Annotated in this window: 206 protein-coding genes and 3 pseudogenes (1 of these 209 running past the window's edge); 122 read left to right on the forward strand and 87 right to left on the reverse strand. The window is 63.9% G+C overall.

Going from position 1 to position 227,414, the window contains the following annotated elements:
* Positions 1-225: 225 nt before the first annotated feature.
* The 3 genes from IVB41_RS00035 to IVB41_RS00045 all read right to left on the reverse strand — a co-directional run bounded on the left by IVB41_RS00035 (position 226) and on the right by IVB41_RS00045 (position 2,581).
* Positions 226-633 carry a hypothetical protein gene (locus IVB41_RS00035; protein WP_247425711.1) on the reverse strand — a complete coding sequence of 136 codons (408 nt, stop codon included), beginning with the start codon at positions 631-633 and terminating at the stop codon, positions 226-228.
* Positions 634-730: 97 nt separating this feature from the next.
* Positions 731-1,012 (reverse strand): hypothetical protein, encoded by a 282-nt coding sequence (locus IVB41_RS00040; protein WP_247425712.1) that lies wholly within the window; start codon positions 1,010-1,012, stop codon positions 731-733.
* 297 nt (positions 1,013-1,309) lie between these two features.
* Positions 1,310-2,581: a L,D-transpeptidase gene (locus IVB41_RS00045; RefSeq protein WP_247426165.1), complete on the reverse strand. Its 1,272-nt coding sequence runs from the start codon at positions 2,579-2,581 to the stop codon at positions 1,310-1,312.
* A 186-nt stretch (positions 2,582-2,767) separates the two neighbouring features.
* On the opposite strand from IVB41_RS00045, the gene IVB41_RS00050 reads away from it, so the two are divergent.
* The gene (locus IVB41_RS00050; protein ID WP_027568749.1) at positions 2,768-3,973 is read left to right on the forward strand and encodes a transglycosylase SLT domain-containing protein; all 1,206 of its coding nucleotides are present in this window, start codon (positions 2,768-2,770) and stop codon (positions 3,971-3,973) included.
* Positions 3,974-4,228: 255 nt separating this feature from the next.
* Here IVB41_RS00050 and IVB41_RS00055 read toward each other — a convergent pair whose 3' ends face one another.
* The 3 genes from IVB41_RS00055 to IVB41_RS00065 form a co-directional block, all read right to left on the reverse strand.
* Complete coding sequence (locus IVB41_RS00055; RefSeq protein ID WP_081747933.1) at positions 4,229-4,579, reverse strand: hypothetical protein; 351 nt, start codon at positions 4,577-4,579, stop codon at positions 4,229-4,231.
* Between the two features lie 419 nt (positions 4,580-4,998).
* Positions 4,999-5,280, reverse strand: a complete 282-nt coding sequence (locus tag IVB41_RS00060) for an HGGxSTG domain-containing protein (RefSeq protein WP_247425714.1) — start codon at positions 5,278-5,280, stop codon at positions 4,999-5,001.
* Positions 5,277-5,933, reverse strand: coding sequence for a hypothetical protein (locus tag IVB41_RS00065; RefSeq protein ID WP_247425724.1), 657 nt, complete (start codon positions 5,931-5,933; stop codon positions 5,277-5,279). The genes IVB41_RS00060 and IVB41_RS00065 overlap by 4 nt, the downstream gene beginning before the upstream one ends.
* Positions 5,934-6,370: 437 nt before the next feature.
* Between IVB41_RS00065 and IVB41_RS00070 the strand changes: the two genes are divergently transcribed.
* The gene (locus tag IVB41_RS00070; protein ID WP_247425726.1) at positions 6,371-7,345 is read left to right on the forward strand and encodes a tripartite tricarboxylate transporter substrate binding protein; all 975 of its coding nucleotides are present in this window, start codon (positions 6,371-6,373) and stop codon (positions 7,343-7,345) included.
* On the opposite strand, the gene IVB41_RS00075 is transcribed toward IVB41_RS00070, so the two are convergent.
* Positions 7,332-7,817, reverse strand: coding sequence for an NUDIX domain-containing protein (locus IVB41_RS00075; RefSeq protein ID WP_247425731.1), 486 nt, complete (start codon positions 7,815-7,817; stop codon positions 7,332-7,334). The two genes, IVB41_RS00070 and IVB41_RS00075, sit on opposite strands and share 14 nt — an antisense overlap.
* Positions 7,818-7,919: 102 nt before the next feature.
* Between IVB41_RS00075 and IVB41_RS00080 the strand changes: the two genes are divergently transcribed.
* Complete coding sequence (locus tag IVB41_RS00080) at positions 7,920-9,050, forward strand: DUF1236 domain-containing protein (protein ID WP_247425732.1); 1,131 nt, start codon at positions 7,920-7,922, stop codon at positions 9,048-9,050.
* 50 nt (positions 9,051-9,100) lie between these two features.
* On the opposite strand, the gene IVB41_RS00085 is transcribed toward IVB41_RS00080, so the two are convergent.
* Complete coding sequence (locus IVB41_RS00085; RefSeq protein WP_247425733.1) at positions 9,101-10,057, reverse strand: lytic transglycosylase domain-containing protein; 957 nt, start codon at positions 10,055-10,057, stop codon at positions 9,101-9,103.
* Positions 10,058-10,239: 182 nt separating this feature from the next.
* Between IVB41_RS00085 and IVB41_RS00090 the strand changes: the two genes are divergently transcribed.
* Positions 10,240-11,274: a L,D-transpeptidase gene (locus tag IVB41_RS00090; RefSeq protein ID WP_247425734.1), complete on the forward strand. Its 1,035-nt coding sequence runs from the start codon at positions 10,240-10,242 to the stop codon at positions 11,272-11,274.
* On the opposite strand, the gene IVB41_RS00095 is transcribed toward IVB41_RS00090, so the two are convergent.
* The 3 genes from IVB41_RS00095 to IVB41_RS00105 form a co-directional block, all read right to left on the reverse strand.
* Entirely contained in the window at positions 11,271-11,546 is a 276-nt protein-coding gene (locus tag IVB41_RS00095) for a hypothetical protein (RefSeq protein WP_247425735.1), read from the reverse strand. The genes IVB41_RS00090 and IVB41_RS00095 overlap by 4 nt on opposite strands.
* Positions 11,547-11,625: 79 nt before the next feature.
* Positions 11,626-12,483: a VOC family protein gene (locus IVB41_RS00100; RefSeq protein ID WP_247425736.1), complete on the reverse strand. Its 858-nt coding sequence runs from the start codon at positions 12,481-12,483 to the stop codon at positions 11,626-11,628.
* A 145-nt stretch (positions 12,484-12,628) separates the two neighbouring features.
* Positions 12,629-13,819, reverse strand: a complete 1,191-nt coding sequence (locus tag IVB41_RS00105; RefSeq protein ID WP_247425737.1) for a urate hydroxylase PuuD — start codon at positions 13,817-13,819, stop codon at positions 12,629-12,631.
* Positions 13,820-14,054: 235 nt separating this feature from the next.
* Here IVB41_RS00105 and IVB41_RS00110 point away from each other — a divergent pair, with 235 nt between their 5' ends.
* Positions 14,055-15,386 carry a sorbosone dehydrogenase family protein gene (locus tag IVB41_RS00110; RefSeq protein ID WP_247425738.1) on the forward strand — a complete coding sequence of 444 codons (1,332 nt, stop codon included), beginning with the start codon at positions 14,055-14,057 and terminating at the stop codon, positions 15,384-15,386.
* Positions 15,387-15,548: 162 nt separating this feature from the next.
* On the opposite strand, the gene IVB41_RS00115 is transcribed toward IVB41_RS00110, so the two are convergent.
* The 4 genes from IVB41_RS00115 to IVB41_RS00130 form a co-directional block, all read right to left on the reverse strand.
* Positions 15,549-16,430 carry a helix-turn-helix domain-containing protein gene (locus tag IVB41_RS00115; protein WP_247425739.1) on the reverse strand — a complete coding sequence of 294 codons (882 nt, stop codon included), beginning with the start codon at positions 16,428-16,430 and terminating at the stop codon, positions 15,549-15,551.
* A 64-nt stretch (positions 16,431-16,494) separates the two neighbouring features.
* Positions 16,495-17,295 (reverse strand): SDR family NAD(P)-dependent oxidoreductase, encoded by an 801-nt coding sequence (locus IVB41_RS00120; RefSeq protein ID WP_247425740.1) that lies wholly within the window; start codon positions 17,293-17,295, stop codon positions 16,495-16,497.
* A 1-nt stretch (position 17,296) separates the two neighbouring features.
* Entirely contained in the window at positions 17,297-17,851 is a 555-nt protein-coding gene (locus IVB41_RS00125; protein WP_247425741.1) for a carboxymuconolactone decarboxylase family protein, read from the reverse strand.
* A 14-nt stretch (positions 17,852-17,865) separates the two neighbouring features.
* The gene (locus IVB41_RS00130; protein WP_247425743.1) at positions 17,866-18,678 is read right to left on the reverse strand and encodes an SDR family NAD(P)-dependent oxidoreductase; all 813 of its coding nucleotides are present in this window, start codon (positions 18,676-18,678) and stop codon (positions 17,866-17,868) included.
* Positions 18,679-18,910: 232 nt separating this feature from the next.
* Between IVB41_RS00130 and IVB41_RS00135 the strand changes: the two genes are divergently transcribed.
* From IVB41_RS00135 to cyoD, 4 genes are read left to right on the forward strand one after another with little or no spacing between them, the layout of a single operon-like run.
* Complete coding sequence (locus IVB41_RS00135; protein WP_027568765.1) at positions 18,911-19,744, forward strand: ubiquinol oxidase subunit II; 834 nt, start codon at positions 18,911-18,913, stop codon at positions 19,742-19,744.
* Entirely contained in the window at positions 19,734-21,734 is a 2,001-nt protein-coding gene (cyoB, locus tag IVB41_RS00140) for a cytochrome o ubiquinol oxidase subunit I (RefSeq protein WP_247426167.1), read from the forward strand. The genes IVB41_RS00135 and cyoB overlap by 11 nt, the downstream gene beginning before the upstream one ends.
* Positions 21,734-22,375 (forward strand): cytochrome (ubi)quinol oxidase subunit III, encoded by a 642-nt coding sequence (locus tag IVB41_RS00145; RefSeq protein WP_247425745.1) that lies wholly within the window; start codon positions 21,734-21,736, stop codon positions 22,373-22,375. Before cyoB ends, IVB41_RS00145 begins: the two co-directional genes overlap by 1 nt.
* Entirely contained in the window at positions 22,372-22,761 is a 390-nt protein-coding gene (gene cyoD, locus IVB41_RS00150; RefSeq protein WP_018457172.1) for a cytochrome o ubiquinol oxidase subunit IV, read from the forward strand. Before IVB41_RS00145 ends, cyoD begins: the two co-directional genes overlap by 4 nt.
* A gap of 218 nt (positions 22,762-22,979) precedes the next feature.
* Here cyoD and IVB41_RS00155 read toward each other — a convergent pair whose 3' ends face one another.
* Positions 22,980-23,768 carry a thermonuclease family protein gene (locus tag IVB41_RS00155; RefSeq protein ID WP_247425747.1) on the reverse strand — a complete coding sequence of 263 codons (789 nt, stop codon included), beginning with the start codon at positions 23,766-23,768 and terminating at the stop codon, positions 22,980-22,982.
* Between the two features lie 196 nt (positions 23,769-23,964).
* On the opposite strand from IVB41_RS00155, the gene IVB41_RS00160 reads away from it, so the two are divergent.
* From IVB41_RS00160 to IVB41_RS00175, 4 genes are all read left to right on the forward strand, one after another.
* Positions 23,965-25,563, forward strand: coding sequence for a GMC family oxidoreductase (locus IVB41_RS00160; protein WP_247425749.1), 1,599 nt, complete (start codon positions 23,965-23,967; stop codon positions 25,561-25,563).
* Between the two features lie 7 nt (positions 25,564-25,570).
* Entirely contained in the window at positions 25,571-26,020 is a 450-nt protein-coding gene (locus tag IVB41_RS00165) for a gluconate 2-dehydrogenase subunit 3 family protein (protein ID WP_247288434.1), read from the forward strand.
* A gap of 91 nt (positions 26,021-26,111) precedes the next feature.
* The gene (locus tag IVB41_RS00170; RefSeq protein WP_247425751.1) at positions 26,112-27,131 is read left to right on the forward strand and encodes a S1C family serine protease; all 1,020 of its coding nucleotides are present in this window, start codon (positions 26,112-26,114) and stop codon (positions 27,129-27,131) included.
* A 59-nt stretch (positions 27,132-27,190) separates the two neighbouring features.
* On the forward strand, positions 27,191-28,918 hold the full coding sequence (locus IVB41_RS00175; RefSeq protein ID WP_247425753.1) for an FAD-dependent oxidoreductase: 1,728 nt from the start codon (positions 27,191-27,193) through the stop codon (positions 28,916-28,918).
* Positions 28,919-29,040: 122 nt separating this feature from the next.
* On the opposite strand, the gene IVB41_RS00180 is transcribed toward IVB41_RS00175, so the two are convergent.
* Complete coding sequence (locus IVB41_RS00180; protein ID WP_247425755.1) at positions 29,041-32,517, reverse strand: indolepyruvate ferredoxin oxidoreductase family protein; 3,477 nt, start codon at positions 32,515-32,517, stop codon at positions 29,041-29,043.
* Between the two features lie 188 nt (positions 32,518-32,705).
* On the opposite strand from IVB41_RS00180, the gene IVB41_RS00185 reads away from it, so the two are divergent.
* The 3 genes from IVB41_RS00185 to IVB41_RS00195 all read left to right on the forward strand — a co-directional run bounded on the left by IVB41_RS00185 (position 32,706) and on the right by IVB41_RS00195 (position 36,246).
* Entirely contained in the window at positions 32,706-33,674 is a 969-nt protein-coding gene (locus IVB41_RS00185; protein WP_247425756.1) for a hypothetical protein, read from the forward strand.
* 204 nt (positions 33,675-33,878) lie between these two features.
* Complete coding sequence (locus tag IVB41_RS00190; RefSeq protein ID WP_247425758.1) at positions 33,879-34,580, forward strand: cysteine hydrolase family protein; 702 nt, start codon at positions 33,879-33,881, stop codon at positions 34,578-34,580.
* 10 nt (positions 34,581-34,590) lie between these two features.
* Positions 34,591-36,246 carry a regulator gene (locus tag IVB41_RS00195; protein ID WP_247360077.1) on the forward strand — a complete coding sequence of 552 codons (1,656 nt, stop codon included), beginning with the start codon at positions 34,591-34,593 and terminating at the stop codon, positions 36,244-36,246.
* Here the strand turns inward: IVB41_RS00195 and IVB41_RS00200 are convergent, their stop codons facing one another.
* From IVB41_RS00200 to IVB41_RS00245, 10 genes are all read right to left on the reverse strand, one after another.
* Entirely contained in the window at positions 36,247-37,071 is an 825-nt protein-coding gene (locus IVB41_RS00200) for a carbohydrate ABC transporter permease (RefSeq protein ID WP_027568776.1), read from the reverse strand. It lies immediately after the preceding gene.
* Positions 37,068-38,006, reverse strand: a complete 939-nt coding sequence (locus IVB41_RS00205) for a carbohydrate ABC transporter permease (protein WP_247425760.1) — start codon at positions 38,004-38,006, stop codon at positions 37,068-37,070. Before IVB41_RS00205 ends, IVB41_RS00200 begins: the two co-directional genes overlap by 4 nt.
* On the reverse strand, positions 38,003-39,325 hold the full coding sequence (locus IVB41_RS00210) for an ABC transporter substrate-binding protein (RefSeq protein ID WP_026233315.1): 1,323 nt from the start codon (positions 39,323-39,325) through the stop codon (positions 38,003-38,005). Before IVB41_RS00210 ends, IVB41_RS00205 begins: the two co-directional genes overlap by 4 nt.
* Positions 39,326-39,403: 78 nt before the next feature.
* Positions 39,404-40,183: a sulfur oxidation c-type cytochrome SoxA gene (gene soxA, locus IVB41_RS00215; RefSeq protein ID WP_247425762.1), complete on the reverse strand. Its 780-nt coding sequence runs from the start codon at positions 40,181-40,183 to the stop codon at positions 39,404-39,406.
* Positions 40,180-40,497, reverse strand: coding sequence for a thiosulfate oxidation carrier complex protein SoxZ (soxZ, locus tag IVB41_RS00220; protein WP_027568779.1), 318 nt, complete (start codon positions 40,495-40,497; stop codon positions 40,180-40,182). The genes soxA and soxZ overlap by 4 nt, the downstream gene beginning before the upstream one ends.
* Positions 40,497-40,964 carry a SoxY-related AACIE arm protein gene (locus IVB41_RS00225; RefSeq protein ID WP_027568780.1) on the reverse strand — a complete coding sequence of 156 codons (468 nt, stop codon included), beginning with the start codon at positions 40,962-40,964 and terminating at the stop codon, positions 40,497-40,499. Before IVB41_RS00225 ends, soxZ begins: the two co-directional genes overlap by 1 nt.
* Positions 40,965-40,972: 8 nt before the next feature.
* Positions 40,973-41,425, reverse strand: coding sequence for a sulfur oxidation c-type cytochrome SoxX (gene soxX / locus IVB41_RS00230; RefSeq protein ID WP_247425765.1), 453 nt, complete (start codon positions 41,423-41,425; stop codon positions 40,973-40,975).
* Positions 41,418-42,689, reverse strand: a complete 1,272-nt coding sequence (locus IVB41_RS00235; protein ID WP_247425768.1) for an NAD(P)/FAD-dependent oxidoreductase — start codon at positions 42,687-42,689, stop codon at positions 41,418-41,420. The genes soxX and IVB41_RS00235 overlap by 8 nt, the downstream gene beginning before the upstream one ends.
* Positions 42,690-42,743: 54 nt before the next feature.
* A complete protein-coding gene (locus IVB41_RS00240) occupies positions 42,744-44,930 on the reverse strand; it encodes a molybdopterin cofactor-binding domain-containing protein (RefSeq protein WP_247425769.1) in 2,187 nt (728 codons plus the stop codon).
* An 11-nt stretch (positions 44,931-44,941) separates the two neighbouring features.
* Positions 44,942-45,391 (reverse strand): (2Fe-2S)-binding protein, encoded by a 450-nt coding sequence (locus IVB41_RS00245; RefSeq protein ID WP_007594050.1) that lies wholly within the window; start codon positions 45,389-45,391, stop codon positions 44,942-44,944.
* 258 nt (positions 45,392-45,649) lie between these two features.
* On the opposite strand from IVB41_RS00245, the gene IVB41_RS00250 reads away from it, so the two are divergent.
* The gene (locus IVB41_RS00250) at positions 45,650-47,269 is read left to right on the forward strand and encodes a B12-binding domain-containing radical SAM protein (RefSeq protein WP_247425772.1); all 1,620 of its coding nucleotides are present in this window, start codon (positions 45,650-45,652) and stop codon (positions 47,267-47,269) included.
* Positions 47,270-47,273: 4 nt separating this feature from the next.
* Here the strand turns inward: IVB41_RS00250 and IVB41_RS00255 are convergent, their stop codons facing one another.
* On the reverse strand, positions 47,274-48,662 hold the full coding sequence (locus tag IVB41_RS00255; protein ID WP_247425774.1) for an MFS transporter: 1,389 nt from the start codon (positions 48,660-48,662) through the stop codon (positions 47,274-47,276).
* A gap of 169 nt (positions 48,663-48,831) precedes the next feature.
* Between IVB41_RS00255 and IVB41_RS00260 the strand changes: the two genes are divergently transcribed.
* Both IVB41_RS00260 and IVB41_RS00265 read left to right on the forward strand, forming a co-directional pair.
* Entirely contained in the window at positions 48,832-49,893 is a 1,062-nt protein-coding gene (locus IVB41_RS00260) for an isocitrate/isopropylmalate dehydrogenase family protein (protein WP_247425775.1), read from the forward strand.
* A 240-nt stretch (positions 49,894-50,133) separates the two neighbouring features.
* Positions 50,134-50,487: a UBP-type zinc finger domain-containing protein gene (locus tag IVB41_RS00265; RefSeq protein ID WP_081747934.1), complete on the forward strand. Its 354-nt coding sequence runs from the start codon at positions 50,134-50,136 to the stop codon at positions 50,485-50,487.
* A 111-nt stretch (positions 50,488-50,598) separates the two neighbouring features.
* Here IVB41_RS00265 and IVB41_RS00270 read toward each other — a convergent pair whose 3' ends face one another.
* Positions 50,599-51,342, reverse strand: a complete 744-nt coding sequence (locus IVB41_RS00270) for an SDR family NAD(P)-dependent oxidoreductase (protein WP_247399649.1) — start codon at positions 51,340-51,342, stop codon at positions 50,599-50,601.
* A gap of 157 nt (positions 51,343-51,499) precedes the next feature.
* Between IVB41_RS00270 and IVB41_RS00275 the strand changes: the two genes are divergently transcribed.
* The 5 genes and pseudogenes from IVB41_RS00275 (at position 51,500) to IVB41_RS00295 (ending at position 57,637) form a co-directional block, all read left to right on the forward strand.
* Entirely contained in the window at positions 51,500-52,270 is a 771-nt protein-coding gene (locus IVB41_RS00275; protein ID WP_247425777.1) for a methyltransferase domain-containing protein, read from the forward strand.
* 183 nt (positions 52,271-52,453) lie between these two features.
* Positions 52,454-53,455 carry a DctP family TRAP transporter solute-binding subunit gene (locus IVB41_RS00280; RefSeq protein ID WP_247425779.1) on the forward strand — a complete coding sequence of 334 codons (1,002 nt, stop codon included), beginning with the start codon at positions 52,454-52,456 and terminating at the stop codon, positions 53,453-53,455.
* Between the two features lie 151 nt (positions 53,456-53,606).
* A pseudogene (locus tag IVB41_RS35755) lies at positions 53,607-54,083 on the forward strand (TRAP transporter small permease); the annotation flags it as partial.
* 219 nt (positions 54,084-54,302) lie between these two features.
* The gene (locus IVB41_RS35760) at positions 54,303-55,583 is read left to right on the forward strand and encodes a TRAP transporter large permease subunit (protein ID WP_245287869.1); all 1,281 of its coding nucleotides are present in this window, start codon (positions 54,303-54,305) and stop codon (positions 55,581-55,583) included.
* Between the two features lie 122 nt (positions 55,584-55,705).
* A complete protein-coding gene (locus IVB41_RS00295) occupies positions 55,706-57,637 on the forward strand; it encodes an alkyl/aryl-sulfatase (RefSeq protein WP_247425781.1) in 1,932 nt (643 codons plus the stop codon).
* 184 nt (positions 57,638-57,821) lie between these two features.
* On the opposite strand, the gene IVB41_RS00300 is transcribed toward IVB41_RS00295, so the two are convergent.
* Entirely contained in the window at positions 57,822-58,892 is a 1,071-nt protein-coding gene (locus IVB41_RS00300) for a glycosyltransferase family 4 protein (RefSeq protein WP_247360063.1), read from the reverse strand.
* A gap of 277 nt (positions 58,893-59,169) precedes the next feature.
* Here IVB41_RS00300 and IVB41_RS00305 point away from each other — a divergent pair, with 277 nt between their 5' ends.
* The 4 genes from IVB41_RS00305 to IVB41_RS00320 are packed head-to-tail and all read left to right on the forward strand — an operon-like array spanning position 59,170 to position 65,075.
* Positions 59,170-60,933, forward strand: coding sequence for an ABC transporter ATP-binding protein (locus IVB41_RS00305; RefSeq protein WP_247425783.1), 1,764 nt, complete (start codon positions 59,170-59,172; stop codon positions 60,931-60,933).
* Between the two features lie 56 nt (positions 60,934-60,989).
* A complete protein-coding gene (locus IVB41_RS00310; RefSeq protein WP_247288461.1) occupies positions 60,990-63,194 on the forward strand; it encodes an amylo-alpha-1,6-glucosidase in 2,205 nt (734 codons plus the stop codon).
* A gap of 22 nt (positions 63,195-63,216) precedes the next feature.
* Positions 63,217-63,738: a PRC-barrel domain-containing protein gene (locus IVB41_RS00315; RefSeq protein WP_027568795.1), complete on the forward strand. Its 522-nt coding sequence runs from the start codon at positions 63,217-63,219 to the stop codon at positions 63,736-63,738.
* Positions 63,739-63,761: 23 nt separating this feature from the next.
* On the forward strand, positions 63,762-65,075 hold the full coding sequence (locus tag IVB41_RS00320; RefSeq protein WP_247425785.1) for an MFS transporter: 1,314 nt from the start codon (positions 63,762-63,764) through the stop codon (positions 65,073-65,075).
* 38 nt (positions 65,076-65,113) lie between these two features.
* Here IVB41_RS00320 and IVB41_RS00325 read toward each other — a convergent pair whose 3' ends face one another.
* The 4 genes from IVB41_RS00325 to fixL all read right to left on the reverse strand — a co-directional run bounded on the left by IVB41_RS00325 (position 65,114) and on the right by fixL (position 68,537).
* Positions 65,114-65,815, reverse strand: a complete 702-nt coding sequence (locus IVB41_RS00325; protein ID WP_007594028.1) for a helix-turn-helix domain-containing protein — start codon at positions 65,813-65,815, stop codon at positions 65,114-65,116.
* A gap of 84 nt (positions 65,816-65,899) precedes the next feature.
* Positions 65,900-66,340 (reverse strand): response regulator, encoded by a 441-nt coding sequence (locus tag IVB41_RS00330; protein ID WP_247425787.1) that lies wholly within the window; start codon positions 66,338-66,340, stop codon positions 65,900-65,902.
* A 58-nt stretch (positions 66,341-66,398) separates the two neighbouring features.
* Positions 66,399-67,016 (reverse strand): response regulator FixJ, encoded by a 618-nt coding sequence (fixJ, locus tag IVB41_RS00335; RefSeq protein ID WP_247288464.1) that lies wholly within the window; start codon positions 67,014-67,016, stop codon positions 66,399-66,401.
* A 3-nt stretch (positions 67,017-67,019) separates the two neighbouring features.
* The gene (fixL, locus tag IVB41_RS00340) at positions 67,020-68,537 is read right to left on the reverse strand and encodes a sensor protein FixL (protein WP_247288465.1); all 1,518 of its coding nucleotides are present in this window, start codon (positions 68,535-68,537) and stop codon (positions 67,020-67,022) included.
* A gap of 204 nt (positions 68,538-68,741) precedes the next feature.
* Here fixL and IVB41_RS00345 point away from each other — a divergent pair, with 204 nt between their 5' ends.
* The 10 genes from IVB41_RS00345 (at position 68,742) to ccoS (ending at position 78,264) form a co-directional block, all read left to right on the forward strand.
* A complete protein-coding gene (locus IVB41_RS00345; protein WP_247360061.1) occupies positions 68,742-69,575 on the forward strand; it encodes a universal stress protein in 834 nt (277 codons plus the stop codon).
* 38 nt (positions 69,576-69,613) lie between these two features.
* Positions 69,614-70,039, forward strand: coding sequence for an HPP family protein (locus IVB41_RS00350; protein WP_247360060.1), 426 nt, complete (start codon positions 69,614-69,616; stop codon positions 70,037-70,039).
* Positions 70,040-70,359: 320 nt separating this feature from the next.
* The gene (ccoN, locus tag IVB41_RS00355; RefSeq protein ID WP_007607681.1) at positions 70,360-72,009 is read left to right on the forward strand and encodes a cytochrome-c oxidase, cbb3-type subunit I; all 1,650 of its coding nucleotides are present in this window, start codon (positions 70,360-70,362) and stop codon (positions 72,007-72,009) included.
* A 10-nt stretch (positions 72,010-72,019) separates the two neighbouring features.
* Positions 72,020-72,754, forward strand: coding sequence for a cytochrome-c oxidase, cbb3-type subunit II (gene ccoO, locus IVB41_RS00360; RefSeq protein WP_247288469.1), 735 nt, complete (start codon positions 72,020-72,022; stop codon positions 72,752-72,754).
* Positions 72,755-72,767: 13 nt separating this feature from the next.
* Positions 72,768-72,932, forward strand: coding sequence for a CcoQ/FixQ family Cbb3-type cytochrome c oxidase assembly chaperone (locus IVB41_RS00365; RefSeq protein WP_007594016.1), 165 nt, complete (start codon positions 72,768-72,770; stop codon positions 72,930-72,932).
* Positions 72,933-72,938: 6 nt separating this feature from the next.
* A complete protein-coding gene (ccoP, locus tag IVB41_RS00370) occupies positions 72,939-73,814 on the forward strand; it encodes a cytochrome-c oxidase, cbb3-type subunit III (protein WP_027568802.1) in 876 nt (291 codons plus the stop codon).
* A gap of 111 nt (positions 73,815-73,925) precedes the next feature.
* Positions 73,926-75,392 carry a cytochrome c oxidase accessory protein CcoG gene (gene ccoG / locus IVB41_RS00375; RefSeq protein ID WP_247425789.1) on the forward strand — a complete coding sequence of 489 codons (1,467 nt, stop codon included), beginning with the start codon at positions 73,926-73,928 and terminating at the stop codon, positions 75,390-75,392.
* 15 nt (positions 75,393-75,407) lie between these two features.
* Entirely contained in the window at positions 75,408-75,893 is a 486-nt protein-coding gene (locus IVB41_RS00380; RefSeq protein ID WP_247425791.1) for a FixH family protein, read from the forward strand.
* An 11-nt stretch (positions 75,894-75,904) separates the two neighbouring features.
* Positions 75,905-78,097 (forward strand): cation-translocating P-type ATPase, encoded by a 2,193-nt coding sequence (locus IVB41_RS00385; protein WP_247425793.1) that lies wholly within the window; start codon positions 75,905-75,907, stop codon positions 78,095-78,097.
* Positions 78,097-78,264 carry a cbb3-type cytochrome oxidase assembly protein CcoS gene (gene ccoS, locus IVB41_RS00390; RefSeq protein ID WP_027568806.1) on the forward strand — a complete coding sequence of 56 codons (168 nt, stop codon included), beginning with the start codon at positions 78,097-78,099 and terminating at the stop codon, positions 78,262-78,264. Before IVB41_RS00385 ends, ccoS begins: the two co-directional genes overlap by 1 nt.
* Here ccoS and IVB41_RS00395 read toward each other — a convergent pair.
* Both IVB41_RS00395 and IVB41_RS00400 read right to left on the reverse strand, forming a co-directional pair.
* Positions 78,261-79,462: pseudogene (locus IVB41_RS00395) on the reverse strand (MFS transporter). The gene ccoS and the pseudogene IVB41_RS00395 sit on opposite strands and share 4 nt — an antisense overlap.
* A gap of 100 nt (positions 79,463-79,562) precedes the next feature.
* Complete coding sequence (locus tag IVB41_RS00400; protein WP_027568808.1) at positions 79,563-80,045, reverse strand: cupin domain-containing protein; 483 nt, start codon at positions 80,043-80,045, stop codon at positions 79,563-79,565.
* Positions 80,046-80,287: 242 nt separating this feature from the next.
* On the opposite strand from IVB41_RS00400, the gene IVB41_RS00405 reads away from it, so the two are divergent.
* Together IVB41_RS00405 and IVB41_RS00410 are read left to right on the forward strand one after the other, a co-directional pair.
* Positions 80,288-80,572: a hypothetical protein gene (locus tag IVB41_RS00405; RefSeq protein WP_247288479.1), complete on the forward strand. Its 285-nt coding sequence runs from the start codon at positions 80,288-80,290 to the stop codon at positions 80,570-80,572.
* A gap of 80 nt (positions 80,573-80,652) precedes the next feature.
* Positions 80,653-81,369 carry a peroxiredoxin-like family protein gene (locus tag IVB41_RS00410; RefSeq protein ID WP_247425795.1) on the forward strand — a complete coding sequence of 239 codons (717 nt, stop codon included), beginning with the start codon at positions 80,653-80,655 and terminating at the stop codon, positions 81,367-81,369.
* A gap of 24 nt (positions 81,370-81,393) precedes the next feature.
* Here IVB41_RS00410 and IVB41_RS00415 read toward each other — a convergent pair whose 3' ends face one another.
* Positions 81,394-82,281, reverse strand: coding sequence for a LysR family transcriptional regulator (locus tag IVB41_RS00415; protein WP_247399633.1), 888 nt, complete (start codon positions 82,279-82,281; stop codon positions 81,394-81,396).
* A 172-nt stretch (positions 82,282-82,453) separates the two neighbouring features.
* Here IVB41_RS00415 and IVB41_RS00420 point away from each other — a divergent pair, with 172 nt between their 5' ends.
* The 3 genes from IVB41_RS00420 (at position 82,454) to IVB41_RS00430 (ending at position 85,524) form a co-directional block, all read left to right on the forward strand.
* Complete coding sequence (locus IVB41_RS00420) at positions 82,454-83,275, forward strand: 3-hydroxybutyrate dehydrogenase (protein WP_247425797.1); 822 nt, start codon at positions 82,454-82,456, stop codon at positions 83,273-83,275.
* A gap of 70 nt (positions 83,276-83,345) precedes the next feature.
* Complete coding sequence (locus tag IVB41_RS00425; protein WP_247425800.1) at positions 83,346-84,488, forward strand: patatin-like phospholipase family protein; 1,143 nt, start codon at positions 83,346-83,348, stop codon at positions 84,486-84,488.
* A gap of 85 nt (positions 84,489-84,573) precedes the next feature.
* The gene (locus IVB41_RS00430) at positions 84,574-85,524 is read left to right on the forward strand and encodes an oxygenase MpaB family protein (RefSeq protein ID WP_247426169.1); all 951 of its coding nucleotides are present in this window, start codon (positions 84,574-84,576) and stop codon (positions 85,522-85,524) included.
* A 127-nt stretch (positions 85,525-85,651) separates the two neighbouring features.
* Here the strand turns inward: IVB41_RS00430 and glgA are convergent, their stop codons facing one another.
* Positions 85,652-87,067 (reverse strand): glycogen synthase GlgA, encoded by a 1,416-nt coding sequence (glgA, locus tag IVB41_RS00435; RefSeq protein WP_247425802.1) that lies wholly within the window; start codon positions 87,065-87,067, stop codon positions 85,652-85,654.
* A 195-nt stretch (positions 87,068-87,262) separates the two neighbouring features.
* Between glgA and IVB41_RS00440 the strand changes: the two genes are divergently transcribed.
* The 3 genes from IVB41_RS00440 to IVB41_RS00450 all read left to right on the forward strand — a co-directional run bounded on the left by IVB41_RS00440 (position 87,263) and on the right by IVB41_RS00450 (position 90,901).
* A complete protein-coding gene (locus IVB41_RS00440) occupies positions 87,263-88,459 on the forward strand; it encodes a CaiB/BaiF CoA-transferase family protein (protein WP_247425805.1) in 1,197 nt (398 codons plus the stop codon).
* Between the two features lie 160 nt (positions 88,460-88,619).
* Complete coding sequence (locus IVB41_RS00445; protein WP_247425806.1) at positions 88,620-89,687, forward strand: alcohol dehydrogenase; 1,068 nt, start codon at positions 88,620-88,622, stop codon at positions 89,685-89,687.
* A gap of 134 nt (positions 89,688-89,821) precedes the next feature.
* The gene (locus IVB41_RS00450) at positions 89,822-90,901 is read left to right on the forward strand and encodes an isocitrate/isopropylmalate dehydrogenase family protein (RefSeq protein WP_247425808.1); all 1,080 of its coding nucleotides are present in this window, start codon (positions 89,822-89,824) and stop codon (positions 90,899-90,901) included.
* Positions 90,902-90,934: 33 nt separating this feature from the next.
* On the opposite strand, the gene IVB41_RS00455 is transcribed toward IVB41_RS00450, so the two are convergent.
* The 5 genes from IVB41_RS00455 to IVB41_RS00475 all read right to left on the reverse strand — a co-directional run bounded on the left by IVB41_RS00455 (position 90,935) and on the right by IVB41_RS00475 (position 95,466).
* On the reverse strand, positions 90,935-91,219 hold the full coding sequence (locus IVB41_RS00455; RefSeq protein WP_247425810.1) for a hypothetical protein: 285 nt from the start codon (positions 91,217-91,219) through the stop codon (positions 90,935-90,937).
* A gap of 144 nt (positions 91,220-91,363) precedes the next feature.
* A complete protein-coding gene (locus tag IVB41_RS00460; protein WP_247425811.1) occupies positions 91,364-92,185 on the reverse strand; it encodes an enoyl-CoA hydratase in 822 nt (273 codons plus the stop codon).
* 111 nt (positions 92,186-92,296) lie between these two features.
* Complete coding sequence (locus IVB41_RS00465; protein WP_247425813.1) at positions 92,297-93,646, reverse strand: murein L,D-transpeptidase; 1,350 nt, start codon at positions 93,644-93,646, stop codon at positions 92,297-92,299.
* Positions 93,647-94,018: 372 nt separating this feature from the next.
* Entirely contained in the window at positions 94,019-94,390 is a 372-nt protein-coding gene (locus tag IVB41_RS00470) for a helix-turn-helix domain-containing protein (protein WP_026233304.1), read from the reverse strand.
* Positions 94,391-94,419: 29 nt separating this feature from the next.
* Entirely contained in the window at positions 94,420-95,466 is a 1,047-nt protein-coding gene (locus tag IVB41_RS00475) for a LysR family transcriptional regulator (protein WP_247425815.1), read from the reverse strand.
* A 505-nt stretch (positions 95,467-95,971) separates the two neighbouring features.
* On the opposite strand from IVB41_RS00475, the gene IVB41_RS00480 reads away from it, so the two are divergent.
* Entirely contained in the window at positions 95,972-96,238 is a 267-nt protein-coding gene (locus IVB41_RS00480; protein ID WP_007593979.1) for a hypothetical protein, read from the forward strand.
* A 206-nt stretch (positions 96,239-96,444) separates the two neighbouring features.
* Complete coding sequence (locus IVB41_RS00485; protein ID WP_247425817.1) at positions 96,445-97,176, forward strand: cytochrome c biogenesis CcdA family protein; 732 nt, start codon at positions 96,445-96,447, stop codon at positions 97,174-97,176.
* Here IVB41_RS00485 and IVB41_RS00490 read toward each other — a convergent pair.
* The 3 genes from IVB41_RS00490 to IVB41_RS00500 all read right to left on the reverse strand — a co-directional run bounded on the left by IVB41_RS00490 (position 97,173) and on the right by IVB41_RS00500 (position 100,474).
* On the reverse strand, positions 97,173-98,309 hold the full coding sequence (locus IVB41_RS00490; RefSeq protein WP_247425819.1) for a mandelate racemase/muconate lactonizing enzyme family protein: 1,137 nt from the start codon (positions 98,307-98,309) through the stop codon (positions 97,173-97,175). The genes IVB41_RS00485 and IVB41_RS00490 overlap by 4 nt on opposite strands.
* A 13-nt stretch (positions 98,310-98,322) precedes the next feature.
* The gene (locus IVB41_RS00495) at positions 98,323-99,780 is read right to left on the reverse strand and encodes a sensor histidine kinase (protein ID WP_247426171.1); all 1,458 of its coding nucleotides are present in this window, start codon (positions 99,778-99,780) and stop codon (positions 98,323-98,325) included.
* Between the two features lie 349 nt (positions 99,781-100,129).
* The gene (locus tag IVB41_RS00500) at positions 100,130-100,474 is read right to left on the reverse strand and encodes a DUF1236 domain-containing protein (protein WP_027568825.1); all 345 of its coding nucleotides are present in this window, start codon (positions 100,472-100,474) and stop codon (positions 100,130-100,132) included.
* Between the two features lie 138 nt (positions 100,475-100,612).
* Here IVB41_RS00500 and IVB41_RS00505 point away from each other — a divergent pair, with 138 nt between their 5' ends.
* The 4 genes from IVB41_RS00505 (at position 100,613) to IVB41_RS00520 (ending at position 104,138) form a co-directional block, all read left to right on the forward strand.
* Positions 100,613-100,846 (forward strand): hypothetical protein, encoded by a 234-nt coding sequence (locus tag IVB41_RS00505; RefSeq protein WP_247360044.1) that lies wholly within the window; start codon positions 100,613-100,615, stop codon positions 100,844-100,846.
* 378 nt (positions 100,847-101,224) lie between these two features.
* Positions 101,225-102,223 (forward strand): TRAP transporter substrate-binding protein, encoded by a 999-nt coding sequence (locus IVB41_RS00510; protein WP_247288498.1) that lies wholly within the window; start codon positions 101,225-101,227, stop codon positions 102,221-102,223.
* Positions 102,224-102,306: 83 nt separating this feature from the next.
* Complete coding sequence (locus IVB41_RS00515) at positions 102,307-102,822, forward strand: TRAP transporter small permease (protein ID WP_247425821.1); 516 nt, start codon at positions 102,307-102,309, stop codon at positions 102,820-102,822.
* Positions 102,819-104,138, forward strand: coding sequence for a TRAP transporter large permease (locus tag IVB41_RS00520; protein ID WP_085362262.1), 1,320 nt, complete (start codon positions 102,819-102,821; stop codon positions 104,136-104,138). The genes IVB41_RS00515 and IVB41_RS00520 overlap by 4 nt, the downstream gene beginning before the upstream one ends.
* A gap of 49 nt (positions 104,139-104,187) precedes the next feature.
* Here IVB41_RS00520 and IVB41_RS00525 read toward each other — a convergent pair whose 3' ends face one another.
* Positions 104,188-105,462 carry a serine hydrolase gene (locus IVB41_RS00525; RefSeq protein WP_247425823.1) on the reverse strand — a complete coding sequence of 425 codons (1,275 nt, stop codon included), beginning with the start codon at positions 105,460-105,462 and terminating at the stop codon, positions 104,188-104,190.
* Positions 105,463-105,633: 171 nt separating this feature from the next.
* On the opposite strand from IVB41_RS00525, the gene IVB41_RS00530 reads away from it, so the two are divergent.
* Positions 105,634-106,551, forward strand: coding sequence for an intradiol ring-cleavage dioxygenase (locus IVB41_RS00530; RefSeq protein ID WP_247360040.1), 918 nt, complete (start codon positions 105,634-105,636; stop codon positions 106,549-106,551).
* A gap of 31 nt (positions 106,552-106,582) precedes the next feature.
* Here the strand turns inward: IVB41_RS00530 and IVB41_RS00535 are convergent, their stop codons facing one another.
* The gene (locus IVB41_RS00535; RefSeq protein WP_247425825.1) at positions 106,583-107,476 is read right to left on the reverse strand and encodes a LysR family transcriptional regulator; all 894 of its coding nucleotides are present in this window, start codon (positions 107,474-107,476) and stop codon (positions 106,583-106,585) included.
* A gap of 102 nt (positions 107,477-107,578) precedes the next feature.
* Here IVB41_RS00535 and IVB41_RS00540 point away from each other — a divergent pair, with 102 nt between their 5' ends.
* Positions 107,579-108,448, forward strand: a complete 870-nt coding sequence (locus tag IVB41_RS00540) for an SDR family oxidoreductase (protein ID WP_247425828.1) — start codon at positions 107,579-107,581, stop codon at positions 108,446-108,448.
* 42 nt (positions 108,449-108,490) lie between these two features.
* On the forward strand, positions 108,491-109,165 hold the full coding sequence (locus IVB41_RS00545; protein ID WP_247425830.1) for an NAD(P)-dependent oxidoreductase: 675 nt from the start codon (positions 108,491-108,493) through the stop codon (positions 109,163-109,165).
* Between the two features lie 24 nt (positions 109,166-109,189).
* Here IVB41_RS00545 and IVB41_RS00550 read toward each other — a convergent pair whose 3' ends face one another.
* Together IVB41_RS00550 and IVB41_RS00555 are read right to left on the reverse strand one after the other, a co-directional pair.
* Complete coding sequence (locus tag IVB41_RS00550) at positions 109,190-110,926, reverse strand: bifunctional protein-serine/threonine kinase/phosphatase (protein ID WP_247425832.1); 1,737 nt, start codon at positions 110,924-110,926, stop codon at positions 109,190-109,192.
* Positions 110,927-110,981: 55 nt separating this feature from the next.
* On the reverse strand, positions 110,982-111,821 hold the full coding sequence (locus IVB41_RS00555) for a formate/nitrite transporter family protein (protein WP_247288508.1): 840 nt from the start codon (positions 111,819-111,821) through the stop codon (positions 110,982-110,984).
* Positions 111,822-112,494: 673 nt separating this feature from the next.
* Between IVB41_RS00555 and IVB41_RS00560 the strand changes: the two genes are divergently transcribed.
* The 13 genes from IVB41_RS00560 (at position 112,495) to IVB41_RS00620 (ending at position 130,659) form a co-directional block, all read left to right on the forward strand.
* Positions 112,495-113,814, forward strand: coding sequence for a CmpA/NrtA family ABC transporter substrate-binding protein (locus IVB41_RS00560; protein WP_247360037.1), 1,320 nt, complete (start codon positions 112,495-112,497; stop codon positions 113,812-113,814).
* 60 nt (positions 113,815-113,874) lie between these two features.
* Positions 113,875-114,771, forward strand: coding sequence for a nitrate ABC transporter permease (ntrB, locus tag IVB41_RS00565; RefSeq protein WP_007593954.1), 897 nt, complete (start codon positions 113,875-113,877; stop codon positions 114,769-114,771).
* An 11-nt stretch (positions 114,772-114,782) separates the two neighbouring features.
* Positions 114,783-115,577 (forward strand): ABC transporter ATP-binding protein, encoded by a 795-nt coding sequence (locus tag IVB41_RS00570; protein ID WP_247425834.1) that lies wholly within the window; start codon positions 114,783-114,785, stop codon positions 115,575-115,577.
* Positions 115,578-115,915: 338 nt separating this feature from the next.
* A complete protein-coding gene (locus IVB41_RS00575; RefSeq protein ID WP_247360036.1) occupies positions 115,916-117,307 on the forward strand; it encodes an MFS transporter in 1,392 nt (463 codons plus the stop codon).
* Positions 117,308-117,426: 119 nt separating this feature from the next.
* The gene (locus IVB41_RS00580) at positions 117,427-117,855 is read left to right on the forward strand and encodes a globin family protein (protein ID WP_247425836.1); all 429 of its coding nucleotides are present in this window, start codon (positions 117,427-117,429) and stop codon (positions 117,853-117,855) included.
* A 10-nt stretch (positions 117,856-117,865) separates the two neighbouring features.
* Entirely contained in the window at positions 117,866-119,083 is a 1,218-nt protein-coding gene (locus IVB41_RS00585; protein WP_346730822.1) for an FAD-dependent oxidoreductase, read from the forward strand.
* 15 nt (positions 119,084-119,098) lie between these two features.
* Complete coding sequence (locus IVB41_RS00590; protein ID WP_247425838.1) at positions 119,099-121,804, forward strand: nitrate reductase; 2,706 nt, start codon at positions 119,099-119,101, stop codon at positions 121,802-121,804.
* A gap of 231 nt (positions 121,805-122,035) precedes the next feature.
* A complete protein-coding gene (locus tag IVB41_RS00595) occupies positions 122,036-122,938 on the forward strand; it encodes an SMP-30/gluconolactonase/LRE family protein (RefSeq protein ID WP_247426175.1) in 903 nt (300 codons plus the stop codon).
* Positions 122,939-122,984: 46 nt separating this feature from the next.
* A complete protein-coding gene (locus IVB41_RS00600; protein WP_247425840.1) occupies positions 122,985-123,824 on the forward strand; it encodes an aldo/keto reductase in 840 nt (279 codons plus the stop codon).
* Between the two features lie 186 nt (positions 123,825-124,010).
* Positions 124,011-124,952 (forward strand): DMT family transporter, encoded by a 942-nt coding sequence (locus IVB41_RS00605; protein WP_247425842.1) that lies wholly within the window; start codon positions 124,011-124,013, stop codon positions 124,950-124,952.
* Between the two features lie 59 nt (positions 124,953-125,011).
* Positions 125,012-126,091, forward strand: a complete 1,080-nt coding sequence (locus tag IVB41_RS00610; RefSeq protein ID WP_247425844.1) for a zinc-binding dehydrogenase — start codon at positions 125,012-125,014, stop codon at positions 126,089-126,091.
* A 167-nt stretch (positions 126,092-126,258) separates the two neighbouring features.
* Positions 126,259-129,066 (forward strand): hypothetical protein, encoded by a 2,808-nt coding sequence (locus IVB41_RS00615; protein ID WP_247425845.1) that lies wholly within the window; start codon positions 126,259-126,261, stop codon positions 129,064-129,066.
* A 15-nt stretch (positions 129,067-129,081) separates the two neighbouring features.
* Positions 129,082-130,659, forward strand: a complete 1,578-nt coding sequence (locus tag IVB41_RS00620; RefSeq protein ID WP_027568848.1) for a metallophosphoesterase — start codon at positions 129,082-129,084, stop codon at positions 130,657-130,659.
* 79 nt (positions 130,660-130,738) lie between these two features.
* Here the strand turns inward: IVB41_RS00620 and IVB41_RS00625 are convergent, their stop codons facing one another.
* Positions 130,739-131,200, reverse strand: a complete 462-nt coding sequence (locus IVB41_RS00625; protein ID WP_007593935.1) for an Lrp/AsnC family transcriptional regulator — start codon at positions 131,198-131,200, stop codon at positions 130,739-130,741.
* A 133-nt stretch (positions 131,201-131,333) separates the two neighbouring features.
* Here IVB41_RS00625 and IVB41_RS00630 point away from each other — a divergent pair, with 133 nt between their 5' ends.
* Together IVB41_RS00630 and IVB41_RS00635 are read left to right on the forward strand one after the other, a co-directional pair.
* A complete protein-coding gene (locus tag IVB41_RS00630) occupies positions 131,334-133,697 on the forward strand; it encodes a transketolase (protein ID WP_247425847.1) in 2,364 nt (787 codons plus the stop codon).
* A 207-nt stretch (positions 133,698-133,904) separates the two neighbouring features.
* Complete coding sequence (locus IVB41_RS00635) at positions 133,905-135,335, forward strand: aldehyde dehydrogenase family protein (protein ID WP_027568850.1); 1,431 nt, start codon at positions 133,905-133,907, stop codon at positions 135,333-135,335.
* A 165-nt stretch (positions 135,336-135,500) separates the two neighbouring features.
* On the opposite strand, the gene IVB41_RS00640 is transcribed toward IVB41_RS00635, so the two are convergent.
* Positions 135,501-136,469 (reverse strand): SMP-30/gluconolactonase/LRE family protein, encoded by a 969-nt coding sequence (locus tag IVB41_RS00640; RefSeq protein WP_247425849.1) that lies wholly within the window; start codon positions 136,467-136,469, stop codon positions 135,501-135,503.
* Between the two features lie 88 nt (positions 136,470-136,557).
* Here IVB41_RS00640 and IVB41_RS00645 point away from each other — a divergent pair, with 88 nt between their 5' ends.
* Positions 136,558-137,379, forward strand: coding sequence for an NAD(P)-dependent oxidoreductase (locus tag IVB41_RS00645; RefSeq protein WP_247425851.1), 822 nt, complete (start codon positions 136,558-136,560; stop codon positions 137,377-137,379).
* Between the two features lie 38 nt (positions 137,380-137,417).
* Here the strand turns inward: IVB41_RS00645 and IVB41_RS00650 are convergent, their stop codons facing one another.
* From IVB41_RS00650 to IVB41_RS00660, 3 genes are all read right to left on the reverse strand, one after another.
* Entirely contained in the window at positions 137,418-138,689 is a 1,272-nt protein-coding gene (locus IVB41_RS00650; protein ID WP_247425853.1) for an MFS transporter, read from the reverse strand.
* Between the two features lie 142 nt (positions 138,690-138,831).
* Positions 138,832-139,662: a potassium channel family protein gene (locus tag IVB41_RS00655; RefSeq protein ID WP_081747937.1), complete on the reverse strand. Its 831-nt coding sequence runs from the start codon at positions 139,660-139,662 to the stop codon at positions 138,832-138,834.
* Positions 139,663-139,771: 109 nt separating this feature from the next.
* On the reverse strand, positions 139,772-140,746 hold the full coding sequence (locus IVB41_RS00660) for a transglutaminase family protein (protein WP_247360026.1): 975 nt from the start codon (positions 140,744-140,746) through the stop codon (positions 139,772-139,774).
* 150 nt (positions 140,747-140,896) lie between these two features.
* On the opposite strand from IVB41_RS00660, the gene IVB41_RS00665 reads away from it, so the two are divergent.
* Positions 140,897-141,310, forward strand: a complete 414-nt coding sequence (locus IVB41_RS00665) for a hypothetical protein (protein ID WP_247425854.1) — start codon at positions 140,897-140,899, stop codon at positions 141,308-141,310.
* A 66-nt stretch (positions 141,311-141,376) separates the two neighbouring features.
* On the opposite strand, the gene IVB41_RS00670 is transcribed toward IVB41_RS00665, so the two are convergent.
* Positions 141,377-141,793: a DUF1236 domain-containing protein gene (locus IVB41_RS00670; protein ID WP_026233295.1), complete on the reverse strand. Its 417-nt coding sequence runs from the start codon at positions 141,791-141,793 to the stop codon at positions 141,377-141,379.
* Positions 141,794-141,973: 180 nt separating this feature from the next.
* A complete protein-coding gene (locus IVB41_RS00675; protein WP_027568858.1) occupies positions 141,974-142,675 on the reverse strand; it encodes a GntR family transcriptional regulator in 702 nt (233 codons plus the stop codon).
* 175 nt (positions 142,676-142,850) lie between these two features.
* Here IVB41_RS00675 and IVB41_RS00680 point away from each other — a divergent pair, with 175 nt between their 5' ends.
* From IVB41_RS00680 to IVB41_RS00695, 4 genes are all read left to right on the forward strand, one after another.
* The gene (locus IVB41_RS00680) at positions 142,851-144,569 is read left to right on the forward strand and encodes an IlvD/Edd family dehydratase (protein ID WP_247425856.1); all 1,719 of its coding nucleotides are present in this window, start codon (positions 142,851-142,853) and stop codon (positions 144,567-144,569) included.
* 62 nt (positions 144,570-144,631) lie between these two features.
* Complete coding sequence (locus IVB41_RS00685; protein ID WP_247425858.1) at positions 144,632-145,627, forward strand: TRAP transporter substrate-binding protein; 996 nt, start codon at positions 144,632-144,634, stop codon at positions 145,625-145,627.
* A gap of 149 nt (positions 145,628-145,776) precedes the next feature.
* On the forward strand, positions 145,777-146,358 hold the full coding sequence (locus tag IVB41_RS00690) for a TRAP transporter small permease (RefSeq protein ID WP_247399586.1): 582 nt from the start codon (positions 145,777-145,779) through the stop codon (positions 146,356-146,358).
* On the forward strand, positions 146,355-147,695 hold the full coding sequence (locus IVB41_RS00695) for a TRAP transporter large permease (RefSeq protein ID WP_027568862.1): 1,341 nt from the start codon (positions 146,355-146,357) through the stop codon (positions 147,693-147,695). Before IVB41_RS00690 ends, IVB41_RS00695 begins: the two co-directional genes overlap by 4 nt.
* 3 nt (positions 147,696-147,698) lie before the next feature.
* On the opposite strand, the gene IVB41_RS00700 is transcribed toward IVB41_RS00695, so the two are convergent.
* Positions 147,699-148,493 (reverse strand): enoyl-CoA hydratase/isomerase family protein, encoded by a 795-nt coding sequence (locus tag IVB41_RS00700; RefSeq protein ID WP_247425860.1) that lies wholly within the window; start codon positions 148,491-148,493, stop codon positions 147,699-147,701.
* Between the two features lie 223 nt (positions 148,494-148,716).
* On the opposite strand from IVB41_RS00700, the gene IVB41_RS00705 reads away from it, so the two are divergent.
* On the forward strand, positions 148,717-149,937 hold the full coding sequence (locus tag IVB41_RS00705) for an NAD(P)/FAD-dependent oxidoreductase (protein ID WP_247425862.1): 1,221 nt from the start codon (positions 148,717-148,719) through the stop codon (positions 149,935-149,937).
* Here the strand turns inward: IVB41_RS00705 and IVB41_RS00710 are convergent, their stop codons facing one another.
* Both IVB41_RS00710 and IVB41_RS00715 read right to left on the reverse strand, forming a co-directional pair.
* Positions 149,938-150,855, reverse strand: a complete 918-nt coding sequence (locus IVB41_RS00710) for a ribokinase (RefSeq protein WP_247426177.1) — start codon at positions 150,853-150,855, stop codon at positions 149,938-149,940.
* 17 nt (positions 150,856-150,872) lie between these two features.
* On the reverse strand, positions 150,873-151,766 hold the full coding sequence (locus IVB41_RS00715) for a sugar kinase (protein WP_247425863.1): 894 nt from the start codon (positions 151,764-151,766) through the stop codon (positions 150,873-150,875).
* A gap of 210 nt (positions 151,767-151,976) precedes the next feature.
* Between IVB41_RS00715 and IVB41_RS00720 the strand changes: the two genes are divergently transcribed.
* The 9 genes from IVB41_RS00720 (at position 151,977) to IVB41_RS00760 (ending at position 161,286) form a co-directional block, all read left to right on the forward strand.
* On the forward strand, positions 151,977-152,825 hold the full coding sequence (locus tag IVB41_RS00720; protein ID WP_247288531.1) for a VOC family protein: 849 nt from the start codon (positions 151,977-151,979) through the stop codon (positions 152,823-152,825).
* Positions 152,826-153,045: 220 nt separating this feature from the next.
* Complete coding sequence (locus IVB41_RS00725; RefSeq protein ID WP_027568868.1) at positions 153,046-153,705, forward strand: TetR/AcrR family transcriptional regulator; 660 nt, start codon at positions 153,046-153,048, stop codon at positions 153,703-153,705.
* 241 nt (positions 153,706-153,946) lie between these two features.
* On the forward strand, positions 153,947-154,756 hold the full coding sequence (locus IVB41_RS00730; protein WP_247425867.1) for an ABC transporter permease: 810 nt from the start codon (positions 153,947-153,949) through the stop codon (positions 154,754-154,756).
* Positions 154,757-154,819: 63 nt separating this feature from the next.
* The gene (locus IVB41_RS00735; RefSeq protein WP_026233291.1) at positions 154,820-155,812 is read left to right on the forward strand and encodes an ABC transporter substrate-binding protein; all 993 of its coding nucleotides are present in this window, start codon (positions 154,820-154,822) and stop codon (positions 155,810-155,812) included.
* 14 nt (positions 155,813-155,826) lie between these two features.
* Positions 155,827-156,657, forward strand: coding sequence for an ABC transporter ATP-binding protein (locus IVB41_RS00740; RefSeq protein WP_249802476.1), 831 nt, complete (start codon positions 155,827-155,829; stop codon positions 156,655-156,657).
* Positions 156,658-156,661: 4 nt separating this feature from the next.
* Positions 156,662-158,059, forward strand: coding sequence for a hypothetical protein (locus tag IVB41_RS00745; protein ID WP_247399576.1), 1,398 nt, complete (start codon positions 156,662-156,664; stop codon positions 158,057-158,059).
* The gene (locus IVB41_RS00750; protein WP_018457058.1) at positions 158,056-159,207 is read left to right on the forward strand and encodes a Gfo/Idh/MocA family protein; all 1,152 of its coding nucleotides are present in this window, start codon (positions 158,056-158,058) and stop codon (positions 159,205-159,207) included. Before IVB41_RS00745 ends, IVB41_RS00750 begins: the two co-directional genes overlap by 4 nt.
* A gap of 10 nt (positions 159,208-159,217) precedes the next feature.
* Positions 159,218-160,423, forward strand: coding sequence for a dihydrodipicolinate synthase family protein (locus tag IVB41_RS00755; protein WP_247425869.1), 1,206 nt, complete (start codon positions 159,218-159,220; stop codon positions 160,421-160,423).
* A complete protein-coding gene (locus tag IVB41_RS00760) occupies positions 160,423-161,286 on the forward strand; it encodes a sugar phosphate isomerase/epimerase (RefSeq protein ID WP_247425871.1) in 864 nt (287 codons plus the stop codon). Before IVB41_RS00755 ends, IVB41_RS00760 begins: the two co-directional genes overlap by 1 nt.
* A gap of 136 nt (positions 161,287-161,422) precedes the next feature.
* Here the strand turns inward: IVB41_RS00760 and IVB41_RS00765 are convergent, their stop codons facing one another.
* Entirely contained in the window at positions 161,423-162,643 is a 1,221-nt protein-coding gene (locus IVB41_RS00765; RefSeq protein WP_247425873.1) for a cytochrome P450, read from the reverse strand.
* A gap of 107 nt (positions 162,644-162,750) precedes the next feature.
* On the opposite strand from IVB41_RS00765, the gene IVB41_RS00770 reads away from it, so the two are divergent.
* The 9 genes from IVB41_RS00770 (at position 162,751) to IVB41_RS00810 (ending at position 174,209) form a co-directional block, all read left to right on the forward strand.
* Positions 162,751-163,293, forward strand: a complete 543-nt coding sequence (locus IVB41_RS00770; RefSeq protein ID WP_247425874.1) for a phosphonopyruvate decarboxylase — start codon at positions 162,751-162,753, stop codon at positions 163,291-163,293.
* Positions 163,290-163,880: a thiamine pyrophosphate-dependent enzyme gene (locus tag IVB41_RS00775; protein ID WP_247425876.1), complete on the forward strand. Its 591-nt coding sequence runs from the start codon at positions 163,290-163,292 to the stop codon at positions 163,878-163,880. Before IVB41_RS00770 ends, IVB41_RS00775 begins: the two co-directional genes overlap by 4 nt.
* Before the next feature lie 133 nt (positions 163,881-164,013).
* Complete coding sequence (locus tag IVB41_RS00780) at positions 164,014-164,715, forward strand: TetR/AcrR family transcriptional regulator (protein WP_247426179.1); 702 nt, start codon at positions 164,014-164,016, stop codon at positions 164,713-164,715.
* A gap of 1 nt (position 164,716) precedes the next feature.
* Complete coding sequence (locus tag IVB41_RS00785; protein WP_247360011.1) at positions 164,717-165,910, forward strand: efflux RND transporter periplasmic adaptor subunit; 1,194 nt, start codon at positions 164,717-164,719, stop codon at positions 165,908-165,910.
* A 76-nt stretch (positions 165,911-165,986) separates the two neighbouring features.
* A complete protein-coding gene (locus tag IVB41_RS00790) occupies positions 165,987-169,082 on the forward strand; it encodes a MexW/MexI family multidrug efflux RND transporter permease subunit (RefSeq protein ID WP_247289093.1) in 3,096 nt (1,031 codons plus the stop codon).
* Between the two features lie 140 nt (positions 169,083-169,222).
* Positions 169,223-171,820 carry a cache domain-containing protein gene (locus tag IVB41_RS00795; RefSeq protein WP_247425878.1) on the forward strand — a complete coding sequence of 866 codons (2,598 nt, stop codon included), beginning with the start codon at positions 169,223-169,225 and terminating at the stop codon, positions 171,818-171,820.
* Positions 171,817-172,206 carry a response regulator gene (locus IVB41_RS00800; protein ID WP_247288543.1) on the forward strand — a complete coding sequence of 130 codons (390 nt, stop codon included), beginning with the start codon at positions 171,817-171,819 and terminating at the stop codon, positions 172,204-172,206. The genes IVB41_RS00795 and IVB41_RS00800 overlap by 4 nt, the downstream gene beginning before the upstream one ends.
* Entirely contained in the window at positions 172,203-173,453 is a 1,251-nt protein-coding gene (locus IVB41_RS00805) for an adenylate/guanylate cyclase domain-containing protein (RefSeq protein ID WP_247399557.1), read from the forward strand. The genes IVB41_RS00800 and IVB41_RS00805 overlap by 4 nt, the downstream gene beginning before the upstream one ends.
* A gap of 9 nt (positions 173,454-173,462) precedes the next feature.
* The gene (locus tag IVB41_RS00810; protein ID WP_247360007.1) at positions 173,463-174,209 is read left to right on the forward strand and encodes a hypothetical protein; all 747 of its coding nucleotides are present in this window, start codon (positions 173,463-173,465) and stop codon (positions 174,207-174,209) included.
* Here the strand turns inward: IVB41_RS00810 and IVB41_RS00815 are convergent.
* The 12 genes from IVB41_RS00815 to IVB41_RS00870 all read right to left on the reverse strand — a co-directional run bounded on the left by IVB41_RS00815 (position 174,206) and on the right by IVB41_RS00870 (position 187,960).
* Positions 174,206-175,093, reverse strand: coding sequence for an ABC transporter permease (locus IVB41_RS00815; protein WP_247425880.1), 888 nt, complete (start codon positions 175,091-175,093; stop codon positions 174,206-174,208). The two genes, IVB41_RS00810 and IVB41_RS00815, sit on opposite strands and share 4 nt — an antisense overlap.
* 4 nt (positions 175,094-175,097) lie before the next feature.
* On the reverse strand, positions 175,098-176,039 hold the full coding sequence (locus IVB41_RS00820) for an ABC transporter permease (protein ID WP_247360005.1): 942 nt from the start codon (positions 176,037-176,039) through the stop codon (positions 175,098-175,100).
* 31 nt (positions 176,040-176,070) lie between these two features.
* Positions 176,071-177,594, reverse strand: a complete 1,524-nt coding sequence (locus IVB41_RS00825) for an ABC transporter substrate-binding protein (protein ID WP_247425883.1) — start codon at positions 177,592-177,594, stop codon at positions 176,071-176,073.
* Between the two features lie 23 nt (positions 177,595-177,617).
* Positions 177,618-178,718, reverse strand: a complete 1,101-nt coding sequence (locus tag IVB41_RS00830) for an ABC transporter ATP-binding protein (protein ID WP_247425885.1) — start codon at positions 178,716-178,718, stop codon at positions 177,618-177,620.
* Positions 178,718-179,707 carry an ABC transporter ATP-binding protein gene (locus IVB41_RS00835; RefSeq protein ID WP_247425887.1) on the reverse strand — a complete coding sequence of 330 codons (990 nt, stop codon included), beginning with the start codon at positions 179,705-179,707 and terminating at the stop codon, positions 178,718-178,720. The genes IVB41_RS00830 and IVB41_RS00835 overlap by 1 nt, the downstream gene beginning before the upstream one ends.
* Complete coding sequence (locus tag IVB41_RS00840) at positions 179,704-180,414, reverse strand: DUF1028 domain-containing protein (RefSeq protein ID WP_027568891.1); 711 nt, start codon at positions 180,412-180,414, stop codon at positions 179,704-179,706. The genes IVB41_RS00835 and IVB41_RS00840 overlap by 4 nt, the downstream gene beginning before the upstream one ends.
* Before the next feature lie 9 nt (positions 180,415-180,423).
* A complete protein-coding gene (locus IVB41_RS00845; RefSeq protein WP_247425888.1) occupies positions 180,424-182,229 on the reverse strand; it encodes a gamma-glutamyltransferase family protein in 1,806 nt (601 codons plus the stop codon).
* 81 nt (positions 182,230-182,310) lie between these two features.
* Positions 182,311-183,300 carry an ABC transporter ATP-binding protein gene (locus IVB41_RS00850; RefSeq protein ID WP_247399538.1) on the reverse strand — a complete coding sequence of 330 codons (990 nt, stop codon included), beginning with the start codon at positions 183,298-183,300 and terminating at the stop codon, positions 182,311-182,313.
* Positions 183,297-184,283, reverse strand: a complete 987-nt coding sequence (locus tag IVB41_RS00855) for an ABC transporter ATP-binding protein (RefSeq protein WP_027568894.1) — start codon at positions 184,281-184,283, stop codon at positions 183,297-183,299. Before IVB41_RS00855 ends, IVB41_RS00850 begins: the two co-directional genes overlap by 4 nt.
* A gap of 13 nt (positions 184,284-184,296) precedes the next feature.
* Positions 184,297-185,265: an ABC transporter permease gene (locus IVB41_RS00860; protein ID WP_106942637.1), complete on the reverse strand. Its 969-nt coding sequence runs from the start codon at positions 185,263-185,265 to the stop codon at positions 184,297-184,299.
* On the reverse strand, positions 185,266-186,246 hold the full coding sequence (locus IVB41_RS00865; protein WP_027568896.1) for an ABC transporter permease: 981 nt from the start codon (positions 186,244-186,246) through the stop codon (positions 185,266-185,268).
* 115 nt (positions 186,247-186,361) lie between these two features.
* Positions 186,362-187,960 (reverse strand): ABC transporter substrate-binding protein, encoded by a 1,599-nt coding sequence (locus IVB41_RS00870; RefSeq protein WP_247288557.1) that lies wholly within the window; start codon positions 187,958-187,960, stop codon positions 186,362-186,364.
* A 305-nt stretch (positions 187,961-188,265) separates the two neighbouring features.
* On the opposite strand from IVB41_RS00870, the gene IVB41_RS00875 reads away from it, so the two are divergent.
* The 6 genes from IVB41_RS00875 (at position 188,266) to IVB41_RS00900 (ending at position 195,995) form a co-directional block, all read left to right on the forward strand.
* Complete coding sequence (locus tag IVB41_RS00875; protein ID WP_007593837.1) at positions 188,266-188,523, forward strand: DUF6489 family protein; 258 nt, start codon at positions 188,266-188,268, stop codon at positions 188,521-188,523.
* Entirely contained in the window at positions 188,523-189,323 is an 801-nt protein-coding gene (locus tag IVB41_RS00880) for a triacylglycerol lipase (RefSeq protein ID WP_247425890.1), read from the forward strand. Before IVB41_RS00875 ends, IVB41_RS00880 begins: the two co-directional genes overlap by 1 nt.
* A 46-nt stretch (positions 189,324-189,369) precedes the next feature.
* Positions 189,370-190,920 (forward strand): wax ester/triacylglycerol synthase family O-acyltransferase, encoded by a 1,551-nt coding sequence (locus IVB41_RS00885; RefSeq protein ID WP_247425892.1) that lies wholly within the window; start codon positions 189,370-189,372, stop codon positions 190,918-190,920.
* Between the two features lie 10 nt (positions 190,921-190,930).
* Positions 190,931-191,926: an alpha/beta fold hydrolase gene (locus IVB41_RS00890; protein WP_247425894.1), complete on the forward strand. Its 996-nt coding sequence runs from the start codon at positions 190,931-190,933 to the stop codon at positions 191,924-191,926.
* 130 nt (positions 191,927-192,056) lie between these two features.
* A complete protein-coding gene (locus IVB41_RS00895; RefSeq protein ID WP_247425896.1) occupies positions 192,057-195,290 on the forward strand; it encodes a bifunctional cytochrome P450/NADPH--P450 reductase in 3,234 nt (1,077 codons plus the stop codon).
* Positions 195,291-195,320: 30 nt separating this feature from the next.
* Complete coding sequence (locus IVB41_RS00900) at positions 195,321-195,995, forward strand: spermidine synthase (RefSeq protein ID WP_027568902.1); 675 nt, start codon at positions 195,321-195,323, stop codon at positions 195,993-195,995.
* 29 nt (positions 195,996-196,024) lie between these two features.
* Here IVB41_RS00900 and IVB41_RS00905 read toward each other — a convergent pair whose 3' ends face one another.
* Positions 196,025-196,489 (reverse strand): nuclear transport factor 2 family protein, encoded by a 465-nt coding sequence (locus IVB41_RS00905; RefSeq protein ID WP_247425898.1) that lies wholly within the window; start codon positions 196,487-196,489, stop codon positions 196,025-196,027.
* Positions 196,490-196,634: 145 nt separating this feature from the next.
* Positions 196,635-197,549 carry an alpha/beta fold hydrolase gene (locus tag IVB41_RS00910; RefSeq protein ID WP_247425900.1) on the reverse strand — a complete coding sequence of 305 codons (915 nt, stop codon included), beginning with the start codon at positions 197,547-197,549 and terminating at the stop codon, positions 196,635-196,637.
* A 170-nt stretch (positions 197,550-197,719) separates the two neighbouring features.
* Here IVB41_RS00910 and IVB41_RS00915 point away from each other — a divergent pair, with 170 nt between their 5' ends.
* The 16 genes from IVB41_RS00915 to IVB41_RS00990 all read left to right on the forward strand — a co-directional run bounded on the left by IVB41_RS00915 (position 197,720) and on the right by IVB41_RS00990 (position 211,529).
* Complete coding sequence (locus IVB41_RS00915) at positions 197,720-198,103, forward strand: hypothetical protein (RefSeq protein WP_247425902.1); 384 nt, start codon at positions 197,720-197,722, stop codon at positions 198,101-198,103.
* Positions 198,100-199,182: an alpha/beta hydrolase gene (locus tag IVB41_RS00920; RefSeq protein WP_027568906.1), complete on the forward strand. Its 1,083-nt coding sequence runs from the start codon at positions 198,100-198,102 to the stop codon at positions 199,180-199,182. The genes IVB41_RS00915 and IVB41_RS00920 overlap by 4 nt, the downstream gene beginning before the upstream one ends.
* Positions 199,179-199,772, forward strand: a complete 594-nt coding sequence (locus IVB41_RS00925; RefSeq protein WP_007593821.1) for a GNAT family N-acetyltransferase — start codon at positions 199,179-199,181, stop codon at positions 199,770-199,772. Before IVB41_RS00920 ends, IVB41_RS00925 begins: the two co-directional genes overlap by 4 nt.
* A 203-nt stretch (positions 199,773-199,975) precedes the next feature.
* Complete coding sequence (locus IVB41_RS00930) at positions 199,976-200,431, forward strand: phasin (protein WP_027568907.1); 456 nt, start codon at positions 199,976-199,978, stop codon at positions 200,429-200,431.
* Between the two features lie 156 nt (positions 200,432-200,587).
* The gene (locus IVB41_RS00935; protein WP_247425904.1) at positions 200,588-201,874 is read left to right on the forward strand and encodes a DUF445 domain-containing protein; all 1,287 of its coding nucleotides are present in this window, start codon (positions 200,588-200,590) and stop codon (positions 201,872-201,874) included.
* A 201-nt stretch (positions 201,875-202,075) separates the two neighbouring features.
* Entirely contained in the window at positions 202,076-202,846 is a 771-nt protein-coding gene (locus tag IVB41_RS00940) for a triacylglycerol lipase (protein WP_247425905.1), read from the forward strand.
* A 96-nt stretch (positions 202,847-202,942) separates the two neighbouring features.
* On the forward strand, positions 202,943-203,809 hold the full coding sequence (paaX, locus tag IVB41_RS00945; RefSeq protein ID WP_247425907.1) for a phenylacetic acid degradation operon negative regulatory protein PaaX: 867 nt from the start codon (positions 202,943-202,945) through the stop codon (positions 203,807-203,809).
* A 76-nt stretch (positions 203,810-203,885) separates the two neighbouring features.
* Positions 203,886-204,878 carry a 1,2-phenylacetyl-CoA epoxidase subunit PaaA gene (paaA, locus tag IVB41_RS00950; protein WP_247425909.1) on the forward strand — a complete coding sequence of 331 codons (993 nt, stop codon included), beginning with the start codon at positions 203,886-203,888 and terminating at the stop codon, positions 204,876-204,878.
* Between the two features lie 10 nt (positions 204,879-204,888).
* Complete coding sequence (gene paaB, locus IVB41_RS00955; protein ID WP_106942621.1) at positions 204,889-205,176, forward strand: 1,2-phenylacetyl-CoA epoxidase subunit PaaB; 288 nt, start codon at positions 204,889-204,891, stop codon at positions 205,174-205,176.
* Positions 205,176-205,952, forward strand: coding sequence for a 1,2-phenylacetyl-CoA epoxidase subunit PaaC (gene paaC, locus IVB41_RS00960; protein WP_247425911.1), 777 nt, complete (start codon positions 205,176-205,178; stop codon positions 205,950-205,952). Before paaB ends, paaC begins: the two co-directional genes overlap by 1 nt.
* A complete protein-coding gene (gene paaD / locus IVB41_RS00965) occupies positions 205,946-206,449 on the forward strand; it encodes a 1,2-phenylacetyl-CoA epoxidase subunit PaaD (RefSeq protein ID WP_247425913.1) in 504 nt (167 codons plus the stop codon). The genes paaC and paaD overlap by 7 nt, the downstream gene beginning before the upstream one ends.
* A gap of 2 nt (positions 206,450-206,451) precedes the next feature.
* On the forward strand, positions 206,452-207,534 hold the full coding sequence (gene paaE, locus IVB41_RS00970) for a 1,2-phenylacetyl-CoA epoxidase subunit PaaE (protein WP_247425915.1): 1,083 nt from the start codon (positions 206,452-206,454) through the stop codon (positions 207,532-207,534).
* Between the two features lie 55 nt (positions 207,535-207,589).
* Positions 207,590-208,039, forward strand: coding sequence for a hydroxyphenylacetyl-CoA thioesterase PaaI (paaI, locus tag IVB41_RS00975; RefSeq protein WP_247425917.1), 450 nt, complete (start codon positions 207,590-207,592; stop codon positions 208,037-208,039).
* Between the two features lie 28 nt (positions 208,040-208,067).
* Positions 208,068-209,399: a phenylacetate--CoA ligase PaaK gene (paaK, locus tag IVB41_RS00980; RefSeq protein ID WP_247288579.1), complete on the forward strand. Its 1,332-nt coding sequence runs from the start codon at positions 208,068-208,070 to the stop codon at positions 209,397-209,399.
* Positions 209,400-209,463: 64 nt separating this feature from the next.
* Positions 209,464-210,468: a zinc-binding alcohol dehydrogenase family protein gene (locus IVB41_RS00985; RefSeq protein WP_247425919.1), complete on the forward strand. Its 1,005-nt coding sequence runs from the start codon at positions 209,464-209,466 to the stop codon at positions 210,466-210,468.
* 2 nt (positions 210,469-210,470) lie between these two features.
* The gene (locus IVB41_RS00990; RefSeq protein ID WP_247425921.1) at positions 210,471-211,529 is read left to right on the forward strand and encodes a YeeE/YedE family protein; all 1,059 of its coding nucleotides are present in this window, start codon (positions 210,471-210,473) and stop codon (positions 211,527-211,529) included.
* Here the strand turns inward: IVB41_RS00990 and IVB41_RS00995 are convergent.
* Positions 211,508-212,422 (reverse strand): DMT family transporter, encoded by a 915-nt coding sequence (locus tag IVB41_RS00995; RefSeq protein WP_247425923.1) that lies wholly within the window; start codon positions 212,420-212,422, stop codon positions 211,508-211,510. The two genes, IVB41_RS00990 and IVB41_RS00995, sit on opposite strands and share 22 nt — an antisense overlap.
* Positions 212,423-212,522: 100 nt before the next feature.
* Here IVB41_RS00995 and IVB41_RS01000 point away from each other — a divergent pair, with 100 nt between their 5' ends.
* A complete protein-coding gene (locus IVB41_RS01000) occupies positions 212,523-213,953 on the forward strand; it encodes a PLP-dependent aminotransferase family protein (protein WP_247426181.1) in 1,431 nt (476 codons plus the stop codon).
* A gap of 10 nt (positions 213,954-213,963) precedes the next feature.
* Here the strand turns inward: IVB41_RS01000 and IVB41_RS01005 are convergent, their stop codons facing one another.
* From IVB41_RS01005 to IVB41_RS01025, 5 genes and pseudogenes are all read right to left on the reverse strand, one after another.
* A complete protein-coding gene (locus tag IVB41_RS01005) occupies positions 213,964-215,187 on the reverse strand; it encodes a bifunctional alpha/beta hydrolase/OsmC family protein (RefSeq protein ID WP_247425924.1) in 1,224 nt (407 codons plus the stop codon).
* 25 nt (positions 215,188-215,212) lie between these two features.
* Positions 215,213-215,872 carry a sulfite oxidase-like oxidoreductase gene (locus IVB41_RS01010; RefSeq protein WP_247425926.1) on the reverse strand — a complete coding sequence of 220 codons (660 nt, stop codon included), beginning with the start codon at positions 215,870-215,872 and terminating at the stop codon, positions 215,213-215,215.
* A 3-nt stretch (positions 215,873-215,875) separates the two neighbouring features.
* A pseudogene (locus tag IVB41_RS01015) lies at positions 215,876-216,076 on the reverse strand (alpha-ketoglutarate permease); the annotation flags it as partial.
* 126 nt (positions 216,077-216,202) lie between these two features.
* The gene (locus tag IVB41_RS01020) at positions 216,203-217,426 is read right to left on the reverse strand and encodes a cytochrome P450 (RefSeq protein WP_027568924.1); all 1,224 of its coding nucleotides are present in this window, start codon (positions 217,424-217,426) and stop codon (positions 216,203-216,205) included.
* Between the two features lie 54 nt (positions 217,427-217,480).
* On the reverse strand, positions 217,481-217,690 hold the full coding sequence (locus IVB41_RS01025; RefSeq protein WP_027516766.1) for a ferredoxin: 210 nt from the start codon (positions 217,688-217,690) through the stop codon (positions 217,481-217,483).
* 135 nt (positions 217,691-217,825) lie between these two features.
* On the opposite strand from IVB41_RS01025, the gene IVB41_RS01030 reads away from it, so the two are divergent.
* The gene (locus tag IVB41_RS01030; RefSeq protein WP_247359981.1) at positions 217,826-218,473 is read left to right on the forward strand and encodes a TetR/AcrR family transcriptional regulator; all 648 of its coding nucleotides are present in this window, start codon (positions 217,826-217,828) and stop codon (positions 218,471-218,473) included.
* Here the strand turns inward: IVB41_RS01030 and IVB41_RS01035 are convergent.
* From IVB41_RS01035 to IVB41_RS01050, 4 genes are all read right to left on the reverse strand, one after another.
* On the reverse strand, positions 218,470-219,117 hold the full coding sequence (locus IVB41_RS01035; RefSeq protein ID WP_247425928.1) for an aspartate/glutamate racemase family protein: 648 nt from the start codon (positions 219,115-219,117) through the stop codon (positions 218,470-218,472). The genes IVB41_RS01030 and IVB41_RS01035 overlap by 4 nt on opposite strands.
* 62 nt (positions 219,118-219,179) lie before the next feature.
* The gene (locus IVB41_RS01040; RefSeq protein ID WP_027568927.1) at positions 219,180-220,193 is read right to left on the reverse strand and encodes an amino acid ABC transporter substrate-binding protein; all 1,014 of its coding nucleotides are present in this window, start codon (positions 220,191-220,193) and stop codon (positions 219,180-219,182) included.
* Positions 220,194-220,205: 12 nt separating this feature from the next.
* Positions 220,206-221,555, reverse strand: coding sequence for an aspartate aminotransferase family protein (locus IVB41_RS01045; RefSeq protein WP_247359979.1), 1,350 nt, complete (start codon positions 221,553-221,555; stop codon positions 220,206-220,208).
* 3 nt (positions 221,556-221,558) lie between these two features.
* The gene (locus tag IVB41_RS01050; RefSeq protein ID WP_247425930.1) at positions 221,559-222,431 is read right to left on the reverse strand and encodes a MurR/RpiR family transcriptional regulator; all 873 of its coding nucleotides are present in this window, start codon (positions 222,429-222,431) and stop codon (positions 221,559-221,561) included.
* A gap of 86 nt (positions 222,432-222,517) precedes the next feature.
* Here IVB41_RS01050 and IVB41_RS01055 point away from each other — a divergent pair, with 86 nt between their 5' ends.
* Positions 222,518-223,705, forward strand: coding sequence for an ABC transporter permease subunit (locus IVB41_RS01055; RefSeq protein ID WP_247425932.1), 1,188 nt, complete (start codon positions 222,518-222,520; stop codon positions 223,703-223,705).
* Positions 223,706-223,707: 2 nt separating this feature from the next.
* Positions 223,708-224,814, forward strand: a complete 1,107-nt coding sequence (locus tag IVB41_RS01060; RefSeq protein ID WP_247425935.1) for an amino acid ABC transporter permease — start codon at positions 223,708-223,710, stop codon at positions 224,812-224,814.
* 70 nt (positions 224,815-224,884) lie between these two features.
* Here IVB41_RS01060 and IVB41_RS01065 read toward each other — a convergent pair whose 3' ends face one another.
* Entirely contained in the window at positions 224,885-226,303 is a 1,419-nt protein-coding gene (locus IVB41_RS01065) for an amidase (RefSeq protein WP_247425937.1), read from the reverse strand.
* A gap of 126 nt (positions 226,304-226,429) precedes the next feature.
* Positions 226,430-227,206 (reverse strand): SDR family oxidoreductase, encoded by a 777-nt coding sequence (locus IVB41_RS01070; protein ID WP_247425939.1) that lies wholly within the window; start codon positions 227,204-227,206, stop codon positions 226,430-226,432.
* Positions 227,207-227,363: 157 nt separating this feature from the next.
* On the opposite strand from IVB41_RS01070, the gene IVB41_RS01075 reads away from it, so the two are divergent.
* Positions 227,364-227,414, forward strand: the beginning of a protein-coding gene (locus IVB41_RS01075) for a tartrate dehydrogenase (protein WP_247425941.1). 1,023 nt of this gene lie beyond the right edge of the window; only the first 51 of its 1,074 coding nucleotides appear in the window; its start codon is at positions 227,364-227,366; its stop codon lies off the right edge, out of view.

Below are 227,414 nucleotides of genomic sequence, written 5' to 3' on the forward strand. Positions count from 1 at the left end.
CAACGAAGGCGTCGATCACGCGAACCGGATTGTCATCTGCAACCCAGTCGTCCAGGCATTCCGGCAACAAAGTAGATTGCCCGCGATCAGCTCCTTGAACGAAACGAGCCATGCCAGCCCCCGCCGATTCAGTGCGGGAATCATAGCAGGCACGGCGTTTTCACACCGAAGCGGACCGTACGATTTGCGCGTTTGGAGTTTTTATGGGCGGAGCGCAACCCCAACTTAGCGCAAAGGCGTGTTCAGTCGGTCGCCTATAACTTGGTAAAGGCGTGATGCGATCACGGCGCCGAGTGTCAATGCAACAAGGAGCATTGCGCCGACCCACAGCATTCCTGCGATCAAGCCGATCAGAGAGCCCGCCCAGGGACGGAACAAGGGGACGACCATGCCGCCGAGCAATCCGATTGGAACGAAAGGCAGGATCGTTACCGCGAGCACAAACCAAATATGCTTGCGCGTATCGCTCATCGCATTGCGCCATTCGGCCCCGGGTGCATCGACTGCCACTGCTGGAAAAAGCACAAGAAGGCCCAGGACGAAAAGCAGTGCCACAAAACGCACAGCCGTTCCGACCGTGAAACGATCAATGAGGGGAGCTTGACCCAAGTAATAGACAGGGCCCTTTGGCATGGTCAGAGCCCCCAAAAATGACGGAAAAGTCACCAGAAGAACACTTAGGGCGAGCCACCCAAAGAACAACTGAAAACGCGGGCTGGACGGTCTGAAATCATATCGCGTTTGCCGACTCGCCTAGGAGCAGAGATCGGTGAATCGTGAGCAAGAACGGCGTCAGCAGGAAACTAAGTCCAACCAAAATCGCCAGCCTCGTAACCGCTTGTCCTATCGGATCGCGCGTCAGCAGCAGCGGCCCAACCATCGTCGCGAAGGTGCCAATCGACAGGACCAGAAAGGCGAACAAGGCCGGACGCCAGGCCTTTTGCAGGGTGTGGTACAAATCCCAGTAAGCCCAAAAGAGTGCGGTGAGAATGGACGGACGCGCGCGATCCATGAAAACCTTCCCAACAAATGTCGGAAATCAATACCGGCGCCCGCCTTAAGGACACCTTTGCGCAAATAGTTAAATGCACGATAACCAAGCGGCGGCGACCAACGGCCCGCTCTCTGCCTCGAGGGCGTTCGCCGCTATTGGCCCATAGCTGACCTGCCCCGCGCAGCCGGTCCATGATCGCTTGTGACCCTTGGCGGACCTCGCGCCGCTTGGCTCAGGTGCGGACATCAAGTTGTCGTCGGACAATTCCAGCGGGTCGCGCAGCGACATCGTGTGTTGGTCGGTTGCGCCGCCGCGTCAATGCGTTACCACGATGAAATCCGTGTCTTTTCCCGTCTCCTGGCTAATTCCGTTGTCGGAAACAATCAACGAAGAGGCCGGCGTCAGGAGTTCAGAGATCTTCTCAACCGTATCCTGGGGCATTTCGATACGGTTGAGCGCAGCGTTGGCTTTGTCGGGTAACGGTCCCGGCGCGGTTTGCTTTGCTTCTCGCCGTTTCGTGGCAACTTCGGGCATACGGGGCAATTCCTCTGGAATCGACACGACGCTCCAGCGAATAGCCGTTCCCTCGTTCTGGAATTCCATTGCGGTAAACACGTGCGTTCCCAGCGGCTCCTCCGGATTTTCGATCTTGACCGGGACATCAAACAACGGCGTGAAGCCCTGACGCACGAACAGCTTGCTCAACTTGCGACTGACGAAGATGGAGATCGGGACGATCTTTTTAGGCACGCTTGCAGCGGGAGCCGAGCCCGGCTCCTGGAGACTGGCGGCTTCTGGAGTCTCGGCGTTTGACACCACTGATCCCTGCGTTGCCGCGGCTGCACCGATGCTCTTGGTTGCGACGGTGGCACTCTGGAATTCGGACGATCCGGACGCGGCTTTCGGTTGAAAAAGATGCGGATTGGTTATCTCGACCGGCTGGGCATCACCATGCGCAATGATCACGCGCGTGCCGCGCTTCGTGAGATGCCAGAGTCGAACGGCAAAATCATCTTTCAAACGGATGCAGCCGTGTGACGCTGGATGCCCAGGCACGACACCGGCGTGCAACGCTATCCCTGACCAGGTGATGCGTTGCATGTAGGGCATGGGGGCGGCGCTATAAATATTTGAACGGTGCCATCGTTGTTTGCTGATGACGCTGAAGACGCCGAGGGGCGTCGGATGCCCTTCCATTCCCGTGGACACCGAAGAGCTTGCAATCAGCGCCCCGTTGTCAAAAAGCGAGACCCGTTGGTCTGCTATCGAGATGATGATCTGGAGCGGGCCCTTCGGAAGGGGCTCGGGCCGAACGCTCTTCGCCGTTTCAGAGTTTGTCTGCCGATGGTGGTGCTTGTCTTTGTACGGAGCGTATTGGCTTCGCCAGAACGTGTGTTGGGGTCCAAACAGAAATTGAGCGTGTGCGATCCCCGCAGGGAGCATGAAAATGGCGAATACAGCGATTGATATCGCACGCTGCATTGCTGGTAATTCCTTAACGAACATCGCCCGGTCCCATAGGCGCGGTTCCATCGTTTCGAGACGATGCGCGAAGCCGAAGCCTGATGCGTCATTCTGACAGCGCACCAAGCCTCTCCTCCAAATCCGGTCGCAGTGGGTCGAAAATTGGACCGAGCTCACAATTAGCGTGGGAGTTGCCGCTGGAGACGGGCGCGATTGCTTGTGATCGACGCGTTGCAATGGGGCAACACGTTTTAGAAAAATCGACGAGTGGCCGTTTGTGCCATTGCGCGACCCACATTGATCCCAAGAATGATCCTCTTCGCATGCTTGGCTTTTCTACACGGCTCCGGTGGAGCCTATGGGGGCGACGGCATCATGAACCCGCGGCGACTTATGATAGTGGCGCCGACGTTTTGCGGAACGGTCGTTCTCGCGGGGTGGATCGTTGGCTGGCTGGCCGGCTTCGGTCCGGCCGGCTCCGAGAACGCCCGCGCAGTGACAGTCCAGGACCGCGCAGCATCTCTCGCCGCCACCGCGAGGCTCCCGGATGAACCGCAGGCAATCGCAATGGGCAACACCGGACCCGCGGACGCCGCTGTCGCTAGCGCCGAAGTGGCGACAGCCGCTGAGCCCGCGGCGGGGACGGCCACCGACACGACGGCGGCCTCGGATAAATCGGAATCGATCGTCGTGGCCGCGTTGCCCGGTCCGTCGCAAACGCTGTCGGCCCATTTACCGCCTGCGCAGGACTCGGTGGACTTGGGCCACCACGATGTCGCCCAGCCGGCGCCGACCACGTGCGGTGCATCCGGCGGTGCCTCCAGCACGGGGCCGCGGGATTTCCGGTATCTCATTTGTTATGTCTGGTCCGAACTGCCGCCTGCCGAGAAGCCGGCGGCGATCGTCTTGCGTTCGTTCAAGGACATCCCGGTCGGGACGCCGGTGGAAGAGATCAAGCGCGCGTCCGACGCTTTCGGTCTGGATTTCACTTTCATGAAGGCCGTGGCCAAGGTCGAGTCCGGTTTCGACCCCAAGCAGCGCACCGGGTCGTATATCGGGCTGTTCCAGCTGAGCAAATACGAGTTCGGAAAATTCGGCTCCGGAGACATTCTTAATCCCCGCGATAATGCCGTTGCGGCAGCCTACAAGGTCATCACGGAAGGCATTCTATTCCAGTGGGTGACGCACAGGAAGCCGGACTTGAACGATCTCTACCTGATCCATCAACAGGGCTGGGAAGGCGCCGCGGAGCACCTCAGCCAACCCAATCGCATCGCCTGGAAATCGATGTGCGCCACTGGCGAAGGCAGGGAGAAGGGCGAAAAATGGTGCAGGCGCGCGATCTGGGGCAATACGCTTCCGGCCGTCAAAGAGGCGTGGAAATCCGTGGAGAAGCTGACGTCGGAAGCGTTCGTCGGAATGTGGCGCGAGCGGGTTGCTCATTTCCAATCGAAATACATGGGCACCGCGACCGCCGACGCCGAGCGGGCGCAGGCGCCAGTGAATGTCCGTTGAGTGGTTAGCAGGAGTTGCCGCACCCGCGGGCGAGCGGGGCTTCACCGTCGCCGGTCGCGCGGATGCACTTTACATCGTCAACGACGCGCTCGGGTCGTTCTTGCTGCTGGCGAGGCCATCGATCAGGTCCTGATGTCTGCTTGTGGCCCGAAGGCTAAGTGTCCGGCACGCCGGCAGCTAGGGCCATAGCGGGCATCGAGAATACGCGGGCAGATCGACGCGAATGACCCGAAGCGGAGCACCTTGAAAGTGAAGTCAAGTCATGATTCCGGGCATGAAGCATCGGACGCGCGGATGGCCGTCTATGTAATGCCTCCAGACCATTGTACGGCCGAAGCGGTTTGGTTCTGTGACAACCGCACCGTCAGGTACGAGCACCCATTCGCCGTCGATGAGGACGCGGTAACGGCCCCGACTGGACTCCCAATCGGCATCGGACACTATGTATCCGTCGGCATCGGTACAGCACTTTCCAAATTCGCTCTGCAAGCTTTCGAACCAAGACTTCAGCGGAGAATGGTCGTATCGGCCATCGTCGCGCGCAAGGACCGGCGTCAGTAGCAACGCTGACCCCAGCAACGATGCCGCAAGTTTCGCTGGAAACATCTGTTTGCCTCCGCGATATTCGCCCGCCGATCCGCTGGCTTGGTGCGGCTTAGGCTGGCAACCCGGAAACCAAGTCCGTTGCAACTGCCGCTGACGAGTGACGACAGCTACGATCGCTCGACGTTGTGATGGGACAGTTCATTCCCATCCCCACTGACGTGAGTCCGGAAGTTCGAGCGAAGGTTCAAATACGACAACGCTTCAACTAAAGGTCAGTGCAGCTGCTTCTTTGGCCTAGCCTGCCCTTAGCCGACCTCCAGGCTGGCGCCGAGCTTGTCGCTCATGACGGCGTAGCCGACCAAAGCCCTTACAGACTTAAGGAAATGACCCACGGTGGAAGTCTGCAGGGCATCTGTTGCGGGTCTCTGCAAGCGTGTTCGTCAACAACGATTGCGATCTACGCTGGTCGCCCGCAACGTCTATTCGGCAACTCGCGACAGCTCCGCAAGGAGCTTCAACGCATCGTCCAGCACGGCCTGGTCCAGCGTTCGTTCAGCGGCCGCATCACGCGTGAATGCGCCATGCGTTCGCGCATTCTGATTTCCCTTCGGCGCGCCTGTTCTCCGTGCGCCGCCGTGCATGCGGCAGCGGACCTTGCCGTGCACGGCCGGCGCGCGGCAGGTGGTGCCGTTTCGCGTTTCGGCGCCACAGCGCGGGCTCGTCCACATCGCACGCGTGTTGCGAATGTGGTCGCCGCTCATGCATTGCTGCCTTGCCTGGATTCGGCGTGTTCGCACGCGCCGGCCTCACGCGGCGGGACCAGTCCTGCGGCTGTCGCAACGTTCGGCTCCGCGACGATCAGGTTCGCGTGTTGCGTCACGTTGCCCACAATCGCCCTGCCGCCATCCTGCACCGACAGATTCCGGACCGTGATGGCGCGCTCGCCGTTGTTGCGGTGGCGGCTGAGTGCCTCGATCTGGCTTGCGAAGGAGCGGGCCAGCCGGGTCAGCGCGCGTGTGAGGCTCTCCTGCTGCGGAATGTCATCGGTGAGGGCGAGGCGGCAGGCGGAGCGCATCGCTGCCGCGTGAACCGACGCCATCTGCACCGCGAGCATGGCCTCGATCGAGTCCTTCGGCGCGATGCTCTTCACCAGCGAGATCATGAAGGCGAGATTGGCTTCATCGGGCTTGCGTCCAGTCATGCTGGCCTTCACCAATTGCTTGAGGAGGCCATGCAGCGCGTCGCGGTCGGCGGCGCCGAGCGCCTCGGCCAGCAGCCGTTCGCCGGCTTGCGGGTCGGCATGGAGGATCGCAATCCCCCGCTTGTAGAGCTTGATCCGCGGGCTCGCGTCGGGGCCGCTGCGATCGTTTGCCGCGACCGGCAGCGTGCTGTGGTGTTTCGCAGATGTCGTCACGTGCTGTGTCCTTTGCTCGCGCGGGCTCATTGCGCGCGAAATCAATCGCTCGCTGCGCGCCTGTGGGATTTTTGAGATTTCGATGAAGGGCTTACGCGCAATCGCCGCGGGCCCCCCGTGGTCGGGCGGCGTGGACGCTGGCGATTGTTGCGATGATGGCATTCTGCCAGTGTTTTGCCCGACGAGTCAAACGGCATTACGAACCGCGCAATCCTCGTTCGTGCCAATCCGCGTCCGTGCAAGTCCTTGTTCTTGCAGTTGCCGGCTACTGTGCATGGGGTTGTTTTCGCATTTTTTGTTTCGGAGCGGCCCTGACTTGCCGCGCGACGGAATGCCGGCGCGCAAACGCGATTGCGAAATCCGGCGCGCCCGCTCATCATGATCTGCGAATGCGCTGCGTCATGCCAAAGCGCCGCGAGCGTCTGGGGAGAAAACGAATGCAACGAACGCTTCGCCTGCTGGCGATCGTCGCCGGATTGTGCGTGACCACGCAGGCCTTCGCGAAGAAATATCCGGCGCGGCCGGTCAAGATCATGGTCGGCTTCAGCGCGGGCGGCCCGGTCGACGTCGTCGCGCGCATCGTCGCCGATCGATTGAGCAACAAGCTCGGACAAGCCTTCGTGGTCGAGAATCGCGCCGGCGCCAACGGCATGATCGCGGCTGAAGGCGTCGCGCATGCGGAAGGCGACGGCTACACGATGCTGGCCTGCAACTCCTCCACGATCACGCTCAACAAAACGCTCTTCAAGGACATCCGCTACGATCCGGAAAAGGACTTCGCGCCGCTCACCACCGTCGTGTCGGCGCCGCTCGTGCTCGTGGTCAATCCGGACAATCCCAAGACGGCCAACATCAACACCGTCGCCGATCTCGTCGCCGCGGCAAAGGCTGCGCCCGGCGCGCTTGCCTACGGCTCGGGCGGCAACGGCAACCTCGCCCATCTCGCCATGGAGTTGCTCAGCCAGAAGGCCGGCGTCAAGATGATCCACGTGCCCTATCGCGGTGGTGCTGCGTCCGAGGTCGGCATCCTCGCGCAGGAGGTCCTGGCGGTGTTCGATCCCTTGTCCGCCGTGCCGCTGGTGAAGGCCGGCAAGCTGCGCGCGCTCGCGGTGTCCTCAGCCGAGCGGCTGCCGGCGCTGCCTGATGTGCCGACCGTCGCTGAAGCCGGCTATCCCGGTTTCGACATCTCGTTCTGGGTCGGCTTCTTCATGCCGAAGGCAACGCCCGCGCCGACGCTCGAGATGCTGCACCGGGAGATCGTCGCGGCGGCGGCTGATCCGATGTTGAAAGAGCGGCTGGAGACGCAGGGCGTCGTCAGCGTGCTCAGTCCGGCTGAGTATGCTGCGAAGATCGCCAAGGAGACCAAGGAGCTCGCCGAAGTGGTGGCGGCGGCGAACATCAAGGCGGAGTAGCGCGTCTGGTTGGCGTGATGCCGACCACCTGAGCCAGCCGCTCGAGCAGCGGGCGCTGTCCTGCGTTGATCTTCTCGTGCGCTTCTTCGAGCGTGAACCATTCCGCACGATCGACCTCCGGGAAGGTCTGGCGTTTGCCGCTGCGCGGCGGCCATTCCATCTCGAAAGTGTTGCTGCGAATGCTGCGCACGTCAAGGTCGAACTCGGCCGCGAACGCGGTGACGGCCTTTCCGCCGCGCTGCTTGACCTGGCCAAGCGAAGTCAGCAGCACGGACAGCTCAAGTCCAAGCTCCTCGGCAAACTCCCGTCGCGCGGTGGTTTCTGCGTCTTCTTCGTCGGCATACTCGCCCTTCGGGATCGACCAGGCGCCGAGGTCCTTGTTGCGCCAGAACGGCCCGCCGGGATGAACGAGCAGGACCTCGATCTCCCCGCGCTTCCGATAGGCAACGATCCCGGCACTTTTCGAAGGCATCGCAGGTTCCGTGCAGGCAGCGCATTCGCCCGGGAAAAAGTGGAACAGACGGTTTTAGCGCAGGTTAATAGCCAACGCTTTAACCGAACAAGGGAGTGAACCATGATCCGCCTGTTGGCAACAACCGCCTTAGGGCTGGTGCTGGCGAACGCCGCCTTTGCGCAATCGCCAAGCAGCAACACCAAGTCCGACCAGACGCCGCAATCCCAGTCCAATTCCACAGCTCCGTCCAACACGTCGCCGTCTGGCGCAGCACAAACGCAGCAGTCGCCATCGCGGCCGCAGCAATCATCAACGCCGGGAGCGTCGACACAGAATACCCAGGCGACCACTCCGTCTTCCGGGTCGGCCAATTCCGGCCCGGGGACCAACGCCACCAACAGCGCGGACACGTCCTCCCGGCCGTCCAGCGGTACGGCAAACTCGAACACGGCCGGCAACCAGCCCGCCTCGCAGCAGAGCGCCAACCCGCCGGCGGCAAACTCGAACCAGACACAGGATCGCTCCAATCCTCCGGCGAACACTACCAATCAGGCGCAGCAGGCGCCTGGTGCATCTGGAACCAACCAGGCCCAGCAATCGCCAAACACGCCGAGCAGCAATCAGGCGCAGGGCGAGCGGACCGGTGCCAATTCACAGGCCGCCGCCCGCACTGACGTCAACCTCAACAAGCAGCAGGAGACCAAGATCAGCGCGTCAATCTCCCATCTCAACGTGCGGCCGCTGACCAGCGTCAATTTCTCGCTCAACGTCGGCACGGTGGTGCCGCGCGATGTCCAGCTATCGACGCTGCCGCCCGATGTGGTCGAGATCGTGCCGCAATATCGCGGCTACAGCTTCGCGCTGGTGAAGGATGAGATCGTCGTGGTCGATCCGGCGACATACAAGATCGTGACGGTGCTGCCGTACTCTGGACAATCCACGGCGACAACGACGACGACGACGACGCGCGAGCGCAGCGCCAGCAAGTTTTCGGATCGCGACCGTGAAGTGATCCGCAAGCATGCGAAGACCCGCACCGAGGGACGGAGCGAACGACAGACCACCGGCAGCACTGCGCGATCCGAGATTCACGTCGGTGACCGCGTTCCCGAGAGTGTCGAGGTCGAGGAATTCCCGAGCACCGTCTACCGGGACGCGCCCGACCTGCGCGAGTACCGCTACATTCACCGCGATACGCGGACCTATGTCGTCGAGCCCGGCGAACGCCGCATCATCGAGGAGATCGACTAATCCACGGACCATCGGAAGCCGCTCCATCGAGCGGCTTCCCGATTTGCGCATCAGCCTGAAGATCGTTCGCGCGCTGCAAAACGGATGGCGCGGGCCTTCGCGCTCTTTCCTGCCGCGCGCGCGGCGATCATGCTGCGTGCCTTGCCCGGGGTGCTCTTTCGGATCAGGGACGCGAGCCGCTTGCCTGCGCGGCTGGCGGTCAATCGCGCCGCCAGTTGCTCTGCCTTGCGAATGATGGTCGTGACCGAGGGCGTTAGGTTCACCGGAACCCAGGCGACGTCTTTGGTCTTGGACAGGCTGCCGATGCCTTCGCATGGCGCCTCGCGCGGCAGGTCGATCCGGATCGCGAGGGCTTCCGCACGTTCGGTCCAGTCCTCGGCCCTGGTGCCGGTGATGATGCGGACATAGTCGCGTGTCTCACGCGGCAGCTCGCTCTCTTTGGCGAGCCATTTCTGGATTCGGCCGGGGCCTGCGTTGTAGGCGGCTGCGGCAAGGCCGAGGTTGCCGAAATCGTCGCGCAGCTTGCGCAGGAATTTGGCCGAGGCCGGCAGCGCCTTCATCGCATCGAACGGATCATCCAGCCCAACCTCCGCTGCCGTTTCCGGCATGAACTGTGCGACACCTTGCGCGCCGGCCTGGCTGACCTCGTTGGACTTGAAGCGGCTCTCCTGCCAGATTAAACGCGCGAAGAACGGCACGGGAATGCCGCTGGCTTCGGCAGCGCCACGAAGCGCGTGGCAGAAGCGCTCCGTCGGCGAAACCGGCGCCTGCGCGACGGGGTCGATCGTATTCGGCGGCTCGGGTGTCTCTTCATAGGCCGCGCGCGCATTGGCGAGCTCGAGGGCCTGCACGCTTGCAAGGAACAGCTCGACCACCGGAACAAGTGGCGCGGCCTGAGTGTTTTGAAGAACGGTGTGATCGAAAGCTGATGTTTGGCGGGACGCCGACGGATCGAAGTCGCACATCAGAATCATGAACGCGGCGCAAGCCGCGACGACAAATCGCATTTGCTGGAGCAACCTCGAACTGTGGGTGAACGGCCAGCGGTGCGCCGGCGATAAGGAGTTATTAACCGAGCGATTGCGGCAAAGCTGCGGTCTCGTCGGTTCCGCCGGTGTTACTACGGTGTTCCCGACGGGAAACTCTCTTCCCCGCGATTTTGCGGGCATGGCGAATTGGGACGAGCGAGATGATGCGGTGGATGCTTGGCGCGGTGATTTCGCTGTCGGTGATCTCTCCGGCGCTTGCGGGCAATCTCGATGCAGCAGCGGTAAACGACGCTGCGCGTCCCGCAAAGCAACCTGCTAGCGACAAGCTCAACGCATCGATCGTGAAGCTTCAGATTCTGCTCGACCATGCGCGGTTCTCGCCCGGGGAGATCGACGGCAAGCTCGGCGAGAACGCGCAGAAGGCGCTGAAGGCATTCGCCGAGCAGAACGGCGTTGCATCCGACAAAGCGATCGGACCGGAGCTTTGGGACAAGTTGAATGCAGCGAACGAGGGCCCTGTCCTCGTCGAATACAAGGTCACGGACGCGGATGTGAAAGGGCCGTTTCTGAAGGAGCTGCCCGGCAAGCTTGATGACATGGAACCGCTGAAGGCGCTGAGCTACACCAGTCCGCTCGAAGGGCTTGCCGAGAAATTCCACATGAGCGGAGACCTGCTTCGGACGCTCAATCCCGGTAAGTCCTTCGACAAGGCTGGAGAGACGATTACCGTTGCGAATGTCTCTGCACGAAGCGAGCTGCCAGCCGTTGCGCGGCTCGAGATCGACAAGAAGAACGGCACGCTGAAAGCATTCGACGGGGGCGGCACCCTGATCGCATTCTATCCCGCGTCAATCGGAAGTCCGGATCGTCCGACGCCGAGCGGTACGCTCAAGGTCACCAGCACTCACGAGAATCCGGTCTATCACTACAACCCCGACTACAAGTTCAGAAGCGTCAAATCGAAAAAGCCGTTCGATGTTCAGCCGGGCCCGAACAATCCGGTGGGAGCATACTGGATCGGCTTGTCCGCTCAGGGTTACGGCATCCACGGAACGGCGGAGCCCGACAGGGTCAGCAAGTCCGAGTCGCATGGCTGCGTCAGGCTGACCAATTGGGACGTGCGCGCGCTGGGCGAGCATGTCAAGCGCGGCACACCGGTGGTCTTCCTGGATGCGCCGACGGACTCCTCGTCCGAGCAGCGGCGGAAGTCCGGCGGCAGGCGCGCCTCGAACTAGTCTTCAGGAAAGTCCTTGCGCATCGCGATCTCGGCGGCATCGCCGGGCGATAGCACGGTCTGGTCGAACGCTGCTTGCGGCCTCGTCATGATATCGTAGAGCGAGATGCCCTTGATCGGCTTGCCCATGAGCTCGCGGACGCAGTCGGCGAGTGTGCCGTTGTAGACGAGATAGGGCGGACCTCGATCCTTCTGCCTCTCGCCTTTCAGCGACGGCCACTTTTTCAGTTCGGCCGGCGCGTCATAGGCGATCGGCGATTTCTCTTTAAACATGCGCTTGGCCCCTGAAGGCGCGGGTCGCCCGGAAGCCTAGGGCGGCCCGGTAAAACGCTTGTTAAAGAATTAGTTCAAATCAGCCGGCAACAAAGGCGAGCAGGGTGCCGTTCGCCTTGGCCGGCGGCACGCAGATCGCAGACCCGCTGCGCACGGCTGCCGAACCAAGCGCCTTCTCGGTGGCCGCGAGATCGCCGCTCACGAGCACCAGGGCAGCGCCACCGCGTTCGGAAAGACCCGCGAGCGGCACGCCGGGATAGCGTTTGCCGAGCTGCTCCAGCGTCAAGTAGACGAAGTCGGCCCGATCGCCACCGGAGGATGCGGTCACCGCGCCGTCGGCCTCGGCCTTCGGCTCGCGGTCGATCAGCCGCCCCAGATGCGCAGCTTCCTTCGCGGGCTCGGGCGTCGCGATCAACGTCTGCTTGATGCGCCTGGCCGCATTGGCGTGCTTCATCAGCTCGGGAATCCACACGGTGTCGCGCGTCTTGTGCTGGCAGGCGAAAATGCGCACGCCGCCGGGCGCTTCCGCGGTCGGCCACATGAAGGTGCGGAATTTCGCCGCCGAAACCGTGCCGTCGGGCAGCGTCACGGGCCGCTCGAAATCGGTCGGGCCGATCGGCTCCAGGCCGCGCGCGCGGATCTCCTCCGCGCCGGCGGTGGAATCGATCGCGGTGAAGGCGATGCGCTCGATGCCTTCGCCGCGCTTGTCGAGGAAGGCACGCGCCGGCGCGTTGTGCTCGGTCGCCGCGAGCACGCCGAGCAGCTCCATATAATCCGGGTCGAACATGATGGTGTAGTTGCCGGTGCCCATATGTGCGCTGTGAGTGCCGCGCGGCGAGATGGTGAAGCCGAGCTGCCGGTAGTTCTCGGCGGCTTTGTCGAGGTCCTGAACCATGACCACGGCGTGGTCGATACCGATGACGTTCTTGAGAGCCACTGTTCTTTCCCCGCATGCAAACTGACTGGACCGCCGCTGGCGGCGCAAGTCCTGTCTACGCCGGATAAACGGTCAAGTCATTTTCAAATCGGCGGGACATGCGGAAAATTCATTCCGCGAAAGGCGATATCGACGCGCGATGGCGTCAGCGCGCCTGCTCGATATAGGCGGCGAGGATGGCGCGCTCCTCGCTGGTCATTTCGGTGATGTTGCCCGGCGGCATCGCATTGGACCAGGCGGCGACGCGGCCGATCAGGCGGATGTTGCGATGGATGTGCTCGGGCGCGTCGAGCAATATACCCTTCGGCGCGGTCACGATGCCGGCCCAGACCGGCTCGGTCGCGTGGCACATGCTGCAGCGGGACATCACGATCTCCTCAACATTGGCAAGCGTCGGCTGCGCCGACAGCGCGCTTGTCTTGACCTCGCGCGGGCCGGCCGCCGAGAGGAAGAGGATCGCGATCACGCCGACCGCTGCGACACCCCACACCCACCACGGCGATCTGCGTCCGGCATGACCCTCGTTGAAGAAATGACGGATCACGGGACCGAGCGCCAGGATGATGGCGACGATAATCCAGTTGAAGCGGGTGGCATAGAGCAGGGGATAGTGGTTGCTGATCATCAGCACGACGACAGGCAGCGTCAGATAGTTGTTGTGAACCGAGCGCTCCTTGCTTGACTTGCCGAGCTTTGGATCGGGCGCCGGCCCTGCGAGAAGGGCGGCGACGATCTTCTTCTGGTTCGGGATGATCAGCGTGAAGACGTTGGCGACCATGATGGTGCCGATGATCGCGCCGATCTGGTTGAAGGCGCCGCGGCCGCTCAGCACATGGGTGAAGGCATAGGTCAGCACGACCAGGAACAGGTAGCCGCCGATGGCGAATGGGAGCTCGCGCTGCGCGAGCCCGGTGCGGCAGGCGCCTTCATAGAGCAGCCACGCGAGCGCGAGGCTGCAGAGGCTGAATAGGCCGGCCTGGAATGGCGTGAGGTCGAGGATCGACCTGTCGACCAGGAACAAATCGGCCTCGAGATAATACACCACCACCATCAGCGCGAAGCCGGACAGCCAGGTGGTGTAGGCCTCCCATTTGAACCAGGTCAGCTCGTCCGGCATCTGGGCGGGCGCGACCAGATATTTCATGATGCGGTAGAAGCCCCCGCCATGGACTTGCCAGGCCTCGCCTTGCACGCCGTCCGGCAGATCGGACCGGGGCCTAAGGCTGAGGTCGAGGGCGATGAAATAGAAGGAACTGCCGATCCAGGCGATCGCGGCGACCACGTGCAGCCAGCGGAGCAGCAGGCTCGCCCATTCCGATATGATGGATCCCCACATGATCACCCCAATAGATGCGACCCCGATGCCGCAGCCTTGATGACCGCAACCGGCGGCCACGCCCCTATAATGTGTCGCACCGATCAGCCGTATTTTCCAGTACGATGGGCTGCGGCTGATGCACATCGTGCGGGCATGAGCTGACGTGGGATTCGGCAGGCATTTGACCTGTCGCAGAACGTTTGCGCGTCGATCGGCGTTGATGCGCCAGACGTAACGGCCGGGAGGAAACGACGTGAAGAACAGAATTTCGTTCGTGGCGATGTCCGCAGGGTGGCTGGTCGCGGTCGCGAGTTGCGCCCAGGCGGAGCCGGTGCTGCAGGGCAAGGACGCCTACGGCGATTGGCAGGCCGACAAGCCTGGCACGGTCAGGTTGATCCGGCCGCAGGATCTGGTCAGGCCCGGCGCCACGCGGTCGGTTGCGAGTTCGTCGCGCGTGGTGCCGCGCCCGCCGGAGGGGGCGCTTCAGGTCCCGGCCGGCTTCAAGATCGAGCTGTTCGCAGAGGGCCTGCGCGCTCCGCGCATCGTGCGCGTGGCGCCGAACGGCGATGCCTTCGTCGCCGAGACGCGCGCGGGCACCATCCGCGTGTTGCGCGCCGGCGAAGGCGGCAAGGCCGCGACCAACGAGGTCTTCGCTGCCGGACTGAGGCAGCCGTTCGGCATCGCCTTCTTCCCGAACGGCGACAATCCGCAATGGGTCTACGTCGCCAACACCGACAGCGTCGTCCGCCTTCCTTATCAGGCCGGCGATCTCAAGGCGCGTGGCAAGGCGGAGACGATCGTGGCGGGCCTGCCGCATGACGGCGGCCATTCCACCCGCGACATCGTCTTCACACCTGACAACAAGCGCATGCTGGTGTCGGTCGGCTCGCTCAGCAACGTCGCCGAGGGCATGGGTACGCCGCCGGGTGGAGTGGAAGCCTGGTCGAAAGCGCAGCCGCTCGGTGCGGCCTGGGCCAGCGAGACCGAGCGCGCCACGGTGCTCGCCTTCACCCCCGAGGGCAAGGAGCGGAAGATCTACGCCACCGGCATCCGCAACTGCGTTGGTCTTGCGATCCAGCCGCAGACGGGGCTGCCCTGGTGCTCGACCAACGAGCGCGACGGGCTCGGCGACGATCTCGTGCCTGACTATGTGACGAGCGTGAAGGAGGGCGCGTTCTACGGCTGGCCTTGGTTCTATATCGGCGGCAACGAAGACCCGCGCCACGCCGGCGCGCGGCCGGACCTCAAGGACAAGGTGACGGTGCCTGATGTGCTGGTGCAGCCGCACTCGGCCTCGCTCGGCATGACCTTCTATCAGGGCACGCAGTTTCCGTCAGAGTATCAGGGCGATGCTTTCGCGGCCGAGCACGGCTCCTGGAACCGGTCGAAGCGCACCGGCTACAAGGTGATCCGCATCCGGATGAAGGACGGCAAGCCGACCGGCGAGTATGAGGATTTTGTCACGGGATTCGTGGTGAGCGATACCGAGGTATGGGGGCGGCCGGTCGGTGTTGCCGTGGCAAAGGATGGGGCGCTGCTGGTGTCGGAGGACGGCAACGGCACGATCTGGCGGGTAAGCCGTTAGCGGGGCGCTTAACTAACCTGATCACTCTTCGATACCTCCCGGCAGAACATGTCGAACAGTGTCTCTTTGTCGATCGTTATTTCAAACGTCTTTATGGCAGCGTTGAGAGCTCCATAAGAAACGCGAACGATCTCGTCTGATATTGGGCCTAGCTCACCCATCTTACTCCATAGGTTTCATCACGACCCTATTCCACTGACCGCTTTTTACAGTTTGGATCGCTGCTTCTAGTTGGTAGAGACCCGTCCGTCGAAAATCGAGCCCCGTCGGAAATGTGGCTACACCGAACTCGTCCTCAATGTGGATGATCAAATCGGGTGTAGTATAAAAGCCACCTGTACTTACGCCAAAACGAGGCAATACCCAGTCGGATGATGCTGGATGCCAATCTTGTTTTGCCAAGCGAAGGTACGGGGCTCTGACGGGGACACTGCCAACGTTCCGCAGCGCGAGCACCAGTTGGAGAGAATATTTTAAGTCTTCTGTACTTGAAGACATTCGAAGTCCGCAGGATATCTCAAGCAGACCCTCTCTCGTCGCGAACATTAGATCGCGGATCTCACCATGCTCCATAACGCGCGTCCCGTCGGACCCGCGTCGAAAATACTGATGATGAACGTTACTGTAATGAGGTCGACTAGCGGATTCTGGTACGTCGATTACGATAAACCCCTCGTCGATTTTGCCGCTAGCCTCGACAGCATGAGCTTCCAGCCCACTGTGCTGCGGCGAGAGCATTTCGGGAATTGCGGAGCGAATTAGATTCGTTGTCCTTTGCAGTTGCTTAATTGGTCGCTTTGCACTTGCTACATCGACACCGTCCATGCGCTTCGTCTCGATGCCTATGATTAAAACGCCGCCTTCGGCATTCGAGAGACCCGTTACGGCGGCCGCAACTAGCTTTCGATCCTTACGTTTCAATTGGCCGCCATCGTGTGACAACGTTTTAAACTCAAGATGGAGCGTCTCTTCCTCGCGATCGACAATTACTTGATCGAAGTAGCTCGCCCCCTTCGATAAGATATCATGGCTACGGCTTTCCATCTGTACTCACCACCTTATGTCGCCGTATCCAACGATGACGCTCTATCGATAATGCCACTGCAGCCTACCCCCGCCTCACACTGGCTCCGCCATCCACCGGCAACGTCACACCCGTGATGAAATTCGCCTCGTCCGAGGCCAGGAACAGCGCGGCATTCGCGACGTCCCACCCCGTTCCCATCTTCCTGCGCAGCGGCACCTTGCTGTCGCGTTCGGCTTCGACTTCGGCGCGGGTCTTGTGCCATTCGCGGGCGCGGGTGTCGACGGCCATCGGTGTGTTCATCAGGCCCGGCAGGATGACGTTGGCGCGGATGCCGTATTCGGCGTTCTGGTAGGCGAGCTGTTCGGTGAAGGCGATCATCGCCGACTTGGTCGCCTTGTAGGCGACGTAAGGATAGGTGGTGATCGCCGCCATCGAGGAGATGTTGATGATCGCGCCGCTGTTTTGCGCGCGCATGATCGGGATCACCTCTTTCGCCGCCCAAATGCAGCTCTTCAGATTGATGGCGACGACGCGGTCGAAGGCCTCCTCGGTGATTTGCAGCAGCTCGGCGTCGCCGCCGGACAGGCTGACGCCGACATTGTTGTGGAGCACGTCGATCCGGCCCCAGCGCGCCTGCGCCTCCGCGACCATCGCCTTGATGTCGGCGGATTTTGTGACGTCGGCCCTGAACGCCGCGGCGGTGCCATGCTTTGCGGCGATCATGGCGGCGGTTTCCTGCGCCGATTCCAGATGATGATCGACGCAAAGCACCTTGGCGCCCTCGCGCGCGAAGGTAAGCGCAGTGGCGCGGCCGTTGCCCATGCCTTCGCCGGGACTCTGGCCGGCGCCCACGACGATCGCAACCTTGTCCTTCAAGCGCATGTCAGTTCACTCCCGGGATCGGATACTGCTGGAGTACCTCTTTGTAATATGGCTCGTTGTCGATCTTCATGGTGGCGAGCACGCGCACCACGCCGCAATAGAAGGCGATGGTCAGCACGAGGTCGACCATGTGCTCGTCCGAGAGATGCTGCTTGATCTCGGCAAAGGTCGCATCCGACATCGCGAGCTCGCGCACCATCTCGCGGGCACCTTTCAGGATCGCCTTGGCCTGCGGCTCGAGCGTCGAGGGCTTGCCCTCGGTCTCAGCCATCAGGCCGGCGATGTCGTCATCGGTGACGCCGAACTCCTTGCCGATCTTCACGTGGTGAGTGAACTCGTATTCCGACTTCTCCATCCAGCCGACCTGGAGGATCGCAAGCTCCCGCAGGCGCGGGTCGAGCTTGCTCTTGAAGCGGATGTAGCCGCCAATGCCGTTGAAGGCGCGCGCCATCTCCGGCGAGTTGACCAACAGCTTGTGCAAATTGGTGTTGCGCTTGAGCATGTCGCGATATTCGGGCGCGACCTGGTCGGCCTCGAGATAGGGCAGGCGGGCCATCCCTGATGTTCCTTTCAGTGTTCTTGTGATTCACGTTCGGGGGCTTGCAGCGTCACCCCGCCGTCCACCACCAGCACCTGTCCGGTGATATAGCGCGCAAAATTGCTGAGCAGGAATTTGACGGCATGGCCAACGTCCCAGCCGGTGCCTTCCGTTTTCAGCAAAGACGCCTTGGCCCGCTGGGCGCGCGCCTGTTCGCTCATGCCGCGGGCATAGACCATCGGCGTGTACATCGGCCCGGGGCAGATGCAATTGACGCGGATGTTGTCGCGGCCGTGATCGACCGCCATTGCGCGGGTCAGGCCGATGATCGCGGCTTTCGAGGTCGAATAGGTCGTCAGGCCGCGTGGCCGCAGCGCCGAGATCGAGGAGATGTTGACGATCGCACCGCCCCGCGCGGTCTTGATCATCGCAGGGATCGCGTGCTTGGAGAGCAGGAACATGCTCTCGACATTGACCTGCATGACGCGGCGATATTGCTCGGGCGCTTCGTCGACCACGCTGCCGCGGCTCCCGATGCCGACATTGTTGTCGAGGAAATCGAGCCGCCCCCAGCGGTCGAGCGCGGCTTCGACCAGCGTCCTGCAATCGCTCTCGCTGGTGACGTCGCCGCCATGCGCCGCGGCCGTGCAGCCTTCGGCTGCGATCATCTCCATGGTGCGTTCGGCGAGCTTGAGGTCGCGATCGGCCACCAGCACTTTGGCGCCGGCGCGAGCCAGTAGAATTGCGGCGGCGCGGCCGTTGCCGATGCCGTCGCCGGCAGCGCCGCCGCCGCTGACCAGCGCCACCTTGCCGGCGAGACCGGGATCGTCCTCGGGCCCCTGCATGTCGTTTCATCCCGATTATTTCGTGCACTCTAGCAATCGCCCCAAGCGGAGAGAAGGGCCGGGCTCCCGCTTTCATGTCATTGACATCGCATGGAATTGCATGCCGCCGCACGAGAAGGGCGAACGATCGACCCGCGCCGTTAGGAACCGACCTCACGAGATCGCGTTTGTTGCGGAGCCTTTCCCGCGCTAGGCTCTGTCCCGGGGCTTCCCAACCGCCAGTGACTTGCCGATGAATCTGCTCGATCCACAAGGGCCTGTGGCTGCGGCCAACAGCACGATCCTGGTCGATTCCGTCTTCATCATGCTCGCGATCGTGGTGCCGACCATCATCGCCATCCTGGCCTTTGCATTCTGGTTTCGCGCCTCGAATCCCAAAGCAAAGTTTCAGCCCGACTTCGTCTATTCCGGGCGGGTGGAGATGGTGGTGTGGGCGATCCCCGCGCTCACCGTGATCCTGCTCGGCGGCGTCGCCTGGATCGGCTCGCACCAGCTCGATCCCGCGGCACCCGTGCCCGGCACCGGCAGCCCGGTTCGCATCCAGGCCGTCTCGCTCGATTGGAAATGGCTCTTCATTTATCCGGACCAGCGCATCGCCACCGTCAATACGCTGACGGTGCCGGCAGGCGCCGAGCTGAATTTCCAGCTGACGTCCTCGAGCGTGATGAACACATTCTTCATCCCGCAACTCGGCAGCATGATCTACACCATGAACGGCATGGTGACGAAGCTGAACCTGCGCGCCGACAATGAGGGCAAGCTCCAGGGGTTGTCGGCACATTTCTCCGGCGACGGGTTTCCGGACATGATGTTCGACGTCAACGTGGTCTCGCCGCTCGCCTTTCCGGATTGGGTGGCGACCACGGCGAAGAGCGATGCTGTCCTCAATGAGGACAGCTACAAGAAGCTGATGCAGCAAGGCATCGAAAAGGGCAGGCCGACCTACCGGCTGGATGACCCCAGGCTGTTTGATCTGATCGCGACCCAGCACATTCCGCCGGGACCGGGTCCGGAGCTCGCATCCGAGGCCGGTCGGTCGCACAGTGGAGGCCATGATGCTCGGTAAGCTCGATTGGTCGGCCATTCCGTTCGATCAACCCATCCCGCTGATCGCAGGCGCCGTGGTGCTGATTGGGATTCTCGCCGTGCTGGCCTGGGTCGTGGTGAAGGGGCATCTGCCGTATCTCTGGCACGAGTGGATCACCAGCGTCGACCACAAGCGGATCGGCGTGATGTACATCCTGCTGGCCTCGGTGATGCTACTGCGCGGCGGCAGCGACGCCATCATGATGCGGATCCAGCAGGCGGTGGCCTACCAGTCGCAAGGCTATCTGCCGCCGGAGCACTACAACCAGATATTCTCCGCGCACGGCACCATCATGATCTTCTTCGTGGCGATGCCGTTCGTGATCGGACTGATGAATCTCATCGTGCCGCTCCAGCTTGGCGTACGAGATGTCGCTTTCCCGACGCTCAATTCGGTCGGTTTCTGGCTGACCGCGACCGGTGCGCTGCTGGTCAATCTCTCGCTCGTGATCGGCGAGTTCGCCCGGACCGGCTGGCTCGCGTTTCCGCCGCTGTCGGAGCTGTCCTACTCGCCGGGCGTCGGCGTCGATTATTACGCGTGGTCGCTGCAGATCTCCGGCGTCGGCACGTTGGTTGCCGGCATCAATCTCGTGACGACAGTGCTGAAGCTGCGCACTAAGGGCATGAACTATCTGCGCATGCCGATGTTCTGCTGGACCACGCTGGCCTCGAACCTCCTGATCGTCGCGGCTTTCCCGATTTTGACCGCCACCCTCGCGATGCTGCTGCTCGACCGCTATCTCGGCTTCCACTTCTTCACCAATGAGGCCGGCGGCAATGTCATGATGTTCATGAATCTGATCTGGGCCTGGGGGCATCCCGAGGTCTACATCCTGGTGCTGCCGGCCTTCGGCATCTTCTCCGAGGTGGTCTCGACCTTCTCCGGCAAGGCGCTGTTTGGCTATCGCTCGATGGTGCTGGCGACCATGGCGATCTGCGTCATCTCCTTCATGGTCTGGCTGCATCACTTCTTCACGATGGGAGCGGGCCCCGACGTCAACGCTATCTTCGGCATTGCCAGCATGATCATCGCGATACCGACCGGGGTGAAGATCTACAACTGGCTGTTCACGATGTATGGCGGCCGCATCCGCTTCGAGACGCCGATGCTGTGGTCGATAGGCTTCATGGTCACCTTCATCATCGGCGGATTGACGGGCGTATTGGTCGCGGTGCCGCCGGCCGATTTCATCCTCCACAACAGCATGTTCCTGGTCGCGCACTTCCACAACGTCATCATCGGCGGCGTGCTGTTCGGAGCCTTCGCCGGCTTTGAGTACTGGTTCCCAAAGGCGTTCGGCTTTCGCCTCAACGACCGCTGGGGCAAGCTCGCGTTCTGGTTCACTTTCCTCGGCTTCTACGTCACCTTCATCCCGCTCTACGTCGCCGGCATGCTCGGCATGACACGGCGCATGCAGCACTATGACGTCGCGGCGTGGCGGCCCTGGATGCTGGTTGCAGCCGTCGGCATGGCCGTGCTGACGATTGGCGTGATCTGCCAGATCGTGCAGCTCGTGGTCACCATCCGCAACCGCGAAGCCCTGCGCGACCGCACCGGTGATCCCTGGGACGGCCGTTCGCTGGAATGGGCGACGTCGTCGCCGCCGCCGGTTTTCAACTTCGCTTTCAACCCCGATGTGCGCGGCGAGGATGCCTACTGGGATCTGAAGACCCATGCCAAGCAGCAATCCCTCGATCATGATGCGCCCGAGTATCATGACATCGAGATGCCCAGGAACTCGCCGACCGGGTTCGTCTGCGCGTTCTTCGCCACGGTCATGGGCTTTGCGCTGATCTGGCACATTTGGTGGATGGTGATCTTGGGCGGTATCGGAGCGTTCGCGACCTTCGTCGTGTTCGCCTGGCGCGACCATGACGAATACGTCATTCCGGCCGAGGAGGTCGCGGCGATAGACCGCGTCAACCTCGAGGAGCGGCGTAGCCTCGTCAGCATGGCGGGGACAGTCTGATGTCAATGACCGCGACCGCCGGCCGTGCGCACGCCGATCCCCATCACATCGGGCTCGTCATCGAGCATCCCGGCCCGGCGCCGAAGCGCATCGTGACCGCCTATGGCTTCTGGGTCTTCCTGCTCTCAGACATCGTGATGTTCTCCTGCTTCTTCGCGGCCTATGCGGTGCTGGCCGACCAGACCGCCGGCGGTCCGAAGGGTTCGGATATATTCGAGCAGCGGAACGTCGCGATCGAGACTGTCTGCCTGCTGCTGTCGAGTTTCACGTGCGGCATGGCGAGCATCGCAGCCGATGTGCGAAACCGGTTCTGGTTCTATCTCGGGATGACGGTGACATGTTTGCTCGGCCTCATCTTTCTCGTCATTGAGTTTCGCGAATTTGCTGATCTCGTTGCCCGCGGCTATGGCCCATCGCGCAGCGCGTTCCTGACCTCGTTCTTCTCGCTGGTCGGCTGCCACGGCCTCCACGTCTCGGCCGGCATATTGTGGCTGCTCACCATGATGGCCCAGGTTTTCGCGAAGGGTTTTCGTGCCGACGTGCTGCGCCGGATGATGTGCTTTGCTTTGTTCTGGCATGCGCTCGACATCGTCTGGGTCGGAGTCTTCTCCGTCGTCTACTTGCTTGGGAGTGGCGTATGAGCGATCAGACGCATATGCCGGCCGGTCATGACCTTGCGCCGGGCGATGAGGAGCAACACAGTGTCGGCACGCGCATCCTCGGTTACGTGGTCGGTCTTGTTCTCGCCCTGCTGCTGACGGCGACCTCGTTCTTCATCGCCGGCACCGATCTGGTCTGGCAGCCTTCCATTCCCGTCGCGCTGATCGTGCTGGCGATCGCGCAGATGGGCGTGCACCTCGTGTTCTTCCTGCACATCACCACCGGCCCCGACAACACCAACAACGTGCTGGCGCTGGCTTTCGGACTGTTGGTGGTCTTCCTGGTGGTCGGTGGCACTGTCTGGATCATGGCGCATCTGAATGCGAACATGCCGGCCATGGATCAGATCATGCCGATGCGCCGCTAAGGGCGCACAAAAAAAGAAGAGCCGCTTGTTGTGACAAGCGGCCCAAGTCTAGGGAGGAAACGCCCGAGCAAAGCAATCGGGCCGGAGCCGGATTGCCGCCAAGGAAACGCTCGCGCAAAGCGCTTACGTACGCTTACAAATGCAGCAACTCCCGATAGAGTTCAATTCCGGATGAATACTGTCTCCGGTTGCCGCTCACGGGTGCGTGATGGGCTTCGTTATTTCGGCCGCCGGCAATTGTAGGCCTTGCGGAAGCCCGCAGCCTGGGCGTCGTCCTCCGAGCAGAACCAGCGGTCCGGTTTGGTGGTCGCGGGGTAGCTCGGGCAGCCCCGTAAATGGTAGATGCCGATATTGCCGGTCACGCGCGCGCGGACCGCAAGCTTGCCCTTGATGCCACAGCTCGGCGGCATCGTCAGATCCTCAGGAAACAACACCGCGCGAATCTCCTTGTCGCGGTCGGCGCGGCAGGCGGCGCCCAGGAGCGCGCCGTCCTTCTTGCCGGCGCGGAATTCCTGCGGTGCAACAAAGCAGCCCTTCCAGATTCCGGCCGAGGTTGATTTGGCGTCGGCCGCGGCCGACTTGATGTTCGCCTTGACCGGCTCCCGGGCAATGGCATAGCCGAGCTTGACGAGCTGCTCGTTCAAGCTGGTCTTGTCGCCTTCGGCCGTGCAGATCGCGCGGTGCCGCTTGCCAAAACTCTTTTCCGGTCCGACATCGTCGCAACGCACCGATCGCTTGCCAATCAGCTTGGCGAGCTGGTCGCGGGCCTCGATGCCGCAGGTCCAGGGATCGGCGTGATCGTCGATGCAGACCTGGTCCAGCTCGGGTGCGTCGACGCCGTCGAGGCGGTAGGTGACGTCGCCGAGCTGGATGGCGTTGCCATCGCGGACCGTCGCGGCGGCGGTCAGCGCCGAGGCCGGGCCGGAGGTGCCCAGAAATCCGGACAGGGCAATAAAGGAAACGAGCGCAAAAGCGCGGGCGCTGGCAAAGGACTTTCGGAAGGACATAAGGTCTCGCTATCGATGGCTCGTGCGCCTTGTTCCTAGCATCCGGATGTGGCGATACCAATGGTCTGCGCCCCGCGAAGTGCGACATTCCTACCTCGCGGCTTTACTCAGCCGTAGCTCTGATCCTATCGTTCGCGGGCCTTGCGGAGCGGAGGCCGAATCGCCCGGGAAGCGGCGAAGGGAGGAAAAATTTGCGATGAAAGACCCCGTGGACGTCCTGATCATCGGCGCCGGCGCTTCCGGCGCGGCGGTGGCGTGGTCGCTGGCCGAGACCAAGATGCATATTCTCTGCCTGGAGCAGGGCGGCTGGATGAACCCGGCGGAATATCCCAGCACGGGCCGGGACTGGGAGGCCAAGTTCTACGGCGAGTGGTCGTCGAGCCCCAACGTCCGCGGCCGCCCCGAAGACTATCCGATCAACGACGACGATTCGCCGATCAAAGTCGTCAACTATAATGCGGTCGGCGGCTCGACGGTGATGTACACCGCGCACTGGCCGCGGCTGCATCCCTCCGATTTCAAGGTGAGGACGCTCGACGGCGTCGCCGACGACTGGCCGATCGACTACGACGCGCTGACCCCGTTCTTCGAAGAGAACGACCGGATGATGGGCACGTCCGGTCTGTCGGGCGATCCGCTCTCACCGCTGACGCATCCGCCGATGCCGCAACAGCCGATGGGCTTGTCCGGTGCGATCATCGGCAAGACCATGAACAAGCTCGGCTGGCACTGGTGGCCGTCGGATACGACAGTCGCGACCATGGACTACGAGGGCCGCGCGCGCTGCATCAATCTCGGCCATTGCACGCCAGCCTGCGCGCAAGGCGCCAAGTCCTCGACCGACATCACCTATTGGCCGCACGCGGTCCGCGCCGGCGTCGAGCTGCGTACGCACTGCCGGGTGCGCGAGATCACCACCGACGAGAATGGCATGGCCACCGGCGTGGTCTATTACGACAAGGACGGCGTCGAGCAGTTCCAGCCGGCGCATGTCGTCATCATCGCCTGCAACGGCGTCGGCACGCCACGGCTGCTGCTGAATTCGGCATCGAACCGCTTTCCGAACGGGCTTGCCAATTCGTCCGGCCTCGTCGGCAAGAACCTGATGTTCCATCCTTATGCGCAGATCTACGGCTATGTGAAGGAGCCGACCGATAGCAACCGCGCGCCGCCGACCTGCCTGTGGAGCAAGGAATGGTATGACACGGACCTCTCGCGCGGCTTCGTGCGCGGCTATGGCGTTCAGTTCGTGCGCGGGGCGGGGCCGGTGTTCGAGGCTGTCGTCAGCGAGCAGAAGGGGATATTGCCGTGGGGCGCCGATCATCACCGCATCTTCCGCAAGCTCAACGGCCACCGGCTCGGCTTTTCCGCGATCTGCGAGGACCTGCCGGAGGAGCATAACCAGGTCACGCTCGATCCGGTCTTGAAGGACGGCCACGGCATTCCCGCGCCGAAGATCGACTACACGATCAGCGAGAACAGCCGGAAGATGATGGAGCATGCGCTGGCGCGCGGGCGGGAGATTCTCGAAACCGCGGGGGCGAGCGACATCTGCGTCAACTCGCCGATCCCGTGGGGCGGCTGGCATCTGCTCGGCACGGCACGCATGGGCACCGACCCCGAACGCTCCGTCGTCAATGAATGGGGCCGCTCGCACGACGTCAAGAATCTCTTCATCGTCGATGGCAGCATCTTCGTTACATCGGGCGGGGTCAACCCGACGTCCACCATTCAGGCCCTCGCGCTCTACATCGCCGACCAGATGAAGCAGCGCCTCGCCAATTTGTTCGATTGAGGCCGACATGTCCGCAGACAATCAACTGACACGCAGCCAGCGCGACGACCTCCGCGCTATCGCCGCGATGATCGTTCCCGCGAGCGACGAGTACAAGGTGCCCGGCGCCGACGATCCCGCGATCCAGGCCGACATGCTGGCGACGCTGGGGCGTGACGCCAAATTGGTGGCGGCGGCGCTCGATCATCTGGCGCGGCTCGCGGGGCAGCCGTTGGCCGAGCTCGATGCTGCCAGGCGCGATGCGGTGGCGCAGGAGTTTCGCAGTTCCGGCCGCGCGGCTGCCGCGACGCTCGTCCGCGTGGTGCTGCAATGCTACTACCGCGACGACCGTGTGCTGCGCTCGCTCGGCCTCGAGCTACGCGCGCCGTTCCCCCTGGGTTACGTGCTGCCGGATGGCGACTGGTCGTTGCTGGATCCGGTCAAGGCAAGGGCGGGCACGCTGCGACGGGCGCCCTAGCCACCCGGGCAGTCCAGCCTTGCGCCCCGGACGGGTCCCTTGCGCCTCACGGGGCAGGCCACCATCTGTGTGAGCCTCAAGGACTACTATCATGCTGGATTTCACCTCAGATACCGTCGATGACGCCGCGTCATCGCGAACGGAAACGGCTGTCCCGGTCGATGACCGGGCCCTGCTGGACGCCTATTCCAATGCCGTCATCGACGTGACCGACCGCGTCGGTCCGGCCGTCGTGCGCGTCGAGACCGGACCAACGGTGCCGAACGGCCGCGAGCGCGGCGGGCTCGGCTCGGGCATCGTGATCTCGCCGGACGGACTCGTGCTCACCAATAGCCACGTGGTCGGCTCGTCGAAGGAGATCCGGCTGCGCGACGTCGAGGGCCATGTCGGCGACGCCCGGGTGCTCGGCGTCGATCCCGACACTGACCTTGCGCTGCTCCGCGCCAACGGCGTGCGGGACTTGCCCTATGCGGCGCTCGGCAACTCCAAGACCTTGCGGCGCGGTCAGCTCGTGATCGCGATCGGCAACCCGCTCGGCTTTGAATCGACCGTTACCGCCGGAGTGGTCTCGGCGCTCGGGCGCTCGATCCGCTCGGTCAGTGGCCGCACCATAGAGGACGTGATCCAGACTGATGCTGCGCTCAATCCCGGCAATTCGGGCGGGCCGCTGGTGTCGTCGAATGCCGAGGTGATCGGCATCAACACCGCGATCATCAATGGCGCACAAGGCATCTGCTTCGCGGTCGCCAGCAACACCGCGCAATTCGTGCTGTCGGAAATCATCCGCCACGGCTATGTCCGCCGCGCCTATATCGGCGTGGCCGGCCAGACCGCGCCGATCCCGCGGCGGCACGCGGTGCTGGCCGGCGTCGAGAACAAGATGGGCGCGCTGCTGGCGCAGATCGAGCCGGACGGGCCGGCGGCGAAGGCGGGCCTGTTGTCCGGCGATGTCGTGATCGGCCTCGACGGCGTCGAGATCAACGGCGTCGACGATCTGATCCGTGTGCTCGATCGCGACCGGATCGGCCGGCGGCTGGCGATGGACGTGCTGCGGCTCGGCCGCCTGCGGGCGATCGATATCGATCCGGTCGAGCGCAAGCCGGCCCGCTAGCGTGTGGGCGCCCAAGCGGGGTATGACGGTGTCATGCCTCGCTTCGGGAACCCCGCCGCATGATGCCGGCGCATGAGACCTACGATGTCATCGTCGTCGGCGCCGGCGCCGGTGGCATGACGGCTGCGGCCGTCGCCGCCGCCGAGGGCCTGCGCGTGCTCGTGATCGAGAAGACCGCTTTCGTCGGCGGCACGACCGCATGGTCCGACGGCATGATCTGGATTCCCGTCAATGCCAAAATGAAAGAGGCGGGGCTCTCCGATAGCGTCACGGATGCCGTGCGATATTTGTCGAACACGGTGCCGGAGCCCGCCAATGCGGGCCTCCGCGCCGCTTTCCTCGCGCGCGGACCGGAGGCAGTCGCCTATCTCCAAGCCAACACGCAAGTGCGGCTCCAGCCGGTCGAGGCCTGTCCGGACTATTATCCGGAGCGATTGGGCGCGACGCCGGGTGGGCGCGTGCTCGAGCCGGTCGTCTTCGACGGCACGCAGCTGGGCGCGCATTTCGCGCGGGTGCGCGCGCCGCTGCCGGAGTTCACGTTGTTCGGCGGGATGATGGTCAACCGCCTCGACATCCCGCATCTGCGGCGGGTCGGAAAATCGCTGCGCTCGGCTCTTCGCGCGGCGCGGCTGGTTTCGGAGTATGCGTGGCAGCGCCTGCGCAGTCCGCGCGGCACGACGCTGCATCTCGGAAATGCGCTCGCCGCGCGGCTGTATGCCTCGCTGCTGGCCCGGCAGGTCGAGATCCTCTTTAGTGCGGACGTCGAAGGCCTGTCGACGCAGGGCGAGCGCGTCGGCGGCGTAATTATCCGTCATGGGGCGCGCGATCGGCTGATTGCCGCGCGACGTGGTGTGGTGCTGGCGACCGGCGGCTTTTCACACGACGCGACCTTGCGAAAACGCTTCCTCCCACCCGCGGCCGGATTTATCTCGGCGGCCCACACGTCCGGTACGGGCGACGGGCTCCGCCTCGCGACCGCAACCGGCGCAGCGCTCAATACGGATGCGACGAGCCCGGCCTATTGGGTGCCGGCCTCGCTGTTTCGGCGCGCCGATGGCAGCCGCGGCGTTTTCCCGCACACAGTGAGCGACCGCGCCAAGCCCGGCGTGATCGCCGTCAATGCGGCCGGCCGGCGCTTCGTCAACGAGGCACTCTCCTACCACGAGTTCGTGCTCGCCATGCTGCGCGACGGCGACGGCGAACCGGACCGGCCGTTCTATCTGATCTGCGACCGTCCGTTCCTGTGGAGGTACGGCCTTGGCCGCATCAAGCCGTTCACGCGCAGTGTCCGGCGCTATGTGGCGAGCGGGGAGTTGGTCGAGGCCGCTGATATCGCGCAGCTCGCCGCGAAGATTGGCATCAAGCCGTCTACACTCGCGGCGACGATCGCGAGCTACAACGAAGGCGCAAAGGAGGGCCGCGATCCCGAATTCGGACGCGGAAGCACGATCTATCAACGCCATCTCGGAGACGCAGCTCACAAGCCCAACCCGTGCGTCGCGCCCATCCTCTGTGCGCCGTACTTTGCGATGCGGATTTATCCGGCCGATCTCGGCACGGCGATTGGCCTGAAGGTGGATGCCCAGGCGCGCGTGTTGCGCGAGGACGGCACGCCGGTTGCCGGGCTCTATGCGTGCGGCAACGACATGGGCTCGATCATGAACGGCAATTGTCCCGGGCCGGGGATCGCGTTGGGACCGGCACTGACATTCGGGTACATCGCAGGGCGCCATCTGGCGGAGGGGAGTGTGGCAGCGGCGCCGATCGCCGCTACGACGTCGGTCTAACCATCTCCACTGCAGTCATTGCGAGCGCAGCGAAGCAATCCAGACTGTCTCTGCGGAAAGATTCTGGATTGCTTCGTCGCAAGGGCTCCTCGCAATGACGGCGAGAGAGTTCGGGCCTACCGCTACTCCGCAGCTGCCGCAAAACGGCTGTTCTCTAGTTCCGCTTCCAGCCGCGCCTTCTCCGTCGCCGCCAGCTTGATATTGGCTTCCTTGATATGGCCGAAGCCGCGGATCGTCTCCGGCAGCCGCGCGAGCCTCGCCAGCAGCGGGATCTGCTCCGCTTTCAGCCCGGCGATCCGCTGTTCGATCACGTCGAGATAATCCGCGACGAGCTTCCGCTCGGTCCGGCGTTCCTCGGTGCGGCCGAACGGATCGAACGCGCCGCCGCGCAGGAATTTCAGCCTGGCCAGCACGCGGAAGGCGTGAATCATCCAGCCGCCGAATTCCTTCTTCTGGAGATGTCCGGTGGTCTTGTCGCGCTGCGCGAAGATCGGCGGGGCCAGATAGAACTTCAGCTTGAAGTCGCCGTCGAATTTTTCCGAGACCTTGTTGGCAAAGCTGCCGTCGGTGTAGAGCCGCGCGACCTCGTACTCGTCCTTGTAGGACATCAGCTTGAACAGGTTTTTCGCGACAGCCTCGGTCAGCTCAGTGGACGCGGGCGAGGCCGCATTTTCCGCCTTGCGCACCTTGACGACGGCGGCGAGGTAGCGATCGGCGTAGGCCCTGTCCTGATAGCCGGTCAAAAACTCCGCGCGCGTCGCGATGATGTCGTCGAGCGACTTCGTCGGCGCGGAGGCCCGGCTCCTGAATTGCAGCACGCTACGGACCCGCGACATGTCGTAGGCGGCGAGTCGTCCCCAGCTGAAGGCGAGCTTGTTCATTTCGATCGCGGCCCCGTTGATCTCGATGGCGCGCAAGAGCGCCTCCAACGACAACGGGATCGCGCCCTTCTGGAAGGCGAAGCCGAGCATGAACGGGTTGGTCGCGATCGAATCGCCCATCAGCGCCGAGGCAATTCCTGTCGCGTCGATGATGTCGAGGTTCTTGTCGCCGACAGCGTCCCGCAGCACCGTCTGCATCGTGCCCGCCTCGAAATCGAGGTCGGGGTTTTGCACGAAGCTCGCGGTCGGCTGCAGGTCAGCGTTGACATAGGCCTTGGTCACGCCGCGTTCGGCGCGGCTGAGCGCGGAGGGACCTGCCGAGACGATCATGTCGCAGCCGAGAATGACGTCGGCGCCGCCCGTGGTGATCCGGACCGCGGAGATGTCTTCCGGCTTCGCGGCGATGCGCACATGGCTCATCACGGCGCCGTTCTTCTGCGACAGGCCGGTGAAATCCAGAGCCGAGCAGCCGCGGCCGTCGACATGGGCGGCCATGCCGAGCAGCGCGCCGATGGTGATGACGCCGGTGCCGCCGATGCCGGTGACGAGGATGTTGTAGGGGGCGTCGAGCTCACGCGCGGGTGGCAGCGGCAGGTCGGCAAACAACTGGCCTGAATCCACCGCCGAGGTCTTGATCCGCTTGAGCGTGCCGCCATGCACGGTCACGAAACTCGGGCAAAAACCCTCCACGCAGGAGAAGTCCTTGTTGCAGTTCGACTGGTCGATCTGCCGCTTGCGGCCGAACTCGGTCTCGAGCGGCTGCACCGAGACGCAGTTCGAAGCTTGCGAGCAATCGCCGCAGCCTTCGCAGACGAGCTCGTTGATGAAGGCGCGCTTGGCGGGATCCGGATACAGCCCGCGCTTGCGGCGGCGGCGCTTTTCCGCGGCGCAGGTCTGGTCGTAGACGATGACCGTAAGGCCCTTGATGTCGCGCAGCTCGCGCTGCACGGCGTCGAGCTCGCGGCGGTGATGGACGGTCGCGCCTTGCGGGAAGTAATTGCCGTCAGGGTATTTGGTGGGATCGTCCGAGACGATCGCGAGGCGCTTGACGCCCTCGGCCCAGACCTGATGCGCGATCTGGGCGACGTTGAAGGCGCCCTCGGCCGGCTGGCCGCCGGTCATCGCGACGGCGTCGTTGTAGAGGATCTTGTAGGTGATGCTGATGCCGGCGGCCGATGCCGCGCGAAGGGCAAGCAGTCCGGAATGGGTGTAGGTGCCGTCGCCGAGATTCTGAAAAATGTGCTGCTCGGTGGTGAAGGGCGCTTGTCCGATCCAGTTCACGCCCTCGGCGCCCATATGCGAGATCAAATCGGTGCGGCGGGTCGGCATGCTCAAAGCCATGCCGTGGCAACCGATGCCGGCCATGGCGCGGCTGCCCTCGGGCACGCGCGTCGAGGTGTTGTGCGGGCAGCCCGAGCAGAAGAACGGCGTGCGCGCGAGCTTGATTTGCGCGGAGGCCGGAACAGGAGTGTCAAAGGCCTCGAGCCGGGCAAGGCGCTGCTCCAGCACCGGGCTGTGGTGGCCGAGCTTGCGCAGCCGGGCCACCAGCGCGGATGCAACGAGAGTCGGCGTCAGCTCGCCCTCGCTTGGCAATAGCGGCGCGCCGCGCTCGTCGCGTTTTCCCGTCACGGTCGGGCGCCTGGACGCATCGATATTGTAGAGGATGCGCATCAGCTGGTCTTCGATGAAGCCGCGCTTCTCCTCGACGACCAGCACGTCCTGAAGTCCTTCGGCGAAGCGCTTGGCCCCGCTTTCCTCCAGCGGCCAGGTCAGTGCGACCTTGTAGATGCGCAAGCCCAAATCCTGCGCGTCCTTGTCGGTAATGCCCAGATCGGCTAGCGCCTGCCGCAGATCGAGATAAGCCTTGCCGGTCGCGACGATGCCGAGCCGTGCCGGCCTGGAGTCGAGTACAATGCGGTCGAGCTGGTTGGCACGGGCAAACGCCTGGACAGCGGCCATCTTGGGGCCGAACAGACGCTTCTCCGCGTCGAGCGGCGGATCGGGCCAGCGGATGTTGAGGCCGCCGGGCGGCATCTCGAAATCTTCGGGGAGCTTGATCTGGATGCGTTCGGGATCGCTATAGATCGAGGCCGAACTCTCCACCGTCTCGCTGATCGCCTTGAATCCGACCCAGCAGCCGGAGAAGCGCGATAGCGCAAAGCCGTAGAGGCCGAGGTCGAGGTAATCCTGCAGCGTCGCCGGGTTGATCACGGGGATCAGTGCCGCTGCAAATACCTGCTCGCTCTGGTGCGCCAGTGTCGAGGACTGGCACCCGTGGTCGTCACCGGCAAGCGCGAGCACGCCGCCATTGAGCGAGGTACCGGCCGCATTCGCATGCTTGAGTGCGTCGACCGAGCGATCAACGCCGGGCCCCTTGCCGTACCAGATACCGAACACGCCATCGACCTTGGCGCCGGGAAACAGGCCGACCTGCTGGCTGCCCCAGACGGCGGTCGCCGCGAGGTCCTCGTTCAGACCGGGGACGAAGGCGATGTCGTTCTGCTGGAGGTGTGACTTCGCGCGCCACAGCGCGTGGTCGTACATGCCAAGTGGGGAACCGCGGTAGCCCGAGATGAAGCCGCCGGTGTTGAGGCCCTGAAGCCGGTCGCGTTCGCGCTGCAACATGGGCAGCCGGACCAGCGCCTGCGTGCCGGACAGGAAGATCCGCTTCGATTCGAGCCGGTATTTGTCGTCCAGCTCGACCTGCATCAGCGTCATTTCAGGAGTCCTCGTCTCTTGTTCGGCTTTTATTCGACTTGGTATTCGACTTGGGGTTTGCGCTGCGGGAGGGAGGAGCGGCTGCGCGACGCGAATTGTGACAGTCAAAGGGATGCGCAGACGAAGTCAATATCGCTGGCCGCATCCGTGGCGCTCCTGCTAGTCATGGCTTGCTTGCGGAGGACATCATGACGGCACAAGCGTTCGATACCGAGATCACGGAGACCGACGGAGCTCTGATCGGGCCGTGGCGTCAGCCGCGTCAAATGCTGCAAGCCCAAACCTACGATGCGCACGCCTCGATCCACGACGACGCCACCGCGCAGAAGCTCGGGTTCAAGGGCGGCACCATCGAGGGTCCGACCCATTTCAGCCAGTTCGCACCGCTGGGTGCGCGTTTGTGGGGACAGGCCTGGTTCGAGAGCGGCTGTCTCTCCGCGCATTACCGCAGCGTCTGTTACGAAGGCGAGGAGGTGCAGGCGATCCTGTCGAAGCCGTTGCCCGGCACCAGCCAGTGCCAGATCCAGATGGTCAAGCGCGACGGCACGGAGGTGCTGCGCGGCACGGCCTCGGTCGGAGAACCGCACGCCGCGACCGCGCTGGAGGCGCGTCTTGGCGAACTCAAGCCGCTCACTGATCCCGTGATCCTGCGCGACGTGAAGGTCGCGCAGACGAGCCGGCGCCAGGCGGTGCGGATGGCGTTCGATCAGATCATGGGCGACCTCTATCCGTTCTCGCTGCGGCAGAAGCTCGCGGTGATCACCGAGACCTCGCCGTATTATTCAGGCGCCGGCAATCCTTCTGCGAATCCGTGGGACAGGGCGATCATCCCGATGGAGATGCTGAGCGTGCTGTTCCAGTACCGCTCCAAGGACGATCCTCTCCCGGCCAAGGGACCGGCCGTCGGTCTGTTCGCCGACCAGGAGATCAGGCTGGTGAAGGGCCCGCTGTTTGTTGACGAGGAGTACGAAGTCGAGCGCGAGGTTGTCGCGCTCTCCGGCAGCCGCCGCACCGAGAGCGCCTGGGTGAAGACGCGCGTGTTCGACAAGACAAACATTGTGGTCGCGACCATGCTGCTGAACATGGCCACGCTGAAGGATTCCTACGCGCCGTATGAGGAAGAATATCGACGGCTGTACGGAGATACTGCCCGCTAAAAACGAGCTTCGTTGTCGCTCATCCTCTAGGCAAATGCACGTCGCAAAGTCGTCGCACAGCGAATAAGCAGACGCGAGGCAGCCTGATAACGTTCTGACAGTGCAGCAAATTTTCCCGCGCTGTCCGCCCGATCGTCATTGTACACAATGGCACGGCGCTTGCAGAACTCCTGGCACAGAGAGTTCTCGCGAGGGGCGGGCGTCATGTTGAACTCAAGCAAGCCGACTTTGGGCGCGATCAGCGCCGAACCCGGGCCGATCGCACTCGACTTGTCGGCCACCGCGCTCCTCATCATCGACATGCAGCGCGACTTCATGGAGCCCGGCGGCTTCGGCGAGACGCTCGGCAACGACGTCAGCCAGCTCGCGCGCGCGGTGAAGCCGATCGGTGCGGTGCTGAAGGCCGCGCGGGATACCGGCATGCTGGTGATCCACACGCGCGAGGGCCATCTGCCCGATCTCTCCGACGCGCCGCCGGCGAAAGTCGAGCGCGGCGCGCCATCCCTTCGCATCGGCGATCCCGGTCCCATGGGCCGCATTCTCATTCGCGGCGAGGCGGGCCACGACATCATCCCGGAGCTCTATCCGCTCGACAGCGAGATCGTGATCGACAAGCCCGGCAAGGGCGCGTTCTACGCCACCGAGCTCACCGACGTGCTGGAGAAATACGGCATCGAAAATCTGCTGGTATGTGGCGTCACCACCGAAGTGTGCGTCAACACCACCGTGCGCGAGGCCAACGACCGCGGCTATCGCTGCGTCGTCATCTCGGACGGCTGCGCGTCCTACTTTCCTGAGTTTCACGAGATGGGCCTGAACATGATCAAGGCCCAGGGCGGCATCTTCGGTTGGGTCGCAAGCTCAGCCGCGGTTCTGGAGGCGATGAAGATTTCCACATCAGCGTAGGGGCATCACCATGAGCACAGGCACGACAGGGACGGCCGGCACCTCCGAGTTCAAGCCGGCACTATGGACACCGGGCGACTGGAACGCGTTTTTCGGCTTCGGCACCAACATCCTCGTCAACATGCTGGTGCTCACAGGCCTGTTACGCTTCGTTTTGAAGATGCCCGACTCACTGGTGTTCGGCCGCATCCTTCCCGCACTCGGCTTGATGATGTGTCTTTCCACCTTCTACTACGCATTTCTCGCTTATCGCCTTGCGCAGAAGACCGGCCGCACCGACGTCTGCGCGCTGCCATCGGGCGTCAGCGTGCCGCACATGTTCATCGTTACCTTCGTGATCATGCTGCCGATCACGATCAAGACCGGTGATCCGCTCAAGGGTTGGTCGGCGGGCCTGGTCTGGGTGTTCTTCCAGAGTTTTATCCTGATGATCGGCGGCTTCATTGCGCCTTTCATTCGAAAGATCACACCGCGCGCGGCACTGCTCGGTACGCTCGCCGGCGTATCCGTCACCTTCATCTCGATGCGGCCGGCGCTCGAAATGTACATGACGCCGCAGATCGGCCTGGTCTGCTTCGCCATCATTCTGGTGAGCTGGTTCGGTGGCGTGAAATATTGGCGTGGCATTCCCGCCGGTCTCGTTGCGATCGCGGTGGGCATGGTCATCGCATGGGGGTCGAACCTGTTCGGCCTCGGTCTCGGTGGACTGAGTGTCAAGGGCGTCGGTGATGCCTTCGCGAATTTCGGCTTCTCGGTGCCGATCCCGGCGGTGGGCTACGTCTTCTCCGGCTTCGAATTCCTCGGAATCATCCTGGTTACGGCCATTCCGTTCGGCATCTATGATCTCGTCGAAGCGATGGACAATGTCGAGAGCGCGGAAGCCGCCGGCGACGAATATCCGACCACGCGCGTGCTCACCGCCGACGGAATCGTCAGCCTGATCGGCTGCCTGATGGGAAATCCCTTCATCAATGCCGTCTATATCGGCCATCCCGGCTGGAAGGCGATGGGCGGCCGGATCGGCTATTCGGCCGCGACCGGCGTCATGGTGGTGGTGCTGGCCTGGTTCGGCATCATCTCGGTGCTGCTGGCGCTGGTGCCGGTCGTCGCGATCTCGCCGATCCTGCTCTATATCGGCATGCTGATCGGCGCGCAGGCGTTCCAGACCACGCCGGTCAAGCACGCGCCCGCCATCGTGCTGGCACTGACGCCGCATCTGGCTGCGTGGGCCAAGCTCCAGATCGACACGATGTTGGGCTCGACCATGAACGCGGCTGCGACGGTCGGCGGAATGGCCGCCGACAAGGCCGACGCGGTCAAGGCGGCCGCGATCGCCGCCTTGCCGCAGCAGGGCGTGTTCTATCACGGGCTCGAGATCATGGGCGGCGGCTCCATCCTCGGCGGCCTGATCCTGGGTGCGATCGGTGTCTTCATCATCGAGCGCGACTTCGAGAAAGCCTCGGCGTTCGCGCTGGTTGGTGCGGTTCTGACCTACTTCGGCTTCATGCACGGCGAAGCCGTCGGCATCGGCGGCGGCTTTGGCGTCACGCCCGCGGTCGCGTTCGCCTATGCCGTGATGGCCGCCGGTCTATTCGCGGCCAGCAGGCTCGGCGCGAGCGAGCCCTACATGCCGCATGCGGACATGCACGCGGCACCGGCGGAGTAGCTACCCGCCTTTGACGGCACCCGCGGTGAGCCCGGCGACGATCTGTCGCTGGGCGAACACCGTCAGCAGCAGCACCGGGAGGGTGACGATCAGCGCGGCGGCCGCGAGCGGCCCCCAGCTCAACTGGTCGAACGAGATCATGTTGTAGACGGCAACCGGCAGGGTGCGGGTCTCGCGTCCGGCCAGCACGATGCCGAACACAAAATTATTCCAGGAGAAGATCACGGCCAGGATGAAGGCGACCGCGATGCCGGGCTTGGCGATCGGCAGCGCGACATGGTGAAAGACCTGCCAGCGCGTGGCGCCGTCGATCAGGGCTGCTTCTTCCAGCTCCATCGGCGTCGTTTCGAAATAGCCGATCATGATCCAGATCACGATCGGCACCGTCACCACGAGGTGGATGATGATCTGCGGCACCAGCGTGCCGAGCAGTCCCAGCCACTGGAACATGAGAAACAGCGGAATCAGATAGGACAGGCCCGGCGTGATGCGGGCGATCAGGATCACGATCGCCGATTTGTGCGCAGCCATCCGCGCAATCCCGTAACCGGCGGGAACGCCGACGAGCAACGCAAGCAGCGTCGCGCTGCCTGTCACGATCAGGCTGTTGATGAAATAGGTCAGGAAGCGGTTGGAGGCGAGCACGTCGGCATAGTTCTTCCAGGCGACATGCTCGGGAATGAACACCGGCGGGTAGGCGGCGTTGTCGATCTCGAATTTGAGCGACAGCGACAGCATCCAGAGAAAGAACAGGATCGCCGGCGACACGATAAGGAACACCGAGAACCACAGGCCGATCTTGCCGATGATTTGTCTTGGACTCATGTGCCGCTCGCGATCTCGGTCCACAGCATGCGTTGGCGCGCATAAAGCATCACCGCCGCGAGCAGAACGATCAGCAGGAAGAACACGACAGCGATCGCCGAGCCGTAGCCGAGGTCGTAATAGGAGAAGGCGACGCTGTAGAGATAGATGTTGATCGTCTCCGACGCCGATCCCGGTCCGCCCTGGGTGATTGCGAAAATGATGTCGAAGCTCTTCACGGCGTCGATCATGCGGATCATGCCGGCGATGAACAGGAACGGCATGATCAGCGGCAGGGTGATGAAGCGGAATACCTGCCAGATGCTGGCGCCGTCGATCTGTGCACTTTCATAAGGCTCGGTCGGGATCGCGGCCAGGCCGCCGAGCACGATCAGCATGACCAGCGGCGTCCATTGCCAGGTCTCGACCAGCACCAGCGAGGGAATGACGGTCGCGGGATGGAATACCCAGAGCTGCGCAGGGATTCCGACCAGTGACAGCAGATAGTTCAGTACGCCGAGCTGCGGGTGAAACATCATGGTCCAGACCAGCGCGATCGCCACCGGCGTCGCCATCATCGGCATGATGAAGACGCCGCGCAGAAAGCCGCGGCCGGGGAATTTCTGGTGAAACACCACGGCCGCAAACGTGCCGAGCATGAGCGGCAGCAGCACGGAGAGTGCGGTGTAGACCAGTGTATGTCCGATGGCCTCAATGAAGCGGGGATCGGTCGTCAGCCGCAGATAATTGGACAATCCCACGAAGGTGGTCGACGAGCCGACCTTCCACTCGTTCAGGCTCATCCAGATCGTGAAGACCCACGGAAAGATGATGATCGCGATCACGACGACCAGCGCCGGCACCACGAACGGCCAGTAGGACGGCGGCCGCAACTCCTTCTCCGGCGCGGCATCAGACTGTGCCGCGCCCGGAGTCGATTGTGTCAACGCACTCACGCCTTCTCGCTACGCTCCAGGATCGGCCGGTACTGATCGTTGGCCTTCTTCAGCTCGGCGGCAGGATCGGCGCCGGACAAGGTCGCAGTGACCGCGGCGCCGACGATGTCGCGGAATTCGGCGACCGGAATCACGACGGGCAGGCCCAGCTTGCTGATCTTGCCGGAATCGATCACCGATTGCAGCCATTCCTTGGTCTTGACGCCCTTCTGGACCTCGGGATCGCCAAGGATCGAATTGCGGAACGGCACGCCGCCGCCGGCCTGCAGCAGCCGCGCGCCCTGGGTTTTCGAGACCACCCATTGGCAGAGCAGATAGGCGGCTTCCTTGTTCTTGCTCGCCGCGGCAACGCCGATGCCGTCGCCATAGGTCGAGGAATATTGGCCCTTGGGGCCGGCGGGCACGACGGTGTAGCCGACCTTGCCGACAACGCGCGAGGCGGCCGGGTCTTCCAACGGCGGCGCCCAGCCGACGCCGTCGATCCACATCGCGGATCGGCCTTGCGTGAACGAGGCCATCGACTCCATCCAGTTGAAGCCGGCGACGCCTGGAGGTGCCGACTTTGTCAGGAGCGTCTGATACAGCTTGGTCGCGGCAATGGCTTCCGGACCATCGGTCAGGATGTTGCCCTTGGCGTCGAGGAATTCCCCGCCATAATTGAGGAAGAAGTTGCTCCACATCGCCATGTTGGCGTTGCGCAAGCCGCGCCCGACAAAGCCGTAGATGCCTTCCTTGGTATCGGTGAGCTTCTCGGCCGCCGCGGCCATCTCGTCGAGGGTCTTGGGAACGGCGACGCCCTTCTTCTCGAACAGCTCCTTGTTGTAATAGAGGATGAAATAATCCACGGACCAGGGCAGTGACAGCATCTGGCCCTTGTCGTTCCTGGCATATTGCAGGCCCGCGGCCGAGAAGTCGCTCTCGACGAGATCGGGCGCGGTCAGCGCCGGATCCTTCATGAAGGGCGTCAAGTCGGCGAGCCAGCCGGCCTTCTCGAACTGCCGCTTCTGCACATGATAGCTGAGATGGACGACATCGAAGCTCGGACGGCCCGAGGTGAACTCGATCACCACCTTCTGGCGCTGCTGCTGCTCGGGAATCTGCTCCGCTTCGACCTGGATGCCGGTGAGTTCGGTGAACTCCTTGACGTATTTTTGCAGGTTGTCGCCGCGGGGGCCCTTGGCAAGGATCACCTCGAGCTTGGTCCCTGCGTATTTCTTCCAGTTCACCTCGGCGCGCGCCGGCAATCCCGTCAGGCTGAGCGCGCCAGCTGCGGCAGTGCCGGTCAAGAGCGTACGACGCGAGATTTTGTGGTTGACCACTTGAGGTCCCTCCCTGTGACTCAATTTGGGCGGATACTAGCGGCCGTTCCGCGTCTGCCTAGTCCTAATCTGTGGAATTCAGGGCCGCACCGCCGGCGTCTCCATCGGCAAGCCATGCGCCCGCGACATCAGATAGAGTTCGAGGGCGACCAGCTCGGGCGCGCCGAAATCATAGGCTTGGGCGCGGACACCCGTCATGCAACTGCGTAGCCGCCGCTCCAGCGATCCCAGCGTCTGCCATTCCAGGCGATAAAGCGGATAGCCGGTCGGCTGTCCCTGCGTGATCGGCGCGCCGGCAAGCCGCTTGTTGAAGTTGTCGTCGTGGCAATTGGTGCAGGCAAGGTTGAGCTGCCCTTCGCGCTGGATGAAGAGGTCGCGGCCCTGTTCGACGAATGGCTTCAGTTGCGGATCGTCGCCGGCCGTGATCGCGACCCCGCGCGATTGATGCGCGACGAAGGCGGACAGGGCCAGCAGGTCGCGGCTCTCGTAGGGGAGCGCCGGTGCCTGCTGATGATTGCTGCGGCAGAGATTGATGCGCTGGTCGAGCGTGACCGGGCGTGCCAGCGCCTTGTCGAAGGCCGGGTAGCGCGCCGCGACGCCTTTCATGCTGCCGCGTGCATCGCCATGGCAATCCGCACAAGCCTTGTCGGCGCTGCCGGTCTTCTTCGTCCACAACGCCTCACCGTCGAGCACGAACAGCATGCCGGGATTTGAGCTGTCGTCATCCTGCATCGCACGCGTGTCGGGCCCCATGAACGAATAGCCGGAGCGGCGCGCGTCCAGTCGAATCTCGCCGGCGAGCAGGGCAGGGGCCGTGGCGAGGAGCGCCGCGGCCGATATCGCGCGCCAAAAACTCATTCGACCGTGATCGACGCGGACGCGCTGGACGAATAGCCGTTGTCGCCGATCCATTCGAACTCGAACTTGCCGCTCTCCTTCGCGACCGTGAAGAACGACAGATAGGGATTGGCCGCGATCGCCGGGAAGAGATCGGCGCGAAAAATCTCGGTGCCGTTGTAGCGGCACGTGAAGCTCGTGATGATGTCGCGCGGGACCAGCGCGCCGTCCGCGGTATGGCGGAAGCCGGTCTCCATGATGTGCGAGGTCAACGTGCGGATCTCGACGATTTCGCCGCGTCTGGCTTTCGCCGGAACGTTGATGAGCGCGGCCATCAATTCATCTCCTCGGTGCAGGCGGCCAGCGTCACGACGATTTCGGTCGTGACCTGCCAGAACGTGTCGTCGGAAAGGCGCGCGATCGCCACCACCTTCTGGGTATCCGCGAGCCGAATCCGGGTCGAGATTTGGGCGCGGCCGGAGGAGGGGCCGAGATGGAAGTTGCCGATGTTCGGCTGCGGGTTCTTCTCGTTGAAGACGTGGATGCTCTTGACGTAGTCGTTCGCCGTCATCGGACTCGCGACGCTCACGGTCAGCGGCACCGTGTTGCCGTTCTCGACCAGCGGCGGAATGTCGAGCTTCACCTTGCCGGTGCGTACAGGTGCTTCGCCGACGACGTTGCGGATCGCGGCGGTGAGCATCGCCGGTGTCGCTTCGAGCGGTCGCAGGGTGACGATCGGGATCGTCCCGGCGACCGTCACGCTTCCGGCAAGGTTCAGGAATTGTCGTCGCGTGGTCGGCATGAACAGTCCTAGTCCCGAAGCGTTGCAACAAAAGCCACGATGTCCTCGATCTCGGCGGCGGACAAGATCGGTTTGCCGACGAAATTTCGCCCGACCCGCACGAGGTGATCGGTGCGATAATAGGACGGCATGATGGTCTCCGGGTTGAAGCGCGCCGCATCGACCAGTCGAAGCCGCAACTGGCTCACCGTCCAGCGGTTCCCCGCACCCGAGAGGTCAGGTGCGAGGTCGCCCTGGAACCGGGTCTCCGGGAAGGGGCCGGAATGGCACAGGATGCAGGTCGTCGTGCGCGCGAGCACGAGCGCGCGCCCGCGCGCGGCATCGCCGGGCGCGCCGGTGAGCGATTCCGCAATGCCGTCGCCGGCGATGTTGTAGGGCAGGAGCTCCTCGGCTCCCGCATGGCAGGCGAAGGCGATACTGGCGGCGATCAGCGCTGCGATATGGGCCGATGTTCTAGCCAAAGGTGTCCGCCGTGATGGTTTGAAACCAGCGCTCGGCTTCGGTTGCCTCGCGGGCGCGCAATTCGCGCGGCGCATCGACCGGGCTGGTCGCGCCGCCCTCGACCTCGGCGAAGATGTCGCCCCTGGGCTGGTAATTGCCCGCGAGTGAAAAGCCGTAGCCGGGTGCGACAATGTTGTAGCAGACGCCTGTCAATCGCGGCGTTTCTGGTGCGCGGCCGGCAAGGAGGCTCACGATCGCGGAAGCGCAGGCCTTGCCCTGTGCGCTTGCCGCGGATGCCGATTTGGGAATGCCCCCGCCGAGGCAGGCATCGCCGATGACGTGGATGTTCGGGACAAGTTTCGATTCGAAGGTGACAGGATCGATCGGGCACCAGCCGGTGGCATCCGCAGCGCCCGCGACCTCGGCGATGCGTCCGGCTCGCTGCGGCGGGATGACGTTGGCGACATCAGGCGTGTAGTTGCCGAATTCGGTGACGATGGTCCTTGTCGCGGGATCGACCGAGGTCACGCGGCCGCCTTGCGACAGCCCGATGCGTTCGATCATGTCGCCGTAAAGCTCCTTCCACGCCTTCTCGAACAGTCGCTGCTGGGAGAAATTGTCCTTGGCATCGAGGATCAACACTTTCGAGCGCGGCTTCTTGGTTTTCAAGTAATGCGCGATCAAGCTGGCGCGCTCGTAAGGCGCCGGCGGACAGCGCGAGGGATTGGCGGGGATCGCAATGGCGACAGTGCCGCCGTCCGGCATGGCCTCCAACTGGCGACGCAGCAGCAGCGTCTGCGCGCCGGCCTTCCAGGCATGCGGCATCTTTTCTGATGCCGCGTCGTCGTAGCCAGGCAGAGCCTCGAAATGGAAGTCGATGCCGGGAGAGAGGACGAGACGATCATAGGGCAGCGCAACGCCATCGGCCGTCACGACGCTGCGCAGCTGCGGCTCGATTGTGGTCACGGCCTGGCTGATCACCGTCACACCTTCGGCACCGAGCCTGTCATAGCCAAATTGCTGAGCTTCGATGTCGCGCAGGCCGGCAATTACCTCGTTGCTGAAGGGGCAGGAGGTGAAGACCGCATTGGGTTCGATCAGGATGACTTGCAAGTTTGCCTGCGCGCGCTTCAGCGCGCGGGCGCACGCGGCGCCGCCAAAGCCGCCGCCGACCACGACGACGCGGCCCGCCGATTGCGCGCGCAGGATCGAAGGGACGGCGAATGATGTAGCCGCGGCGGCGATGCCGAGGACGGCATCCCGCCGTGTCACCGACGCATTCATGAGTCTTGTCCGGAAAGGGTGCCGCGGCGAGCGTTACGGCCGCCGCGGCATTTTTCAGGCGAAGGTGATGTTCTGGTCGCGCAACGGCACCGAGCGGATGCGTTTGCCCGTCGCCGCGAAGTATGCGTTGAGCACCGCCGGCGCCGCGACGCCGATGGTCGGCTCGCCGACACCGCCCCAGAACCCGCCGCTCGGCACCATCACCGATTCGACCTTCGGCATCTCGTTGATGCGCATCGAATTGTAGGTGTCGAAGTTGGTCTGCTCGATCTTGCCGTCCTTGACGGTGCAGCCGCCGTAGAACAAGGCACTAAGGCCATAGACGAAGGAGCCTGCGATCTGTCGGTCCACCTGCGCCGGATTGACGACGTAGCCGGGATCGGTGGAGGCGACGATACGATGCACCTTGATCTTGTTGCCGTCGGTCACCGAGATTTCGGCGGCGCCGGCGACATAGCTGCCATAGCCCATCACCTGCGCGATGCCGCGATAGATGCCCTGCGGCGCCGGGGTGCTCCAGCCGATCTTCTCGGCCACGGCGTTGAGCACCGCCAGATGCTTGGGATGATTGCCCATCAGCTTGCGGCGGAATTCGAGCGGGTCCTGGCCTGCGGCCTGGGCCAACTCGTCCATGAAGCATTCCATGTAGATCGCGTTGTGATTGACGTTGACGCCGCGCCAGAAGCCCGGCGGAACGTGCGGGTTGCGCATCGCATGCTCGACCAGCAGGTTCGGCACGGAGTAACCGAACGCGGCTTCGCCGGACTGGGCGACGCCCTGGAACGCGGCCGGATCCATGCCGTTCTGCAACGCTTCGGGGCGGAGCGAGAACAGGATCGATTGCCCGGATAGGCGGTAGTGCAGCGCGACCAGATTGTTGTCCGCATCGAACGCGCCGGTCATTTTGCACTGGGTGATCGGGTGATATCGGCCGTGCGCCATGTCCTCTTCGCGCGACCACAACAGCTTGATCGGCGTGCCCGGCATCTCCTTGGCGATCAAGACGGCTTGGCGGACGTAGTCGGTCTGGCCGCGCCGGCCGAAGCCGCCGCCGGGCATCACCTTGTGCACGTCGCACTTCTCCGCCGGCAGGCCCGACGCTTCCAACGTGGCCGCGAAGGCCGCCTCGCCATTCTGCGTGCCGCACCAGACCTCGCATTTGTCCGCCGTGTAGAGCGCCGTGGCGTTCATCGGCTCCATGGTGGCGTGGTTCTGGTAGGGATAGCTGTAGACGGCCTCGATCTTCTTGGCGGCACCGGCAATCGCCGCCTTCGCGTCGCCGTTCTTGTTGCCGACATAGGCCGGCTGCCCGTTGTCGAGACCCTCGGTCAGCCATTTCGCGATCGACTCGCTCGAGACCTTGGCGTTGTCGCCCTCGTCCCAGACGATCGGCAGCGCCTCCAGCGCGGTCTTGGCGTGCCACCAGGTGTCGGCAACGACCGCGACCGCGGTGTCGCCGACCTTGACGACCTTCTTGACGCCCTTCATGCCGGTGATCTTGGCTTCGTCATAGCTCTTCAGCTTGCCGCCGAACACCGGGCAGTCCTTGATCGCGGCGTTCAGCATGCCCGGCAGCTTGACGTCGATGCCGTAGATCATGGTGCCGGTGGTCTTCTCGGCGGTGTCCAGCCGCTTCACGCCCTTGCCGATCAGCTTCCAGTCCTTGGGGTCCTTCAGCTTGACGTCGGCCGGTGGCGTCAACTTGGCCGCGGCCTCGGCCACCTTGCCGTAGGTGGTGGTCTTGCCGGACGGCGTGTGGGTGATGACGCTGTTCGCGACCGTGCATTCGGACGCCGGCACTTTCCACGCCTCGGCGGCGGCCTGGATCAGCATCACGCGTGCGGTGGCACCGCCCTTGCGGACATAGTCTTGCGAAGAGCGGATGCCGCGGCTGCCGCCGGTCGAGAAATCGCCCCAGACGCGCTTGCGGGCGACGCTCTGGCCCGGTGTCGGATATTCGGTCGAGACCTTCGACCAGTCGCATTCGAGTTCCTCGGCGACGAGCTGGGCAAGGCCGGTGAGCGAGCCCTGGCCCATTTCGGAGCGGGCGATGCGGATGACGACGGTGTCGTCGGGCCTGACCACGACCCAGGCGCCGATCTCGGGGGAGCCGTCGGCCGCGCGGACCACGGCGGGGCCGCCGAAGGGGATATCGAGGCCGATTGCGAGACCTGCGCCGACCGCGGCGGTGCCGACGACGAAGGCACGGCGGTTCATCCTGGGAGAGACATGCTTGTTCATGTGGCGGCTCCTTACGCGCTCGCGATCGTGTGGATCGCTTCGCGCACCTGCTGGAAGGTGCCGCAGCGGCAAATATTGGTGATGGCCTCGTCGATGTCGGCGTCGGTCGGCTTCGGCTTCTCGCTCAGCAGCGCCGCCACCGCCATGATCATGCCGCTCTGGCAATAGCCGCATTGCGGAACATCCTGGGCGATCCAGGCTTCCTGCACCTTGTGCAGTGCGTTGCCGGAGGCGAGCCCTTCGATGGTCGTGATCTTCTTGCCTGCGGCCTCGCCAACTGAAACGCCGCAGGAGCGGGTGGCGACGCCGTCGATGTGAACGGTGCAGGCGCCGCATTGTGCAATGCCGCAGCCATATTTCGTGCCGGTCAGGCCGGCATTCTCGCGGATCGCCCACAGCAGGGGCGTATCCGGCTCGACGTCGAGCGTGAAGGTTTTTCCGTTGATTGTTAGGTTTGCCATCGCAGTCCCCTGATTGGCCCAATCCATCGACTGGACTCGGCGGCGCAATGTGTCCGGCAAATTGGAAACGTTCAAATCAATAGTCCGAGGGGTAGCCGCCGGAGATTCCTTCCCTGGGCGCCCGCGGCACGGCTTGGGGCGACGTCTACCGGCTTCCGCGCCGCCGCCCCTTGGAACCGAGAGCGACAGTTTGTCCCTTTTGCCGGGGTGCAAGTCGACAATGCTCTGCTACAGTGGAATCAGCCAAAAAGAGGTTCCATGAACGTACCGCAGCCTTGCAAAGTCCTGATGCTCTATCCGCTGTTCTCGGCAGAGTCCTTCTGGAGCTTTGGCGAATCCTGCAAAGTGTTGGGCGTAAAGCGCCCCGCGGCCCCTTTGGGGCTGATCACCGTTGCCGCGATGCTGCCCGAGAGCTGGACGGTCCGGCTGATCGATTGCAACACGGAAGCCTTCAGCGACGAGGATCTTTCCTGGGCCGACGTCGTCTTCACCGGCGGAATGATGCCGCAGCAGGCCGACACGCTGCGCCTGATCGAAATTTGCCGTGCCGCGGGCAAGCCGGTGGTCGTCGGCGGTCCCGATCCCACCTCGAGCCCCCATATCTATGAGAGGGCCGACTTCCAGGTGCTCGGCGAGGCCGAAAGCGTTCTCCACGAATTCGTCGCCGCGTGGGACAGTGGCGCACGCTCCGGCGTCTTCATCGCGCCGAAATTCCAGGCCGACGTCACCAAGACGCCGGTGCCGCGCTTCGACCTGCTCAAGTTCGAGGACTACCTTTATCTCGGTGTGCAGTATTCCCGCGGCTGCCCGTTCACCTGCGAGTTCTGCGACATCATCGAGCTCTATGGCCGGGTGCCGCGAACCAAGACGAACGAGCAGATGTTGGTCGAGCTCGACAGGCTCTACGCCATGGGCTACCGCGGCCATCTCGACTTCGTCGACGACAACTTCATCGGCAACAAGAAGTCGCTCCGGCTGTTCCTGCCCCAGCTGGCCGAATGGCAGCGTGCCCACGGCTATCCCTTCGAATTGTCCACTGAAGCCTCTGTCAATCTGGCCGACGATCCCGAGCTATTGGACCTGATGGGCCAGGCGAATTTCTTCGCCATCTTCGTCGGTATCGAAAGTCCGGATCCGGCGACGCTGGTCGCGATGCGGAAGAAGCAGAACACGCGGCGCAACATCGCCGAGAGCATCCACAAGATCTACGCCGCGGGTATGCTCGTCACCGCGGGTTTCATCGTCGGCTTCGACAATGAGAAGCTCTCGATGGCGGATGCCATGATCGACTTCATCGAGGAGGCGGCGATCCCGGTCAGCATGGTCGGCCTGCTCTATGCCTTGCCGAACACCCAGCTGACGCGTCGCCTCGAGCGCGAAGGCCGGCTGCATCCGGGCCACGATTTGGCGCCGACCATCGGCGCGGATCAGTGCACCGCCGGGATCAACTTCGATCCGGTACGCCCGTTGCGCGACATCCTGACGGACTACAAGCGCGTGCTGGAGCACATCTACAGCCCGGCCGCCTATGCAAGGCGCATCGACCGTCTGATGACCCTGCTCGACCGCTCTCGCCAGCGCCAGGAGCTCGCGGAAGGCGATATCCGCGCACGGATCGGCGCGATGGAAACGGTGCACAAGGTGGTCACAGCCCTTCCCGAGGCGCGCGGACCGCTGTGGCAGACCTTCATGAACTGCGCCAAGCGCGACACGACATCGGCGCGGATCGCCGTGCAGATGATCGCCGCCTATGCGCATCTCGGGCCGTTCTCGCGCAAGGTCATCGCTGCCATCGATACGCGCCTCGCTGCACTCGACGAGGAGACGGTCATTCCGGTCGCGACCGTCGAGGTGACGGCGGCCCGACATCTGGCCTGACGGTCTACTTCACCGCCAGCCGCAAAAAGCTCATCACGCTGCCGAGTGCCGCGAACCCGGCGCCGAGTGCCAAGGCCACGACTGCGCCGTCGTGACCGGCGAGCGAGAAGCAGGCTGCGGCGAGCGCCGCCCCCGTCGTCTGCCCGGTCAGGCGCGCGGTGGCGACGATGCCCGAGGCGCTGCCGCTGCGATGCGGTGGCGCGCTCGACATCACCGCCTTCATGTTTGGCGCCTGGAAGAAGCCGAATCCCATGCCGCAGATCACCATCCGCCAGATGATGTCGGGGATCGCAGGATTGGCCGGCAGCATCGCGAGCAGCGCCATGCCGAGGCCGAGCAGCACGAGGCCGATGCCGCCGAGCAGTCCGACCGCGTGCCGGTCGGAGAGGCGCCCGGCGATCGGCGCCATGATGCCGACCACCAGCGGCCACGGCGTCATGAAGAATCCGGTCTCGACCTGCGAACGCCCCAGCACGTCCTCGAAATAGAACGGCAGCGAGACGAAGGCGAGGCCCTGCACCGCAAAGGAACACACCGCCGTCGCTGCCGACAGCGCGAACATCGGCCGGCTGAACAGGTCGATCGGCAGCATCGGCGCCGGATGGTCGGCGTGCCGGCGCGTCAGGATGAAGCCAAGCGCAAGGGCCGTGACCAGCTCGATCCCCACGACCACCGGTGAGAGATTATGCGCAGCACTGCCGATGCCCGTGATGAACAGGCCGAGGCAGGCCGACGCCAGGGCCGCGCCGAGAAAGTCAAAGCCGTGATCGGCGCGCGGCGTCTTCGGCAGCATCGCAAATCCGATGCCGATCGCGACGAGGCCGAACGGGATGTTGACGGCGAACAGCCATGGCCACGGGCCGACCGCGAGAATGGCGGAGGCGATCGAGGGACCGAAGGTGAAGGCGGTCGCGACCACCAGCGCGTTATGGCCGAAGCCGCGGCCGAGCATCCGGCCGGGATAGACGAAGCGCACCAGCGCCGTGTTGACGCTCATGATGCCGCTCGCACCCAGCCCTTGCAGCGTGCGCGCAACCAGCAGGCTCTCCAGCGACCAGGCCACCGCGCAGAACAGCGAGGCGATGGTGAACAGGATCAGGCCGCCAAGATAGATGCGCTGATGCCCGACGATCTCGCCGAGTGCTCCCAGCGGCAGCAGCGTCGCCACCAGCGCGATCTGGTAGACGTTGACCACCCACACCGATTGCTCCGGGCTGACATGCAGGTCGCCGGCAATGGCGGGCAGCGCGATGTTGGCGATCGCGGTGTCGAGCGAGGCCATCGCCAGCGCGGTGAAGATCGCCGCAATGGCCCAGCGCCGCTGTGCGGCTGGAAGGCCGTCGGAAATGGTGTGGTCGGGCTCGCGCGCGCCGGCGGGTAACGTGATTGTCATTGCGTGGGCGCGTGGCTCCGGCGGCCGGCTACAGGGGACTTGGCATGTACTACGGCGCGGCCGCCTTCCACAGGCATATGCTTGCATGCTGTGTATGCGCGAAGGCTGGGCGATGATTTCGGGCGCCGGCGTATGATCGCGCGAACTGCTGCAATCTCAGGGGACCGCCATGCACATCGTCGTTTTGCCCGGTGACGGCATCGGGCCCGAGATCACGACCGCGACATCAGGCGTGTTGCGTGCCGCCTCCGAGCGCTTCCAGCTCAATCTGCGGCTGGAGGAGCACGCAGTCGGGCATGCGAGCCTCAACCAATTTGGCAGGACCGTGCGCCCCGAGCTGCTCGACATCGTCCGCGCCGCGGACAGCCTGGTGCTCGGGCCGACCGCAACTTTCGATTTCAAGAACGAGGCCCATGGCGAGATCAATCCGTCGCGGCATTTTCGCAAGAACCTCGACCTCTACGCCAATGTCCGGCCGGCACGCACCTATGCGGGGCTGTCCGGCCGGGTCGGCGATTTCGACCTCGTCGTGGTGCGCGAGAACACGGAAGGGTTTTACGCCGACCGCAACATGGAGCAGGGCAATGGCGAGATGCTGGTCACATCGGACGTCGTGATCTCGCTACGCCGGATCACGCGCCTGTGCTGCGAGCGCATCGCGCATGCGGCGTGCCGGCTGGCGATGAAGCGGCGCAAGCATTTGACCATCGTGCATAAGGCCAATGTGCTCAAGCTTGGCGACGGCATGTTCCTCGAGATCTGCCGCGAGACGGCGAAGGCCTATCCCGGTCTTGGGGTCGACGACATCCTCGTCGACGCCATGATGGCGCATGTGGTGCGCAACCCCGACCGCTTCGACGTCATCGTCGCCACCAACATGTTTGGCGACATCCTGTCCGATCTCACCGCCGAGCTCTCCGGCAGCCTCGGGCTCGGCGGCTCGCTCAATGTCGGCGACAGCCACGCCATGGCGCAGGCCGCGCATGGCTCGGCACCTGACATAGCCGGACAGGACGTTGCCAATCCGGTCTCGTTGATCCTGTCGACGGCCCTGCTGCTCGGATGGCACGGCGAGAACAGCGGCGCGGTGCGTTACGAGGAAGCCGCACGTGCGATCGAGGCGGCGGTCGCGAAGGCGATCGGCGAGGGCAGGGCGACACGCGACGTCGGCGGCAAGCTCGGCACGATCGCAGCGGGGGCCGCGATCGCGGAGATCCTGCAGGCGGGGTGAGTGGTCACGCGGGGGCTTGCGAGGTTTTTTTGAGGGCCCGAAACAAAAAACGCGAAAACAACCCCATGCACAGTAGAGCGCCCCTTGATCGATAAGGGATTTTTGAACCGCGTCGCGACGACATTCGCCGCCGCCATGACGTTGACCCGTCGGGCAAAACACTGGCAAAATGCGATCGTGGCGGAGATCGCGGCGTGAATGCATCGGTGGTGGCCGCGGGCAATTTCAGTGAGCTGACCTATGAAGTCTGAGAGGGGTGGCATCAATCTCGCGGCCAAACCAAGCGGAACGGGGTGCGTGGAATGCTCGGCTGCGGGCGGGTGGTGGTTTCACCTTCGCAGATGTGTCGAATGCGGTCACATCGGCTGCTGTGATGCGTCACCAAATCAGCACGCAACGAAACACAGCGCGGCGACAGGTCATCCGATCATCACGAGCTTCGAGCCGGGCGAACGATGGTTTTACGACTATCGCACGGGAGAGGCTTTCGCCGGCCCGAAGCTTCAAGGTCCTCACGCGCATCCGTTGGATCAGCCGGTGCCCGGACCGGACGGCGCGGTGCCTCCAGACTGGCAAACGCTGCTGCATGAGTAAGGCGGTAGGCCGTAGGATGGGTAGAGCACTTGCGAAACCCATCAGGTTTCACGTCGTATGCTGTCGATGGGTTTCGCTGCGCTCTACCCATCCTACGAAGTCCAATCGGTTCTAGAACTGATACCTCCGCAGCCCCCCATCCACCGGGATCACCGTGCCCGTGATGTACCGCGCCACCGGTGACGCCAAGAACACCGCCAACGCCGCTAGGTCCTCCGGCTCGCCCCAATAGCCGACCGGGATCTCTTCCTCCGCGAAGCGCTCGCGATAATCAGGCGCGTAGTTGCGGCGGATCTGTTCGCTCATGATGCGGCCGGGCGGGATGCAGTTGATGGTGATGCCGTGCTCACCGATCTCGCGCGACAGGCCCTTGGCCCAGGCGTGCACGGCGGCTTTGGCGGCAAACGCGGCGTTGAGGCCTTCCGGCTCTGACTTGCCGGTGATGTTGACGATGCGGCCCCATTTGCGCTCGATCATCTGCGGAAGCAGCGCATGCGCGATGCGGCGATAGCTGGTGAAATTCAGTGCGATCGCTTCGTCCCATTGGCTGTCGGGGGCATCGACGGGGAGGGGGCGGCTGCCACCGGCATTGTTGATGAGGATGTCGACATGGCCGAGCTCTTTGAGCGCGAAGGCCGAAATCTTCTCGGCCGCGTCCTTGGCCATCACGTCCTGCTCGAAGGGCGTGATCAGACCGGAGCCGACTTCTTTCACCAGCTCGGCGAGCAGGTCGGTCCGCCGTGCCACGCCGACGACGCGCACGCCTTCGGCAGCCAAGCCCTTGGCGATGGCACGGCCGATGCCGACGCTGGCTCCGGTGACAACGGCGGTTTTCGATGTGAGCCCGAGATCCATGGTGACACGCCCTCTTGTTTTCTTTTCAGCTTGTCGCTGTTCGTTTTTCTGTTCGTTTCCTGCCGTGTCCCCGCCAGCCTGATTTGCCCGACCGGGACGAGCAGTGGTAACCAAGAGCCGCGTTGAAGGAAACACGAAAAAGAAAAGGCCCCGAGCGATGGTCTGGGATCCGCAGCAATATCTGAAATTCTCCGGCCACCGGCTCCGACCCGCCGTCGACCTCTTGATGCGGATTCCGGATGCTGGTCCGCGTGCGATTGCCGATCTTGGCGCCGGCGCCGGCAACGTCACCAAGCTGATCAAGGAGCGTTGGCCGGACGCGACGGTGACCGGTGTCGAGGGTTCGGCCGAGATGGTCGCCGCCGGCCGCAAGGCGGCGCCGGATGTGGAATGGTCACACGAGGACCTCGGCCACTGGCGCCCGACGAAGCAATATGACGTCGTCTATTCCAATGCCGCATTGCACTGGCTGCCCAATCATGCGGCCCTGTTTCCATCGATCATGGAGAAGGTGACGCCCGGCGGAATGCTCGCTGTGCAGATGCCGCGCAATTTTCTGGCGCCCTCGCATGTGCTGATCGGCGAGACCGCGCTGAACGGTCCCTGGCGTTCCAAGGTCGAGCATCTCGTCACGCCGCCGCCGGTCGAAGCGCCGGCCTATTATCACGGTCTTCTTGCTCCGATGTCGGCCAATATCGACATCTGGGAGACCGAATATCTGCAGGTGCTGGAAGGCGAGAATCCCGTGAAGGAATGGACCAAGGGGACCTGGCTGACGCGCTATCTCGACATCTTGCAGGGCGACGAGAAGGCCGCGTTCGAAGCTGCCTATGGGATGCGGGTCGCGAAAGCCTATCCGAAGAACGCCGCGGGACAGACGCTGTTTCCGTTCCGGCGTCTGTTCATGGTTGCCCAGCGCAACGGCTGATCGCACTGCCGCAATGCGACATAAGCGCTCGCTTCGGGAACGGCAGCAGGAGCCGGGTTGCGCAAGATAGCTTGGCTGCGGCAAATTGGGCTTAGGTCTAGTTGTTCGGGTGGCGGATTGCTGTCAGTACTGAAATCGGAAAACAAAAAGACCCGGTTTTAGAGGTTGTTGGGAGGTTCGTTCATGCGCAAGCTGCTTCTTGCGGTCGCGGCCGCAGTCATTCTTTTGACGCCAGCCGTTGTCGAGGCCCAGAGCCCGATCGTCATCAAATTCAGCCACGTCGTCGCCAACGACACGCCCAAAGGCAAGGGCGCCCTGAAGTTCAAGGAACTTGCGGAAAAATACACCGACGGCAAGGTCAAGGTCGAAATCTACCCGAACTCCACGCTGTACAAGGACAAGGAGGAGATCGAGGCGCTGCAGCTCGGCTCGGTGCACATGCTCGCGCCTTCGACCGCGAAGTTCGCACCGCTCGGGATCAAGGAGTTCGAGGCGCTCGACCTGCCCTGGCTGTTCAAGGACGACCAGACCTATTCCAACGCGATGAAGGGCACGATCGGCAAGTGGCTGTTCGATAAGCTGGAGACCAAAGGCATCACCGGGCTCGCTTATTGGGACAACGGCTTCCACATGCTCTCCGCCAACCGTGCCCTGATGAAGCCGGCCGATTTCCAGGGTCTTAAATTCCGCATCTCCGGATCGAAGGTCGCCGACCAATATCTCCGGATCATGGGTTCGATCCCCCAGATCATGGCGTTTTCCGAAGTCTACCAGGCTTTGCAGACGGGCGTGGTCGACGGCTGCGAGAACACCGCGTCCAACTACCTGACGCAGAAATTCTACGAGGTGCAGAAGGACATCACCGTGTCCTATCACGCGCACCTGCAATATGCCGTCATCGTCAATTCGAAATTCTGGTCCGGCCTGCCGCCCGATATCCGCGCCCAGCTCGAGAAGGCGATGAACGAGGCGACCGACTACACCAACCAGATCGCGCACCAGGAAAACGAGGACGCGCTGGCCGAGATCAAGAAGACGGGCAAGACCACGCTGCATTATCTCACTGACGCCGATCGCAAGGCGTGGCAGGAAGCGATGCAGCCGACCTACAAATGGGCAAAGGGGCGGGTTGGGCAGGAGGTGCTCGATCTCGTCGCCAAGGAACTCGACGTCAAGATGAACTGACGCCGGCGCGTTTTGAGAACAACCATGAACGGTCGGGGGTGATCGCACTCCCGGCCGTTGCTCTTGAATGATGAGCCAAGCTGAGGGGACCAAGTTGCTGCGTGCATTGAATCGTGTGCTCGATCATCTCGAGGAATGGCTGATCGCGACGATGATCGCGGCCGCGACATCGCTCATCTTCGTTGCCGTGCTGCACCGATATGGCGCCGGGCTGTCGATCGACATCGCCAAATGGGCGGAGGCGCGCAACCTGGCCTTGCTGGCCGTCCCCGCGCGAGCCGCGTTCGTCTGGCTTGCCGCTCTCGACCTGTCCTGGGCGCAGGAACTCTGCATCTACATGTTCATCTGGATGGCGAAGTTCGGTGCGGCCTACGGCGTGCGCACCGGCATCCATGTCGGCGTCGACGTCCTGGTCAATGTCCTTCCCGGCGGATCGCGCCGCCGCGTCATCACGTTCGGCCTGATGTGCGGCGCCCTTTTTACGGCCATCGTGTGCTATTTCGGGGCCGCGTTCGTCAGCCAGATGTGGCAGACCGGCCAGCAATCCAACGATTTGGAAGCGCCGATGTGGCTGGTGTATCTCACCATTCCGCTCGGCTCCGGGCTGATGTGCTTCCGCTTCCTGCAGGTCGCCTGGTCGTTCTATCGCACCGGCGAGTTGCCGCATCACGATATGGCCGGCGTCGAGGGCGTCGAAATAGACCCGGTCCATCCGGCCCCGGTCACCCGCAGTCAGGTCGTCCGCGACGAACGCAGCCCGCTCGGCTGGGTCCTGATGTTGTTGCCGGTCCTGATCGTCGCCGTGTGCTTCGCCCATTCGGCGCACGTGATCACGCTGCCGCAGGGCCTGCGTGTCGCCGTCGTCTTCGGCCTTCTGCTGTCGTTGATGCTCACGGGCATGCCGATCTCGATCGCGCTCGGTCTGACCGTGCTCAGCTTCATGTTCACGTTGACCGACGTGCGGACGGAATCGGTGGCGCTGAAGCTGTTCACCGGCATCGAGAGCTTCGAGATCATGGCGATCCCGTTCTTCATCCTTGCCGGCAACTTCCTGACCCATGGCGGCGTGGCGCGCCGGATGATCACATTCGCGACTTCGCTGGTCGGTCATTGGTACGGCGGCCTTGCGCTCTCGGGCGTGGTCGCCTGTGCGCTGTTCGCCGCGATTTCCGGCTCGTCGCCGGCCACCGTGGTTGCGATCGGATCGGTGATCCTGCCCGCGATGGTCGCGCAGGGATTTCCGAAGAGGTTCGGGGCGGGCGTGATCACGACCTCCGGCTCGCTGGGAATTCTCATTCCACCGTCGATTCCGATGGTTCTTTTTGCCGTCTCCACCAACACCTCCGTCGGCAAGCTGTTCATCGCCGGCATCGTGCCGGGGCTCGTGCTCGCCATGCTGCTCGGCGCCACGACGTTCTATCGGGCCTGGCGTAACGACTATCCGAGGATGCCGAAAGCAACCCTCTACGAGCGCTTCGATGCGTTCCGCAAGTCGATCTGGGGTATCCTGCTGATCGTGATCGTGATCGGCGGCATCTACAGCGGCCTGTTCACGCCGACCGAAGCTGCCGCCGTCAGCGCGGTGTACGCCTTCATCGTCGCCGTGTTCATCTACAAGGATCTGAAGCTGCGAGACGTGCCGCGGGTGCTGCTGTCGTCGGCAAATCTTTCGGCGATGCTGCTCTACATCATCACCAACGCCGTCCTGTTTTCGTTCCTGATGACTTACGAGAACGTGCCGCAGGCGCTCGCGCAGTGGATGATCGACCAGGGCCTCGGCTGGATCGGCTTCCTCCTCGTCGTCAATCTCCTGCTGCTGTTGGCCGGCAACGTGATGGAGCCGTCCTCGATCATCCTGATCATGGCGCCGATCCTGTTTCCGGTTGCGATCAAGCTCGGCATCGATCCGATCCATTTCGGCATCCTGATGACGGTGAACATGGAGGTCGGGCTGTGCCATCCGCCGGTCGGCCTCAATCTCTACGTCGCCTCGGGCATCGCCAAGATGGGTATCACCGAGCTCACGGTCGCGGTGTGGCCGTGGCTGCTGACGATGCTGGGATTCCTGGTGCTCGTGACCTACTGGCCGGGTCTGTCGCTGTGGCTGCCAAGATTGCTGGGCATGTAGCCCGCGAACACGCTGCATCCTCTCCACCTGTGGGCGCGGGGAAACGCATCACTCCGTCCCCACCATGGCAATCGACCGCGAGATGCGGTTAGATGCCGCACGCAGGCGGGGAGGAGATCAAGATGACGGACACGTCCAGCAACGAGCCGAAGGGCGCAACACCGTCCGTTATCGCGCAGCAAACGGCGATGCTGAATGCGTTGCCGTTCTCCGACACGCGGGATTTCGACGATTCCGCGCGCGGCTTCCTCGGTACCATCGAAAATGCGGAGATCACCAATCCGCAAGGGCGGACGGTCTGGAGCCTCGAGCCTTACGGCTTTCTCGCCGCCGAGCAGGCGCCGGCCACGGTCAATCCGAGCCTGTGGCGGCAGTCGCGGCTCAACATGCAGCACGGCCTGTTCGAGGTCGTGCCCGGAATCTACCAGGTGCGCGGGCTCGACATCGCCAACATGACGCTGATCGAAGGCGACAGCGGCGTCATCGTCGTCGACACCCTGACCTCGATCGAGGGCGCGCGCGCCGCGCTCGAACTCTACTACAAGCATCGCGGCCAGCGACCGGTCGCGGCCGTGATCTTCACCCATACCCACACCGACCATTGGGGCGGCGCGCGCGGCGTGCTGGAGGAGGATGCACGCGCGACCGGCCGCGTGCCGGTCATCGCGCCGAACTTGTTCATGGAGCATGCCGTCTCCGAGAACATCATCGCGGGACCTGCGATGTTACGCCGGGCGCAGTACCAGTTCGGGCCGCTCCTCGCCAAGGGCGCGCGCGGGCAGGTCGATTGCGGTCTCGGCAAGTCGATGGCGGCAGGTTCGGTGGCGCTGCTGCGGCCGACCGATTTGATCATGGCGACCGGCGACCGGCGCGTGATCGACGGCGTCGAATTCGAATTCCAGATGGCGCCGAACAGCGAAGCGCCGGCGGAAATGCATTTCTTCATCCCGCGCTACAAGCTGTTGAACCTCGCCGAGAACTGCACCCACAATTTCCATAATCTGCTGCCGTTCCGCGGCGCCGACGTGCGCGACGCGCTGGCCTGGTCGAAATATCTGGGCGAGGCCTTGCAGCTCTGGGATGGCAAGGCGGAGGCGATGTGCGGCCAGCATCACTGGCCGGTGTGGGGACGCGAACGCATCGGCACGATGATCCGGCAGCAGCGCGACCTCTATAAGTTCGCGCATGACCAAACCATCCGCCTGATGAACCACGGTCTCACCGCGGCCGAGATCGCCGAGACGATCCAGCTGCCCGAGAGCCTGGAGGGCGCCTGGCACGGCCGCGGCTATTACGGCCACATCCGGCACAATGTGAAGGCGATCTATCAAAAGTACCTGGGCTGGTACGACGCCAATCCGGTCAATCTCGATCCGCTGCCGCCGGTTGAGTCGGGCAAGAAATATGTGGAGTACATGGGCGGCGCCGACGCCATCCTCGCGCGGGCGCGTGCCGATTTCGACAAGGGCGAATTCCGCTTCGTGGCGCAGGCGCTCGGCCATCTCGTCTTTGCCGAGCCGGACAATCAGGCTGCGCGTGCGTTGCTCGCGGATACGCTGGAGCAGCTCGGCTACGCGGCTGAAAGCGCGACCTGGCGCAATGCCTATCTGTTCGGCGCGCAGGAATTGCGCCAGGGCATGCCGAAAGTGCCGGCGCGGCCGCCGATGCCGCGCGAGACGCTGGCGGCGCTGCGCACCTCACAGCTCTGGGACGTGCTCGGCATCCGCCTCAACGGACCGAAGGCGGAAGGAAAGCACATCGTGCTGAACTGGAGCTTTTCCGACACCGGCGAGACCTTTGTGCTCAATCTGGAGAACTGCGCGCTGACTTACACAGAGGGCATGCAGGCGGAAAGCGCCGATGCCAGCTTCACGCTGGCGCGGTCGACGCTCGACGAGGTGATCGCGAAACTGACCAGCTTCCCGGAGGCCGTGGCCGGCGGCAAGGTCAAGTTCGCCGGCAACCCGATGCGCCTCGCCGAGCTGATGGGCCTGATGGACGAATTCCCGCGCATGTTCGAGATCGTCGAGCCGAAGCGGGCGGTGGTGAGATAGCGCTAAGCCTTCTTCCGTCATCGCGAGCGCAGCGAGCAATCCAGAATCTCTCCGCGGGGACGGTCTGGATTGCTTCGCTGCGCTCGCAATGACGGTTGATAGAGAGGAGCGCGCCCCCACAAATGTCGATGGCCGGGACATGCCCCGGCCATGACGGTCGCGATGGGATGGGCGCGTGCTCCTGCTACTCCGCGCTGCTCACCAGCTTGATCCGCGGCGCCTGTTCCTCGCCAAGGCTGCGATAGGCCGCGAGATAATCCAGCGCCATGCGCCGCGCCGTGAAGCGCGTCTCGAACTGCTTGCGGATAACGGAGCGGTCGAGTTGCTGCAGGCGGCCGACGACGCCGGCGGCGCTGAGGACGTCCTCGACGACGAAGCCGGTGAGGCCCTCGTCGATGATCTCCGGCACCGAGCCGCGGTTGAAGGCGATGACCGGCGTTCCGCAGGCCATCGCTTCGATCATCACCAGGCCAAACGGCTCCGGCCAGTCGATCGGCAGCAAAAGGCCCAGCGCGCCGCTCAAGAAGTCCGACTTCTCGTGATCGCTGATCTCGCCGATGAATTCCACCAGCGGATTGTTCTCGATCATCGGCCGGATCAGCTCGTCATAGTAATCCTGGTCGGCACGATCGACCTTGGCTGCGATCTTGAGCGGAATGCCGCAATGCGTCGCGATCTTGATGGCGCGATCGACGCCCTTTTCCGGCGCGATACGGCCGAGCACGGCGAGGTATTCCTGCTTCGCCTGCTTCGGCGTCAGGAGATTCTCGGGCAGGCCGTGGTGGATCGTCCTCACCCAGTTCGCCTGCGGCACCGGCCGGCGTTGCGCGTTCGAAATCGAGACGACGGGGACCTTCGAGAAGGTATTGAAAACCGGTTGATGCTCCGGCAGATCGAGCCGGCCGTGCAGCGTGGTCAGGAACGGCGTCGGCTGCCGGTAGAACAGCGACCACGGATAATAATCGAGATGGAAATGGAGGAAGTCAAACTCCTCGTCGTCACATTTCTGCCGCACCCGCTCCAGCATCACCATGTGCAGAGCATTGGGATCGCGCACGGAACCGTCGAGGCGGAGCGCCCGCGGCCATAACGCGTCCAGCTTCGCCGAGGTTTGCGAATCGCCGCTGGCGAACAGCGTCACGTCGTGGCCAAGAGCCACCAGCTCTTCCGTCAACCAGTGCACCACCCGCTCGGTGCCGCCATAAAGCTTGGGTGGAACTGCCTCCGTCAACGGAGCAACCTGCGCGATGCGCATCTCACCATCTCCTCTGTGCGATCATGATTGTAGAAAGCCCCCGCCTGTTCAGCACCGGCATGCCAATCAAGGGAACGTTCCCGCACTTGCGAAGTTCCTCCTTCCGAACGTTACTTATTCGACACGTCGGATGCTCGTCGCGATGCTGCCATCACATCATCGCAGAACGCCCGCATCCGCATGTCGTGATCAGTGTGCCCGGGAACCGAGGCGAAGTGGTCGATGTTCAGTCGACTAACAGAAAAATTGAAAACATCACGACGGGGTCGATAATCACATGGATCATCTTTCTGGGTATGCGCATCGGCCGTTTGCCTTTGTTTTGCGCTATCTTCGGCGTCGGCTCGCGTCGCATCTCGTGATCCTGACCGCAGTCGTCGCGGCCGTTGCCTGCTCCGTAGGCACGCAGTATGGCGTCAAATCCCTCGTCGACAGTCTGTCGGCCGGCGCTGCGCATGGTGGGAGCGTATGGCTGGCATTCATTTTCCTCATGACGCTGATCGCCGCCGACAATTTCCTTTGGCGGATCGCGAGCTGGACGGCCAGCTTCACCTTCGTGCGTGTCACGGGTGATCTGCGCCGTGACATCTTTCGTCATCTGACCGGCCACGCGCCGAGCTACTTCTCCGACCGCATGCCCGGCATGCTGACCAGCCGCATCACGGCGACCTCGAATGCGGTGTTCACGGTCGAGAACATGTTCGTCTGGAATGTGCTGCCGCCGTGCATCGCAACGGTTGCGGCCATCGCGCTGATTGGAACCGTCAGTCCCTACATGGCGCTCGGCCTGATCGTGATCGCCGGCGGCATGGTGCTTGCGATGTTCCGCCTCGCCGCCGCAGGAAAACCGCTGCATGACGACTTCGCCGACAAGGCCGCCGTCGTCGACGGCGAGATGATCGACGTCATCAGCAACATGCCGCTGGTGCGCGCCTTCTGCGGCATCGGGCACGAGCATGAGCGGTTCGACGCGACTGTGAACCGGGAGCTCGCCGCACGCGGCCGCAGCCTGCGCTATCTGGAGAAGCTGCGGCTTATCCATGCCGGCGTCACTGTCGTGCTCACGATCGCCCTGATGGCTTGGGCGATCATGCTCTGGCAGGACGGCCGGGCGACCACCGGCGACGTGGTGCTGGTCTGCACCCTCGGTCTCTCCATTCTGAACGCGACGCGCGATCTCGCGGTGGCGCTGGTCGACGTCACCCAGCACGTTGCCCGTCTGACAGAGGCGATTGCCACGCTGCTTGTGCCGCATGAATTGCGCGACCACCCCGAGGCCGAGCCGCTGGTGAAGAGCGGCGCCGCGATCGCGTTCAACAATGTCACCTTCGGCTATCCCGGGGCTGAGAAGATCTTCGAGCGCTTCAGCCTGCGCCTGCAACCCGGCCAGCGCGTCGGCCTGGTGGGCCAGTCCGGCGGCGGCAAGTCGACGTTGTTCACGCTGCTGCAGCGCTTCTACGATACCGACGAGGGCAGCATCACCATCGACGGCCAGGACATTTCCAAGGTGACGCAGCAGAGCCTGCGCGAAGCGATCTCGGTCGTGCCGCAGGACATTTCTTTGTTCCACCGCTCAATTCGCGAGAACATCCGCTATGGTCGCCCGAACGCGACCGACGACGAGGTGCTGCGTGCCGCAATTGCGGCGCGCTGCGATTTCGTCGAAAGCCTGCCTGGTGGTCTCGACACCATGGTCGGCGACCGCGGCGTCAAGATGTCCGGCGGCCAGCGCCAGCGCATCGCGATTGCGCGCGCCTTCCTGAAGGACGCGCCGATCCTGCTGCTGGACGAGGCGACCGCCGCGCTCGACAGCGAATCCGAGGAGGCGATCCGCGAGGCGTTGTCGCGGCTGATGCGCGGCCGCACGGTCATCGCGATCGCGCATCGCCTCGCTACCCTGCGCAATTTCGATCGCGTGGTCGTGTTGAGGGGTGGTAAGATCATCGAGGACGGGTCGCCTGAGCGTCTGATGCAGGGCCACGGGCCCTATCGTGAGCTGGTCACGCAGGAAATGAGCCGGCTCGCCCAGGCCGCAGCGTAAACCAACAGTCGCGTTCGAGTCGGTTGCGTGTCGAAACAAGCGCAGGGGAGCTGCTGATGTCGGCTGAAGCCGTTACCCAATTCGTCTCCGTGACGCGGACCGTGGACCAGGTCGCGGAGCAGCCTTTCTATATTCCGATGACAGGACCGTCGGCGCGGCCGCGGCGTTCGCTCAAGCACGACGACACCTTTATCGTGCTCGACAGCCATGGCGACATCGGCGCTTCGGCCGGCGGGCCCGATGGGCTGTTTCATCACGACACGCGCTACCTCGCGAGGCTCGAGCTCGTGCTCGACGATCTCCAGCCGTTGCTGCTGGGCTCGAACCTGCGCGACGACAATTCAGCCCTGACCGTCGATCTCACCAATCCGGACATCTACCGGCAGGGCAGCCTCGTGCTGCAAAAGGATCTGCTGCACATCGTGCGCACGATCTTCCTGTGGCGCGGCACCGCTTATCAGCGCATCGGCGTGCAGAACCACGGCGACCGCCCGGCCGGCTTCGCGCTGACGCTGCTGTTCGACAACGATTTCGCCGATCTGTTCGAAGTCCGCGGCGAGCGGCGCCCGCGCCGCGGCATCGGCTCGAGCCGGCTGTTGGGACCAACCGACGTGCTGTTCGACTACCGCGGTCTCGATGACGCCGAGCGCACCACGGGCCTGCATTTCGACCCGCGCCCGACGAAGCTGTCGGTGAATGCCGCGACCTGGCAGCTCGAACTCGACCCTCACGAGTCGAAATCCCTGTTCGTGGCCGTGTCCTGCAATCGGCCGATCGCGGAGAAGCCGGCGCGCTTTTTCCAGAGTTTGCTCGCCCATCGCCGCGAGATGCGGCAATCGACGATGGGCGCCACCAGCATCGAGACCTCCAACAACATCTTCAATGAGGTGCTGTGCCAGGCCATGGCCGACCTCAACATGTTGATGACGGAGACGCCGCAGGGCCGCTATCCCTATGCGGGGATTCCCTGGTACTCGACGACATTCGGCCGCGACGGGCTGATCACGGCGCTGCAGATGCTGTGGGTCGATCCGCGAATCGCCAAGGGTGTGCTGCGGCGGCTCGCCCATTTCCAGGCCAAGGCGGTCGATCCGCTCGCCGATGCCGCGCCGGGCAAGATCCTGCACGAGATGCGCGGCGGCGAGATGGCGGCGCTGCGCGAGGTACCGTTCGCGCAATATTACGGCAGCGTCGATTCCACGGCCTTGTTCGTCCTGCTGGCGGGAAGCTATTTCGAGCGCACCGGCGACGAGACGACGTTGACCGACCTGTGGCCGGCCATCGAGGCGGGGTTGGCCTGGATCGACGGCCCCGGTGACCCCGACAAGGACGGCTTCGTCGAATATCAGCGCGCTACGGAAAAGGGCCTCGCCAACCAGGGCTGGAAGGATTCCTACGACGCGATCTTCCATGCCGATGGCCAGCTTGCGGAAGGCAATCTCGCGCTGGCCGAGGTGCAAGGTTACGTCTTTGCCGCCAAGCGGCTCGCCGCGCGCTGCGCGCTCCGGCTCGGCAAACCCGATCTTGCCAGGAAGCTCGAGGCCGAGGCCAAGACGCTGGCCGAGCGTTTCGAGGCCGCGTTCTGGTGCGAGGAGCTCGGCACCTATGCGCTTGCACTCGACGGCAAGAAGCGGCCCTGCAAGGTGCGGACCTCCAACGCCGGCCAGGTCCTGTTCAGCGGCATGATCCGCGAGGACCGCGCGCGCCTCGTCGCCGCCGATTTGATGCGGCCGCATTTCTTCTCGGGCTGGGGCATCCGCACCGTCGCTGTCGGCGAGGTGCGTTACAACCCGATGTCCTATCATGATGGGTCGATCTGGCCGCACGACAATGCGCTGATCGCGCTCGGGCTCGCGCGCTACGGGCTCAAGCATTCGGTCGCGCATGTCTTCAAGGGACTGTTCGACGCCGCGACCTACATGGACCTGCGCCGGTTGCCCGAATTGTTCTGCGGCTTCCGGCGCGAAAAGCGGCGCGGCCCGACGCTCTATCCGGTCGCCTGCGCGCCGCAGGCCTGGGCCAGCGCAACGGCGTTCACGCTATTGGAGGCGGCGCTGGGCATCGAGTTCGACGTGGACCGCGGCGAGATCCGGCTGCGCAATCCGCATCTGCCGGCGTTTCTGCATGAGGTGATCTTGCGCGATCTGCGTCTTGGCGAGTCCAGCGTGGACCTGCGCGTCAGCCGCCATGGCGACGACGTGGCGCTGGAGGTGTTGCGCACGCGTGGCCAGATTCAGGTCTCGATCGTGCTGGCGCGCTAGCGGCGCGCCGGAAGGAGGGTGCATGCGTACCGCCGGATGGTTGGCCTTGGGCGTCGTGATCGTCGGCGGAATGACGCTCGCCGTGTCACGTGCCGCGGAGGAGTCGCCCGCACCCGCGACTGAAGCGAATGCACCGCCGACGGCGCAACCGCCGGCGTCATCGGTCCCCGTCACGCCAAAGAATGCCGCGCCACCGCCGTCGGTCACGATCATCGGCGCGAGCGATGCGCACGGTGTGCTTGGCCGTGACGTGCTCAGCGCGGCGAACGAGGACATGGGCCGCATCGTCGACGTCATCGTCGATCGGAGCGGGCACGTGCGCGCTGCCGTGATCGATTTCGGCGGCTTCCTCGGCGTCGGCAGCCGCAAGATCGTGGTGGACTGGAACGCGATGCGGTTCGGCAAGATCGTCAACAAGAAGGACAGCATCACGCTGGAATTGACCAAGGCACAGGTCGCAGCCGCGCCAGAATACAAGGAGGACACGCCGATGGTGGTGCTCGGCGCGTCCGGCAGCCTGCAGCCGCTGCAAGCTGTTCAGTGAGGCGCGGGGAGGGGTGGCCGCCGGTGCTGTTGTCGAGGAAGCCGAATCATGCGGATCGCGAGGGCCGCGTTGAGCAGGATAACGTCTCGGCGCCGTCGCCGGCCGGCATTCCGGCGCCGTCGCGCCAGAGCCTGCGCGGCCTCGACTGGTTCATCTTCTTCCTCGCCGACGTGCAGACCGGATTCGGGCCGTTCATCGCGGTCTATCTGACGACTCAGAAATGGACCCAGGTCGAGATCGGCCTCGTGCTGTCGATCGGGGGCATCGTTGCCCTGATCGGCCAGATGCCAGGCGGCGCCATCATCGATGCCGCGAAATCCGAGCGGCTGGTCGCCGGCCTCGCGATCGCCACCATCGGCTGCTGCGCGCTCGCCTATGCGGCGATGCCGATCTTCCCCGTGGTGGTGGCTGCGGCCACCTTGCATGCGGCAGCGAGCTGCGTGCTCGGACCGGCGATCGCGGCGATCAGCCTCGGTTTGGTCGGCCCGCTCGCGATCGGCGAGCGTCTCGGCCGCAATGCGCGATTTGCTTCGCTTGGTAACGGCGTTGCGGCCGCGGTGATGGGAACGGCCGGCTATCTGCTGTCGAGCCGCTCGGTATTCCTGGTGACCTTCCTGCTCGCAATCCCCACTTTGATCGCGCTCTCTCGCATCCGCGAGCACGAGGTCGACATCGCGCGCTGTCACGGCGAGATGCCGCGCGAGGCGGAGGATCGCGGCGACACCAATATCTGGCATCTGATCCGGCAGCGGCCGCTCGTTGTCTTCGCGGTCAGCGTGCTCTTGTTACAGCTCGCGAACGCGTCGATGATGCCGCTGATGGCAAGCGCGGTGACGGCGCGATCGAGCGAGTGGGCGACGGTGCTCGTCGCTTTTTGCATCGTCGTGCCGCAGGCGATCGTGGCACTGCTGTCGCCGAGCGTCGGGCGCAAGGCGCAAGCATGGGGTCGCAGGCCGCTACTGCTGATCGGATTCGCGGCGCTGACGATTCGCGGTCTACTGTTCGCGACCGTGCGCGATCCGTATCTGCTGGTGCTCGTGCAGGTGTTCGACGGCCTCACCGCGGCGGTGTTCGCGGTGATGATCCCGCTGATCGTGGCCGACGTCGCCTTCGGCAGCGGCCATTTCAACCTTGCGCAGGGCATCGTCGGCACGGCCATGGGCATCGGCGCGTCGCTGAGCACCGCGCTCGGCGGCTATGTCAGCGATAAATTCGGCAATGCCATGGCGTTCACCGGACTGTCCGGCGTCGCGGCGACGGGACTTCTGCTCATTCTGCTTGTGATGCCGGAGACGCGGCGCAAGGGCATGATCGCAGCAAAAGAAATGGCCGGCTGAATCAATCAGCCGGCCATGAGGGGGTGGGAGAGGGGAGATCAGGCGTCCAGATTGTGCAGGCGTGCCCGGTTGCGCAACACGATCTGCCGGGCGCCGGAGAAGCCGAGAATGCCCTGGGCGTGAAGCTGCGACAGCGCGCGCGAGACGGTCTCGAGCGTGAGACCGAGATAGTCGCCGATGTCACGGCGGCACATCGGCAGCGCCATCATGCCGGCAACTGCGAGGCGGCGGTCCATTTCGAGCAGGAAGGTTGCGACGCGCTCCATCGCGGTCTTGCGGCCCAGCAGCAGCATGTGGTCTTCGGCATGGCGAAGCTCACCAGCGGTCATGGCCCAGAGCTTGCGGGCGACCTGGACGTCGGTGGCTGCGGCCTTCTCGAGGCTCGCGCGCTTCACGAGGCGCACCGTGGTGTCGATGATGGCTTCAGCAGCGAGGCGATGGGTGGTGCCGGATTCGAGGCCGAACACGTCGCCGGGAAGGTGGAAGGAGCCGATCTGGCGACGGCCGTCGGAGAGAAGCTTGTAGCTGCGCACGGCGCCGGTGACGACCTGATAGACGTACTCGGCCGGCTCGTCCTCGCCATAGATCTCCTCTTCCTTGCGGTAGGAGAACTCGGTGGCAACGAGGCCGACATGGCCAGCGATCGCACCGAACTGGTCGGAGACGGGATGGCCCGGGGCGATCTTGCTGCCGTTGATCTGGGTCTTGATCGCCTGGGTGTTGATCGTCTGGGTCAGCATCTGCGCCATCTCCGTTGTGATGACGCCTTGGTACGCGGTATCGGGTGCCTCGAAAATTTCGCGAGATATCTTAAGGGGGGTGCCTTACGTAGAATCCCGTAGGTCAGCGTGGACCCGGTTCTGGATGGCGTGGCGAATGCGTTTGACCAGGTTTTCGTCCAGAAGCGGCTTCAGAATCACTTCATTCACGCCTGCGGCCGCCGCCCGGGCCGAGATATTCGAGTCGGGATAGCCGGTGATCAGGATCACCGGGGTGTCGCCCTCGGACTGGCGCAGTCGCCCGGCCAGCTCGATGCCGTTGATGTCGGGCATCTTGTAGTCGATCAGGTAACAGTCTGCACCGGACGGGCTCGCCGCATTGAGCAGCGCCGTGGCGTTCCTGAAGGTCCGCACGGCAAAACCGTCGGTTTCCAACAGGAAGCGCAGGGAACCCAGCACGGCGTCGTCGTCGTCCACCACATAGACGGTTAATTTCGCGGGTGACGACATCGGGAGCCGCTCAGGATGGGAGCTGATCGCAATCATTCCGATCTGGTAGCACAGGGCGGCCGGACGGTTTTGACTTGCCTCAATCCTGGTGACTTCAATCGTTGAGCATTCCGGCCCGCATTGCCAGCCGCACCAGTTCCGACAGGCTGTTGGCCTGCATCTTGGTCATCACATTGGCCCGGTAGACCTCGATGGTGCGTGGGCTGATGTCGTACTCGCGGGCGATCAGCTTGTTGGAGAGGCCCGCGATCAGCCCCTCCATGACCTGGCGTTCCCTGGGGCTCAGGGAAGCGACGCGAGCGGCGACATCCTGGGCGATGGCGTCGTTCTTGGCCGCCGGCTCGCCCTCGCGGATCGCTGATTCGATCATGGCGACGAGGCGGTCATCTTCGAACGGCTTTTCCAGGAAATCCATGGCACCGAGCTTCATCGCCTCGACCGCGAGCGGCACGTCGCCATGGCCGGTCATGATCAGGATTGGAAACCGGCTGCGCTGCGCCTTGAGGCGCTTGAGAAGCTCGATCCCGTCGATGCCGGGCATGCGCACGTCGGAGACGACGCAACCGAAGGCGAGGCCGGGCAGGGCGTCGAGAAAACCCTGCGCGTTGTCGAACAGTGTGACGCCGAAGCCAGCCGAATCCAGCAGGAAATTCAGCGAATCCCGCATCGCCTCGTCGTCGTCAATGACGTAGATGATTCCCTTGGTCGTCATGGATCAGTTCTCGTCGGCTGCCGGCAACGTGAAGCGGAATGTCGCTCCACCCGATGCGTTGCTCTCGGCCCACATCCGGCCGCCGTGAGCCTCGATGATCGAGCGGCTGATGGAGAGTCCCACGCCCATGCCGGTGTCCTTGGTGGTGAAAAAAGTCTGAAACAGGTTCGGCATGACGTCGTCCTGGAAGCCGGAGCCGGAATCGGAGACCTCGATCTCGATCATGTCGTCGGCGACGCGGGTGTTGGTGACGACGAGCTCGCGCCGAGGCGACTGCGCCATCGCTTCCAGCGCGTTGCGGAAGAGGTTGACCAGCACCTGCTGGATTTGCACCCGGTCGGCGAGCACGAGATCGGCATTGGGATTGAGGCTGAAGCGAAGCTGCACGTCCTGCTCGCGCGCGCCTGCCAGCCCGAGGGCGCCGGCCTCCTCGATCAGCTTGGACAGGCTCTCGATCCTTTTCTCCGATTCGCCGCGGGAGACGAAGTCGCGCAAGCGGCGGATGATCTGGCCGGCGCGCAGCGCCTGCTCGGCGGCCCGGTCCAGCGCGCTCTCGATCTTCGGCGTATTCGGATCCTGGCTTCCGGCGAGCAGCCGCCGCGACCCCTTCATGTAGTTGCTGATCGCTGCCAGCGGCTGGTTGAGCTCGTGAGCGAGCGCGGACGCCATTTCGCCCATCGCGCTCAGCCGCGAGACGTGGACAAGTTCGGACTGCAGTTCCTGGAGCCGCGCCTGGGTTTTCTGATGCTCGGTAAGATCGCGGACGAAACCGGTAAAATAGGGCTCGCCGCCCGACTGCATCTCGCCGATCGACAGGTGCATCGGAAAGGTCGTGCCGTCGCGGCGCTTGCCGGTCACGATCCGGCCGATGCCGATGATGTGCGGGTCGCCGGTGGTGCGATAGCGCGCGATGTAGCCGTCGTGACGTGAGCTGTCGGGCTCCGGCATCAGGATGCGGACGTTCTGGCCGATCGCCTCCGACTCGACCCAGCCAAACAGGCGCTCGGCCGCCGTGCTGAAGAACTGGATGATGCCGTGGCCGTCGATGACGATCATGGCGTCGGGAATCGTCTGGAGGATCGAGCGGAGGTGACTCTCGCGGGTGCGCAGGGTCTCCTCGACCTGCTTTTCCTCATCGACGTCAAGAAAGATGCCGCTGAGATGCCGGGCGGCGCCGGCGTCGTCCCGAATTAGCCCCGCGCGGGCGCGGATCCACTGCGCTCTGCCCGACGCCCCCGTGACCCTGAACGACACGTCGAAGCTGCCGCCCCGTTCGGAGACGCGCCGGATCGCACTCTCGATCCGCTCGCGGTCGTTCGGCTCCAGCCGGGACAGGAACAGCGCGTAACTCACCGATTGGCCGGATTCGATTCCGAACAGGATTCTGGCCGTCTCCGACCACTCCAATTCCAGTGTCTTGAGATCGAGATCCCAGGTCCCGACGCCAAATCCCTCGATTCGAACGCGGAAATGTTCGCCCCGGCCGTCATCTTGCGGATGAATCACACGGGTCGGCGCCACACGATCACTCCCATTCTGATGCGGGGAACCGCACAGCGTTGCCGTCGGCAATGTACCCAAGGAGGGGCCAGAGGCAAGTTCCGATGTCTTATACCATTGGCAGATTTCGGGCGCGCGCGGTGATCCAAGGTTTTGATCTATCTCATCCTGCCAGCCGGCGGCCGGCTTACGATCGGATCAAAGCTCATTGCCCCGGAGACTCCGATGACATACGCGACCGTGATGGTCAGCCTGGCGCTCGATCAGCCCAACGAGGCGCGGCTTCAGGTCGCGGGCGAGCTTGCCGAACGATTTGAGGCGTCGATCATCGGCGTTGCTGCGGCGCAGTTCGCGCCGCCGCTCTACTTCAGCGATGGCGCCGCAGCGCAGGGACTGATCGATGAGGGAGAAGCCTCGGTCAAGCGACGCCTGGGCGAGCTCGAGGCGCAATTCCGCGCCGCGATCAGGAATCGCGGCGGACATGTGGAATGGCGCAGCGCCATGGATTTCCCGGCGCGCTTTACGTTCACCCAGGCGCGTTGCGCCGACATCATCGTTACCGGCGGGCAGAGCCCGGCCTTCTCCGACGCCTTCGCGCTCGCGAGCCCAAAGGATCTGGTGATGCAAGCCGGCCGGCCGATCCTGGTCGTGCCTGACGGCGTCAACTGGCTCGACCTGCGCAGCGTCCTAGTGGCGTGGAAGGATACGCCGGAAGCCCGGCGGGCGCTGGCCGATGCGCTGCCGATCCTGCGCAAGGCCAGGGATGTCACCGTCCTTGCAATTCCCGAAGGCGACGACGATCGTCCCGCCGCGGTCGCTGGCGTGACTGACGTGACGGCGTGTCTTGCCCGCCATGGCGTGACCGCGATCGCGCGCGTTTCCGAAGCGGCCCGCAACGAAACTGTCGCCGGGCAACTGGAGAAGATTGCCGGCGATGTCGGCGCCAGCCTGATCGTCGCCGGTGCCTACGGTCATTCGCGCTTCCGCGAGCTGATCCTCGGCGGCGTCACCGAGTATCTGGTTACTCAATCTGCCCGCTGTGTGCTGCTGTCGCACTGACGCGGGAGCGGTGCAAGACGAATCAAAGAGGACGCGCCGTGTACAGATTCCTTGAGCAGACCGTCGACGGCTACATGACGCACGACGTCAGGACGGTGAGGCGCGACCTCGACCTGCTCGCGCTCAGCGAGATGTTCGAACGCGACGATTTCAATTCCTATCCCGTAGAGGACGACGGGCAGGTCGTCGGCATCGTCACCAAGTTCGACATCCTGAAGTGCTTCGCCTTCACGCCGAGCCAGATGTTGCCGCGCTACCACGACCTGATGAGCCGCAAAATCGGCGACGTCATGACGCCCGACTTTATCTATGTCAGCCCCGACACGCGGCTGACGCGCGTGCTCCAGATCATGGTCGAGCACCGCATCAGGAGCATCATCGTGCTCGACGGAGCGCAGAAGCTGGTCGGAATCATCGCCCGCGAGGACGTTATCGCGGCGCTCAAGGCGGCGGCACGCGAGTGACGTTTCCCCTTCTCCCCTTGTGGGAGAAGGTGGCATAGGCGGCCTTCGGCGTCCGTTCTTGAGAACGCCGAAGCGAAGCTTCGGCTATGGCCGGATGAGGGGTTCTCTCCATGGAAAGACGACTTTCCGTGCGGAGCCAACCCTCACCGAGCGAGTTTGCCGCGCCGTCCTCGCTGCCCTCTCCCGCAAGGGGAGAGGGCACATCAACTGGCGGTGGCGCAACTCTCACATTAACAGAAATCCACATAGCTTGATTTCAATCAATTCCCCGCAAGGATGAATGTGGTTTCTGGCCCTGTGTTCTTTCAGAGAGAATCCGCATGAGCCAGCCCTCCATCTCCAAGTCCATGACGTCAGGTGAAAGCGGCCTGGCTGTCGTGTTCGCGGTCACCGCCTTCCTCTGCGTGATTGCCTCGGCCAAGGCGCTCGATGCGCCCTTCGCCTTCCACGCCGCGCTGAGCGCGGCAGCGAGCCTCGCCGCGGTCTTCTGCATCATCAACCGCTACCTCGACCGGCCGGCGGCGCTGCCGCCTGCGGAGATCAATGGGCGCCCCAATTACAACATGGGGCCGATCAAGTTCTCCTCCGTCATGGCGATGTTCTGGGGCATTGCCGGCTTTCTCGTCGGCCTCATCATCGCCTCGCAACTGGCGTGGCCGGCGCTGAACTTCGATCTGCCCTGGACCAGCTTCGGGCGCCTGCGTCCGCTGCACACGTCCGCGGTGATCTTCGCCTTCGGCGGCAACGTCCTGATCGCGACCTCCTTCTACGTCGTCCAGAAGAGCTGCCGCGTTCGCCTTGCAGGCGATCTCGCGCCCTGGTTCGTCGTCGTAGGCTACAACTTCTTCATCCTGATCGCCGGCACGGGCTATCTGCTCGGCGTCACCCAATCGAAGGAATATGCCGAGCCGGAATGGTACGCCGATCTGTGGCTGACCATCGTCTGGGTCACCTATCTGCTTGTCTTCCTTGCCACGATCATCAAGCGCAAGGAGCCGCACATCTTCGTCGCGAACTGGTTCTATCTCGCCTTCATCGTGACGATTGCGGTCTTGCATCTCGGCAACAACCCGGCGCTGCCGGTCTCGGTGTTCGGCTCGAAATCCTACATCGCCTGGGGCGGCATCCAGGACGCCATGTTCCAGTGGTGGTACGGCCACAACGCGGTCGGCTTCTTCCTGACCGCCGGCTTCCTCGCCATCATGTACTACTTCATCCCGAAGCGGGCCGAGCGGCCGATCTACTCCTACCGTCTCTCGATCATCCACTTCTGGGCGCTGATCTTCCTCTACATCTGGGCCGGCCCGCACCATCTGCACTACACGGCGCTGCCGGACTGGACCCAGACGCTCGGCATGACCTTCTCGATCATGCTGTGGATGCCGTCCTGGGGCGGCATGATCAACGGCCTGATGACGCTGTCGGGGGCCTGGGACAAGCTGCGCACCGATCCCGTGCTGCGCATGCTCGTGGTCTCCGTCGCCTTCTACGGCATGTCGACCTTCGAAGGCCCGATGATGTCGATCAAGGTGGTCAACTCGCTCAGCCACTACACCGACTGGACCATCGGCCACGTGCACTCCGGCGCGCTCGGCTGGGTCGGCTTCGTCTCCTTTGGCGCGCTCTACTGCCTCGTGCCCTGGATCTGGAATCGCAAGGGCCTCTACAGCCTCAAGCTCGTCAACTGGCACTTCTGGATCGCGACGCTTGGCATCGTCCTCTACATCTCGGCGATGTGGGTGTCCGGCATCCTCCAGGGTCTGATGTGGCGCGCTTACACCTCGCTCGGCTTTCTCGAATATTCCTTCATCGAGACTGTCGAGGCGATGCATCCCTTCTACATCATCCGCGCTGCCGGCGGCGGGCTGTTCCTGATCGGCGCGTTGATCATGGCCTATAATCTCTGGATGACGGTTCGCGTCGGCGAACAGGAAGTCCAGATGCCCGTCGCTCTCCAGCCGGCGGAATGAGGAGTTTTCCATGTCGTTCTGGACACGCCACCAAATCTTCGAAAAGAACTCGATCATCCTGATCGTCGGCATCCTGCTGGTGATCGCGATCGGGGGGCTCGTCGAGATCACCCCGCTGTTCTACCTCAAGAGCACGATCGAGGCGGTCGACGGGATCCGGCCGTATACGCCGCTGGAGCTCGCCGGGCGCAACGTCTACATTCGCGAGGGCTGCTATCTCTGCCATTCGCAGATGATCCGCCCCTTGCGCGACGAGGTCGAGCGCTACGGTCATTTCTCGCTGGCCGCCGAGAGCATGTACGACCATCCGTTCCAGTGGGGCTCGAAGCGCACCGGTCCCGATCTTGCCCGCGTCGGCGCCAAATATTCCGACGACTGGCACGTCACCCATCTGACCAACCCGCGCGCAATCGTGCCGCAGTCGGTGATGCCCGGCTATCCGTTCCTCAGCAAGACCGAGGTCGATCCGGACACGATCGCCGACCACATGCGCACGCTGCGGACCGTCGGCACGCCCTACACCGACGACCAGATCGCCAATGCGGGCGCCGACATGAAGGCCCAGGCCGATCCTGACAATGCAGGCTCCGACGCCTTCACCAAGCGCTACGCCAAGGCCGTGGTGCGCAACTTCGACGGCAAGGCCGGCACACCGACCGAGATGGACGCGCTGATCGCGTATCTCCAGATGCTCGGCACGCTGGTCGACTTCAAGATCTACAACGAGAAAGCCAATCTTCGCTGAGAAGGCACCAACGATGAAAGCCATCCTGACCCTCGACAATCTCGCGTCCGGTCTCGTGACCACGATCTGGACGCCGGTGTTCGTCGCGATCTTTGTCGCGATCATCGCCTACGCATTCTGGCCCCGTAACAAGGCAGCTTTCGACGAAGCGGCACACCTGCCGTTGCGGGAGGAGTAAGAGATCATGACCGATCATCATAGCGACATCGATCCCGTCTCCGGCAGGTCCACGACCGGACATGAGTGGGACGGCATCAAGGAGCTCAACACGCCGCTGCCGCGCTGGTGGGTGATCAGCTTCTACCTCACCATCGTCTGGTCGATCGGCTACTGGATCGTGTATCCGGCCTGGCCGCTGATCTCCAGCAATACCACCGGCCTGTTCGGCTACTCGACACGCGCCGACGTCGCGGTCGAGCTCGCCAATCTCGAGAAGATCCGCGGGGCCAAGATGGTTGCGCTGGGCGCGGCCTCACTCGCCGACATCGAGAAGGATCCAGCCCTGCTCGCGCTCGCGCGAGCCAAGGGCAAGACCGTGTTCGGCGACAATTGCGCGCCGTGCCATGGCTCAGGCGGCGCCGGCGCCAAGGGCTATCCGAACCTCAACGACGACGACTGGCTGTGGGGCGGATCGCTCGACCAGATCATGCAGACCATCCAGTTCGGCGCACGTTCCGGTCACGCCAAGGGGCACGAAGGCCAGATGCTCGCCTTCGGCAAGGACGGCGTGCTGAAGCCGGACGAGATCGTCACGGCCGCCAATTATGTTCGGGCACTGTCGGGCCTTCCGACTCGCAAGGGCTATGACGCGGCCAAGGGCGAGAAGATCTTCACGGAGAATTGCGTCGCCTGCCATGGCGACGGCGGCAAGGGCAACCCGGAGATGGGCGCTCCCAACCTGACCGACAAGATTTGGCTCTATGGTTCGGACGAGGCGTCGCTGATCGAGACCATCAGCCAGGGCCGCGCGGGCGTGATGCCGGCTTGGGAAGGGCGGCTCGATCCCGCCACCATCAAGGCAATGGCAGTTTACGTCCACTCGCTGGGCGGCGGAAAATAGCCAATCCGGCACAGGCGGGGGCGAATAAAAAAAGCCCCCGCTTGCGCTGGATCAACTGACGCGGCGGCGTCGGGTCTAGGTTTTATCGCACCTCTCGAAAAGCTCCAGGCGATGAACAGGACCGTGAACCCAAAAGAGCTCCCATTAGACGATGACAACGGGCCGCTCTATGTGGCCCAGAAGAAAGTCTATCCCCAGAGCATCTCCGGCACCTTCCGCCGGATCAAATGGGGCCTGATGGCGTTCTGCCTCGGCGTCTATTATTTCCTGCCGTTCGTGCGCTGGAACCGCGGCCTCGGTGCTCCGAGCCAGGCGGTGCTGATCGATCTTCCCAACAGCCGCTTTTATTTCTTCTTCATCGAGCTGTGGCCGCAGGAGGTCTACTACTTCACCGGCCTGCTGATCGTCGCCGCGGTGGCGCTATTCCTGATGAACTCCGTCGGCGGCCGCATCTGGTGCGGTTATCTCTGTCCGCAGACAGTCTGGACCGACCTGTTCTATGCGGTCGAGCGCCTGATCGAGGGCGACCGGCGCGAGCGGATGAAGAAGGACAAATCGTCCGACCCGATGAAGCTGGAGCGCATCTCCGAGATCGTGCTCAAGCATTCGATCTGGCTTTTGATTGGGTGGTGGACCGGTGGCGCCTGGGTGCTCTATTTCAACGATGCACCGACGCTGGTTAGGGAACTCGTCACCTTCCAGGCGCCGATGATCGCCTATATCTGGATCGGCATCCTCACTGCAACGACCTACGTGCTCGCCGGCTTCATGCGCGAGCAGGTCTGCACCTATATGTGTCCGTGGCCGCGGATCCAGGCCGCGCTCACCGACGAATGGGCGCTCAACGTGACCTATCGTTACGATCGCGGCGAGAAGCGTACGTCGGTGAAGAAGGCAGCCGAGCTGCGCGCGCTCGGCGAGCAAGTCGGCGACTGCGTCGACTGCTATCAATGCGTCGCCGTGTGCCCGACCGGCATCGACATCCGCAATGGACCGCAGCTCGAATGCATCCAGTGCGGGCTCTGCATCGACGCCTGCGACAACGTGATGACGAAAATCGGCCGGCCGAAGCGGCTGATCGGCTATGACAACGACGTCAACATCCAGCGCCGCCAGGAAGGCAAGGCGCCGGTCTACCGCATTGTCCGGGCTCGCACCGTCGCCTACAGCGCGATCATCGCGGCGGTCGGCGGCATCATGATCTATACGCTGGCGACCCGCAGCCTGCTCGACGTCAACGTGCTGCACGACCGCAACCCGGTCGCTGTCAGGCTCAGCGACGGATCGATCCGCAATGCCTACACGGTGCGGCTGCTCAACAAGAGCGGCTACGATCGGGTCATCGCGATCGACGCGAACGGTCCGGTCAATGCGACGATCCATGTCATCGGGATCGATTCAGTGACGCAGGACCGGCCGATGATCGTGGTTCCGCGCGACTCCACCAGCGAGCTGCGGGTGCTCGTGACCGCGCCGGTGGAGGGCAATCCGGAAAAGTCGATCCCGGTTCGCTTTCACGTCACCGATATCGGGCTCGGCGAAGTCGCCAGCGCCACCGACAATTTCGTCGCGCCCTAGGATCAGGAGTTCGCCATGGCAACCAAGCCGCTGACCGGAACCAAGGTGTTTCTGATGCTGGTCGCCTTCTTCGGCGTCGTGATCGGCGTCAACGCGACCATGATGAAGCTCGCGATCGCGACGCTGCCAGGGACGGACGTCGACAGCCCCTATGCCGCGGGCCTCGCCTATGACCGCGAAATTTCGGCGGCGCAGGACCAGGCTGCGCGAAAATGGAAGGTCAACGCCCATGTCGAGCGCCGCGCCGACGGCGGCGCCGTGCTTCAGGTCGAGGCGCGCGACGCGAGCGGACAGCCGATCGCCGGACTGAAATTCGGCGGCCGCCTGGAGCGGCCGACCGACAAGCGCGCCGATCTCGCCATCGAGCTCTCGGAGGCCGGCATCGGCCTCTATCGCGGCAATGCCGCATCGGTCGCGCCGGGCCAGTGGGATCTGGTGATCGAGGGCGAGGCGCGGGGAACGCGCGTGTTCATGTCGCGCAACCGCGTGATCCTGAACTGAAGGATTTTGCCATGCACGTCTCGCGGGACTTTTCGCATTACGTCCGGACTGCGGGCGAGGGCGTCCAGCACATCGATCTCGCGGTCGAGGGTGTCCACTGTGCCGGCTGCATGGCCAAGATCGAGCGCGGGCTATCCGCGATTCCCGACGTCACGCTGGCGCGCGTGAACCTCACCGACCGGCGCGTTGCACTGGAATGGAAGGCGGGCACGCTCGATCCGGGCCGCTTCATCGATCGCCTCGAGGAGCTCGGCTATAAGGCCTATCCTTACGAAACCGAGAGCGCGGAGGCGAGCGAGGTCGCCGAATCGCGCTTCCTGCTGCGCTGCCTCGGCGTCGCCGCGTTCGCCACCATGAACGTGATGATGCTGTCGATCCCGGTGTGGTCCGGCAACGTCTCGGACATGCTGCCGGAGCAGCGCGATTTCTTCCACTGGCTGTCGGCGCTGATCGCACTGCCGGCGGCGGCCTATGCCGGCCAGCCGTTCTTCCGCTCGGCCTGGCGCGCGCTGTCGGCCAGGACCACGAACATGGACGTTCCGATCTCGATCGGCGTGACGCTGGCGCTCGGCATGTCCGTGGTCGAGACTATCAACCACTCCGAGCACGCCTATTTCGACGCGGCGATCATGCTGCTCACTTTCCTCCTGGTCGGTCGCTTCCTCGACCAGAACATGCGCCGGCGGACCCGCGCGGTCGCGGGCAATCTCGCCGCGCTCAAGGCGGAGACCGCGGCCAAGTTCGTCGGGCCTGACGAGATATCTCAAGTGCCGGTGGCCGCGATCTATCCCGGCGACATCGTGCTGCTGCGCCCCGGCGAGCGCTGCGCGGTCGACGGCACCGTGATCGAGGGCCGTTCCGAGATCGACCAGAGCCTGATCACCGGCGAGACGCTCTATGTCACCGCCGAACAGGGCACGCCGGTCTATGCGGGATCGATGAACATCTCAGGGACCTTGCGGGTGCGGGTCTCCGCGGCCTCGGAGGCGACGCTGCTTGCCGAGATCACGCGGCTCCTCGACAATGCGCTGCAGGCGCGCTCGCGCTACATGCGGCTCGCCGACCGCGCCTCGCGTCTCTACGCGCCGGTGGTGCATGCCACCGCGCTCGTCACCATCCTCGGCTGGGTCATCGCGGGCGCCGGCTGGCATGATGCGATCGTGACCGGCGTCGCGGTGCTGATCATTACCTGTCCCTGCGCGCTCGGGCTCGCCATTCCAACGGTGCAGACGGTGGCTTCGGGCGCGATGTTCAAGGCGGGTGTGCTGCTGAATTCCGGCGATGCCATCGAGCGTCTCGCGGAAGCCGATCACGTCATCTTCGACAAGACCGGCACGCTGACGCTGCCCGATCTCGAAGTGATGAATGCGGCCGATATCCCCGCTGAAATCTTCGAGCTTGCCGGGCGGCTCGCGCTGTCGAGCCATCATCCGGTCGCCGCCGCGGTCGCGCAGGCCTCCGACGCCAGATCGCCGATCGTTAGCGCGGTCGAGGAGGCCGGCCAGGGCGTGCGTGCTGTGGTCGATGGCATCGAGATTCGCCTCGGCCGTCCGTCCTTCTGCGGCGCCGAGACGCTGGTCTCCGACGTGACAAATCTCGATCCCGAAGCCTCCGTCGTGGCGTTCAGCAAGGGCAGCGAAAAATTCATCCTCTCCGTGCGCCAGGGCCTCCGTCCCGATGCGCAGGCTGTGATCGCGGCGCTGAAGGCGCGCAATATCGGCATCGAGATTCTCTCCGGCGACCGTGAACCGGCGGTGATCGCGGCGGCCCATGCGCTGGGCATCTCGGAATGGCGGGCCGGTGTGACCCCGGCCGACAAGATCGCGCGGATCGAGGTCTTGAAGCAGCGGGGCATGAAGGTCCTGATGGTCGGCGACGGCATGAACGATGCGCCGTCGCTGGCGGCAGCGCACGTCTCGATGTCGCCGATCTCGGCCGCGCATTTGAGCCAGGCGACCGCCGATCTCGTCTTCCTCGGCCGACCGCTGGCCCCGGTCGTCGCCGCCATCGACGCGTCGCGCAAGGCGCTGCACCTGATGCGGCAGAATCTCTGGCTTGCGATCGGCTACAATGTCCTCGCGGTGCCGGTCGCGATCAGCGGCGTCGTGACGCCCCTGATCGCGGCTGCCGCCATGAGCGGATCGTCGATCCTGGTGATGCTGAATTCGCTGCGTGCGCGCGGCGCCTCGCGGGAGATCGTGTGATGGAGATCCTCGTCATCCTGGTGCCGCTGGCGCTGATGCTCGGTCTCGCCGGTCTCGTCGCCTTCCTCTGGTCGCTCCGGAGCGGCCAGTACGACGATCTCGACGGCGCCGCATGGCGCGCCATCGCCGACGACGAGCCGCCGCAGGAGGTGCCGGTCAAGCGCTAGCGCTTCAAGGCGAGCGTCAGCAGGGCAGCCGCAGCAAGGGCAGCGCCGACACCCGCGACGCACGCCTGCCAGCCGAACCCGTCGAACAGCCGGCCGAGCACGGCCGTCCCGACCAGGCCGCCGCAGAAGTAGCAGGCAAGATAGGTCCCGCTGGCGATGCCGCGGCTGTCGGTCGCCGCCTGTCCTACGAATCCTGTCGCAGCCGCTTGCGCGAAGAAGGTACCGACGCCAACCAGAACCATGCCGGTGACGACTTCGCCCAGATGCGGCGCCAGCAGCAGCGGCAGGCCCAGCCCGGCGACGGCCAGCGAACCCCAGATCGTCGGCCGCGCTCCCAGCCGCGTGGCCACCTTGCCGGCCAGCAAGGTCGTGACGACCGACGGCAGGAAGACGAAATAGACAAGGCCAAGGTCCATCATGCCGAGCGAGAGCGGCGGCTGGACCAGCACAAAATTCACGAAGGTGAAGGTGCCGATGAAGGCGAACAGGATGCAAAATCCGATGCCGAAGGCCGCGCGCACTGCGGATTGCGCCAGTGCGCGATCGTGGCGGCGAGGGGAGATCCCGCAGGCATCATCGCATGCATCGGCCGCACGCGCCCGATGGTGAAATAGACCAGCACTGCGCCGGCCAGATTGAGGGCTGCGAAGAAATAAAAATTCCAGGCGAGGCCCAAGCCGTCGGCGACCGCCGCCGAGATCAGCCGGCCGACCAGGTTGCTGGCGACATTGCCGGTGATGTAGGCGGCAAAGGCGCCGCCGGCATCCATCGTGCTGCATTGTTCGCCGAGATAGGCGAGGGTTAGCGCGAAGGCGGATGCCATGCACAGGCCCTGCGCGATCCGCAAAGCGGTGAAAACCGCGAGATTTGGCGCGGTCGCCAGCAGGCTGGTGGGGACTGCCAGCAGCGCGAGGCTGAGCAGGATGCCGGTCCGCCGGTTGATGCGCGGGCTGAAGAAGCCGACGACGAGGCTGGCTATCGCCATGCCGAAGGTGCTGGCATTGACGGCAAAGCCCATCGCCGCCGGTGTGACGCCGTAATGGCGCGTCAGCGAAGGCAGGATCGCCTGTGTCGCGAACAGGTCGACGACCGTGAGGAAGGCAGTGAGGCCGATCACGAGGGAGCGAAGCGCGAGACCTGGTGAATGCGTGTCCATCGTCATCGCGGTCGGTTTGATCGACGCGGAAAGATCGGTCATGGCAGGCCTCCCTTGTGATGAATGTGGCGCCCGCATGTGGGGCAGCATGGGGATCACGGGCGCCACATTCCGTCACGCGTGCGCTGGGGTCGCGCACCCGTTACATGTTGTGGTCGTGCGGGTCCTTGCGGACGTCGCCGACATAGAGAATGACCATTTCCTTGCCGAGGTTCTTCCACCAGTGCGAGGTGCCGGACACCTCGGGGCGGATGTCGCCGGCCTTGTGCACGATCGGATCAACGCAGTTGGAAGCGTGTTCGACGATCTCGCCTTGCTGCACGAAGATCAGGGCGGGGCGGTCGTCATGGCTGTGCCAGGGCACGATGCCGCCGGGCTCGATGGTCAGCTTGCGGAAGCGCAGCTCGCGGCCCTCGATGTGTGCCGGCTGCTTGCCGAGGTCGATGGCGCCGAGCGTGACGTCGGTGACGCCGACCGGCTTGTAGTCGACCATCTGCTGCGCGTTCGGCTTGATCTTGTCGGCCGGGCATTCACCGGCGGAGACCGGCTGCGCCGAGAGTGTCAATACGCCGAGGATGGCAAGGCCGGGCCAGACCGCGCGCAACAATGTGGGATGCCTGAACATCGGGATGTCTCCTGTGTTGGCCGCAACCGCAATGGTCGTCGGCTATGTCGGGACTTTCGTCGAGAGGGCGCTCGTTCTGAAATGCTCTTTCGCTCTCGCTGCGATAGACCGGCGCTATCGGGCCCGATACGCGCTCGCTATCGAACCGATTGGGGATCGGCATTTCCGCTTCCCGAGCGCTTGGCGTTCGATGGCGGGGCGCCCGATTGGCGGGCGTTCACGTCAATCCGGAGGAGCATCTCATGACGAAATTATCAAAGGCCTTGATTGCCACGGCTGCGTTCGCGGTCATCGCCACATCGGCCTTCTCGGAGGCCGCATGGGATTTCAAAGCCGGCATGGCCTACATGTATGGCGGACCCGGCAAGATGTCGGCGATGGCTATGGCCCCGGCGGAGAAGAACCACGAGGCCATGATGAAGAGCGCCAAGAAGGTCCCCGACAACACCGTCTTCTTCATGAACAACGGATCGCTGTATTCCACCTCGGGGCGGCTGGATCCTACCGGCAATTTCTACGTCAACTGATCGCGCGCGCATGACGGCCGCCTCTTGCGGGCGGCCGGATCGGGCACCTAATATTCGTCCCCTGAACGCTGGAGCGCAAGATGACCTCTCTCTCGCCGGCCGATGCCGAGCGGCTCAAACTCGCCTTCCAGCGCTGCCGTGACATGGATGGCACGCTGAACGAGCAACTCCGCGCCTATGCCGACGCCAGCCGCGACGTGTTCCCGGCCTATGGCGAGGCAGTCGATCGTCTGGTGACCAGATTGAATGGAGGCGGCGGCGGCGAGACCGCGCCGCGTCCGGGCGACGCAATGCCGTCGTTCATGTTGCCTGACGAGAGCGGGCGTCTCGTCGCGCTGTCCTCACTGCTCGAGAGCGGCCCAGTCGCCGTGATGTTTTTCCGCGGCCATTGGTGCCCCTATTGCCGGCTCAATGTCCGCGCGGTGGTCCAGGCGCTTGATAGCATCGAGTCCATGGGTGCGCGGATTGTCGCGATCATGCCGGAGACGCAGGAATACACCCAGCAGCTCAAGGCGGAAGCTGGCGCCCCATTTCCGATCCTGACCGACCTCGACAACGGCTATGCGTTGTCGCTCAATCTCGCGATCTGGCTCGGTGCCGAGATCCAGCACCTGTTGTCCTATCAGGACATGGCGAAATTCCACGGCAATGATGGCTGGATGCTGCCGATCCCGGCCGTGTTTGTCGTTGGTCGCGACGGTCTCGTGAAAGCCCGCTTCGTCGATCCGGATTTCCGCAAGCGCATGGAGATCGATGATCTGCTTGAAGCGTTGGAAGGCGCGAGCAGGGAGGCCTAAAAGAGTGAGGAGCGAGCGTGGCTGCTACCCCGCAATCTCCCGCCAATCCGCACCGCGCAACATGCGCATAACGGCATTGGCCACCGCCGTGCGCTGCCGGCCGGCGACCCCGTAGAGGCTAACGGTGCGACGGGCGTCCAGCCCGGCGACCGCAGCGCGCGTCAGCGTCTCCGGAACGGGCGAGGTGTGCGGCAGCATGGCGACGCCGATGTCGGCCTCGACCAGCTCGATCAAATCGCGCTCGTTCGAGATTTCGTGACCCTGCTCGACCGCGATGCCGTGCTCGCGCAGGCTCGCCGAGATACGGGCGGAATGCTCGCAAAACGTCCGGCTCAGCAGCTGCTCCGCGCGCAGATCGTCCAGTGCGATGCTGCTGCGGCCGGCCAGGCGGTGCCCGTCGCTGACCACGAGCTCGAAGCTCTCGGTGAATAGCGGCCAGACATCGAGCCGCTCCCAGGCCTCGTCGATGTCCGCGGCAATCCCTAACTCGGCCTCGCCCTTCTTCAGGAACTCGGCCACTTCACGACTCGAGCCGCGCAGGAAGCGGAATTCGAGCCGGTTGAACTGCCGCTTGATCTGGTTGAGATGCGGAATGAGGAGCGACAGGTCGATCGAATGCGTCAGCGCGACGCGGAGCGCGCCGATCTCGCCGCTCCGGAACGAGGAGGCCAGCGATCGGGCGCCGGTGGCCGCTTCGAAACACTGCTTCAGCAGAGGATGCATGCGCTGCCCGAGCTCGGTCAATTGCGCTGCGGGCCGTTCGCGGCGAAACAGATCGCCGCCGAGCTCGGCCTCGAGCTGCTTGATCGCGCGTGTCAGCGAAGGCTGCGTCACGTTGCAGTCCTCGGCGGCGCGCGTGAAGTTCAAGAGCTGCGCCACCGCGAGGAAATAGCGGACCTGGTGCATTTCCATGGATCGGCTCTCCAGCAAGACCTGGCGGAAGCTAGCCGATCGGGGCGGAGAATGACATCCCGGCCGCAATAGCGCACGGGCATGGTTTCGGAAGCCAACGGGCATTTCCGTCAAACCAGGCGATCCCTCAGAGTCGGCTCAACATCAGTCATCGTGTCGGAGCATTTTGCCAATGAATATGTCCGTGAAGCCGCAGACGTCCGCCGCCCGGGCGCTCGCGGGCAAGGTTGCCCTCGTCACGGGCTCAACCAGTGGCATCGGCCTCGGTATCGCGCGGGCACTTGCCGCGGCCGGCGCCGACATCGTGCTGAACGGCCTTGGTGTGGCGGCCGAGCTCGACCGGACGCGCGAGCAGATCGCGGCGGAGTTCGGCGTAAAGGCAAGCTTTTCGCCGGCCGACATGACGAGGCCGAATTCGATCGCCGAGATGATCGCGGCGACGGTCGCGCAGGCCGGCCGGCTGGATATCCTGATCAACAATGCCGGCATCCAGCACGTCGCGCCGCTGGAGCAGTTTCCGGTCGAGAAATGGGACCAGATCCTCGCGATCAATCTGTCGTCGGCCTTCCACACCACGCGGCTCGCGCTGCCCGCAATGCGACAGAACGGGTTCGGCCGGATCATCAACATCGCCTCCACGCATGGTCTCGTCGGCTCGCCGTTCAAGGCGGCCTACGTCGCGGCCAAGCACGGCATCGTCGGGCTCACCAAGGTGACCGCGCTGGAGACCGCAGAAGAGGGCATTACCTGCAACGCGATCTGTCCCGGCTATGTCTATACGCCGCTGGTCGAGGCGCAGATCGATGGACAGGCCAAGGCGCACGGGATCTCGCGCGACCAGGTGATCCGCGACGTGCTGCTGGCGCAACAGCCCAACAAGCGCTTTGCTACGGTCGAGGAGCTCGGCGCGCTCGCGGTATTCCTCTCGACTGACGCGGCGGCTTCGACCACCGGCGTCGCGCTGCCGGTCGACGGCGGCTGGACCGCGCATTAACATGAGCCGGCGTAACAAGTGGCGGCCGGCAGCGAATCTCGGAGCAGTGCAGGCTGATCAGGAGCGAACCATGAACGGCACGCAGAGTAACATCCAGCGCAAGGACCTGCCCGGGCAGGTCGTCCTCGTGCTTCAAGGCGGCGGCGCGTTAGGCTCCTACCAGGCGGGCGTCTACCAGGCGCTGCACGAGGCCGGTATCGAGCCGGACTGGATCATCGGCACCTCGATCGGTGCCATCAATGCCAGCCTTATTGCGGGTAATGCGCCGGAGCACCGGCTCGCGCGCCTGCGAGAGTTCTGGAAGCGGATGGAGCAGAAGCCGGTCTGGGACTCGGGCACCACATTTCCCGGCTTCAACGAGAAGCTGGCCTATTGGTCGGCCGTGACCCACGGCATTCCTGGCTTCTTCCGACCCAATCCGCTGGCGCATGCCGGGGATGCCTATCCGCTGGGCGCCGACCATGCCGGCTTCTATTCCACTGCGCCTCTGGAGAAGACGCTGCGCGAGCTGGTCGATTTCGATCTGGCCAACCGCTGCGCGCCGCGGCTGACGGTCGGCGCGGCTCATGTCGGCACCAGCCAGATGCGCTATTTCGACAGCCGCGACGGTGTGCTGACGGTGAAGCATGTCATGGCTTCGGGCGCATTGCCGCCGGCATTCCCGGCGGTGCGGATCGATGGCGAACTCTATTGGGACGGAGGCATCCTCTCGAATACGCCGACGGAAGCGGTGTTCGACGACAATCCGCGCAAGAATTCGCTGATCTTCTCCGTGCATCTGTGGAATCCCGTCGGCGCCGAGCCGACCACGATGGCGGAGGTGCTGAACCGGCACAAGGATGTGATGTATTCGAGTCGGATCGCGAGCCAGATCGAACGCCAGCAGCAGGCCCATCGCCTGCGCCATGTCATCAACCAGCTTGCGGAACGCCTGCCTGAGAGCGAACGCGGCGATGCCGCGGTGAGGGAGCTGATGAGCTACGGCTGTCCGACCCGTATGCATGTCGTGCGGCTGCTGGCGCCGCAGCTCGACCGCGAGACCCATACCAAGGATATCGACTTCAGCCCGTCGGGGATCACGCGGCGCTGGCATGCCGGCTATGCCCACACGAGGTCGGTGCTGGCGCGAAAACCGTGGATCGGCGAATTCGATCCGCTTGCGGGCGTGGTGCTGCACGAGCATATGGACGAGATGCCGATGGCGGCGGAGTAGAGCCGCAGGCGATCATCCCCGTTCATCGAATTGCCACAGGCCTTGCGGATCGTCGCTCTTTGTCCGCAGCTGAAAGGGCATGCAAGTGGTGTCGGGAAGCGATCTGGAACTGGCGCTCGATCACGTCCGCGCGGATATGGCGGGACCGATTGCCGGCGTGTTCGGTCCTGACACGGTGACCTGGCGGATCGACCGGGAAGCCGTGATCTTTCTCGGTGCCGGTCGTGCGTTGTTGCTGCAGCTGGCGCATCCCTGGGTCGCCGCCGCTATCGCCGAGCATTCGAAAACCTTTGCTGATCCGATCGGACGATTTCACCGCACCTTCGACATCGTCTTTGCCATGGTGTTCGGCTCGCTTGACCGCGCGCTGTCATCATCGCGGCAACTGCACCGGCGCCACAGCATGATCGTCGGCGAGATGCCGGAGACCGTCGGTCCGTTCGCGGCAGGCTCGCGCTACTGTGCCAACGACATCCCGTCGCTGCGCTGGGTTCATGCCACGCTGGTCGAGACCGCGCTGATGGCGCATGATCTGGTTTTGCCACCGCTCTCGGCGGAGGATCGCGAACGCTACTGGACCGAGAGCCGTTTGTTCGGTGCTCTGTTCGGATTGACGGTGCACGGTCTGCCGGCGGACTGGTCGGGCTTTGCGGCCTACACCGCGGCAATGACGCAGTCGGACACGCTGACCGTCAGCCCGGCCGCGCGCGAGATTGCGGGGCAGATCTTTGGCGGCGCCCGTCCGTGGTTGCGTCCGCCGCGCTGGTATCGCGCGATCACGGCAAGCCTGCTGCCGGAACGCCTGCGTGTGGGATTCGGGTTCGATCTTGATGAGCGCGACACCAGATCTGCCGAGAAGGCGCTGCGATGGATACGGCGGGTCTATCCAAGATTGCCAGACCGGCTGCGCTACGTCGGTCCCTACCAGGAAGGGCAAGCGCGGCTGCGCGGCGAGTCGCAGCCGGACTGGATGACACGGTGTCTTAACCGTGCCTGGATCGGACGGTCGCAGATGGATGTGCGCGGGAGGGGGTGAAGTCCTCCGCCGTTGCCACAAACCACCGTCATTGCGAGGAGCTCTTGCGACGAAGCAATCCAGGCTGCTGCCACGGAAACAGTCTGGATTGCTTCGCTACGCTCGCAATGACGAGGAAACGCAGGCCTCACACCGACGCCAGCTTCCGGTACAGCGCGTTGTAGCTGCCGGCCGGGATGCTCCAGGAGAACGAGCGTCCCATCGCACTGCGACGCATGGTGTCGAGCTGGTCTTGCGCCATGAAGGCGGAGAAGGCGCGGCGGACGCCGCCGAGGAAGGATTCGTGCGAGGGTTTTGAGAACAGGAAGCCGGTTTCGCCGTCGGTAATGGTCTCGGCGAGGCCGCCGGTCTGGTGACCGATCGGCAGCGAGCCGAAGCGCTGGGCGTACATCTGGCTGAGCCCGCAGGGCTCGAAGCGTGACGGCATCAAGGTGAAGTCGCTACCGGCGAAGATGCGGCGCGCCTGGGCCTCGTTGAAGCCGATCACGACCCCGATCGCGTCGGGGCGCCGGCGATGCGCGTCGATCAGCGCCTGCTCGAGCGCCGGCTCGCCGGAGCCGGTGACCACGATCTGCCCGCCGGCATCGACGATCTCATCGGCCGCCGCCAGCACGAGGTCGATGCCCTTCTGGTGCACCAGCCGGGCGACGATGCCGAACATCGGGCCGCGCGACACCGCAAGCCCGAACTGCTTGCGCACATAATCCGCGTTGGCCTTCTTGCCGACCCAGTCGCCGGCGCCGAACTGCTGGGCAAGCTGGGCGCAGGAACGGGGATCCCAGCTCTCGTCGATCCCGTTAAGGATGCCGGTGAGCTCGGCCGCGTCGGAGCGGACTCGAAGCAGGCCTTCGAGACCGCAGCCGAATTCATCCGTGGTGATCTCCCGCGCATAGGTGCCGCTGACGGTGGTGAGATGCGATGCGTAGACCAGCCCGGCCTTGAGGAAGGAGAGCTGGTCGTAGAACTCGACGCCGTCGATGTGGAAGGAGCTCTCCGGTGCGCCGATCCGCCGCAGCGAGTCCTTCGGGAAGAGGCCCTGATAGGCGAGGTTGTGGATGGTCAGGATCGACGGCAGCTTGGAGCCGCGCCAGGTGAGGTAGGCCGGCACGAGCGAAGCCTGCCAGTCATTGGCATGGATCAGGTCTGCTGCCCAATCCTTGTCCAGCGTGCCCATCGCGAGCTCAGCGGCGGCCGAGGCAAAGCGCGCAAAACGGATGTCGTTGTCGGGCCAGTCGCGCCCGGACTCGTCGCCATAGGGGTTGCCGGGCCGGTCGTAGAGTTGCGAGCACAACAGCACATAGACCGGCAGGCCGTCCTTGGTCGCGGCCCGGCCGAGCGAGCAGGCCGGCATCTCCGCGAACGCCGGACAGCGGCCAACGATCTGAATATGCGTGAGTTGTTCGATGATATCGCGATAGCCGGGCAGCATGACCCGGATGTCGGCGAAAGGACGGAGGGCTCGGGGGAGTGCAGCGGAAACGGCTCCGAGTCCGCCGACGCGGACAAAGTCGTCCATCTCTGTCGTAACGAACAAGACCCTCAAGAACTGCTGCCCTCTGCCGGAGCCCGATTGCTGCTATGCAAGAACGGGTCCAGTTGCCCCGGAATTCCCAAAGCCGCCCGCCAGACGCGTCCGTTCGGTAAAGACTTTCCTACTCAGCCGTCGCCCTTTAGGGTCGGCGCACGAACAACAGAGAACTTCGATAAGTTCCTAACTGACCCGAGGACGCAAGCAGGCATGCAGCTATCAGATAAGCATGATGGGACGACGACAAAGGCCTTCGCCGGCCTCCGGGTCCTGGATTTTTCGACCACCATTGCCGGTCCCCATTGTGCGCGGATGCTCGCCGACATGGGCGCCGAGGTCATCAAGATCGAGACCGACGGCGGCGAGACGATGCGAACCCGGCCGCCGCTGCGCAAGGGCTGCAGCACCGTGTTCGGCCAGCTCAACGTCGGGAAGAAGAGCGTCGTGCTCGACCTCAAGTCCGAAGAGGGCAAGGAGGCGGTCCGCCGGCTGGCCGCGACGGCCGACATCCTGGTCGAGAACTTTCGCCCCGGCGTGATGCACCGGCTGCGGCTCGACTATGACAGAATGCGTGCCGTCAACCCGAAGCTGATCTACTGCTCGATCTCCGGCTACGGCCAGAGCGGCCCGTCGGCCGAGCTGCCGGCCTACGCACCGGTGATCCATGCGGCATCCGGCTACGACATGGCGCATCTCGCCTACCAGCCCGGCCGCAGCCGCCCGGATTATTGCGGCATCTACCATGCCGACGTCGTCACCGGCACCTACGGGTTCGGCGCGATTGCGTCGGCGCTCTACCAGCGCACCCTGACTGGGCTCGGCCAGCACATCGACGTCTCCATGCTGGAATCGATGCTGACGCTGACATTGATCGAGTTGCAGAACTCGCAGTTCACCGTGAAGCCGCCGCCGCGCCCGATGTTCGGGCCGACCGAGACGGCGAGCGGTTATGTCATGATCACGGTGGCCAGCGAGAAGACGTTTCAGGGACTGATGGGCGTGATCGGCCGCCCCGAATGGATCTCCGATCCGCGCTTCTCCACCTACGCCGCGCGTCGGGACCATTGGGCCGACTTGATGGACGGTGTCGAGGTCTGGTCGCGGCAGCTCTCGACCGATGTCTGTCTTGTCGCGCTAGGTGCGGCCGGCGTGCCGGCCTCGGCATACCGCACTGTGTCCGAAGCACTGGCCGATCCGCAGCTCGCGCATCGTCAGGCGCTCTCGTCTGTGGAGGACGAAGGCGGTTCGTTCCAGGTCCTCAATCTGCCGTTCCGGATGACCGGTGCCGACACGACACCGGGCAAGACGATGGCCGTGCTTGGCGAGCACACCGACCGACTGCGCGCGGAGATCGGGCTCACCGACGGTGGACCAATTCCGTTAGCCAAAACAGCCGCGCAAACCTGACGGCGAGGTTGACGGACAGCTTCGTGCAGCGAGCAATGCGGCGTTGCGCGTGGCCGGCTTGCCATCATCCGTCGGCCTCAACTAGACAGGTCCGAGTTTGTCTCGTCCTGCCGCCCATGCCATGGTGGCGACGACAAGAAAAGTATCCGGGAGGACGCCAATGAAAAGTTTCAAGGTCGCCGATTTCAAGGCGCCGCTGCAGGAGTTCGACGAGGCGACGCCGCAGCCGTCGGGCACGCAGGTGTTGATCAAGGTGAAGGCCGCCGGCGTCTGCCATAGCGACCTCCACATCTGGGAAGGCGGCTACGATCTCGGCCACGGTCGCAAGCCGCTGTCGCTGAAGGATCGCGGCATCAATTTGCCGCTGACCATGGGACACGAGACAGTCGGCGAGGTCCTCGCCTTCGGCCCGGACGTGAAGTCGTCGGATCAGGGCGACGTGAAGATCGGCGATGTCGGGCTGGTCTATCCCTGGATCGGTTGCGGCAAATGCGCGACCTGTCTAGCCGGCGACGAGAACATGTGCCTGACGCCGCGCTCGCTCGGCGTCTATTGCGACGGTGGTTATTCCGACCACATGCTGGTGCCGCATCCGCGCTATTTGCTCGATCTGAGAGGCCTCGATCCCGCGTCGGCCGCACCCTACGCCTGCTCGGGCGTCACGACCTACAGCGCGCTGAAGAAGCTCGAGCAGCACTTCGACACGCCGATCGTGATGTTCGGTGCCGGCGGACTTGGCCTGATGGCGCTGTCGCTGCTGAAGGCGATGGGCGGCAAGGGCGCCATCATGGTCGACATCGACGCGAAGAAACGCGAAGCCGCGGAGCAAGCCGGCGCGCTCGCGGCCGTCGATCCCAAGGCGCCCGACGCGCTGGAGCAGCTTGCCAAGAAAGCCGGTGGCCCCATCCGCGCGGTGCTCGATCTGGTCGGCAACGCCGCCACCACGCAACTCGGCTTCGACTGCCTGACCAAGGGCGGCAAGCTCGTCATCGTCGGCCTATTCGGCGGCGGGGCGACCTGGGCGCTGCCGCTGATTCCGATCAAGGCGGTGACGATCCAAGGCAGCTATGTCGGCAATTTGCGCGAGACGCAGGAGCTGCTCGATCTCGTGCGAGCGAAGAACATAGCGCCGATCCCGGTGACGCGGCAGCCGCTCGCCAAGGCCAACGACGCGCTGGTGCAGTTGCAGCAGGGCGCGGTGGTCGGCCGCACGGTGCTGACGCCGTAACTTCCGCTCCATCCTCCGTCATTGCGAGGAGCGAAGCGACGAAGCAATCCAGAATGTCTCCACAGATGCAGTTCTGGATTGCTTCGCTTCGCTCGCAATGACGACTTGGCTCGCTCTTTCCCGAGGCTTCCCCCATGTCCGCAAATAACGCCTTCCACATTGCCGTGCTCGCCGGTGACGGCATCGGTCCCGAAGTCATGGCGCCGGCCATCGAAGTCCTGCGCAAGATCGAGACGAAATCCGGCCTGAGCTTCCGCTTCACCGAGGCGCCGGCGGGCGCCAATCATTATCTCGCCACCGGCAAGTCGATGCCCGATACCACCATCAGGCTGTGCGAGGATGCGGACGCGATCCTGCTCGGCGCCTGCGGCCTGCCGTCGGTGCGCTATCCTGACAACACCGAGATCGCGCCGCAGATCGAGCTGCGCTTCATCTTCGATCTCTATGCCGGTGTGCGCCCGGCGCGGCTCATTCCGGGCGTGCCGAGCCCGATCGTCGGCGCCGACCAGCGCGGCATCGATCTCGTCGTGATCAGGGAGTCCACCGAAGGCCTGTTCGCCTCGATGGGCAAGGGCGTCGTCACCCATGAGGAGGCGCGCGAGACCATGGTGATCACGCGCAAGACGTCCGAGCGCCTGTTCGAGTTCTCGTTTCGCCTCGCCGAGCGGCGCAAGGCGCGCGGCAAGCCCGGCGCGCTGGCCTGCGTCGACAAGGCGAACGTGTTCAAGGCCTTTGCGTTCTTCCGCGGCATCTTCGACGAGATCGCCAAGCGTCATCCGGAGGTGAAGACCGATAGGCTCTATATCGATGCCTGCTCGGCGATGCTGGTGAAGCGTCCCTGGGATTTCGACGTGATGGTGATGGAGAACATGTTCGGCGACATCGTCTCCGACATCACCGCGAGCCTGATCGGCGGCCTCGGCATGGCGCCGTCGGCCGACATCGGCGACAAGTACGCCGTATTCCAGCCGTGCCACGGCACCGCGCCCGACATCATGGGGCAGGGCAAGGCCAATCCCACCGGGATGATCTTGTCGGCTGCAATGATGCTGGACTGGCTCGCCGACAAGCACGGTGTCGAGGGCGCGGCCGAGGCCGGCGAGCAAGTCGAACGTGCTGTGGACAAGGTCTACGCCGGCGGCCTCAAGCCGATGGAGTTCGGCGGCAGCAACGGCACCGCCGACATTACGAAGGCGGTGCTCGCGGCGCTGTAGTCAAGGAAGAGGGGCCTCGCGGCCCCTCGCAATTCACCAGCGACGCCAGTGGCGGTGGCCGCCCCAGCCCCACGGACGCGGACCGTAGAAGCGTCGCGGACCGCCGTAAAAGCCGTAGGCGCCATAATAGTTCGGACGCCAGAAGCAGCGACCCCACGGGTTACACACCCAGCGCACCTGATCGACGTTGGCTGCCGGGCCGCTCGCGATACGGTCGGCCTGCGGAATGCCGTTCGGCATCGCTGCGAGCGTCTGTCCCGATATGAGCGCTGCGCCGCCCAGGGCAGCCAGACCAACAACAGCTAATTTGAGTTTCATCGCAATCTCCCTCGTTTGATGGCGAGAGAACTTCCAGCAAATCAGCTGGTTGCTATGGTGTTGCAGGGGCGTGGGAATTTAATCTTCCTGAATGCATGTTCACGTTACCTGCCGTCGTTGCTGCGCTTCGTGGCAATAACGGAATCACCGTCCCTGGAACTGCGGCTTGCGCTTCTCCATGAAGGCCTGACGGCCCTCGCGAAAATCCGCGCTGTCCATGCAGGCCGTGCCGGCCGCCCTGATCGCGTCCATGTCGCGCCCGCTTTCGTCCTTCAGCACCTGAGCAATGGTGAGCTTGGCGGCCTTGATCGCGAGCGGCGCATTTTGCGAGATCGTCTCGGCGATGCCCATGGTCTCGCCCCAGAGCTGATCCTCCGGAACCACGCGCTCGACCAACCCGATGCGCAGTGCTTCCGACGCATCGATGCGCATGCCCGTATACATCAGGAGTCGGGCCCAGGACGGTCCGACCAGCGACACCAGGTGCTTCAAGCCATCATAACCGTAGGCGATGCCGAGCTTCGCCGCGGGAATGCCGAACTGGCTGTCATGGGAGGCGATGCGGATGTCGGCAAGCATCGCCACCTGCATGCCGCCGCCAAGACAAAAGCCCTGGATGCAGGCAATGGTCGGCTTGGGATAATCGGCAAGCAGCGCGCGCTGGGCGGCGCTGCGTTTGCCATATTCCTCGGAAGCGGCGGCGTTATGGCGCGTCTTCTCGAACTGGCTGATGTCGGCGCCCGATACGAAGGCCTTGCCGCCGCCGCCGCGCAGGATCACGACGCGCACGGCAGCGTCGTCGCGCAAGGCTGTCAGTGCCTCGCCAAATCCCTCCCACATCTCCAGCGACATCGCGTTGCGCTTGTCGGGATTGTTGAAGGTGATCACGCCGACGCCACCGGCTGTGTGCTTGAGGATCTTGCCGTCGGCGTAGGGAATTTCGGTCGTGCTGGACATGTCGGACATCACGCTCATTTTCGTTGGCGAGGCGCAATGTTCGGCCGGGGCGAGGCCAGGGTCAACCGCGGCAACGGACGTGGCTTTGCAGTCACCTGTGCCGCGATTGCATGGCGCCATCTATCTCGTCATGTGCGCGGTCAGCGGATGGCTGCCGGCGTTGCTGAAGAAGGCCGCCTCTTCGGCGGTCGCCTCCAGCAGTTGCTCGTCCTGGTGATAGACGTCGTTGCGGAACTGGACGGTCTGGTCCTTGGTCATCCACGCCGTGAGATAGATCCAGGCCACCGGTACCTTCTTCACCATGGCGACGTCGAGATGCTGGCCGCTGGCGATTTCCGCGTCGATCGCGGCGCGGCTCCATTTCGGCTGGTCCCTCAAGAGCCAGGCGGCGAGATCGCGCACGTTGTCGACGCGCGAGCAGCCATGGGAATCGAAGCGGTAATCATCGCTGAACAGATTGCGCTGGTTGGTGTCGTGCATGTAGACCGAATAGGAATTCGGCATGTCGATCTTGACCGCGCCGAGCGCGTTGAACGTGCCGTTGTGCTGGCGCACGGTGAAGTTCGGCGTATGCGTGCCCGACCAGTCGACCGAATTCGGGTCGATCGGATTGTCGTGGGCGTCGAGCACTTCCATGTGCATGCGCGACAGATAGCTGGGATCCTTGCGCATATGCGCGGAGATCTCGGTCTTGGCGATCGAGGAGGGCACCGTCCAGGTCGGATTGAGGACGACGCTGCTGATCTGGGCCGTCAGCGTCGGCGAGGGCTTTTCGGTCTTGCCGACGATCACGCGATAACGCCTTACCACGACGTCGTTCTCGACCGCTTCGGCGAAGGCGGCGGGGATGTTGACCACGACATAGCGTTGGCCGAAGCCGAAATTCATGTTCTCGAGCCGCTGCAGCGAAGCCTCCAGCTGCCGGATGCGCTTCTGCACCGGCACGTTCATCGCCGCAATCGTGCGCGGCGTCATCGTTCCGGTCGGCGCGAGGCCGTGGCGGGCCTGGAAGCGTTTCACGGCGTCGGCGAGATCCTGGTCGAAGGCGCCGCTCGCCTTGTCGGCGGCAAGATCGCCGGAGACGATCAGCCGCTTGCGCAGGATATCGTCGTTGGCGCCCTGGGCGCCGGGCGCGAATTTGGCGTCTGCCGGGATCGCCGGCCAGCCGCCGCGCACGGCAAGATCGGAATAGCTCAGCGCCGCATCCTTGATGCGCTGGGCGGAGCCCTCGTCATAGGTCGGCTCGTGCGTCAGCGCGAGCGCCGCGGCCGAGCGGCTCTCTGCCGTCGAAGCGGACGCTGGCGCGGCAGTTTTCGGTGCGGCTGCGTGGGCCGGATTGGCGGTGGCCGGCACCGTGCCAGCCGCAGTCGCAGGCTTGGGCCCGGCCTGTCCAATCGTCTCGGTCTGAGCAAGCGCAGAGGCGCTCGCAAGCATGCCGACGGCAATGATCATCGCATGGCGTTTCGACATGTGTCCCATCTTCCCATGAGAGCGAGGCCCGGGCGGGCGCTCGCATCGGCAATTCCCCGGTTCGTCGTGCTGATTCGAGAAATCGGCGGGAGGCTAGCGCCTCCCGGTTGCGGCTCCCTTAAGCGCGGCGCATCACGAGCCCGGCACGTCGGACGGCGGTCTCTGGATTGGGTCGCGACAGGGCAGGAATGGGTTCGCGAAAACCGCGGGCGACGGCGGGAAAAATGGTCAACAAAAAGGGGCGGTCATGCCGCCCCGAGAAGTCCGCGCAAGCGCGGGCCGGATATATCTCGTCCCGGTCTCGTTCAATCCAGCCGCGCCCCGTGACGCGGCGGATTGAACATCGGGCGGAAGGCGCGAACGCCGATCGGCTCAGGCTTCGTTCGCTGCGATCGATTCCATCAGCGAGACGAGCTGACGCTGCACCGTCTGGTCCTTGATCTTGCTGTAGGCGCGCAGCAGGCGGAGGCTGAATGCCGAGTCCAGGAAGAGCAGGCTCTCGACTTCGCGCGCCTTGTTGTCGCCGTCATAGAAGAAGGTCACGGGCACATCGAGGGCGGTGGCGATCTGCTGAAGCCGGGCCGCGCCGACGCGATTGACGCCCTTCTCATACTTCTGGACCTGCTGGAAACTGACGCCGAGCTTCTCGCCGAGCTCGGCCTGCGAGACCTTCATCTCGACGCGTCGCAGACGGATTCGCTTGCCCAGCTCAATGTCCGGCTTGCCGGCACTGCGCTGCTTCATTCTCTTCGCCGCTGTCTTCATCTTTTTTCTCATCGGTCTTCGGTTGAAAACCCCCCGAAGAGCTGGGTCAGGGGTTCGCCCATATACTCGTCCTTGAATTCATGCGGGTGCACGAACTCTTCCTTAAACCACGGGAAACGCGCCGGATTGAAGGCTTCGATCAGCCAGTCAATCATGTGCCGTACGCGCGGAATCCGGCCGCTACCAGGATGGTAGGACAACCAGATATCCAGCGATCTGTTCAGCTCGACTTCCAGTGGAATCAACTTCCCGCCAAGCGCAACGGCGTAGCTCGGGAACACGCCGATTCCGGCGCCATTCGCGACCGCCCAGTAATTGGCGCTCGAGACGTTGGTCTTCATGACCAGAAGGTCACGCTCCGGAACGCCGGGGAAGAAGCTCTCGAAAGTTTGCTTGGCATCGAGCTGGTCGGCGAACTGCAGCACCAGGCGGTGCTTGATCAACTCCATCGCCGAACGCGGCGCGCCATGTTTCGAAATGTATTTCTCGGAGGCCCAGAACATCAGATGCATGCGGCCGAGCCGCACCAGCTTGACGTCGAGCGCCGCAGGCCGCGACAGGTGAATGGCGACGTCGGCCTCGTGGCGAGAGACGTCGGCCGAACGCATCGCGCAATGCAGGTCGACCAGGATCTTCGGATACGCCTGCTGGAATTCGACCAGTCGCGGGGCGAGCCAGAATGTGCCAAGTCCCTCGGTAATGGCGACGCGGACCTCGCCGGCCAGGGCGTTCGTCGTCGAATCGCTGGTGCGCAGCACGTCGAACGCGGCCGCCTCCATTTGCTCGACGGCGGAGACCACCAGCGCGCCTTCGTCGGTCAGGCGGGTGCCGTGGACGTCGCGGGTGAACAGAGTGGTGCCGGTCTGGCGTTCGAAATCATCGATCCGGCGGCGGACGGCGTTGATCGACAGTGACAGGCGCTCAGCCGCCGAGCGGAAACTTCCGCATCGGACGACTTCCAGGAAAATGCGCGCCGCATCCCAGTCCGACAGGCCGCTGACGTTTGTCTTTGGGCGTTCCTCCAGAGGAACGCCCCTTTCCGCCAAGGAGTGCATACAAGTCCCTTCGGGTCGCTAAACTGGCAGAATCTGGCGCAAACCACAACCACGGCGGGTTGGGGAGCGTCGAGTTTTGAACGTCATCCTTACTACGCCGCAGGTGGTATTCGGGTGCTGCCAGGGCGGGAACAAGGGCTGGGAATCGGGCAAGCATTCGCCCGTATGAGGGGTGTGGCGTGAGTTCCGTTGTGGGCCGTGACATGGCTGCGGGATCGTCGGCGCTGTCCGCAATGAACGTCCTTGCGCAAGAGCCGGTGCCGCCTTCCGCGATGGATCAATTGCAGCACGCCAGGCGTTTTAAGATCGAGCGTTTTGCGACTGAGCGAGTCGATGGTGGCCTGCGGCGCGAAGCAATACTCGCCGGAACCGCGGTTTCAAGGCAGCAACACACTGAAATCATATTCGGGGGCGCAGCGGCCTCGTGTTATCCTCGACGCTCCATGGGGGCCAAAGAGGTCGTCACAACCACGTCTCACAGGCCGAATTAGCGGGAAGAACGCCGGTGTCGCATTCAGACGAACAGTTGCAGTCGGTGCTGGAAACGCTCGAAGAGTGCCGCAGGGTGCTCAACGAGAGCAACAGCCGCGAGTCGGCCGAGCTGCTGTCCATTGTCATCCTGGACGTGCGGATGAAACTCAAAGGAATTGACAGTGCCGACCTCAAGGCACTGTGCGACGAAATGCTGCGGACCGCGACCAACGAACCGCAGCCCCCCTCCAAGCAGACGCAGGACCAGCCCCGGCGTCCGCTGCTCCGCGTGGTGAAGTAGCCGCGCCGCCAAGTCTCGCTTTTTGGCGAGATTTGTGCGTGTCCCGATGCCGCATCTGTGATCACAGACGGCATCGGGAGGAGCCCTGGTTTTGTGCGCCTCTGTTGCGCATTCGCTGGCATCGGCTACACCAGAGCCGGTTCGGCTTCGGGCCGCGCGCACTCCCCGCGCGCCGCGCCGGCGCCTGAGATGGCTTCGACTGCATCATGCAAAATGTTTCGATCCCGGCGGCGCTGATTGCCGGCCTCGTCAGCTTCCTCTCCCCTTGCGTCCTGCCGCTGGTCCCGCCCTACCTGATCTATCTGACGGGCGCGACGATCGAGCATGTCGAAAGCAACGAGCCCGCATCAGTCTCCAAACGCGCGATCATGATGTCGGCGCTCCTGTTCGTGCTCGGCTTCTCCACCGTGTTCGTGGCGCTCGGCGCCAGTGCCTCGCTGATCGGCGGGCTGATCCGCGCCTGGTCGGCCGAACTCTCGATCCTCGCCGGCATCGTCATCATCGTCATGGGCCTGCATTTCCTCGGCCTGACGCGCATCGGCCTGTTGATGCGCGAGGGACGCTTGACCGCGCCCAAGCCCGTCGGCCTCTGGGGTGCTTATGTGATGGGGCTCGCCTTTGCCTTTGGCTGGACGCCCTGCATCGGCCCGATCCTTGCCGCGATCCTCTCGGTCGCCGCGGCCGAGGCGACGGTCACGAAGGGCGCCGGCCTGCTCGCGGTCTATTCGGCCGGCCTCGGCATTCCCTTCCTGATCGCCGCCCTGATGATCGAGCAGTTTTCCACCCTGTTCGCGCGCATGAAGGGCCATCTCGCCAATGTCGAGCGCGCCATGGGCGTCCTGATGGTGATCACCGGCGTCGGCTTCCTCACCGGCGCGGTGTCGAATGTGAGCATCTGGCTGCTTGAGACGTTCCCGGCGTTGCAGACGATCGGTTAGGCCTCCGCCGCAAAGCGCGCCAGCGCCTCGCGGTCGATGTCGATACCGAGGCCTGGACCATTTGGCACCTGCACAATGCCGTTCTTGTGCTCGATCGGTTGTTTGAGGACCGCCTGCCGGATCGGATGCTCGGTGCGGTCGAACTCGAGCATCGGTTCGAGCGGAGCCAGCGAGGTCGGCGTGTGCGACGGCAGCACGGCGAGGAGCTGAAGCGAGGCGGCGATCGCGATGCCGGTGCCCCAGACATGCGGATTGTAGCGGATGCCGAACGCCTCGCTCATGTCCGCGATCTTCTTGCATTCACTCAAACCACCTGCCGCGCAGGTGTCGGGCTGGGCGATGTCAAGCGCGTGCGAGACGAACAGCTCGCGGAAGCCGAAGCGCGTGAATTCGCACTCGCCGCCGGCGACCGGAATCGTGAGCGCGGATTTCACCGCGCGATAGCCCGCGATGTCCTCCGGCGGCACCGGCTCCTCGAACCATCCGATGTCATGGCGCTCGATCAGGCGGCCGAGCCGGATCGCCGCGACCGCGTCATAGGCGTGGTTCGCATCGACCATCAGCGCGACATCGGGGCCGATCGCCTCGCGCACCGCGCGGGTGACCGCGGCATCCTCCGCGATGCCGAAACCGACCTTCAGCTTCACGGCGCGGAATCCTTCGGCGGCATAACCCGCCGCTTCCTCCGCCAGATAGTTCAGCGGATCGCCTGACTTGCGCCGGTAGAGACCGGTCGCATAGGCCGCAACCTGCTTGCGCGCGCCGCCGCCGAGAAGCTGATGCACGGGTACGCCAAAATGCTTGCCCTTGATGTCCCATAGCGCGATGTCGATGCCGCTCATCCCCTGGATCACGACGCCCTTCTGGCCGTGATCCCGCAGGCGCGCGTAGACCATCTGCCACAGCACGTCGGTGCGCGACGGATCCTCGCCGATCAGCCACGGTGCGATACTCTGCACCACCGTCGCCGTCATCCGTGCCGGGCCGTAGCATTCACCCCAGCCGACAAGACCGTTATCGGTCTCGATCTCGACCAGCATCGCGGTGCGCGTGTCGTACCAAGCGCGTGAATACGCAAAGGGCTGCGACAGCTTTGCTTCGAGAATGTGCGTGCGAACCCTAGTGATCTTCATTGCCGGCCTCCGTTCATCGCGCCTCGTCCAGCGCGCAAATCACCGTGCAGACCACGCCCCGGGGCAGGAAGTCGACGGTGGCCTCGCCGCCGAGCTGGTCGCGCGCACTGCGCTCGATCAGGCGCGAGCCGAAGCCGCGCTGCACCGGCGCCGTCACCGGCGGTCCGCCGCTCTCGGTCCAGATCAGGCGCAGCCGCGGCTTCGGCGCCTCGGCAAGGACCTCCCACTCCAGCGCCACCCGTCCGGTCTCGTTGGACAGCGCGCCGTACTTTGCGGCGTTGGTGGCGATCTCGTGCACGATCATCGACAGCACCACGGCGAGCCGCGGCGACAGCGGCACCGCGGGTCCGGCCATGCGGATGCGCTCCGGATTATTCAGCAGGAACGGCTGGAGCGCGCGGGTGATCACGTCCCGCAGCTCGGAGCCCGCCCATTTCTCCTGGCTCAGCAAATTATGCGCCTCGGCCAGCGCGCCGAGCCGGCCCTCGAATTTTGCCCGCTCGTCCCGGCTGGCGCTGCGGAAGGTCTGCACCGCGATCGCCTGCATCAACGCGAGCGTGTTCTTGACGCGATGGTTGAGCTCGTCGATCAGGAGATCGTGCAGCATCTCGCCGCGCGCGATCGTGGTTGCCATCCTGACCGCGAAGGTCAGGCCGGTCAGCAGCAGGATGCCGCCGATAAAACTGGTGATCGCGATGTTGCGCCAGAGCGGAGCGATCAGCGAGCTCTCGGCGACGCCGGCCACGATGGTCCAGCCGGTCAGCCGTGACCTCGTATAGACGGTGGACAACGCAACACCGTCGAGCGAAACCGTCGAGAGTGCGGCTTCCGGCGTGCGCAACATACTTTCGTACAGCGTGCCGGTAGCCCGCTTGCCGAAGATCTCCGTAGGGTTCGGCGTGCGCGCGAACACGATGGCCTTGGTGTCGAGCAGGGAGACCGTCCAATCCCGGTCGGGCCGTTGCTTTTCGACCAGGTCCTGAAAGATGCTGACCGGCGGGCTGAAGCAGAGGTCGTAGATCACTTCGCCGTCGCGGAGCACCGGAACCTCGACCGTAAGCACCTGCCGGCCGTTGATCGCGCCGGTGAACAGGTCGGAATATTGCGGCGATCTGGTCGTAAACACCTTTTCGATGATCTCCAGGTGGCCGCGTGGCGGCAGGCTTGCGGTGTCCTCCGTCGCGGAGGAGAACAGCAGTCGGCCCTTGCGATCGGAGATCAGCACCAGGCCGCCCTTGCCATACTGATCGACGAAGCCGAGGGCGATGCGGCGAAAATTCTGGAAGTCGTCGTCGCGCAGCGAATTCGTCAGCGCAAGCACTTGCAGGCCGCCGGTCATCCGCTGCACCTCGGAGTCCAGCACGAGGCGCATGCTGCGCACGTTCTCCAGCACGCGGCGGGTCGCGTCGTTGCGGTCCTGCTTGTAATTGTAGACGGCAATACCGACCGCGAAGACGATCAGCGGCAACATCGTTCCCGTGACCAGAAGAGCGAGCCGGACCGGCAAAGTGAGCTTTGACAAACGCAGGCGTCCCGGTTCCAGCGCAAGGGAGCGCCGGATTTATGATTTTGGGAGACCATAGGGGCGGGATTTGCGGCGCGCCATAATTTTTCGCGTCCGGACGAGCCGCCCAGGGACAAGATTTTTGCAGCGCAGTCCGCGGCAGCGCCTCAGCTCATGCTGATTGCGGTCAGCAGCAGGCACATGGCGTAGACGGCCGCCAGGCTCAGCCCAGCGATCCGGGCCTCTCGATACGATTTCATAACTTCAACTCCCAGAGAGGGAGGTCGCCTTCAAGGCGGCCCCCCTTACACCTGGATCAATCAATTTCCTGAACGACCGTGCGCGAGCCGGGATCGACGAGCATCACGCGATCGCCGGAGTAGACGTAGCGATACTTGGTCAGCGACGGACCCCAGTCTGCGGGAACGGCCTCGAGCTCGACATCGCTCGGCACGGCCGCGCCGACAACGATCTTTTCCTTCGTCGTCACCGGGCGAATGCGATGCTCGGTGACGTAGGATTTGATCTTGGTTCGGTATTGCGGCTCGATCTGAACCGCCGCCGCGTGGCCGGTCCCGGTCGTCGTCACGACGGTCGATTGCGCGAAAGCGCCGGTCGACATGAGGACCGCCGCGGCGGAAAGCAGGAACAACTTCTTCATCTCGTTCTCCTCGTTTGAATATGCGCCGCAACAACCCCTCATCGCCGACAGCGTTCCCGGCCCAGGGAACTAATTGCCGCTTTTTCCCGTTTGTAGATGACCGGGCTGACCGGCTCGGGCTCTGGAGGAGGACGACAAATGAAGTTGAAAATAGTAACTGCAGCACTGATGCTTGCCGCAATATCCCTGCCGGCGTTCGCGGCCGACGAGTTCTACGTCGTGCAGGACGTCAAGACCAAGAAGTGCACGATCGTCGACAAGAAGCCGACCGACACGTCCATGACAGTCGTCAGCCCGTCAGGCACGATCTACAAGTCGCGCACCGAGGCTGAAACCGGCATGAAGACCGTCAAGGTCTGCACGTCGAACTGAGGAGGATGACAAATGCCAGTTCTGATTCTCTGGGCCGTGCCGGCCGTGCTGGTAATCGGCGGCGGCATCTATCTGATTGGCCATTTGCATTAAACGGGAGTGGAAGGCGAGCGGATCTGTGCGTGCAGCGCACAGGTCCGCACGCCGTCTGTCGCCTGTGGAAAGCCGTCCCCTCGGCCTGCCACGTATCGGCAGGAGCGCAAGTTGCAGTGCAGCAGTTCACGAAAGGGGTGGCCCTGCGACGAAGAGGACCTCCCGCGCACGCGAAATGACTTCCGTCCCGCCGACGTTTTCCATACGCTTCCCTCTCGCAAGCCGCATACCGGCTGCGCTCACGGCCCGGCGACAGGGCCGGAGCATCAAAAGGGAGGGGAGACGATGAAGCGAAGGTCATTTCTCGCGGGGCTCGGCGCGACCACTGCGGCGGCTGCGATTGGCATGCCGTCGATCATCCGGGCGCAGTCGCCGATCACGCTGAACGGCGCGGTCCAGTTCAACGACGACCACGCCTTCAACCGGGCCCTGCTCCGGTTCGAAGAGCTGGTGAAGAAGTACTACGGCAAGCCCGTCAACTTCACGCTGCACAGGAATTCCTCGCTCGGCCTCGAAAAGCAGTATTTCGAGTACATGTCGCAGGGCAAAGCCGTCGATTACGGCATCGTCTCGCCGGCTCACATGTCGACCTTCGCTAAGGCGGCCCCGTTCATCGACGCGCCCTTCGTGTTCAAGGGCATCGAGCACATGAACAAGGTCGTCGAAGCCAATATCCTGGCGCCGATCGCCGACGAAGTCGCGGCCAAGGCCGAGGTCGTTCTGATCGGCTATTCCGGCGGTGGCATCCGCAACATTTTCGCCAACAAGCCGCTCAAGACTCTCGCCGACCTCAAGAGCCTCAAGGTGCGCGTACAGGGCGCGCCGATCTGGTCGAAGACCTTTGCGGCCGTGGGCATGAGCCCGACGGTGATCGCCTATAACGAAATCTACAACGCGATCCAGAACGGCGTGATATCGGCCGGCGAGAACGAGGCGGCCGGCGTCGAGGCGATGAAGTTCTACGAAGTGGCCCCGCATCTCAACCTGACCCAGCACGCCGTGTCGATCCGGCCGATCTGCTTCTCCGTGAAGACGTTGAAGACCCTGCCGAAGGAGTTGCAGGACGCGATCATGAAGGCGGGCAAGGAGGCCGGCGACTATGGCCGACAACTGGAGTCGAGCGAGGAGGTCGTCAAGCTCGACACGCTGGAGAAGGCCGGCAAGCTCAAGCGCGTTCCCTTCGAGGAGCGGGACGCCATGAAGAAGCTCGCCGACCCCGTGATGGCCACCTACGCCAAGGAAATCGGCGCGGAAGGCATTTTCGAGAAGATCAACGTCGTCTGAGAACTGTCGCCGCCCACGCGACAGGACGTCGGGGCAAGCCGGACGGCTTGCCCCATTGCGTGATTGTGATCCCCGGAGTCGTAATGACCGAAATATCGATGCCACCGAACCCGTCGCTATGGCGCCGAGCAACGGCGGCCTATGCAAAACTGCTGGAAATCCTGCTCGCCGCCTCTGTCGGCCTTCTGGTCATTCCCGTCACGTTGCAGATCATCTCGCGCTACACGCCCTTGATTCCGTCCTACATCTGGACCGAGGAAATGGCACGGTTCATGTTCATCTGGACGATCATGATCGGTGCCATGGTCGGCATCAGAGAGTCGCAGCATTTTGAAGTCGACGTCTGGCCTGACCTGTCACGCCGAAGCGAAGCCCTGGTGCGGATCCTCGCGCGGCTCGGCGTGCTGGCGCTGGCGGTGGTGTTCGTATCCGCCGGCATCGAGTTCACCCGCTTTGCCTGGAACAGAACTTCGGAACTGGCCGATCTGCCGCTTTGGCTGATCCACGTCGCCTGGCCGGTTGCCGGCGTGACCTGGATCGTGTTCGCCGGTGAACAGATTATCGACGAGATGCGGATTCTGGTTGGGGCAGATCAATGAGCGGCAATATTCTTTCTGCCGGACAGGCCGCGATGGTCCTGTTCGGGACTTTCGTTGGTCTGCTCATCATACGCGTGCCGGTCGCCTTCGCGCTTGGCCTTGCCTGCGTGCCGATCCTGCTGATCGAGCCGCATCTGTCGCTGATGACGCTCGCCCAGGAAACCTTTAACGCCTACAATTCGTTCATCCTGCTGGCGGTGCCGTTCTTCCTGCTCACCGCCAATTTGATGAGCATCGGCGGCATCACCGACCGGCTGGTGGCGCTGTCCCGCTCGATGGTCGGGCACTGGCCGGGGTCGCTGGCGCAGATCAACGTCGTGCTGTCGGTGTTCTTTGCCGGCATCTCCGGCTCCTCCACCGCGGACGCGGCGAGCCAGTCCAAGATCTTCATCGATGCCCAGACCAAGGAGGGCTACGACCTCTCGTTCTCCATCGCGATCACCGCGGTCTCGGCCGTGCTCGCGGTCATCATCCCGCCCTCGATCCTGATGATCGTGTGGGGTGGACTGATCTCGACCTCGATCGCCGCGATGTATCTCGCGGGCATCGTGCCGGGATTGCTGATCGCCGGAGCGCAGATGGCGACAGTGCATATCTATGCCGTGCGACGAGGTTACCCGACCTATCCGAAGGACACCTGGAGGGAGATGTGCTGCGCCATCTGGCGCTCGATACCGGCGCTGCTGACGCCGTTCATCATTGTCGGCGGCATTCTGCTGGGGTGGTTCACCGCGACCGAATCCGCCTGCGTCGCGGTGCTTTATTCCGTAGCGCTATCGACATTCTTTTACCGTGAAACCGGCGCGCGCGAACTCTACAAGGCTTTGCTCGACACCGGCCGTCTCGCGGGCGTCGCGCTGTTCTGCGTGGGCACCGCCAGCGCGTTCGGCTGGCTGCTGGCTTATTACAGGATCCCGCAGGAGCTGCTGGCCAACGTCTCGACCTGGGGCATGGGCGCGATCGGGGCCGGCTTCTTCATCGCGTTCTGCTTTCTGGTGGTGGGCTGCTTCCTCGACGCCATTCCGGCGATCATCATCGTCGGCACCGTTCTCGAACCGCTGGCGAAATCGGTGGACCTTCATCCGGTGCAGTTTGCGATCATCTCGATCGTCTCGCTCGCCTTCGGATTGGTGACGCCGCCTTATGGCTTGTGCTTGATGATCGCCTGTTCGATCGCAGGGGTGCGGCTGCGCTATGCGCTGAAGGACACGGTGATCATGCTGATCCCCATGCTGCTCGTGCTGGCGGCGCTCATCATTTGGCCCAGCGTTTCCTTGTTCCTGCCGCGCTTGATCGTGCCGGAGATGTTGAAATGAGCGAAGCTTGATCCCGCGGATCTGATGCCGCGGGATCGGTGCATTTTTCTCAGAGATTGCTCTCGGTGATCGCAGCGTAGACCATGCTGCGCAGCTCGCGCCGGAGCGGGTAGGCGCTGGATGGCAGCACCTGCGTCATGAAGATGGTGATCAGCTCTTCGGCCGGGTCGATCCAGAACGACGTCGTGGCCGCGCCGCCCCAATTGTATTCACCGGGGCTGCCGGCGACCAGGGTCTCGGCCGGGCGCATGGTCACGGCGAAGCCGAGGCCGAAGCCGATGCCGTTGTAGGCGGCTTCCGCAAACAGCGAGCGCGACACTTCCGGCAGCGAGCGTCCACCCGGAATGTGGTTGGCCGTCATCAGTGCCAGCGTCTTCGGCCCGATCAGCCTGACGCCGCCGAGCTCGCCGCCGTTGAGCAGCGCACGGCAGAAGGTGAGATAGTCGGCCGTCGTCGAGCACAGCCCGCCGCCGCCCGAAATCAAGGACGGCGGCGACAGGAACGAGCTCTTGGTTGGATCATCCTGCAGGGTCAGGCCCTCGCGGCGCTGGCCGGCATGGAAGGTCATGCCGCCACCCGGGTCGGCCGAGTAACAGGCAGCGAACCGGTGGGCCTTGGAAGCCGGCACGTGGAAATCAGTGTCGGTCATGCCGAGTGGATCGAGAATGCGTTGTTTCAGGAACTGCTCGAAGGGAATCCCGGAGATCTTGCCGACGAGGTAGCCGAGCACGTCGGTCGAGACCGAGTAATTCCAGGCCTCGCCCGGTGAGAACTCCAGCGGGATTTTTGCAAGGCTCTCGATCATGGTCTGGAGCGTGCCGGATTTCTCGACCTCGCCGATCTTTTCAGCGCGATAGGCGGCATCGACGTTCGAGCGCTGCTGGAAGCCGTAGGTGAGGCCGGAGGTGTGGCGCAGGAGGTCGACGATCAGCATCGGCCGCGACGGCGGCCGGGTCAGGAAGGAAGGCGCAGTGCCGGCGACGAACACGCCTAGATCCTTCCATTCCGGAATGTACTTGGCGACCGGCTCATCGATCGCGACGAGGCCTTGCTCGACCAGCATCATGAAGGCGACGCTGGTGAGCGGCTTGGTCATGGAATAGATGCGATAGATCGTGTCGTCCTTGACGGGCAGCTTGCGCTCGACGTCGGCAAAACCCTGCACCGTACTGTGGGCGATCTTGCCACGGCGATAGACCAGGAGATGCGTGCCCGGGAAGCGGCCGGCATCGATGTACCGGCTCTTCAGATGCGCATCGACACGGTCGAGCGCGGCCTTGGACATGCCCACGGATTCGGGCGAGGCGGGGGTGGGGGCGAGCATCAGTTCCTCCGAGCAGTTTTGTCCGGCGTTGATAGCCGAAAAGGCGGTCTCATTCCAAGCCGGTCGCGCTTAACGCCGGCCGGCTGTTTGGTGTAAGCTTCACTTTGGAACGCCTCCAAGCAGCCCAAAAGATCCCCAACGGGCCAATGAGAAAACGCAGGCAAACGCACCATGACCCAGTTCAACGAGACCGAACTCACCGAAGCCGTCGTCCGGAGCTTTGACCAGACGCCTGACCCGCGCGCGAAATTCCTGCTCCAGGAATTGGTGAAGTCGCTGCACGATTACGTGAGCAAGACCGGCCTCACCTTCGCGGAATGGGAATACGCCATCGATTTCCTGACCCGCACCGGCCAGAAATGCACGGACACCCGGCAGGAATTCATCCTCCTGTCCGACGTGCTCGGCGTCTCCATGCTGGTCGACGCGGTCAACCATCGCGAGCGCGAGGGCGCCACCCAGACCACCGTGCTCGGGCCGTTCTATGTCGGCGAGCACAAGGTGACGGCGCACGGCACCGACATCTCTCCGAACAATCAAACCGGCGAACGGATGTTCGTGCAGAGCCGTGTCACCGATCTCAAGGGCAAGCCGCTCGCGAATGTCCCCGTCGACGTCTGGCACGCTGACGATGACGGCTTCTACGACTCGCAGAAGCCAAACTATGACGAGGTCGGCGCCTCGGCGCGGGCGCGCTTCATCACCGATAGCGATGGCCGCTTCTTCTTCCGCACCATCCTGCCGTGCAGCTATCCGATCCCGACCGACGGCCCGGTCGGCGAGATGATCGTGCAGACCAACCGCCACCCGATGCGCCCGGCGCATGTGCACTTCCTGGTCAATGCCAAGGGGTACGAGCCGCTGATCACCCATGTTTTCATGGACGGCGACAAATACCTGGATTCCGACGTGGTGTTCGGCGTGAAGGACGACCTGGTCGCCAAGGTCGAGCCGCGCAACGATGCGGCGATGCCCGACGGCACTAAGGCGAACGGGCAGTGGCACCTGATGAGCTACGAATTCCACCTCAAGCCGGGCGGCGGCATGGCGCCGAAGCCGCTGGGGACGAAGGCGGAGGAGCACGCCTGACCGTCAGGCGCGAGCAGCGCGCGCCGCCCTCTCATCTCCCGATAAAGGCCGCCAGCTCGTCAGGCGTCCCCATCGGAAAGGCTTCTTTCATGAAGTCGAGGAAGGCGGAGACGCGCGCGCTCAACAGCCGGCGCGATGGATAGAGCGTCCACAACGCGATCTCTGGTCCGTCGATGTCGCCCCAATGCACCAGCGTGCCGGCAGCCAGGTCGTGACTGACCAGTGATACTGGAAGGCGTGCGGCGCCGACGCCCGCCCGGACCGCATCGCGGACCATGACGAGCGATGACAGGCGAAGGACCGGATCAATCGCGATGCGCGATTGTCCACTTGGCACCGTGACTTCCCAGCTGGTCAGCTGGTCGCCCGGTCCGCGCATGACTGCCGGCGCAGCGATACCGTCCCGCGGTCGTTTCAGGTTCGGGCTCGCCACCACCACCAGCCGATCGCGCAGAAAGATTCGTCCGACAAGGCTGTCATCCGGATCGGGATTGACCCGAATGACGAGGTCATACCCTTCCTCCACCATGTCGACGGAGCGATCTTCCGTCGTGACCTCGAGACGGACCTCCGGGTATCTGAGCGCGAACCCGGCCGCGAGATTTCCCATCGCAGTCTGCGAGAACAGCATAGGCGCGCTGATCCGCAAGCGCCCCCGCGGCCTGTCCCCACCCGACGCGATCGCTGTCGCCGTCTCGTCGAGCTCGGTGAGCAAGGCTCCCGTCCGCTCGTAAAGGGCGCGTCCTTCCTGCGTGAGTTTCAGGGTGCGCGCTCCCCGTTCGAACAGGCGCAGGTCGAGCGCGGCTTCCAGCTCCGCGACCCGCCGGGACAGGGTGGCTTTCGGGCGGCCGGCGGCCCGTGCCGCCCGGCCGAACCCGCCGTGCCGGGCGACGAGATTGAAGTCGGCGAGTGCGAGCAGGTCCATTGTTCCACCAGTGAGACAGTCTGTTCAGATATAGCGGCTATCTGTTCTTTTGTGGATCACTAATTTCCCGAGTGTCTTCTGACCCAACCCGGAGTGATCCCCATGACCATCCTCGTTACCGGTGCAACCGGCACCATCGGCCGCCATGTCGTCGAACAGCTCGTCAAGCGCGGTGCCGATGTCCGTGCTCTCGCCCGCGAACCTGCCAAGGCAAACCTCCCGGCAGGCGTCACAGTCGTGCAGGGCGACCTGCTCGACGTCGACTCGATCCGTAGCGCATTCAAGGGCGTCTCGACCCTGTTCCTGCTCAACGCAGTGGTGCCGGATGAATTCACGCAGGCACTGATCGCGCTCAACGTGGCCCGCGAGGCGGGCGTCGAGCGGGTCGTCTACCTCTCGGTGATCCACAGCGATCGCTACGTGAACGTCCCGCACTTTGCCGGCAAGTTCGGCGTCGAGCGGATGATCGAGCAGATGGGCTTCAACGCTACCATCCTGCGCCCGGCGTACTTCATGAACAACGACGTCACGATCAAGGACGTGGTGACCGGATACGGCATCTACCCGATGCCGATCGGGAGCAAGGGGCTCGCCATGATCGATGCACGCGACATCGGCGAGATCGCGGCCATCGAGCTGATCCGTCGTGAGCGCGCCGCAACCCCGCTTCCGCTCACGCGCATCAATCTCGTCGGTCCAGATGCGCTGACCGGCGCGAAAGCCGCCGCCGTCTGGTCGGAGGTGCTGGGCCGCGCGATCGCCTATCCCGGTGACGATACCGCCGGCTTCGAGAAGAACCTAAGGCAGTTCATGCCGAGCTGGATGGCTTTCGACATGCGGTTGATGAGCGAGCGTTTCCTCACCGAGGGAATGGTCCCCGAGTCCGGCGACGTCGAGCGGTTGACCGCGCTGTTGGGCCGTCCGCTGCGCTCCTATCGCGACTTCGTCTCCGAGATCACGGCCACTGCCTGACGGCATGGGCACGTCCCCATCACGACAACAAGGACTCCTATCATGACCTCTTCAATCGCCACTGTTCCGGTGAATCCGGAAGGCGCAACGAAGATACTGGTGCTTGGAGCGACCGGTGCCACCGGTCGCCTGATCGTCAACCAGGCGGTGGCGCGGGGCTACGAAGTCACCGTGCTGGCGCGTTCCGCCGACAAGGCAAGTGACATCACGGGGGCGAAGCTCATCGTTGGAGATGCCCGCGATGAAGCAGCCCTGCGCGAAGCCCTCAAAGGCCGTGACGCCGTGGTCAGCGCGCTGGGTACACCGGTAAGCCCGTTCCGCGAGGTGACGCTTCTCTCGACCGCGACGCGCGCGCTCGTGAGCGCGATGAAGGCCGAGCAGGTCTCTCGGCTGGTTTGCATCACGGGGATGGGCGCCGGCGACAGTGCCGGGCACGGCGGCTTTATCGCCGACAATGTGATCTTTCCGCTTCTCCTGAAGAAGGTGTACGCCGACAAGAACCGACAGGAAGCGATCGTCAGCGATAGCGGGCTGGACTGGGTCCTGGTTCGCCCCTCGATCCTGAACAACAAGCCCGGCCGCGGCTCGGTCCGGGCCCTGACGGATCTTTCGGGCTTCCATGGCGGCAGCATTGCGCGCGAAGACGTTGCGACATTCGTGCTGGATCAAGTGTGCGCCGATACCTGGCTGCATCGGTCTCCGCTGATCACGTGGTGATACTTTGCATGGCGACACCCCTGATCAGCGCGCGTGCAACATCGCAAGCAGGACCACGACGACGCAGGCGAGCGCCGCCGTGGTCAATTTCCAGAACATCAGCGGGCTGCGCTCCAAGAGCGGCGTGATCCGCGTGTCGAGATAGGCCGGATTGGGTGTGCGAAGCTCGAACACGAATTCGGACAGATCCTCGTGCCGCTTGTAGGGGTCCGGATGGAGCGCACGTCTGAGCGCGCCGTCGACCCAGGCAGGCACGTTGCTGTCGTCGTCGGCCGGGCGGTATTTGAGCCTCCGCACGTCCGCCTTGCGCCGGATCCTGGCGATTTGGGTGCCATAGGGAAGCTTTCCCGTCAGCATCTGGTAACAGATCACGGCGAGTGAAAACATGTCGGAGCGCGGCGAGCCGCCCTGCCCAAGAAAATATTCCGGCGCCGTGTACTGGACCGTTCCCAGAATTTCGTCTGCCTCGTCCTGTGGCGCGGCCTCCGCGACGCCTGCCACCTTCACCGATCCGAAGTCGATGATCTTCGCGGTGCCGGTCTTGTCGATCAGGATGTTGTCGGGCCTGAGGTCCTGATGCAGCATTTCCATGCGGTGGAAGGCGCGCAATCCCGCGGCGATTTGCTCGACCAGTCCGCGGACGGTTTCGAGATCGGGGCGTGGATTGTCCGTCATCCATTGCCGCAAGGTCTGACCTTCGACGAATTCAGTCGCGACGTAGAGGTAGCTGCGCCGTTTCGACTGCGACAACGGCTTCAGCACGTGCGGGCTATCGATCCGGCGCGCGATCCACTCTTCCATCAGGAAGCGCTTCAGGTAGGCGGCATTGTCGCGCAGATCGATCGACGGAAGCTTCAGCGCGACCGGCTCCTCGGTCACCGCGTCGACGGCAAGGTAGATGTGGCTGCGGCTGCTGGCGTGGATTTCGCGGACGATCCTGTAGCCGTCGAAGATGGCCCGCGGCTCCGGCAGCGGGGGAAGCGGCAGCTGGGAGGTCTGGTTGAATATTCCAGCCGGCTCACGCTGCGGCACCGCATCGACGCGGAGGATCTGGACCGTGATGTTGTCGTCGCTGCCGCGCCGATAGGCTTCCTCGACGATCGCCTTCGCCGCTCCGTCGAGCTCGGCTGCATGCTCGCTGAGCGCGCTGGTGACGAAACGCGCGTCGACGAATTCATAGGCGCCGTCGGTCGCCAGCAGGAACGTGTCGCCAGTCTCGATCTCGAAACTCTGATAGTCGATCTCGAGCTGCGGATTGATGCCGAGCGCACGGCCGAGATAGGTCTGTTCCGAGGACACGATGATCCGGTGATCGTCGGTCAGCTGCTCGAGCGCCTTGCCCGCTACGCGGTAGACGCGACAGTCGCCGACGTGGAAGATGTGCGCGGTGGTCGCCTTGATGACCATGGCGCTCAGCGTGCAGACATAACCCTTGTCGCGGTCATAGGCATATTGGCTCTTGCGCGTCTGCGCGTGGAGCCAGGAATTGGTCGCGTCCAGCACGCGGCGGGCGGAGGTCTTCACCGTCCAGGATTCCGACGTGCAGTAATAGTCCATCAGGAAGCTCTTGACCGCCGACTCGCTGGCGATCTGGCTCACCGTGCTGCTGGAGATGCCGTCGGCGAGGACGGCCGCAATACCCTTCAGGCTGAGCATCGGCTCGTCCGGAACGAGGACGCCGTGAAAATCCTGATTGATGGGCTTGCGACCCTTGTCGGAATGCTGGCCGACCGAGATCTGAAGTCCGCGGGTCATCGTCATCACCGGCAAAGGGGAGCCTCACCCTGATCGGGCGAGGCTCTCCTGTCGAGACGTATCAGGCCGCGACGCGGGGCGAGGTGGCCTTGCCGGCCTGGCGCTTCGGCTTGGTCATGACGTGCGTGGTGTAGAGGGTCATGCCGGTGAACGCGAGGCCACCGACGAGGTTGCCGAGCACGGTCGGGATCTCGTTCCAGATCAGATAGTCCATGATCGAGAACTTCGCGTGCAGCATCAGGCCGGAGGGGAACAGGAACATGTTCACGACGGAATGCTCGAACACCATGTAGAAGAACACCAGGATCGGCATCCACATCGCGATGACCTTGCCGGGGACCGAGGTCGAGATCATGGCGCCGACCACGCCGGTCGAGACCATCCAGTTGCAGAGCATCCCGCGCAGGAACAGCGTCGCCATGCCGGCCGCGCCATGCGCGGCGTAGCCCAGCGTTCGGCCTTCGCCGATGTTACCGATGGCGGCGCCGACCTTGTCGGGATCCTGCGTGAAGCCGAAGGTCGTGACGAAGGCCATCATGAAGGCCACGGTGAAGGCGCCAGCGAAATTGCCAACGAAGACGAGGCCCCAGTTACGCAGCACGCCGCCGAAGGTGACGCCAGGGCGCTTGTCGATCAGGGCGAGCGGGGAGAGCACGAACACGCCGGTCAGGAGGTCGAAGCCCAGCAGATACAGCATGACGAAGCCGACCGGGAACAGCAGCGCGCCGACCAGTGGCTGCCCCGTGTTCACGTTGATCGTGACGGCGAACCATGCCGCGAGCGCCAGGATGGCGCCGGCCATGTAGGCCCGGATGATAGTATCCCGGGTGGACATGAAGACTTTGGACTCGCCCGCATCCACCATCTTGGTGACGAATTCCGAAGGCGCGAGATACGACATCGATGGTTCCTTTTGCTTCGTAAGAAAGAGATTCCGCCCTCCTGCGAGAGCGATTGAACGTCACTGCCCGTGCGGGCTGGCCTGCCGCGCACGAGGCGATGGAGAGTTGGAAGCCTTGGGATTGCGTCACGACGACCCAGCCGAGGAGGGCCGCGAAGCAGTTGAGCTTCCGGGATGCAGCCGCCAGCGCCTGCATCAATGCGGCGAAGCCGCAGTCTTCGTTGACGTAAATGGAGAAGCAAGTTGCGTGCCGTGTGCTAGGATCATAAAATTCGAGTAACATCAATCGGATAGCGCTTTCGTTGCCCGGGTTTTTGCGCTTGATGCGGCCTTTTGCTTGAGCTGCTGCACAAGTGTTGTGCGCCGCACAATTATTGGGCAAGGCGCAAACTTCGCGAGCGGAGCGGGCCTGCGACAGACTGGCGCGCTGCCTGTAGCCTATTGATCTTTCGAGATTTTCTGCGTTGTGACGCTTGGCACGAAGCTTGAATAGTTCCAGGCCGACGCCATTGAAGCCGTCCCGCGAGACTTCTCATCCGAATTGCCGACGCCACCAGACGGGGGTCTCCCCGTCGCGCGTTCGCATGCGCTGCTTCAGGCGTCGCCGGACGGACGGGCTGCTCGTGTGCACTGACGCAATCATTCTGCAACGACGCAAAGGACGATACCGCCTATGACCAAGCGCACCCGCCGGCCGTCGGACACTGGCCTCAGCCGCCGTCAATTGTTGAAGGCCGCCGGCTCGACCGCCGCACTCCTGGCCGCTGTAAAACTGAATTTCCCCGCCGGCGCCTTCGCGCAGGACGCAGGCCCCGAGGTCAAGGGCGCCAAGCTCGGCTTCATCGCGCTGAGCGATGCCGGCCCCTTGTTCGTCGCCAAGGACAAGGGCCTGTTCGCCAAATACGGCATGCCGGACACCGACGTGCAGAAGCAGGCCTCCTGGGGCACCACGCGGGACAATCTCGTGCTCGGCTCAGAAGGCAACGGCATCGACGGTGCGCACATCCTGACCCCGATGCCGTACCTGATCTCGGCGGGCAAGGTGACGCAGAACAACCAGCCGACGCCGATGTACATCCTGGCGCGGCTCAATCTCGATAGCCAGTGCATCTCCGTCGCCAACGAATATGCCGACCTGAAGCTCGGCGTCGACGCCACGCCCTTCAAGGCGGCGCTCGAGAAGAAGAAGGCCTCGGGCAAGGCCGTGAAGGCCGCGATGACCTTCCCCGGCGGCACCCATGACCTCTGGATCCGCTACTGGCTTGCCGCCGGCGGCATCGATCCGGACAAGGACATCGAGACCATCGTGGTGCCGCCGGCGCAGATGGTGGCCAACATGAAGGTCGGCACCATGGACTGCTTCTGCGTCGGCGAGCCCTGGAACCTGCAGCTGATCCACCAGAACATCGGCTACACCGCGATCACGACCGGCGAGCTCTGGAACAAGCACCCGGAAAAATCCTTCGGCATGCGCGCCGCCTTCGTCGACAAATATCCGAAGGCCGCGAAGGCGCTGCTGATGGCGGTGATGGAAGCGCAGCAGTGGTCGGACAAGGCCGAGAACAAGGCCGAGCTCGCCGCCATCATGGGCAAGCGGCAGTGGATGAACTGCCCGGTCGAGGACGTGCTCGACCGCACCGCCGGCAAGTTCGACTACGGCCTTCCCGGCAAGGTGGTCGAGAATTCGCCGCACATCATGAAGTACTGGCGCGACTTCGCCTCTTATCCCTTCCAGAGCCACGACCTCTGGTTCCTCACCGAGGACATTCGCTGGGGCAAGTACGAGGCGAATTTCGACACCAAGGCGCTGATTGCCAAGGTCAACCGCGAAGATATGTGGCGCGACGCGGCCAAGACGCTCGGCATCGCAAGCGCGGAGATCCCGACCTCCACCTCGCGCGGCAAGGAGACCTTCTTCGACGGCAAGGTGTTCGATCCGGAAAATCCGGCTGCCTATCTGAAGTCGCTCGCGATCAAGCGCGTCGAAGTCTGATGGAGCCAGCGGCCGCCTCCGGGCGGCCGCATCGCCTTTTGCAGCCGGAGAGATATTGCGATGAACATGCCCGCCACGAAGATCGAGGTTGAGACCGCGAAGCCCGCGAGCGCTGCCGCGCCGGTCGTCGCGATGACACCGAAGCGGCCACCGCGTTCGGAGACTTACGCGCGGATGGCGCGGGAGACCGCCGTGCGCGTGATCCCGCCGCTGGTCGTGATCGCGCTCTTGCTTCTGGTGTGGGAGTTGGTCTGCCGCCGTGCCGGCTCGGCACTGCCGCCGCCGTCGAAGGTGTTCAAGGACACGAAGGAGCTGATCCTCGATCCGTTCTTCGATCATGGCGGCATCGACAAGGGGCTGTTCTGGCACCTGTCCGCCAGCCTCCAGCGCGTTGCCTTCGGCTATTCGCTCTCGGCGATTGCCGGCATCGCGCTCGGCGTGCTGGTCGGGCAGTCGGTCTGGGCGATGCGTGGGCTCGATCCGCTGTTCCAGGTCTTGCGCACGATTCCGCCGCTCGCCTGGCTGCCGCTGTCGCTCGCCGCGTTCCGCGACGGCCAGCCCTCGGCGATCTTCGTCATCTTCATCACCTCGATCTGGCCGATCATCATCAACACCGCGGTCGGCATCCGCAACATCCCGCAGGATTATCGCAACGTCGCCGCAGTGGTGCAGCTCAACCCGCTCGAATTCTTCGCCAAGATCATGATTCCGGCCGCCGCGCCCTACATCTTCACGGGGCTTCGCATCGGCATCGGTCTGTCCTGGCTCGCCATCGTAGCGGCCGAGATGCTGATCGGCGGCGTCGGCATCGGCTTCTTCATCTGGGACGCCTGGAATTCCTCGCATATCAGCGAGATCATCCTGGCACTGTTCTATGTCGGCATCATCGGCTTCGTGCTCGACCGCCTGATCGCGGGCGCCGGCAAGATCGTCACCCGCGGCACCGCGCTGAACTAAGGGACAAGCACATGACCGCTTATTTGAAGCTCGATCACATCGACAAGATTTTTACCCGCGGCGCAGCCTCCACGGAGGTGCTGAAGGATATCAATCTCATTATCGAGAAGGGCGAATACGTCTCGATCATCGGCCATTCCGGTTGCGGCAAGTCGACCCTGCTCAACATCATCGCAGGCCTGACCAACGCCACCACCGGCGGCGTGCTGCTCGAGAACCGCGAGGTGAACTCGCCGGGACCCGACCGTGCGGTGGTGTTCCAGAACCACAGCCTGCTGCCGTGGCTGACCGTGTACGAGAACGTCAGGCTCGGCGTCGACAAGGTCTTCGCCAAGACCAAGAAGCGCGCCGAACGCGACGCCTGGGTCATGCACAATCTCAACCTCGTGCAGATGGCTCATGCCAAGGACAAGCGTCCCTCGGAGATCTCCGGCGGCATGAAGCAGCGCGTCGGCATTGCCCGCGCGCTTGCCATGGAGCCGAAAGTGTTGCTGCTCGACGAGCCTTTCGGCGCGCTCGACGCACTGACCCGCGCGCATTTGCAGGATTCGGTGATGGCGCTGCATCAGAAGCTCGGCAACACCATTTTGATGATCACCCACGACGTCGACGAGGCGGTGCTGCTGTCCGATCGCATCGTCATGATGACGAACGGGCCGAGCGCGCGCATCGGCGAGGTGCTGGAGGTGCCGCTGGCGCGCCCGCGCAAGCGGCTCGAGCTCGCGACCAACGCCACTTACCTGAAGTGCCGGCAGCGCGTGCTCGAATTCCTCTATGAGCGTCATCGTTTCGTCGAAGCCGCGTAAACGCGTCACCAACAGGTGCTCACGCAACGCCTATTTTTGAATCATCAAGCTCAATCCTTGTGCGCCGCACAGGGATTGAGCGAATCGCAAAATTTGCGTGCGAAATAGTCTTGCAAAAATTCGGAGCACTTCGAACAAGCTTCTGAATTTCCTGCGTTTCCGGAATGCGCGCAGTTGGCACGGAAATTGAAACACCAACCGCGACGCCAACGACGACGTCCCTCAACATCATCAATCAGCATCGTAACTCGCCACCGGGGTGAAGCCTCGGAGCGCGCCTCCGTGGCCGGAGGCAGAGCCTGCAACGACGCAGCGGTGAGCCTGGAAGGGATTTTGCAATGACCAAGAGTCCGACTGGTAATCAGACTTGGATCTCAGACTGGCGCCCCGAAGATGAGGCGTTCTGGAATGCGACTGGCAAGACTATCGCGCGCCGCAACCTGATCTGGTCGATCGTGGCCGAACATATCGGCTTCTCGGTCTGGCTGATCTGGAGCATCGTCACCACCAAGCTGCCGCAGGCGGGCTTCCACTACACCACCGACCAGCTGTTCCAGCTCGTCGCGGTGCCCGGGCTGATCGGCGCGTTGATGCGCTTTCCCTACACCTTTGCGGTGACGACCTTCGGCGGTCGCAACTGGACCATCTTCAGTGCGGCGATCCTGTTCATTCCGACGCTCTCGCTCGCCTATTTCGTCGGCCAGCCCGACACGCCGTTCTGGCTGATGCTGCTGATTGCTTCGACCGCCGGTCTCGGCGGCGGCAATTTTGCCTCCAGCATGACCAACATCTCGTTCTTCTTCCCCGACCGGATGAAGGGGTGGGCGCTCGGACTGAATGCGGCCGGTGGCAATATCGGCGTCTCGAGCGTGCAGCTGTTGACCCCGATCCTGATGACGCTCGCCGTCATCAACCTGTTCCAGGCAACGCCCGTCGACGGCGTCTTCCTTCAAAACGCCGGCCTGATGTGGGTGCTGCCGATCGCGATCGCGGTGTTCGGCGCAGTGTTCTTCATGAACAACCTGACCACAGCCAAGTCGTCGATCAAGAACCAGCTCGCCGTGGTCAAGCGCAAGCACACCTGGATCATGGCGTATCTCTATATCGGCACGTTCGGCTCCTTCATCGGCTACTCGGCTGCATTTCCGCTGCTGATCAAGACCCAGTTCCCGCAAGTCACGATTGCGATCGCATTCCTGGGACCGCTGGTCGGTTCGCTGTCGCGGCCGCTCGGCGGCTGGCTTGCCGACAGGATCGGCGGCTCGGTCATCACGTTCTGGAATTTCATCGTGATGGCAGGCGCGACAATCGGCGTGCTCTACTTCGTCGGGCACAAGGATTTCATCGGCTTCCTGTCGATGTTCCTGGTCCTGTTCGTGACGACGGGCATCGGTAACGGTTCGACCTACCGCATGATCCCCTCGATCTTCCGCGAGCAGAATCTGTTCAGGGTGCGCGGCAAGGGCGATGCGGAGCGCGCGCTCGCCTTGAAGACGGCGAGCATCGAGAGCGGTGCTGCGGTTGGCTTCATCGGCGCGGTCGGCGCCGTCGGGGGCTATCTGATCCCGACCGGCTTCGGCAAGTCGATCGCGCTGACCGGCGGGCCGCAGCTCGCGCTCGCGATCTATCTCGGCTTCTACGCCTCCTGCCTCGCGCTGACCTGGTGGTTCTATCTGCGTCGCAGCCCGCAGGGTGAAGGCGCGTCAAGCCTCGCCGGAGCACGTGTCTAATACTTGGTACGAATCTCGCTTCTCCCCGTACGCGGGGAGAAGCATTACCCGACAGTTTGACAATGAACCTGGTTCGCAATGGCGCGCACCAAGGCAAACCCAACAGGCAGGAGAACATCGTGACGCCAGAACAGATCACCCTCGTGCAACAGAGCTTTGCCAAGGTCGCGCCAATTTCCGCGCAAGCCGCGGTGCTGTTCTACGATCGCCTGTTCGAGGTCGCGCCGTCCGTGCGCGCGATGTTTCCCGAGGACATGACCGAGCAGCGCAAGAAGCTGATGGGCATGCTCGCTGCCGTCGTCGGCGGCCTGTCGAACCTGGACTCGATTCTTCCCGCGGCCTCGGCGCTGGCGAAGCGTCACGTCGCCTACGGCGCCAAGGCCGAGCACTACCCGGTGGTCGGCGCGACCTTGCTATGGACCCTGGAGAAGGGCCTCGGCGAAGCCTGGACGCCCGAACTCGCTACCGCCTGGACCGACGCCTACGGCGTGTTGTCCGGCTACATGATGTCCGAGGCCTACGGCGCACAGTCGCAGGCCGCTGAATAGGAGATGCGTTGTGAGTGAACCGCTGGTCATCGTCGGTAACGGTATGGCGGCCGCGCGTCTGGTCGACGAGCTCGCCAAGACTTCGCTCGGCCGCTACGCGGTCGCCGTGATCGGCGAGGAGCCGCGGCTCGCTTACAACCGCGTTCTGCTCTCCTCCGTGCTGGCCGGCGAGACCGGCTCGCACGAGATCGAGCTTCGTCCCGCCGACTGGTGGCGCCATCGCGGCGTCACGGTGCGCTACGGCTATCGCGTCAGCGAGATCGACACCGGCCGACGCGAGCTCAAGATCGAAGGCGAAGAGAGCATGGAATATTCCAAGCTCGTGCTCGCCGTCGGCTCGACGCCGCTGCGGCTCAACGTGCCGGGCGCCGACCTTTCCGGCGTGCACACCTTCCGCGACACCCGCGACGTCGATCTGCTGCTGACGCTCGCTGCCGCAAGGAAGCGCGTCGTCGTGGTCGGCGGCGGTCTGCTCGGACTCGAAGCGGCTTACGGCCTCGCCAAGGCCGGTGCGCCCGTGACGCTGCTGCATCTGATGGACCGGCTGATGGAGCGCCAGCTCGATGCGCCCGCTGCCGACCTGCTCAAGACGCTGGTCGAGCGCAAGGGCATTCGCATCCTGCTCAGTGCATCCACAGCGCGCATCCACGGCGAGGGCCACGTCGAAGCGGTCGAGCTTGCCGACGGCAGCCGCATCGAGGCCGATGCGGTGATCTTCGCCGCCGGCATCAGGCCCAACATCGCGCTGGCAAAGGACGCCGGCATCGCAGTCAACCGCGGCATCGTCGTCAACGACGAGATGCAGACGGCGTCACCCGATATCTACGCGCTCGGCGAGTGCGCCGAGCATCGCGGCACCTGCTACGGGCTCGTCGAGCCTGCCTACGAGCAGGCGCGCGTGCTGGCGCGGCATCTCTCTGGTCGTCCCGCGGCCTATCAAGGCAGCGTGGTCTCGACCAATCTGAAGGTGTCGGGGGTCAGCGTATTCTCCGCCGGCGACTTCATGGGCGGGGAGGGCAGCGAGAGCCTCGTGCTGTCAGACCGCAGGCGCGGCACCTACAAGAAGCTCGTCATCGCCGAGGGCCGGCTCACCGGCGCCCTGCTGATCGGCGATACCGTCGATGCGCTCTGGTATCTCGAACTGATCCGCAACCGCGAAAAGGTGGCGGCGATCCGCGCCGACATGATGTTCGGCCGCGTGCTCGCGCGTCCCTCCAAAGCGGCTTGATAGAGGCGGCTTGATATGACGGCGATCGATCCCACGCTCCGCGCCACCAAGACGACCTGTCCTTATTGCGGCGTCGGCTGCGGCGTGCTGGCGACGCCAGACGGCAAGGGCGGCGCGGCGATCGTGGGCGACCCCGATCATCCTGCCAATTTCGGCCGGCTGTGCTCCAAGGGCTCGGCGCTCGGCGAGACCGTCGGGCTGGAAAGCCGGCTGCTCTATCCGATGATCCGCTGCAAGGGCGTGCTCGAACGCGTCGCCTGGAGCGATGCGCTCGATCACGTCGCCCACCGCATGCAGCACATCGCCGCGCGCGACGGCGCCGACGCGGTCGCATTCTATCTCTCGGGCCAACTGCTGACCGAGGATTATTACGTTGCCAACAAGCTGATGAAGGGCTTTGTCGGCACGGCCAACGTCGACACCAATTCGCGGCTGTGCATGTCGTCCTCGGTCGCCGGTCACCGCCGCGCCTTCGGCGCCGACACCGTGCCCGGTTGCTACGAGGATCTCGACCAGGCCGATCTGCTGGTGTTCGTCGGCTCGAATGCCGCCTGGTGCCACCCGGTCCTGTTCCAGCGCATGTTGAAGAACCGTGGGGAGCGCGGCGCCCGCATGATCGTGATCGATCCGCGCCGCACCGACACCGCGACCGATGTCGATCTGTTCCTGGGCCTCAGGCCCGGCACTGACACGGCGCTGTTCTGCGGCCTGTTCGTTCACCTCGCCGACAATGGTGCCCTGGATCAGGACTACATCACGCAAAACACGTCGGGTTTTGACGACGCGCTGGCGCGCGCACGCAGCATCGCCGGCAGCGTCACCGCGACCGCACTGGCGACCGGCCTCTCCGAGCAGGACATTGCCACCTTCTTCAAGATGTTCCGTGACACGCCCCGCGTCGTCACGCTGTACTCGCAAGGCGTCAATCAGTCGGCGCAGGGCACCGACAAGGTCAACGCGATCCTGAACTGCCATCTTGCCACGGGTCGCATCGGCAAGCCCGGCGCCTCGCCGTTCTCGCTCACCGGCCAGCCCAACGCGATGGGCGGCCGCGAGGTCGGCGGCCTCGCCAACCAGCTCGCCGCACACATGAACTTCACGCCGCCGGACATCGACCGTGTCAGGCGGTTCTGGAAGGCGCCGCGCATCGCCACCCATGAAGGGTTGAAAGCGGTGCAGCTGTTCGAAGCCATCAACCGCGGCGAGGTCAAGGCCCTGTGGGTGATGGGCACCAACCCCGCAGTGTCGCTGCCCGACGCGGACTTCGTGCGCGAGGCGCTGAAGAAGCTCGAGCTGTTCGTGGTCTCCGAGAACGTGCTCTCCAACGACACGGTCGATGCCGGGCCGCACGTGCTGCTGCCGGCGCTGGCCTGGGGCGAGAAGTCGGGCACCGTGACCAATTCCGAACGCCGCATCTCGCGCCAGCGTTCGTTTCTGCCGGCGCCCGGCGAGGCGCGGCCGGACTGGTGGATCCTGAGCGAAACCGCAAAACGCCTCGGCTTCGGCGACAGTTTCAGTTACAAATCCGCAGCCGACATCTTTCGCGAGCACGCCGCGCTCTCGGCGTTCGAGAACGATGGCAGCCGCGACTTCGATATCGGCGCGCTGACCTCGCTGTCCGACGAGGGCTTCGACGCCTTGAAGCCCGTGCAGTGGCCCACACGTGAAGGTGGGGCGCCCGGCGAGCGCTTCTTCGCGGCCGGCGGCTTCTTCACCAATGACGGCAAGGGCCGGTTCGTCGCGCCGGAAGTGCCGGCGCTGCGTGGCGAGACCGGGCCGTCGCGGCCGCTGCGGCTCAATACCGGGCGCATCCGCGACCAGTGGCATACCATGACGCGCACGGGCCTCAGCCAGCGGCTCGGTGCGCATCTGCCCGAGCCGTTCGTCGAGATTCATCCCGATGACGCCGGCAGATACAACATCGTCCATGACGGCTATGCCCGCATCACCACCGACTACGGCCAGTGCACCCTCAAGGTCGTCGTCAGCGACCGCCAGCAGCGCGGCACGCTGTTCGCGCCGATCCACTGGAGTGCGATGAACGCCTCGCACGGTCGCGTCGGGGCGTTGGTCGCACCGTTCACCGATCCGTTCTCGGGGCAGCCGGAGTCCAAGGCGACACCAGCCGCGATCGGGCCTTATGAATACGTCTTCCGGGGCTTTGCGTTGTCGCGCAAGCAGCTGGACCTGCCGCCGAACCTGATGTGGACGCGCGTCACTGTTACCGGCGGCTTCGGCTATCTCTTCGCCGACAATGCGGACCTGTCGCGCTGGCCGGCCTGGCTCGGTGGCGTTGCCGGCGAGGACGTCGCCGACTATCGCGACTTCGGCGGCGGCGTTTATCGCGCGGCGTCGTTTGCCGGCGACCGCATCGAAACCTGCCTGTTCGTCGGCCCCGCGCATGATGCCGGCGATTGGGAGGTGGTGAAGAGCCTGTTCGTCGCTGACCATGTCACCGACGAGCAGCGGCGCATGCTGTTGTCCGGTAAGTCGAGCGAGGGCGCGGCTTCGACCGGTCCGGTCGTCTGCGCCTGCTTCGGTGTCGGCCGCGGGATCATCTGCGACACCATCGTCGCAGGCGCGCGCACGGCCGCCGAGATCGGCGCAAAGCTCAAGGCCGGCACGAATTGCGGCTCCTGCATTCCCGAGCTGAAGCGCCTGATCGCGACGACGGAGCTGGCACCAGTGAAGCAGGCGAAGGTCGCGGGCGCTGCGGGGTAGAGGCGAATTTCTCGGTCGTCGCTGCATACTCCGCCGTCATCGCCCGGCTTGACCGGGCGATCCAGTACGCCGAGACGCCTGTGATCAAGCGGTAAGGCCACGGCGTACTGGATTCCCCGCTTTCGCGGGGAATGACAGCGGGGCGGGGCGCTACGCCTCAGCCCAATCGACGCACGCCCCATTGTGCCCTATGGTGCCGCGCTCTCGCCCTCAACGCGCAAAACAACAATGATGTACCTGGAAACGCCGCCACGCCTGATCGAGACCAGGCTCTTCTCCGCCATGCCCGACAAATTCCGCCGCAAGGGCGAGCGGACGGATTGGGCCGATGCCAATCGGCCGGGCGTGCCGACGGACTCCTTCATCGAGGGCCCGTCGTTCGACAAAGATGGCAATCTCTACATCGTCGACATTCCCTTCGGCCGGATCTTCCGCATCGCGCCCGACGGCGAGTGGTCGCTGGCGATCGAGTATGAGGGTTGGCCGAACGGGCTGAAGATCGCGGCCGACGGTCGCATCCTGGTCGCCGATTACAGACACGGCATCATGGAGTTTGACGCCGAGGCAGGTCGCATTGCGCCGGTGCTGACCTCGCGCAACTCGGAGTCCTTCCGCGGCTGCAACGATTTGCATCTCGCTTCCAACGGCGACATCTATTTCACCGACCAGGGTCAGACCGGCCTGCATGACCCCAGCGGCCGTGTCTATCGCCTGACGCCAGGCGGCCGGCTGGATTGCCTTGTTAACACCGGTATCAGCCCAAATGGTCTGGTGCTCGATCCAACGGAGACCGTGCTGTTCGTCGCGATGACGCGCGACAACGCGGTGTGGCGGCTGCCGTTCATGAAGGACGGCAGCGTCTCGAAGGTCGGCCGCTTCTGCTCGCTGTTCGGTACCAGTGGCCCCGATGGCTTGACCATGGATGCCAAGGGCCGCCTGTTCGTCGGTCACGCCTCGCTCGGCCATGTCTTCGTGTTCGCGCCCAACGGCGAATTGATTGCGCGGGTCAAGTCGTGCGCGGGGCCGAATTGCACCAATGTCGCGATCGGTGGCGCGAACAAAGATCGGCTCTATATCACGGAGTCTGCCACCGGTAGCGTATTGGTCGCCGACATCGGCGTATTGAACTCTTGAGCTTGATGGCGGTTGGCTGAACGAACGAGCGGTATCGGGAGCAAATATGAACACGAAACCCTTCGGCAAAACCGGCGCCAGCGTCGCCGTCATCGGGCAGGGCACCTGGTATCTCGACCATGGCGATCGTAAGCGCGCCATCGCGGCGCTTCAACGCGGGCTCGATCTCGGCATGACCCACATCGACACCGCCGAGATGTATGGCGATGCCGAGCTCGTCATTGCGGATGCGATCGCGGGCCGACGCGACGAGGTGTTCCTGGTGTCGAAGGTGCTGCCGAGCAACGCCTCCCGCCGCGGAACCATCACCGCCTGTGAGCGCTCGCTGAAGCGGCTGAAGACCGATCGGCTCGATTGCTATCTGCTGCATTGGCGCGGTTCGTATCCGCTGGAGGACACCGTGGCCGCATTCGAGGAACTGGTGGGGGCCGGCAAGATCAAATCCTGGGGCGTTTCCAATTTCGATGCCGATGATCTCGACGAGATGCTCGGCGCCGCCGGCGAAGACCGCATCGCCTGCAATCAGGTGCTCTATCATCTGAAGGAACGCGCGATCGAGCATGCCGTGATCCCGTGGTGCGAACAGCATGGTGTCGCCGTGGTCGCCTATTCGCCATTCGGCCACGACGATTTCCCTGCAAGCAGCAGCAAGGGCGGCGCGGTGCTGGCGCGCATCGCGGAGGCGCGTCGCGCGACGCCGCGCCAGGTCGCGCTGAGCTTCCTCACCCGTGCGACTACGGTGTTCGCGATTCCGAAGGCGTCGTCCGCGGAACATGCCCGCGAAAATGCCGCGGCTGGCGATCTCGTGCTGACGAAAGACGAGATTGCGGCGCTCGATGCGGCGTTTCCGCGCGGTCCGAAGCCGCGCGGACTGCCTATGCTGTAGTGCACAAACGCCTATTCTTAATGGAATCTTGACGCGCGCGGACGTGAGCGCATATCGGCATCCTGTTTTCGGAAGTTGTGAAAGCGGCGCAATTATCGTTTTTTACGATCATTCCCGATTCGCATTTTCTAGGTTCCAGCCGTGACCCCGCCGCCCGCCGCAGCCGCAAGGCTCGACAGTATTCCCATGCCTATGCCGGAAAAGAAGCCGCAGGCGCGCCGCGCGCCCGCGCGCGTCGATCATCCCTTCAAAGGCATCGCGCTGGTGCTGCTGTCGACGATCTTTCTCGGTTGCTCCGATGTCACCGCGAAATATTTGTCGTCGAGCCTGCCGTCGATCGAGATCACCTGGATCCGCTTCGTGACGTTCGCGCTGATGTTCACGCCGGTGATGCTGCCGGGCTCGCCGCTGCATGCCATGCACACCGAGCGCCTCGGCCTGCAGCTGATGCGCGGCGCGGCATTGCTCGGCTCTTCGCTGTTCTTCATCACCGGCCTGAGCTTCCTGCCGATCGCGGAAGCGTCCGCGACCGGCTTCGTCTCGCCGCTGTTCGTCACCGCGCTCTCGATCGTCTTCCTGAGCGAGAAGGTGGGCATGCGCCGCTGGATCGCCACCGCGATCGGCCTGACCGGCGTGCTGATCATCCTGCGCCCGGGCTCCAGCGCGTTTCACGCCGCCGCGTTCTTCCCGATCGTCTCGGCGTTCTGCTGGGCTGCGGCGCTGATCCTGACGCGCATGATGAGCGGGCGCGAAGCTGTCCTTACCACGATGGCCTATTCGGCGCTGACGGGCGTTGCGATCCTCTCTCTGATGGTCCCGTTCGTCTGGGTCACTCCGACCTGGACCGCGATCGGGCTCGGCACCGTGATCGGCGTCGCCTCCACCGTTGGCCAGTGGATCATCGTGCTGGCCTATCGCTACGGCGATGCCTCGGTGCTGGCGCCGTTCTCGTACACGCAGTTGCTGTGGGTGAGCATTCTGGGCTTCTTCCTGTTCGGCGAAGTGCCTGATGTCTGGACCGTCACCGGTGCAGCCTTCATCGTCGCCAGCGGGCTCTACATCGCCCATCGCGAGCGCATCCGTCGCGCCCAGCTCCTGATCATGGAAGAGCGTTCCCCGAACCCCTGACGCAAGTTCACGCGTCCGCTTCGTGCTATCAACGGCTCCAACAAGACGGGAGGAGCCGGATGCGCGCTGCGATTTTCAGGAACGGTGAGATTGTCGTCGACCGGATGGCCGAGCCAAAGCCGGGCCCCGGCCAGGTCCTGGTCAAGACGCTCGCCTGCGGCATCTGTGGCTCCGATCTGCACGCACGCCAGCACGCCCACCGCATGGTGGAGATGGCGCGAAAGACCGGGCGCAAGCCGATGGACCTCGCCCGCGACGTCGTGTTCGGCCATGAGTTCTGCTGCGAGATCGTCGACTTCGGCCCGGGGACTGTGCGCAAGCTCAAGCCGGGCACGCGCGTCTGCTCGCTGCCGGCCTTGGTGACGCCGCAGGGCATCGAAGGCATCGGCTATTCCAACGACAATATTGGCGGCTACGCCGAGGCGATGCTGCTGAGCGAAGCGCTGCTGCTCGAGGTGCCCAACGGTCTCGCGCCGGAGCATGCCGCGCTCACCGAGCCGCTCGCGGTCGGCGTTCACGCCGTCGCCAAGGCCAACATCCGTGGCGGCGAGGTTCCGCTCGTGATCGGCTGCGGACCGGTCGGGCTCGCGGTGATTGCGGCGCTGAAGCTCAAGGGCCTGCATCCGATCGTCGCCGCTGACTATTCGCCGGCGCGGCGCGCGCTTGCGGCAAAACTCGGCGCCGATATCGTCGTGGATCCAAGGGTGTCGCAGCCCTATGCGACCTGGGCCGAGCATGCGCAAATGGCGGAGGCGGAGAAGGCGGCGCGGCCGCCTTTGCAGGCGATGCTGCCCGCGCTGAAGCCCGCGATCATCTTCGAATGCGTCGGCGTGCCTGGGCTGTTGCAGCAGGTGTTCGAAGGCGCGCCGCGCGATGCCAGGATCGTCGTGGTCGGTGTGTGCATGGAGACCGACAGGAGCGAGCCCATGCTCGGCATCATGAAGGAACTCAACGTTCAGTATGTGCTCGGCTACACGCCCGACGAATTCGCAGCCTCACTGCGCCTGATCGCCGAAGGGCAGGTGGATGCGGCGGCGATGGTGACGGCGGAAGTCGGCATCGATGGCGTCGCGAAGGCGTTTGCCGATCTCGCCAATCCTGAAGTCCACACCAAGATCATCGTGCAGCCTTGGCGGTGATTGCCCATCGCGGCGCGCGACCGCTAACCTGTTGCGGCGATCGGTCGCGTGCGGCCTAGCCGGGAGAGGAGTTCCCGGGCGCGCGCACACGTAAGGGTAGACGGGGCTGGGTTCTTGTGACAATCTTAGGCGTTATTTTTTAGTAATTCATTTTTTGCGGGTTCGCCGTGGCAGACATTCAGGCCGCAGAAGCGCGCACGCTGATGTCCCCTGTCAGGACAGTGTTTCTGGGGGCGGTCGGCACTCTCGTTTGCGTTTTGCTTGCGTGGTTTGAAGTCTACGGGCTGGCTGCTGTTGGCGTCGATGTGCCGCCGCTCTGGTTCGTGACACTGATCGCAGCCAATCTCGGTCTCATGGCGTTCGTCGCGTTCCGCTCCCGTCGGTTCGCACGGCGATGGCTCGTTGCGGGTGGCATGGCGAGTTTCACTGTCGTCGCGGGCGTGTTCCTGTTGCTGCAATCGGCAGCTCTGAACCTGATGCGGGAGGCGAACATTTCGCTCCCGTCTCCACCCAGCATCGCTGCCGGAGGCCACGATCCGCCGGCGGCGCCGCATTTGCCGTCCGACCTGCCGAGAGTTCCAACTGCGACCGCGCCGCCGTCGGTCGATACAGCGCCGATCGTCAAGCAGGCTCCCGCTCGCATCGATACCAAGGTCGCCAGAGTAGATGATAGGGCGCAGTCGCTGCCTGAGGCGACGCCGCAGATCGCGCCCGAACCTCAACAGGCTCCGCCGATGCCGCGCCCGGGCGCCGACGTGCAGGCGTCGGCTCAAGAGGGGATGCCGGCTCCCAAAAATGGTCGAGTCGCCACGATCGATGGGACGGCCGAACCGCCGCCGCGATTGGGGCCGCGGGCCGCGCCCATCCGCGAGCGACCACCTTCGATGTCGCCATCCATGGCCCCCGCGCCGCCGATAGCCTCTGCGACGCCGGGTCTCGCATTCCCGCCTGTTGCCTCCGCACCACCACCGGCCGGGTCCCCGGCACCACCTGCGCCCAGGCCTGTCCCGCCCGGCACGCGGCTTTCTCGGATGGACGGCAACTTTGGTAACTTCGTGGGCCGGGCAGCGCCGCCACTCGATATCGACGGCAATATGAGGGCTGACGTGCGTCCCTCGGGACGAATGGCGCCGATGGGATCGAGACCCGCTGGTGAAGTTGCGGTCGACGGGCAGGTCACGCCCTCGCCAACGCCAAGCCCGACGCCAGTCCCCAATGCGGGTTCGCCAACACCCGAACCTGTCAATACCTCTGCCTATTGGAATAGCTGGTTCGTCGATGGCGCCGGACCGGCGGGAAATATCCTCATCGCCAACAACACCTACACCTACACTCTCGATGTTGCTGCCTTCAATTACACCTTGCTGCGCCGGATCACGCAGTCTGCGGGCGCGAAAGTGGATCCAGCGTTCGAGGAGATGATCGCCGATCCCAGGAATCGCGAGATCGTCCTGACCATCAAACCACTCGTTCCCGAGGGCTCGAGCCTGCGGCTGGGAGACGATCGTCATTCCTACACTTTGAAGATCGATCTCGAGAAGATCCGGCATCCTGATGCAGATGCCGCAAGGAAATTTGCCGACGGGTCGATGTCGATCACCGAGTTTTCGGCGAAGGCTAGCGCCGGCAGCATTCAGATCGCGCTGACGGCGGAATCGCAGGGCTGTGCGACGGTTGCGTTCGCCATCTTCAGAGGGCTCCAACCACTCGATCATCTCGTGCAGCGTGTGTCGATCGGCGAGACCAGCACGTCCGCGCCCGTCTGCGACAGTGCAGATCCGGCACAGGCCGACGCGCTTTCCAGCGGCCTTAATCCGCTGCGCAAAGTTTCGCTCGGAATGGAGGGCTCAGGTGCCGATGCGACGGCGGCGGCCGCGCTTCACATCTTCGATTTCGAAGCCTACAGCATGGCGGTGTTCGTCGATGGTCGGCCGGGCAAGACCCCGGTCTATGGTTGGCAGACCGCTTCGAGCGTCGTCGACTTTCTCAGAACCGATCGCTTCCAGAACATGATTCTGAAGGCGCGCCGGGATTCCGCAGACAAGAAGCCGGGCAGCTACCTCCCCGCTGCCAAGGAGCTTGCAAAGATCCTGTTCTCCACGAAATCCGGAAATTCGACGGAGGACGACGCCAAGAACGCCTGGGCAGCTTTCCGGGCCATCGTCCGCGAAAGTACCAGGTCTCCCGTGGTGGTGGTGCGCGTCGCCTCGGACGTGATCAGCGGCCAGAATCGCAGCATCTACGTTCCGCTCGGAATTCTCGGCGCCAAGGGACCGGATCCAGTACTGGACAAGCCGATCATCGTGGTGCAGCCGATGGCGATCGAGCGATATCCGTCTCGCGACAAGTGCATCGGCGACTGGATGTTTGCAGTTCCTGACGGCTTGGAGAACGTTCCTGGCGCCGTGATGCCCCCAGGCTTCTTCCCCGCCAAGGTCCCGGGAACGCGAATTTCCGAGATGGACAAGCTCAGGCAATATCTCGCCGCGACGACAGGCTCGGTGCCGTTGCTGACGTTGGCGTCTGCTTCCGCGGTCGGATTCGTCGTTCTCGCTCACCAGGATGAGGGAGCGATGTGGTTCGCGGAATCGACGGATCACATCATTTCGCAAGATATCGAGAAGAAATTTCCGTCCGGGAGCGTCGGCATTTTCGCCGCCTGTTCAGCCGCGTCCGCCAAGGGCCGGAACATTGAGCTGCTGCAGCGGCTGAACGAGCAGGGATTCGACACTTTGATCGCCTCGCCATTCACGATTGACGCTGGCTACGGTGTCGTCTTCGCCAGCACGTTTGCGGAGATCATGGCCGAGGTCGCCTCGGAGAAGCCGCCCCCCACCATTCTCGATCTCTTCGACAAGACGATCGCGCGGACGGCGCAAAAATTCAAAGACAGGGCCGACGCCGACTACAGCGAGCTGGGCCTTGAATATGTCCTGCTCGGCAACCCCGCGATCAAGCTCTGCGTCCAGCCCTAACCAGCAAGGTGCGGCATGAAATTTCGTCAGACGGCAGCGGTCATCTTCGCATTCATCTTGGCTTCGCCGGTTGCTCTGGCGCGGGCCGACGATGCGAACGCGCCTGCCGTCGCAAGGGTGCTCTATCAGGCGCCAGCCGCCTCGCCCCGGCACAGCGTGTTCATCAGCGATCTGCATTTCGGCGTCGGCAAGCAGGCCGGCGGTGCATGGGACCCGACGGAAGACTTCCGCTGGCCGACAGCGCTGGAGGGCTTCCTGAACAAGATCACGGAGGATGGCCAGCAACGCGTCGATCTCGTCATCGTCGGCGACTTTCTCGAACTCTGGCAGCCGCCGGCCGGGATCAAATGCGACGGTGCGGGGGCCGACCTCGGCTGCACGATCGACGAGATGGCCGCTTTGGTCGAGAAAGTGGCCGCCGAACATGCAGCCGATCTTGCCATCTTGCGCGCGTTTGCCGAGCGCGGCGAAAACCGGTTGCACATCATCGTCGGCAATCACGACTCGACATTGCGCTATGCCGCGATCTGGAATGCGCTCGGAGCCGCGTTGAATGCCGGCAGTGGCCGCATCAACCTCGTGACCGAAGGCGCGTGGATTTCTGCTGACGGCCGAATTCTGGCGGAGCACGGCAACCAGATCGGTCAGGACGTCAACAAATACGCAACATGGCCCACGATATCGCGTCACGTCGGCGGCAAGGACTACATCGTTCGGCCATGGGGCGAGCTGTTCGTTCAGCGCCTGTTCAACGACCAGGAAAAGACCTATTCGATAATCGACAATCTCAGCCCGGAGACCGCGGGGGCCCGGTATCGCGCCGCGGATCGAGGGCTTTGGGGCTCAGCTTCCGACGTCGCCAGATTGTTAAGCTTCAACCTGCTGGAAACGTCGCTGAGACAGAAATCCGTCATGCTCGGGAAGCCTCCTGCCGGCAAGGTCAACTGGGATATCGGGATCGCGCGCGCGAAGGGCGCGATGCTTTTCCTCTATGCGTTGCCGAAGGAGGATCCGCTCAGGCAGCAATTGTCGAGTAACGACGACGACGCGAAGGCGATCAAGGCGGAGTTGGCTAAACTGGCGAATGACAAGGAGCGCTTACCCGACGCGGAAGTTCAACAGCTCTGCGATATGATCGCCGTGAATGAAAAGGATCAAATCTGCTGGGACATGCAGCTTGGAAGTCTTGCCGAACATTTCCTCTCGTCCAAGAGCAAGGTGATGGCGAAACATCTCGCCGCTCGTCAAGCCGACTACAAGTCGATGCGCGTCTTCATTTATGGTCACACGCACCAGTTCGAGGAGCCCTGGCGTGTCGAGGTCGAAGGCTCGCCGGTGACGATTACGATCGCGAACACCGGCGCATTCCAGCGATTGATCGATGACGCAGGGTTCCTCAGGCGGCTTGGCGGCCGCCCGCCGGAAGAAGCGTTGCGCTCGATGAGCCTTGAAGAATTGCCGCCCTGCTACACGGCCGTTGTCGTGTCGGCTCCCGCGTCAGGACAGCTTCCCGTTCCCAAGACTGTGGCGTGGCACATGCCGGAAGACGGTGCCGGCAGCTTCACAACGCCTGACGACCCGAAGTGTCGTTGAGCGGGGGCTGCGGCACGGCTCTATTGCCGCCGCACTGCCCGTCTCGAAGGATTTCTCCGCATTTGAGTTCCAATTGCCGTCACACCGGCAGCGCGATCGAATACTTCACTTGGCTGAGCGCAAAGCTGGACTCGATCGAGGCGATGCCGTCGAGCCGGGTCAGCTTGGTCTTGAGGAAGGTCTCGTAGGAGGCGAGGTCGGCTGCGACGACGCGCAAGAGATAGTCGCGGTTGCCGGTCATCAGATAGCATTCCAGCACCTCGTCCCATTTCGAGATCGCGCGCGCGAAGCGGTTGAGGTCCTCCTCCTTCTGCCGCGCCAGCTTGATCGAGATGAAGACGCTGACATGCAGCCCCAGCGCCTTCTGGTCGACGGTCGCGATGTAGCGCGAGATGACGCCGCGTTCCTCGAGCAGCTTGACGCGGCGATGGCAGGGCGACACCGACAGCCCGACCTTGTCGGCCAGTTCCTGCATGGTCAGCCGGCTGTCGTTCTGGAGGTAGCTGAGGATTTTTCGGTCGATGGCGTCGAGGGCGGGCATTGGGATGAACCTGTCGTTTTTATCGATTGATTGGTAATCTATCCCGATATTGGCTGGTATTGCGCGAAAAATTGAGAAGTTTGGCGCGTCCCGCAGGAGTATCATCGGGCACCTGTTTTCCGGGAGCATTGCGATGCCCGTTGATACCGCCCGCCTCGACACGTTGACCGCGCTCGCCCGCAAGGCGCTGTGGCTGTCGTCATGGACCATCCATCACGCCAACCACATCCGCTCGAATGCGGACGGCCTGAAGGTCGGGGGACATCAGGCCTCGTCGGCCTCGCTCGCCACCATCATGTCGGCGCTGTATTTCCACGTGCTGAAACCCGAGGATCGCGTCGCGGTGAAGCCGCATGCGAGCCCGGTGTTCCACGCCATCCAGTATCTGTTCGGCCGGCAGAGCCGCGAGAAGCTGGAGAATTTTCGTGGCTTCAAGGGCGCGCAGTCCTATCCCTCGCGCACCAAGGACGTCGACGACGTCGATTTCTCCACCGGATCGGTCGGCCTCGGCGTTGCGCAGACGCTGTTCGCTTCGCTGGTGCAGGACTACGTCAAGGCACATGGCTGGATGAAGGATCGCCGCGAAGGGCGGATGATTGCGCTGGTCGGCGACGCCGAGATGGACGAGGGCAACATTTTCGAGGCGCTCGCGGAGGGCTGGAAGCACGGCCTGCGCAACACCTGGTGGGTGGTCGACTACAACAGGCAGTCGCTCGACGCCGTCGTCCGCGAAGGTCTCTGGGAAAAGTTCGAGACCGTATTCCGCAATTTCGGCTGGGACGTGGTGATCGTGAAATACGGCCGGCTGATGCGCGAGGCCTTTGCGGAAGCCGGCGGCGAGGCGCTGAAGCGCTGGATCGACAATTGCCCGAACGCGCTCTACGCCGCGTTGTGTTTCCAGGGCGGCGCGGCGTTCCGCAAGCACCTCCACGACGAGATTGGCGATCAGGGCCCGATCACCAAGCTGATCGACAAGCGCAGCGACGACGAGCTACTGGCGCTGATGTCGAACCTCGGCGGCCATGACATGGCGAGCATGCTGGACGCCTTCGAATCCATCGATCACGATCGCCCGGTCTGCTTCATCGCCTACACCATCAAGGGCGTCGGCCTGCCGTTCCAGGGCCACAAGGACAATCACGCCGGCCTGATGACGGTTGCGCAGATGGAGAAATATCGCGACAGCCAGAACATCCGACCGGGACACGAATGGGACAGATACGAGGGCCTCGCCCAAGGTCCCGCCGAGCTCGACGCCTTCCTCGCGGGCGTGCCGTTCAACCAGGACGGCCGCCGGCTCACCGCGCCTGTGATCGAGGTGCCGTCGCAGCTCGCCTTCAAGCCGGCGCCGCAGATGTCGACCCAGCAGGGGTTTGGGCTGGTGTTGAACGAGATCGCGCGCGGCGACAGCGAGCTTGCCAGGCGCATCGTCACGACGTCGCCTGACGTCACCGTCTCGACAAATCTTGGTCCGTGGGTGAACCGACGTGGCCTGTTCGCGCGCGGCGAGAAGGCGGACTTATTCCGCAGCGAGAAAATTCCCTCCACCTTCAACTGGGACTTCTCGCCCAAAGGTCAGCATCTCGAGCTCGGCATCGCCGAGATGAACCTGTTCATCATGCTCTCGGCGCTCGGCCTGTCGCACCAGATCAACGGCGAGCGGCTGCTGCCGGTCGGCACGCTCTATGATCCCTTCATCGAGCGCGGTCTCGATGCGCTGAACTATGCCTGCTACCAGGATGCCCGCTTCATGGTGGCGGCAACGCCGTCGGGCATCACGCTGGCACCCGAAGGCGGCGCGCACCAGTCGATCGCAACGCCTTTGATCGGCATGGCGCAGGATGGGCTCGCCTCGTTCGAGCCGGCCTTCGTCGACGAGCTCGCCGTGATCATGGGTTGGGGTTTCAACCACATGCAGCGCGATCCGGGCGAGGGCGGCTCGGTCTATTTGCGGCTGTCGACGCGCAGCATCGAGCAGGCGCAGCGGATCATGACACCCGAGCTTGCAGAGGGCATCACCGACGGCGCCTATTGGCTGCGCAAGCCGGGCCCCAATGCCGAAGCCGTCATCGCCTATACCGGCGCCGTTGCGCCGGAAGCGGTCGAGGCGACCGGCTTCATCGGCGAGAGCCGGCGCGACATCGGCCTGCTAGCGATCACGTCCGCGGATCGTCTGCATGCGGGGTGGACCGCCGCACGGAAATTGCGCCGTGATCGGCGCGGCGTGCAGCATCTCAGCCACATCGAAAAACTGCTCGCGCCGCTGCCGCGCGACTGCGGCATCGTGACCGTGATCGACGGCCATCCGGCGGCGCTGGGCTGGCTCGGCAGCGTCCGCGGCCACCGCGTCGAGGCGCTCGGCGTCGAGCAGTTCGGCCAGACTGGCACCATCGCCGACCTCTACCGCCACCACGGCATCGACGCCAACGCCATCATCGATGCGGCCGAGAGCCTCACCACCGGCGCGCCGGTGCTGCATCGGAAGATGGCGGTTTAATTCGTCGCCCCGGCCTAGTGCGCAATTGCGCACTAGGCCGGATGACATCGTGAGTGAGGCGAGACCTTGCCACCCCTCCGCCACAGGCTCATATAACCTCCTTCCGCCGCAATGCTGGCCCCGCACATGGCGGGTTCAATTGCCGGCGCTTTCGTGCAAGGATGCCTGCCGAAACGCCCCCTCCAAGCCCCCAAGAAGAGGTTCACTATGGTCAATCGCATGCAGTTCTACATCGACGGCGCCTGGGTCGATCCCGCTGTCAAGAAGTCCACCGCCGTGGTCAATCCGGCGACGGAAGAGGCGATGTACGAGGTTGCGCTGGGCTCCAAGGCCGACGTTGACAAAGCCGTCGCCGCCGCCAAGCGCGCGTTCGTGACGTTCTCCCAGACCAGCCGTGACGAGCGCGTCGCGCTGCTGACGAAAGTCATCGAGATTTATAAGGGCCGCCTCAAGGAGATCGGTGCCGCCGTCTCCGACGAGATGGGCGCGCCGCTGCCGATGGCCGAAAAGCTCCAGGCCGGCGCCGGCCTCGGCCACCTCATGACCACGCTCGACGTGCTCAAGAACTATCATTTCGAGGAACCGGTCGGCACCGCCATGGTGCTGCGCGAGCCGGTCGGCGTGGTCGGCATGATCACGCCCTGGAACTGGCCGCTCAACCAGATCGCCTGCAAGGTCGCGCCGGCGCTCGCCGCCGGCTGCACCATGATCCTGAAGCCATCGGAGTTCACCCCGACCTCGGCGCTGATCTTTGCGGAAATCCTTCATGAAGCCGGCGTGCCGAAGGGCGTGTTCAACCTCGTCAACGGTCTCGGCCCCGAGGTCGGCGCCGCCATGAGCGAGCACCCCGATATCGACATGATCTCGTTCACCGGCTCGACCCGCGCCGGCATCGACGTGGCCAAGCGTGCGGCACCGACCGTGAAGCGCGTCAGCCAGGAGCTCGGCGGCAAGTCGCCGAACGTCATCCTCGAAGGCGCCGACCTCACCAAGGCGGTGACCGGCGGCGTGATGCACATGTTCAACAACTCCGGCCAGTCCTGCAACGCGCCCTCGCGCATGATCGTGCCGGCCTCGAAGATGAAGGAAGTCGCCGCGATCGCGAAGGCCGTCGCCGACAAGACCAAGGCGGGCGACCCGCGCGCCGAAGGCACCACCATCGGCCCGGTCGTCAACCGCGGCCAGTGGGACAAGATCCAGGGACTGATCAAGAAGGGCATCGACGAGGGCGCAACGCTCGTGTCGGGCGGCCCGGGCCTGCCCGAGGGCGTCAACAAGGGCTTCTATGTCCGTCCGACCATCTTCGCCGACGTCACCCCCGACATGACGATCGCCCGCGAAGAGATCTTCGGACCGGTGCTGACCATCATCGGCGCCAAGGACGAAGCCGAGGCGGTGCACATCGCCAACGACACGCCCTATGGGCTTGCCGGCTACGTCACGGGTGCGTCCGTCGAGGATGCCAAGCGCGTCGGCCGCCAGATCCGCGCCGGCAACGTCAATCTGCAGGGCGTGCCCAACGATCGCACCGCGCCGTTCGGCGGCTACAAGCAGTCCGGCAACGGCCGCGAATGGGGCAAATACGGCCTCGAGGACTTCCTCGAAGTGAAGGCCGTTGCGGGCTTCAACGCGGCGTAATCTCTAGCGCCTGGGTGAACAAAACGCCGGAGCGGCAAACCGCTCCGGCGTTTTTCGTTCCGTCATTGCGAGCGAAGCGAAGCAATCCAGAATCTTTCCGAGGGTGCAGTCTGGATTGCTTCGTCGCAAGAGCTCCTCGCAATGACGAGGAGAGAGTTGGGAAGACTATCCCCCGACCGCGCCCTGCGTGTTCACATACAACGCGTAGATCGACTGGCTCGCGGCCATGAACAGGCGATTGCGCTTGACGCCACCGAAGCAGAGATTGGCGCAGCGCTCGGGCAGGGCGATGCGGCCGATCATGACGCCGTCGGGCGCGAATACCACGACGCCGTCGAGTTCGGGATCGCCCATGCCCCAGCCGCACCAGAGATTGCCGTCGATGTCGCAGCGCATGCCATCCGGCGTGCCCGGGCCTGCGTCGATTAAGACGCGCTTGTTCGAGATCGTGGTGCCATCCGCCGAGACGTCATAGGCGAGGATCTTGCGGTTCGGCACGCCGCGTGATTCCACGACGTAAAGGATGTTCTCGTCCGGCGAGAAGCACAGCCCGTTCGGCCCGAGCACGCCTTCGGCAACGATGGTCGCCTTGCCGGTCGCGGGATCGAGCCGATAGACGTTCGGATCAATTTCCGGCTCGGCCTTGTAGCCCTCGTAATTGCCTAGCAGACCGAAGGTCGGATCGGTGAACCAGATCGAGCCGTCCGATTTAACAATGACATCGTTCGGTGAGTTTAACCGCTTGCCGTTGAATTGATCCATCAACACGGTGATATCGCCGTCATATTCGGTGCGGGTGACGCGTCTGCCGCCATGCTCGCAGGTGACGAGCCGGCCCTGGCGATCCCTGGTGTTGCCGTTCGCGAAATTGGAGGGCTTGCGGAACACTGAGACCGCACCGGTCTCCTCCTCCCATTTGATAATGCGCTGGTTCGGGATGTCGCTGCACAGGAGATAACGACCATCGCCGAACCACACCGGACCCTCGGCCCAGCGCAGGCCGGTCGTCAGCCGCTCTACCGCCGAGAGCTTCAACCAGTATTTTTCGAAGCGGGGGTCCAGTGCTTTTATCGCCGGATCGGGGTAATACGTCGCCGGCCGCCAGCCTTGAGTGTGGGACGGTGCCTCATTCATGTTGGTTCTCTCGTTTCGTTCCCTCTGGACAATCCAGCTATCATTAGAGACACGTGACGGCAAATCGGTCGCCAAGACGAGGAATGACATGCGCATCTTGATGACGGGAGCTTCGGGTGGAATCGGCACGCGGCTGCGGACATTGCTGCCGCCGATCTATCCGGACCTGCTGCTCAGCGACATCCGCCCGCCGGCCGATCTCGGCCCCAACGAACAATTCAAGGCGGCGGACCTCTCTGACATGGCGCAGTGCGAGGCGATCTGCGAGGGCGTCGACGGCATCATCCATTTCGGCGGCTATTCGGTCGAAGGCCCCTGGGACGACATCCTCCAGGCCAACATCATCGGCGGCTACAATCTGTTCGAGGCGGCGTATCGCAAGGGCGTCAAGCGCGTGGTGTTCGCCTCCTCGAACCATGCCGTCGGATTCTATCCCCGTCACCACAAGATCGGCACCGACGTGACCCCGCGCCCCGACGGCCGTTATGGCGTCAGCAAGGTGTTCGGCGAAGCGGTCGGCGCGCTCTATGCCGACAAGCATGGCCTGAAGGTGACTTGCCTTCGCATTGGCAATTTCGGCGACGTACCGCTGGACCTCCGCCGGATCTCGATCTGGCTGAAGCCGGAAGATCTGGTGCAGCTCTGCCAGATCGGGCTCGAGCATCCCGACATTCATTTCGAGATCTTCTACGGCGTGTCCCTGAACGAACGCGCGTGGTGGGACAACCACCGCGCCTACGAGTTCGGCTACCGCCCCACGGGGCGCTCCGAGGACCACGTGGCGCATGCGATGGCCGAGCAGGCCAAACTGAAGCCCGATCCGATCGGCGATCACTATCAGGGCGGCGCGTTCTGCAGCAACGAGTTCGACGGCGACACAAGTCGGATCATTGATTGGAATAAGCGGTAGTAACGCATTCGCAAATCCAGGGTGTCGGGATCGGCGCCCTAGACCACGCGCTTGCCGGCCTGGGCCGCGATGGGCCGCTGCACAAAGTACATCAGGATCAGGGAGATCACCGCCGTCGTCACGACGACGTATCCCAGCCGGTCGAAATGCCGGAGCGTGCCGTCGGCGTCCTGCGCGATGAGCGCGGCGGCGAGCACGGAGCCGAGTCCGCCGGAGAACTGTTGCAGCGACGCGCCGACCGCGCTGAAGGAGCCGCGTTGCGCCGGCTCGGGGATTGCGGAAATCAGCGCCTGCGACGGAATCATGCGGGAGAAGATGCCGACGAACATCAGGACGTTGACCAGGATCGCGACCGTCAGGCTCACCTCGCCGAGATGGGTGTAGATCAGCACCATGACGATGGACATGGCGCTGCCGAAGACGAAGGTCGGGTATTTGCCGAAGGCATCGCTTGCGCGTCCCACGAGCGGGCCGATGACAATGCTGAACAGGCCGGAGACGAGATAGATCGTCGGCAGATGCACGATGTCGATGCCGAGATTGTGCACGGTGTAGGCGCTGCCGAACGGCATCAGCATGTAGCCGCCGGTCGCCAGCAGGGTCGTCACCGAAAACGCCATCCAATAACGCGGCTGCGAGATTGTTGCGATCAGATGCCGGAACGGATTTCGATCCTGCTTCAGCCCGAGATGGCCGTTCACCGGCTTCATCAGGAACATCACGGCGGCCATGCCGATCACCGACAGGCCGACCAGTGCGCCGAACGCGACATGCCAGTTCCACTGGTTGGCGAGGAAAAGACCGGCCGGGATGCCCAGCACCTGGCTTGCAGCGAAGGCGGTTTGCACGAAACCCATGACGCGGCCGCGCAATTGCAGCCCAAACAGATCGGTGACGATGGCGAGCACGACCGAGCCGATCACGCCGCCGAACAGGCCGGTCACGATCCGCCCCAGCAGCAACAGGTGATAGTTGGGCGCGATCGCGCAAAGCGCCGTGCCAAGCGTGAAGCCGGCGTAGAAGAACAACAGCAGCCGCTTGCGATCGAACCGGTCGGCAAAGCCGGCCGCCAGGATGCCGGAAATTCCCGCGCTGAACGCATAGGCCGAGACCGCCACGCCGAACTGGGCGGCGGAAATATCGAGCGCCGGCATCATGATGGCGCCGAGCGGCGACATGATCATGAAATCGATGATGATCGTGAACTGGACCAGCGCCAGCAGCGCGACGAGGACCGCCTGGTAGCGCGAGAAGCCGCGAGGTGGCGCTTGCCGCTCGGCGATCGGCTCCGTCAGAGTTTGTTCCGTCATGGCATTTCGTTCGGGAGGGAGATGGATGGGGACGCGGGACGTGGCGCCGGAGCCCGGCCCCTATCTATTTCCGGCTTTGCGAAATTTCGATGGCTTGACAAACAGTTTTAATGCCAGTCCCGGCACTCGGGCCGGCATGGGCCTAGTCCGCGCCTTCATCGGGAATGTTCAACACGGTCCCGCAGGCCTTGCAATGCACCGCGTCGACATCGTGGCGCTGCAGACCGCAGACAGCGCAGGGGAAGCGTACCTTGGAGGGCGCGAGCAATGCCTTGGCGAGATTCAGGAAAAGGGTCACGCCAAAGATCATGATGACGACGGTTATCAGGCGTCCGACAGTTCCGGGCAGGGTGATGTCACCGAAGCCGGTCGTCGTTAGCGCCGTGACCGTGAAGTAGAGCGCGTCGGCATAGTGGGCGATCTGATTGTTGTGAGACCTCTGGGTCTCGTAGACGATCCCCGTCATCACAAAAATGAACACCCCGAGGTTGGCGACCGCAAAGACGACTTCCTCATTTCGCCGAAAGAAGGGGCTGTCGACCCGCAGACGTGCCACCATTTGGTAGTCGCGCAGCAGTCGCAATGTTCGAAATGCGCGCAGGAAGCCGCCGGCTTCTCCTGTGAGTGGTGCAAGGAACGAAACAATGACGATGATGTCGGTCCAGGTCGAAAGTCGCGCAAGGTCACGCAGCGGCTGACGGCTGATGATCATCCGTGCGGAGAAGTCTGCAAGGATCAAGACACCGAACACAACATCGAGCGACTCAATAGCCCTGTTGCGAGGCAGGAACGAGGTCGCAATGATGAATAGAACCGTGACGATATCAAGCACGAGCAAGCCATATCGGAATCTTATGCAGCCGAAAGTGTCGCCTTCATAAAGTTGTCGGATCCTGCTCTTCAGGAGCTCAAATGGGGCGGAGGCAGAGTCGAGCGCCGCACGTTCCCTCGTGTTGTTGCGATCAAGCACCATGGTCAGCGATTGCCGATTGTCTTGCTCGGGCTGTCTGCCCGCCGAGAAAAATGAGGTGGTCAAGCAGCGTCAGGAGAGGAAGTGACCGCCGCGCCTATCTCTCGGCATCCTATCCCTCCGAAGGATCGAGCATTTCGCCGATCTTGTTAACGGCGACGTTGATCGACATGCCGAGGTAGTCGCCGGGGTCGCCAAACCACGAGCCGGCCAGCGGCACGGCCTGGCCCGGATGCCGCGCAATGGCCACGGGGATCAGGTCGAAGCCGGCGCTCAGGCTGTTGGTTGGGTCGTAATCCAGCCAGCCGGCACCGGGCAGGAACACCTGCACCCACGCGTGGGTCGCGCCGGAGCCGGTCATGCCGACGGCGCCGCCATCGAGCGCCGCGTCGTAGAGATAGCCGCTGACGAAGCGGGATGCGAAGCCGAGCCGACGCAAGGTCTCGATCATCAACCAGGCGAAGTCCCGGCATGTACCTGATCTCGTGCGCAGTGTTTCGCTCGGGGGTTGGGTGCCTTCGGCCTCTCTTCCGCGATAGCTGAACTCGCTGCGGAACATGCCCAGCATACGGCGCAGCACGTCGACGGTCCGGTCCTGATCGCCGGCGACAAAGCTCTTGGTCCAGCTCGCATGGCTGCCGTCTGCATCGTCGGCATGCGGACGCAGGTAACCTGCAAGGTCGGTCCATTCGTCCGGGGTATACTGCACGGGAACCTCTTCGGCCCGGGGCTCCAGCGGAAACGTCTCCAGACCCTTAATGCCGAAATAGATGCCGCGAACCTTGAACGTGAATGTCAGTTCGCTGCCGGGTTCGCTGAATTCCATCACCGTCACGGCATTGGAGCGGGAGTCGGTGACCCAATGCACCTTTGATGGCAGGCTGGTCCGAGCGGACCAACGAAGCAGTCGGGTCGAGGAGCCGCGCCGCGGCAGGAACATCGCTCGGTGCGTGCCGAACGTAACCGGCTTTGCGTAGCGGTAGGTCGTGGTGTGTGTGATCTCGCCAATGATCGCCATGCATTGATCCGCTTCGATGTCTCGCGCCTGCGAGCTGGCGACGCCGCTTGCTGTGGTGCGGTTGGTCAAGCCAAACGGCGGCTGAATCGTTTTCCCCACAGGATGAGCGCATACAAGGTCCCGAGCCTTCGCTTTGGCCGTCCCGGCCCATTGATCTAGATCAACGTTGCTCTGGTCGATCTGCGCGATCGCAATTCGGCATTCGGTGCCTTGATCACAATGAAAATCAAATTGGCAGCCGTCGTACTGCTCGCGCTGATCATGTCGGGACCGGCGCGAGCCGCGATGCTCAGCGACGCCGAGGCGACGTTCCTCGACCAGCTCGTCACCGCGTCCGCGGTGCTCGAACAACGATGTGTCGGCTACGAAGTCAATGGTGCCGGCAGTGTCCAGCTCGGCGCCCGACTTCTCGGCAGCACGGATGCCGCGATGGCGATGATCGAGGCCTATTCTGCGGCCATCAACGCCCGCGATGGCGAGACCTCCGATCCCGGTAAATTTCGCCCCGAAGTGTCCGACGCGGCCGCCAAAACGTTCAGGCGCGTCCGGACCGATCTGATCAGAAACCCGAAGAGAGCCTGCGTCGACTATGGCGATGCCAGCGTGGATCGCGGTCTGCTGAGGCGGTACTGAACCGGGACTTGAGGGATTTAGATCTGCGCAAACGAAAGGGCCGTCTCGAAAGACGGCCCTTGGTTGTTATTCGACAATCTCGACGATCCGGTGGGTTCGCGGTTCGACCAGAACCGTGCGACCGTTCACCACCGTGTAACGATACTCACGGGCGCCGTACTCGGGTGGCACCTCGTAATAGGTCACGCCCTCCTCCGGAAGAACCGCCCCGACTCTCACATCCTCGCGGTACTGATATGAGGGCCGCCGCTGTTCGACGACGTAGGAGTGAAAGCGAGGACGTTGATCGACGCCAAGGACTCCCGCCACGCCGCCAACGACGCCGCCGACGACGCCACCCACAACTGCACCGACAGGCCCTGCCGCTCGCTCACCATCCCGCGCACCGCGTTCGACGCCTCCGGGAACGCCCTGGGCCTGGGTCGTTACGGGAAGCAGGACGGCGACGGCAACAGCGGCGGCTCCGACTAAACGGCAAATCATGGCAGCTCCTATGGTGGGGGATTGGTGCAAGATCAAGTACCAAGCCGACCATAGGTTCCCCAGAAGTCATGGACTGCAGGCGTTATTGCCCGAATGGGCTCGTGCGGCCTGCAATTGCGGGCAATCCAGCGCGCCCTTACCGCGTAAACTGCAGCACCGCGAGAAGCGAACGTCTCCCATCTATGAACGCGGGCCCTGCTGTTCGGCTTGCTCACCCGCAATCCGCGCCAGGTAATCCTTCTTGCTGAACTGCATGTGATCCACACACAGCTGCGCCAGCGCCCAGCTGTCACGGCCCTTCAACAGCTCGATCATCAGCTCGTGCTGGCGCTGTGATTGCGCGAGGCCGTCTCGGTCGGCGAGGTTCTTGGCGCGCATCGGCAACGTCAGGTTCATGTAGTCCTGCAGCGAGCGCACCAGATAGGGATTGCCGCAGGCCGAGAACAGCGCGAGGTGGAAGGCGTCGTTGGCCTCGTGGATGCCGCGCAGGTCCTGCAAATCCGCTCTCGCGCAATATTGCCGCTGCAATGCGGAGAGCTCGTCGATCAGGCCTTGCGGAGCGGGCAGGGGGATCATCAACGCCGCCTGCCGGGTCAGCATCTCCCGGACCTCGTAGATCTGCCCGACCTCTTCGGCCGAGTAGAACCGCACGGTGGCGCCGACATTCTTCTCGCGGCGGACGATGCCGCGGCGCTCCGCATCCACCAGCGCCTGGCGCACGAAGTGCCGCGAGGTGCCGTAAGCCGACATCAGCGCGTCTTCGGTGAGGCGCGCGCCTGGCGCGAGCCGGCCGAAGATGATGTCCTCCTCGAGCCGCGCGACGATGTCGTCCGGATCGTCGCGCCGGACCGTCATGGCTTCTGCGGTGTGAGTGTCGGACATGCCCTCGGCCTCCCGGCGCTTGGCCGGTCCGTACTGTGGAGCAGGCAAGGCTCAGATTGTCAATAATTTGGTCGTCACCAGGGCGCCAATGGCGAAAATGCCAAGTTTGACGTCTGCCTTATTGACAATCAAGGGGCAGGCTGTACGACAATGACCCGATGATGGGAGTGGTATGATGACGAGTGGGTTGCGCAAAGGGCTGACGAGCTATGGCGATGCCGGCTTCTCGCTGTTTCTGCGCAAGGCGTTCATAAAGGCCATGGGCTATTCCGACGACGCGCTCGAGCGCCCGATCGTCGGCATCACCAACACCTACAGCGACTACAATCCCTGCCACGGCAACGTCCCGCAGATCATCGAGGCCGCCAAGCGCGGCGTGATGCTGTCGGGCGCGATGCCGTTCGTGTTCCCGACTATCTCGATCGCCGAGAGCTTTGCGCATCCGACCTCGATGTATCTGCGCAATCTGATGGCGATGGACACCGAGGAGATGATCCGGGCCCAGCCGATGGATTCGGTGATCGTCATTGGCGGCTGCGACAAGACACTGCCGGCGCAGGTGATGGCCGCGATCAGCGCCGATCTGCCGACGGTGGTCATTCCCGTTGGCCCCATGGTGGTTGGTCATCACAAGGGCGAGGTGCTGGGCGCCTGCACTGATTGCCGACGTCTCTGGGGCAAGTATCGCGCCGGCGAAATGGACGATGTCGAGATCGAGGCGGTCAACGGCCGCCTCGCACCATCGGTCGGCACCTGCATGGTGATGGGCACGGCCTCCACCATGGCCTGCATGATCGAGGCCATGGGCCTGTCGCTGCCTATGAGCGCGACGATTCCCGCGCCGCATGCGGAGCGCTTTCGGCTTGCCGAGGCGAGCGGCAGGGTGGCCGCCGAGATGGCCAAGACCAAGGGTCCAAAGCCGAGCGAGGTGCTGACGCCGGCGTCTTTCAAGAATGCCCAGGTCGTGCTCCAGGCCATCGGCGGCTCGACCAACGGCCTGATCCATCTGACCGCGATGGCGCATCGCTCGCCGCACCGGCTCGATCTCGAAGTGTTCGATCAAATCGGCCGCGAGGTTCCGGTGCTGATCGATCTGAAGCCGTCCGGCGAGCATTACATGGAGCATTTTCATCATGCCGGTGGCGTGCCGAAGTTGCTGGCGCAGCTTGGCGATCTCGTCGATCTCGATGCGAAGACGATCACGGGCGAGAGCCTGCGCGACGTCGTCGCGAAGGCGGAAGACGTGCCCGGCCAGGACGTGATCCGTCCGCGCGACAATCCGATCAAGAAGGAAGGCGGCCTCGCCGTCCTGCACGGCAATCTCGCCCCTCGCGGCGCGGTCATCAAGCAGTCGGCTGCACGCCCGAAACTATTGCAGCACACCGGGCGTGCGGTGGTGTTCGAATCCGTCGAGGACATGACGCTCCGGGTTGACGATCCCGATCTCGACGTCACCGCCGATGACGTGCTGGTGCTGCGCAACGCCGGCCCCAAGGGGGCGCCCGGCATGCCCGAGGCGGGCTATCTGCCTATCCCGAAGAAGCTCGCGCGTGGCGGTACCAAGGACATGGTGCGCATTTCGGATGCGCGCATGAGCGGCACCGCGTTCGGCACCATCGTGCTGCACATCACGCCGGAATCCGCCGTGGGCGGGCCGCTGGCGCTGGTGCAGAACGGCGACATGATCCGCCTCGACGTCGCCAAGCGCAGCATCGAGCTTCTCGTCGATGCTACCGAGCTCGAACGGCGGCGCGGCGCGTTGAAACCCGCGGCTACGCCGGACGAGGCGCGGCGCGGCTACGCCTGGCTGTTCAACGAGACCATCATGCAGGCCGACGAGGGCTGCGATTTCGATTTTATGCAGAGAACTGGGAAGAAGACGGATAAGGGGTGACCAACCACCCGAACGAACGCTCAGACCGCTAAAGCGGCGAGCGATAAAACAAGGGGGAAACGATGATTGCACGATCCATGCTTGGGCTGGCGGCAACGGCCGCTGTTCTTTTCGTCACGGGCGCGTCGGCGCAGGAGGTGAAGCATTATCGCTTTGCCTACGACCAGCCGCGCAACACCGGCTATTCCATCGCGGGCGACCTCTTTGCCGAAAAGCTCAAGGAATTGAGCAAAGGCACCATGATCATCGATCAATATCCGGGCGCGCAGCTCGGGCAGGAGCCGCAGGTGCTCCAGCTCGTGAAGGCGGGCGACGTCGAATTTGCGATCATCTCCTCGGCGAACACCGCGACGATCTCGCCGCAGGCAGGTGTGATGTCGCTGCACTTCCTGTTCCGCGACGAGAACCACGTGGTCAAGGGCCTGGCCGATCCAAAAGTGTTCGACGCGCTCAAGACCATGATCGACGAGACCACACAGGGCCTGCATGTGATCGCGACCGGGTCGCAGGGCGTGCGCCACATGTACTCCAAGAAGGAGATCCACAATGTCGGCGACATCAAGGGCCTGAAGATCCGGGTGCAGGCGACCGCGACCGAGGACACCATGTTCCCGGCCTACGGCGCCCAGACCGTGCACATGCCGTTCGGCAGCGTCTACACGAGCCTGCAGACCGGCGTCGTCGACGTCGCCGAGAACAGCATCAACGTCTACCTCGTCAACAAGCACTACGAGGTCGCTCCGGTCCTGAACATCACCGAGCACGAGGCCAACAACGCGTTGGTGTTCATCTCCGACAAGCTCTGGCAGAGCTTGTCGGCCGAGCAGAAGCAATGGGTGCAGGCGGCGGGGAACGAGGTCAGCTCCAAGGAGCCGCAGAAGGCCTTCGACCTCGAACGCACCGCGGCAGAGAAGCTGAAGAAGATGGGCGTGAAGATCGTCGACAACGTCGACAAGAAGACCTTCACGGCGATCGCCGATCCCTATCTCGGCAAGCTCGCCAAGGAGCTCGGCCCGCACGCCGAGAAGATCAAGGATTTGATCCGCTCGATCAACTAGGCCGCGTACCGTTGCCTCCGCGTCGTCCCGGCGAAAGCCGGGACCCATACGCCGCGGCGGAGCTTGGGGCAGGATAGCCGCCAGCTCGCTTTGACCACACGCAGCCGGGGGTATGGGTCCCGGCTTTCGCCGGGACGACGGGGATAGTGATGACCATCGCCGACAAACTGCTGGTGCAACGCCAGCGTCACCTCAAATGGCGCGGGCTCGACTGGCTCGAGCTCGCGCTGATGATCCTCTGCGGCGTGCTCTGCTTCGGCTTCTCGCTGTCGGTGACCGCCGACATCGTCACCCGCACCATCGGCCATCCCTGGCTATGGCTCCAGGAAGTCACGTCGACGCTGTTCATCTACGCGATCTTCGTCGGCACCGCGGCTGCGACCCGGCGCAACGACCACCTCTATCTCACCGCAATCTCCGAGGCGATGCACGGCACGCCGCGTCTGATCGTCGAAATCATCATCCGCATCGTGGTGCTCGGCGTCGCCTTCTGCCTGATCTTGTACGGTTATCAGAACTATCTTCGCGGCTTCGGCAGTTTTCGCCTGCCGTCGGGCACGCCGATCGCCTCGCTCTACGCGATCATTCCGCTGTCGGGCGTGCTGGTCGGCCTGTTCACCATCGAGCAGCTCGTCAACGGTCTGCGCAACGGCTTTGACCACCCCGAGCCGCCCGAAGAGGATGACGGGGCGCCTGTCATCACCGACGCACAGATGAGGGCGCAGCCGTGAGCGCACCCATCGTTCTGGCGTTGATGACGGTCTGCTTCCTGTCGTTCGGCTATCTCGGCGTGCCAGTGCCGTTCTCGCTGATGGCCGGCGTCTTCATCGGCGCGCTCCTGTCGGACGTCTCGCTCGCCGCGATCATCCAGAAAGTCTTCGACGGCGTCGATTCCGAGGCGCTGCTGGCGATCCCCTTTTTCCTGCTGGTCGGCGAGCTCATGAGCTCGGCCAATGTGGTGGTTCGAATAGCCAACCTCTCGGTGTCGCTCGTTGGCCACATCAGAGGCGGCCTGTCGCAGGTCGTGGTCGTCTTCAGCATGTTCTTCTCGGAAATGTCGGGCTCGACCACCGCCGACGTCGCGGTGATGAGCCGCGCGCTGGGCGGCCCGATGAAACGCGAGGGCTACGAGCCCGCCTTCATCGCCGCCATCATCGCATCCGCCTCGACGATTGCGGCGCTGGTGCCGCCGAGCATCACCGCGGTGGTCTATGGCGCGGTCGGCAACGTCTCGATCGCCGGCCTGTTCATGGCAGGCGTCGTGCCGGGCCTGATGATCGGCTTCGGCTTGATGATCTACTGCTATTTCTTCGGTCCGTCCGGCCTGCGCAAGCCGCGCGCGCCGCTGCGGCAGGTGGTGTTCGCGGCCGGCGATGCGGCGCTACCGCTGATGATCCCGGTGATCCTGTTGGGCGGCATCCTGACCGGCTGGTTCACGCCGACGGAAGCCGGCGTCGTCGCCGTGGTCTGGATTGTCGTGGTCGTGATCCCCGCGCTCAACCGCGGGCATATCAGGAAGATTCCGTACGATTTCTGTCTTGCGGGCCTGATCTTCTCGCTGCCGCTGATCACGATCGGCGCCGCCAATGCGTTCGGCTGGATGCTCGCCTATTTGCGCGGTGCAAGCTACATCGCCGAAGTCATCACCTCGCTCGCCGGCAACGATCCGCATCTGATCATGTTGCTGATGGTACTGCTGTTCACGGTCGTCGGCGATTTCATCGAACCGGTACCGACCATCATCATCTTCATGCCGCTGGTCAACACGCTGACGGAAGCCGGCGACATCAACGCCGTTCACATGGGCGTGGTGCTGATCGCCACGCTCGCCTTCGGACTGATCACGCCGCCTTATGGCCTGGTGCTGCTGATGGCGTCGAAATTCGTCGGCGTCAGTTTCGCAAAGGCGCTACGCGCCGCGTTGCCGATCTATCTGGTCTTCCTCGGGACGATCGCGTTCGCGATCTACTTCCCGAGCGTGGTGCTGTGGCTGCCGCGGCAGGTGCTCCCCGAGTCGGTCGGCTGCTTCAAGTCCCCCGCGGGGACGGGGTACATCTGTCCGCAGTGAGAGCTACTTGCTCTTGCTGGTGAATTTCTTCACGGCAGCGCGAAACTCCTCCGTGTTCATCGCCATGATGATCTTGTGCTCCTCGGCGTCGAGCTGCTGCTTCACCGGCGTGGTGGCGGCCTGGTAGATCAGCGATTTGGTGCCGGCAATCGCGGCCGGCGGGTTCTGCGCCAGCCGCACGGCGAGAGTTCGCGTTGCCGCCTTCAGCTCGGCGGCGGGAACGACCTTCGCAACCAGGCCCCATTCATGGGCCTGCTGCGCGGTGAAATTGTCCTCGGCGAGGAAAATCTGGAGCGCGCGGCGCGGGCCGACCGTGTTGACGATGCCGACCGTGGATCCGCCGTCCGGCGACACGCCGATCTTGGCGTAGGCCGGCGCGAATTTGGCGTCCTCCGCCGCGATGCAGAGATCGGTGACGAAGGCGAGGCCCATGCCGGCGCCGGCTGCTGAGCCGTGCACGCTGGACAGCGAGATCTTCGGCATGCGCCGAATGATTTCGATGAAGGCATGATAATGCTTCAACAGCTCGCCGACGACAGGCGTCACCGTATTGGCTTCAGCCGCGGCGCCGATCGTCTGCAGATCTCCGCCGGCCGAGAAGGCGCGGCCTTCGCCTTCGAGGACCACGACCCTGATATCGTCGGCGCCCTCAATGTAGGCCGCGAGCTGTTCGAGCTTTTGTGCAATCGCCAGATTGATCGAGTTGAACGCGGCGGGCCGGTTGAGCGTGATCGTCGCAATCGGGCCATCGATGCGCAGCAAGGCGGGATCGTCGGACTGGGAGACGGGAGCGGTCATCGGAAATCCCCGGCATGAGGTCGATGCACGAACTAAATCGCAGAAGGCGAGGGGTGACAATCCCCGCCTGGCGCTCTTGCGCAAGCGGGAACGATAGGCTCAAATGGGCAGGCCTTCGTTTAGGGACGGACACGAGCGCCGGCTCCTCCTAGGCTAGCAAGCCAAAATCAGAGAGAGGAGACGACATGGGTGACGCTCGTGCCTTGCGGAAATGGGCTGTCCAATGACGGATGGTCCGGTGGTCGTTATCGGTGCCGGCCATGGCGGCTACCAGGTCGCGGCATCGCTGCGCCAGGCAGGATTTTCCGCGCCCATCTGCCTGGTCAATGACGAGGCGCATCTGCCCTATCAGCGGCCGCCGCTGTCCAAGGCCTACATCAAGGGTTCGTCCGGGCCGGAGAGCCTGATGTTCCGGCCGGAGAAATTCTACCAGGACCAGACCATCGAGCTGGTTGCGGGCCGCGCGGTGTCGATCGACCGCGCGGGGCGCAAGGTGCTGCTCGCCTCGGGCAGGACGCTGCCCTATGGCCACCTCGTGCTGGCGACCGGCGCGCGCAACCGGCTGCTCGATCTGCCCAATGCCAATCTCCCCGACGTGAAATATTTGCGCATCCTCGACGAGAGCGAGACTCTGCGAGAGATCATCCCGTCGAAGACGCGGGTGGTGGTGATCGGCGCCGGCTTCATCGGCCTCGAATTCGCGTCCACCGCGCGCATCAAGGGCCTCGAGGTCGACGTGCTCGAACTCGCCCCGCGCGTGATGGCGCGCGCGGTGACGGCGGAGGTCTCGGAGTATTTTCAGGCGCGGCATCGCGAGGCCGGCATCCGCATTCACCTCGGCGTGCAGGCAACATCCATCGAGACAGAGGGCGGCAAGGTCACCGGCGTCTCCTTGAGCGACGGAAGGCATCTGCCGGCGGATCTCGTCGTGGTCGGCGTCGGCGTGCTGCCGAATATCGAGCTCGCGGCGGAGGCGGGGCTGCCGGTCGCGGCCGGTATCATCGTCGACGAATATCTCTCGACGGCCGATCCCGATATCTCGGCGATCGGCGATTGCGCGCTGTTCGCAAGCCCGCGCTTCGGCGGATCGCAGCGGCTGGAATCGGTGCAGAATGCCACTGATCACGCGCGCTGCCTCGCGGCGCGGCTGACCGGCGACCGCAAGGCCTATGACAGCCATCCCTGGTTCTGGAGCGACCAGGGCGAGGACAAGCTCCAGATCGCAGGCCTCACCACCGGCTACGACCGCGTCGTGCTACGCGGCGATCCCGCCAGGAAGGCGTTCTCGGCGTTCTGCTACAAGGGCGACAGCCTGCTCGGCATCGAATCGATCAACCGTGCCGGCGACCACATGTTCGGCCGCCGCCTGTTCGGCCTGGATCGCTCGATCACGCCGGAGCAGGCCGCCGATGAAAGCTTTGACCTGAAGGGCGCGCTGGCGTGATCAGCCGGCGTTGAGGACGGCGGCGACTTCCCCGGCCGTCGGCATTGACGGCCCCGCGCCCATGCGCTGCACGGAGATCGAGGCGGCGGCATTGGCGAAGGCGAGTGCCGCGCGCAAGTCGACGCCGTCGGCAAGTTGCGCCGCGAGCGCTCCCACAAAACAATCGCCTGCGCCTGTGGTGTCGAGCGCCTTCACCACGCGGCCGGACACCGAAAACTCCTCGCGTCCCGCGAGCGCCAGCACGCCGCGCTTGCCGAGGGTCACACAGATGGTCTGGTCCTCGCGCGCCTGAAGTTTTCGCGCGACGTCGAGGATCCGCGAAGCCTCGTCCCTGTCGGACAACTCGACCCCGGCGAGGAGGCCGAGCTCGGTCTCGTTCAGCACGAGGATGTCGACCAGCGCGAGCAATTCGCCCGACATGGTTTGTGCCGGGGCCGGATTGAGCAGCGTCGTGGCGCCAATGTCGCGAGCCCGCTGGAAGAACGCGGCGATCGTCGGCAGCGGGATCTCGAATTGACTGACCGCGACATCGCCTTTCGTCAGCGGGACGGTCGCGACGTCGTCGATGCCGACGAGCGCATTGCTGCCGGGAATGACGACGATGGTGTTGTCGGCGTCTGCGACCGTGATGATGGCGGTGCCGGTGTGCGCCTCGGCCGCCTCCTGGAGGTAGCCGAGATCGATGCCTTGCGCGCCGAGGAACGTCCTCAGCTCACCGCCGAACGAATCCTTGCCGAGCCGGCCGATCAGCGTGGTCCGCGCGCCAAGTCGCGACGCCGCCACCGCCTGGTTGGCGCCCTTGCCACCCGGAAAATAGAGCACCTGCTTGCCGGCGACGGTCTCGCCGATCTTCGGATGGCGATCGGCTGTCGCCACGACATCCATATTGATGCTGCCGGCGACGAAGACGCGCCCCATCATGACCCCTGCGAACGCTAGACCCTGACCTCGAACTCGTGCCTGACCTTGGCGATGTCGACCAGCGTCGGCAGGCCGGCTTCGTTGCCAAGGCGTTGGATCTTGAAGGTCGAGGCTGCCCGGGCAAAATCAAAATGCTCGCGCCAGCTTTTGCCGGGATGGGCAAGATAGGAATAGACATAGGCGCCGTGGAAGACGTCGCCTGCGCCGTTGGTGTCGATCACACGCTCGCGCGGAATCGGCATCGCCGGCATGATCTCGACCGCGCCTGTTTCGTTGTACCAGAGCAGGCCCTTCTCGCCCATGGTGATGCCGCCGATCTTGCAGCCGCGGCTCTTGAGGTAATCCAGCATCTTCTCCGGCGGCAGATCCATCTGCTCGCACAGGCGCTCGGCAACGATGGCGACGTCAATGAATTCCAATAGCTCATGCGTGTTGGTGCGAAGGCCGCCACCGTCGAGCGAGGTCAAGATGCCGGCCTCGCGGCAGACTTTCGCGTAGTGGATCGCGGCATCGGGTTGATGGCCGTCGACGTGCAGCGCGCGGCAGCCGCCGAGATTGAGCATCGGGAACGGATGGATGTGGTCGTCGTCGCGGCAGCGGACGATGGCGCGCTTGCCATCCTTCGGCATGATGAAGGACAGCGAGGACTGGTTGACCTTCCGTCCATGCAGCGAGATCGCGTATTTCGCGCACATGTCCATGAACATGCGGCCGAGCCAGTCATTGGCCGCGGTGGCGATCAGATCGGGCACGATGCCGAGCTTGGCGCAGCAGAACGCCGCGGTCACCGCATTGCCGCCGAAGGAAACCGCGTAGTCGGAGGCCACGTGCTTCTCGTCGCCGGTCGGCATGTGGTCGGTGATGAAGACGACGTCGATATAGGTCTGTCCGATGAAGAGAGCCTGCATTGCTTGTCCGTGATGCGCTTTGTGGTCCCGGCCGGCGTGCTTACTGTAACACCGGTTCCGCCGCGGGACCGCTGAAATTATTCGCAAAACCGCCGCTCGGAGTGCTTGAGGTCGGCATGCGGCCGGAATACGACCATCACCGGGTAATGCCAAGCCCGGACAAACGCCGTCTCTCGGTCCATGGTTCCGGGCCGGTCAACAGGGGGAAACATGATCACCGGCCTCGATCACGTCGTCGCTCTGGTCAGGGATATCGGTGCGGCCAGGGCGGCCTATCAGACACTGCTCGGGCGCGCGCCGGCCTGGCAGAATTCGGGCGAGGGCGCCGACCGTGTGCTGTTCACTCTCGCGAACATGACGATCGAATTGATGGCGCCGAACGGCTTCAGCGTGACCGCCGATCGCATGCGCGCGCTGCTTGGCGATCAGGAAGGCGTGCTCGCCAGCCTGTGCTTTCGTGTCGCGGACATGAGCAAAACGCACCGGCGGCTGGAGCGGGTGGCACTCATGCCGGATCCGGTTGCCGAGGTCGAAAGCAGCGACGCGGAGAGCGGCGCGGTCCTGCACTGGAAGCGAACGCGCGCCGCCACGGAGCTCACGCGCGGCGTGCGCATGTTCTTCCTCGAACTGGCTGATGAGCGCCCGCTTTCGAAGACGACTGATATCGGGCCGATCGATGCGCTCGACCACGTCGTGATCACCACCGAGGATTCCGATCGCGCTGCCGCGCTCTATGGCGCGCGACTCGGGCTCGATCTGGCGCTCGACCGCTCGCATCAGGATTGGGGCCAGCTGATGTTTTTCCGCTGCGGCGATCTCGTCGTCGAGGTGGTGCGCCGCCCCGTTGCGGGCGGCGATTCCCTGCATGACCGCCTCTGGGGCCTGAGCTGGCGGGTGGCCGACATCGACGCCACGCGCGCCCGCCTGATTGCCGCCGGCCTCGACGTCAGCGACGTGCGCAACGGCCGCAAGCCGGGCACGCGGGTGATGACGGTGCGGACCGGCACCTGCGGCATCCAGACGGTCCTGCTGGAGCGCTCGCCGAAGCCGGTGGATTGAGGTTCAGTCCTCCCCTCGTCATTGCGAGGAGCTCTTGCGACGAAGCAATCCAGCTGTCTCCGTGGTGGCAGTCTGGATTGGTTCGCTACGCTCGCAATGACGAAACTATGCGGCGGGCCGAGCGCGTGTTACACGGCATCCTGATAGCACCCAGCGAGCACCCGGTTTGGCGAAAGTAGCGGCAAAGCGAACTCTGAAATGGCAGCGCGATCCCGAGGGGATGCGGCTGCGCATTCTCGAAGCCGCCAAGCAGGAATTCTCGGCGCACGGGCTTGCCGGTGCGCGCGTCGACCGCATCGCGGCCAACGCCGGCGCCAACAAGCGGATGCTGTATTATCACGTCGGCAACAAGGACGAGCTCTATCTCGCGGTGCTCGAAGGCGCCTACGACAAGATCCGCAGCGAGGAGCGCGGGCTCGATCTCGAACATCTCGATCCGCCCGAGGCCATCCGCCGCCTGATCGAGTTCACCTGGAATTACTTCCTGCGCAATCCCGAATTCCTGTCGCTGCTCCAGACCGAGAATCTCGCGCGCGCAAAGCATCTCAAGAAATCGACCAAGGTCAAGTCGATGCACTCGCCCTTCGTCGAGATGATCGGCACCGTGGTGCGGCGCGGCGTGTCCGGCGGCGACTTCAAGGTCGCGGTCGATCCTGTCCAGCTCTACATCTCGATCGCGGGACTGTGCTTCTTCTATCTGTCGAACTCGGCGACGCTCAGCGTGATCTTCGGTCGCGATTTGCTGGCCAAGGACGCCAAGGACGAGCGGCTGGACCACATGGTCGGCCTCGTGCTGGCGGCGCTGACGGGGCGCTCCGCAGCGTTGCTAGATGCTACGAAGGCGCCGAAGTCGCGCGCCGCGGTGGCGCAGACGGCGTAGTCCATCGTCGTCCCGGCGAAGGCCGGGACCCATACCGCGTTATCTATCGATAGTGCGCGGTGGCCGTCCCCGCCAACCAGCCTTCGCCAAATTTTGCCCTGTGGGTATGGGTCCCGGCCTTCGCCGGAACGGCACGACCTTTGCGGAACCCCTGTCCAAAACGTCGCAGGAAAACCGCTGGACAGTATTTACCCAACGGGTTAATTTCTCGCCCAACGAACAAGACGACCGGGAGTGAGACGTGGCTGAGCTGAAGCCGCAGAGTGCGGTGTCCAAGATGCTGAATGCGGCCTGGATCCGGCCGTTTTTGTTCCTGGTGTTCATCGTCGTGGCTTGGGATCTCGCCATCCGGCTGTTCAAGATTCCCGCCTACCAGATTCCGTCGCCGGGCGATGTCATTGCGGTGCTGCTCACCGATTGGCCGGAACTGCTGCGCCAGTCTTGGCCGACGACTTATGCAACCGTCTGCGGCTTCGCGCTCTCGGCGCTTTTTGGGATCCCCATCGCGATGCTGATCGCGGGCTCCAAGACAGTGGAGAGCTACGTCTATCCGCTGCTGGTGTTCTCGCAATCCGTGCCGAAGATCGCGATCGCTCCGCTGTTCGTGGTGTGGTTCGGCTTCGGCATCATTCCGAAAGTGATCTCGGCGTTCCTGCTTGGGTTTTTCCCGGTGGTGGTCTCCGCTGTGCAAGGCTTCAAATCCGTCGATCCGGATATGGTCGATCTCGCCCGCGCCATGCAGGGCAGCCGCTTCCAGGTGTTTTGCGCGGTGAACCTGCCGCATGCGCTGCCCGCGATCTTCTCCGGCCTCAAAGTGTCGGTGACGCTCGCCGTGGTCGGCGCCGTCGTCGGCGAGTTCGTCGGCTCCAATTCCGGCATCGGCTATGTGATGCAGCGCTCGATCGGCACCTTCGACCTGCCGACGATGTTTGCGGCCCTCGTGATCCTCGCGTTGCTCGGCGTCATCCTGTTCTGGATTGTGGACCGGATCGAGAAGCTGGTCATCCCCTGGCATGTCAGCCAGCGCGAGGACGTGATTTTCGCCTCTTAACAACAACCAAAGCAACGAACGGCCGCCAACGGCCGACGCAAACAACGACAAGGGAGTGTGACGATGAAGCGGTGGATAGGAGCTGTCTCGGCGGCGCTGATGGTGTTTGCGGCCATGCCGGCGCAAGCGGCCGACAAGGTCGTGCTGATGCTCAACTGGTACGTCTATGGCGAGCACGCGCCGTTCTATTACGGCAAGGCCAAGGGCATTTATGCGGCCGAGGGCATCGACCTCGAAATTCAGGAAGGCCGTGGCTCGGCTGCGACCACCCAGGCGGTGGCCGCCAAGACCGCCGATTTCGGCTATGTCGACGTGCCCACCATGATGCGCGCGGCGATCAAGGGTGCGCCGGTGGTTGCGACCGGCGTGCTGCTCCAGACCAGCCCGATGTCCGCCATGGGTTTCGTCGACAAGAACATCAGGAAGCCCGAGGATATCAAGGGCAAGACGGTCGCGATCACGCCGGCCGATTCCATGACCCAGATCTGGCCGCTGTTCCTGAAGAAGACCGGCCTCAAGGAAAGCGACTTCCAGACGGTGGCGGGCGATGGCCAGACCAAGCTCAACGCGGTCATCAACGGCCAGGCTGACCTCTTGCTCGGCTACGTCATGGACCAGTCGATGAAGATCAAGGACGCCACCGGCAAGGACGTCTATCCGATCAAGTTCGCCGACTACGGCATCAACATGGTCTCCTCCGGCATCATTGCCAATACTGATTATGTGAAGGCCAATGCCGATCTCGTCCGCCGCTTCATGTCGGCCACGACCAAGGCGGTCGAGGCCGCTGAGAAGGAGCCGAAGGCGGCAGCGCAGTCGATCCTCGATGCCAACCCCAAGGGCGGCAAGATCGACACGCTGACGCAAGGTTTTGAGCTGACCATTCCGCTCTACCGGACGCCCGAGACCAAGAGCAAGCGGCCGTTCCAGGTCACCGACCAGAACATGACGGACTCGGTCAATCTGATGGTCGAATATGGCGGGCTCGACGCCAAGGCCAAGGAGAACCCGAAGGCGTTCTATACCAACGACTATCTGCCGAAGAGCGGTTCGTGAAACCCGCGACAACCATGAGCGAAACCCTGCAACCGGCCGCGCATCTGAGACTGGTGAGCGACCGGGCTGCCGGCGATGCGTCGGGCATCAAGCTGTCAGGCGTGTCGAAGACCTACCGGACGCGCGACGGCGATGTGCCGTCGTTGCGGCCGCTCGACTTCCACATCAATGACGGCGAGTTCTTCGTCGTGGTCGGCCCATCCGGCTGCGGCAAGTCCACGCTGCTCAAGCTGATCTCGGGACTGCTGCCGCCGACCACGGGCGATATCCTGGTCGAGGGCGAGAAGGTGACGGCGCCGCACGGCAATGTCGGCATCGTGTTCCAGAACGCGCTGCTGCTGCCATGGCGCAACATCCTGTCCAACGTGATGCTGCCGATCGACATGAAGCGGCTGCCGCGGCAGACATATCTCGACCGCGCCAAGGCGCTGTTGAAGCTGGTTGGGCTCGAAGGTTTCGAGAAGAAGCTGCCGTGGCAGCTCTCCGGTGGTATGCAGCAGCGCGCCTCGATTTGCCGCGCCCTGGTGCATGATCCCCGGATCATGCTGATGGACGAGCCGTTCGGCGCGCTCGACGCGTTGACGCGCGAGCGCATGAATGTCGAGCTGATGCGGATCCAGCGCGAGACCAGGAAGACGGTCCTGCTGATCACGCACTCGATCCCCGAGGCCGTGTTCCTCGCCGATCGCGTGCTGGTCATGACCGAGCGGCCCGGCGCGGTCGCCGCCATCTACGACGTGCCGCTGCCGCGCCCGCGCTCGCTGGACGTGATGGCCGACCCTGTGTTCACCGAACTCGTACAGCGCATCCGCAAGCACTTTTTCTCGCAAGGTTCGCTGGACTAAAGCCATGGCGCCGCGTCTGAAGCTGCGAGATATCGCGTTCTTCGAACGTCCCGTGCAGTTCGCGCGGCCGTTCCGCTTTGGCGCGATCACCATCAATGCGACGCCGCAGCTGTTCGTGCGGGTCGAGATCGAGGTCGAGGGCAGGGGAAGTGCATTCGGTGCCAGCGCCGAGCTGCTGGTGCCGAAATGGTTCGACAAGCGGCCGGAACTGTCGCCGGCGCAGACCGTCGATGATTTGCGCCGCTCGCTGGAGATCGCGCGGGGGCTTTATCTTGCGCGAACCGGATTTCTCACGGCATTCGATCTGCATGCATCGTGCGTCGGTGCCCAGGTCGCGACCTGTGCGAAAAAGAACATTCCGGCGCTTGCCGCGGCCTACGGCCCTGCCGAAATCGACAAAGCGATCCTCGACGCGCTGCTCCGTGCGGCCGAGACCAATTTTTTCGACGGCATGGCCGGCAACATCGCCGGCATCGATGCGCGGCTTTCGCCCGACCTGAAGGACACGGATCTCAAGACGTTTCTATCCGGCCGGAAGCCGCTGGCGCGCGTTGCCATCAGGCATACCGTCGGTCTCGACGACACCGTTGAAGGCGAGGGCGGAGTTGCAGATCCCCACGAGAACTCCGGTGCAAGATACTTCAAGCTGAAGCTGTCGGGGGACCCCGTCGCCGATGCAGCGCGGCTGGCGCGCATTGGAAAGGAGCTCGATGCGCTGGACCGTGACTACAAGGTGACGCTCGATGCCAACGAGCAATATGCCGATCTCGCAGCCTTGCATGAACTCATCGGCCGGCTCGACCATGACACTGCGCTGCGATCGATTTCATCCAGGCTGCTCTATATCGAGCAGCCAATGCCGCGCGATGTTACGAGGCTGTCGCCGCTCGGCTCGCTCGCTGCGCGTGGCTTCATCATCGACGAAGCCGACGATTCCTACGACGCGTTTCCTGCGGCACGGGCGCTTGGCTATCACGGCATCTCGTCGAAATCGTGCAAAGGGCTTTACAAGTCCATCGTCAACGCGACGCGCGCGGCGAAATGGAGCGTGGCCGGCGAAAGATTCTTCGTGACCGGCGAGGACCTGACCTGCCAGGCGGGCCTCGCCGTGCAGCAGGACCTTGCGCTCGGTGCCTTCATCGGCATCACCCATGCCGAACGTAACGGCCACCATTACGTCGATGGCTTCGGTGATACGCCCGCCGCGGAGGCCCAGGCTTTCGCTGTCGCGCATCCCGATCTCTACGCGGATGCCGGGCAGGGCATCCGCCTCTCCATTCACAACGGCGATCTCCTCACGGGATCGCTCAATGTAACGGGCTTTGCGACGTCGGTTCATCCGGACTGGTCGGCGCTACGCCCGCTCGAACAGCCAAAATCACTCTGGGAGCAATCGGCATGACCACCCAACGCCTCGGCCTCATCATGAACGGCGTCACGGGCCGCATGGGGCTCAATCAGCATCTGATCCGTTCGATCGTCGCGATCCGCGAGCAGGGCGGCGTCCGCTTGAAGAACGGCGACCGCGTGATGCCGGACCCGATCCTGGTCGGCCGCAGCGCCGAGAAGGTCGAGGGGCTCGCCAAGCGCTACAACATCACGCGCTGGACCACCGATCTCGATGCCGCCCTCGCCGACAAGAACGACACCATGTTCTTCGATGCCGCGACCACACAGGCGCGGCCGGGCCTTCTGACCCAGGCCATCAATGCCGGCAAGCACGTTTATTGCGAGAAGCCGATCGCGACGAACTTCGAGGCGGCGCTCGAGGTCGTCAAGCTCGCCAATTCCAAGGGCATCAAGCACGGCACGGTGCAGGACAAGCTGTTCCTGCCCGGCCTGAAGAAGATTGCCTTCCTGCGCGACTCCGGCTTCTTCGGCCGCATCCTCTCGGTGCGCGGCGAGTTCGGCTATTGGGTGTTCGAAGGTGGCTGGCAGGAGGCGCAGCGGCCGTCATGGAATTATCGCGACGAGGACGGCGGCGGCATCATCCTCGACATGGTTTGCCACTGGCGCTACGTGCTCGACAATCTCTTCGGCGAGGTCGAGAGCGTGAGCTGCATCGGCAACACCGACATCCCGGAGCGTTTCGACGAGCAGGGCAAGAAGTACAAGGCGACCGCGGACGACTCCGCCTATGCCACGTTCCAGCTCAAGGGCGGCGCCATCGCCCACATCAATATGTCCTGGGTGACGCGCGTCTATCGCGACGATCTCGTCACCTTCCAGGTTGACGGCACGCTCGGCTCGGCCGTCGCCGGCCTTTCCGACTGCATGATCCAGGCGCGGCAGGCGACGCCCCGACCGGTGTGGAATCCCGACGAGAAGCGGCTGCACGATTTCTACGGCGACTGGCAGAAGCTGCCTGACAACGTCACCTACGACAACGGCTTCAAGGAGCAGTGGGAGATGTTCATCCGCCACGTCTACGAGGATGCGCCCTACAAGTTCACGCTGCTCGAGGGCGTCAAGGGCGTGCAGCTCGCCGAATGCGCGCTGAAGAGCTGGAAGGAGCGGCGCTGGATCGATGTCGCGCCGATCAAGGTCTGAGGAGGGAATAATGAACAAGCCCGTCCAGCCCAAGCCCGTCCCTTCAACGTCGTCCCTGTCGCTCAAGCTGCCAAAAGCCGATCGCTCGATCGAGACCTACCGGCTCGCGGCCTCGCGAACGTTTCCCGCAAAGCTCGAGGGCCCGCTGAACCGCATCGCGTTCTCGGCCGTCCATACCGTGGTCGATCCCTTCGCCGACAACGACCCGTGGCTCTCCGCCGCCGTCGACTGGGACAAGACCATCGCCTTTCGCGAGCACGTCTGGGACCTCGGGCTCGGCGTCGCGGAAGCCATGGACACCGCGCAGCGCGGCATGGGGCTGGATTGGCCGACCTCGCTGGAGCTGATCACGCGCTCGGTGTCTGCCGCGAAGCGACGCAACGGCCTGGTGTTTTCCGGCGCGGGCACGGACCATCTCCCGGTCGAGGACGCCAAAAATCTCGACGACGTGATCCGCGCCTATGAGGAGCAGGTATCGGCGGTCGAGAAGGTCGGCGGCCGCATCATCTTGATGGCGTCGCGCGCGCTGGCGAAGCTTGGCCGTAACGCCGACGATTACGCAAAGGTCTATGACCGCGTGCTGTCGCAGGTTCGCGAGCCCGTGATCATCCACTGGCTCGGCGACATGTTCGATCCGGCGCTGACGGGATATTGGGGCACCAGCGATCTCGACAAGGCCATGGATATTGCGGTCGCCATCATCAACGGCAACGCCGCCAAGGTCGACGGCGTCAAGGTTTCGCTGCTCGACAAGCAGCGCGAGATCGACATGCGCCGTCGTCTCGACAAGCGCATCAAGATGTACACGGGCGACGACTTCAACTACGCGGAGCTGATCGCCGGCGACGAACAGGGCTTTTCGCACGCGCTGCTCGGCATTTTTGACGCGATCGCGCCGGCGGCGTCCTACGCGTTGTCGCGGTTGGCAGCGGGTGACGAAGCCGGCTTCCACGACGTGCTGGGGCCGACGGTCCCGCTGTCGCGCCACATCTTCAAGGCGCCGACGCGGTTCTACAAGACCGGCGTGGTGTTCATGGCATACCTCAATGGTCACCAGGACCACTTCACCATGGTCGGCGGGCAGGAGAGCACGCGCTCGACGCTGCATCTGGCCGAGCTGTTCCGGTTGGCCGACAAGGCCGGGCTGCTCGCCGATCCGGAGCTGGCGACGCGGCGGATGAAGGCGGTGCTCGCAACGCACGGAATCGAATCCTGATGCGTGATTTCTCGTCTAATCATCGCTGGCTATCGCTCAACACGGCGACAATCCGCAAGCAGGGCGACCTCGTCGAGATCATCGACGCCTGTGCCAGGCACGGCATCCGCGCCATCGATCCCTGGCGCGATCAGGTCGCCGCCGTCGGTCTCGACCGCGCCGCGCGCGCGGTGCGCGATGCCGGTCTCGACCTGTCGGGCTATTGCCGTGGCGGTATGTTCACCTCTGACGCATCGCGGCGGGTCGAGGTGCGCGACGATAACCGGCGCTGCGTCGATGAAGCCAAGGCGCTTGGCGCGCCCTGCATCGTTCTCGTGGTCGGCGGCCTGCCGCAATATTCGCGGCCCGGCAGCGAGGCGTCGAAGGACATTGCCGGCGCGCGGACGCAGGTCGAGGAGGCGCTCGCCGAAATGCTCGACTACGCCAAACAGGCCAAGCTGCCGCTGGCGATCGAGCCGCTGCATCCGGCCTATGCGGCGGACCGCGCCTGCGTCAACACGACGAAACAGGCGCTCGACATCTGCGACCGGCTCGACCCTGATCGCAGCGGGATGCTCGGCATCGCGCTCGACGTCTATCACATCTGGTGGGATCCCGAACTGATGGGGCAGATCGCGCGCGCCGGCCGAGATCGCCTGCTGGCCTTCCATGTCTGCGACTGGCTGGTGCCGACCAGGGACATTCTCAACGACCGCGGCATGATGGGCGACGGCGTGATCGACATCAAATCGGTGCGCGAAGCGGTCGAAGCGCAGGGCTTTGCCGGCTATTCGGAGATCGAAATCTTCTCCAACGAGTGGTGGAGTAAACCGATGGACGAGGTGCTGCAAACCTGCATCTCGCGGCACAAGACGGTGGTTTAGGCCTTCCGGAATTTGTTGCGCGCGGCGGCGCCGATGGCCTGAGATGTCAATTGGTTGCGCGGGATCACCGGCACATCGCGCGCCGGTAACCTTCTACTGTGCATGGGGTTGTTTTCGCGATTTTTGTTTTGAGGCCTCAGCCGATCGCGCAGGGCACGCTCAAAAAGCCGCGGAACCGCACCCGTCCGCCCCTGACCGGCTGTCCGCTCACGGCATAGTTCGGGAAGCGCGCCAGGAAGCGTGAGACCGCGATGGCGCCTTCCAGCCGCGCCAGCGCCATGCCGGCGCATTGATGCGCGCCGGTGGCGAAGGCGAGATGCCGGTTCGGCGTGCGCGCGATGTCGAAGCTCTCGGGGTCCGGAAACTGCGCCGGATCGCGGTTGGCCGCGCCGATGCACAGCGTGATCGACGTGCCGGCATCCAGCATGACGCCGCCGAGCTCGACCCGCTCCGTGGTCATGCGGTTGCCGAGTTGGTTCGAACTCTCGTAGCGCAGCATCTCTTCGACCGCAGTCTTGATCAGCTCGGGATTGTCGATCAGCCGCTGCTTCTGATCCGGGTTCCGGTCTAGCGCCACGAGGCCGTTGCCGATCAGGTTGGTGGTGGTCTCGTGGCCGGCATTGAGCAGGAAGATGCAATTGTGCAGCAGCTCCTTCTCTGTCAGCCGCTCGCCGTTGTCCTCGCCCTGGATCAGGCGCGTCAGCACGTCGCGTCCGGGGTTGCCAGGCTTCGCTCGTCGGCGTGCGACCAGCGTTTCGAGATAGGCGAGAAAATCCGCCACGGCCTTGTTGCCGCGGGCAGCGACCTCAGGCGACACGACCGGTTCGAGGGCGCCCAGGATCGCCAGCGACCACTCGCGCAGCGGCGCGCGCTCGTCATGGGGCACGTCGAGCAAATTGCCGATCACCTCGATCGGGATCGATGCGGCGAAATCCTCGATCAGCTCGCAATTGCCCTTGACGGCGATGGCGTCGAGCAGGCCGTCGACCAGCTTGACGATATCAGGCTCCATCCCCGCGATCGCGCGCGGCGACAGCGCGCCCATGATCAGGCGCCGCACGCGCGTATGCGCCGGCGGGTCGTTGAAGACGAGGCTCGTGGTGTGGTGCTCGTAGAGCGGGGTGTCGCCGTATTTCGGCGCGAACTCGCGCTTCTTGTCCGAGCTGAACGACTTTGTGTTCTTGTAGGTCGTGACGAGATCGTCATAGCGGGTCAGGAACACGGTGCCGTTGCGCAGGCGCTTGACCGGCTCGTTCTCCCGCAGTGCACGATAGGTCGGGTAGGGATCGTCGTAGAATTCCGGCGTCAGCTTCTCCAGATCGAAACTGGCCGCCAGTTCATTCGCAGTTGCGTTCATGCCGCCATACTCGCCGGTTGAGTCCGATATGCTGTATTCGCTCTTTTGAGCGGCTCGGTTCACCGTCTACAGTCGAGCCGCGATTTGCAAGCCGACCGGACAGGAAAATGCACGCCCGCTCTGACGCTGCCGACACGGCTCCTTCATGGCCAGACGATATCTTCGCGGCCCTGCAACGCTTCGACGTCCGGCAGGTGCCCTACGTGCCCGACGCCGGCCATTCGAGGCTGATCCAGCGCGTGCTGGCATCGTCCACGATGCGCGGCATTCCGCTCACGACGGAGGAGGAGGGCGTGGCGCTGCTCGCCGGCACCTGGACGGGTGGACAGCGCGGCGTGCTGTTGATGCAGTCGAGCGGGGTCGGCAATTGCATCAACATGCTGTCGCTGATCCCGATCCTGCGCTTTCCCTTCCTCACGCTGGTGACCATGCGTGGCGAGTGGGGCGAGTTCAATCCGTGGCAGGTCCCGATGGGATCGACCACGCAGGGCGTGTTCGAGCTCTCGGGTGTCAAGGTGCTGCGGGCGTCTAACGCAGCCGAGGTGCCGACCGTGCTCGAGGCGGCGGCCGCGCAGGCCTACAACGCGCTCACGCCCACCGCCGTCCTGCTGTCGCAACGCCTGATCGGCGCCAAGGTTTTCACCAAATGAGCAAGGCCAATCTCCTCGACCGCCGTCAGGTGGTGTCCACGCTTCTCGCGAACCGCAGGGACGTGGTTGCGATCGGCGGCCTCGGCGCCTCCACCAACGACATGTGCGCGGCCGGCGATCATGCCCGGAATTTCTACCTCTGGGGCGGCATGGGCGGGGCGGCGATGATCGGGTTGGGCCTCGCTCTGGCGCAGCCAAAATTGCCGGTGCTGGTGATCACCGGCGACGGCGAGATGCTGATGGGCATGGGCAGCCTTGCCACCATCGGCCTCCAGAAGCCGTCCAACCTCTCGATCGCGGTGCTCGACAATGAGGCCTATGGCGAGACCGGGGGCCAGACCAGCCACACGGCCGCGGCGGCCGACCTCGTCGGCGTCGCCAGGGCCTGCGGCATCGGGGATAGCCGGTCCGTGACGACAATGGCCGAGGTCGAGGCCTTCGCCAGAGCCGTCCACGACGTCACCGCCGGGCCGCGCTTTGCCAATGTGAAGATCGACAGTGCCAATCTGGAGCGGATTTTGCCGAGCCGGGACGGGACTTACATTCTCAACCGGATTCGCGGCGACCTCGGCTTCCAACCGATCTAGGCGGGCGTTCCGGCGTCCCGTCCTGCACGGGGACCGTGTGGGCGAGGTCAATTTCCACTGGAATTACAACGCACTCAGGTTGCGATGCAGCATAGTGCTTGACTTTTGCGTGGGTGAGTGCTTACTCACTAGCATGAGCTCATTGCGTATGACGAGCGACCTGAGGCGTCAATTGATCCTCGGCGCCGCAAAGCGTTGCTTTGCCCGACACGGCTATACCGGCACCACGACCAAGAGCGTGGCGGCCGCCGCTGCCATTTCCGAGGCGTTGCTGTTCAAGCATTTCCCGTCCAAGGCCGCGCTGTATGCCGAAATTCTCAGCGACGAATGCGAGGCCGACCCGGCGCTCATGGAGCTGCTCGAACGTGAGCCGTCGACCGCCACGTTGGTCGAACTGATCCGCGGCATGGTGGGGCATTTCATGCACATCGCCGACGGGCCCGACCAGGAAGAGGCCCAGCGCCTGCGACTGATGACCACGAGTCATTTGGATGATGGCGAATTTGCCCGTTTGCTATATGCCAAGATCGAGACTCTGATCGGGGCGGCCTTCGTCGCCTCGCTCGAGCGTGCGGTTGCCGCGAGGGACGCGCGGCCATACAACGGCGAACCGCTCAACCTGTTCTGGTTTGCGCATCACACCGTGATGACCGCTGCGCTGACCAGGCTGCCGGCCACGCCGTGTCTCGCTTATGGCAAGGCGAACGACCTCGAGCGGCAGCTCTGTGAGTTTCTCCTGAGGGGTATCGGACTTAACGACGCCGCAATTGCTTCGCATTTGGGCCGCGATCAGGCCGCGTGTGCGGACAAGACGGCGATTGCAGAGAGTGCATGACATGAACATCGTCACCGAACACAAGATTTCGGGCGAACCGATCGACAACAAGGCTCCCAAGCGTCCGGTCCGGCCGGTGCTCTGGTTCATCATCGTCGGCGCGCTTCTGGCCGTGCTCGTCGGTGGCCTCGTCTGGTTCAATTATTTCCGCGGCCAGATGATCAAGCAGTTCTTCGCCAACAACAAGCCGCCGCCGGTCGCGGTCAGCGCCGCCGAGGCGAAGTCCGAGGTGGTGCCGAACCTGCTGACGGCCGTCGGCGGGCTGTCTGCCGTGCACCAGGTCGACGTCAGCGCCGACGTCAACGGCCGCGTCACCGAGATCAAGTTCGAGCCGGGCACGCATGTCGAGGCCGGCACGCCGCTGGTGCAGATGTTCGACGCGCCGGAGCAGGGCGACCTCGCCAATTACAAGGCGCAGTCCACCGTCGCGCAGCTGTCGCTGGACCGTGCCAAGCAACTGGCGTCGCGCCAGTTCGGCCCGCAGGCAACCGTCGATACCGCGCAGGCGGCGTACGATCAGGCGCTGGCGGGTATCGCCAAGACCGAAGCATTGATCTCGCAGAAGCTGGTCCGCGCGCCGTTCTCCGGTGATCTCGGCGTCCGCAAGGTCGAGGTCGGCCAGTATCTGACCGCCGGCACGGCCATCGTTTCGCTGACGGATCTGTCGGAGTTGTGGGCCAACTTCACGGTGACGGAAAAGGACTCGGGCAACCTCAAGGTCGGTCAGCCAGTCCGGTTGAAGGTCGACGCCTATCCGGGCCGCACCTTCGACGCCAAGATCACCACGATCGAGCCGCAGATCTCGGCCGACACCCGCAACATCCGCGTGCAGGCGACCATCTCCAATCCGGAGAAGATCCTGAAGCCCGGTATGTTCGTGACCACCACGGTGGTGCTCCCGGACAAGCCGGCCGTGGTCACCGTGCCGGAGACGGCAGTCGACTACACGCTGTACGGCGACTCAGTGTTCGTGATCACCGAGAAGAAGGAAGCCGACGGCAAGACCAGCCTGAGCGCGGTGCGCACTTTCGTGCAGACCGGCAACCGGGTCGAAGGTCGCGTCGAAATCGTCAAGGGCGTGAAGCCAGGCGACAAGGTCGTCGCGGTCGGCCAACTCAAGCTGCAATCGGGCGCGGCGGTGTCGATTTCGACCGACCCGGCTCCGCAGCTCCCGGCGCAGCCGCCGCGCTACTGACATCGTACACGTTGCAGCATGATCCGGCATGGCCGGGTCATGCGCTTTGCAAGTCAAAGAAATCGAGATCGCCGCGATGCGCTTTACTGATATCTTCATCAAACGCCCGGTCCTGTCGGTCGTCGTCAGCCTGCTGATCCTGCTGATCGGCCTGCGCGCGGCGACGACGCTGCCGATCCGGCAATATCCGAAGCTGTCGAACACGGTCATCAACATCACGACCGTCTATCCGGGCGCATCCGCGGACCTGATCCAGGGCTTCATCACCACTCCAATCGAGCAGGCGGTCGCTTCCGCCGAAGGCGTCGACTACATCACCTCGTCCTCGGTGCTCGGCACCTCGACGATCCAGGTCTACATCAAGCTGAACTTCGATCCGAACCAGGCGCTGACCGAGGTTCTGGCCAAGACGAACTCGGTCAAATACCTGATCCCGAAGGAATCCAACGACCCGATTGTCACCAAGACCACGGGCCAGACCACGGCCGTGATGTATCTCGGATTTTCGTCCGAAGAGCTGTCAGGCTCGGCGATCTCGGACTACCTGACGCGCGTTGTGCAACCGGTGCTGTCGACCGTTGACGGCGTCGCCTCCGCCGACATTCTCGGCGGCCAGACCTTTGCGATGCGGCTGTGGCTTGATCCCCTGAAGATGGCCGGCCGCAACGTGTCGCCTGCGGATGTCGCGACCGCGATCACCGCCAACAACTTCCAGTCTGCGGCGGGGCAGACCAAGGGCTATCTCATCGTCTCGAACGTATCGACGAATACGGGCCTGACCGACGTCAACCAGTTCAAGAAGATGATCGTCAAGGCGAAGGACGGCGGCTTCGTGCGGATGGAGGACATCGCCACCGTCGAACTTGCGGCCCAAAGCACGGACGCGAGCGTCGCCTTCAACGGCGAGCACGCAATCTTCATCGGTGTGCAGGCAACGCCGCAGGGCAATCCGCTGACGCTGGTCAAGGGCGTGCGGGCGCTGTTCCCCGAGCTTGAGCGCAATCTGCCACCGTCGATGAAGATGAAGGTCGCCTACGATTCGACCAAGTTCATCCAATCCTCGATCGACGAGGTCGAGAAGACACTGGGTGAAGCCGTGATCATCGTGATCGTGGTGATCTTCCTGTTCCTGGCGTCGTTCCGTTCGGTCATCATTCCCGTCGTCACCATCCCGCTGTCGATGATCGGCGTCTGCACGCTGATGCTGGCGCTGGGCTTCAGCTTCAACCTGTTGACCCTGCTCGCGATGGTGCTCGCGATCGGCCTCGTGGTCGACGACGCCATCGTCGTGGTGGAAAACATCCATCGGCATCTGGAGGAAGGGAAAACGCCGGTCCAGGCGTCGCTGGAAGGCGCGCGTGAAATCGTGGGTCCCGTCGTCTCGATGACCATCACGCTCGCGGCCGTGTACGCGCCGATCGGTTTCCTCGGCGGCCTGACCGGCTCGCTGTTCCGTGAATTCGCCTTCACGCTTGCGGGCTCGGTGATCGTGTCCGGCGTGATCGCGCTGACGCTGTCGCCGATGATGTGCTCGGTGCTGCTGAAGAACACTGAAGAGGGGCGCTTCGCCAAGCTCGTCAACAAGGTGTTTGGCGCGCTGACGCGGTGGTACGGGCGCAGGCTCGACCGCTCACTCGATTACAAGGCCATCACCGGCCTGTTTGCGGTGACCATCCTCGGGCTCGTCGGCTTCCTCTACATGCACACGTCGAAGGAGCTGGCGCCTGAGGAGGACCAGGGCATCGTGTTCGCGGTGACCAAGGCGCCGAAATACGCCAACATCGACTACGTCGACTTTTACGGCGAGAAGCTCGACAAGGAATTCCAGAAATTCCCCGAGACCGATCTGCGCTTCGTGCTGAACGGCATCAACGGCCCGCAGGGCGGTATCGCCGGCATGCTGCTGAAGCCATGGGAGGAGCGCAAGCGCTCGTCGATCCAGCTGAAATCGCTGGTGCAGGCCGAGCTTTCCAAGATCGAGGGCGTGCAGGCGTTCGCGTTCAACCTGCCGCCGCTGCCGGGCGGTCCGGGCGGCCTGCCGGTCCAGATGGTGATCAACTCCACCGCCAGTTTCCAGACTGTCTATGAGCAGATGGAGAAGCTGAAGGCTGCCGCCCGAAAGAGCGGAATGTTCATCGTCTCCGACAGCGATCTTGCCTACAACCAGCCGAACGTGAAGGTGACGATCAACCGCACCAAGGCGCAGGATCTCGGCATCAGCATGCAGAACCTCGGCAGCACGCTCGCGGTGCTGCTCGGCGGCAACTACATTAACCGCTTCAACCTCGAGGGCCGTTCCTATCAGGTCATCCCGCAGGTGCCGCGCGGCCAGCGGCTCTCGCCGGAATCGCTCGCCGGCTACTACGTGACGACCAACACCGGGCAGCAGCTTCCGCTGTCGACGGTGGTCTCGATCGAGACCAAGACCGAGCCGAATTCGCTGACCCATTACAATCAGCTCAATTCGGCAACCTTCTCGGCAGTGCCGATGCCCGGCGTGACCGTCGGTGCGGCGGTCGACTTCCTCGAGAGCGAGGCCAAAAACCTGCCGCAAGGCTTCAGCCATGATTACCTCGCGGACAGCAGGCAATATGTGCAGGAAGGCAACCAGCTCGCGATCACCTTCGGCTTCGCGCTGATCATCATCTTCCTGGTGCTGGCGGCGCAGTTCGAGAGCTTGCGCGATCCGCTGGTCATCATGATCTCGGTGCCGATGGCGATCGTTGGTGCGCTGATCCCGCTGTTCTTCGGCGTGGCGACCATGAACATCTACACCCAGGTCGGCCTGCTGACCTTGGTGGGCCTGATCACCAAGCACGGCATCCTGATGGTGGAGTTCGCCAACGAGCTCCAGATCAACGAGCGGCTCGATCGCCGCTCCGCCATCGAAATGTCGGCCCGTATTCGTCTGCGGCCGATCCTGATGACCACGGCCGCGATGGTGACGGGCCTGATCCCGCTGCTGACCGCGACCGGCGCTGGTGCGGCAAGCCGCTTCTCGATCGGTCTGGTGGTCGTGGCCGGCATGTCGATCGGCACGTTGTTCACGCTGTTCGTGCTGCCGGCGGTCTACGTGGTGCTGGCGACCGACCATCGCGCGGCGGCCGATTCCGAGCGGAACAAGCAGGTCAACGACCTCGACCTCAACGCCAAGGCGCTGCGGCCGACCTGAGGCCACGGATAAAGCGAACACGAGGGCGGCAGCGGCCAATCCGCGGCCGCCCTTTTCTATTTGCCTCGGGGGCTGGCTGCCATCAGGCTTTCCTGCGCTCGCGAGAGACAAGGTCCGGTCTTCTTGCTAGGTTCGGCGGGATGAGCCTTTCCCTCCATCCCGACACCCCGCAAGCACGGACGCTGCCGAGCGCAACGCCGGATGGCGTCGCGTCCGGTACGACGCCGGGGCAGGGGATCAGGACGCGGCTGTTCACCAAATATGTCGCGTTGTTCGTGGCCGTCGTCGCGATCGCGCTGCTGGCCAACGGTCTGTTCGAGGTCGTCTTCTATTATCGCGAGCACAAGGCCGCGCTGATCCGGGTTCAGCATGAACAGGCCGAGGCGGCTGCGGCCAAGATCGGTCAGTTCGTCAAGGAGATCGAGAGCCAGCTCGGCTGGACCACGCAGCTGTCCTGGTCGGCGGGCTCGATCGAGCAGCGCCGGTTCGATGCGCTGCGGCTGCTGCGTCAGGTGCCCGCGATCACCGAGCTCGCCCAGGTCGATGCGACCGGTAAGGAGCGGCTGCGGGTCTCGCGGCTCGCCATGGACGCGATCGACAGCGGCATCGACCTGTCGGCGGATCCGAAGTTTACCGAGGCGGTCGCTCACAAGATCTTTTACGGTCCGGTCTATTTCCGCAGGGAGTCCGAGCCGTACATGACCTTGGCGCAGGCGGGGGCGCGCAAGGATGCCGGCGTCAGCATCGCGGAGGTCAATCTCAAGCTGATCTGGGACGTCGTGTCCCAGATCAAGGTCGGCGAGCACGGACATGCCTACGTGGTCGGTCCGGAGGGACGCCTGATCGCGCACCCCGATATCAGCCTGGTCCTGCGCAACACCGACATGTCCAGGCTCGCGCAGGTGAAGGCCGCGCAAGCCGGCGGCGGCACCATGCCGGACGCGCTACAGGAGGCGACCAACATCCAGGGGCAGAAGGTTCTGACGGCGTCCGCCCCGATTCCACCGCTCGGCTGGACCATGTTCGTGGAATTGCCGGTCGAGGAAGCCTACGCCTCCCTCTACGCCTCGCTGCAGCGGCTCGCGATCGTGCTGCTTGCCGCGTCGATCTTCGCGGTGCTTGCGGGGGTTTTCCTGGCGCGCCGCATGGTCGGTCCGATCCAGGCGTTGCGCAGCGGCGCCGAGCGGATCGGCGGCGGCGATTTCTCGCAACGCATCTCGATCAGAACCGGTGACGAGCTCGAGGGTCTCGCGGACCAGTTCAACCAGATGGGCGAGCGCCTGCAGGAATCCTATGCGGACCTTGAGAAAAAGATCGAGGTGAGAACGGCTGAGTTGACCGAGTCGCTCGAGCAACAGACGGCTACGTCGGAAGTGTTGCAGGTCATCAGTTCGTCTCCTGGCGAACTCACACCAGTGTTCTACAAGATGCTCGAGAATGCCACACGCGTCTGTGGTGCGAGTTTCGGCGTAATGAATCTGTGGGATGGTGAGAGTTTCACGATTGCTGCGGACTACAATGTGCCACCTGCGTTCGCGGCCTCGCGAAAAGATATCGCGATCCGTCCTCATCCGGACAGCGCGCTTGCTGCGGTTGTCAGGACACGTCAAGTTGTCCACGTTCACGATGTGCAGCAAACTCCGGCCTATCTCGCTGGAGGTCCGACCATTCGTGGGATCTCCGACGTCGCCGGCGCCCGGACGATCGTCATCGTGCCCATGATGAGGGAAAGCGAGCTGATCGGAACCGTTGCGGTTTATCGCAAGGAGGTCCGGCCTTTCACCGACAAGCAAATCGCGTTGGTTGAGAACTTCACGAAACAAGCCGTCATCGCGATCGAGAACACGCGACTTCTGAACGAGTTGCGCAAGCGTACGACGGAGCTGTCGCAATCCCTCGACGATCTTCGCAGCGCGCAGGACCGCCTGGTCCAGACCGAGAAGTTGGCGTCGCTCGGCCAGCTCACGGCGGGGATCGCGCACGAGATCAAGAACCCGCTCAATTTCGTCAACAATTTCTCGGCGGTGTCGACGGAACTGATCGACGAACTCAATGAGGCCCTGCAAGCGGTCTCGCTCGACGACAAGACAAAGGAGGAGGTCGACGAGCTAACCGGAATGCTCAGGAGCAACCTCGAAAAAGTGGTGCAGCATGGTAAGCGCGCCGATTCCATCGTCAGGAACATGCTGCTGCATTCGCGCGAGGGCTCCGGCGAGCATCGCCCCAGCGATATCAACGCGATCCTGGAGGAGAGCCTTAATCTCGCCTATCACGGCGCACGTGCCGAACGGCCCGGCTTCAACGTCACGATCGAGCGCGGCTTCGACCCAGCCGCAGGCATGGTCGATGTCTATCCGCAGGAGATTACGAGGGTCTTCCTCAATCTGATCTCGAACGGCTTCTACGCCACTGCCCAGCGCAAGGAGAGCGCCGCAGACGCCTTTGAGCCCACCCTGCGCGCGGCAACAAAAACTCTCGGCGATAGGATCGAGATCCGCATTCGCGACAACGGCACCGGGATCCCGTCCGAGGTGAGGGAGAAGATGTTCAATCCCTTCTTCACCACCAAGCCGGCCGGCGAGGGCACAGGGCTCGGCCTTTCCATGAGCCATGACATCGTGGTGAAACAGCACGGCGGCACGATCGACGTGAACACCGCACCCGGCGTATTCACCGAATTCATCATCACCCTGCCGCGCATGATGGCGGCGGGCGGCACTTCCGGAGGCAAGTCTTGAACGTTTACATCCTGGTCGTCGATGACGAGCCCGACGTCGAGGCGCTGTTCCGGCAGCAGTTTCGGCGCGATTTGCGCGCCGGCCGCTTCCAGATGGAATTCGCGTCGTCGGCACCCGATGCGCTGAAACTGGCCGCCGAGGTTCGCGATCCCTCGTTGATCCTGATTTTGTCCGACATCAACATGCCCGGCATGAGCGGGCTCGATATGCTGCCGAAGGTGCGTCTTGCGCATCCGGACGTTCCCGTCATCATGATCACCGCCTACGGAGACGCCGAGACGCGCCGGAAGGCGATCGAGCGCGGCGCAGTCGGACTTCTCACCAAGCCGATCGATTTCGCGCTGCTGCGGCAGGAAATCGACACGAGGCTCGGGCAGGCCGCATGACCGCGACCATCCTTTTCGTTGACGACGAGCCGGATCTCGAGGCGTTGGTCCTGCAAAAATTCCGCAGGCAGATTCGCGACGGGTCGGTGACGATCATGTTCGCGCGCGACGGCCTCGAAGCGCTACAGTCACTCGAGCAGAACCCGCATGTCGACATGGTGGTCTCCGACATCAACATGCCCAGGATGGACGGGCTGTCGCTGCTGGCGAAGCTCCAGGAAGCTGAAGACAAGAAGTCCACCATCATCGTTTCGGCCTATGGCGACATGAGCAATATCCGCACTGCGATGAACCGCGGTGCGTTCGACTTCCTGACCAAACCGATCGACTTCGCCGACCTGGAGATGACGATCCAGAAGACCATTCGCCACATCGAAATGCTGCGTGAGGTGCGAGGCCGCCAGGCGGAAGCAGAGCGCGCCCATGCCGCGCTCTCGCGTCATTTCTCGCCCGAACTCGCCAAGCGTCTGGCGGCCAGCGGTGAGAGCGAGGGAATCGAAGTGCAGTGGCGCGATGTCGCGACCATCTTCACGGATATTACCGGCTTCACCTCGCTGGTCGAGAGTGCGCCGCCGGAGACGCTGGGCGCGCTTCTCAACGAGTATGTCGGCGGCATGACCGAGATCGTCTTCGCGCACGAGGGGACTGTCGCCAAGATCATCGGCGATGCGATCCAGGTGCTCTTCAACGCACCCGGCGATCAGCCCGATTACGCGACGCGCGCTGTCGCCTGCGCCCACGATCTCGACGCCTGGGCGGAGGATTTTTCCGCGCGCTGGAAGGTGAGAGGCGTGAATTTCGGCACCACCCGCATCGGCATTCACGCCGGGCCGGCTCTGGTCGGAAATTTCGGCGGCAACCGGTTTTTCGACTACACCGCGTATGGCGACTCCATCAACATCGCGGCGCGACTGGAAGCCGCGAACAAGCATCTGGGCACGCGGATTTGCGTCAGTGCCGGCATCGCCGAGGCGGCTGAGAATTTTCGGGGTCGTCCCGTCGGGGAGCTGATGCTGCGTGGACGCAGCGAGCCGTTGCGCGCTTTCGAGCCACTGACGCCGGCCCAATTCGCTGCGCCGGAAACGGCGCTGTACTCCGAGGCGTTTGCTAAGATGGAGGCCGGCGATGCCGCCGCGATGCCGGCCTTCGCCGCGCTGGTCGGCATGCATGCCGGCGATTCCCTGGCCGGCTTTCACCTGAAGCGCCTGCTCAACGGTGCCAAGGGCATTCGCATGCAACTGGAATAGGAGTCCGACATGATTGGTGAATTCTCCGCCGGCAATTACCGTTTCATTCCGTCAGTATTCCAATATTCGGCCGGTGCGGCCGCGGACGATGGCTACGAGATCGAGCGCGTCCGCTTCGACCGGCTGGTGCCGCTCGCGGAAGGGTTTGCGCTTGCCGCGAAGTATATTCGGGAGGCGGGGCGGCCGCTGACGGCGTTCTGCGCCTGCGAACTGCGCTCGCCCGCGGCCTTCAGCGAGGAAGGCTTTCGCGCGTTCAACCTGCACTATGTAAAGACGCTGTCCGAATGGGGCATCTTCGACGGCAGCACCAATCCGGTGGCGCGCAGCAATGTCTGTCCCGAGGTCGATCCGCCGGCCGAGCCATCGTTCTATGCGTTCTCCTTCACGCGGCCGACCAGCTCGAAGACGCCGAGCTTCGTGATATCAGGCGGCGCGGAGGCGCGCGAGGGCGGTGGGACCTATGTCGAGCGCACCGTGCGCTACCGCGACCTCAGCCCGGAGGGCCTTCGCGAGAAGGTGCGCTTCACGACGACGTCCCAGATGGAGAACAGGATGACGGCCTTCGGCTTCGGCTGGAAGGACACGACCGGCGTGCAGGCCTATTCCGTGCACGATTTCCACCACGCGCTGGTCGACGAGCTCGTCCGCCGCGGGGCGTTGCGGTCCGGCCTGACTTGGCACTATGCCCGGCCGCCGGTGGTCGATCTCGAATACGAGATGGATTGCCGCCGCGTGATGCGCGAGACCGTGATCTAGCGCTGGCGCGGATCGAGCGCGTCGCGCAGGCCGTCGCCGAGCAGGTTCAGCGACAGCACCACGAGGAAGATCGCTAGCCCCGGCCAGATCGCCATCCAGGGCGCCTGGGTCAGGAAGCGCTGCGCTGCGTTGAGCATGCTGCCCCAGGATGGCGCCGGCGGCTGCTGGCCGAGACCCAGGAAGGACAGCGCGGCTTCGGCGATGATGGCGGCCGCAATCGACAGCGTCGCCTGCACCAGCAGCGCCGGCAGGATGTTCGGCAGGATGTGCGAGAACGCGATCCGCCACGGCGGATTGCCAAGCGCGCGCGCCGCCTCGACATAATCCTCGGCCTTGACGTTCAACACCTGGCCACGGGTCAGGCGGATGAAGATCGGGGTTGCCGAGATGCCGATCGCGATCATGGCGTTGCCGAGGCTCGGGCCGAGGAATGCGGCGAGCGCGATCGCCAGGATCAGGAACGGGCAGGCCAGCATCGCGTCGGTCATCCGGCTGATCAGCGCATCGACGAAGCCGCCGCGATAGCCGGCAAGCAGGCCGAGCGGGATGCCGACGCCCAGCGCGATCGCGACCGAGATGAGGCCCGCGAGCAGCGACGCGCGGGCGCCGTAGACGACGCGGCTCAGGATGTCGCGACCGAGCTCGTCGGTGCCGAACCAGTGCGCCGCAGTGGGCGGCTTGCGGACCAGGTTCCAGCTCGTCGCGATGGGATCGTAGGGCACGACGAACGGCGCGAGCAGCGCGATCCCAACGAACAACGTGATCATCACAAGTCCGAACACTGCGGCCTTGCGTTTGAACAGGCGCCGCCGGGCGCGACGCGCCGGGCTGTCCAGCTCGTTGGCCTGCGCGATGGGAGCGGCGGGCAGGGCGGCATCGGTCATGAGTCTAGCCCCGCAGCCGCGGATTGACGAGGATATAGGCGACATCGGCAACCAGGTTCAGCGCGATGTAGACCGTCGCCGTCACCAGCACGACGCCCTGTACGACGGCATAGTCGCGGTTGAACACGGCATCCACGATCAGTTTGCCGAAGCCGGGAATGGAGAAGATCTGCTCGGTCAGAACTGCCCCCGACAACAGCGTGCCGAGCTCGAGCGCGCCGAGCGTGATGATCGGCGTGAGTGCGTTGCGCATGGCGTGCTTGAGGATGACCGAGCGCTCTGACAATCCCTTGGCGCGCGCGGTGCGGACGTAGTCGCTTTCCAGCACCTGGAGCATGGCGCTCCGGGTGTGCCGCATCAGGACTGCGGAAATCGCGTTGCCGAGCACGAAGGCCGGCATGATGGTGGCGGCGAGGCTCGCACGCCAGTTCTCGGTCAGCGGCACGTAGCCGGACGCCGGCAGCCAGCCGAGTTCGATCGAGAACAGGAAGATGAGCATGATGCCGAGCCAGAAATTTGGCGTCGAGATGCCCCACAGCGCGAACAAATTGGCGCAATAGTCCCAAACGGTGCCCTTCTTCACGGCGGAGACAATGCCGGCGGGAATTCCGATCAGGAGAGCGATCAACATCGCCATCGAGCCGAGCTGGAGCGTCACCGGCAGCTTCTGCGCGATCAGCTCGCGCACCGGCATCTTGTTGCGTAGCGACTCTCCGAAATTGCCGATCAGGACTCCCTTGAGCCAGTAGACGTACTGCACGGGAATCGGCTGATCGAGCCGGTATTGCTGGCGAATCTGCTCGATCACGGCGGGATCGCGCTCCTCGCCTGCCATCACCAGCGCCGGATCACCCGGCAACAATTGCTGGAGCGAGAAGATCAGTACCGACACGAAGAACAGTGTCGGAACGATCTGCACAATGCGGCGGGCGAGGAAGTTCAGCATAGTCGCACGCCTGTTCCGGACGATGTCGCCGTCACTTAAACTTAAGCCCGACCACGCGCACAAGGCCATCTGGCATCTGCTTATAGCCCTGGAGCTTGGTCGTATGCGCGATCAGGAGCGTACGGTGATAGATGTAGATGATCGGCAGGTCGTCGAGCAGGATCTTGTTCAGCTTGGCGTAGATCGCCTTGCGCTCCTCGACGTTGGACGTCGCCCTTCCTTCTTCCAGCAGCTTATCGGCCTCCGGATTCGAATAGACGCCATCGTTCTGCGGCGCCTTGCTCCGCATGAAGATATAGGAGTTGCCGTCAGGGTCGATGCGACCGCTCCAGTTGATCTGGAAGATCTGGAACTCGCCGGCCTGGGCCTGCTTGAAGGTGGTCGCGAATTCGACCGCGCGGATCTTGATGTCGAAGCCCGCTTCCGCGGCCATCGACTGGATCACCTGGGCAACCGCTTCGTTCTCCGCGCCTTTGGGAATCATGTAATCGACGGTCACCGGCGAAGTGATTCCGGCTTCCTTCAGAAGCGCCTTGGCCTTCGCGATGTCGCGGCCACGAACCGGAAATGCCTTCTGGTAGTAGGGATGGGTAGGGCTGACCCATTGATTGCCCGGGGTGAATTCGCCGTTGAACACGACCTGGTTGAGAGCCTCGCGATCGATCGACAGATCGAGCGCCTGCCGGACTTTCGCCGATTGGCTCAGCGGCCCCTTGCTCTTGTCGTTGCCGATATTGACCGTGAGGCCGAGATAGCCGAGTTCCGGTGCCGTCGACAGCACGAGCCGCGAATCGGCGCGGACGTCCTTGATGTCGGTCGCGAGCACGCGCTCGATCAGATCGAGTCCGCCGGACTTCAGGTTGGCAAGGCGCACCGTGGCATCGACGATCGGCAGGAACACCACGCGGTCGATATGGATGTTGTCCTTGTTCCAGTAGTCGGCGAATTTTTCGAAGACCATGCGGTCCTGCTGCACGCGCTCGACGAACTTGTAGGGACCGGCGCAGACCGGATGCAGCCCGAACTTGTCGCCGGCTTCCTTGGCGGCCTTCGGCGACACCATCATGCCGGAGCGGTCGGTCAGCTGGGCGATCAGCGGGGAGTAAGGCGTCTTGAGCACCAGCTTGATGGTCAGGGGATCGACGACTTCGACATGGTCGACGCTGGCGAGCTCGGACTTTCGGAATGAGGTCGGCAGCGTCATGTGACGCTCGATCGAGAACTTTGCTGCTTCCGCGTCGAGCGGCTCGCCGTCGTGGAATTTCACGTTGGGCCGGAGCTTGATCGTCATCTCCTTGCCGTCGGGCGAGGTCTCATGCGACAGCGCGAGCTGCGGCACGATGTTGAGCTTCTCGTCGATGTCGAACAGCTTGTCGCAGAAGGCGGAGAATACGATGCGGCCGACATAGGTGCGGCCGATGCTGGGATCGAGGATGTCAGGATCCTCGGCGATGCCGATGCGAAGCGTGGTCTGGGCTTGGGCCTGGGTTTGGGCCGCGCTCACGAGCGACGTCAGCAATGCCGACGCCAGGAGTGCCAAACGCATAGGACTCATCGCTCTCAACCTCTGTTTTGCGGCTATGCCGGGTTCGTCCCCAATGAACTAACCCCGCTGCCGCGGACTGCTTCCGGGCCGCCGCTGAAGGCGGCGACCAATTTTTCGAGAACCGGGGAGAAGCCGCCGTCCGTTGGGACGATCGCCTCGGACGACGGCAGTTCCGACGTTCGGTGGCATGCTGTTGCATGTCCGACGCCATCCGGCACGAGCTGAGGCATTTCGCTGCGGCAACGGTCGACCACGTAGGGGCAGCGGGTGTGGAAGCGGCATCCCGGCGGCGGATTGAGCGCGCTGGGGATCTCTCCCTGCAGCACAATCCGGCTGCGCTTTGCCCGCGGTTTAGGCACCGGGATCGCGGACAGCAGGGCCCGGCTATAGGGATGGCGGGGTGCGGCGAACAGCGCGTCCGCCGCCGCCGTCTCGACGATCTGGCCGAGATTCATCACCGCTACGTGGTCGGCGATGTGCTTGACCACCGCGAGGTCGTGCGAGACGAAAATGTAGGCCAGCCCGAGCCGGTCCTGGAGCTCGCGCAGCAGATTGAGGATCTGCGAGCGGATCGAGACGTCGAGCGCCGAGACCGGCTCATCGCAGATGATCAGTTTCGGCTCGACCGCGAGCGCGCGGGCGATGGCGATGCGCTGGCGCTGGCCGCCGGAAAACTCGTGCGGGTAACGCCGCGCCAGCCGCGGCTCCAGTCCGACCAGCCGCAAGATCTCCTCGACGCGTTCGCGCCGTCGGGCGGGCGGCACCAGGTTGTGCAGCGCCAGCGGCTCGGTCAGGATCTGGCCGACGGTCATGCGCGGATTGAGCGAGGCGTAGGGATCCTGGAAGATGATCTGCGCCTCGCGGCGAAAGGCGCGCAGCGCGCCGGCGTCGAGCGAGAGCAGATCGCGGCCTTCGAACCGGATCGTGCCTGCATCCGGCTCGATCAGCCGCAGCACCAGGCGGCTGACGGTGGATTTGCCGCAGCCGGATTCGCCGACCAGCGCCAGCGTCCTGCCGGCATCGAGCGAGAAGGAAACGCCATCGACGGCTTTGACATGCGCCAGCGCCCGGCCGAACAGCGAACGCTCGGCGACGAAATGCTTGACCAGACCATCGACCTCGAGCAGCGCCATCACGACACCAGACGTTCGAGCGGCGCGCGGATGCAGCGCGAGAGGTGGCCGGGACTGACCTCGACCAGCGGCGGCGGCGCCTTGGTGCAGGCAGCCAGCACGAAGGGGCAGCGCGCGGCGAAGCGACAGCCGGCGGGCGGCTGCGCCATGTTCGGAACCATGCCTTCGATCGTGGCAAGCTGTTCGGCGCGATGGTCGAGCCGCGGGATCGAGCCGAGCAGGCCGACGGTGTAGGGATGCTGCGGCGCCGAGAACAGCTCGTCCACCGCCGCGCGCTCGACGATCTCACCGGCATACATCACCGCGACCTCGTCGCAGACTTCGGCGACCACGCCGAGATCGTGGGTGATCAGGATGATGGCGGCGCCGCTCGCCGCCTTCAACTCGCGCATCAGCTCCAGGATCTGCGCCTGCAGGGTGACATCGAGGGCAGTGGTCGGCTCGTCCGCGATCAGCAGCCGCGGGTCGCAGGCAAGCGCCATCGCGATCATGACGCGCTGGCGCATGCCGCCCGAGAGCTTGTGCGGATATTCGTCGATCCGCCGCTCGGGCGAGGGGATGTGGACGCGACGCAGCAGATCGATCGCCCGCTCGCGCGCACTCCTGCGCGAACCGCCGCGGTGGCGCAAAATCGTCTCGATGATCTGGTCGCCGATCGTGAAGCTCGGATTGAGCGAGGTCATCGGTTCCTGGAAGATCATCGCGAGCCGGTTGCCGCGAAGGTCGCGCAGCGTCTGGTCCGACGTCTTAAGGAGGTCGAAACCGTCGAAGCGGATCGCGCCGGAGATCTCCGCGCTCTGCTTCGGCAGCAGGCCCATGATCGCCAGTGACGTCACGCTCTTGCCGCAGCCGGATTCGCCGACGAGGCCCAGCGTCGCGCCATTGGCGACGCTGAGATCGACGCCGTCGACCGCGTGGGTGACGCGGCCGTCGTCGCCGTGAAAACGAATACGCAGGTCGCTGATCTCGATGAGAGGGCTCGGGTTCATGAGCGTTTTGCGCGCGCTGCGGCAATGCTGGCGTCGATGACGCTGCGATCGGTGTTGCCGGCCGGGTTCTGCCGCGTCGGCATGGAGGCGCGGAAGTGGACCCAGAGCTCGTGGCTGACCCGTTCGAGCCGCTCGAGCTCACCGAGCGGATCGGGATGATCGTCGGCGCGCAGGTCCAATGCCGGCCATTCCTCCTCGCCGTGGATCAGGAGCGCGGCGGACTGCTTGCCGCGCTTGTCGCCGCCGGCGGCTTCGCCCGCGCGCATCGCGGCGAGCAGGCGGCGCGGGAACGGCAGGCTGTCATTGGCGATATAGGTCTTTGCGGTCTCGTCGAGCACATCGGCGCCCGCGAGCATGTTGCCGGCGATCGAGAAGCCGCTGCCCGCGATGTGTCCGCACCAATCGACGCAGTCGCGCCCGGTATGCGCGGCAATCGCGCCGCTGGCGTCCATGATGTGGATCTGGCGGCTCTCGCGGCCATCGTCGGTTGCGAGCAAGGCGGCCAGCGCGTCGTGCGCGTTGAGACCCTGACGCAGCAGCTTGACCCCGTCGATGCCGTAATAAGGATTGACGAAGGCCTGCGTCGCGATGGCGCCAAGGCCCGCCGCGATGTAGGGCACTCGCGCGCCGACGGCGAAGAAGCGCGTGGCTACGGCGATGCCAAACTGGCCGGTAGCAGAATCGCGCGCGATGATCGACCAGGTCATGTGCTGCCTTTAGCGCCCTGCGGCGTAGCCCTGCATGCCGCGTGGATTGGCGGCGGCGCGGCGACGCGGACCGACGCGCGAGGCCGCGGTGAGACGGCCTTCCGACCAGTCCGGTCCGACCTCGACGATATGTCCGCGTTCGCGAAGATTTTCGATCGTCGCCTTCGGCACGCGGTTCTCGACCACGAGCACGCCGGGGCGCGCGGTGCGGGGCCAGAACGAGATCGGGAAATGCTCGGAGTGCCAGGCCGGGGCGTCGATCGCTTCCTGGAGATTGAGGTTGCAATGGACGTGCCGCAGGAAGAACTGCGTGATCCACTGATCCTGCTGGTCGCCGCCGGGCGAGCCCCAGGCGAGATAAGGCTCGCCGTCGCGCAATGCCATGGTGGGGGACAGCGTGGTGCGCGGCCGCTTGCCGGGCGCGAGCGAGCTCGGTTGGTTCTCCTCCAGATCGAACATCTGCGCGCGGCTGCCGAGGCAGAAGCCGAGCTCGGGAATGATCGGCGATGATTGCAGCCAGCCGCCGGATGGCGTCGACGACACCATGTTGCCTGCCTTGTCGATGATGTCAAAATGCACGGTGTCGCCGCGCACCTCGCCGAAGCGGCCCACCGTCGGTTCACCGGCGCCGAGCGCGCCGACAGCCTCGCGCTGGCCCTCGGCGCGGCGCAGCTTGACCACGCCGCCAAAGCCCTCGATCGCACCGGGCCGGAGATCGAGCGAGGCCTTGTCGGTGACGAGCTTGCGGCGCTCGTTGTTGTAGGCATCCGACAGCAGCGTTCCGATCGGGATCTCGCTGAACTCGGGATCGCCGTAGAATTTCTCGCGGTCGGCGAAGGCGAGCTTGGCGCATTCGATCTGGAGATGGATGAATTCCGGCCCGGTCGGGTCGAGCCCATCGAGCGCAAAGCCCTTCAGCAGCGCGAGCTGCTGCAGCGTCACCGGTCCTTGGCTCCAGACCCCGGCCTTGCAGACGGTGTAGCGGCCATAGTCGTAAGTGAGCGGGGCCTCGACGATCGGCTGCCAGCGCGCCATGTCATCGGCCGACAGCACGCCGCGATGCGGCGAGCCGCTGACGTCCATCACGTCCTGCGTCCGGCAGAATCTGTCGATGGCTTCCGCGACGAAACCCTGCGACCAGGACTTGCGTGCGCGCTCGATCTCGGCGTCGCGGCCGCCGCCGCCGCTTTCGGCCTCGCTTAGGATGCGTGCGTAGGTCGCCGCAAGCGTCTTGTTGGTGAAGAGCGTGCCGGGCTTTGGCACTTCGCCGTTCGGGAGATAGACGGCGGCCGATGTCGGCCAGTGCTTGCGGAATAATTGCTCGACGGTCTGGATCGTGGCGCAGGCGCGCTCGACCAGCGGATAACCGTCGCGCGCATAGGAGATCGCGGGCTCCAGCACGTCGCGCATGCGCATCGTGCCGTAGTCACGCAGCAGCATCATCCAGGATTCGAAGGTGCCGGGGACGCAGGCTGCGAGCAGGCCGGTGCCGGGCACCATGTCGAGGCCTTCGCTCTTGTAATGCGCGATGGTGGCGCGAGCCGGTGCCGGACCCTGACCGCAGATCACCTCGGTGCGGCCGCGCTTCACGTCGTGCACGATGATCGGAACGTCGCCGCCGGGGCCGTTCAGATGCGGCTCGACCACCTGGAGCGTGAAAGCGGTGGCGACGCCGGCGTCAAAGGCGTTGCCGCCCTTTTCCAGGATGGCCATGCCGATAGCGGTCGCAATCCAGTGCGTGGTCGCGACGACCCCGAAGGTGCCTTCGATCTCGGGGCGTGTCGTGAAGGGATCGGGATTGACGATGCTGGCCATGGACTACCTCATTTGCGGCGCGCGCAATTGATCACAGGGCCGGGCCGCCGCCAAATGCGCAGGCTGCATGGCACGCGCGCGTCACGCCGGTACCGGCGCGGTGTTGACCGCGTGGCAGGCGACACCGTCGATCAGGCTTGGTGCTTCCTTGCGGCAGAGATCGAACGCCAGCGGGCAGCGCGGATTGAAGGCGCAGCCAGGCGGCGGATTGATCGGGTTCGGGATCTCGCCCTTCACGGGAATGCGCTGGCGGCCGCTCATGGCAAGATCGGGCACGGCGCCGAGCAGCATCTTGGTGTAGGGCATACGAGGACGAGCAAACAGCTCACGTCCTTCCGCGATCTCGACGATGCGGCCGAGATACATCACGCCGACGCGGCTCGCCATGTGGCGAACGACGGCGAGGTTGTGGCTGATGAACATGTAGGTCAGGCCGAACTTATCCTGGAGGTCGCGCATCAGGTTCAGGATCTGCGCTTGCACGGAGACGTCAAGCGCGGAGGTTGGCTCGTCGCAGACAATGAACTCCGCGTCGGAGGCGAGCGCGCGAGCGATCGCGATTCGCTGGCGCTGGCCGCCCGAGAATTCGTGCGGAAATTTCAACCTGTCGTCGGGATGCAGGCCGACAAGGCTGAGCAACTCGCCGACCCGGGCCTGGATGTCGCGCTCGCCCTCGATCAGGTCGAACGCGCGGATCGGCTCGGAGATGATGGCGTCAACCCGGAAGCGTGGGTTCAGGCTCGCATAGGGATCCTGAAAGATCATCTGGATGCGGCGGCGCAGTTTCCGCCGCGCCTGGGCCTGCCGCGGATCGGTCATCGAGATGCCGTCGATCAAGACGTTGCCGGAGCTTGGCGGCAGCAAGCCGACGACCATCCGCGCCACCGTGGTCTTGCCCGAGCCGGATTCGCCGACCAGTGCAAAGGTCTCGCCCTTCCTGATGTCGAATGTGACGCCATCGACGGCCTTGAGATATTCGAGCTGCCCGCCTTCAAGCATGCGGTTGAGCCAGGGTTTCGAGACGTCGAAGACGCGGCGCAGATTCGTGGCCTGGACGAAGGGAGTGCTCATGCCGCGCTCTCCGCCGGCACGCTGTCATAGAGATGGCAGGCGACCGATTGCGCGCCCCGTGGCAGCGGCTCCGGCCGCTCGACACGGCAGCGATCGAACGCCAACGCGCAGCGCGGATTGAACGAGCACCCGCGCGGAATCGCCGACAATCGCGGCATCGAGCCGGGAATTTGCACCAGGCGCTTGTCGTCGCCCGCGAGCGTCGGGATCGCGCCCATCAAGCCCTTGGCGTAAGGATGCAGCGCGTTCTGCACGACATCCTGCACCGGACCGATCTCGGCAACGCGGCCGGCATACATCACCGCGACCCGGTCGGAGGTCTCGGCGATCACGCCCATGTCGTGGGTCACCAGCATCACCGCAGTGCCGTGGTCGCGGCCGAGACGCTTGATGAGCGAGATGATTTGCGCCTGCACGGAAACGTCGAGCGCGGTGGTCGGCTCGTCGGCGATGATCAGCTCCGGTTCGGCGCAGATCGCGAGCGCAATCACCACGCGCTGGCGCATGCCGCCGGAGAATTCATGCGGATAACCGTCGATGCGCTTTTCCGGAGCCGGGATCCCGACTTCGGCGAGCAGGTCGATGGCGCGGCGACGGGCGGCGGTCTCGGACAGGTTCAGATGCGTTCTGATCGTCTCGATGAGCTGGTCGCCGATCTTGTACAGCGGATTGAGCGAGGTGAGGGGGTCCTGGAAGATCATGCCGATACGTTTTCCACGCACGCGGCGCATCTCTTCCGGCGGCAGATTGTCGATGCGCAGGCCGGAGAGGCGGATCTCGCCGCCCGAGATGCGGCCCGGCGAATCGATCAGGCCAATGACCGCGAGTCCGGTGACCGATTTACCGGCGCCGGATTCGCCGACAACGCCGAGCACCTCGCCTTTGGCGATGTCGAAGGAGACATTATCGATCGCGCGCAGCGTGCCCCGGCGGGAGGCGAACTCGACCTGAAGATTACGAACGGAGAGAACGGGCTCGGTCATGAACGCTGCATACTCATCGGAGTTTCGGGTTAAGCGCATCGCGCAGCCAGTCGCCGAGCAGATTGATCGACAGGATCAGCGCCGCGAGTGCGATTCCAGGGAAGGCGACGATCCACCATTCGCCCGCGAACAGATAGTTGTTGCCGATGCGGATCAGCGTGCCCAGCGATGGCATGGTCTCGGGCATCCCCGAGCCGAGGAACGACAGCGTCGCTTCGGTGATGATAGCGAGCGCGAGATTGATGGTGGCGATGACGAGAATCGGCCCCATCGTGTTCGGCAGCACGTGGCGCAACATGATCACCGGGGCGGGCAGGCCAATGAGCTGGGCGGCGGCGACATAGTCCTTGTTCTTCTCGACCATGACGGAGCCGCGCACGGTGCGGGCATATTGCACCCAGAAGCTCAACCCGATCGCGAAGACCAGGACAGCCAGCATGCTCATCTCGTCGAGCTTGTTGCCGAAAACCGATTTGGCGATGCCGTTGATCAGCAGCGCGATCAGGATCGCCGGGAATGAAAGCTGCACGTCGGCGATGCGCATGATCAGCCCGTCGACGGCACCGCCGAAATAACCGGCCGTCAGCCCGAGCAGGATGCCGATCGCGCCGGAGAAGACGACGCCGAGCACGCCGACGAGAAGCGAGATGCGCATGCCGTAAAGAATCGCGGACAATACGTCCCGGCCTTGTTCGTCGGTGCCGAGCAGGAACGGGCTCTGGCCGTCTGAGGTCCATAATGGCGAGATGCGCGAGTTCATCAGCTGGAGCTGCGCCGGGTCGAAGGGATTTTGGACCGATAGCACCGAGGCGAGGATCGCGAGCAGGAAGAACAGCAGCGTCACCGCCGCTGCGACCATGGTGATTTTGGAGCGGCGAAATGAATAGAACAGGTCGCTGTCGAGCGCGCGTTTAAACCAACCCGGCGCGTCGGCGCGCGGGCCGCGTTCTTCGACCTTGTGCGGGACGACGGCTTCGCTCATTCAATGTGCCCGGCTGATCGTCGAGCGCAGCCGCGGATCGACGATGGTGTAGAGGATATCAACCACGAGATTGATGGTGACGAAGATCAGGGACACCATCATCAGATAGGCCGCCATGATCGGGATATCGACATTCTGCACGGCCTGCACGAACAGCAACCCCATGCCGGGCCACTGGAACACGGTCTCGGTGATGATCGCAAATGCAATTACCGAGCCAAATTGCAGGCCGGCCACCGTGATGACCGGGATCATCGTGTTGCGCAGCGCATGACCGTAATGGATGGCGCGGGTGGTGAGGCCGCGGGCACGGGCGAAGCGGATGTAGTCGGTGCGCATGACTTCGAGCATCTCGGTGCGGACCAGTCGCATGATCAGCGTCATCTGGAACAAACCCAGCGTGATCGAGGGCATGATCAGCGCCTTCAGTCCTGACAGCGTCAGCAGACCCGTCGTCCACCAGCCGATATGCACGACGTCGCCGCGCCCGAACGAGGGCAGCCAACCCAGCGTCACCGAGAACAGGTAGATCATGAGAATGCCGATCAGGAAGGTCGGCAGCGAGATGCCGATCAGCGAGATAGCCTGGAACGCGTGTGTGAGCCAGCTGTCGCGGCGAAGCGCCGAATAGACGCCCATCAGGATACCACAGAGCATCGCGAAGATGGTGGCGCAGATCGCGAGCTCCAGGGTCGCGGGCATCCGCTCCATCAGAAGATTGGAGACAGGCAGGCGGAACTGGTAGGAGACGCCGAACTTGAACTGCGCAGCGTTGCCGATATAGCGGCCGAACTGCACGATCACGGGATCATCGAGGCCGAGCGATTTGCGGATAGCGGCGCGTTCGGCGCCGGACGTGTCCATCCCAACCATCTGGTTCACGGGATCGCCGGCGAAACGAAACATCGAGAAGGAGATGATCCCGACGGCGATCATGACACCAATGGCCTGAATGGCCCGGCGCAGTGTGAAAGCGAGCATCTGTTCCTTTCACATATCTTCAGTGGCACGCATCATTGCGTTAGCCCGAAACAGCAAGTCCCGGAAGCCAGATCTTGAAAACGATGGCTTCCGGGACTTCACAACTTGTCGACGCCTACTCGTCCTGCTTGGTCGCCCAGTAGAGCATGACCATGTTGTCCGCACGCTGGGTCAACTTCACCTTCTTCGAGACGCCCCAGGCGAGCGCCTGCTGGTGCAGCGGGACGTAGGCCCAGTCCTTCATCGAGACCTCGAAGGCCTGCTTGATCAGGAGATCGCGCTTGCCCGTATCGGGTTCCACGAGAACCTTGTCGGCGAGTTCATCGAACTGCTTGTTGCAATAGCCGGCGAGATTGGCTTCGCCGCGGTTCGGATCCTTGGGATCGTCCCGGCAGCCCATGATGTCGTGCAGCACGTTGTGGGAGTCGAGGGTATCCGGGGTCCAGCCCAGCATGAACAGCGAAGTCTTGTAGCCGCCGGGCTTCAGCACCTTGGCGAAATACAGGGCCTTGGGTTGCGCCAGCAGCTCCACTTTGAGGCCGATGCGGGCGAGCATGCCGACGACCGCCTGACATATCGCGGCGTCATTGACGTAGCGATCGTTGGGGCAGTCCATCGTGACTTCGAAACCCTCGGGATAGCCGGCGTCAGCCAGGAGCTTCTTGGCGGCGTCGGGATCGAGCTTCGGCCGGGTGAAATCCTTCGAGGCAAAGATCTCTGGTGCGACCATCAATGCGGACGGCGTAGACAGTCCGCGCATGACGCGATTCTTGATCAGGTCGATGTCGATTGCCCGGTAGACGGCTTCGCGGACGCGAACGTCCTTGAATGGGTTCTTGCCCTTGACGTTGGAGTACAAGAGCTCGTCACGCGCCTGATCCATGCCGACAAAGATGGTGCGGAGTTCAGGTCCCGTCAGCACGGTGGCGTTCGGACTCGCTTTCACGCGCTCGATGTCCTGGACCGGAACCGGCTCGATCACGTCGACCTCGCCGGACAACAGCGCCGCAACACGCGTGGCGGGGTTGGCGATCGGCGTGAAGATGATCTCCTTCAGATTATGTTCCGGCTTGCGCCACCAGTTCGGATTGGCCTTGAAGACGGTCTTCACGCCCGGCTGATGGCTGTCGATCGTGAAGGCGCCGGTGCCGTTCTCATGGAGCGAGGCGTAGCTCGGGGTCGTCGCGGCTGCGGGCGTCGGTGCCACCGCATCGTTCGCCTCTGCCCATTTCTTGTCCATGATGTACCAGGTGGCCCACAGCGCCGTCAGAATGGGATTGGGCGAGGTCAGGATGAAATCGACGGTGTAATCGTCGATCTTGACCACCTTGGCATCGGCGGGAACGCGGCTCTGGAAATTCGAACCTTTCGCCCGCACGCGTTCGGCCGAGAACACCACGTCGTCCGCAGTGAACGGGTCGCCGTTGTGGAATTTGACGTCCTTGCGCAGGTGAAAGCGCCAGCGTGTCGGCTCCGGCGTCTCCCAGCTTTCGGCGAGTGCCGGGACGATCTTCAGGTCCTTGCCGCGGGCAACCAGGCCCTCATAGACATGACCGAGATGCGCACTGGTGGTCGACTCGTTCAGCGTGTACGGGTCGAGCGACTTGAGCTCACCCTGGTTGGCATAGCGCAGCGTCTGGCTCGACGCCGGCGAGACCGCCAACGCAAGCATACTGGCGAGCGTCGCCGCAAACAGACTTCGTCCGACTGACATTCTTGACCTCTCCACTCGCCCGCACCGTCATTTTTGATTGTTCGGCGGGGCTGATCGAACCATGTTGCCCAGAGTTCTCGACCCGTGCAAGCGCCATTCCAGCAAGGAACGCGCCAAGTTGCACCGCTGTGCAGCAATGCTGACCGACATTGACGGGCCGATGGGCGAGGACGCCAGCGTTTTTGATTGACCATATCCGCCGATCGCGGAAGCCGGAGCGCCGCGACCGGCCTCAGGTCGCTTGCGTTGCACACCGTCTCGCGGCGATACTGCGGCCGGGCGCTCGAATCTCATCTGGAGGGGACATGAAGGTTAATATCGAAATCGACTGCACCCCCCTCGAAGCCCGTCAGTTCATCGGATTGCCCGATCTAGCACCGATGCAGACGGCGGTGATGGACAAGCTGCAGCAGCAAGTCTTGAGCAACATCGACAAGGTCTCGCCGGAGTCGCTGATCCAGAGCTGGTTCACCTTCGATCCCAAGCTTGCCGAGCGGTTTCAGGACATGTTCGTCACCATGGCCGGCCTCGGCGGCACGCGCAGCGGCGACAAGAAGAAATAATGCCGCCCGGTCCGGACGGGCCGCAGACCCCAGGCCGGCTTCGTCCGCCCGGCCTTGCTTTGCTGCTCGCCGAAGCCCGAGGGCTGCTCGAACTCAACGCCAGCCTGCTGCTGTCGCCGGTCCTGATGCGGGCGCCCAAAGGCGATGGCCATCCGGTGCTGGCGCTGCCTGGCTTCCTCGCCAGCGACCTCTCGATGGCGCCGATGCGGCGCTATCTCAGCGAGCTCGGCTACGAGGCACATGCCTGGCGGATGGGCCGCAATTTCGGCGGGTTGGGACGGATGCGGGATTCATTACGCGCCCGTCTCGCCGAAATCCATGCTGCGAGCGGACGCAAGGTCAGCCTGGTCGGCTGGAGTCTCGGCGGCGTCTATGCGCGCGATCTCGCGCTGCAGGCGCCCGACTTGGTCCGCAATGTCATCACGCTCGGCAGCCCTTTTGCCAATGACATAAGAGCGACCAATGCGACGCGGCTCTACGAAATGATGTCCGGCGAGCGTGTCGAGGATTTCGCCGAGCTGCGTGAGGCGATCGCCGGCGATCTTCCGGTGCCGGCGACGTCGATCTATTCGCGCGCCGACGGCATCGTGAACTGGCGGACCTGCCTGCTGCGTCCCTCCGACCGCGCCGAGAACATCGAGGTGCACCTGGCGAGCCATATCGGGCTTGGGGTGAATCCCGCAGCGCTATGGGCCGTGGCGGACCGCCTTGCGCAACCGGAAGGGGAGTTCTGGCCATTTGACAGGGCAGGGCCGTTTGCCATTGCATATGCCCCGCCGGAACAGGCAGTATCGGCCTGACGAGAAGCGCCGCCTAAGGCGCCAGTCAAATACTCGGGAGGGAACTATGGCTGACGGTAAGAAACTGTCGTCGCTGGATGCGTCGTTTCTCTATCTGGAAACGCCGGAAATGCCGATGCATGTCGGGAGCATGGCGATCTTTCGCCTGCCGGACGACTACAAGGGCGACTTCTTCGAAGATTTCAAGGCGATGATCGTCTCGCGCCTGCACATCGCGCCGATCCTCAAAGCGCGGCTGGAGAAGGCGCCGCTCGACATCGATCATCCCTCCTGGGTGGAGGACGACCAGTTCGACATCGACCGTCACATCTTCCGCGCCAGCCTGCCGCAGCCGCGAGACCGCGCCACGCTCGAACGCATCGTGGGCTGGATGCACGCCAAGCTCTTGAACCGCGCCCGCCCGCTCTGGGAGTTCTACGTGTTCGAGGGCATGAAGGACAATGAGGTCGGGCTTTATTCGAAGATGCATCATGCCGCCATCGACGGCGGTGCCGGTGCGGCGCTGACCAACATGATCTACGATATCTCGCCGATCCCGCGGAAGGTCGATCCGCCGACCGCGGGAGCGAAGCCCGGGCAGGAGCCGCGCGACATCGCAGCGAACCTGGTCGATTCCTACCAGCAGCTCTTCACCCAGCCGCTCGATGCATCGGCCGCCGCGAAGAACCTGCAACTGCCGCGCACCGGCAAGAGCGACATCGGCTCGATCCTGTTCGACAATGCGATGTACCAGATCGAGAGCGCGGTGCGCTTTGCCGGCAACATCCCGACCATGGTCAAGAGCGTCTCGGACGTGCTCGGCAAGATATCCGATCCAAAATCGCGCGAGAGCCTTGCCAACATGGTGTCGCCGCCGACCATGCTCAACAAATCGATCTCGTCCGAGCGCAGCTTCGCCGGCGTCTCGATTTCGCTGTCGCGATCCAAGGCGCTGGCCAAGCAGGCCGGCGGCAAGCTCAACGACGTCGTGCTGGCGCTCGCCTCCGGCGTGGTCCGGCGCTACCTCCAGCAACACGGAACGCTGCCGGCGAAGTCCCTGACCGCTGCCGTGCCGATCTCGCTGCGTGAGGAAGGCAACACCGAAGCCAACAACCAGGTGTTCGGCATGATCTGCTCGATCGCGACCAACATCGACGATCCTAAGGCGCGCTTGGAAGCCATTATCGCGCAATCGACCAAGTCCAAGGAGATGTCGCATCCGCTGCGGGCACTGATGCCGCAGATCTCCAATATCTCGATGCTGGGCGCGCCGATCGTCGTGCAGATCATGGCGCTGCTCTACAGCCGCTCCGATTTGTCGAATGTGCTGCCGCCGGCTGCGAACATCACTGTGTCCAACGTGCCGGGGCCGCGGCAGACGCTCTACGCCGCGGGCGCCGAGTTGTTGCACATCTTCCCGGTGTCGATCTCGACGCATGGACAGGCGCTCAACATCACTGTGCAGAGCTATCGCGACCAGCTCGATTTCGGCTTCATCGTCGGCGCCAACATCATTCCGCATGTGCAGGTGATGTGCGACATGCTGCCGGAGGAGTTTGCCGCACTCGAAGCGGCCTATGCGTCGCCAGTGGCCGACATCAAGGGCGCCGCAGAGTAGGAATGTGTCGATGATTGAAATGCCGCCGCTCAAGTTCGCGCAGACGAACGGAATCCGGATGGGCTATTACGAGGCGGGCCCGGCCGATGACAAGCCGCCGATCGTGCTGTGCCATGGCTGGCCCGAGCTTGCTTTCTCCTGGCGCCACCAGATCAAGGCGCTGAGCGAGGCCGGCATCCGGGTGATCGCGCCGGACCAGCGCGGCTACGGCGCGACCGACCGGCCCGAGCCCGTCGAGGACTACGACATGGAGCATTTGACCGGCGATCTCGTCGGGCTGCTCGATCATCTCGGGATCGACAAGGCGATCTTCGTCGGTCACGACTGGGGCGGCTTCGTCGTCTGGCAGATGCCTCTGCGGCATCCATCGCGTGTGGCCGGCGTGGTCGGCGTCAACACACCGCATTGGGACCGCGCGCCGATCGATCCGATCTCGCTGTTCCGCCAGCGCTTCGGCGATCAGATGTACATCGTCCAGTTCCAGGATCCCGCGCGTGAGCCGGACAGGATATTCGGCAGCCGCGTCGAGCAGACGTTCGACGCGTTCATGCGCAAGCCGCTGGCGCGGCCGGCGGCGAAACCGGAGGAGCCGCCGATCGCGGGTGTCGGCGCCTCGTCAAAGACCAATCTGGCGTTCCCGCAGATGATCGCGGCCTATGATGCAAAGCACGATCCCCGGATTCCGATCCTGTCGGCCGACGAGAAGAAGGTGTTCGTCGATACGTTCACGAAAACCGGCTTCACCGGCGGCATCAACTGGTATCGCAACTTCACTCGCAATTGGGAGCGCGCGAAAGGCCTGGACCATCAGGTGCACGTGCCGTCATTGATGATCATGGCCGAGAACGATGCCGTGCTGCCGCCGTCGGCGGCCGACGGCATGGAGACGCTGATATCTGATCTGGAGAAACATCTTGTGAAGGACAGCGGCCATTGGACGCAACAAGAGAAGCCGGAAGAGGTCAGCGCCAAACTGATCGAATGGCGTAGAAGGCGGTTCGGCTAGCTGATCATTGCGAACTCGTCATTGCGAGGAGCGAAGCGACGAAGCAATCCAGGCTGCCTCCGGCGACATATTTCTGGATTGCTCTGCTTCGCTCGCAATGACGACATTGAAGCAGGGGGACTACATTTCGATGTCATCCAAGAATCGTCTGGACCCGATCCCGCAGCCGCCGACCAAGCCGGTGGTCGGCAACATGCTGTCACTGGATTCGGCCGCGCCGGTGCAGCATCTGACCCGGCTTGCCAAGGAGCTGGGGCCCATCTTCTGGCTCGACATGATGGGCTCGCCGATCGTGGTCGTCTCCGGCCACGATCTCGTCGACGAGCTCTCGGACGAGAAGCGTTTCGACAAGACGGTGCGCGGTGCATTGCGGCGGGTGCGCGCAGTCGGCGGGGACGGCCTGTTCACGGCCGACACCAGGGAGCCAAACTGGAGCAAGGCGCACAACATCCTGCTCCAGCCCTTCGGCAACCGCGCCATGCAGTCCTATCACCCGAGCATGGTCGACATCGCCGAGCAGCTCGTCGGCAAATGGGAGCGGCTCAACGCTGACGACGAGATCGACGTCGTCCACGACATGACGGCGTTGACGCTGGATACGATCGGCCTGTGCGGCTTCGACTACCGCTTCAATTCGTTCTACCGGCGCGACTACCATCCTTTCGTCGAGTCGCTGGTGCGCTCGCTCGAAACCATCATGATGACGCGCGGCTTGCCGTTCGAGCAGCTCTGGATGCAGAAGCGGCGCAAGACGATGGCTGAGGACGTCGACTTCATGAACAGGATGGTCGACGAGATCATTGCGGAGCGCCGCAAGGGAGGAGAGGCGACCGACGACAAGAAGGATATGCTTGCGGCGATGATGACGGGCGTCGATCGCTCGACCGGCGAACAGCTCGACGACGTCAACATCCGCTATCAGATCAACACGTTCCTGATCGCAGGCCACGAGACCACCAGCGGCCTGTTGTCCTGCACGCTCTATGCGCTGCTCAAGCATCCCGAGATTCTCAAGAAGGCCTATGACGAGGTTGACCGCGTCTTCGGTCCCGACGTCAATGTACGGCCGACCTATCAGCGGGTGACGCAGCTCACCTACATCACGCAGATCCTGAAGGAGGCGCTGCGGCTATGGCCGCCAGCGCCGGCCTATGGCATCTCGCCGCTGAACGACGAGACCATCGGCGGCGGCAAGTACAAGCTCAGGAAGGGTACGTTCACCACCATCCTGGTGACCGCGCTGCATCGTGATCCCTCGGTCTGGGGTCCGAATCCGGACGCGTTCGATCCGGAGAATTTCAGCCGGGAGGCGGAAGCCAAACGGCCGATCAATGCCTGGAAGCCGTTCGGCAACGGCCAGCGCGCCTGCATCGGCCGCGGCTTCGCCATGCACGAGGCCGCGCTCGCGCTCGGCATGATCCTCCAGCGATTCAAGCTGATCGACCACCAGCGCTACCAGATGCATCTGAAGGAAACGCTGACGATGAAGCCGGAAGGCTTCAAGATCAAGGTCCGTCCGCGCGCCGATCGCGAGCGCGGTGCCTATGGCGGACCTGTGGCGGTGTCGTCGGCGCCGAAGGCCCCGCGTCAGCCCACCGCGCGTCCCGGCCACAACACGCCGATGCTGGTGCTCTACGGCTCCAATCTCGGCACCGCCGAGGAGCTGGCGACTCGGATGGCCGATCTTGCCGAGATCAACGGCTTTGCCGTGCATCTGGGGCCGCTCGACGATTACGTCGGCAAGCTGCCAAGGGAGGGGGGCGTGCTGATCATCTGCGCTTCCTATAACGGCGCGCCGCCGGACAATGCGACGCAATTCGTCAAATGGCTCGGTGACGAGCTGCCGAAGGATGCGTTTGCCAATGTGCGTTACGCCGTGTTCGGCTGCGGCAACAGCGACTGGGCCGCGACCTACCAGTCGGTGCCGCGCTTCATCGATGAGCAGTTGTCGAAGCATGGCGCGCGCGCGGTCTATCCGCGCGGCGAAGGCGATGCGCGCAGCGATCTCGACGGCCAGTTCCAGAAATGGTTCCCGGCGGCCGCCCAAGTCGCGACCAAGGAATTCGGCATCGACTGGAATTTCACCCGTACCGCGGAGGATGATCCGCTCTACGCGATCGAGCCGGTCGCGGTGACCGCCGTCAACACCATCGTCGCCCAGGGCGGCGCGGTGGCAATGAAGGTGCTGGTCAATGACGAGCTTCAGAACAAGGCCGGTTTCAATCCGTCAGAGCGTTCGACGCGCCACATCGAGGTGCAGTTGCCGTCCAACATCAATTACCGCGTAGGCGATCATCTGAGCGTGGTCCCGCGCAACGATCCGACGCTGGTGGATTCGGTCGCCCGTCGCTTTGGCTTCCTGCCGGCCGACCAGATCAGGCTTCAGGTTGCCGAAGGCCGCCGCGCGCAATTGCCGGTCGGCGATGCCGTGTCGGTCGGCCGCCTGCTCAGCGAGTTCGTCGAGCTCCAGCAAGTGGCGACACGGAAGCAGATCCAGATCATGGCCGAGCACACGCGTTGTCCGGTCACGAAACCAAAACTGCTGGCCTTCGTCGGCGAGGAGCCCGAGCCGCTCGAGCGCTATCGCAGCGAGATTCTGGCCCGGCGGAAATCGGTGTTCGATCTGCTGCTCGAATATCCGGCCTGCGAACTGCCGTTCCACGTCTATCTGGAAATGCTCTCGCTGCTGGCGCCGCGTTATTATTCGATCTCGTCTTCGCCGTCGGTCGATCCGGTTCGTTGCAGCGTCACGGTCGGAGTGGTTGAAGGGCCGGCCGCCTCGGGCCGCGGCACCTACAAGGGTATCTGCTCGAACTATCTCGCCAATCGACGCGCGGGCGACGTGATCCATGCCACCGTGCGTGAGACCAAGGCCGGCTTCCGGCTCCCGGACGATCCATCCGTGCCGATCGTCATGATCGGCCCGGGCACGGGATTGGCGCCGTTCCGCGGCTTCCTCCAGGAACGCGCCGAGCGCAAGGTCAAGGGCGCCGCGCTCGGTCCGGCCATGCTGTTTTTCGGCTGCCGGCATCCCGATCAGGATTTTCTCTACGCGGACGAGCTGAAGGCGCTGGCGGCAAGCGGCATCACCGAGCTGTTCACGGCGTTCTCACGAGTGGAAGGCCCGAAGACCTATGTGCAGCACGTCCTCGCCGGGCAGAAAGACAAGGTCTGGCCGCTGATCGAGCAGGGCGCGATCGTCTATGTCTGTGGCGACGGCAGCAAGATGGAGCCCGACGTGAAAGCGGCGCTGGTCGCGATCCATTGCGAGAAGAGCGGCAGCGATGCCGCCACGGCTGCCCGCTGGATCGAGGAGATGGGCACGAAGAACCGGTATGTGCTGGACGTGTGGGCAGGTGGATAATCCGGCGGCCGATCATGCTAAAGCTCTCGCATGATTCCCTGGGAAAAGATCGATACCGCCAAAATCCCCGGCTCCGATGAAGAGCTTCGCCTGATGCGGCGAGGCAAGGAGTTTTCCATCAAGCTCGGCACCAACGAGCTGATGAACAACCGCCTGTCAGGCTCGGAGGCCGCGCTCGCCACACTCGCGGCGAAGCAGATCGAGACGGTCGCAAAACCTGTCGTCCTCATCGGCGGCCTTGGCATGGGTTTTACGCTGCGTGCGGCGCTTACCGTGCTGGGAGGCAAGGCCAAGATCGTGGTTTGCGAGCTCGTGCCGGCGGTCGTCGCCTGGGCGCGAGGCCCGATGGCGCAGGTGTTCGGTGACAGTCTCGATGACGTCAGGGTGAGAATCCGGGAAACCGACGTCGGCGAAACCATCCGGGCACAGCGGTCGGCCTTCGACGCCATTCTCCTGGATGTCGACAACGGGCCGGAAGGGCTGACCCGGAAGGGCAACGATGCGCTCTACAATGCGAGCGGGTTGAAGGCGGCGAAGACGGCGCTGCGGCCGGGAGGCGTGCTCGCGGTCTGGTCCTCGGGACCCAACCCGGCCTTCACCAAGCGGCTCGGGAGTGCCGGCTTCGACGTCAACGAAGTCAACATTCGCGCCACCGGAAGAGGCGGTGGCGCGCGTCACGTGATCTGGTTGGCCAGGAAGAGTTAGGCCGTCTGCGCAGCAACCGGTTCAATCCGTCAGAACATCGTGTTGTTGTTCGCCGGATTTTCCGGGATCGGTTGCACGACGTCCCAGTGTTCGACCACCTTGCCGTTCTCCAGCTTGAAGATGTCGACGATCGCGTTGCCCCTGCTGCCGGGCTCGCGAACCGCGTGAACGTGCAGGATGACGTAGTCGCCATCCACGAAGCTGCGCTTGATCTCGCTGTGCGAGTTCGGGAATTTCTCGCGCAGGAAGCCGATGAATTTTCGGAAGCCGTCCGGACCATCGGCCGCGTTTGGATTGTGCTGGATGTAGCGGTCGCCGACATGGGCGAGGGCTGCATCGGCGTCCTTTTGGTTGAGCCCCTTCTCATAGAACGCAAGCACAGTTTTGCGATTGGCTTCTTCTTGCGCGCTACCCGCCACCGCGGCGCCGCTCGCGAGGGACAGCGTGAGGACTGAAGCGGCGACGATTGCGGCTGACCGGACGATGAGATGCATGTGAACTCCGAGAGGCCGCAGCCTCTTTCTTGCGGATTGAGGTTCTTGGCGATTGAGGAAAGGCTGTATAGCTTTCATGCCGGCTTGCGTTAAGAGAGTAACCGGCAGCTCACATGGTCACCGCGAGGAGACCTTCTGCGTCGGTTTAAGCCGCACGCGCCGCTGCGCCATGTGCGTGCTGGGCGATGGCGCCGATGATCTCCGGCCAGAACCGCATCGGCAGCGCGTGACCCATGCCTTCGATCATCAGCAGCTTTGCGCCAGGAATTGACTCTGCCGTGTCCTTGCCGCCCTCGGGGCGGACCAACGGATCGACGGTGCCATGGATGACCAGCGTCGGTGTCTTGACGCCGTACAGTCGCTCCTTACGGCTGCCGGAGGCGAGCACCGCGCGGAGCTGCCGGCCGACGCCGGCCGGATTGAGCCCGCGCGCGAACACGCGCTCGGCACGACCGGGATCGAGCGCCTCTTCCTCCGGAAAGGACCCGGCCCGCAACACGTTCCAGGTCTGGCCGTAGCGGACGATGAACTCCTCCTTGCTGCGCGGCGGCGGCGCCATCAGCATCGCGGCGGCCTCACGTGTCGGCGGCGGCACGCGCGGATTGCCGGTCGTCGACATGATCGAGGTGAGTGAGCGCACGCGCTCGGGAAACGACAACGTCACTTCCTGCGCAATCATGCCGCCCATGGACGCCCCGACCAGATGCGCCGACTTGATGCCGAGTGCGTCCATCAGCCCGACCGTGTCTTTCGCCATGTCGATCAGCTTGTAGGTTGCGGCCACGGGAATCCTGAGAAACCGTAGCTTCAACAACTCAAGCGGCGTCAGACGCTTGCCGCCGGTGAGATGGCTCGACTTTCCGATGTCGCGATTGTCGAACCGAACGACGCGAAAGCCCTGCGCGGCGAGCTGCTCGCAGAACGCATCGTCCCAGTGGATCATCTGGGCGCCTAACCCCATGATCAGCAGCAGCGGCTCGGCACTGTCGTTGCCGAAAGTCTCGTAACAGATGTCGATGCCGTTGGCGTGGACGGTTTGCGGCGGCTGATAGGCGTTCACGGGCGCGTTCCCTCGGCTTTTGATCAATGCTGTATCGCATGGTTTCGTCTCGCAATGAAGCCGCGTCCGCGACATCAGACCCGCTGCTTGCCGGTTGACCGGCACCGCGCAACGGTGTGGTATGGCGAAAAAGGAAGGGCATCGAAGCTCTCGAGTTCAGGAGGACGCCGATGACCGACAAGAGCAACGACCCCATTGCCATGTGGCAGAAGATGGTTGGCGAGATGGAAAAGGGGTTCAACTCCTTCGCCAATCAGGCCATGTCGTCGCCCGAGTTTTCGCAAGCCGTGAACCGGGCCGGCGGCGTTGCTGCAGGTGCTCAGAAGCAGCTCGGCGACCTCATGGAAAAATATCTGGTCTCCATGAATCTGCCGAGCCGGGACCAGGTCACGGGCCTTGCGGAACGGCTGCAGTCCATCGAAGGACAGATCGGTGAGATCAAGTCGATGCTGAGCCAGATGGCGGCGAGTTCCGGCATTTCTCAGGGCTCCGACACTGCATTGCGCCCGCCGCGCACCAAGCGCCCGCCATCTGAAGGCGGAGAGCAGACATGAATGCACCCGCCGGACTAGACTTCGCAGGGATCCCGGAGCGCATCCAGTCCGAGGTGCAGCGCGCCATACAGCGCAGCATCAAGGGCGTCGAATATTTCTCGACGTCCGGTCCCACGCTCGGCTCGACCCCGAAGGACGTGCTGCATTCGCGCGGCACGATGAGCCTCTACCACTATCGTCCGATGTCCGACGAGATCTATCGAATTCCGATCTTGATCGTGATGGCGACCACCAACCGCGGTTACATTCTCGACCTCGTGCCCGGCCAGAGTTTCATCGAGTTCCTGTTGAAGCGCGGCTACGACGTCTACATGCTCGACTGGAGCGCGCCACGACCGGAGGAGAAGAGCCTCCGCATGGAGGACTATGTCCTCGACTTCATCCCGGATTGCATCCGCCGCGTGCAGCAGGATTCCGGCGAACAGGACGTCTCCGTCATCGGCTATTGTTTCGGCGGCGTGCTGTCGCTGCTCTACGGCTCGATCCACAGTGACGGGCCGATGAAGAATTTGATCTGCTTCACCACGCCGATCGACTTTCGCGAGATGAAATTGTTTTCGAACTTCTCCGACCGTCGCTATTTCGATGTCGATCGCCTTGTCGACAGCGTCGGCAACGTGCCGCCCGAGATGATCCTGTCGTCGTTCGAGATGCTGCGCCCGGCCTCGCGCACCGTCAGCCAGATCCAGCTCTGGGAAAACATCTGGAATGACGAGTTCGTCAAATCCTACCGGATGTTCGACCGCTGGGCGACCGACACGCTGCCGCTGGCCGGCGAATATTTCCGCACCATCACCAAGGACCTGATGTGGGACAACAAGCTGTTCAACGATACCATGTCGGTCGGCGGCCGTGCTGCGAAGCTCGAGGACATCAAGGTGCCGTTCCTGCATGCGGTGGCGGAGCATGACCACATCGTGCCGTATGAGGCTGCAAAGCACCTGATCGCCAAGATCGGATCGGAGGACAAGGAGGAGGTGATGCTGAAGGGCGGTCACGTCTCGCTCGTCGCCGGCGCCAATGCGGTGAAGCGGCTATGGCCGAAACTGGATTCCTGGCTGGGGAAGAGATCGACATGAGTGAGCAGCGTTCCTATCCGCGTCATGTGAAGACGGACGCGGGCGATATCGAGATCCGCCTGATGTCGCCTGCGGACGAAGCCGCGGTGCTCGCCTTCGGCAAGGGCCTGCCGACCCACGACCTGTTGTTCCTGCCGCGCAACATCAGTGAGCCGAAGGTGCTCTCCGCCTGGGTCAAGGAGATCGAGCGCGGCGCGATCACGAGCCTGCTCGCGGTCAGGGGCGGCACGGTCGTCGGCTGCGGCACGCTGGTGCGTGACCCGCACTCCTGGTCGCCCCATGTCGGCGAGATCCGGATGGTGGTTTCGCTCGATGTGCGCGGGAAGGGGGTCGGTCGGACGCTGTCGCAGGAGACCTTCGCACTCGCGCTCGGCGCCGGCCTCGAAAAGCTCTCGGTCCAGATGACGGTCGATCAGCAGGCCGCGATCACGCTGTTTGAGAGCCTCGGCTTCAAGGCCGAGGCACTGTTGCGCGATCATGTCCGCGACGTTGACGGCAAGACCCACGATATCGTTGTGCTCGGGCACAACATCGCGCAGGTCCAGGCCCAGATGGAGGCCTATGGGCTGCCCGGCGCCGTCCAGCATTGAGAACCGGTGGACGGGTGGTCGGGAACCCGGATGGTCAGGGAGGCGCCAGATTGCCTCCCATTAAGGCTATTCACGGTTTCGCGATATCGCACTGCAACATGGATATTGCATCGCACAATTAACTATGCCATATAAGCCGTGCCCCGGGCCAAAACCGGACGGGGTGAGCCCATAGCTCAACCAATGAGGATGGAGAGACCCCAATGACCACGGAAACCAACACCGCTTTCGAAGGCTTCAAGGACGCGTTCAAGAACATCCAGAACCTGGAAGTTCCCGAGGCCGCCCGCGAGTTCGTCAAGAAGTCCGCCAATACCGCCAAGGACCGTGCTGCCGAAGTGTTCGCTGGCTCCGAGCGCGTGACCGCCGCCGTCGAGAACGCGGTGACCGAGTCCGTCACCGAAGCCGGCAAGATCAGCCGCAACATCCAGCAGGCGATCTACGAGGACGCCGAGGCATTCTTCGCGGGCATCGACAAGCTCGCGTCCGCCAAGTCGTTCAGCGAAGCTGTCGAGATCCAGTCCGGCCTGCTCCGCGCCCGCGGCGAAGCGTTCGTCTCGCGCGCCAAGGCGACCACCGACTATTTCGGCAAGCTCGCCGCCAACGGTGCGAAGTCCGCTCAGGACAATTTTGCCAAGGTCTACAACAAGACCGCCTGATACGGCCCCTGAGTAAAAACTGAATTTAAGGCCCGCTTCGGCGGGCCTTTTGTTATTCCGCCGTAGGTGTCATTGCGAGCGAAGCGAAGCAATCCTGTGCCTCCTTGCTCTGGATTGCTTCGCTTCGTTCGCAATGACGGATAGTGTGATGCTGTGATGACTCCATCAGGTACCTTCTCTTTCGACTCCCCCGGCGACGCAGAACGCGCGGCCGAATTACGCCGCGTGAAAGCGCTGGCGACGCTGGTGCTGGCCTCGACGCTTGTCCTGTTCGTCTTTGCGAAATGGCTGCTGCCTGTGCATCCCGTGTTCGGATTCATCGCGGCCTTCGCGGAAGCCGCGACCATCGGCGGGCTCGCCGACTGGTATGCGGTGGTCGCGCTGTTCAAGCGTCCACTCGGCCTGCCGATTCCGCACACCGCGATCATCCAGAGCAACCAGGCCCGTATCGCCGACAAGCTCGGCGAGTTCATTCAGGTGCATTTCCTCGAGGCTGCTCCGGTCGAGGCCAAGCTGAACGAGATCGATTTCGGCTCCTTCGTCGCCGACTGGCTGCGTGATCGCAAGCGTAGTGACGACCTTGCGCGCTTTGCGCTGCGCCTGCTGCCGGAGGCCGTCTCTGCGACGGAAACCTCGGGCCTGATGACCTTCATCATCCGCCGCATGTCCTCGCAGCTCCAGGCGATCGACCTGGCGCCGCTCGCGGCCGGCACGTTGCGCGGTTTCGTCGCGGAAGGGCGGCACCAGATCCTGTTCGACGATCTCCTGCGCGTGATGCACGAGACGCTGAACCAGACCGAGACGATGGCGATGATCCGTGAGAAGGTGCGGGCGGAATTGCCGACCCTGCTCAGGCTCTATCGCGCCGACAAGTTTCTGGTGAACAAGATCGTGGCCTCCGCCACCGCTTTCTTCAATGAGGTGCGTAGCGATCCCAAACATCCGTTCCGCGGCGAGTTCGATCGCATGGTGCTGAGCTTCGTCGACCGGCTCGGCACCGACCAGGCCTATATCGACCGCATCGACGGTTTGAAGCGCGATCTGCTCGCGCGTCCCGAGCTCGCCGATCTCGCCCGCACCGTGTGGGCCAACACGCGGTCCTTCATCGAGCGTAGTGCAAGCGGCGAGACGCAGGTCCTGCAGCATCATCTCGCCGGTATGTGTGTCGCGGCGGGCGAAGCGCTTGCCGGCGATGGCGAGCTGCGCGGCGAGATCAACAAGGGTCTGGTCGCGGTGCTGCGCAGTTTCGTCGCGGACCAGAAGAGCGGCGTTTCGACCTTCATCTCCGACCAGGTGAAATCGTGGGATATGGCGCAGCTGATTTCGCTGATCGAAATCAACATTGGCCGCGACCTGCAATACATCCGCTTTAACGGCTCGCTGATCGGTGGGCTGGCGGGCCTGGCGCTTTACTCCGTAGAATTCCTGCTTCGATTGTTGTGACTTTTGCGTCACGGACGCTGGCATTCACGCGCCGGCCTATTGTGGCCTCGGGTTTCACCCGCTTGAATGTAGGGAACCGGCGTTCTAGCTGATTCATGGTGCGCTGCGGAACGTTCGAAAAGCTGGCGTGTTGGAATTCATACCTGTTTGCCGGCCTCGCAGCCGGTGGTCTTTTCAGCATTTCTTCCGAGGGATCCATTGATGACCGCTACTGCCCAGACGCTGAGCCCGCCGTCTCGCACCCTGATGTTCCTGGAAGGGCGAGCGATCCACGAGTTTGGCGCATTCCTCGGCGCGCTGCCGCTGCTCAGCCTTGCGCCGCGGGGCGATGGGCATCCGGTGCTGGTTCTGCCGGGCCTCGTGGCCTCCGACGGGTCCACGCGTGCACTGCGCTCCTTTCTGTCCGGCAAGGGCTATGCGGTGAGCGGCTGGCGCCAAGGCCGCAATTACGGCCTGCGCGAGGGCGTGCAGCACGCGATGGTGGATCTGGTTCAGGAGCTCAGCGACAGGCATGGCCGCAAGATCAGCCTGGTCGGCTGGAGCCTCGGCGGTCTCTATGCGCGCCAGCTCGCCAAAATGATGCCCGACCGCGTGCGCCAAGTGATCACGCTCGGCAGCCCCTTTGCCGGCGATCCGCATTCGACCAATGCCTGGCGCGTCTATGAATGGGCGAGCGGGCGGAAATCCGACGAGGTCGATCCGCAGTTCGGCGGCGATCTCGCCGTTCCGCCGCCGGTGCCGACCACGGCGATCTTCAGCCGCACCGACGGCGTCTGCGCCTGGCAGGGCTGCATGGAGAAGACGGGCACGCAGACCGAGAGCATCGAGATCGAGAGCAGCCATTGCGGCATGGGCCATCATCCGGCTGCTGTCTTTGCAGTGGCTGATCGCCTTGCGCAGAAGGAGGGCAGCTGGCGGCCCTTCGACCGCAGCGGCTGGCGCAGCGTGGTCTATCCCGATCCGCATCGGTAGTTCTTTGCCTCTCCCTGTAAGAACGGGGAGAGGGAGAAACAAGACCGTCGCACCCGTCCATTGTCGCGCCCGCACCAAACGCGCTATGCCTCGCGCATGGCGCATCCGTTGTCCCGCATCATCGAGCAGCTCAAACGCGAACCGTCGCGCACCGGCTCCATCGTCATCACGGTGTTCGGCGATGCCATCGTGCCGCGTGGTGGCTCGGTATGGCTCGGCACGCTGCTGAAATTCTTCGAAAGTCTGGACATCGACAGCGGCGTGGTGCGTACCGCGATGTCGCGGCTTGCCGCCGATGGCTGGCTGACGCGCGAAAAGGTCGGCCGCAACAGTTTTTACCGCCTGGCCGACAAGGGCCGCCAGATCTTCGAGGCCGCGACACGCCATATCTACGATCCGCCGCCATCCGGCTGGACCGGGCGCTTCGAGCTGCTGCTGATCGGCAATGGCGAGGATCGCGACGCCTCGCGCGAGGCGCTCCGCAATGCCGGCTTCGGCAGTCCGCTGCCGGGCGTGTGGGTCGCGCCGTCGGGCGTGCCAGTGCCGGACGAAGCCGCGGGCGCCATCCGTCTGGAAGTCTCGGCCGAGGATGACAGCGGCCGACGGCTGCTCAGCGCGAGCTGGCCGTTGGATCGCACCGCGGACGCCTATCTCAAGTTCATGAAGACGTTCGAGCCGCTGCGCGCCGCGATCGCGCGCGGCACGGGCTTGTCCGAAGCCGACGCCTTCACGGCGCGCATCCTCCTGATCCACCATTACCGTCGCGTCGTGCTGCGCGATCCGCTGCTGCCCGAAAGCCTGCTTCCGGCGAACTGGCCGGGCAAGGCCGCCCGCGCGCTGTGCGGCGACATTTATCGCGCGCTGCTTGTCCCATCAGAACAATGGCTTGATGGCAATGGAACCAATGAAAAGGGCCCATTGCCGCCGGCGCGAAAACTCTTGGAACGGAGATTCGAGGCTTGATCGTTATGTTACAGAAATATCTTGCATGAGATAATTCTTGTTATATATTGTCTCTCAATAAAATGGGAGGGTGCGCATGTATACCCAGGCGCTGAACACGACCGAGACCGATGATCGCGGTCTTGAGGACGCGGCCAAGGCTGCGCAGTTCCAGGCCCGCATCGATGCCGAGGAGCGCATCGAGCCAAACGACTGGATGCCAGCGGCCTATCGCAAGACGCTGACGCGCCAGATCTCCCAGCACGCTCATTCCGAAATCGTCGGCATGCTGCCCGAAGGCAACTGGATCACGCGTGCGCCGTCCTTGCGCCGCAAGGCGGCGCTGCTCGCCAAGGTGCAGGACGAGTGCGGCCACGGGCTTTATCTCTATGCCGCGGCCGAGACGCTCGGCACTTCGCGCGAAGAGCTGGTCGACGCCATGCTCGCGGGCAAGGCTAAATATTCATCGATCTTCAACTATCCGACGCTGACCTGGGCCGACATCGGCACCATCGGCTGGCTGGTCGACGGCGCCGCGATCATGAACCAGATCCCGCTGTGTCGCTGCTCCTATGGTCCTTACGCGCGCGCGATGATCCGCGTCTGCAAGGAGGAGTCGTTCCACCAGCGCCAGGGCTATGAAATCATGCTGACGCTGTGCCGTGGCTCCGACGAGCAGAAGGCGATGGCGCAGGATGCCTTGAACCGCTGGTGGTGGCCGGTGCTGATGATGTTCGGCCCGCCCGATGCCACCAGCCAGCACAGCGACATCTCGACGAAGTGGAAGATCAAGCGCTTCTCCAATGACGAGCTGCGACAGAAGTTCGTCGACGCCACCGTGCCGCAGGCGCAATATCTCGGCCTCACCATTCCCGATCCCGGCATGATTCAGGATGCGGACGGGCACTGGCGTTACAGCGAGATCGACTGGACAGAATTCAAGCAGGTGCTCGCCGGCAACGGCCCGTGCAATCGTGACCGAATGGCCGCGCGCCGCAAGGCGCACGACGAAGGCGCCTGGGTGCGCGAGGCGGCAGCTAGCTATGCCGCAAAGCGCGCGCAGCGTCGAACTGCACAAGCGGCAGAGTAGGGAGATCGCAATGGCCACGCCAAACACGCCGCTGTGGGAAGTCTTCATTCGCAGCCGCAACGGGCTCGCGCACAAGCATGTCGGCTCGCTGCATGCGAGCGACGCCACGATGGCCTTGCAGGCCGCCCGCGATATCTACACCCGTCGCGGCGAAGGTCTTTCGATCTGGGTCGTGCCGTCGACGGCGATCACCGCAAGCGATCCCGCCGACAAGGGCATGATGTTCGAGCCGGCGGAGTCGAAGATCTACCGGCACCCGACGTTTTACGAAGTGCCCGAGGAAGTGGGACACATGTGATGCCCGTCGCGAACATCGAGGTCTCAGAAACACCACTGGTGCTCTACGCGCTGCGCCGGGCCGACGACGCGCTGATCCTTGGGCACAGGCTGTCGGAATGGTGCGGACATGCGCCGATGCTGGAAGAGGACATGGCGCTCTCCAACATCGCGCTCGACCTCCTTGGCCAGGCCCGCGAACTCTACTCTTACGCCGCCAAGGCCGAAGGCAAGGACAACGACGAGGACAGCTTCGCGTACCTGCGCGACGTCAGGCAGTATCGCAATCTGCTGCTGGTCGAGCAGCCCAATGGCGATTTTGCCCAGACGCTGGTACGGCAGTTCTTCTATTCCGCCTTCGCTGATCTCTACTGGCGTGCGATGATGACTTCGCGCGATGCGGCGCTAGCGGCCATTGCCGCCAAGTCGGAGAAGGAGAGCGCCTATCACCTTCGCCATGCCTCGGAGTGGATCATCCGGCTCGGTGACGGCACGGCTGAAAGCCATGCCCGCGCGCAGGCCGCGATCAATCATCTCTGGGCTTTCACCGGTGAGATGTTTGCCGTCGATGAAGGCGAGCGCGCCCTGATCCATGCCGATATCGCCGTCGATCCCGGAAGCTTGCGGGGTCGCTGGATGACGACACTCTCGGGTGTCGTTAGTGAAACCACGCTAGAGCTGCCGCAGACCGACTGGATGCAGCAAGGCGGTCGTTCCGGGCGGCACAGCGAGCATCTTGGCCATCTTCTGTCCGAGCTGCAGTCGATGCAGCGCACTTTCCCGGGGCAGACATGGTGACGGTGCTGGAGCCCGATAGCGAACTGCGCCAACGGGCCTGGGATGCCGCGGCGAGCGTGGTCGATCCCGAAATTCCGGTCTTGACCATCGCCGATCTTGGCGTGCTCCGTGATGTCGTCCTCGACGGCGATCACGTCGAGGTCGCGATCACCCCGACCTATTCGGGCTGCCCAGCCATGAACATGATCGCGCTGGAAATCGAAGTCGCGCTGGAGCGCGCCGGTTTTTGCAGTCCAAAAGTCCGCACTGTGCTCTCGCCGGCCTGGACCACCGACTGGATGAGCGAAGAGGGCCGCCGGAAGCTTCACGCCTACGGCATCGCGCCGCCGCAGGATTCGAATTCCCGCCGCTCGCTGTTCGGCGAGCAAGCTGTTACGTGCCCGCAATGCGGCTCGGCGAATACCGAGCTGCTATCCGAATTCGGCTCCACCTCCTGCAAGGCGCTCTGGCGCTGCAAGGCCTGCCGCGAACCCTTTGATTATTTCAAGTGTCATTGACCATGTCAGCAGCCGCACCACGCTTTCATCGCCTGGCCGTCAACGACCTCCGCCGCGAGGCGTCGGACGCCGTATCGCTGACATTCGCCATCCCGGCGGAGCTTGCGACCGACTACGCCTTCACGCCCGGCCAATACCTCACACTCCGCACCACGCTGGATGGCGAGGAAGTGCGCCGCTCCTATTCGATCTGCTCCGGGCCCGACGACGGCGAGATACGCATCGCCGTAAAGAAGATCGATGGTGGCGCGTTTTCGAGCTGGGCAGCGGACGATTTGAAGTGTGGCGACGCGCTGGATGTGATGACGCCCACGGGACGTTTCGGCGTGATCCCGCTGGCCGGCACCGGCCGCATCCATGTCGGCTTTGCCGCCGGCTCCGGCATCACGCCGATCCTGTCGATCGTCAAGGGCACGCTTGCGCGCGAGCCGGACAGCCAGTTCTTCCTGTTCTACGGCAATCGCACGACCGACAACATCATGTTCCTCGAGGCGCTCGAAGAGCTCAAGGATCGCTTCATCGACCGGCTCTCGATCTTCCACGTCATCTCCGGCGAGGAGCAGGACATCCCGATCCTGCATGGCCGGCTCGACGGCGACAAGGTGCGAGTGCTGCTGCGTTCGCTGGTGCCGGCGGAAAGCGTCGATCACGTCTTCATCTGCGGTCCGTCCGGCATGAGCGAGGACATCGAGGCGACCTGCCGAGGGCTCGGCATCGCGGAAGAGCGTATCCATGTCGAGCGCTTCGTCTCCGAGTTCGGTGGCAAGCCGCGGCCGAAGAAGATCGTTGCGCCCGACGCGCCCCCGAAAGCGATCGCGTCGCTGATCATCGACGGCAAGCGCCGCGACGTGCCGGTCGCCGAGGACGAGGCGATCCTCGATGCCGCACTACGCGCCGGTGTCGATCTGCCCTTCGCCTGCAAGGGCGGCATGTGCTCGACCTGCCGTGCAAAACTGGTGGAGGGTGAGGCGCCGATGGATATCAACTACTCGCTGGAACCCTGGGAGCTGAAAGCCGGCTTTGTCCTGACCTGTCAGGCCAAGCCATCGTCGGAGCGGGTCGTGGTCGATTACGACCACGTTTGACAGTTTTAGCCAGGCAGCAGAACATCGTGTCCAAACACTCGGAGGGGAGAAGCGCGTGAACGTCAAGGCCGCCTTGTCGCCCGAGGATGTTGCCCGCGCCTGCGCCGATGCGATGTGGGCGCAGGACGATGCCTCCAAAGGACTCGGCATGGAGATCGTCGAGATCGGGCCGGGCTATGCGACGCTGGCGATGACTGTGCGGCCGGACATGGTCAACGGCCAGCGCATCGCCCATGGCGGCTTCATCTTCACGCTCGCCGATTCCGCCTTCGCTTTCGCGTGCAACTCGCACAACGATCGCGTCGTGGCGGCGCAGGGCCAGATCACCTTCATCAAGCCGGGCAGGCTCGGCGATCGCCTCGTCGCAAAAGCGCGCGAGGTCACGCGCGGCGGCCGCTCCGGCATCTATGACGTGCGCGTCACCGCCGGCGATACAGTCATCGCCGAATTTCGCGGGCATTCGCGGGTCATTCCCGGCAATTGGCTGCCGGCGCAGGATCAATAAAGAAAAGCAATGATGCGGGGAAACGAGGATGGCTCTGACGAGGCTCAAGGAAGGTGGTAACACCTATCGCGCCGAAATGGATGCGCATGAGCGCGCATCGCGCGACGAGATCATGGCACTCCAGACGGAGCGACTGGCCTGGTCGCTGAAGCACGCCTACGACAACGTCCCGCATTATCGCAAGGCCTTCGACGCGGCCGGCGTGCATCCGTCCGACTTTCGAGAGCTCTCGGATCTTGCGAAATTTCCGTTCACGGTGAAGACGGACCTGCGCGACAATTATCCCTTCAACATGTTTGCCGTGCCCCGTGAAAAGCTGGTGCGCGTGCATGCGTCCTCCGGCACGACGGGCAAGCCGATCGTGGTCGGCTATACGCAACGCGACATCGACACATGGTCGGACGTGATGGCGCGCTCGATCCGCGCCGCCGGCGGCCGCACTGGCATGATCATCCACAATGCCTATGGCTACGGTCTCTTCACCGGCGGGTTAGGGGTGCACTATGGCGCCGAAAAACTCGGCTGCACCGTGGTGCCGATCTCCGGGGGCATGACCGAGCGGCAGGTGCAGCTCATCAACGACTTCCGGCCCGACATCATCACGGTGACGCCGAGCTACATGCTGGCGATCCTCGACGAGTTCAAGCGCCAGAAGCTCGATCCACGCCAGTGCTCGCTCAAGGTCGGCATCTTCGGTGCCGAGCCCTGGACCAATGCCATGCGCGGCGAGATCGAAGACGCCTTCGACATGGACGCGACCGACATCTACGGTCTTTCCGAGGTGATCGGGCCCGGCGTTGCGCAGGAATGTATCGAGACCAAGGACGGTCTGCACATCTGGGAGGATCATTTCTATCCCGAAGTCATCGACCCCGACACCGGTGCAGTGCTGCCCGACGGTGAGAAGGGCGAACTTGTCTTTACCTCGCTCACCAAGGAAGCGTTTCCGGTGGTCCGCTATCGCACCCGTGACCTGACGCGGCTGTTGCCGGGGACGGCGCGGCCGGGCATGCGGCGGATGGAGAAGGTCACGGGCCGTTCTGACGACATGATCATTCTGCGCGGCGTCAATCTGTTCCCGACCCAGATCGAGGAGGTTCTGCTCGCCACCGACTGGTGCGGAGGGCATTTCATTCTGGAACTGACCCGCGAAGGCCGCATGGACGAGTTGACCATCATTGCCGAGGCGCGGCCGGAGAGCTGGGACGGCCGGGGCCTCCTCGACCATGCGAGCCGGATCTCGACGCACATCAAGAACACCATCGGCATCAGCTCCAGGGTGAGCGTGGTTGCGCCGGCCACGCTGGAACGCTCGCTCGGCAAGGCCAAGCGCCTCTATGACAAGCGGCCCAAGGATTGACTTGACGGATTGACTCGACCGTCCCCAAGGGCGACAAGGCCCGCGAGAAATCGCGGGTCTTTCCATGTCAACAGCCGATCCCAAAGCCGTCGACGCGCGCTGTGTGCGCCTCAACGCGAAGGCCGAGAACGCGGCTGCGGTTGCGCCGGTGGTTGAGCGTCGGACGTTCGCTCGCGGCCCTAGCGATCTCCTGATCGAGGTGAGGGCCGCCGCCGTCAATCCGTCCGACGTCAAGGCCGCGACCGGGCTGATGCCCTATGCCATCTTCCCGCGCACGCCGGGTCGCGATTACGCCGGCGTGGTGATCGACGGGCCGGCCGGTATGATCGGCCGCGAGGTGTTCGGCTCCTCCGGCGATCTCGGCATCCGTCGCGACGGCACCCACGCCAGCCATCTCGTCGTTGAATCTGACGCGGTTGTCGACAAGCCGAAAACCGTCTCCTGGGAGGAGGCTGCCGGCATCGGCGTGCCCTTCGTCACCGCCATGGAGGGCTTTCGCCGCGCCGGCATTCCAAAGCCCGGGGAAGCAGTGCTGGTATTCGGCGTCAACGGCAAGGTCGGTCAAGCGGCGGTGCAGATCGCGACCTGGCAGGGTGCGCGTGTCATCGGCGTGGTGCGCAAGGCGGAAGCTTATGAGGGCCATACCAACGCGGCCATCGAGGTGATCGACGCTTCCGCGACCGACGTCGCCACACGCGTGCGCGAGTTGACCGGGAGTAAAGGTGCCGACATCGTCTTCAACACGGTCGGCGATCCCTATTTCCAGGCGGCGCACAAGTCGCTCGCGCTTCGCGGCCGCCAGATCCTGATCGCCGCGATCGACCGCATCGTGCAGTTCAACATCCTCGAATTCTACCGCGGGCAACACACCTATGTCGGCATCGACACGCTCGGCCTGTCGTCGGCGGCAACAGGCGCGGTGCTGCGCGAACTCGGCTCCGGCTTTGCGAGCGGGCACCTGAAACCGTTCCCGATCAAGGCGAACGCCGTCTATTCGCTCGAGCGCGCGAAGGAGGCCTATGTCGCCGTTGCCGGCTCGTCGCGGGACCGCGTGATCCTGAAGCCTTGATCATGGAGTCGTCCACCCAGCTCGTCATCCTCGCCGGCCTCGGCATCGGCCTGGTTTACGGCGCCGTCGGCCTGCTCAGCGGCTTCTGCCTGATGAGCAGCATGCGCGGCTGGCTGGCGAAGGGGGATGGGCGGCTGGTACGCACCTACGCGTTGGCGATCGCGGTTGCGACCGCCGCGAGCCAATTCCTCGCCGGCAACGGCATGGTCGATCTCGGCAAGTCGATCTACCTGCAACAGTCCTTTTCGGTGCCAGTGCTGTTTCTCGGCGGGCTTCTGTTCGGATACGGCATGGTGCTGTCGAACGGCTGCGGCTCGCGCGCGCTGGTGCTGCTCGGTCGCGGCAATCTCCGCTCCTTCGTCGTGGTGGTCGTGCTCGCCATCGCCGCGCAGATGACGCTCAAGGGCCTGATCGCGCCGGCGCGCATCGCGCTGGTCCAGGCCTCGCAAACCACGGTCAACATAAATTCGTTGCCGTCGCTGTTGGCCATGTTCGGTCCGGCTGAAGCGGTTTCGCGCGCCATGGCTGCTGCTGTCATCGTCGTCGTGCTGATCCTGTTTGCTTTCGCGCACCCGGCGTTCCGGCGTTCCGCCGGCCAGATTGCAGCCGGTGTCATCGTCGGTCTCCTCGTCGCCGGCGGCTGGTTCGTCACTGGCTATCTCGGCGCGGATGACTTCAACCCGGTGCCGGTGACCTCGCTCACCTTCGTCGCGCCGATTGCGGACAGTCTGCAATATGCCATGCTCTCGACTGGTCTGACGCCGAATTTCGGCATTGCGACAGTTGCCGGCGTCTTCGCTGGCAGTCTGGCCACCGCGCTAGCTACGGGCCGTTTCCATCTCGAAGGCTATTCCTCGCCACGCCATATGCTGCGTTCGGCCAGCGGCGCTGCGCTGATGGGTATCGGCGGCGTGATGGCGTTCGGCTGCTCGATCGGGCAAGGGCTCACCGGGGTGTCGACGCTCGCGCTGGGCTCCTTCGTCGCCATCGCCGGCATCCTGCTCGGCACGACGGCGGGCTTGCGCGGGATGCTGCGCGTTCAGCCGTTCGCGGTAGCCTGACGGCGCAGCATGCGATCGCCGAGCGTGGCAAAGCCAATGCCACCGATGATCAGTCCGGCCGCAACGGCAAGACTAATATCAATAGGCTCGCCCAGCAGGATCGCAGCGCAGGCGATCCCGACGAGCGGCGTGCCGGTGGTCCCGAGCGCCGTCGTCAGAGCCGAGATGCTCTTGTTGACCATCGACATGGCCCAATAAGCCAGCGCCGTCCCGATCAGACCGGAGTACAGGAACAGCAGGACGAGTTTCCATGACCATTCCGCGTGCGGCAGCCCCTCCACGATCATCGCAGCCGCTGACAGCACGATCGTGGCAACGAGCACCTGCCAGATTAGGAGCTGAAGTGGGGATGCGATCCAGCGATGGGCCCGAATATAGATGATGTTCGCAGCCCATGAGATCGCGGCCAGGATCACCATGCCAGCGCCAAGCACGACGTTGGCATTCGCCCAGTCGATCGAGGTGGGATTCAGGATCACGGCAAGACCAATCAGCCCGAGCAGGGCGCCGGCCAGTTTTGGCACAGTCAGCGTATCCTTCCCCAGCAGGGGCGCTGCGATCGCGACCCAGAGCGGCGTGGTGTAGCCGAGCACAATGGCCTTGCTCGCGGGCAGGAAGCGCACACCGGCCGCCACCAGGACAGAGAATATCGTCATGTGCAGCAGCGCGACACTCAGGACCACCGGAATGTCGCGCCGCTTTGGGATCACCAGATTGTTGCTGAGCCCCAGGATCACGAACAATGCTGCCAAAGCGATCCAGCTGCGGATCGCCGAGGTCCAGAGCGGCGGAAGGAATTGCACGAGCTGCTTCGTCACCGACCAGTTTACGCCCCAGGCCAGCACGACGATGAGGAATAGGCCGACGGCCGCGCGGGGCGAGAGGGAGTTCATCGGAAAATCCTTGAAGCAGTTCTATCCGGCGGATAGCATTCCGCCTGGCACCGAAAAAAGTGCCAGATCAGAAAGGATCAAGGTGCCAGTTCCGGAAAGCATGATCTCCGCCCTGATCGAGCTGAACCGGGCCGACGACGAGGGACTGGTGGCTCAGCTGACGAGCCAGCTTCGAAGCTTGATCGCGACCGGCCGTCTCGTCAAAGGCCGCACGCTGCCATCGAGCCGCCGGCTTGCGAGCGATCTCGGCGTCTCGCGCAACACCGTCAGCTATGCGTTCGAGCAGCTCGCCGCCGAGGGATATCTCGAGGCCTCGCACGGACGCCGTCCGATGATTACGCTCGAGGGCGGCGAGCGCATTGCAGAGGCGGGCGCCATCGCATCTCGCATGCGCCTTGCCAGGCCGCGGCTTTCGCCTTGGGCTTCAAGCCTCACGCAGACCGACTGGCCGATGTCTTATCAGGCGCGACTGAGACCCTTGCGTCCCGGGCACGGCGATTTCCGGGAGTTTCCCAACGAGGTCTGGGCGCGCTGCCTGCGCCGCAGCGCCGTGCGCGCGGCCAAGCGCGAGCTCGGACCGGTCAACCGGGCGCGCCTGCGCGAGGCGCTGGCGCATTATCTCGCGACCAGCAGGGGTGTGCGCGCGACGGCGGACCAGATCCTGATTCTGCCGAGCGCGCAGGCCGCGCTGACCTTGATTGCGGCCGCCGTCATCACGCCCGGCGACGACGTCTGGGTCGAGGATCCCGGCTATCCCGGCGCCGCGGCCGCGTTCCGTGCGTCCGGTGCGCGCGTGATCGGGATGAGGTTGGACGAGCAGGGCATGCAGCGGATTCCGGGGATAGCGACCCCGACATTGATCTTCATGACGCCGTCGCACCAGCACCCGACCGGCCGCCTGATGTCGCTCTCGCGCCGCACGGAGTTTCTTGGCCTGAGCAGGCCCGGCAAGACCTGGATCGTAGAGGACGATTACGACGGTGAATTCCACTATGACAGCCGGCCGGTGCCGGCCTTGCAGGGACTCGATGCCCATGGCCGCGTGTTCTATGTCGGTACGTTCTCCAAGGCCATGACCTCGGACATCCGCCTCGGCTATCTCGTCGTTCCGCCGGCCCTGGTCAACACCTTGGAGATCGCACAGCGGCACATCGGGCTGATCGCCCCGAGCCACGTCCAGGAAGCGCTGGCCGAGTTCATTGCCGACGGACATTTCCTGGCGCATCTGCGCCGGGTGCGCCGGATCTATCATGCCCGCCGCGATCACCTCGTGGAGGGACTAGAGCGCCATTTGGGCGACGTGCTCTCTGCCGAAGTGCCCCCCGGTGGCATTCAGCTCGTCGCGCGCCTCAAGCGCGGTCGCGCGGATCAGAAGGCGGTAAAGCGGCTGGTCGAAGCGGGCGTTGAAACGCGTGCCCTGTCCGGCTTGGCACTGGGCAGGCCGCGCGATCACGGTCTATTGCTCGGCTTCGCGGCCTGGCGCGAAAGCGAGATCACCGCGGCATTGCGGACGATGGCGTCGTGCTTCTAGCGCAATCGCGCTAGTCCACCGCCTTTGTGACGATGCGGATTTCCGAGGTCAGCGTCCGGTGCACCGGGCACTTGTCGGCGATCTCCATCAACTTCTTGCGCTGCTCGGGATCGAGCGCGCCGTCCATCGCGATGTCGCGCTCGATCTGGTCGAGCATGCCGTCGCGCGTCTCGCATTCCGCGCAGTCTTTCGCATAGATCTTAGAATGCTTCAGTGAGACGGTGACACGATCGAGCGGCAGCGACTTGCGGTCGGCATAGAGGCGCATGGTCATGGAGGTGCAGGCCCCGAGGCCAGCGAGCAGAAGATCATAAGGACCAGGGCCGGCATCCTCGCCGCCGGCGGCGACCGGTTCATCCGCGATCAGGCGATGCGGACCGACAGAGATGACCTGGTTGAACTTGCTCTTGCGGGTCTCCTGCACCACGACCCGGCGCGGCGCCTCCGGGAGATCCATTGCCTTCGCCGGTTTGGCTGTGTCGATGTACCGGCTTGCCCAGGCCGCGATCATGTCGGCCGCGTAGAGCGCATCGGCCGGCTTGGTCAGCAGATGATCCGCATGATCGAGCGAGACGAAGCTCTTGGGATGCCGGGCGGAGACGAAGAGCTTCGTCGCATTGTCGATGCCGACGGTATCGTCGACTGGAGAATGCATGACTAACAGCGCCTTGTGCAGGCCGGTGACGTCCTTCATCAGCTCGTGCTCGGCGATGTCGTCGAGGAATTCGCGCTTGATCCGGAACGGGCGTCCCGCAAGCGAGACTTCGACCTCACCTTGGGTGCGAATGTCGTCGAGATGCTCTTTGAACAGGCCGGTGACGTGGGCGGGATCGGATGGTGCCGCAATGGTCACAACCGCCTTGGCCTCCGGGATGTGTCCGACTGCGGCGAGGATCGCGGCGCCGCCGAGGCTGTGACCGATCAGAATCGACGGCGCCTTGCGGACGCTACGCAGATGATCGGCAGCGCGCACGAGATCGGCGACGTTGGAGGAAAACGTCGAATTGGCGAAATCCCCTTCACTGGAGCCGAGCCCGGTAAAGTCGAAGCGCAGCACCGCGATGCCCTTGGCGGCGAGCGCGACTGAGATGCGCTTGGCGGCCAGCGTGTCCTTGCCGCAAGTGAAGCAATGCGCGAACAGCGCGAAGGCCGTGGGCTCGCCGTCGGGTAGCTCCAGCGCGGCCGAGAGTTGATGGCCGCCTTCGCCGGTGAATTGAAAGCGCTCTGTCGGCATGGGCTTCCCCCGTCCTTGCTTGAACCTAATCGCCCGAATAGCGCTGCTCTGCCCAGGGATCGCCGCGATTATGATAGCCGCGGACTTCCCAGAAGCCCGGCGCGTCCTCGGTCAGGAATTCGATCGACTGAACCCATTTGGCGCTCTTCCAGAAATACAGATGCGGCACCACCAGCCGCACCGGGCCGCCATGTTCGGCCGACAATGGCTCACCGGACCAGCTATGGGCGAGCAATGCATCCTCGGCTGCAAAGTCGTCCAGCGCGAGGTTGGTGGTGTAGCCGTCATGGGAATGCAGCACGACGAAGCGCGCATCCTGGCGCGGCTGGCAGGCCGCGAGCAGCTCGCGCGTAGCGAGCCCCTCCCACTCATTGTCGTAGCGCGACCAGGTCGTGACGCAGTGGATGTCGGAGGTGAACCGCGCCTGCTTCTGGGCGGCGAACTCGGCAAAAGTCCAGAACACGGGGGTCTCGATTGCGCCGTAGACGTCGAGCCGCCAGCGCTCGCGCGAAACCGGCGGCACGACGCCGAGATCGAGCACCGGCCAGTCTTTTGTCAGATGCTGGCCGGGCGGCAGGCGCTGATCTTCCGGGCGCGTGATCTTGCCGGTCAAAAAGTGGCCTTCGCGCGCCCATTTTTCCTTGGTGCGCGTCAGCTTGCTGTCGGATGGCGTCTCGTCGGTCATGAGCTACTCGTGCCGGTGCATCGCGGAGGCATGCATGGTGTCGCGCATGGTGGAATAGATGATCAGCGACAGGCAGATGATACCAGCGAGATAGTAGTAGAACCACTCCTCATGCCCGATGCTCTTGAAATAGAGCGCGATTGCCGGCGCCGTGCCTCCGAACACCGAGACGGTGATCGCATAGGGCAGGCCTACGCCGAGGTTGCCGATCGAGCCGATGAAGGTCGCGTTGATCCGCGCTGGGCGCTGGAGATATCAAAATACTCAGAGGCCGGTTTGATTGCTTGTCTCAGTCACGTCCGGCCTCTCCGCATCGCTGTTTGGAGAGGTCTACATCGCCTTTCCAAGCAAAAATGGCAACTGGCGGGGACCTCTGACGGTTCCCTGTGACCAGGTCACCGTGCCCGCCGGATCGAGGGCGAAGTCCGGAATTCGCTTCAGCCATTCCTCCAGCGCAACCTGCATCTCCATGCGCGCAAGGTTCGAGCCGACGCAGCGGTGGATACCGAGGCCGAAGGCGGCGTGGCGGTTCTCACGGCGGTCAATCACGACCTTGTCAGCATCCGGAAACATTTTCGGGTCACGGTTGGCGGCCGGGAAGGACAGCAGCACCATGTTGCCTGCCTTGACCGGGCAGCCGGAAATCGTGGTCTCCTTGACCACTTCGCGCGCCATCGTCACCGGCGAATAGGCGCGCAGCAGCTCCTCCACCGCGGTCGGGATCAGTCCGGGCTCGGCGACCAGGCGCTGGCGGTCGGCCGGCGTCCGGGCGAGGTGCCAGAGCGAGGAGCCGATCGCGCTCCATGTGGTGTCGATGCCGGCAATCAGGAGCAGTCGCAGCGAGCCCAGCACGTGCGAATCCTCGAGCGGATTGCCCTCCTTGTCCCTGGCATTCATCAGGTAGGAAATGAGGTCGTCGGTCGGCTTGTTCTTGCGCGCTTCGATATGGGCGCTGAAATAGACGGTCATCTCTTGCACCGCCTGGAGCAGCGTGTTTTCGTCCTTGATGCCAAGTTCCAGGATCATGTGGATCCAGCGGATGAAGAGATCGCTGTCTGTCTCGGGGATGCCGAGCATGTGGGCGATCGCGCGAACCGGAATGTGCTTGGTGTAGCGCTCTGCCGCGTCCAGTCCGCCTTCAGTGATGAAACCGTCGATCAACTCGTTGCAGATCGCGCGCACCCGCGGTTCCAGCTTCTTCATCGCGTCCGGCGTGAACGGCGGCAGCAGCAATTGCTTGGCTGGCTTGTGCACCGGCGGATCGGACGTGATCGGCGGGGCGGAGTTTCTGCTGGTGATCTCCGGCCGAACGTCACGGACGATGATGCGGCGCGAGGAGAAATGCTCGCTGTCGTTGGCGATCTGGCGCACCGCTTCATAGGTCGTCGGCAGGTAGCAGCCGAGGAAGCGGTCGGTATGCACGACCGGGCTTGCGGCGCGCAGCTCGTCCCAGATCGGGAAAGGATCTTCCGTCCATTGCGGATCGGTGTGGTCGAAATCATGGACCCAGTCGGTCACGGGCGGATGGGCGGCGGGCTGGCTGACGTCGGACATCTCGAAATCCCTTGGGGCTCGTGTGCACGGAAGGCTCGCGGGGCAGCGGCTGCGCTACTCCTCGATCACGTCGATCGCGATTTCCGGACAATTGGATTTGGCGAGCCAGGCCTTGTCTTCGAGGCCGGATGGGACGGTGCCGTCGCCGGCTTCGTGGGCGTTGCCGTATTCGTCCAGCTCGAACAGCTCCGGCGCCAGCGCCTTGCAGCGCGCGTGCCCCTGGCATTTGTCCGGATCGACGCGAACCCTCAGTCGCTCTGTCATGGCGGCTTCCTTGGTCGTATGCGCTCCGGCCTGAAGGCGGCGCGCGCTCCCATCTGAGTTCTTATTCAAGTTATAGGATATTACATTCGCGGCGGGCTTCCCCTGTCAAGCGCAAACTTATAGGCTCTGCGCAACATGCGTTCACAACTTTCGCGCAAGCCCGAGAATACCTACCACCATGGCGATCTTCGCGACGCCTTGATCAAGGCCGCGCTGCGCGAAGCCGAGCAGGGCGGGACGGAGGCGATCAGCATCAAGGCGCTGGCAAAGCAGCTGGGTGTCTCGCAGCCGGCGCCCTACCGGCATTTCGCCGATCGCGAGGCGCTGCTTGCGGCGGTGACGGCGGAGGCGTTCCGGCAGCTCAACGGGATCTTGCGGGCGGCGATGGCAAAGCCGTCGAAGCGGTCGAAGCTGTCGCTGTTGGCGCAGGCGACGCTGGATTTCGGCTTACGCCGCAATGGCATCTACCGCTTGATGTTCGCCTCTCGCACGGTGTCGTGTGCGGCGAAAGGTAGCGAGTTGCACGAAGCGACGCGCGAAACGTTTGCGCTCGTGATCGAGGCACTGGAAGCTCCGGCTGTTGATTACTTGCGCGAGCGGCAGGCGCTCAAGATCTGGGCGGCGGTGCACGGCGTGGTGATGCTGGCTGAGCAGGGACTGTTCACCGGCGAGGCGGCTCATGCCACGCGCGAAGACCTGGTCGAGGATTTTGTCAGCGAAACCAAGGCAGCGCTTGCGGTGGCGATCAAGGGCGCACGGCGCCGGAAAAAGGCCGGCGCTTAAGCCTTCGCCGCCAACAGCTTCATCAGCTTCTCGACGGCGCTGTCGGGCGTGGTGACTACAGGGCGGCCGGTGGCTTCTGCCACGAGGGGCGCCGTTGCCGCGATGCTGAACTGCGCGAGCGCGATGACGTCGCAATCGCGCAAATCATGTGAGGCTTCCACGATCAGCCGGTCATGCGTAGCGCGGTCGCCGCGGTCGAGTGCCGCCAACGCGCCTTCGGCAAGTTTCGGCACGACCTGGACAGCGGGAGGAAACTCCGGCGGCATCGAGGCCAGCGTCGGCGCGAAAGTCGAGAGCAGGCCGATGCGCTGGCCCATCGTCACCGCCCGTTCGATCATGGCTTCGTTCGGCTTGAGCACCGGCATCGGCGCTTGCGCGCGCGCGACCGCCTCGATGCAGGGACCGAAGGCCGAGCAGGTGAACAGGATCGCATCCGCGCCTGTCGCCGCGGCGTAGTGGCCGAGCGCAAGGAAGCGTTCGGTCATGGCATCATTGAGCTTGCCGTCACGCGCCAGATCCGACGACAGGCTGTCATCGAGCAGGTTCATCAGCCGCGCTTCCGGCCACGCCTTCGCGAACGCAGCTTCGATCGGGCCGATGGAATGCTTGAGGGCGTGGATCAGCGCGATGCGAGGAGACGTCATTGAACGTTACCTGATGCAAGGTCGCGTGCCCCGGACGCAGCGCGTCCGGGACACGAGAGGCGTTACTTGAATGGCACCGCGTACATCAAGCCGCCCTTGCTCCAGAGGCCGTTGAGGCCGCGCTCGAGCTTGAGCGGGCTCGCCTTGCCGACATTGCGCTCGTAGATCTCGCCGTAATTGCCGGTAGCCTTGATGGCTGTGACCAGCCATTTGTTGTCGAGCCCGAGCCGCGAGCCGAGATCGCCGGAGGCACCGAGCAGGCGCTGGATCGCGGGCGTCTGCGACTTCGCCATCTCGTCGACATTGCCTTGTGTGACGCCGAGCTCTTCGGCCTCGATCAAGCCGTAATGCAGCCAGGTGATGATGTCGCTCCAGACCTCGTCGCCATTGCGGGTGAAGGGGCCGAGCGGCTCCTTGCTGATGGTCTGCGGCAGCACGACGTAGTCGGCCGCGTTCGGCGCCGCGGTCGTCACGGCGCCTGCGAGCGCGGAAGCGTCCTGGGTCATGGCGTCGCAACGGCCGCCGAAGAAGGTCTGGTACATGGTGTCGACGCGGTCGAACACCAGCGGCTTCCAGTCGATGCCGTTGGCGCGGCCGTAATCGCCGAGCGTGACCTCATGCGTGGTGCCCTGCGCGACGCAGACGGTGGCGCCCTTGAGATCCTTAATCTCCTTCACTCCGAGGTCCTTCTTCACGACAAAGCCCTGACCGTCGTAGAAGTTGACCGGTCCCTGCCGCAGGCCCAGCGTGACACCGCGCAGATAGGTCTGCGTCGAGTTGCGGTAGAGCACGTCGATTTCGCCGGACTGGAGCGCGGTGAAGCGGTTCTGCGCGGTCAGCGAGACGTAACGCACCTTGCTGGCATCGCCGAGCACGCCGGCGGCGAGCGCGCGGCAATAATCGACGTCGAGACCCTTGTAGTTGCCTTGCGAATCCGGCGCGGAGAAGCCGGCAAAACCGGCGCTAACGCCGCATATCAGCGTGCCGCGGCTCTTCACCGTGTCGAGCGTTGCCGCCGACGCGACCACCGTCGATGCCGCGAGCACGCCGGCTACGATAACCACTTTCCTCATCATGCTATTCTCTCCTCAGTGATTGACACGACGCAATACGTTGTCGACGGCGGTGCCGAGCTTGTCGACGATCAGGTCGATCTCCTCCGGCGAAGCGATATAGGGCGGCGCCAGCAGTACGTGGTCGCCACGGACGCCGTCCACGGTGCCGCCGCCGGGATAGCAGCCGAGACCGTTGGCGAAGGCCTCCGCCTTGATCTTCTGGTTCAGCTTCAGCGCGGGATCGAACGAGGTCCGGCTGGCGCGATCGGCGACGAGTTCGATCGCCCAGAACAGGCCGCGGCCCCTGATATCGCCGACATGACGGTGATTGCCGAATCGCTCGATGAGCCGCTGCTCGAGCTGCTTGCCGCGCTCCTTGACCCGGTCGAGCAGGCCGTCCTCGCGGATCACGTCCTGCACCGCGAGCGCAGCAGCGCAAGCGAGGGGATGCGCGAGATAAGTGTGGCCGTGCAGGAAGGCGCCCGAACCTGAGCGGACTGTGTCGATGATCCTGCCACTGGCCAGCATCGCGCCGATCGGCTGGTAGCCGCCGCCGAGACCCTTGGCGATCGCCTGGATGTCGGGCGCCACGCCTTCCTGCTCCCAGGCGTGCGTGGTGCCGGTGCGGCCCATGCCGCTCATGACCTCGTCGAGAATGAGCAGCGCGCCGTGGCGGTCGCAGATCTCGCGCACCGCCTTGAAGTAGCCGTCCGGCGCCGTCACGGCACCTGCGGTGGCGCCGACGACGGGCTCTGCGAGGAACGCCGCGACCGTATTGGGACCGAGGCGCTGAAACTCGGCTTCGAGTTCGGCCGCGAGCCGGGCGACGAATTGCGCGTCGGATTCGCTCTCGTGCTTCTCGTGATAGGCGAAGGCCGGGGTCACATGGCTGAAGGCGTCTGAGAGCAGCGGCGCGTAGGGCGCGCGGCGCCAGGCATTGCCGCCCGCCGCGAGCGCGCCGAGCGTATTGCCGTGATAGCTCTGCCGCCGCGCGATGAAGTGTTGCCGCTCCGGCTCGCCGCGCTCGATGAAAAATTGCCGCGCGAGCTTGATGCTGGCTTCAACCGCTTCCGATCCGCCGCTGACGAAATAGGCGTAGGCGAGGCCGCCGGGCTCATGGCCGACCAGCCTCTCGGCCAGCGCCTCCGCCGGCTCGGACGAGAAGAACGCGGTATGGGCATAAGCGAGGGTCGAAGCCTGCTTCGTGATCGCTGCGATCACGCGCGGATGCTGGTGGCCGAGACAGGAGACAGCAGCTCCGCCGGAGGCGTCGATAATGCGCCGCCCGTCCTCGGCGAAGAGGTAGACGCCTTCGCCGCCGATCGCCTTGGGCGGCGTTTCGCGCAGCGAGCGATGCAGCACGCGGCTGGTGCGAGCGACCATGGGTCAACCTTTCTCTGAAACGTAAGTTGAGGCCGCGGCCAGCCGCGCCTCCGTATTCTCCAGGCGCTTCTTCGCGGCCGTGCCGCCGAGCGAAAACGTCACGGCGGCGAGCGATTGCGCGATCGCAATGGCGCCGGTGAGGCTCGGGAAAAAGCCGGGAGAGGAGGCCGCCTCGAACAGCAGCACGTGGTCGGCGCCTTCAGCCATCGGCGCCGAAGGGCTATCGGCGATCGCGATCAGGGCCGCGCCGGCGCGATAGGCGGCCTGCGCGATCCGGACGCTCGCATGGGTGTAGGGCATGAAGCCGATGACGATGACGGCTTCGCCGGGCCGGAACGCGCCGAGGTCGAGATCGTCGGGGCCGGACGTGCCGACGAGTTGCACCTGTTCGGGGCGAAACAGCCGGAGCTCGTAGTTGAGCAGTTCCGCGACGCTGCGGCAGCTTCGGTAGCCGGTGATCCAGACCCGCTTGGCATCGTGGAGCGCGCGTGCCGCCTCCGCAATCGGCTGGGCCGGGATGCGCGGAAGGCCGGCGGCCTCGGCTTCCAGCTTGTCGGTGACGAGCGCGACATCGGCATTCGGGCCGTGGCGGCGGCTCCTGGCGCGGCCGGAGAAGGGCGCTGTCTGCGAGGGCCGTCGCGCCTCCGTCAGTGCCGCGCGCAATTCGTCCCAGCCCGAATAGCCGATCGCCTTGGCAAGCCGCGTGAAGGCGGCGGGATCGGCGCCGGCAACCGCTGCGAGATCGCGCATCGAACGCGTGGTGGCGTCGTAATCGTTGGCCGCGACGAAACGCCCGACCTCCTGCAACCGCATCGGAAGCGATGGCAATGCAATGCGCAGTTCGCTCAGCGGCGAGGATTTGGCGGGCTCGGCCATGAAACATTTGTTGCATGAAGTAGAGTTTGGTGCAACAGTTGACGTACGCTGCCGGAAATCGCCGTCTCGAGAAGGATTTTTGTGCTGTGACGTCAGACGCTCCGAGACCGCCGCCGCGCCGTCGCTTCTTCGGCGCTTTCGGACAACGCGAGCTGAAAGGCCTGTTCTGGCAGGCCCTGGTGGTGGGGATCGCAGTCGCGGTCATCGCCTTCCTCTGGTCCAACACGGTCACCAATCTCTCCGCGCGCCGCATCACGACCGGTTTTGCCTTCCTGGGCCGAGAGGCCGGCATGCCCATCGCCGACAGCCTGCTCGCCTATAATCCGAGAGACTCATATGTCTGGGCCTTCGTTGTCGGCATCGCCAACACCCTGCGCGTCGCCGTGATCGGAATCGTGCTTGCAACCATCCTGGGCACGGTGATCGGCATCTCGCGGCTGTCGGCCAACTGGCTGCTGTCGCGGCTCGCCGCGGTGTATGTCGAAACGCTCCGCGACATCCCGCTGCTGCTCCAGCTCCTGTTCTGGTACGTGCTGATGCAAGCGCTGCCGGCGGCGCGCGCGGCATGGCGGCCGATCGAGGGCGTGTTCCTGTCTAATCGCGGGCTGATCCTGCCGGCGATTCCGATCGGGACGCCGCAGCTTTGGGTGCTCGGCACGGCAGTGCTCGGGCTTGTGGTGTTCTATGTCATCCAGCGGCGGCTCATCGCGCAGCAAATGCGCGACGGCAAGCCGCGGCCGGCCTGGCCGTTTGGACTCGGGTTGCTCGTTGGGCTGCCTGCGGCGGTGTCCGTGCTGCTCGGCGTGCCCTGGACGATCGAATGGCCTGGGTTGCGCGGCTTCAACTTCGTCGGCGGGCTGACGCTCGCGCCGGAATATTTCGCGCTGCTGATCGCGCTCGTCACCTACACCTCGGCCTTCATCGCCGAGATCGTGCGCAGCGGCATCCAGTCGGTGCCGCGCGGCCAGTGGGACGCCGCCAATGCGCTCGGCCTGCGCCGCAGCTCCATGCTGCGGCAGATCATCCTGCCGCAGGCGCTGCGCGTCATCGTGCCGCCGATGACGAGCCAGTACCTCAACCTCACCAAGAACTCCTCGCTCGCGGTCGCGATCGGCTACCAGGACGTCGTCTCGGTCGCCAACACGACGCTGAACCAGACCGGGCAGGCGATCGAGGCTATTGCCTTGATCATGGCGGTGTTTCTCACGATCAGCCTCGGCATCAGCTTTTTCATGAACTGGTACAATTCGAGCATCGCGCTGGTGGAGCGCTGACCATGACGGCGATCGCCGACATTCCGGAAGCACCGCGCGCCGCCCGCCGCCCGCAAATTGGCAACCCGGTGCTGCGCTGGCTGCGCGCCAATTTGTTCTCGTCGATCCCGAACGGCATCCTCTCGGTCGCGTTGCTGGCAGTGCTCGCAAAGGGCCTTTTCAGCTTCGTGCAATGGGGCATCGCCAATGCGGTCTGGCTCACCCCGGCGAACGATTCCAGCGCCTGCCGCGCGGTACGCGGCGTCGGTGCATGCTGGGCGATCATCCCCGAAAAATACCGCTTCATCCTGTTCGGCACCTATCCGTTCGACGAGCAGTGGCGGCCGGCGCTGGCAGTATTGCTGTTCATCGCCCTGTTCTATCTCTCCACCCGCCGCGCCCTATGGCGGCGCGAGCTGGCCTATCTCTGGATCGCCGCTCTCGCGCTGATCAGCATGTTGATGTGGGGCGGCATACTCAGCCTGTCGTTCGTCTCGCAGGACCGCTGGGGCGGTTTGCCCGTGACGCTGATCCTGGCGACCTTTGGTCTGGTTTTTGGCTTCCCGCTCGGCATCCTGGTCGCACTCGGCCGGCGCTCAAAGCTGCCGGCGATCCGCTCGCTCAGCGTGCTCTATGTCGAACTGATCCGCGGCGTGCCGCTGGTCAGTCTGCTGTTTATGGCCAGCGTGATGTTTCCGCTGTTCATGCCGAACGGATTCAACATCGACAAGCTCCTGCGCGCGCAGGTCGCGATCATCCTGTTCGCGGGTGCCTATCTTGCCGAAGTCATTCGCGGTGGCCTCCAGGCCGTGCCGCGCGGGCAATACGAGGCCGCCGACGCGCTCGGCCTGTCCTACTGGCGCAAGAACCGGCTGATCGTCCTGCCGCAGGCGATCCGCCACGTCATCCCGCCGCTGGTCAACACCTTCATCGCCTTCTTCAAGGACACCAGCCTCGTCCTGATCATCGGTATCTTCGACTTGCTGACAACGGCCAAGACCGCGATCATCGATCCGGCGTGGCAGCAATTCTCCGTCGAGGTCTACATCTTCGTCGCCGGGATCTATTTTGTCTTCTGCTTCGCGATGTCGCGGTATAGCCGCAGCCTGGAGGCGACGAGCGGAAGGTGACTATCTCTCTTGTCCCGGCTCTGCAGCACACCGCTGAAGAAGCGCTGCGCCGCGTCCGGGACACGAGAGGCTAGTTCTTCACGCGCGGATCAATCGGTGTCGTGCCGCGCACGCCCAAAATATCCTCCAGCACCTTGGCGCCGGCGATCACATGCGCATCCGCGCGCGGAGCCCCGACGACCTGCAGGCCGACCGGAAGTCCCGATGCGGTGAAGCCGCACGGCAGCGACAGCGCGGGACAGCAGGCGAGCGTGATCGCATAGACGATGCCGAGCCACTCGACGTAATTGTCGAACTTCTTGCCGGCGCATTCGGCGACATAGCGATGCTCGATCGGGAAGGGCGGCACGATCGTGGTCGGTACCAGCAGCAGATCGTAGCTCTTGAAGAACTCGACCGCACGCGCGGTCATGCCGACGCGCTGCGCCTCGGCGCGTTCGAGCTGCTCGATCGTGAGCTTGAGGCCTTCCTCGATGTTCCAGATCACTTCGGGCTTGAGCAGGTCGCGCTTGGTGCGCAACAGATTGGCCTTGCTGATCGCAAAATCGAAGGCGCGCAACGTGTGGAAGCACTCGTGCGCCTCGCGCCAGTCCGGGTGCGCCTCCTCGACGATGGCGCCGGCTTCGGCAAAGCGTTCAGCCGCCTTGCGTGTGATCGCTTTGACTTCGGGATCGACCGGCGTAATGCCGAGATCGGGCGAGTAGGCGATGCGCTTCGGTTTCTTGCCTGATTGTGCCGCTGACAGGAATGAGGTCGCAGGCGCGGGAAGCGACAATGGATCGGCTGCATAGTCGCCACTCATGGCATCGAGCAGCAGCGCGAGATCCTCGACGTTGCGTGCCATCGGACCGACGACGCCGAGGTTACGATCGATGGCTGATTTTGGAGTATGTGCGACCCGGCCGATGCTCGGCCGCATGCCCACGACGCCGCAGAAAGCTGCCGGGCTGCGCAGACTGCCGCCCATGTCGGAGCCTTGCGCGACCCAGGCCATGCCGGTGGCGAGCGCAACGGCCGCGCCGCCTGACGAGCCGGCTGCCGACTTGGACGTATCCCACGGATTGAGAGTTGCGCCGAACACCTCGTTGAAGGTGTTGGCGCCCGCGCCGAATTCCGGCGTGTTCGACTTGGCATAGATGACGGCGCCGTTGGCCTCTAGATTTTCGACCAGGATGTCGGACGTCGCCGGGATGTTGTCCTTGAAGATCGGCGAGCCCTGGGTGTTCAACACGCCTGCAACATCGGTCAGGTCCTTGATCGGCACCGGCAGGGCTGCGAGCAGCCCGCGCGCGCCGGCCGGCTTCCGCATCAGCGCCTTTGCGCTATCCCGCGCGCGATCGAAGCACAGCGTCGGCAGCGCGTTGACCTTGCCATCGACTTCACCGATGCGCTTCTCCAGCACATCCAGGAGCTCCAGCGGCGACACGTCGCCGGACCGCAGCTTGTCGACGACGGTGCACGCGGTTTCGCGGATCAGGTCCTGAGACAACTATTTTACTCCTGTGCTTGTTCTAGGCTCCGTCGTTGCGAGGAACGAAGCGACGAGGCAATCCAGACTTTTGCCGCAGATACATTTCTCGATTGCATCGCTTCACTCGCAATGACGTGGACAGACTTAACCCCATCCCGCGCTGATGCCGCCGTCCACCGTGTAGATCACGCCTGACGTGTAGCCCGCGCGATCCGACGCCAGGAACGCCATGAGATCTCCGATCTCGCGCGCATGCGCAGGCCGGCCGAGCGGCAGGCTCTTCTGGAATTCCTTGTAGCGGCTTTCGTCGCCGAACTGGTGCTTTGCCCGGGTCTTCAGCAAGGTGACGTGACGGTCGGTGCCCACAGGACCGGGATTGATTCCGACCACGCGAATGTTGTCGGCGAGGCTCTTGCCCCCGAGCGCGCGGGTGAAGGCCATCAGCGCGGCATTGCCGGCGCTGCCGCAAATGTAGTTGGCGTCGAATTTTTCGCCGGCGGCACCGATGTCGTTGACGATGACGCCGCCGCCCTTCGCCTTCATCTGCCCATAGATCATGCGCGTGAGGTTGATGTAGCCGAATACTTTCAATTCCCAGGCGTGGCGCCAGGTCGTCTCGTCGATCTTGTCGATGGAGCCGCCGGGAATGTCGCCGGCATTGTTGACGAGCACGTCGATGTCGGCGGCTTCCTTGGCGAGCCGCGTCAAATCCTCGCTCTTGCGCAAATCGACGATGCTCGTGGCGGCATCGATCTGGTGCGCCGAGCGCAAGCGCTCGGCCAGAGCCTTGAGCTGATCGCCGTTGCGGGCGGCGAGGAGGAGATGGCAGCCTTCCTCGGCAAAGGCCTCGGCGGCGGCTGCGCCGATGCCCTTGGACGCGCCCGTGATCAGGACGCGCTTGCCACGCAGATGCAGATCCATGGGAGTTACTCGCAGGAGAGGAACGGGAATAAAATCAGTAGGCGGTCGGCCGCGCCATGGTCAACATTGCAGTGCAGCGTTGCACTGCCGCCGCGTTTGGTCCATTGCAGTGCGGTCAAAAAGGCGGCGGCTGCCGGAGCAATCAAGGACGTTCTCGATGAGCAAGAAACAATACCGGATCGCGGTCATTCCTGGCGACGGCATCGGC

Source organism: Bradyrhizobium sp. 44, from assembly GCF_023073095.1.
In the GTDB taxonomy this organism is placed as follows: Bacteria; Pseudomonadota; Alphaproteobacteria; order Rhizobiales; family Xanthobacteraceae; genus Bradyrhizobium.

What these genes read in the sequence shown, in the direction of transcription:
- IVB41_RS00035 (WP_247425711.1), bottom strand. Translation starts at nt 633, where the DNA reads ATGCCAAAGGGCCCTGTCTATTACTTGGGTCAAGCTCCCCTCATTGAT.
- IVB41_RS00040 (WP_247425712.1), bottom strand. Translation starts at nt 1,012, where the DNA reads ATGGATCGCGCGCGTCCGTCCATTCTCACCGCACTCTTTTGGGCTTAC.
- IVB41_RS00050 (WP_027568749.1), top strand. Translation starts at nt 2,768, where the DNA reads ATGATCCTCTTCGCATGCTTGGCTTTTCTACACGGCTCCGGTGGAGCC.
- IVB41_RS00055 (WP_081747933.1), bottom strand. Translation starts at nt 4,579, where the DNA reads ATGTTTCCAGCGAAACTTGCGGCATCGTTGCTGGGGTCAGCGTTGCTA.
- IVB41_RS00060 (WP_247425714.1), bottom strand. Translation starts at nt 5,280, where the DNA reads ATGAGCGGCGACCACATTCGCAACACGCGTGCGATGTGGACGAGCCCG.
- IVB41_RS00070 (WP_247425726.1), top strand. Translation starts at nt 6,371, where the DNA reads ATGCAACGAACGCTTCGCCTGCTGGCGATCGTCGCCGGATTGTGCGTG.
- IVB41_RS00075 (WP_247425731.1), bottom strand. Translation starts at nt 7,817, where the DNA reads ATGCCTTCGAAAAGTGCCGGGATCGTTGCCTATCGGAAGCGCGGGGAG.
- IVB41_RS00080 (WP_247425732.1), top strand. Translation starts at nt 7,920, where the DNA reads ATGATCCGCCTGTTGGCAACAACCGCCTTAGGGCTGGTGCTGGCGAAC.
- IVB41_RS00085 (WP_247425733.1), bottom strand. Translation starts at nt 10,057, where the DNA reads ATGCGATTTGTCGTCGCGGCTTGCGCCGCGTTCATGATTCTGATGTGC.
- IVB41_RS00090 (WP_247425734.1), top strand. Translation starts at nt 10,240, where the DNA reads ATGATGCGGTGGATGCTTGGCGCGGTGATTTCGCTGTCGGTGATCTCT.
- IVB41_RS00095 (WP_247425735.1), bottom strand. Translation starts at nt 11,546, where the DNA reads ATGTTTAAAGAGAAATCGCCGATCGCCTATGACGCGCCGGCCGAACTG.
- IVB41_RS00105 (WP_247425737.1), bottom strand. Translation starts at nt 13,819, where the DNA reads ATGTGGGGATCCATCATATCGGAATGGGCGAGCCTGCTGCTCCGCTGG.
- IVB41_RS00115 (WP_247425739.1), bottom strand. Translation starts at nt 16,430, where the DNA reads ATGGAAAGCCGTAGCCATGATATCTTATCGAAGGGGGCGAGCTACTTC.
- IVB41_RS00120 (WP_247425740.1), bottom strand. Translation starts at nt 17,295, where the DNA reads ATGCGCTTGAAGGACAAGGTTGCGATCGTCGTGGGCGCCGGCCAGAGT.
- IVB41_RS00125 (WP_247425741.1), bottom strand. Translation starts at nt 17,851, where the DNA reads ATGGCCCGCCTGCCCTATCTCGAGGCCGACCAGGTCGCGCCCGAATAT.
- IVB41_RS00130 (WP_247425743.1), bottom strand. Translation starts at nt 18,678, where the DNA reads ATGCAGGGGCCCGAGGACGATCCCGGTCTCGCCGGCAAGGTGGCGCTG.
- IVB41_RS00135 (WP_027568765.1), top strand. Translation starts at nt 18,911, where the DNA reads ATGAATCTGCTCGATCCACAAGGGCCTGTGGCTGCGGCCAACAGCACG.
- cyoB (WP_247426167.1), top strand. Translation starts at nt 19,734, where the DNA reads ATGCTCGGTAAGCTCGATTGGTCGGCCATTCCGTTCGATCAACCCATC.
- IVB41_RS00145 (WP_247425745.1), top strand. Translation starts at nt 21,734, where the DNA reads ATGTCAATGACCGCGACCGCCGGCCGTGCGCACGCCGATCCCCATCAC.
- cyoD (WP_018457172.1), top strand. Translation starts at nt 22,372, where the DNA reads ATGAGCGATCAGACGCATATGCCGGCCGGTCATGACCTTGCGCCGGGC.
- IVB41_RS00155 (WP_247425747.1), bottom strand. Translation starts at nt 23,768, where the DNA reads ATGTCCTTCCGAAAGTCCTTTGCCAGCGCCCGCGCTTTTGCGCTCGTT.
- IVB41_RS00160 (WP_247425749.1), top strand. Translation starts at nt 23,965, where the DNA reads ATGAAAGACCCCGTGGACGTCCTGATCATCGGCGCCGGCGCTTCCGGC.
- IVB41_RS00165 (WP_247288434.1), top strand. Translation starts at nt 25,571, where the DNA reads ATGTCCGCAGACAATCAACTGACACGCAGCCAGCGCGACGACCTCCGC.
- IVB41_RS00170 (WP_247425751.1), top strand. Translation starts at nt 26,112, where the DNA reads ATGCTGGATTTCACCTCAGATACCGTCGATGACGCCGCGTCATCGCGA.
- IVB41_RS00175 (WP_247425753.1), top strand. Translation starts at nt 27,191, where the DNA reads ATGATGCCGGCGCATGAGACCTACGATGTCATCGTCGTCGGCGCCGGC.
- IVB41_RS00180 (WP_247425755.1), bottom strand. Translation starts at nt 32,517, where the DNA reads ATGACGCTGATGCAGGTCGAGCTGGACGACAAATACCGGCTCGAATCG.
- IVB41_RS00185 (WP_247425756.1), top strand. Translation starts at nt 32,706, where the DNA reads ATGACGGCACAAGCGTTCGATACCGAGATCACGGAGACCGACGGAGCT.
- IVB41_RS00190 (WP_247425758.1), top strand. Translation starts at nt 33,879, where the DNA reads ATGTTGAACTCAAGCAAGCCGACTTTGGGCGCGATCAGCGCCGAACCC.
- IVB41_RS00195 (WP_247360077.1), top strand. Translation starts at nt 34,591, where the DNA reads ATGAGCACAGGCACGACAGGGACGGCCGGCACCTCCGAGTTCAAGCCG.
- IVB41_RS00200 (WP_027568776.1), bottom strand. Translation starts at nt 37,071, where the DNA reads ATGAGTCCAAGACAAATCATCGGCAAGATCGGCCTGTGGTTCTCGGTG.
- soxA (WP_247425762.1), bottom strand. Translation starts at nt 40,183, where the DNA reads ATGAGTTTTTGGCGCGCGATATCGGCCGCGGCGCTCCTCGCCACGGCC.
- soxZ (WP_027568779.1), bottom strand. Translation starts at nt 40,497, where the DNA reads ATGGCCGCGCTCATCAACGTTCCGGCGAAAGCCAGACGCGGCGAAATC.
- IVB41_RS00225 (WP_027568780.1), bottom strand. Translation starts at nt 40,964, where the DNA reads ATGCCGACCACGCGACGACAATTCCTGAACCTTGCCGGAAGCGTGACG.
- IVB41_RS00235 (WP_247425768.1), bottom strand. Translation starts at nt 42,689, where the DNA reads ATGAATGCGTCGGTGACACGGCGGGATGCCGTCCTCGGCATCGCCGCC.
- IVB41_RS00240 (WP_247425769.1), bottom strand. Translation starts at nt 44,930, where the DNA reads ATGAACAAGCATGTCTCTCCCAGGATGAACCGCCGTGCCTTCGTCGTC.
- IVB41_RS00245 (WP_007594050.1), bottom strand. Translation starts at nt 45,391, where the DNA reads ATGGCAAACCTAACAATCAACGGAAAAACCTTCACGCTCGACGTCGAG.
- IVB41_RS00250 (WP_247425772.1), top strand. Translation starts at nt 45,650, where the DNA reads ATGAACGTACCGCAGCCTTGCAAAGTCCTGATGCTCTATCCGCTGTTC.
- IVB41_RS00255 (WP_247425774.1), bottom strand. Translation starts at nt 48,662, where the DNA reads ATGACAATCACGTTACCCGCCGGCGCGCGCGAGCCCGACCACACCATT.
- IVB41_RS00260 (WP_247425775.1), top strand. Translation starts at nt 48,832, where the DNA reads ATGCACATCGTCGTTTTGCCCGGTGACGGCATCGGGCCCGAGATCACG.
- IVB41_RS00265 (WP_081747934.1), top strand. Translation starts at nt 50,134, where the DNA reads ATGAAGTCTGAGAGGGGTGGCATCAATCTCGCGGCCAAACCAAGCGGA.
- IVB41_RS00270 (WP_247399649.1), bottom strand. Translation starts at nt 51,342, where the DNA reads ATGGATCTCGGGCTCACATCGAAAACCGCCGTTGTCACCGGAGCCAGC.
- IVB41_RS00275 (WP_247425777.1), top strand. Translation starts at nt 51,500, where the DNA reads ATGGTCTGGGATCCGCAGCAATATCTGAAATTCTCCGGCCACCGGCTC.
- IVB41_RS00280 (WP_247425779.1), top strand. Translation starts at nt 52,454, where the DNA reads ATGCGCAAGCTGCTTCTTGCGGTCGCGGCCGCAGTCATTCTTTTGACG.
- IVB41_RS00295 (WP_247425781.1), top strand. Translation starts at nt 55,706, where the DNA reads ATGACGGACACGTCCAGCAACGAGCCGAAGGGCGCAACACCGTCCGTT.
- IVB41_RS00300 (WP_247360063.1), bottom strand. Translation starts at nt 58,892, where the DNA reads ATGCGCATCGCGCAGGTTGCTCCGTTGACGGAGGCAGTTCCACCCAAG.
- IVB41_RS00305 (WP_247425783.1), top strand. Translation starts at nt 59,170, where the DNA reads ATGGATCATCTTTCTGGGTATGCGCATCGGCCGTTTGCCTTTGTTTTG.
- IVB41_RS00310 (WP_247288461.1), top strand. Translation starts at nt 60,990, where the DNA reads ATGTCGGCTGAAGCCGTTACCCAATTCGTCTCCGTGACGCGGACCGTG.
- IVB41_RS00315 (WP_027568795.1), top strand. Translation starts at nt 63,217, where the DNA reads ATGCGTACCGCCGGATGGTTGGCCTTGGGCGTCGTGATCGTCGGCGGA.
- IVB41_RS00325 (WP_007594028.1), bottom strand. Translation starts at nt 65,815, where the DNA reads ATGCTGACCCAGACGATCAACACCCAGGCGATCAAGACCCAGATCAAC.
- IVB41_RS00330 (WP_247425787.1), bottom strand. Translation starts at nt 66,340, where the DNA reads ATGATTGCGATCAGCTCCCATCCTGAGCGGCTCCCGATGTCGTCACCC.
- fixJ (WP_247288464.1), bottom strand. Translation starts at nt 67,016, where the DNA reads ATGACGACCAAGGGAATCATCTACGTCATTGACGACGACGAGGCGATG.
- IVB41_RS00345 (WP_247360061.1), top strand. Translation starts at nt 68,742, where the DNA reads ATGACATACGCGACCGTGATGGTCAGCCTGGCGCTCGATCAGCCCAAC.
- ccoN (WP_007607681.1), top strand. Translation starts at nt 70,360, where the DNA reads ATGAGCCAGCCCTCCATCTCCAAGTCCATGACGTCAGGTGAAAGCGGC.
- ccoO (WP_247288469.1), top strand. Translation starts at nt 72,020, where the DNA reads ATGTCGTTCTGGACACGCCACCAAATCTTCGAAAAGAACTCGATCATC.
- IVB41_RS00365 (WP_007594016.1), top strand. Translation starts at nt 72,768, where the DNA reads ATGAAAGCCATCCTGACCCTCGACAATCTCGCGTCCGGTCTCGTGACC.
- ccoP (WP_027568802.1), top strand. Translation starts at nt 72,939, where the DNA reads ATGACCGATCATCATAGCGACATCGATCCCGTCTCCGGCAGGTCCACG.
- ccoG (WP_247425789.1), top strand. Translation starts at nt 73,926, where the DNA reads ATGAACAGGACCGTGAACCCAAAAGAGCTCCCATTAGACGATGACAAC.
- IVB41_RS00380 (WP_247425791.1), top strand. Translation starts at nt 75,408, where the DNA reads ATGGCAACCAAGCCGCTGACCGGAACCAAGGTGTTTCTGATGCTGGTC.
- IVB41_RS00385 (WP_247425793.1), top strand. Translation starts at nt 75,905, where the DNA reads ATGCACGTCTCGCGGGACTTTTCGCATTACGTCCGGACTGCGGGCGAG.
- ccoS (WP_027568806.1), top strand. Translation starts at nt 78,097, where the DNA reads ATGGAGATCCTCGTCATCCTGGTGCCGCTGGCGCTGATGCTCGGTCTC.
- IVB41_RS00400 (WP_027568808.1), bottom strand. Translation starts at nt 80,045, where the DNA reads ATGTTCAGGCATCCCACATTGTTGCGCGCGGTCTGGCCCGGCCTTGCC.
- IVB41_RS00405 (WP_247288479.1), top strand. Translation starts at nt 80,288, where the DNA reads ATGACGAAATTATCAAAGGCCTTGATTGCCACGGCTGCGTTCGCGGTC.
- IVB41_RS00410 (WP_247425795.1), top strand. Translation starts at nt 80,653, where the DNA reads ATGACCTCTCTCTCGCCGGCCGATGCCGAGCGGCTCAAACTCGCCTTC.
- IVB41_RS00415 (WP_247399633.1), bottom strand. Translation starts at nt 82,281, where the DNA reads ATGGAAATGCACCAGGTCCGCTATTTCCTCGCGGTGGCGCAGCTCTTG.
- IVB41_RS00420 (WP_247425797.1), top strand. Translation starts at nt 82,454, where the DNA reads ATGAATATGTCCGTGAAGCCGCAGACGTCCGCCGCCCGGGCGCTCGCG.
- IVB41_RS00425 (WP_247425800.1), top strand. Translation starts at nt 83,346, where the DNA reads ATGAACGGCACGCAGAGTAACATCCAGCGCAAGGACCTGCCCGGGCAG.
- IVB41_RS00440 (WP_247425805.1), top strand. Translation starts at nt 87,263, where the DNA reads ATGCAGCTATCAGATAAGCATGATGGGACGACGACAAAGGCCTTCGCC.
- IVB41_RS00445 (WP_247425806.1), top strand. Translation starts at nt 88,620, where the DNA reads ATGAAAAGTTTCAAGGTCGCCGATTTCAAGGCGCCGCTGCAGGAGTTC.
- IVB41_RS00450 (WP_247425808.1), top strand. Translation starts at nt 89,822, where the DNA reads ATGTCCGCAAATAACGCCTTCCACATTGCCGTGCTCGCCGGTGACGGC.
- IVB41_RS00455 (WP_247425810.1), bottom strand. Translation starts at nt 91,219, where the DNA reads ATGAAACTCAAATTAGCTGTTGTTGGTCTGGCTGCCCTGGGCGGCGCA.
- IVB41_RS00460 (WP_247425811.1), bottom strand. Translation starts at nt 92,185, where the DNA reads ATGTCCGACATGTCCAGCACGACCGAAATTCCCTACGCCGACGGCAAG.
- IVB41_RS00465 (WP_247425813.1), bottom strand. Translation starts at nt 93,646, where the DNA reads ATGTCGAAACGCCATGCGATGATCATTGCCGTCGGCATGCTTGCGAGC.
- IVB41_RS00470 (WP_026233304.1), bottom strand. Translation starts at nt 94,390, where the DNA reads ATGAAGCAGCGCAGTGCCGGCAAGCCGGACATTGAGCTGGGCAAGCGA.
- IVB41_RS00475 (WP_247425815.1), bottom strand. Translation starts at nt 95,466, where the DNA reads ATGCACTCCTTGGCGGAAAGGGGCGTTCCTCTGGAGGAACGCCCAAAG.
- IVB41_RS00485 (WP_247425817.1), top strand. Translation starts at nt 96,445, where the DNA reads ATGCAAAATGTTTCGATCCCGGCGGCGCTGATTGCCGGCCTCGTCAGC.
- IVB41_RS00490 (WP_247425819.1), bottom strand. Translation starts at nt 98,309, where the DNA reads ATGAAGATCACTAGGGTTCGCACGCACATTCTCGAAGCAAAGCTGTCG.
- IVB41_RS00495 (WP_247426171.1), bottom strand. Translation starts at nt 99,780, where the DNA reads ATGTTGCCGCTGATCGTCTTCGCGGTCGGTATTGCCGTCTACAATTAC.
- IVB41_RS00500 (WP_027568825.1), bottom strand. Translation starts at nt 100,474, where the DNA reads ATGAAGAAGTTGTTCCTGCTTTCCGCCGCGGCGGTCCTCATGTCGACC.
- IVB41_RS00505 (WP_247360044.1), top strand. Translation starts at nt 100,613, where the DNA reads ATGAAGTTGAAAATAGTAACTGCAGCACTGATGCTTGCCGCAATATCC.
- IVB41_RS00510 (WP_247288498.1), top strand. Translation starts at nt 101,225, where the DNA reads ATGAAGCGAAGGTCATTTCTCGCGGGGCTCGGCGCGACCACTGCGGCG.
- IVB41_RS00515 (WP_247425821.1), top strand. Translation starts at nt 102,307, where the DNA reads ATGACCGAAATATCGATGCCACCGAACCCGTCGCTATGGCGCCGAGCA.
- IVB41_RS00520 (WP_085362262.1), top strand. Translation starts at nt 102,819, where the DNA reads ATGAGCGGCAATATTCTTTCTGCCGGACAGGCCGCGATGGTCCTGTTC.
- IVB41_RS00525 (WP_247425823.1), bottom strand. Translation starts at nt 105,462, where the DNA reads ATGCTCGCCCCCACCCCCGCCTCGCCCGAATCCGTGGGCATGTCCAAG.
- IVB41_RS00530 (WP_247360040.1), top strand. Translation starts at nt 105,634, where the DNA reads ATGACCCAGTTCAACGAGACCGAACTCACCGAAGCCGTCGTCCGGAGC.
- IVB41_RS00535 (WP_247425825.1), bottom strand. Translation starts at nt 107,476, where the DNA reads ATGGACCTGCTCGCACTCGCCGACTTCAATCTCGTCGCCCGGCACGGC.
- IVB41_RS00540 (WP_247425828.1), top strand. Translation starts at nt 107,579, where the DNA reads ATGACCATCCTCGTTACCGGTGCAACCGGCACCATCGGCCGCCATGTC.
- IVB41_RS00545 (WP_247425830.1), top strand. Translation starts at nt 108,491, where the DNA reads ATGACCTCTTCAATCGCCACTGTTCCGGTGAATCCGGAAGGCGCAACG.
- IVB41_RS00550 (WP_247425832.1), bottom strand. Translation starts at nt 110,926, where the DNA reads ATGACGATGACCCGCGGACTTCAGATCTCGGTCGGCCAGCATTCCGAC.
- IVB41_RS00555 (WP_247288508.1), bottom strand. Translation starts at nt 111,821, where the DNA reads ATGTCGTATCTCGCGCCTTCGGAATTCGTCACCAAGATGGTGGATGCG.
- IVB41_RS00560 (WP_247360037.1), top strand. Translation starts at nt 112,495, where the DNA reads ATGACCAAGCGCACCCGCCGGCCGTCGGACACTGGCCTCAGCCGCCGT.
- ntrB (WP_007593954.1), top strand. Translation starts at nt 113,875, where the DNA reads ATGAACATGCCCGCCACGAAGATCGAGGTTGAGACCGCGAAGCCCGCG.
- IVB41_RS00570 (WP_247425834.1), top strand. Translation starts at nt 114,783, where the DNA reads ATGACCGCTTATTTGAAGCTCGATCACATCGACAAGATTTTTACCCGC.
- IVB41_RS00575 (WP_247360036.1), top strand. Translation starts at nt 115,916, where the DNA reads ATGACCAAGAGTCCGACTGGTAATCAGACTTGGATCTCAGACTGGCGC.
- IVB41_RS00590 (WP_247425838.1), top strand. Translation starts at nt 119,099, where the DNA reads ATGACGGCGATCGATCCCACGCTCCGCGCCACCAAGACGACCTGTCCT.
- IVB41_RS00595 (WP_247426175.1), top strand. Translation starts at nt 122,036, where the DNA reads ATGTACCTGGAAACGCCGCCACGCCTGATCGAGACCAGGCTCTTCTCC.
- IVB41_RS00600 (WP_247425840.1), top strand. Translation starts at nt 122,985, where the DNA reads ATGAACACGAAACCCTTCGGCAAAACCGGCGCCAGCGTCGCCGTCATC.
- IVB41_RS00605 (WP_247425842.1), top strand. Translation starts at nt 124,011, where the DNA reads ATGCCTATGCCGGAAAAGAAGCCGCAGGCGCGCCGCGCGCCCGCGCGC.
- IVB41_RS00610 (WP_247425844.1), top strand. Translation starts at nt 125,012, where the DNA reads ATGCGCGCTGCGATTTTCAGGAACGGTGAGATTGTCGTCGACCGGATG.
- IVB41_RS00620 (WP_027568848.1), top strand. Translation starts at nt 129,082, where the DNA reads ATGAAATTTCGTCAGACGGCAGCGGTCATCTTCGCATTCATCTTGGCT.
- IVB41_RS00625 (WP_007593935.1), bottom strand. Translation starts at nt 131,200, where the DNA reads ATGCCCGCCCTCGACGCCATCGACCGAAAAATCCTCAGCTACCTCCAG.
- IVB41_RS00630 (WP_247425847.1), top strand. Translation starts at nt 131,334, where the DNA reads ATGCCCGTTGATACCGCCCGCCTCGACACGTTGACCGCGCTCGCCCGC.
- IVB41_RS00635 (WP_027568850.1), top strand. Translation starts at nt 133,905, where the DNA reads ATGGTCAATCGCATGCAGTTCTACATCGACGGCGCCTGGGTCGATCCC.
- IVB41_RS00640 (WP_247425849.1), bottom strand. Translation starts at nt 136,469, where the DNA reads ATGAATGAGGCACCGTCCCACACTCAAGGCTGGCGGCCGGCGACGTAT.
- IVB41_RS00645 (WP_247425851.1), top strand. Translation starts at nt 136,558, where the DNA reads ATGCGCATCTTGATGACGGGAGCTTCGGGTGGAATCGGCACGCGGCTG.
- IVB41_RS00650 (WP_247425853.1), bottom strand. Translation starts at nt 138,689, where the DNA reads ATGACGGAACAAACTCTGACGGAGCCGATCGCCGAGCGGCAAGCGCCA.
- IVB41_RS00655 (WP_081747937.1), bottom strand. Translation starts at nt 139,662, where the DNA reads ATGGTGCTTGATCGCAACAACACGAGGGAACGTGCGGCGCTCGACTCT.
- IVB41_RS00665 (WP_247425854.1), top strand. Translation starts at nt 140,897, where the DNA reads ATGAAAATCAAATTGGCAGCCGTCGTACTGCTCGCGCTGATCATGTCG.
- IVB41_RS00670 (WP_026233295.1), bottom strand. Translation starts at nt 141,793, where the DNA reads ATGATTTGCCGTTTAGTCGGAGCCGCCGCTGTTGCCGTCGCCGTCCTG.
- IVB41_RS00675 (WP_027568858.1), bottom strand. Translation starts at nt 142,675, where the DNA reads ATGTCCGACACTCACACCGCAGAAGCCATGACGGTCCGGCGCGACGAT.
- IVB41_RS00680 (WP_247425856.1), top strand. Translation starts at nt 142,851, where the DNA reads ATGACGAGTGGGTTGCGCAAAGGGCTGACGAGCTATGGCGATGCCGGC.
- IVB41_RS00685 (WP_247425858.1), top strand. Translation starts at nt 144,632, where the DNA reads ATGATTGCACGATCCATGCTTGGGCTGGCGGCAACGGCCGCTGTTCTT.
- IVB41_RS00690 (WP_247399586.1), top strand. Translation starts at nt 145,777, where the DNA reads ATGACCATCGCCGACAAACTGCTGGTGCAACGCCAGCGTCACCTCAAA.
- IVB41_RS00700 (WP_247425860.1), bottom strand. Translation starts at nt 148,493, where the DNA reads ATGACCGCTCCCGTCTCCCAGTCCGACGATCCCGCCTTGCTGCGCATC.
- IVB41_RS00705 (WP_247425862.1), top strand. Translation starts at nt 148,717, where the DNA reads ATGACGGATGGTCCGGTGGTCGTTATCGGTGCCGGCCATGGCGGCTAC.
- IVB41_RS00710 (WP_247426177.1), bottom strand. Translation starts at nt 150,855, where the DNA reads ATGGGGCGCGTCTTCGTCGCCGGCAGCATCAATATGGATGTCGTGGCG.
- IVB41_RS00715 (WP_247425863.1), bottom strand. Translation starts at nt 151,766, where the DNA reads ATGCAGGCTCTCTTCATCGGACAGACCTATATCGACGTCGTCTTCATC.
- IVB41_RS00720 (WP_247288531.1), top strand. Translation starts at nt 151,977, where the DNA reads ATGATCACCGGCCTCGATCACGTCGTCGCTCTGGTCAGGGATATCGGT.
- IVB41_RS00725 (WP_027568868.1), top strand. Translation starts at nt 153,046, where the DNA reads ATGCGGCTGCGCATTCTCGAAGCCGCCAAGCAGGAATTCTCGGCGCAC.
- IVB41_RS00735 (WP_026233291.1), top strand. Translation starts at nt 154,820, where the DNA reads ATGAAGCGGTGGATAGGAGCTGTCTCGGCGGCGCTGATGGTGTTTGCG.
- IVB41_RS00740 (WP_249802476.1), top strand. Translation starts at nt 155,827, where the DNA reads ATGAGCGAAACCCTGCAACCGGCCGCGCATCTGAGACTGGTGAGCGAC.
- IVB41_RS00745 (WP_247399576.1), top strand. Translation starts at nt 156,662, where the DNA reads ATGGCGCCGCGTCTGAAGCTGCGAGATATCGCGTTCTTCGAACGTCCC.
- IVB41_RS00750 (WP_018457058.1), top strand. Translation starts at nt 158,056, where the DNA reads ATGACCACCCAACGCCTCGGCCTCATCATGAACGGCGTCACGGGCCGC.
- IVB41_RS00755 (WP_247425869.1), top strand. Translation starts at nt 159,218, where the DNA reads ATGAACAAGCCCGTCCAGCCCAAGCCCGTCCCTTCAACGTCGTCCCTG.
- IVB41_RS00760 (WP_247425871.1), top strand. Translation starts at nt 160,423, where the DNA reads ATGCGTGATTTCTCGTCTAATCATCGCTGGCTATCGCTCAACACGGCG.
- IVB41_RS00765 (WP_247425873.1), bottom strand. Translation starts at nt 162,643, where the DNA reads ATGAACGCAACTGCGAATGAACTGGCGGCCAGTTTCGATCTGGAGAAG.
- IVB41_RS00770 (WP_247425874.1), top strand. Translation starts at nt 162,751, where the DNA reads ATGCACGCCCGCTCTGACGCTGCCGACACGGCTCCTTCATGGCCAGAC.
- IVB41_RS00775 (WP_247425876.1), top strand. Translation starts at nt 163,290, where the DNA reads ATGAGCAAGGCCAATCTCCTCGACCGCCGTCAGGTGGTGTCCACGCTT.
- IVB41_RS00780 (WP_247426179.1), top strand. Translation starts at nt 164,014, where the DNA reads ATGAGCTCATTGCGTATGACGAGCGACCTGAGGCGTCAATTGATCCTC.
- IVB41_RS00785 (WP_247360011.1), top strand. Translation starts at nt 164,717, where the DNA reads ATGAACATCGTCACCGAACACAAGATTTCGGGCGAACCGATCGACAAC.
- IVB41_RS00790 (WP_247289093.1), top strand. Translation starts at nt 165,987, where the DNA reads ATGCGCTTTACTGATATCTTCATCAAACGCCCGGTCCTGTCGGTCGTC.
- IVB41_RS00795 (WP_247425878.1), top strand. Translation starts at nt 169,223, where the DNA reads ATGAGCCTTTCCCTCCATCCCGACACCCCGCAAGCACGGACGCTGCCG.
- IVB41_RS00805 (WP_247399557.1), top strand. Translation starts at nt 172,203, where the DNA reads ATGACCGCGACCATCCTTTTCGTTGACGACGAGCCGGATCTCGAGGCG.
- IVB41_RS00810 (WP_247360007.1), top strand. Translation starts at nt 173,463, where the DNA reads ATGATTGGTGAATTCTCCGCCGGCAATTACCGTTTCATTCCGTCAGTA.
- IVB41_RS00815 (WP_247425880.1), bottom strand. Translation starts at nt 175,093, where the DNA reads ATGACCGATGCCGCCCTGCCCGCCGCTCCCATCGCGCAGGCCAACGAG.
- IVB41_RS00820 (WP_247360005.1), bottom strand. Translation starts at nt 176,039, where the DNA reads ATGCTGAACTTCCTCGCCCGCCGCATTGTGCAGATCGTTCCGACACTG.
- IVB41_RS00825 (WP_247425883.1), bottom strand. Translation starts at nt 177,594, where the DNA reads ATGAGTCCTATGCGTTTGGCACTCCTGGCGTCGGCATTGCTGACGTCG.
- IVB41_RS00830 (WP_247425885.1), bottom strand. Translation starts at nt 178,718, where the DNA reads ATGGCGCTGCTCGAGGTCGATGGTCTGGTCAAGCATTTCGTCGCCGAG.
- IVB41_RS00835 (WP_247425887.1), bottom strand. Translation starts at nt 179,707, where the DNA reads ATGAACCCGAGCCCTCTCATCGAGATCAGCGACCTGCGTATTCGTTTT.
- IVB41_RS00840 (WP_027568891.1), bottom strand. Translation starts at nt 180,414, where the DNA reads ATGACCTGGTCGATCATCGCGCGCGATTCTGCTACCGGCCAGTTTGGC.
- IVB41_RS00845 (WP_247425888.1), bottom strand. Translation starts at nt 182,229, where the DNA reads ATGGCCAGCATCGTCAATCCCGATCCCTTCACGACACGCCCCGAGATC.
- IVB41_RS00850 (WP_247399538.1), bottom strand. Translation starts at nt 183,300, where the DNA reads ATGAGCACTCCCTTCGTCCAGGCCACGAATCTGCGCCGCGTCTTCGAC.
- IVB41_RS00855 (WP_027568894.1), bottom strand. Translation starts at nt 184,283, where the DNA reads ATGACCGAGCCCGTTCTCTCCGTTCGTAATCTTCAGGTCGAGTTCGCC.
- IVB41_RS00860 (WP_106942637.1), bottom strand. Translation starts at nt 185,265, where the DNA reads ATGAGCGAAGCCGTCGTCCCGCACAAGGTCGAAGAACGCGGCCCGCGC.
- IVB41_RS00865 (WP_027568896.1), bottom strand. Translation starts at nt 186,246, where the DNA reads ATGCTCGCTTTCACACTGCGCCGGGCCATTCAGGCCATTGGTGTCATG.
- IVB41_RS00870 (WP_247288557.1), bottom strand. Translation starts at nt 187,960, where the DNA reads ATGTCAGTCGGACGAAGTCTGTTTGCGGCGACGCTCGCCAGTATGCTT.
- IVB41_RS00875 (WP_007593837.1), top strand. Translation starts at nt 188,266, where the DNA reads ATGAAGGTTAATATCGAAATCGACTGCACCCCCCTCGAAGCCCGTCAG.
- IVB41_RS00880 (WP_247425890.1), top strand. Translation starts at nt 188,523, where the DNA reads ATGCCGCCCGGTCCGGACGGGCCGCAGACCCCAGGCCGGCTTCGTCCG.
- IVB41_RS00885 (WP_247425892.1), top strand. Translation starts at nt 189,370, where the DNA reads ATGGCTGACGGTAAGAAACTGTCGTCGCTGGATGCGTCGTTTCTCTAT.
- IVB41_RS00890 (WP_247425894.1), top strand. Translation starts at nt 190,931, where the DNA reads ATGATTGAAATGCCGCCGCTCAAGTTCGCGCAGACGAACGGAATCCGG.
- IVB41_RS00895 (WP_247425896.1), top strand. Translation starts at nt 192,057, where the DNA reads ATGTCATCCAAGAATCGTCTGGACCCGATCCCGCAGCCGCCGACCAAG.
- IVB41_RS00900 (WP_027568902.1), top strand. Translation starts at nt 195,321, where the DNA reads ATGATTCCCTGGGAAAAGATCGATACCGCCAAAATCCCCGGCTCCGAT.
- IVB41_RS00905 (WP_247425898.1), bottom strand. Translation starts at nt 196,489, where the DNA reads ATGCATCTCATCGTCCGGTCAGCCGCAATCGTCGCCGCTTCAGTCCTC.
- IVB41_RS00915 (WP_247425902.1), top strand. Translation starts at nt 197,720, where the DNA reads ATGACCGACAAGAGCAACGACCCCATTGCCATGTGGCAGAAGATGGTT.
- IVB41_RS00920 (WP_027568906.1), top strand. Translation starts at nt 198,100, where the DNA reads ATGAATGCACCCGCCGGACTAGACTTCGCAGGGATCCCGGAGCGCATC.
- IVB41_RS00925 (WP_007593821.1), top strand. Translation starts at nt 199,179, where the DNA reads ATGAGTGAGCAGCGTTCCTATCCGCGTCATGTGAAGACGGACGCGGGC.
- IVB41_RS00930 (WP_027568907.1), top strand. Translation starts at nt 199,976, where the DNA reads ATGACCACGGAAACCAACACCGCTTTCGAAGGCTTCAAGGACGCGTTC.
- IVB41_RS00935 (WP_247425904.1), top strand. Translation starts at nt 200,588, where the DNA reads ATGACTCCATCAGGTACCTTCTCTTTCGACTCCCCCGGCGACGCAGAA.
- IVB41_RS00940 (WP_247425905.1), top strand. Translation starts at nt 202,076, where the DNA reads ATGACCGCTACTGCCCAGACGCTGAGCCCGCCGTCTCGCACCCTGATG.
- paaX (WP_247425907.1), top strand. Translation starts at nt 202,943, where the DNA reads ATGGCGCATCCGTTGTCCCGCATCATCGAGCAGCTCAAACGCGAACCG.
- paaA (WP_247425909.1), top strand. Translation starts at nt 203,886, where the DNA reads ATGTATACCCAGGCGCTGAACACGACCGAGACCGATGATCGCGGTCTT.
- paaB (WP_106942621.1), top strand. Translation starts at nt 204,889, where the DNA reads ATGGCCACGCCAAACACGCCGCTGTGGGAAGTCTTCATTCGCAGCCGC.
- paaC (WP_247425911.1), top strand. Translation starts at nt 205,176, where the DNA reads ATGCCCGTCGCGAACATCGAGGTCTCAGAAACACCACTGGTGCTCTAC.
- paaD (WP_247425913.1), top strand. Translation starts at nt 205,946, where the DNA reads ATGGTGACGGTGCTGGAGCCCGATAGCGAACTGCGCCAACGGGCCTGG.
- paaE (WP_247425915.1), top strand. Translation starts at nt 206,452, where the DNA reads ATGTCAGCAGCCGCACCACGCTTTCATCGCCTGGCCGTCAACGACCTC.
- paaK (WP_247288579.1), top strand. Translation starts at nt 208,068, where the DNA reads ATGGCTCTGACGAGGCTCAAGGAAGGTGGTAACACCTATCGCGCCGAA.
- IVB41_RS00985 (WP_247425919.1), top strand. Translation starts at nt 209,464, where the DNA reads ATGTCAACAGCCGATCCCAAAGCCGTCGACGCGCGCTGTGTGCGCCTC.
- IVB41_RS00990 (WP_247425921.1), top strand. Translation starts at nt 210,471, where the DNA reads ATGGAGTCGTCCACCCAGCTCGTCATCCTCGCCGGCCTCGGCATCGGC.
- IVB41_RS00995 (WP_247425923.1), bottom strand. Translation starts at nt 212,422, where the DNA reads ATGAACTCCCTCTCGCCCCGCGCGGCCGTCGGCCTATTCCTCATCGTC.
- IVB41_RS01000 (WP_247426181.1), top strand. Translation starts at nt 212,523, where the DNA reads ATGATCTCCGCCCTGATCGAGCTGAACCGGGCCGACGACGAGGGACTG.
- IVB41_RS01005 (WP_247425924.1), bottom strand. Translation starts at nt 215,187, where the DNA reads ATGCCGACAGAGCGCTTTCAATTCACCGGCGAAGGCGGCCATCAACTC.
- IVB41_RS01010 (WP_247425926.1), bottom strand. Translation starts at nt 215,872, where the DNA reads ATGACCGACGAGACGCCATCCGACAGCAAGCTGACGCGCACCAAGGAA.
- IVB41_RS01020 (WP_027568924.1), bottom strand. Translation starts at nt 217,426, where the DNA reads ATGTCCGACGTCAGCCAGCCCGCCGCCCATCCGCCCGTGACCGACTGG.
- IVB41_RS01025 (WP_027516766.1), bottom strand. Translation starts at nt 217,690, where the DNA reads ATGACAGAGCGACTGAGGGTTCGCGTCGATCCGGACAAATGCCAGGGG.
- IVB41_RS01030 (WP_247359981.1), top strand. Translation starts at nt 217,826, where the DNA reads ATGCGTTCACAACTTTCGCGCAAGCCCGAGAATACCTACCACCATGGC.
- IVB41_RS01035 (WP_247425928.1), bottom strand. Translation starts at nt 219,117, where the DNA reads ATGACGTCTCCTCGCATCGCGCTGATCCACGCCCTCAAGCATTCCATC.
- IVB41_RS01040 (WP_027568927.1), bottom strand. Translation starts at nt 220,193, where the DNA reads ATGATGAGGAAAGTGGTTATCGTAGCCGGCGTGCTCGCGGCATCGACG.
- IVB41_RS01045 (WP_247359979.1), bottom strand. Translation starts at nt 221,555, where the DNA reads ATGGTCGCTCGCACCAGCCGCGTGCTGCATCGCTCGCTGCGCGAAACG.
- IVB41_RS01050 (WP_247425930.1), bottom strand. Translation starts at nt 222,431, where the DNA reads ATGGCCGAGCCCGCCAAATCCTCGCCGCTGAGCGAACTGCGCATTGCA.
- IVB41_RS01060 (WP_247425935.1), top strand. Translation starts at nt 223,708, where the DNA reads ATGACGGCGATCGCCGACATTCCGGAAGCACCGCGCGCCGCCCGCCGC.
- IVB41_RS01070 (WP_247425939.1), bottom strand. Translation starts at nt 227,206, where the DNA reads ATGGATCTGCATCTGCGTGGCAAGCGCGTCCTGATCACGGGCGCGTCC.